At 40.3% G+C, this 230686-nt stretch carries 221 protein-coding genes, 6 tRNA genes and 4 pseudogenes (2 of these 231 running past the window's edge); 71 read left to right on the forward strand and 160 right to left on the reverse strand.

Annotation, left to right across the window (positions count from 1 at the left end):
* The 5 genes in view from LEP1GSC195_RS05755 to eno are tightly spaced (at most 33 nt apart) and all read right to left on the reverse strand, a layout consistent with a single transcriptional unit that may run on beyond the window.
* Window positions 1-606, reverse strand: partial view of a TldD/PmbA family protein gene (locus LEP1GSC195_RS05755; RefSeq protein WP_015682504.1) — the beginning only. Its footprint begins 780 nt before the window's first position; the window shows 606 of its 1386 coding nt (coding positions 1-606); it begins with the start codon at window positions 604-606; its stop codon lies off the left edge, out of view.
* Between the two features lie 33 nt (window positions 607-639).
* Complete coding sequence (locus LEP1GSC195_RS05760; RefSeq protein WP_040506464.1) at window positions 640-1650, reverse strand: YheT family hydrolase; 1011 nt, start codon at window positions 1648-1650, stop codon at window positions 640-642.
* The gene (locus LEP1GSC195_RS05765) at window positions 1637-2245 is read right to left on the reverse strand and encodes a ClpP family protease (protein WP_015681211.1); all 609 of its coding nucleotides are present in this window, start codon (window positions 2243-2245) and stop codon (window positions 1637-1639) included. Before LEP1GSC195_RS05765 ends, LEP1GSC195_RS05760 begins: the two co-directional genes overlap by 14 nt.
* A 1-nt stretch (window position 2246) precedes the next feature.
* Window positions 2247-2711, reverse strand: a complete 465-nt coding sequence (locus LEP1GSC195_RS05770; RefSeq protein ID WP_015680709.1) for an FtsB family cell division protein — start codon at window positions 2709-2711, stop codon at window positions 2247-2249.
* Between the two features lies 1 nt (window position 2712).
* Complete coding sequence (eno, locus tag LEP1GSC195_RS05775) at window positions 2713-4014, reverse strand: phosphopyruvate hydratase (protein WP_015682547.1); 1302 nt, start codon at window positions 4012-4014, stop codon at window positions 2713-2715.
* 122 nt (window positions 4015-4136) lie between these two features.
* Between eno and lepA the strand changes: the two genes are divergently transcribed.
* From lepA to LEP1GSC195_RS05790, 3 genes are all read left to right on the forward strand, one after another.
* Window positions 4137-5942, forward strand: coding sequence for a translation elongation factor 4 (gene lepA, locus LEP1GSC195_RS05780; protein WP_015682003.1), 1806 nt, complete (start codon window positions 4137-4139; stop codon window positions 5940-5942).
* Window positions 5943-6079: 137 nt separating this feature from the next.
* Entirely contained in the window at window positions 6080-7447 is a 1368-nt protein-coding gene (locus tag LEP1GSC195_RS05785) for a hypothetical protein (protein ID WP_232227709.1), read from the forward strand.
* A gap of 2 nt (window positions 7448-7449) precedes the next feature.
* Window positions 7450-8400 carry a glycosyltransferase family 2 protein gene (locus LEP1GSC195_RS05790; RefSeq protein ID WP_015680713.1) on the forward strand — a complete coding sequence of 317 codons (951 nt, stop codon included), beginning with the start codon at window positions 7450-7452 and terminating at the stop codon, window positions 8398-8400.
* Window positions 8401-8629: 229 nt separating this feature from the next.
* Here the strand turns inward: LEP1GSC195_RS05790 and LEP1GSC195_RS05795 are convergent, their stop codons facing one another.
* Genes LEP1GSC195_RS05795 through LEP1GSC195_RS05805 form a run of 3 tightly spaced genes read right to left on the reverse strand, consistent with a single transcriptional unit; the run spans window position 8630 to window position 12003 of the window.
* A complete protein-coding gene (locus tag LEP1GSC195_RS05795; protein WP_040506950.1) occupies window positions 8630-9361 on the reverse strand; it encodes a succinate dehydrogenase/fumarate reductase iron-sulfur subunit in 732 nt (243 codons plus the stop codon).
* Window positions 9362-9369: 8 nt separating this feature from the next.
* On the reverse strand, window positions 9370-11295 hold the full coding sequence (locus LEP1GSC195_RS05800; protein WP_015680673.1) for a fumarate reductase/succinate dehydrogenase flavoprotein subunit: 1926 nt from the start codon (window positions 11293-11295) through the stop codon (window positions 9370-9372).
* Window positions 11296-11313: 18 nt separating this feature from the next.
* Window positions 11314-12003, reverse strand: a complete 690-nt coding sequence (locus tag LEP1GSC195_RS05805; RefSeq protein WP_040506466.1) for a succinate dehydrogenase cytochrome b subunit — start codon at window positions 12001-12003, stop codon at window positions 11314-11316.
* A 259-nt stretch (window positions 12004-12262) separates the two neighbouring features.
* On the opposite strand from LEP1GSC195_RS05805, the gene LEP1GSC195_RS05810 reads away from it, so the two are divergent.
* Both LEP1GSC195_RS05810 and LEP1GSC195_RS05815 read left to right on the forward strand, forming a co-directional pair.
* On the forward strand, window positions 12263-12709 hold the full coding sequence (locus tag LEP1GSC195_RS05810) for a hypothetical protein (RefSeq protein WP_040506952.1): 447 nt from the start codon (window positions 12263-12265) through the stop codon (window positions 12707-12709).
* A 115-nt stretch (window positions 12710-12824) separates the two neighbouring features.
* Window positions 12825-14993 carry a SulP family inorganic anion transporter gene (locus LEP1GSC195_RS05815; RefSeq protein WP_015681062.1) on the forward strand — a complete coding sequence of 723 codons (2169 nt, stop codon included), beginning with the start codon at window positions 12825-12827 and terminating at the stop codon, window positions 14991-14993.
* Between the two features lie 122 nt (window positions 14994-15115).
* On the opposite strand, the gene LEP1GSC195_RS05820 is transcribed toward LEP1GSC195_RS05815, so the two are convergent.
* Window positions 15116-15499, reverse strand: a complete 384-nt coding sequence (locus LEP1GSC195_RS05820; RefSeq protein WP_015681877.1) for a DoxX family membrane protein — start codon at window positions 15497-15499, stop codon at window positions 15116-15118.
* A 215-nt stretch (window positions 15500-15714) separates the two neighbouring features.
* Here LEP1GSC195_RS05820 and LEP1GSC195_RS05825 point away from each other — a divergent pair, with 215 nt between their 5' ends.
* The 3 genes from LEP1GSC195_RS05825 (at window position 15715) to LEP1GSC195_RS05835 (ending at window position 18533) form a co-directional block, all read left to right on the forward strand.
* Complete coding sequence (locus tag LEP1GSC195_RS05825; RefSeq protein WP_015682514.1) at window positions 15715-16293, forward strand: hypothetical protein; 579 nt, start codon at window positions 15715-15717, stop codon at window positions 16291-16293.
* A 178-nt stretch (window positions 16294-16471) separates the two neighbouring features.
* A complete protein-coding gene (locus LEP1GSC195_RS05830; protein WP_015682800.1) occupies window positions 16472-17668 on the forward strand; it encodes an IS481 family transposase in 1197 nt (398 codons plus the stop codon).
* Window positions 17669-17924: 256 nt separating this feature from the next.
* Complete coding sequence (locus LEP1GSC195_RS05835) at window positions 17925-18533, forward strand: hypothetical protein (RefSeq protein WP_015680956.1); 609 nt, start codon at window positions 17925-17927, stop codon at window positions 18531-18533.
* Window positions 18534-18695: 162 nt separating this feature from the next.
* Here LEP1GSC195_RS05835 and LEP1GSC195_RS05840 read toward each other — a convergent pair whose 3' ends face one another.
* Together LEP1GSC195_RS05840 and LEP1GSC195_RS05845 are read right to left on the reverse strand one after the other, a co-directional pair.
* A complete protein-coding gene (locus LEP1GSC195_RS05840) occupies window positions 18696-19178 on the reverse strand; it encodes an SRPBCC family protein (protein WP_015680719.1) in 483 nt (160 codons plus the stop codon).
* Window positions 19165-19494, reverse strand: a complete 330-nt coding sequence (locus LEP1GSC195_RS05845) for an ArsR/SmtB family transcription factor (protein ID WP_015681445.1) — start codon at window positions 19492-19494, stop codon at window positions 19165-19167. Before LEP1GSC195_RS05845 ends, LEP1GSC195_RS05840 begins: the two co-directional genes overlap by 14 nt.
* 379 nt (window positions 19495-19873) lie before the next feature.
* Here LEP1GSC195_RS05845 and LEP1GSC195_RS05850 point away from each other — a divergent pair, with 379 nt between their 5' ends.
* On the forward strand, window positions 19874-21340 hold the full coding sequence (locus tag LEP1GSC195_RS05850) for a flavin-containing monooxygenase (RefSeq protein WP_015681776.1): 1467 nt from the start codon (window positions 19874-19876) through the stop codon (window positions 21338-21340).
* 230 nt (window positions 21341-21570) lie between these two features.
* On the opposite strand, the gene LEP1GSC195_RS05855 is transcribed toward LEP1GSC195_RS05850, so the two are convergent.
* Complete coding sequence (locus LEP1GSC195_RS05855; protein WP_015682236.1) at window positions 21571-22308, reverse strand: L,D-transpeptidase family protein; 738 nt, start codon at window positions 22306-22308, stop codon at window positions 21571-21573.
* A gap of 20 nt (window positions 22309-22328) precedes the next feature.
* A tRNA-Asn gene (locus LEP1GSC195_RS05860) sits at window positions 22329-22404 on the reverse strand.
* A gap of 220 nt (window positions 22405-22624) precedes the next feature.
* On the opposite strand from LEP1GSC195_RS05860, the gene LEP1GSC195_RS05865 reads away from it, so the two are divergent.
* Window positions 22625-26242, forward strand: a complete 3618-nt coding sequence (locus LEP1GSC195_RS05865) for a vitamin B12-dependent ribonucleotide reductase (RefSeq protein ID WP_040506468.1) — start codon at window positions 22625-22627, stop codon at window positions 26240-26242.
* A 253-nt stretch (window positions 26243-26495) separates the two neighbouring features.
* Here LEP1GSC195_RS05865 and gspN read toward each other — a convergent pair whose 3' ends face one another.
* From gspN to LEP1GSC195_RS05935, 14 genes are read right to left on the reverse strand one after another with little or no spacing between them, the layout of a single operon-like run.
* Entirely contained in the window at window positions 26496-27458 is a 963-nt protein-coding gene (gene gspN, locus LEP1GSC195_RS05870) for a type II secretion system protein GspN (RefSeq protein WP_015681779.1), read from the reverse strand.
* Between the two features lies 1 nt (window position 27459).
* Entirely contained in the window at window positions 27460-27984 is a 525-nt protein-coding gene (locus LEP1GSC195_RS05875; RefSeq protein ID WP_015682004.1) for a hypothetical protein, read from the reverse strand.
* Complete coding sequence (pilM, locus tag LEP1GSC195_RS05880) at window positions 27984-29606, reverse strand: cell division protein FtsA (RefSeq protein WP_015680846.1); 1623 nt, start codon at window positions 29604-29606, stop codon at window positions 27984-27986. Before pilM ends, LEP1GSC195_RS05875 begins: the two co-directional genes overlap by 1 nt.
* A 2-nt stretch (window positions 29607-29608) precedes the next feature.
* Entirely contained in the window at window positions 29609-30709 is a 1101-nt protein-coding gene (locus LEP1GSC195_RS05885; RefSeq protein ID WP_232227711.1) for a type II secretion system minor pseudopilin, read from the reverse strand.
* Window positions 30672-31316 carry a type II secretion system protein GspJ gene (locus LEP1GSC195_RS05890; RefSeq protein ID WP_040506470.1) on the reverse strand — a complete coding sequence of 215 codons (645 nt, stop codon included), beginning with the start codon at window positions 31314-31316 and terminating at the stop codon, window positions 30672-30674. Before LEP1GSC195_RS05890 ends, LEP1GSC195_RS05885 begins: the two co-directional genes overlap by 38 nt.
* On the reverse strand, window positions 31316-31843 hold the full coding sequence (locus LEP1GSC195_RS05895; protein WP_040506472.1) for a prepilin-type N-terminal cleavage/methylation domain-containing protein: 528 nt from the start codon (window positions 31841-31843) through the stop codon (window positions 31316-31318). The genes LEP1GSC195_RS05890 and LEP1GSC195_RS05895 overlap by 1 nt, the downstream gene beginning before the upstream one ends.
* On the reverse strand, window positions 31821-32453 hold the full coding sequence (locus tag LEP1GSC195_RS05900; RefSeq protein ID WP_156827639.1) for a type II secretion system protein: 633 nt from the start codon (window positions 32451-32453) through the stop codon (window positions 31821-31823). The genes LEP1GSC195_RS05895 and LEP1GSC195_RS05900 overlap by 23 nt, the downstream gene beginning before the upstream one ends.
* A complete protein-coding gene (locus LEP1GSC195_RS05905; RefSeq protein ID WP_015680511.1) occupies window positions 32428-32889 on the reverse strand; it encodes a type II secretion system protein GspG in 462 nt (153 codons plus the stop codon). Before LEP1GSC195_RS05905 ends, LEP1GSC195_RS05900 begins: the two co-directional genes overlap by 26 nt.
* Before the next feature lie 5 nt (window positions 32890-32894).
* Window positions 32895-34121: a type II secretion system F family protein gene (locus LEP1GSC195_RS05910; protein WP_015681287.1), complete on the reverse strand. Its 1227-nt coding sequence runs from the start codon at window positions 34119-34121 to the stop codon at window positions 32895-32897.
* Window positions 34122-34125: 4 nt separating this feature from the next.
* The gene (gspE, locus tag LEP1GSC195_RS05915) at window positions 34126-35802 is read right to left on the reverse strand and encodes a type II secretion system ATPase GspE (protein ID WP_015680873.1); all 1677 of its coding nucleotides are present in this window, start codon (window positions 35800-35802) and stop codon (window positions 34126-34128) included.
* Window positions 35799-37562: a type II secretion system secretin GspD gene (gene gspD, locus LEP1GSC195_RS05920; RefSeq protein WP_015681389.1), complete on the reverse strand. Its 1764-nt coding sequence runs from the start codon at window positions 37560-37562 to the stop codon at window positions 35799-35801. Before gspD ends, gspE begins: the two co-directional genes overlap by 4 nt.
* A gap of 1 nt (window position 37563) precedes the next feature.
* Complete coding sequence (locus LEP1GSC195_RS05925) at window positions 37564-38475, reverse strand: hypothetical protein (RefSeq protein ID WP_015682218.1); 912 nt, start codon at window positions 38473-38475, stop codon at window positions 37564-37566.
* A gap of 29 nt (window positions 38476-38504) precedes the next feature.
* The gene (locus LEP1GSC195_RS05930; RefSeq protein WP_040506477.1) at window positions 38505-39503 is read right to left on the reverse strand and encodes a peptidoglycan DD-metalloendopeptidase family protein; all 999 of its coding nucleotides are present in this window, start codon (window positions 39501-39503) and stop codon (window positions 38505-38507) included.
* A gap of 17 nt (window positions 39504-39520) precedes the next feature.
* On the reverse strand, window positions 39521-39886 hold the full coding sequence (locus LEP1GSC195_RS05935) for a type II secretion system-associated lipoprotein (RefSeq protein WP_084597425.1): 366 nt from the start codon (window positions 39884-39886) through the stop codon (window positions 39521-39523).
* Window positions 39887-40006: 120 nt separating this feature from the next.
* Here LEP1GSC195_RS05935 and LEP1GSC195_RS05940 point away from each other — a divergent pair, with 120 nt between their 5' ends.
* On the forward strand, window positions 40007-41452 hold the full coding sequence (locus tag LEP1GSC195_RS05940) for an ATP-binding protein (protein ID WP_040506478.1): 1446 nt from the start codon (window positions 40007-40009) through the stop codon (window positions 41450-41452).
* On the opposite strand, the gene LEP1GSC195_RS05945 is transcribed toward LEP1GSC195_RS05940, so the two are convergent.
* The 28 genes from LEP1GSC195_RS05945 to rfaE1 form a co-directional block, all read right to left on the reverse strand.
* On the reverse strand, window positions 41453-41653 hold the full coding sequence (locus LEP1GSC195_RS05945; protein ID WP_002987385.1) for a hypothetical protein: 201 nt from the start codon (window positions 41651-41653) through the stop codon (window positions 41453-41455). It lies immediately after the preceding gene.
* 103 nt (window positions 41654-41756) lie between these two features.
* Window positions 41757-42104, reverse strand: a complete 348-nt coding sequence (locus LEP1GSC195_RS05950) for a YraN family protein (RefSeq protein ID WP_015681340.1) — start codon at window positions 42102-42104, stop codon at window positions 41757-41759.
* Between the two features lie 29 nt (window positions 42105-42133).
* Window positions 42134-43321, reverse strand: coding sequence for an HD-GYP domain-containing protein (locus LEP1GSC195_RS05955; protein WP_015680686.1), 1188 nt, complete (start codon window positions 43319-43321; stop codon window positions 42134-42136).
* A gap of 34 nt (window positions 43322-43355) precedes the next feature.
* A complete protein-coding gene (locus LEP1GSC195_RS05960; protein WP_015682349.1) occupies window positions 43356-43616 on the reverse strand; it encodes an EscU/YscU/HrcU family type III secretion system export apparatus switch protein in 261 nt (86 codons plus the stop codon).
* Window positions 43613-44266: a hypothetical protein gene (locus LEP1GSC195_RS05965; protein WP_040506481.1), complete on the reverse strand. Its 654-nt coding sequence runs from the start codon at window positions 44264-44266 to the stop codon at window positions 43613-43615. The genes LEP1GSC195_RS05960 and LEP1GSC195_RS05965 overlap by 4 nt, the downstream gene beginning before the upstream one ends.
* Window positions 44247-44927, reverse strand: a complete 681-nt coding sequence (locus LEP1GSC195_RS05970) for a ribonuclease HII (RefSeq protein ID WP_332248642.1) — start codon at window positions 44925-44927, stop codon at window positions 44247-44249. Before LEP1GSC195_RS05970 ends, LEP1GSC195_RS05965 begins: the two co-directional genes overlap by 20 nt.
* Window positions 44924-45367: a 50S ribosomal protein L19 gene (gene rplS, locus LEP1GSC195_RS05975; RefSeq protein ID WP_040506957.1), complete on the reverse strand. Its 444-nt coding sequence runs from the start codon at window positions 45365-45367 to the stop codon at window positions 44924-44926. Before rplS ends, LEP1GSC195_RS05970 begins: the two co-directional genes overlap by 4 nt.
* An 8-nt stretch (window positions 45368-45375) precedes the next feature.
* Window positions 45376-46029, reverse strand: a complete 654-nt coding sequence (gene trmD, locus LEP1GSC195_RS05980; RefSeq protein WP_015682763.1) for a tRNA (guanosine(37)-N1)-methyltransferase TrmD — start codon at window positions 46027-46029, stop codon at window positions 45376-45378.
* Window positions 46019-46555: a ribosome maturation factor RimM gene (gene rimM / locus LEP1GSC195_RS05985; protein ID WP_232227713.1), complete on the reverse strand. Its 537-nt coding sequence runs from the start codon at window positions 46553-46555 to the stop codon at window positions 46019-46021. Before rimM ends, trmD begins: the two co-directional genes overlap by 11 nt.
* Entirely contained in the window at window positions 46545-46775 is a 231-nt protein-coding gene (locus LEP1GSC195_RS05990; protein WP_002974362.1) for a KH domain-containing protein, read from the reverse strand. The genes rimM and LEP1GSC195_RS05990 overlap by 11 nt, the downstream gene beginning before the upstream one ends.
* A gap of 7 nt (window positions 46776-46782) precedes the next feature.
* Window positions 46783-47040 (reverse strand): 30S ribosomal protein S16, encoded by a 258-nt coding sequence (gene rpsP / locus LEP1GSC195_RS05995; protein ID WP_015682264.1) that lies wholly within the window; start codon window positions 47038-47040, stop codon window positions 46783-46785.
* 47 nt (window positions 47041-47087) lie between these two features.
* Window positions 47088-47750: a ribulose-phosphate 3-epimerase gene (gene rpe / locus LEP1GSC195_RS06000; RefSeq protein WP_015681816.1), complete on the reverse strand. Its 663-nt coding sequence runs from the start codon at window positions 47748-47750 to the stop codon at window positions 47088-47090.
* A 1-nt stretch (window position 47751) separates the two neighbouring features.
* Entirely contained in the window at window positions 47752-48771 is a 1020-nt protein-coding gene (locus LEP1GSC195_RS06005) for a PASTA domain-containing protein (RefSeq protein ID WP_015682114.1), read from the reverse strand.
* The gene (fmt, locus tag LEP1GSC195_RS06010) at window positions 48768-49736 is read right to left on the reverse strand and encodes a methionyl-tRNA formyltransferase (RefSeq protein ID WP_015680538.1); all 969 of its coding nucleotides are present in this window, start codon (window positions 49734-49736) and stop codon (window positions 48768-48770) included. The genes LEP1GSC195_RS06005 and fmt overlap by 4 nt, the downstream gene beginning before the upstream one ends.
* Window positions 49737-49750: 14 nt before the next feature.
* A complete protein-coding gene (gene priA, locus LEP1GSC195_RS06015; protein WP_015682803.1) occupies window positions 49751-51703 on the reverse strand; it encodes a replication restart helicase PriA in 1953 nt (650 codons plus the stop codon).
* Window positions 51703-52521: a hypothetical protein gene (locus LEP1GSC195_RS06020; protein WP_015682138.1), complete on the reverse strand. Its 819-nt coding sequence runs from the start codon at window positions 52519-52521 to the stop codon at window positions 51703-51705. Before LEP1GSC195_RS06020 ends, priA begins: the two co-directional genes overlap by 1 nt.
* Window position 52522: 1 nt before the next feature.
* Complete coding sequence (locus tag LEP1GSC195_RS06025) at window positions 52523-53875, reverse strand: sigma-54-dependent transcriptional regulator (protein ID WP_015681483.1); 1353 nt, start codon at window positions 53873-53875, stop codon at window positions 52523-52525.
* Complete coding sequence (locus LEP1GSC195_RS06030) at window positions 53875-55698, reverse strand: LIC_11548 family sensor histidine kinase (RefSeq protein ID WP_015682109.1); 1824 nt, start codon at window positions 55696-55698, stop codon at window positions 53875-53877. Before LEP1GSC195_RS06030 ends, LEP1GSC195_RS06025 begins: the two co-directional genes overlap by 1 nt.
* The gene (locus tag LEP1GSC195_RS06035) at window positions 55688-55963 is read right to left on the reverse strand and encodes an HPr family phosphocarrier protein (RefSeq protein WP_040506487.1); all 276 of its coding nucleotides are present in this window, start codon (window positions 55961-55963) and stop codon (window positions 55688-55690) included. The genes LEP1GSC195_RS06030 and LEP1GSC195_RS06035 overlap by 11 nt, the downstream gene beginning before the upstream one ends.
* Complete coding sequence (gene hprK, locus LEP1GSC195_RS06040) at window positions 55938-56906, reverse strand: HPr(Ser) kinase/phosphatase (RefSeq protein ID WP_015680797.1); 969 nt, start codon at window positions 56904-56906, stop codon at window positions 55938-55940. The genes LEP1GSC195_RS06035 and hprK overlap by 26 nt, the downstream gene beginning before the upstream one ends.
* Before the next feature lie 4 nt (window positions 56907-56910).
* The gene (gene rpoN, locus LEP1GSC195_RS06045) at window positions 56911-58332 is read right to left on the reverse strand and encodes an RNA polymerase factor sigma-54 (protein WP_015680605.1); all 1422 of its coding nucleotides are present in this window, start codon (window positions 58330-58332) and stop codon (window positions 56911-56913) included.
* On the reverse strand, window positions 58333-59040 hold the full coding sequence (gene lptB / locus LEP1GSC195_RS06050) for an LPS export ABC transporter ATP-binding protein (protein WP_039927115.1): 708 nt from the start codon (window positions 59038-59040) through the stop codon (window positions 58333-58335).
* A gap of 55 nt (window positions 59041-59095) precedes the next feature.
* The gene (locus LEP1GSC195_RS06055; RefSeq protein ID WP_015682092.1) at window positions 59096-60433 is read right to left on the reverse strand and encodes an LptA/OstA family protein; all 1338 of its coding nucleotides are present in this window, start codon (window positions 60431-60433) and stop codon (window positions 59096-59098) included.
* Window positions 60430-60975 (reverse strand): LPS export ABC transporter periplasmic protein LptC, encoded by a 546-nt coding sequence (lptC, locus tag LEP1GSC195_RS06060; protein ID WP_015681602.1) that lies wholly within the window; start codon window positions 60973-60975, stop codon window positions 60430-60432. The genes LEP1GSC195_RS06055 and lptC overlap by 4 nt, the downstream gene beginning before the upstream one ends.
* A 7-nt stretch (window positions 60976-60982) precedes the next feature.
* Window positions 60983-61828: a 3-deoxy-8-phosphooctulonate synthase gene (gene kdsA / locus LEP1GSC195_RS06065; protein WP_015680787.1), complete on the reverse strand. Its 846-nt coding sequence runs from the start codon at window positions 61826-61828 to the stop codon at window positions 60983-60985.
* Window position 61829: 1 nt separating this feature from the next.
* Window positions 61830-63452 carry a CTP synthase gene (locus LEP1GSC195_RS06070; RefSeq protein WP_040506489.1) on the reverse strand — a complete coding sequence of 541 codons (1623 nt, stop codon included), beginning with the start codon at window positions 63450-63452 and terminating at the stop codon, window positions 61830-61832.
* A 63-nt stretch (window positions 63453-63515) separates the two neighbouring features.
* Window positions 63516-64004: a D-glycero-beta-D-manno-heptose 1-phosphate adenylyltransferase gene (rfaE2, locus tag LEP1GSC195_RS06075; RefSeq protein ID WP_015681983.1), complete on the reverse strand. Its 489-nt coding sequence runs from the start codon at window positions 64002-64004 to the stop codon at window positions 63516-63518.
* On the reverse strand, window positions 64001-65017 hold the full coding sequence (rfaE1, locus tag LEP1GSC195_RS06080) for a D-glycero-beta-D-manno-heptose-7-phosphate kinase (RefSeq protein WP_015680896.1): 1017 nt from the start codon (window positions 65015-65017) through the stop codon (window positions 64001-64003). The genes rfaE2 and rfaE1 overlap by 4 nt, the downstream gene beginning before the upstream one ends.
* 114 nt (window positions 65018-65131) lie before the next feature.
* Between rfaE1 and LEP1GSC195_RS06085 the strand changes: the two genes are divergently transcribed.
* Window positions 65132-65683: an LON peptidase substrate-binding domain-containing protein gene (locus LEP1GSC195_RS06085; RefSeq protein ID WP_232227714.1), complete on the forward strand. Its 552-nt coding sequence runs from the start codon at window positions 65132-65134 to the stop codon at window positions 65681-65683.
* Here the strand turns inward: LEP1GSC195_RS06085 and LEP1GSC195_RS06090 are convergent.
* The 4 genes from LEP1GSC195_RS06090 to LEP1GSC195_RS06100 all read right to left on the reverse strand — a co-directional run bounded on the left by LEP1GSC195_RS06090 (window position 65667) and on the right by LEP1GSC195_RS06100 (window position 69011).
* Window positions 65667-66338 (reverse strand): LIC11631 family protein, encoded by a 672-nt coding sequence (locus LEP1GSC195_RS06090; RefSeq protein WP_015682149.1) that lies wholly within the window; start codon window positions 66336-66338, stop codon window positions 65667-65669. The genes LEP1GSC195_RS06085 and LEP1GSC195_RS06090 overlap by 17 nt on opposite strands.
* Window positions 66339-66420: 82 nt before the next feature.
* Window positions 66421-66711: a hypothetical protein gene (locus LEP1GSC195_RS20255; RefSeq protein WP_408605926.1), complete on the reverse strand. Its 291-nt coding sequence runs from the start codon at window positions 66709-66711 to the stop codon at window positions 66421-66423.
* Window positions 66690-68354, reverse strand: coding sequence for an AMP-dependent synthetase/ligase (locus tag LEP1GSC195_RS06095; protein ID WP_015680742.1), 1665 nt, complete (start codon window positions 68352-68354; stop codon window positions 66690-66692). Before LEP1GSC195_RS06095 ends, LEP1GSC195_RS20255 begins: the two co-directional genes overlap by 22 nt.
* 135 nt (window positions 68355-68489) lie before the next feature.
* Window positions 68490-69011: a TlpA family protein disulfide reductase gene (locus tag LEP1GSC195_RS06100; RefSeq protein WP_015681454.1), complete on the reverse strand. Its 522-nt coding sequence runs from the start codon at window positions 69009-69011 to the stop codon at window positions 68490-68492.
* A gap of 2 nt (window positions 69012-69013) precedes the next feature.
* Here LEP1GSC195_RS06100 and LEP1GSC195_RS06105 point away from each other — a divergent pair, with 2 nt between their 5' ends.
* Entirely contained in the window at window positions 69014-69409 is a 396-nt protein-coding gene (locus LEP1GSC195_RS06105) for a hypothetical protein (RefSeq protein WP_232227715.1), read from the forward strand.
* Here LEP1GSC195_RS06105 and LEP1GSC195_RS06110 read toward each other — a convergent pair.
* The 8 genes from LEP1GSC195_RS06110 to recN all read right to left on the reverse strand — a co-directional run bounded on the left by LEP1GSC195_RS06110 (window position 69392) and on the right by recN (window position 79765).
* Window positions 69392-70531, reverse strand: coding sequence for a glycosyltransferase family 4 protein (locus tag LEP1GSC195_RS06110; protein ID WP_015681308.1), 1140 nt, complete (start codon window positions 70529-70531; stop codon window positions 69392-69394). The genes LEP1GSC195_RS06105 and LEP1GSC195_RS06110 overlap by 18 nt on opposite strands.
* On the reverse strand, window positions 70525-71394 hold the full coding sequence (locus LEP1GSC195_RS06115) for a 3'(2'),5'-bisphosphate nucleotidase CysQ (protein ID WP_015680794.1): 870 nt from the start codon (window positions 71392-71394) through the stop codon (window positions 70525-70527). The genes LEP1GSC195_RS06110 and LEP1GSC195_RS06115 overlap by 7 nt, the downstream gene beginning before the upstream one ends.
* Window positions 71395-71412: 18 nt before the next feature.
* On the reverse strand, window positions 71413-71841 hold the full coding sequence (locus LEP1GSC195_RS06120) for an LIC11625 family surface-exposed protein (protein ID WP_015681834.1): 429 nt from the start codon (window positions 71839-71841) through the stop codon (window positions 71413-71415).
* 18 nt (window positions 71842-71859) lie between these two features.
* Window positions 71860-74043 (reverse strand): ATP-dependent helicase, encoded by a 2184-nt coding sequence (locus LEP1GSC195_RS06125; protein ID WP_015682475.1) that lies wholly within the window; start codon window positions 74041-74043, stop codon window positions 71860-71862.
* Window positions 74044-76920 carry a BamA/OMP85 family outer membrane protein gene (locus LEP1GSC195_RS06130; protein WP_015680569.1) on the reverse strand — a complete coding sequence of 959 codons (2877 nt, stop codon included), beginning with the start codon at window positions 76918-76920 and terminating at the stop codon, window positions 74044-74046.
* A gap of 4 nt (window positions 76921-76924) precedes the next feature.
* Complete coding sequence (locus tag LEP1GSC195_RS06135; RefSeq protein WP_015681149.1) at window positions 76925-77356, reverse strand: ExbD/TolR family protein; 432 nt, start codon at window positions 77354-77356, stop codon at window positions 76925-76927.
* Between the two features lie 9 nt (window positions 77357-77365).
* Entirely contained in the window at window positions 77366-77980 is a 615-nt protein-coding gene (locus tag LEP1GSC195_RS06140; protein WP_002987042.1) for a MotA/TolQ/ExbB proton channel family protein, read from the reverse strand.
* A 75-nt stretch (window positions 77981-78055) separates the two neighbouring features.
* Window positions 78056-79765 (reverse strand): DNA repair protein RecN, encoded by a 1710-nt coding sequence (recN, locus tag LEP1GSC195_RS06145; protein WP_015682555.1) that lies wholly within the window; start codon window positions 79763-79765, stop codon window positions 78056-78058.
* Between the two features lie 129 nt (window positions 79766-79894).
* Between recN and LEP1GSC195_RS06150 the strand changes: the two genes are divergently transcribed.
* The gene (locus tag LEP1GSC195_RS06150; RefSeq protein ID WP_015681797.1) at window positions 79895-81601 is read left to right on the forward strand and encodes a patatin-like phospholipase family protein; all 1707 of its coding nucleotides are present in this window, start codon (window positions 79895-79897) and stop codon (window positions 81599-81601) included.
* On the opposite strand, the gene LEP1GSC195_RS06155 is transcribed toward LEP1GSC195_RS06150, so the two are convergent.
* The 10 genes from LEP1GSC195_RS06155 to LEP1GSC195_RS06200 form a co-directional block, all read right to left on the reverse strand.
* Window positions 81598-82599: a PLP-dependent cysteine synthase family protein gene (locus LEP1GSC195_RS06155; RefSeq protein ID WP_015681015.1), complete on the reverse strand. Its 1002-nt coding sequence runs from the start codon at window positions 82597-82599 to the stop codon at window positions 81598-81600. The genes LEP1GSC195_RS06150 and LEP1GSC195_RS06155 overlap by 4 nt on opposite strands.
* Window positions 82599-82976 carry an FKBP-type peptidyl-prolyl cis-trans isomerase gene (locus LEP1GSC195_RS06160; RefSeq protein ID WP_015682011.1) on the reverse strand — a complete coding sequence of 126 codons (378 nt, stop codon included), beginning with the start codon at window positions 82974-82976 and terminating at the stop codon, window positions 82599-82601. The genes LEP1GSC195_RS06155 and LEP1GSC195_RS06160 overlap by 1 nt, the downstream gene beginning before the upstream one ends.
* A 7-nt stretch (window positions 82977-82983) precedes the next feature.
* The gene (leuD, locus tag LEP1GSC195_RS06165) at window positions 82984-83610 is read right to left on the reverse strand and encodes a 3-isopropylmalate dehydratase small subunit (RefSeq protein ID WP_015681509.1); all 627 of its coding nucleotides are present in this window, start codon (window positions 83608-83610) and stop codon (window positions 82984-82986) included.
* A 1-nt stretch (window position 83611) separates the two neighbouring features.
* A complete protein-coding gene (gene leuC / locus LEP1GSC195_RS06170; protein ID WP_015682036.1) occupies window positions 83612-85006 on the reverse strand; it encodes a 3-isopropylmalate dehydratase large subunit in 1395 nt (464 codons plus the stop codon).
* 77 nt (window positions 85007-85083) lie between these two features.
* A complete protein-coding gene (locus LEP1GSC195_RS06175) occupies window positions 85084-85902 on the reverse strand; it encodes a hypothetical protein (protein ID WP_232227716.1) in 819 nt (272 codons plus the stop codon).
* A gap of 13 nt (window positions 85903-85915) precedes the next feature.
* Complete coding sequence (locus LEP1GSC195_RS06180) at window positions 85916-87376, reverse strand: FHA domain-containing protein (RefSeq protein ID WP_015681007.1); 1461 nt, start codon at window positions 87374-87376, stop codon at window positions 85916-85918.
* The gene (locus LEP1GSC195_RS06185; protein ID WP_015681934.1) at window positions 87336-88091 is read right to left on the reverse strand and encodes an ATP-binding cassette domain-containing protein; all 756 of its coding nucleotides are present in this window, start codon (window positions 88089-88091) and stop codon (window positions 87336-87338) included. The genes LEP1GSC195_RS06180 and LEP1GSC195_RS06185 overlap by 41 nt, the downstream gene beginning before the upstream one ends.
* Window positions 88078-88665: an SIS domain-containing protein gene (locus tag LEP1GSC195_RS06190; protein ID WP_015682453.1), complete on the reverse strand. Its 588-nt coding sequence runs from the start codon at window positions 88663-88665 to the stop codon at window positions 88078-88080. The genes LEP1GSC195_RS06185 and LEP1GSC195_RS06190 overlap by 14 nt, the downstream gene beginning before the upstream one ends.
* Window positions 88655-89428 (reverse strand): LBBP_01157 family protein, encoded by a 774-nt coding sequence (locus LEP1GSC195_RS06195; protein ID WP_015680897.1) that lies wholly within the window; start codon window positions 89426-89428, stop codon window positions 88655-88657. The genes LEP1GSC195_RS06190 and LEP1GSC195_RS06195 overlap by 11 nt, the downstream gene beginning before the upstream one ends.
* The gene (locus LEP1GSC195_RS06200) at window positions 89415-90236 is read right to left on the reverse strand and encodes a glycosyltransferase family 2 protein (protein WP_015681527.1); all 822 of its coding nucleotides are present in this window, start codon (window positions 90234-90236) and stop codon (window positions 89415-89417) included. Before LEP1GSC195_RS06200 ends, LEP1GSC195_RS06195 begins: the two co-directional genes overlap by 14 nt.
* A 30-nt stretch (window positions 90237-90266) precedes the next feature.
* On the opposite strand from LEP1GSC195_RS06200, the gene LEP1GSC195_RS06205 reads away from it, so the two are divergent.
* On the forward strand, window positions 90267-92147 hold the full coding sequence (locus LEP1GSC195_RS06205; RefSeq protein WP_015681870.1) for an O-antigen ligase family protein: 1881 nt from the start codon (window positions 90267-90269) through the stop codon (window positions 92145-92147).
* Between the two features lie 139 nt (window positions 92148-92286).
* Window positions 92287-94041, forward strand: coding sequence for a hypothetical protein (locus tag LEP1GSC195_RS06210; protein ID WP_015682553.1), 1755 nt, complete (start codon window positions 92287-92289; stop codon window positions 94039-94041).
* Window positions 94042-94487: 446 nt separating this feature from the next.
* Here LEP1GSC195_RS06210 and LEP1GSC195_RS06215 read toward each other — a convergent pair.
* Window positions 94488-94571: transfer RNA gene (locus LEP1GSC195_RS06215), tRNA-Leu, on the reverse strand.
* A 15-nt stretch (window positions 94572-94586) separates the two neighbouring features.
* Window positions 94587-94657 (reverse strand) — tRNA-Cys (locus tag LEP1GSC195_RS06220).
* Between the two features lie 132 nt (window positions 94658-94789).
* Between LEP1GSC195_RS06220 and LEP1GSC195_RS06225 the strand changes: the two genes are divergently transcribed.
* Window positions 94790-95203, forward strand: coding sequence for an LIMLP_04285 family protein (locus tag LEP1GSC195_RS06225; RefSeq protein ID WP_015681759.1), 414 nt, complete (start codon window positions 94790-94792; stop codon window positions 95201-95203).
* A gap of 30 nt (window positions 95204-95233) precedes the next feature.
* On the opposite strand, the gene guaA is transcribed toward LEP1GSC195_RS06225, so the two are convergent.
* Window positions 95234-97033 (reverse strand): glutamine-hydrolyzing GMP synthase, encoded by a 1800-nt coding sequence (guaA, locus tag LEP1GSC195_RS06230; protein ID WP_015682431.1) that lies wholly within the window; start codon window positions 97031-97033, stop codon window positions 95234-95236.
* Window positions 97034-97075: 42 nt separating this feature from the next.
* Here guaA and queF point away from each other — a divergent pair, with 42 nt between their 5' ends.
* From queF to LEP1GSC195_RS06245, 3 genes are read left to right on the forward strand one after another with little or no spacing between them, the layout of a single operon-like run.
* Window positions 97076-97477, forward strand: a complete 402-nt coding sequence (gene queF, locus LEP1GSC195_RS06235) for a preQ(1) synthase (RefSeq protein WP_015682279.1) — start codon at window positions 97076-97078, stop codon at window positions 97475-97477.
* Complete coding sequence (locus tag LEP1GSC195_RS06240) at window positions 97478-97735, forward strand: SemiSWEET transporter (RefSeq protein WP_040506496.1); 258 nt, start codon at window positions 97478-97480, stop codon at window positions 97733-97735.
* A complete protein-coding gene (locus LEP1GSC195_RS06245) occupies window positions 97732-97950 on the forward strand; it encodes a ferredoxin (protein ID WP_015681547.1) in 219 nt (72 codons plus the stop codon). The genes LEP1GSC195_RS06240 and LEP1GSC195_RS06245 overlap by 4 nt, the downstream gene beginning before the upstream one ends.
* 2 nt (window positions 97951-97952) lie before the next feature.
* Here the strand turns inward: LEP1GSC195_RS06245 and LEP1GSC195_RS06250 are convergent, their stop codons facing one another.
* Window positions 97953-98837: a LysR family transcriptional regulator gene (locus tag LEP1GSC195_RS06250; protein ID WP_015682058.1), complete on the reverse strand. Its 885-nt coding sequence runs from the start codon at window positions 98835-98837 to the stop codon at window positions 97953-97955.
* 127 nt (window positions 98838-98964) lie between these two features.
* Here LEP1GSC195_RS06250 and LEP1GSC195_RS06255 point away from each other — a divergent pair, with 127 nt between their 5' ends.
* Window positions 98965-99633, forward strand: a complete 669-nt coding sequence (locus LEP1GSC195_RS06255) for a type 1 glutamine amidotransferase domain-containing protein (protein WP_015681974.1) — start codon at window positions 98965-98967, stop codon at window positions 99631-99633.
* A 37-nt stretch (window positions 99634-99670) separates the two neighbouring features.
* Here the strand turns inward: LEP1GSC195_RS06255 and LEP1GSC195_RS06260 are convergent, their stop codons facing one another.
* From LEP1GSC195_RS06260 to LEP1GSC195_RS06290, 7 genes are all read right to left on the reverse strand, one after another.
* Window positions 99671-101089 (reverse strand): alkaline phosphatase family protein, encoded by a 1419-nt coding sequence (locus LEP1GSC195_RS06260; protein WP_015680746.1) that lies wholly within the window; start codon window positions 101087-101089, stop codon window positions 99671-99673.
* A gap of 22 nt (window positions 101090-101111) precedes the next feature.
* Window positions 101112-102137: a flagellar motor switch protein FliM gene (gene fliM, locus LEP1GSC195_RS06265; RefSeq protein ID WP_002974265.1), complete on the reverse strand. Its 1026-nt coding sequence runs from the start codon at window positions 102135-102137 to the stop codon at window positions 101112-101114.
* On the reverse strand, window positions 102134-103120 hold the full coding sequence (locus LEP1GSC195_RS06270; protein WP_040506498.1) for a hypothetical protein: 987 nt from the start codon (window positions 103118-103120) through the stop codon (window positions 102134-102136). Before LEP1GSC195_RS06270 ends, fliM begins: the two co-directional genes overlap by 4 nt.
* A gap of 61 nt (window positions 103121-103181) precedes the next feature.
* Window positions 103182-103781: a hypothetical protein gene (locus tag LEP1GSC195_RS06275; protein WP_015682234.1), complete on the reverse strand. Its 600-nt coding sequence runs from the start codon at window positions 103779-103781 to the stop codon at window positions 103182-103184.
* Complete coding sequence (locus LEP1GSC195_RS06280) at window positions 103778-104659, reverse strand: peptidylprolyl isomerase (protein ID WP_015682726.1); 882 nt, start codon at window positions 104657-104659, stop codon at window positions 103778-103780. Before LEP1GSC195_RS06280 ends, LEP1GSC195_RS06275 begins: the two co-directional genes overlap by 4 nt.
* Window positions 104660-104661: 2 nt before the next feature.
* Complete coding sequence (argH, locus tag LEP1GSC195_RS06285; RefSeq protein WP_015680534.1) at window positions 104662-106092, reverse strand: argininosuccinate lyase; 1431 nt, start codon at window positions 106090-106092, stop codon at window positions 104662-104664.
* Window positions 106089-106517 (reverse strand): heme-binding domain-containing protein, encoded by a 429-nt coding sequence (locus LEP1GSC195_RS06290; protein ID WP_040506499.1) that lies wholly within the window; start codon window positions 106515-106517, stop codon window positions 106089-106091. The genes argH and LEP1GSC195_RS06290 overlap by 4 nt, the downstream gene beginning before the upstream one ends.
* A gap of 93 nt (window positions 106518-106610) precedes the next feature.
* On the opposite strand from LEP1GSC195_RS06290, the gene LEP1GSC195_RS06295 reads away from it, so the two are divergent.
* The 3 genes from LEP1GSC195_RS06295 to LEP1GSC195_RS06305 all read left to right on the forward strand — a co-directional run bounded on the left by LEP1GSC195_RS06295 (window position 106611) and on the right by LEP1GSC195_RS06305 (window position 109001).
* The gene (locus tag LEP1GSC195_RS06295) at window positions 106611-107066 is read left to right on the forward strand and encodes an NfeD family protein (RefSeq protein WP_015681843.1); all 456 of its coding nucleotides are present in this window, start codon (window positions 106611-106613) and stop codon (window positions 107064-107066) included.
* Between the two features lie 92 nt (window positions 107067-107158).
* Window positions 107159-108079, forward strand: a complete 921-nt coding sequence (locus LEP1GSC195_RS06300; RefSeq protein ID WP_015681434.1) for an SPFH domain-containing protein — start codon at window positions 107159-107161, stop codon at window positions 108077-108079.
* 1 nt (window position 108080) lies between these two features.
* A complete protein-coding gene (locus LEP1GSC195_RS06305) occupies window positions 108081-109001 on the forward strand; it encodes an SPFH domain-containing protein (protein ID WP_015681024.1) in 921 nt (306 codons plus the stop codon).
* Window position 109002: 1 nt separating this feature from the next.
* Here LEP1GSC195_RS06305 and LEP1GSC195_RS06310 read toward each other — a convergent pair whose 3' ends face one another.
* The 3 genes from LEP1GSC195_RS06310 to fliN all read right to left on the reverse strand — a co-directional run bounded on the left by LEP1GSC195_RS06310 (window position 109003) and on the right by fliN (window position 110678).
* Window positions 109003-109479, reverse strand: coding sequence for an RNHCP domain-containing protein (locus tag LEP1GSC195_RS06310; protein ID WP_015682728.1), 477 nt, complete (start codon window positions 109477-109479; stop codon window positions 109003-109005).
* Window positions 109480-109670: 191 nt separating this feature from the next.
* Window positions 109671-110123 carry a GNAT family N-acetyltransferase gene (locus tag LEP1GSC195_RS06315; protein WP_015681146.1) on the reverse strand — a complete coding sequence of 151 codons (453 nt, stop codon included), beginning with the start codon at window positions 110121-110123 and terminating at the stop codon, window positions 109671-109673.
* Window positions 110124-110156: 33 nt separating this feature from the next.
* Window positions 110157-110678 carry a flagellar motor switch protein FliN gene (gene fliN / locus LEP1GSC195_RS06320; RefSeq protein ID WP_040506968.1) on the reverse strand — a complete coding sequence of 174 codons (522 nt, stop codon included), beginning with the start codon at window positions 110676-110678 and terminating at the stop codon, window positions 110157-110159.
* Between the two features lie 87 nt (window positions 110679-110765).
* Between fliN and LEP1GSC195_RS06325 the strand changes: the two genes are divergently transcribed.
* The 4 genes from LEP1GSC195_RS06325 (at window position 110766) to LEP1GSC195_RS06340 (ending at window position 114187) form a co-directional block, all read left to right on the forward strand.
* On the forward strand, window positions 110766-112016 hold the full coding sequence (locus LEP1GSC195_RS06325; RefSeq protein WP_198012788.1) for an AAA family ATPase: 1251 nt from the start codon (window positions 110766-110768) through the stop codon (window positions 112014-112016).
* 121 nt (window positions 112017-112137) lie between these two features.
* On the forward strand, window positions 112138-112971 hold the full coding sequence (gene fcpB / locus LEP1GSC195_RS06330) for a flagellar-coiling protein FcpB (RefSeq protein WP_015680731.1): 834 nt from the start codon (window positions 112138-112140) through the stop codon (window positions 112969-112971).
* Window positions 112972-113023: 52 nt separating this feature from the next.
* Entirely contained in the window at window positions 113024-113461 is a 438-nt protein-coding gene (locus tag LEP1GSC195_RS06335; RefSeq protein WP_015682393.1) for a hypothetical protein, read from the forward strand.
* A 3-nt stretch (window positions 113462-113464) separates the two neighbouring features.
* Complete coding sequence (locus tag LEP1GSC195_RS06340) at window positions 113465-114187, forward strand: RsmE family RNA methyltransferase (RefSeq protein WP_015681148.1); 723 nt, start codon at window positions 113465-113467, stop codon at window positions 114185-114187.
* On the opposite strand, the gene LEP1GSC195_RS06345 is transcribed toward LEP1GSC195_RS06340, so the two are convergent.
* Window positions 114177-115775, reverse strand: coding sequence for a hypothetical protein (locus tag LEP1GSC195_RS06345; RefSeq protein ID WP_015681794.1), 1599 nt, complete (start codon window positions 115773-115775; stop codon window positions 114177-114179). The genes LEP1GSC195_RS06340 and LEP1GSC195_RS06345 overlap by 11 nt on opposite strands.
* A gap of 153 nt (window positions 115776-115928) precedes the next feature.
* On the opposite strand from LEP1GSC195_RS06345, the gene LEP1GSC195_RS06350 reads away from it, so the two are divergent.
* From LEP1GSC195_RS06350 to metW, 3 genes are read left to right on the forward strand one after another with little or no spacing between them, the layout of a single operon-like run.
* A complete protein-coding gene (locus LEP1GSC195_RS06350; RefSeq protein ID WP_015681063.1) occupies window positions 115929-117233 on the forward strand; it encodes an O-acetylhomoserine aminocarboxypropyltransferase/cysteine synthase family protein in 1305 nt (434 codons plus the stop codon).
* A gap of 8 nt (window positions 117234-117241) precedes the next feature.
* Window positions 117242-118378 carry a homoserine O-acetyltransferase MetX gene (gene metX, locus LEP1GSC195_RS06355; RefSeq protein WP_015682319.1) on the forward strand — a complete coding sequence of 379 codons (1137 nt, stop codon included), beginning with the start codon at window positions 117242-117244 and terminating at the stop codon, window positions 118376-118378.
* Window positions 118375-118992 (forward strand): methionine biosynthesis protein MetW, encoded by a 618-nt coding sequence (metW, locus tag LEP1GSC195_RS06360; protein ID WP_015682042.1) that lies wholly within the window; start codon window positions 118375-118377, stop codon window positions 118990-118992. Before metX ends, metW begins: the two co-directional genes overlap by 4 nt.
* Window positions 118993-119055: 63 nt before the next feature.
* Here the strand turns inward: metW and LEP1GSC195_RS06365 are convergent, their stop codons facing one another.
* The 4 genes from LEP1GSC195_RS06365 to LEP1GSC195_RS06380 all read right to left on the reverse strand — a co-directional run bounded on the left by LEP1GSC195_RS06365 (window position 119056) and on the right by LEP1GSC195_RS06380 (window position 123820).
* Window positions 119056-120042 (reverse strand): Lcl C-terminal domain-containing protein, encoded by a 987-nt coding sequence (locus LEP1GSC195_RS06365; protein WP_232227719.1) that lies wholly within the window; start codon window positions 120040-120042, stop codon window positions 119056-119058.
* A 468-nt stretch (window positions 120043-120510) separates the two neighbouring features.
* Window positions 120511-121743: a threonine ammonia-lyase gene (gene ilvA / locus LEP1GSC195_RS06370; RefSeq protein ID WP_040506970.1), complete on the reverse strand. Its 1233-nt coding sequence runs from the start codon at window positions 121741-121743 to the stop codon at window positions 120511-120513.
* A gap of 100 nt (window positions 121744-121843) precedes the next feature.
* The gene (locus LEP1GSC195_RS06375) at window positions 121844-122794 is read right to left on the reverse strand and encodes an ankyrin repeat domain-containing protein (protein ID WP_015680788.1); all 951 of its coding nucleotides are present in this window, start codon (window positions 122792-122794) and stop codon (window positions 121844-121846) included.
* Between the two features lie 177 nt (window positions 122795-122971).
* The gene (locus tag LEP1GSC195_RS06380; RefSeq protein WP_002974229.1) at window positions 122972-123820 is read right to left on the reverse strand and encodes a flagellin N-terminal helical domain-containing protein; all 849 of its coding nucleotides are present in this window, start codon (window positions 123818-123820) and stop codon (window positions 122972-122974) included.
* A 235-nt stretch (window positions 123821-124055) separates the two neighbouring features.
* Between LEP1GSC195_RS06380 and ispH the strand changes: the two genes are divergently transcribed.
* From ispH to LEP1GSC195_RS06430, 11 genes and pseudogenes are all read left to right on the forward strand, one after another.
* Window positions 124056-125003, forward strand: coding sequence for a 4-hydroxy-3-methylbut-2-enyl diphosphate reductase (gene ispH / locus LEP1GSC195_RS06385; protein ID WP_040506973.1), 948 nt, complete (start codon window positions 124056-124058; stop codon window positions 125001-125003).
* Window position 125004: 1 nt separating this feature from the next.
* Entirely contained in the window at window positions 125005-126627 is a 1623-nt protein-coding gene (locus LEP1GSC195_RS06390) for a GAF domain-containing sensor histidine kinase (protein WP_015681039.1), read from the forward strand.
* Between the two features lie 48 nt (window positions 126628-126675).
* On the forward strand, window positions 126676-127983 hold the full coding sequence (locus tag LEP1GSC195_RS06395) for a response regulator (RefSeq protein ID WP_015680698.1): 1308 nt from the start codon (window positions 126676-126678) through the stop codon (window positions 127981-127983).
* A complete protein-coding gene (locus LEP1GSC195_RS06400) occupies window positions 127976-128341 on the forward strand; it encodes a response regulator (RefSeq protein ID WP_015682369.1) in 366 nt (121 codons plus the stop codon). Before LEP1GSC195_RS06395 ends, LEP1GSC195_RS06400 begins: the two co-directional genes overlap by 8 nt.
* A gap of 2 nt (window positions 128342-128343) precedes the next feature.
* Complete coding sequence (locus LEP1GSC195_RS06405; RefSeq protein WP_015682057.1) at window positions 128344-128715, forward strand: STAS domain-containing protein; 372 nt, start codon at window positions 128344-128346, stop codon at window positions 128713-128715.
* On the forward strand, window positions 128715-130919 hold the full coding sequence (locus LEP1GSC195_RS06410; RefSeq protein WP_015681245.1) for a chemotaxis protein CheA: 2205 nt from the start codon (window positions 128715-128717) through the stop codon (window positions 130917-130919). Before LEP1GSC195_RS06405 ends, LEP1GSC195_RS06410 begins: the two co-directional genes overlap by 1 nt.
* 695 nt (window positions 130920-131614) lie before the next feature.
* Window positions 131615-132583, forward strand: a pseudogene (locus LEP1GSC195_RS20260) (PAS domain-containing protein); the annotation flags it as partial.
* Window positions 132584-132610: 27 nt separating this feature from the next.
* A pseudogene (locus LEP1GSC195_RS20265) lies at window positions 132611-133648 on the forward strand (methyl-accepting chemotaxis protein); the annotation flags it as partial.
* 13 nt (window positions 133649-133661) lie between these two features.
* Entirely contained in the window at window positions 133662-134138 is a 477-nt protein-coding gene (locus tag LEP1GSC195_RS06420) for a chemotaxis protein CheW (protein ID WP_015682071.1), read from the forward strand.
* Window positions 134138-134626: a chemotaxis protein CheD gene (locus LEP1GSC195_RS06425; protein ID WP_040506500.1), complete on the forward strand. Its 489-nt coding sequence runs from the start codon at window positions 134138-134140 to the stop codon at window positions 134624-134626. Before LEP1GSC195_RS06420 ends, LEP1GSC195_RS06425 begins: the two co-directional genes overlap by 1 nt.
* Before the next feature lie 3 nt (window positions 134627-134629).
* Entirely contained in the window at window positions 134630-135682 is a 1053-nt protein-coding gene (locus LEP1GSC195_RS06430) for a protein-glutamate methylesterase/protein-glutamine glutaminase (RefSeq protein ID WP_015682630.1), read from the forward strand.
* On the opposite strand, the gene LEP1GSC195_RS06435 is transcribed toward LEP1GSC195_RS06430, so the two are convergent.
* The 5 genes from LEP1GSC195_RS06435 to LEP1GSC195_RS06455 are packed head-to-tail and all read right to left on the reverse strand — an operon-like array spanning window position 135683 to window position 143537.
* Window positions 135683-138436 (reverse strand): ATP-binding protein, encoded by a 2754-nt coding sequence (locus tag LEP1GSC195_RS06435; RefSeq protein WP_015680949.1) that lies wholly within the window; start codon window positions 138434-138436, stop codon window positions 135683-135685.
* 5 nt (window positions 138437-138441) lie between these two features.
* Window positions 138442-140088, reverse strand: coding sequence for an acyl-CoA carboxylase subunit beta (locus LEP1GSC195_RS06440; protein WP_015681489.1), 1647 nt, complete (start codon window positions 140086-140088; stop codon window positions 138442-138444).
* Window positions 140089-140135: 47 nt separating this feature from the next.
* Entirely contained in the window at window positions 140136-140477 is a 342-nt protein-coding gene (locus tag LEP1GSC195_RS06445; protein WP_015681604.1) for an STAS domain-containing protein, read from the reverse strand.
* Window positions 140474-143221: a SpoIIE family protein phosphatase gene (locus LEP1GSC195_RS06450; RefSeq protein WP_015681696.1), complete on the reverse strand. Its 2748-nt coding sequence runs from the start codon at window positions 143219-143221 to the stop codon at window positions 140474-140476. Before LEP1GSC195_RS06450 ends, LEP1GSC195_RS06445 begins: the two co-directional genes overlap by 4 nt.
* 4 nt (window positions 143222-143225) lie before the next feature.
* Window positions 143226-143537, reverse strand: a complete 312-nt coding sequence (locus LEP1GSC195_RS06455; RefSeq protein ID WP_015682429.1) for a hypothetical protein — start codon at window positions 143535-143537, stop codon at window positions 143226-143228.
* A gap of 75 nt (window positions 143538-143612) precedes the next feature.
* On the opposite strand from LEP1GSC195_RS06455, the gene LEP1GSC195_RS06460 reads away from it, so the two are divergent.
* The 3 genes from LEP1GSC195_RS06460 (at window position 143613) to LEP1GSC195_RS06470 (ending at window position 147620) form a co-directional block, all read left to right on the forward strand.
* Window positions 143613-143685, forward strand: a tRNA-Ala gene (locus tag LEP1GSC195_RS06460).
* 114 nt (window positions 143686-143799) lie between these two features.
* The gene (gene def, locus LEP1GSC195_RS06465) at window positions 143800-144339 is read left to right on the forward strand and encodes a peptide deformylase (protein ID WP_015680603.1); all 540 of its coding nucleotides are present in this window, start codon (window positions 143800-143802) and stop codon (window positions 144337-144339) included.
* Window positions 144340-144365: 26 nt separating this feature from the next.
* Window positions 144366-147620: an efflux RND transporter permease subunit gene (locus tag LEP1GSC195_RS06470; protein WP_015681987.1), complete on the forward strand. Its 3255-nt coding sequence runs from the start codon at window positions 144366-144368 to the stop codon at window positions 147618-147620.
* Window positions 147621-147751: 131 nt separating this feature from the next.
* On the opposite strand, the gene LEP1GSC195_RS06475 is transcribed toward LEP1GSC195_RS06470, so the two are convergent.
* Both LEP1GSC195_RS06475 and tyrS read right to left on the reverse strand, forming a co-directional pair.
* On the reverse strand, window positions 147752-148942 hold the full coding sequence (locus LEP1GSC195_RS06475; protein WP_015681622.1) for a polysaccharide deacetylase family protein: 1191 nt from the start codon (window positions 148940-148942) through the stop codon (window positions 147752-147754).
* 71 nt (window positions 148943-149013) lie between these two features.
* The gene (gene tyrS, locus LEP1GSC195_RS06480; RefSeq protein WP_015680890.1) at window positions 149014-150240 is read right to left on the reverse strand and encodes a tyrosine--tRNA ligase; all 1227 of its coding nucleotides are present in this window, start codon (window positions 150238-150240) and stop codon (window positions 149014-149016) included.
* Window positions 150241-150337: 97 nt separating this feature from the next.
* Here tyrS and LEP1GSC195_RS06485 point away from each other — a divergent pair, with 97 nt between their 5' ends.
* Window positions 150338-151945: a glycerol-3-phosphate dehydrogenase/oxidase gene (locus tag LEP1GSC195_RS06485; RefSeq protein ID WP_015682434.1), complete on the forward strand. Its 1608-nt coding sequence runs from the start codon at window positions 150338-150340 to the stop codon at window positions 151943-151945.
* Between the two features lie 62 nt (window positions 151946-152007).
* Here the strand turns inward: LEP1GSC195_RS06485 and LEP1GSC195_RS06490 are convergent, their stop codons facing one another.
* From LEP1GSC195_RS06490 to LEP1GSC195_RS06515, 6 genes are all read right to left on the reverse strand, one after another.
* The gene (locus LEP1GSC195_RS06490) at window positions 152008-153117 is read right to left on the reverse strand and encodes an NADase-type glycan-binding domain-containing protein (protein WP_015681272.1); all 1110 of its coding nucleotides are present in this window, start codon (window positions 153115-153117) and stop codon (window positions 152008-152010) included.
* Window positions 153118-153173: 56 nt separating this feature from the next.
* Window positions 153174-154946, reverse strand: a complete 1773-nt coding sequence (gene rpoD, locus LEP1GSC195_RS06495) for an RNA polymerase sigma factor RpoD (RefSeq protein ID WP_002973883.1) — start codon at window positions 154944-154946, stop codon at window positions 153174-153176.
* A gap of 16 nt (window positions 154947-154962) precedes the next feature.
* The gene (gene dnaG / locus LEP1GSC195_RS06500; protein ID WP_015682689.1) at window positions 154963-156774 is read right to left on the reverse strand and encodes a DNA primase; all 1812 of its coding nucleotides are present in this window, start codon (window positions 156772-156774) and stop codon (window positions 154963-154965) included.
* 12 nt (window positions 156775-156786) lie between these two features.
* Window positions 156787-157242 carry a GatB/YqeY domain-containing protein gene (locus LEP1GSC195_RS06505; protein ID WP_002973880.1) on the reverse strand — a complete coding sequence of 152 codons (456 nt, stop codon included), beginning with the start codon at window positions 157240-157242 and terminating at the stop codon, window positions 156787-156789.
* Window positions 157243-157262: 20 nt separating this feature from the next.
* The gene (gene rpsU, locus LEP1GSC195_RS06510; protein ID WP_002973784.1) at window positions 157263-157481 is read right to left on the reverse strand and encodes a 30S ribosomal protein S21; all 219 of its coding nucleotides are present in this window, start codon (window positions 157479-157481) and stop codon (window positions 157263-157265) included.
* Between the two features lie 87 nt (window positions 157482-157568).
* The gene (locus LEP1GSC195_RS06515) at window positions 157569-158393 is read right to left on the reverse strand and encodes a hypothetical protein (protein WP_051122357.1); all 825 of its coding nucleotides are present in this window, start codon (window positions 158391-158393) and stop codon (window positions 157569-157571) included.
* 105 nt (window positions 158394-158498) lie between these two features.
* Here LEP1GSC195_RS06515 and fbp point away from each other — a divergent pair, with 105 nt between their 5' ends.
* Both fbp and LEP1GSC195_RS06525 read left to right on the forward strand, forming a co-directional pair.
* Window positions 158499-159533 (forward strand): class 1 fructose-bisphosphatase, encoded by a 1035-nt coding sequence (gene fbp, locus LEP1GSC195_RS06520; RefSeq protein WP_015681501.1) that lies wholly within the window; start codon window positions 158499-158501, stop codon window positions 159531-159533.
* 89 nt (window positions 159534-159622) lie between these two features.
* Window positions 159623-159871 carry a hypothetical protein gene (locus LEP1GSC195_RS06525; RefSeq protein WP_015681059.1) on the forward strand — a complete coding sequence of 83 codons (249 nt, stop codon included), beginning with the start codon at window positions 159623-159625 and terminating at the stop codon, window positions 159869-159871.
* Between the two features lie 124 nt (window positions 159872-159995).
* Here LEP1GSC195_RS06525 and LEP1GSC195_RS06530 read toward each other — a convergent pair whose 3' ends face one another.
* A complete protein-coding gene (locus LEP1GSC195_RS06530; RefSeq protein WP_015681932.1) occupies window positions 159996-161279 on the reverse strand; it encodes a hypothetical protein in 1284 nt (427 codons plus the stop codon).
* A 105-nt stretch (window positions 161280-161384) separates the two neighbouring features.
* Here LEP1GSC195_RS06530 and pdhA point away from each other — a divergent pair, with 105 nt between their 5' ends.
* The 3 genes from pdhA to LEP1GSC195_RS06545 are packed head-to-tail and all read left to right on the forward strand — an operon-like array spanning window position 161385 to window position 164733.
* The gene (pdhA, locus tag LEP1GSC195_RS06535; RefSeq protein ID WP_015681120.1) at window positions 161385-162371 is read left to right on the forward strand and encodes a pyruvate dehydrogenase (acetyl-transferring) E1 component subunit alpha; all 987 of its coding nucleotides are present in this window, start codon (window positions 161385-161387) and stop codon (window positions 162369-162371) included.
* Entirely contained in the window at window positions 162372-163346 is a 975-nt protein-coding gene (locus tag LEP1GSC195_RS06540; protein ID WP_015682532.1) for a pyruvate dehydrogenase complex E1 component subunit beta, read from the forward strand.
* 10 nt (window positions 163347-163356) lie between these two features.
* Window positions 163357-164733 carry a pyruvate dehydrogenase complex dihydrolipoamide acetyltransferase gene (locus LEP1GSC195_RS06545; protein WP_015682010.1) on the forward strand — a complete coding sequence of 459 codons (1377 nt, stop codon included), beginning with the start codon at window positions 163357-163359 and terminating at the stop codon, window positions 164731-164733.
* A 16-nt stretch (window positions 164734-164749) separates the two neighbouring features.
* Here LEP1GSC195_RS06545 and LEP1GSC195_RS06550 read toward each other — a convergent pair whose 3' ends face one another.
* A complete protein-coding gene (locus LEP1GSC195_RS06550; RefSeq protein ID WP_002987008.1) occupies window positions 164750-164959 on the reverse strand; it encodes a hypothetical protein in 210 nt (69 codons plus the stop codon).
* A gap of 130 nt (window positions 164960-165089) precedes the next feature.
* On the opposite strand from LEP1GSC195_RS06550, the gene fliG reads away from it, so the two are divergent.
* Window positions 165090-166109: a flagellar motor switch protein FliG gene (fliG, locus tag LEP1GSC195_RS06555; protein WP_002973559.1), complete on the forward strand. Its 1020-nt coding sequence runs from the start codon at window positions 165090-165092 to the stop codon at window positions 166107-166109.
* 16 nt (window positions 166110-166125) lie between these two features.
* On the opposite strand, the gene LEP1GSC195_RS06560 is transcribed toward fliG, so the two are convergent.
* Window positions 166126-166202, reverse strand: a tRNA-Asp gene (locus LEP1GSC195_RS06560).
* 101 nt (window positions 166203-166303) lie between these two features.
* Between LEP1GSC195_RS06560 and LEP1GSC195_RS06565 the strand changes: the two genes are divergently transcribed.
* Entirely contained in the window at window positions 166304-166978 is a 675-nt protein-coding gene (locus LEP1GSC195_RS06565; protein WP_015680986.1) for a CDP-alcohol phosphatidyltransferase family protein, read from the forward strand.
* A 105-nt stretch (window positions 166979-167083) separates the two neighbouring features.
* Here the strand turns inward: LEP1GSC195_RS06565 and LEP1GSC195_RS06570 are convergent, their stop codons facing one another.
* Window positions 167084-167995, reverse strand: coding sequence for an ankyrin repeat domain-containing protein (locus tag LEP1GSC195_RS06570; RefSeq protein WP_232227720.1), 912 nt, complete (start codon window positions 167993-167995; stop codon window positions 167084-167086).
* Between the two features lie 64 nt (window positions 167996-168059).
* Window positions 168060-168704, reverse strand: coding sequence for a TetR/AcrR family transcriptional regulator (locus LEP1GSC195_RS06575; protein ID WP_015680650.1), 645 nt, complete (start codon window positions 168702-168704; stop codon window positions 168060-168062).
* A gap of 138 nt (window positions 168705-168842) precedes the next feature.
* Here LEP1GSC195_RS06575 and LEP1GSC195_RS06580 point away from each other — a divergent pair, with 138 nt between their 5' ends.
* Entirely contained in the window at window positions 168843-170252 is a 1410-nt protein-coding gene (locus LEP1GSC195_RS06580) for a flavin-containing monooxygenase (RefSeq protein WP_015682459.1), read from the forward strand.
* A 124-nt stretch (window positions 170253-170376) separates the two neighbouring features.
* On the opposite strand, the gene LEP1GSC195_RS06585 is transcribed toward LEP1GSC195_RS06580, so the two are convergent.
* On the reverse strand, window positions 170377-170682 hold the full coding sequence (locus LEP1GSC195_RS06585) for a hypothetical protein (RefSeq protein WP_015682593.1): 306 nt from the start codon (window positions 170680-170682) through the stop codon (window positions 170377-170379).
* A gap of 220 nt (window positions 170683-170902) precedes the next feature.
* Window positions 170903-171577, reverse strand: a complete 675-nt coding sequence (locus tag LEP1GSC195_RS06590; RefSeq protein ID WP_084597397.1) for a TetR/AcrR family transcriptional regulator — start codon at window positions 171575-171577, stop codon at window positions 170903-170905.
* A gap of 120 nt (window positions 171578-171697) precedes the next feature.
* Here LEP1GSC195_RS06590 and LEP1GSC195_RS06595 point away from each other — a divergent pair, with 120 nt between their 5' ends.
* Window positions 171698-172372, forward strand: a complete 675-nt coding sequence (locus tag LEP1GSC195_RS06595) for a class II aldolase/adducin family protein (RefSeq protein ID WP_408605927.1) — start codon at window positions 171698-171700, stop codon at window positions 172370-172372.
* Window positions 172373-172437: 65 nt separating this feature from the next.
* Entirely contained in the window at window positions 172438-173169 is a 732-nt protein-coding gene (locus LEP1GSC195_RS06600) for a class II aldolase/adducin family protein (RefSeq protein WP_015681515.1), read from the forward strand.
* A 29-nt stretch (window positions 173170-173198) separates the two neighbouring features.
* Here LEP1GSC195_RS06600 and LEP1GSC195_RS06605 read toward each other — a convergent pair whose 3' ends face one another.
* The 4 genes from LEP1GSC195_RS06605 to LEP1GSC195_RS06620 form a co-directional block, all read right to left on the reverse strand.
* Window positions 173199-173687 carry a GyrI-like domain-containing protein gene (locus tag LEP1GSC195_RS06605; RefSeq protein ID WP_015681020.1) on the reverse strand — a complete coding sequence of 163 codons (489 nt, stop codon included), beginning with the start codon at window positions 173685-173687 and terminating at the stop codon, window positions 173199-173201.
* A gap of 136 nt (window positions 173688-173823) precedes the next feature.
* A complete protein-coding gene (locus tag LEP1GSC195_RS06610; protein WP_015682454.1) occupies window positions 173824-174684 on the reverse strand; it encodes an AraC family transcriptional regulator in 861 nt (286 codons plus the stop codon).
* A 32-nt stretch (window positions 174685-174716) separates the two neighbouring features.
* Complete coding sequence (locus LEP1GSC195_RS06615) at window positions 174717-175721, reverse strand: HD domain-containing phosphohydrolase (RefSeq protein WP_015682644.1); 1005 nt, start codon at window positions 175719-175721, stop codon at window positions 174717-174719.
* Window positions 175711-179064, reverse strand: a complete 3354-nt coding sequence (locus tag LEP1GSC195_RS06620) for an MHYT domain-containing protein (RefSeq protein WP_015681896.1) — start codon at window positions 179062-179064, stop codon at window positions 175711-175713. Before LEP1GSC195_RS06620 ends, LEP1GSC195_RS06615 begins: the two co-directional genes overlap by 11 nt.
* A 388-nt stretch (window positions 179065-179452) precedes the next feature.
* On the opposite strand from LEP1GSC195_RS06620, the gene LEP1GSC195_RS06625 reads away from it, so the two are divergent.
* On the forward strand, window positions 179453-180205 hold the full coding sequence (locus LEP1GSC195_RS06625; RefSeq protein WP_040506979.1) for an SDR family NAD(P)-dependent oxidoreductase: 753 nt from the start codon (window positions 179453-179455) through the stop codon (window positions 180203-180205).
* Between the two features lie 902 nt (window positions 180206-181107).
* The gene (locus LEP1GSC195_RS06635; RefSeq protein ID WP_232227721.1) at window positions 181108-181872 is read left to right on the forward strand and encodes a transposase; all 765 of its coding nucleotides are present in this window, start codon (window positions 181108-181110) and stop codon (window positions 181870-181872) included.
* Here the strand turns inward: LEP1GSC195_RS06635 and LEP1GSC195_RS06640 are convergent.
* Window positions 181840-182700 carry a flagellar hook-basal body protein gene (locus tag LEP1GSC195_RS06640; RefSeq protein ID WP_015682311.1) on the reverse strand — a complete coding sequence of 287 codons (861 nt, stop codon included), beginning with the start codon at window positions 182698-182700 and terminating at the stop codon, window positions 181840-181842. The genes LEP1GSC195_RS06635 and LEP1GSC195_RS06640 overlap by 33 nt on opposite strands.
* A 112-nt stretch (window positions 182701-182812) precedes the next feature.
* Between LEP1GSC195_RS06640 and LEP1GSC195_RS06645 the strand changes: the two genes are divergently transcribed.
* Genes LEP1GSC195_RS06645 through LEP1GSC195_RS06665 form a run of 5 tightly spaced genes read left to right on the forward strand, consistent with a single transcriptional unit; the run spans window position 182813 to window position 188232 of the window.
* Window positions 182813-183181, forward strand: coding sequence for an RNA recognition motif domain-containing protein (locus LEP1GSC195_RS06645; protein WP_015681390.1), 369 nt, complete (start codon window positions 182813-182815; stop codon window positions 183179-183181).
* Entirely contained in the window at window positions 183182-184384 is a 1203-nt protein-coding gene (locus LEP1GSC195_RS06650) for an ATP-grasp domain-containing protein (RefSeq protein WP_015682063.1), read from the forward strand.
* Window positions 184381-184989 carry a class I SAM-dependent methyltransferase gene (locus LEP1GSC195_RS06655; protein WP_015681841.1) on the forward strand — a complete coding sequence of 203 codons (609 nt, stop codon included), beginning with the start codon at window positions 184381-184383 and terminating at the stop codon, window positions 184987-184989. Before LEP1GSC195_RS06650 ends, LEP1GSC195_RS06655 begins: the two co-directional genes overlap by 4 nt.
* A complete protein-coding gene (locus LEP1GSC195_RS06660) occupies window positions 184989-185870 on the forward strand; it encodes a class I SAM-dependent methyltransferase (RefSeq protein WP_015682499.1) in 882 nt (293 codons plus the stop codon). The genes LEP1GSC195_RS06655 and LEP1GSC195_RS06660 overlap by 1 nt, the downstream gene beginning before the upstream one ends.
* Window positions 185871-185880: 10 nt before the next feature.
* Complete coding sequence (locus tag LEP1GSC195_RS06665) at window positions 185881-188232, forward strand: YhjD/YihY/BrkB family envelope integrity protein (protein WP_015680769.1); 2352 nt, start codon at window positions 185881-185883, stop codon at window positions 188230-188232.
* Window positions 188233-188316: 84 nt separating this feature from the next.
* Here the strand turns inward: LEP1GSC195_RS06665 and LEP1GSC195_RS06670 are convergent, their stop codons facing one another.
* The 14 genes from LEP1GSC195_RS06670 to rimP all read right to left on the reverse strand — a co-directional run bounded on the left by LEP1GSC195_RS06670 (window position 188317) and on the right by rimP (window position 202912).
* Window positions 188317-188799 carry a rod-binding protein gene (locus LEP1GSC195_RS06670; RefSeq protein ID WP_015681398.1) on the reverse strand — a complete coding sequence of 161 codons (483 nt, stop codon included), beginning with the start codon at window positions 188797-188799 and terminating at the stop codon, window positions 188317-188319.
* A gap of 35 nt (window positions 188800-188834) precedes the next feature.
* Window positions 188835-189884: a flagellar basal body P-ring protein FlgI gene (locus tag LEP1GSC195_RS06675; RefSeq protein WP_232227722.1), complete on the reverse strand. Its 1050-nt coding sequence runs from the start codon at window positions 189882-189884 to the stop codon at window positions 188835-188837.
* Between the two features lie 132 nt (window positions 189885-190016).
* The gene (locus tag LEP1GSC195_RS06680; protein ID WP_015682621.1) at window positions 190017-190793 is read right to left on the reverse strand and encodes a flagellar basal body L-ring protein FlgH; all 777 of its coding nucleotides are present in this window, start codon (window positions 190791-190793) and stop codon (window positions 190017-190019) included.
* A 7-nt stretch (window positions 190794-190800) separates the two neighbouring features.
* Window positions 190801-191742 carry a flagellar basal body P-ring formation chaperone FlgA gene (gene flgA / locus LEP1GSC195_RS06685; protein WP_015682191.1) on the reverse strand — a complete coding sequence of 314 codons (942 nt, stop codon included), beginning with the start codon at window positions 191740-191742 and terminating at the stop codon, window positions 190801-190803.
* Window positions 191742-192539 (reverse strand): flagellar basal-body rod protein FlgG, encoded by a 798-nt coding sequence (flgG, locus tag LEP1GSC195_RS06690; RefSeq protein ID WP_012388518.1) that lies wholly within the window; start codon window positions 192537-192539, stop codon window positions 191742-191744. Before flgG ends, flgA begins: the two co-directional genes overlap by 1 nt.
* Window positions 192540-192611: 72 nt before the next feature.
* Window positions 192612-193055 carry a dUTP diphosphatase gene (gene dut, locus LEP1GSC195_RS06695; RefSeq protein WP_015682208.1) on the reverse strand — a complete coding sequence of 148 codons (444 nt, stop codon included), beginning with the start codon at window positions 193053-193055 and terminating at the stop codon, window positions 192612-192614.
* Between the two features lie 44 nt (window positions 193056-193099).
* Window positions 193100-194386: a M16 family metallopeptidase gene (locus tag LEP1GSC195_RS06700; protein ID WP_015681075.1), complete on the reverse strand. Its 1287-nt coding sequence runs from the start codon at window positions 194384-194386 to the stop codon at window positions 193100-193102.
* Between the two features lie 36 nt (window positions 194387-194422).
* The gene (gene pnp, locus LEP1GSC195_RS06705; protein ID WP_015680602.1) at window positions 194423-196513 is read right to left on the reverse strand and encodes a polyribonucleotide nucleotidyltransferase; all 2091 of its coding nucleotides are present in this window, start codon (window positions 196511-196513) and stop codon (window positions 194423-194425) included.
* Window positions 196514-196518: 5 nt separating this feature from the next.
* Window positions 196519-196785 (reverse strand): 30S ribosomal protein S15, encoded by a 267-nt coding sequence (rpsO, locus tag LEP1GSC195_RS06710; RefSeq protein ID WP_015682432.1) that lies wholly within the window; start codon window positions 196783-196785, stop codon window positions 196519-196521.
* Between the two features lie 25 nt (window positions 196786-196810).
* The gene (truB, locus tag LEP1GSC195_RS06715) at window positions 196811-197743 is read right to left on the reverse strand and encodes a tRNA pseudouridine(55) synthase TruB (RefSeq protein WP_015682561.1); all 933 of its coding nucleotides are present in this window, start codon (window positions 197741-197743) and stop codon (window positions 196811-196813) included.
* A gap of 37 nt (window positions 197744-197780) precedes the next feature.
* A complete protein-coding gene (gene rbfA, locus LEP1GSC195_RS06720; RefSeq protein WP_015681265.1) occupies window positions 197781-198266 on the reverse strand; it encodes a 30S ribosome-binding factor RbfA in 486 nt (161 codons plus the stop codon).
* Window positions 198267-198276: 10 nt separating this feature from the next.
* Entirely contained in the window at window positions 198277-200985 is a 2709-nt protein-coding gene (gene infB / locus LEP1GSC195_RS06725; protein ID WP_015681770.1) for a translation initiation factor IF-2, read from the reverse strand.
* Between the two features lie 15 nt (window positions 200986-201000).
* Window positions 201001-202398 carry a transcription termination factor NusA gene (nusA, locus tag LEP1GSC195_RS06730; protein WP_015681204.1) on the reverse strand — a complete coding sequence of 466 codons (1398 nt, stop codon included), beginning with the start codon at window positions 202396-202398 and terminating at the stop codon, window positions 201001-201003.
* Window positions 202399-202402: 4 nt separating this feature from the next.
* Window positions 202403-202912 carry a ribosome maturation factor RimP gene (rimP, locus tag LEP1GSC195_RS06735; protein ID WP_002987116.1) on the reverse strand — a complete coding sequence of 170 codons (510 nt, stop codon included), beginning with the start codon at window positions 202910-202912 and terminating at the stop codon, window positions 202403-202405.
* Window positions 202913-203023: 111 nt separating this feature from the next.
* On the opposite strand from rimP, the gene LEP1GSC195_RS06740 reads away from it, so the two are divergent.
* The 3 genes from LEP1GSC195_RS06740 to LEP1GSC195_RS06750 are packed head-to-tail and all read left to right on the forward strand — an operon-like array spanning window position 203024 to window position 206235.
* Window positions 203024-204130 carry an LIC_12708 family protein gene (locus tag LEP1GSC195_RS06740; protein ID WP_015682793.1) on the forward strand — a complete coding sequence of 369 codons (1107 nt, stop codon included), beginning with the start codon at window positions 203024-203026 and terminating at the stop codon, window positions 204128-204130.
* Entirely contained in the window at window positions 204130-205623 is a 1494-nt protein-coding gene (locus LEP1GSC195_RS06745; RefSeq protein ID WP_015680620.1) for an NAD(P)H-hydrate epimerase, read from the forward strand. The genes LEP1GSC195_RS06740 and LEP1GSC195_RS06745 overlap by 1 nt, the downstream gene beginning before the upstream one ends.
* Window positions 205624-206235, forward strand: a complete 612-nt coding sequence (locus tag LEP1GSC195_RS06750; protein WP_015681356.1) for a hypothetical protein — start codon at window positions 205624-205626, stop codon at window positions 206233-206235.
* 76 nt (window positions 206236-206311) lie between these two features.
* Here LEP1GSC195_RS06750 and LEP1GSC195_RS06755 read toward each other — a convergent pair whose 3' ends face one another.
* The 5 genes from LEP1GSC195_RS06755 to LEP1GSC195_RS06775 all read right to left on the reverse strand — a co-directional run bounded on the left by LEP1GSC195_RS06755 (window position 206312) and on the right by LEP1GSC195_RS06775 (window position 209507).
* Window positions 206312-206731, reverse strand: a complete 420-nt coding sequence (locus LEP1GSC195_RS06755) for a DUF1398 domain-containing protein (protein WP_015682170.1) — start codon at window positions 206729-206731, stop codon at window positions 206312-206314.
* Between the two features lie 10 nt (window positions 206732-206741).
* Window positions 206742-207212 carry a MarR family winged helix-turn-helix transcriptional regulator gene (locus tag LEP1GSC195_RS06760; RefSeq protein WP_015681900.1) on the reverse strand — a complete coding sequence of 157 codons (471 nt, stop codon included), beginning with the start codon at window positions 207210-207212 and terminating at the stop codon, window positions 206742-206744.
* A 383-nt stretch (window positions 207213-207595) separates the two neighbouring features.
* The gene (locus LEP1GSC195_RS06765; protein WP_015682441.1) at window positions 207596-208339 is read right to left on the reverse strand and encodes a polyphosphate kinase 2; all 744 of its coding nucleotides are present in this window, start codon (window positions 208337-208339) and stop codon (window positions 207596-207598) included.
* Window positions 208336-209091: a polyphosphate kinase 2 family protein gene (locus tag LEP1GSC195_RS06770; protein ID WP_015681070.1), complete on the reverse strand. Its 756-nt coding sequence runs from the start codon at window positions 209089-209091 to the stop codon at window positions 208336-208338. The genes LEP1GSC195_RS06765 and LEP1GSC195_RS06770 overlap by 4 nt, the downstream gene beginning before the upstream one ends.
* A 59-nt stretch (window positions 209092-209150) precedes the next feature.
* Window positions 209151-209507, reverse strand: coding sequence for an HIT family protein (locus LEP1GSC195_RS06775; RefSeq protein WP_015682721.1), 357 nt, complete (start codon window positions 209505-209507; stop codon window positions 209151-209153).
* A 32-nt stretch (window positions 209508-209539) separates the two neighbouring features.
* On the opposite strand from LEP1GSC195_RS06775, the gene LEP1GSC195_RS06780 reads away from it, so the two are divergent.
* Together LEP1GSC195_RS06780 and LEP1GSC195_RS06785 are read left to right on the forward strand one after the other, a co-directional pair.
* Entirely contained in the window at window positions 209540-210382 is an 843-nt protein-coding gene (locus LEP1GSC195_RS06780; protein ID WP_015682178.1) for a hypothetical protein, read from the forward strand.
* An 18-nt stretch (window positions 210383-210400) separates the two neighbouring features.
* Window positions 210401-210475, forward strand: a tRNA-Arg gene (locus LEP1GSC195_RS06785).
* A 384-nt stretch (window positions 210476-210859) separates the two neighbouring features.
* Here the strand turns inward: LEP1GSC195_RS06785 and LEP1GSC195_RS06790 are convergent.
* The 16 genes and pseudogenes from LEP1GSC195_RS06790 to LEP1GSC195_RS20330 form a co-directional block, all read right to left on the reverse strand.
* Window positions 210860-211111 (reverse strand): hypothetical protein, encoded by a 252-nt coding sequence (locus LEP1GSC195_RS06790; protein ID WP_015681087.1) that lies wholly within the window; start codon window positions 211109-211111, stop codon window positions 210860-210862.
* Entirely contained in the window at window positions 211108-211311 is a 204-nt protein-coding gene (locus LEP1GSC195_RS06795; RefSeq protein ID WP_040506506.1) for a hypothetical protein, read from the reverse strand. The genes LEP1GSC195_RS06790 and LEP1GSC195_RS06795 overlap by 4 nt, the downstream gene beginning before the upstream one ends.
* A gap of 224 nt (window positions 211312-211535) precedes the next feature.
* The gene (locus LEP1GSC195_RS06800) at window positions 211536-211916 is read right to left on the reverse strand and encodes a hypothetical protein (protein WP_156827640.1); all 381 of its coding nucleotides are present in this window, start codon (window positions 211914-211916) and stop codon (window positions 211536-211538) included.
* A gap of 90 nt (window positions 211917-212006) precedes the next feature.
* Window positions 212007-212342: a hypothetical protein gene (locus LEP1GSC195_RS06805; RefSeq protein ID WP_232227724.1), complete on the reverse strand. Its 336-nt coding sequence runs from the start codon at window positions 212340-212342 to the stop codon at window positions 212007-212009.
* A 376-nt stretch (window positions 212343-212718) separates the two neighbouring features.
* Window positions 212719-213897 carry a Kelch repeat-containing protein gene (locus tag LEP1GSC195_RS06810; RefSeq protein ID WP_015680786.1) on the reverse strand — a complete coding sequence of 393 codons (1179 nt, stop codon included), beginning with the start codon at window positions 213895-213897 and terminating at the stop codon, window positions 212719-212721.
* 320 nt (window positions 213898-214217) lie between these two features.
* A complete protein-coding gene (locus LEP1GSC195_RS06815) occupies window positions 214218-214781 on the reverse strand; it encodes a hypothetical protein (RefSeq protein WP_040506508.1) in 564 nt (187 codons plus the stop codon).
* A gap of 905 nt (window positions 214782-215686) precedes the next feature.
* Entirely contained in the window at window positions 215687-215950 is a 264-nt protein-coding gene (locus tag LEP1GSC195_RS06830; RefSeq protein WP_040506512.1) for a hypothetical protein, read from the reverse strand.
* A 313-nt stretch (window positions 215951-216263) separates the two neighbouring features.
* Window positions 216264-216488 (reverse strand): annotated as a pseudogene (locus tag LEP1GSC195_RS20270) (RHS repeat-associated core domain-containing protein); the annotation flags it as partial.
* Between the two features lie 37 nt (window positions 216489-216525).
* The gene (locus LEP1GSC195_RS06840) at window positions 216526-217107 is read right to left on the reverse strand and encodes a hypothetical protein (protein WP_015680990.1); all 582 of its coding nucleotides are present in this window, start codon (window positions 217105-217107) and stop codon (window positions 216526-216528) included.
* Window positions 217104-217673, reverse strand: coding sequence for a hypothetical protein (locus LEP1GSC195_RS06845; protein ID WP_015681679.1), 570 nt, complete (start codon window positions 217671-217673; stop codon window positions 217104-217106). Before LEP1GSC195_RS06845 ends, LEP1GSC195_RS06840 begins: the two co-directional genes overlap by 4 nt.
* Window positions 217670-218071, reverse strand: a complete 402-nt coding sequence (locus tag LEP1GSC195_RS06850) for a hypothetical protein (RefSeq protein WP_232227725.1) — start codon at window positions 218069-218071, stop codon at window positions 217670-217672. Before LEP1GSC195_RS06850 ends, LEP1GSC195_RS06845 begins: the two co-directional genes overlap by 4 nt.
* Window positions 218072-218776: 705 nt before the next feature.
* On the reverse strand, window positions 218777-219052 hold the full coding sequence (locus LEP1GSC195_RS06860) for a hypothetical protein (protein ID WP_040506514.1): 276 nt from the start codon (window positions 219050-219052) through the stop codon (window positions 218777-218779).
* A gap of 60 nt (window positions 219053-219112) precedes the next feature.
* Window positions 219113-219358 carry a hypothetical protein gene (locus LEP1GSC195_RS06865; RefSeq protein WP_015682598.1) on the reverse strand — a complete coding sequence of 82 codons (246 nt, stop codon included), beginning with the start codon at window positions 219356-219358 and terminating at the stop codon, window positions 219113-219115.
* Window positions 219355-221685 (reverse strand): RHS repeat-associated core domain-containing protein, encoded by a 2331-nt coding sequence (locus LEP1GSC195_RS19970; RefSeq protein ID WP_232227726.1) that lies wholly within the window; start codon window positions 221683-221685, stop codon window positions 219355-219357. Before LEP1GSC195_RS19970 ends, LEP1GSC195_RS06865 begins: the two co-directional genes overlap by 4 nt.
* A gap of 1099 nt (window positions 221686-222784) precedes the next feature.
* Window positions 222785-223249 (reverse strand): hypothetical protein, encoded by a 465-nt coding sequence (locus LEP1GSC195_RS06875; protein ID WP_040506515.1) that lies wholly within the window; start codon window positions 223247-223249, stop codon window positions 222785-222787.
* A gap of 543 nt (window positions 223250-223792) precedes the next feature.
* A pseudogene (locus LEP1GSC195_RS20330) lies at window positions 223793-224149 on the reverse strand (RHS repeat-associated core domain-containing protein); the annotation flags it as partial.
* A 469-nt stretch (window positions 224150-224618) separates the two neighbouring features.
* On the opposite strand from LEP1GSC195_RS20330, the gene LEP1GSC195_RS06885 reads away from it, so the two are divergent.
* Window positions 224619-225224 (forward strand): hypothetical protein, encoded by a 606-nt coding sequence (locus LEP1GSC195_RS06885; protein ID WP_015680906.1) that lies wholly within the window; start codon window positions 224619-224621, stop codon window positions 225222-225224.
* A gap of 289 nt (window positions 225225-225513) precedes the next feature.
* Here the strand turns inward: LEP1GSC195_RS06885 and LEP1GSC195_RS06895 are convergent, their stop codons facing one another.
* From LEP1GSC195_RS06895 to LEP1GSC195_RS06905, 3 genes are all read right to left on the reverse strand, one after another.
* Complete coding sequence (locus LEP1GSC195_RS06895) at window positions 225514-225750, reverse strand: hypothetical protein (protein ID WP_015681525.1); 237 nt, start codon at window positions 225748-225750, stop codon at window positions 225514-225516.
* Between the two features lie 52 nt (window positions 225751-225802).
* On the reverse strand, window positions 225803-226222 hold the full coding sequence (locus LEP1GSC195_RS06900) for a hypothetical protein (protein ID WP_040506518.1): 420 nt from the start codon (window positions 226220-226222) through the stop codon (window positions 225803-225805).
* A 523-nt stretch (window positions 226223-226745) separates the two neighbouring features.
* On the reverse strand, window positions 226746-226913 hold the full coding sequence (locus LEP1GSC195_RS06905; protein WP_156827641.1) for a hypothetical protein: 168 nt from the start codon (window positions 226911-226913) through the stop codon (window positions 226746-226748).
* Between the two features lie 655 nt (window positions 226914-227568).
* On the opposite strand from LEP1GSC195_RS06905, the gene LEP1GSC195_RS06910 reads away from it, so the two are divergent.
* Entirely contained in the window at window positions 227569-228558 is a 990-nt protein-coding gene (locus tag LEP1GSC195_RS06910; protein WP_015680693.1) for a PAS domain S-box protein, read from the forward strand.
* A 144-nt stretch (window positions 228559-228702) separates the two neighbouring features.
* On the forward strand, window positions 228703-229512 hold the full coding sequence (locus tag LEP1GSC195_RS06915) for a PhzF family phenazine biosynthesis protein (protein WP_015681817.1): 810 nt from the start codon (window positions 228703-228705) through the stop codon (window positions 229510-229512).
* Window positions 229513-229615: 103 nt separating this feature from the next.
* Here LEP1GSC195_RS06915 and LEP1GSC195_RS06920 read toward each other — a convergent pair whose 3' ends face one another.
* Window positions 229616-230686: the 3' portion of a methyl-accepting chemotaxis protein gene (locus LEP1GSC195_RS06920; protein WP_015681443.1), read on the reverse strand. 732 nt of this gene lie beyond the right edge of the window; the window shows 1071 of its 1803 coding nt (coding positions 733-1803); its start codon lies beyond the right edge, outside the window; its stop codon occupies window positions 229616-229618.

Here is a 230686-nt window from a genome sequence, read left to right on the forward strand (position 1 = left end):
AGATCGAAAAAGACAATCCCATCCCCCAGTCACTCCAATGGAATGAGATCCCGATTCCATCTTTCCATCTTCTTTGGCAACGGCAGAGACTCGGAACTCAGGTCTTACCATAGTAAAAAAACTATCAGCCCCGTCGGTAGTAACAATGGCTTTTTCTTCATAAATTTCGGAATACCCACAACCCACCGATTGGAGTTTTGTCGATTGTTTGGCCGCTGCGTTTTGAATGTCTAGAACCAGTTTTAATTTTTCTTCAACTGTGCGAGTGCGGAAGTCTTCAATCCCTTTCCCAATAAAATCACCAATGGCAAAGTTTGCCTTTGGTAAGTTCGGGATTTTATCCTTTCGTAGAGCGGAGGATAGGCGAGCCGCTTTTTTTGCAACCTGGATGGCATTTTGGATGGAGGATTTTGAAATTTCACTAGTCGATGCAAATCCCCAAGTGCCTGCTTCCAAAACACGAACGCCAATTCCTGTTCGTTTCCGAAGGGCAGTGGATTCCACTCGTCCTCTTTCTGCATGGAAGGACCTGCTTTCTTTATGGTGGTATCTTAGTTCCACAAATCCGGACTCTTCGGCCAAACATTCTTTTAATAGGTTACGCATTAGCCTTTACCTTCTATCCTAATTATTGTTATACTATTTGATTTGAGAATCAAAAAAATCGAGTAAAATCCGAGGAAGCCATCTTCCTTCTGGATTGTCAGGGGATGGATCACTAATAAATCCCACATGTCCCCCTTTTTCAGTAAGTACAGTCTGTAGTAGTGGGTAGGACTTCCATCGAATCTCATGCCAAACTTCAGAAGGGACAACAGGGTCATCATCAGCATGAACAAGAAGGCCAGGAATCTTAATCCCACCCAAATACTTTACCCCAGAACAAATATTGTAGTATTCTAAAACATTCGCATAACCAGCAATTGGTGCCGTGAAATAGTCATCAAAATCAAAAAAAGATTTACTACGAAGTACTCGTTCTTTGATTTTATCTGGAATTTCATAAACCCCGGAGGTTACTTTTTCTTTCATGGTATCCAAAAAATGATCCCGGTAAAAATTACCCGCACGGGAATCGATAAAGTCACAACTTCGTTTCAAATCCAATGGAGGTGAGGTAGCAGAAAATGCTTTGGCATAATGTTGTCTTTTTTCACCAAAAAACTTTACCACCATATTGGCTGATAAAGAAAACCCAGAGACAAAAATGGATTTGGTGAAATGTTTATAAATATATTGTAATACAGCTTCTATATCTTCTGATTGGCCAGCATTGTAAGGTTTTTTAGCAAGCCCAAGTCCTCGACCACAGTTCCGTAAGTTCATTCGAACCACACCATAACCACGGTTTAGTGCTTCTTTACCGGCACTCACCATATAATGAGATTCCGAACTTCCTTCCATTCCATGGATGAGAAGTAAGTAATGCCCGTTCCATTTGGATGCTTTTTTACGGACTTGCGATAAAGGGGGATTGTGTTCTAGCCAAAGAATATCCCCAGACCTGTCGTTTGTTGGGATGAGGATACTCTCCGAATAATACTCATCCTCCAAAGAATTGTCTGGAGGAAAAAGTACATTGTAGACAGTTTGTAAATGTCTACCTTCTAAAAATCTTCTAGGTTTAAACTCTCTGTTAGACGACGTCAATTGTGTTTACGATTTTATCTACGATTCCGTAAGCAAGAGCTTGGTCGGCATCCATATAATAATCGCGATCGGTGTCTTCCACCAATTGTTCGTAGGATTTGCCACACGCATCCGCTAACATTTGATTGAGTTTTTCTTTGGTTTTAACAATGTCCTGAGCATGGATGAGTAAATCCGTTGCTGGAGCTTGGATTTGTCCTCCGATGGAAGGTTGGTGGATCATCACACGACCGTTAGGCCAAATGTAACGATTTCCTTTTTTCCCGCCAATGAGTAAAATAGAACCCATAGATGCAGCCATTCCCATACACACTGTATGAACCGGTGAGGAAATCATTTGCATGGTGTCGTAGACAACAAGTCCAGAGGTAACAACACCACCGGGGCTATTGATATAAAACGTAATTGGTTTTCCAGGATCTGCCATTTCCAAATACATGAGTTTGGCAGTTAATTCCTTGGAAGATTCGTCAGTGACAGGACCCCAGAGAAAGATTTTCCTTTTTTCCAGGAATTTCTTACCCATGTTTTTGTCGCTAATGAGATCTTGGATGGTTTCGGTGATTTCTTTATCTGGTGTTTCTTCTTCTGGCATATTAATTCAGTCTTTCCTGTTTAGACGTATGAGGCAAGCGTTTCAGCTTGAAGTAAACGCCTAGAATCAGGAAAACACTGAAAGAAATAAAAAAGAAACGTAATAAAAACAGCGGTGGTTCTTTCCATTCCCCACCAAGCCCTGCCGTGCGAAGGGAGGCAGGAAGGGCCTTTGTTTTTTGTGTTAACGGGGAAGGCATTTCTTCGAATTTCAATACATGAGCAGTTTCAGAAAGTAGATAGTACTTCCTTGCTTCCTGTTCTAAGGCATAAGCATCGTTTTTTAAGCGGCGTTCTTTTTCTTCCAACCCTTGGTTTTCTACCACAAGCCTCTCTACCTCGGCATTGAGATTTTGTAATTCTTTCTCAAGGCGCATACGTTCGGCGATTCCCGACTCGGACAAAAGCCCGAGATAGAGGCCAGCACAAATATAGGTTACAAGTAGGGAGGCTTTCGTTGGTGTCATATTACCTTAAATTGTAAAAAGTGTTTACTCCGCTGAAGCTTGCATTTTTACCGAGTTCTTCTTCGATACGAAGGAGTTCGTTGTATTTGGCGATCCTGTCGGTTCGGCTAAGTGATCCTGTTTTGATCTGACCAGAATTGGTTGCTACGGCAATATGCGAAATGGTCGCATCTTCCGTTTCTCCCGATCTATGGGAAACAACAGCTGTATACTGGGCTCTTTTTGCCATTTCAATCGCACTGAGGGTTTCTGTGAGAGTTCCAATTTGGTTCACTTTGATGAGAATGGAGTTACCAATCCCTTTTTCGATCCCTTTTGCGAGTTTTTTGATGTTGGTTACGAACAAATCATCCCCCACAAGTTGGATCTTTTTTCCCAATTTTTCCGAAAGTTTTTTCCAGCCTGTCCAATCGTTTTCATCCAGACCGTCTTCCATGGTAATGATCGGATACTTTGACACTAAATTTGAGTAGTATTCTACGAGTTCTTCCGCAGTCTTCTCTGGTTTTTTCTCCGCTTTGAGGATGTATTTCTTTTTCTTCTCATCGTAGAACTCGGAAGCGGCACAGTCCAAACCAATTTTGATGTCTAAGTCTGGTTTGTAACCAGCCTTTTCGATCGCAGTGAGGATGACTTCAATGGCTTCGCTATTGCTTGTTAGGTTAGGAGCAAATCCACCTTCATCACCCACAGCGGTATTGAGGCCTTTGCCTTTTAACACAGTTTTCAAACTATGAAAAACTTCGGCACCCATACGAAGGGCTTCGCGAAAATTCGGAGCCGATACAGGAAGGATCATAAATTCTTGAAAGTCGATATTGTTGTCTGCGTGAGCCCCACCATTGATGATATTCATCATAGGAACCGGAAGTTCACGAGCAAAGGTTCCCCCAATATAACGGTAGAGAGGAAGTCCCGTATGAACTGCTGCTGCTTTCGCCACAGCCATGGAAACGCCTAAAAGGGCATTGGCACCTAATTTAGATTTGTTGGCAGTTCCATCGAGCGAAATCATTGTTCCATCAACTAAGAGTTGGTTTGTTGCCGAAAGGCCTAAAATGGATTTTGAAATTTTAGAATTTACATTTTCTACGGCTTTTAGTACACCTTTTCCGGAGTATCTTTTTTTATCACCGTCACGAAGTTCTACTGCTTCGTGTTCGCCTGTAGACGCACCGGAGGGAACCGCCGCACGACCGAAGGAACCGTCTTCCAAAGTGACATCCACTTCAACGGTTGGATTTCCTCTGGAATCCATGATTTCACGGGCTTTGACGGAACGAATGCTATCTTTTTGGGACATCGGGAATTGTTTCTCCTAAGGGATAATTTCCTCCCAGTCTTAGGAAATTTAAGCCTCTGACAATAAACTTTTTCGACAAAGAGCCTTGATCCAGGAAAATGACTTAAAAAGAAGAGGGAACCGTGAACGAACGCCAAAAATTCACCCGCAATTTTTCCATTATCGCCCATGTCGACCATGGAAAATCCACTCTGGCGGATCGTTTGCTTGAGATAGGTCTTGTCACTGACAAAAGGACCCAAAAGAACCAAATTCTAGATTCCATGGACATTGAACGGGAACGTGGGATTACCATCAAAGCCAATAATGCCTCCTTTGATTATGAAGCCAAAGATGGAAATGTCTATCACCTGAATTTAATTGATACCCCGGGCCACGTGGACTTTACTTACGAAGTTTCCCGTTCTCTTGCCGCTTGTGAAGGCGTACTTCTGATTGTAGATGCAAGCCAAGGAGTGGAAGCACAAACCTTAGCCAATTTATACCTAGCGATGGATTTAAATCTTCGCATAATTCCTGTTATTAACAAAATTGATCTTCCTTCCGCCGATATCGACAAATGTAAATTGATGATTGAAGAGTCCCTTGGACTGAATCCCGAAGAAGCCATTCCGATTTCTGCAAAAACCGGGCTCAATGTACAAGAAGTATTGGAAGCCATTTGTTATTTACTCCCTCCACCAGTGGGTGATGTGGAGGCTCCTCTGAAGGCACTCATTTACGATTCCTTCTTTGATACCTATATGGGTGTGGTTGCCAAAGTTCGTTTGTATGATGGAAAACTCCGTAAAGGAGAAATGATCCATATGATGCACATTGGCCGCCAGTTTACGGTTACCGAAGTGGGAATCAACCGTCTCTCCATGGTAGCTTGTGAAGAATTGCAAGCTGGTGATGTTGGTTATGTGGTTGCCGGTATGAAAAAAATGGGAGATGCCAAAACGGGCGATACCATCACTCATGCCAACAGACAAACCGCAGAAGATGTCAAAGGATTTAAAGATGCAAAACCTATGGTATTTGCTGGTCTTTTTCCCATTAACGGGGAAGATTTTGATGCCCTCGTTGATGCCATCGAAAAACTAAAGTTAAACGATTCTGCTTTAACTTTTGAAAGAGAAAACTCGGCAGCCCTTGGTTTTGGTTTCCGTGTGGGTTATTTAGGCCTCTTACATATGGAAATTGTACAGGAAAGACTAGAGAGAGAATTCAATTTAGCTCTCATTACCACAGCCCCATCGGTTAAATTTCGAATCACAACAACAAAAGACGAAGTCATTGAAGTGGATAACCCAAGTAAATGGCCTGATCCCATTCTCATTGGAAAGTCAGAAGAACCTTTTGTAAAAGCAACCATCATTGCACCAGAATCCTATGTGGGAAACATCATGTCTCTTGTGATCGACAAACGAGGAATCCATCTAGATACCGTTTATCTTTCGAAAGACAAACTGCAACTCACCTACGAACTTCCTCTTGCGGAACTAATTTTCGAATTCTATGACAAACTCAAATCCTATACCAAAGGGTATGCTTCCTTAGATTATGAAGAAGTAGGATACCGGGATTCTAAACTCGTTCGCATGGATATCCTTGTAAATGGGGAGCCTGTGGATGCCCTTTCCTCGATCGTCCACAAATCCAAAGCGGAAGACCGCGGACGCGTGATCATTGAAAAATTAAAAGACCTCATCCCTCGTCACCAATTTATGATCCCTTTGCAAGCTGCGATTGGTGCCAAAGTGGTGGCTCGGGAAAGTATTTCTGCCCTTCGTAAAAACGTAACGGCTAAGTGTTATGGTGGGGACATTTCTCGTAAGAAGAAACTTCTCGAGAAACAGAAAGAGGGAAAAAAACGGATGAAACAAATTGGAAATGTGGAGATTCCGCAGGAAGCCTTCCTATCCATTCTCAAAACCGGAGACTAAAGTCATTGGTCCATTCTGCCAGGAATTTCTGAGCAGAATGGAATACCTCTTTCATTGGATAACCTTCGATTCTCTTGGTTTTCTGTTTCCCCTGAAAGGACTTCATTCGGATGATTTAGTTTTGAATGAGAATCTCGATGGATGATACAACCCAAAAGAACCACCAAGATAAAATTTCTCTCACAAACCCTTTGGAAAACTGGAATAAAACGGGATTTCCCAAGGATTTTCCCATCCAGATAACGGATCTGCCCTGGCAAGCGTTGGAATCCTTTCCAACCGAACTCCCAGACAACAACGATTTAGAAACAGAGGTAGCTCCTACCGACCAAACAAACAACCCTTCCATTCCATACCTTTATTTTCTTCGGGATGACTTACTTCCTTTGGGACTGGGAACCAAATGGAGAAAGGTCCAAGGCATTCTTGTTTTTCTGAACGAAAACCAAATCAGAAAGGTTCTTCTTTGGGGTTCAATTCATGGAAATTATCTAGCCAGTTTTGCTTACATCCTTCGCCAGTATGGATTGGAAATCGAATGTATCGCGTATTCGAGAGATCCCCAATTAAAAACTTATAATGAACAAATGGTTCGAGGGCATTCACATTCTATTGAATGTTATGCGAATCGAAGAGAAGCTTATGCGGCTTGGTTGGAAAAACAGAATGGATATCCGGGTCTTACACTTCCGGAATTTGGCATCCATCCAAGCCAGATCCTCGGACTCAAATCCTTTTGGGAGAAATTGAAACTTGAGATGGAAAAACTCTCTGGTTCACTTCCTTCTCACGAGCCTAGAAATAACGATCGAAAGCGGCGTCCGTTGGAAGACCAAATCAATCCGAGTCAAACCAAACAAGAAACGAGTAAATTCACTGCCATACTCGTCCTCGAGATTGGATCGGGGGCAACCTTCTTATCAGCCATGGATGCCTATTGGGGAAGCTCCATTTTGGTTCTGGGAGTGATGGTGGGAGAACCGAAAGCGAAGTGGACTCTGAAAGTGAAAGATTTACAAACAGAATTGGGGCTAAGAACCATTCCCATTCCTCTAGAGCAAATCTTGGAACTTCCAACCCTTGATGGAAGACCGATACCTAGAACCCCTAATCAGGTTATGGATTCGATTCCAGTAGATCATTCTGATGGTGATTCCAGTCCCGATCCGAAGGTCTTACCAAAAACAAATCAAAAATCTGCTTCTTTTGCAAAGAAAAACCAGGCTCTCAACAACTGGATAGCCAGCTTTTATCGCAATACAAGGATCCTTCTGGAACCTGTGTATAGTGGTAATACGGTTTATTCCTTACTGCGGGAGATACACGAAATGCGATTATCATTCCAAGTCCGAGGCGAACAAAGTAGAACAGAAACAAATATCGAGTCGGAATTTTTTCCAAACAAATTCCTGAAACGATCTCCCTCGGGTGAAATGATTCCCATCTTTTATCTGCACCAAGGTGGTCAGATCCAACACTTACATCTAGTTTTTGATAGAAATTGAGAATGGAACAAAGATTAGTTTCTATCATCATTCCCACATTCAATCGTCGCTTGGTCGTAGAACGTGCGATCCAATCAGTCCTAGGACAAACTTATCCGCACTGGGAACTTCATATCATTGATGATGGATCCACAGATGGGACCTGGACTAACTTACTCTCGAAATTGCCTGGTTGGAAAGGGAAACTCACTTCCTTCGGTAGAAACCAAAAGACCATCCAAGTCCACCAAACAGAACATAGGGGAGTGAGTGGGGCAAGAAACTTTGGAATCTCTAAAGCAGAGGGGGAATGGATTGCATTTTTAGATTCCGATGACGAGTGGTATCCAAATAAACTAAACAAACAAATCGAATTTCATAAGAATCATCCAGAGTATTTATTCTCCCAAACCAAAGAAATTTGGAATAAAAAAGGAAATCTTTTAGAACCCAAAGGAAAATACCAAAAAATCTCTGGAGATTTTTTAAAGGAATCCTTGGATATTTGTATGGTGACCTGTTCTAGTTTTTTGGCTCATAAAGAAACTTTAAAATCCATTGGACTCTTTCGCACCGAACTTCGTATATGCGAAGATTATGATTTATGGAATCGAATTTTACTAAAAGGACATTCCATCGGCTTATTGGAGGAAAATTTGATGGTGCGTTACGGTGGGCACGATGACCAACTATCTAGTCAGTACCAAGCACAGGAAAGATTTCGTTTGTATTCGCTTTTACTCACGAAAGAAGAATTTCAGGAGAATGGAAATTGGAACGGGTTGCCCGAAGAATCCAAAACTCTTGTCGAGAAAGCCATCCAATCTCGATGGGAAATCATCCTTCAAGGAAGGATCAAAAGAAGAAAGGATACGGACTGGCTTTCGAAATTAAGGGAAAATTTTCAATCGGAGGGGCCTGGGCCTCAGTCAAAAAAGGAATTGTTTGTTTTGTTAGATGACTCTCTATTTTAATTGAAAAAAAGTAGGGTTCTATTTTCAAACTTCATTCTTGGAACGTTTTCCTCATTGCCATTTTTAGTTGATCCAACCTCCTTGGAGAACCCAAACTTACCATTAGAGATTCCATTTCTAACCGCTAAAAACAATGCCCATACAAATAAAAAAACCCGGTCGTGTTAACCGGGTTTCCAATTTTCGCCGCAAAACTGATATTTAGCGACATGATTTTAGCAAATTCTAATTAGCTAGAAATGTATTCTCTGTTCAAACGAGTGATGAAGTTTACCGAAATCTCTTTCGGACAAGCCGCTTCACATTCGTATTGGTTTGTACAATTTCCAAATCCTTCTTTGTCCATAGCACTTACCATCTTACGAACCCGTTCTTTCTTCTCAACAACCCCTTGTGGAAGGAGTGCTAAATGAGAGACTTTCGCAGATACAAAGAGCATGGCAGAAGCATTTTTACATGCCGCCACACAAGCACCACATCCGATACAAGTAGCCGCGTCCATCGCAAGGTCAGCATCCACTTTTGGAATCGGTAAAGCGTTTCCATCCGGTGCCCCACCAGTATTGATGGATACGTATCCACCTGCTTGTATGATACGATCAAACGCAGAACGATCTACGATCAAATCCTTTGCCACAGGAAATGCTTTGGCTCTCCAAGGTTCAATGTATACCGTATCACCATCTTTGAACTTACGCATATGCAATTGGCAAGTAGTAGTTCCTTTTTCGGGACCATGCGGAACACCGTTGATCACCATAGAACAAGCCCCGCAAATCCCTTCGCGACAGTCATGGTCAAAAGCGATAGGATCATCGCCTTTTTTGATTAGGTCATCGTTTACAACATCCAACATCTCAAGGAAAGACATGTGTTCGCTGATGTTGTTTGCTTCATAACTGACCATACGACCTTTATCGTTTTTGTCTTTTTGTCGCCAAACTTTAAGGTGTAACTTCATATTATCCATTATTTGTAGCTCCTTACGGCTAGGTGGATGTTTTCATACTCGAGTTTTTCGCGGTGTTCTTCAGGAGCTTTTCCCTCTCCCTTATATTCCCAAGCAGTTACATGGCAGAATTTTTCGTCGTTACGTTTAGCTTCGCCATCTTCTGTTTGGTGTTCCTCACGGAAGTGACCTCCACAAGATTCTTCTCGTTTGAGTGCATCTAAACAAAGTAGTTCACCAAACTCTAAGTAATCGGCAACACGTCCGGCTTTTTCTAACTCTTGATTGAGTTCCAAACCAGATCCGGCAACTTTTACATTCTTCCAGAATTCTTCCCGAAGTTCAGGGATTCTTTGCAGAGCGTCTTTCAAACCTTTTTCATTACGTGCCATACCGCACTGGTCCCACATGATTTTACCTAGGGCTCTATGGAAATCATCTGGAGTTTTTTTACCATTGATCGTGAGGAGTTTGTTTGTCATTTCACGAACGCGGGCTTCCGCTTCTTTGAATTCTGGTCTATCTGTGGAGATATTTTTATGACCTTCTTTGGCAAAGTAATCACCAATAGTATAAGGAATCACAAAGTATCCGTCTGCAAGTCCTTGCATGAGAGCCGAAGCACCCAATCGGTTGGCACCATGGTCAGAGAAGTTGGCTTCCCCGAGAACGTGAAGGCCTGGAATATTTGACATTAGGTTGTAATCCACCCAAAGTCCACCCATTGTATAATGAACCGCAGGGTAGATACGCATAGGAACTTTGTATGGGTTTTCGCCAGTAATCCGTTCATACATTTGGAAGAGGTTGTCGTAGCGGTCAGCAACCACAGGTTCCCCTAAACGTTTGATGGAATCAGAAAAATCCAAATACACACCAAGACGTTTGTCCCCAACTTTGGGACCGACACCAAGACCGTTATCACAAGCTTCCTTTGCTGAACGAGAAGAGATGTCCCTAGGTGCTAAGTTACCGTAAGAAGGGTATTTTCTTTCGAGGTAGTAGTCTCTTTCGTCTTCAGGAATTTCGTGTGGAGCACGAAGATCATCCTTTTTCTTTGGAACCCAAACCCTTCCATCGTTACGAAGAGATTCAGACATAAGAGTCAATTTAGATTGGTAATCTCCGGCTTGTGGAATACAAGTCGGGTGAATTTGCGTATAACAAGGATTTGCAAATCCAGCACCTTTTTTGTAAGCTCGGTAAGTGGCGGTGACGTTCGATCCTTTTGCGTTCGTGGAAAGATAAAATACGTTTCCGTATCCACCAGAAGCTAAGATCACTGCATCCCCTGCATGAGAAGAAATTTCACCGGTTACGAGGTCGCGAACTACGATTCCTTTAGCATGACCATCGATAAGAACTAGTTCTAACATCTCTGTTCTTGGGTACATTTTTACAGCACCACGAGAGATTTGTTTCTCTAATGCTGAATATGCACCGAGTAATAACTGTTGGCCTGTTTGTCCTTTTGCGTAAAAAGTACGAGAAACTTGCGCTCCACCAAAAGACCTGTTAGAAAGGGTTCCACCATACTCGCGAGCAAAAGGAACTCCTTGTGCTACACACTGGTCAATGATGTTCGTAGACTCATGAGCCAAACGGTAAACGTTTGCTTCTCTTGCACGGAAATCACCACCTTTTACAGTGTCGTAAAACAATCTGTAAACGGAGTCACCATCGTTTTGATAGTTCTTTGCCGCATTGATACCACCTTGGGCAGCAATGGAGTGTGCACGTCTTGGACTGTCTTGGAAGCAGAATACAGAAACTTGGTATCCAAGTTCTGATAGTGTTGCAGCAGCAGAAGCTCCGGCAAGTCCTGTTCCTACTATGATGACTTTATACTTACGTTTGTTTGCCGGGTTTACAAGTTTGATGTCTTGTTTGTGTTTGTCCCATTTTTGTTCTAAGGGACCCGACGGAATTTTTGCATCTAATTTCATAACTTCTCCTAAAAACCCTTAACGGATATACCCGAGTAAAATCGAGATCGGCATGGAACTATTTCCCAGGAAAATGATAAGCCCAAGTCCTGTGGAAAGTTTCTGGATGGTGGGGTTGTGTTTTGGTGCAAGGATTCCCAAAGTCTGAAACATTGATCCCAAAGCATGAGAAAAATGAAGAGCAAGGAAGACCATAAAAACGATGTAGGTACCAGCGATGATTGGATTTTGAAATCCAAGGATCACCATCGCATACACATCATGAACTACATCACCGTTTTTAAGTATGTATTCGTGAGTGTAATGATCTGGGTTAGTGAATCCTAAAGTAAAATGTGCGAGGTGGTACACAAGAAACGTAAGAAGAAGGAGTCCACTATAAGCCATGGTGCGAGAAGCAACCGAAGCTTGGATGGTAGATCCTTTTGCATAGGAGACAGGTCTTGCAGTCGTATTCTCAATTTTTAGTTGGATGGCTGTGAATACATGACCAAAGAAGGCCACAATCAATCCAATCCTTGCCACCCATAGTAGGGGACCTAAATCTTTAAGAAACTTTGCGTAGGTGTTTAATTTTTCTGGTCCTTGGAAAACTTGTAAGTTTCCGACCATGTGAACGATCACGAATCCAAACCAGATAAATCCAGTAATGGCCATTATGATCTTCTTTCCAATTGAGGACCGAAAGAAGTCTAGACTCAACGTCATTGAAGAGCTCCTGTAGAGTATAGGTGTAAATTTTTTCTCTTACGTCCAGCTTTGGACAGATTCCACTTTCCGTAAATTCATAAATCTGATCGATAAGAAACTTACGTATTTGAGTCTGTTTCTCAATAGATTCATGAGAGGACTGACCCTTGGAAAAGGGGTTGAGTCCGGGTCAGAAGCTAGCCATTGTTGCTAAATCTTGCTAAGAAAACGAAAATTGAATGGTCGGGGACTAGTTGGGTGGAGTAGGGTTTCGGTTTTGGTTCTTTTTTGGTTTCCTTTCCTCCTTTGTTCCAAACCAAATGAAAATTTTCCTGAAAGTCGCAAGACATACTTAAAGGAAGTGGGTTTGCCCATCCTTGTTACAATTCGTCCCAGACATAAAATCAATACAAAAGAATTACAACTGTTTATCAAAACAGAAAACCTAACAAATATTAGTATTTCAAAATTTCAGATTTTATTTTTTGCCATAGACCAACAGAAACAAATTCTGATTCCGGAAGATAGAAAGACACCGGAACTCATTTGTTCGATCGAAAAAAAAATCCAACCGAATGTCATCATCAAATGTCACGTTGGTCCTTTCACATATACGAATCTTTGGTCCTCTATACAAATCCAATCTATTTCCTTCACTACGGAAGACCAGATACGCCACGTGATCAGTGAAGCTGACCTAGATGACGTGACTGTTTGGTTATGAATTTAGTTATTTTTTTTTGAAATTTTTTTTCATGAATCAATCATTCAAAACAACTTAGAACTATTCCATTCGGGTTGACATCAGATGCTTAAGATTTTAAGATTTCCAAACATTTATGTTTTCTAAATTAAAACAAGATATTCCTTCAGGCCTCGTTGTATTTTTAGTTGCTCTTCCCCTTTGTTTGGGAGTGGCATTAGCTAGTGGTGCTCCTTTATTATCTGGTGTGATCTCGGGGGTAATTGGAGGAATCGTTGTCGGTATCCTTAGTCATTCCAACACAAGTGTGAGTGGACCCGCAGCAGGCCTTGTCACTTTGGTGTTAGCTGCTATTGCAGGTCTTGGTGAATATCGTACCTTTCTTCTTGCAGTTTTTTTAGCAGGGTTTATACAAATTATTATTGGATTTTTACGCGGGGGATTTATTGCCAACTACATACCGTCTAACGTAATCCAAGGATTACTTGCTTCCATTGGGATCATTTTGATCCTAAAACAAATTCCCCATGCTGTAGGATTTGATGTGGACCCAGAAGAGGACTTTATCTTCTTCCAAAAAGACGGGGAAAATACATTTTCAGAACTATTTAATATAATAAAATACTTTTCCTGGGGGGCAGTCATTATTGCCATCTCTTCTTTGTCCTTAATCATTGGTTATGATAAGTCAAAATGGAAACTTCTGAAATTTTTACCGTCTCCAGTCCTTGTCATTCTCCTTGGTATCCTATTAAACACTGTCTTTCAAAACTACATTCCACAGTGGTATCTTTCCCAAAAACATCTGGTATCCATTCCGAGTATCAAAAATTGGGAATCAGTATTTTTCTTTCCCAATTTTTCGGCAATTTTGAATACTAAGGTCTGGTATTTTGCCATCACGATTGCTGCCTTTGCCACCCTGGAAACACTACTCAATTTGGATGCCGTCGAAAGAATTGATCCGCACAAACGACTTGCTTCCCCTAACAGGGAGCTTGTGGCCCAAGGAATAGGGAACTCTCTTTCCGGTTTGATAGGTGGCCTTCCTATTACTTCTGTGATTGTTCGAAGTTCAGTAAATATTTATGCGGGAGCTGAATCCAAATTTTCAACCATTTTTCATGGGATTTTGCTGTCTATTAGTGTTGTCTTTTTTGGATCTTTCTTAAACTTGATTCCCTTATCTTCTTTAGCCGTGATACTAATCGTTACTGGTTTCAAACTGACGAAACTGAACCTTTACCAATCTATATACAAAAAAGGAATTTATCAGTTCCTACCTTTCATTGCCACAATCATTGCGATCATCTTTACTGACCTTTTAACAGGGGTTCTTATCGGCCTTTCAATTAGTTTTATTTTTATCTTAAAAAATAATTATAAAAACCCATTCTCTGTAGAAACGGAAACTTTGAATATCGGAGAAACGGTTCGAATCGAATTACCAAACCAAGTTTCTTTTTTAAATAAAGCCTCCATTAAAGATACCCTTTGGGCAATCCCAGAAAATTCCAAACTGATCGTGGATGCCTCCAATTGTAATTTCATTGACCATGATATCTTGGAAGTCTTGGAAGAATTCAAAACTGTTGTTTCTATTGAGAAGAAAATACAACTAAATTTGATCGGATTAAAAGATTCATATGAACTCAGTGACCAAGTTCAGTTTGTAAATATTTTAGACAAGGAAGCCCAACAGAAGTTAACTCCCGATGAAATCTTAGATTTCTTAAAACGAGGAAATGAACGCTTTGTTAAAGGGAAATGGTCTGAAAAATATTTCAAACACCAAGTCAATGCAACAGCCTTTGGCCAAAATCCCATTGCTGTAGTATTGTCTTGTATTGATTCGAGAACAAGTCCCGAAATTATTTTTGATGCTGGTCTTGGAGATATCATTTCGATACGCATCGCCGGAAATATTGTGAACGAGGAAATACTCGGAAGTTTGGAGTTGTCATGTGCAAAAATTGGGACGAAATTGATCGTTGTGTTGGGCCATTCGAATTGTGGGGCTGTTTCAAGTGCTCTTTATGCACTTCGTGAGGGAAATATTGCCAGCATTACAAACAAAATCCAAAAAGCAATTGATGAATCAGAAAAGATTATCCATCCCATCCAAAAAGAAAATGAACATATCTTCAATCATGTAGTGAAGGCAAATGTGAAAAATTCTATCCATGAGATTTTGTCTCATAGTTCCTTCCTTTCGGAAAAAGTGGAGTCCAAGGAAATAAAAATTGTCTCTGGTTTTTATGATACCTCTTCGGGAGAGGTTCAATTTTTTGAAACTATTGAATAAAGATTAGACTAGTGTAAGTAGGGGAGTTAGGCGAATCAAACTCCCCTACCAATCAATATCCAGACAACTTACATTCATTCTCTAACAGATGACCATTGCCTTGAATCAATTAACGGACCATATTATTTGTTCACTGGAACAAATAATGGTTTGTATACGTTCCAATTGACATAAGCAAGAAACGCATTGGCAACAACCACAAAAATTCCCACAGGCAATCCTTCTGGTGCAATTGTTAGGTGAACCAAAAAAATATTTATTGCGATTGGGGCAATCACAATGGAAGCTAAAGGAACGAATCGGCCAGTCAGGAAGGCAACGGCCACCACAAGTTCCGTAACTTTTATGAGAGTCATCAAGTACCCAGAGGCCTTGATACCATCATTAAATATCTTTAAGTTTCCAGTCGTTTCTGGCTGTTCCACCAAATTGAATAGGATCACGACGGAAGAAAACAAGAACAATGCTCCAAGCAAAATCCTAACAATTGTATACGCAATTTTCATACCATTTTCCTTCGGATGAGTTTATTTCTGTTCTAGGACTTTCCAAGGATCACCCTAGTTTTCTGAATCATGAACTAAAACACTGAAAAGTCACCTCGTTTTCAAAGGATTCTAAATTTAAGAAATCTCGGTTCTTCCCCTAAGTTTTAGGGATTTTTACAACCCTGGATGCAATAAACTCGTTGTTTGGTGGCATTGATAGTCAGGTCTAACTTATGAAATTCGGATTCCGACTTACATTTACTCTGCTTTTCTTATTGGTTCACTGCGTGAGCTCATCTCAAACGGAACTTCCGCAATCAGAGAAGTCCCTACGGCTCCAATATGCGCAAGAACTAGAGACCAAAGTACTGAAAGTGGGTCCTGCCCAGGAAATCTCCATCGGACAATTTGCGCTCCAGTCTTTTTCCAATACTAGCTCTCGTTTTTTTACAGTAAGTTCCTTATCACCTCTAAAATCGAATGACCCTCTCGAACCTGGAGCAATCGTTTTGCGTAAAGTCCAAGTGGATAGGTCTTTGGAATTTGAGGAAGGGACCACAAAGTTCCATCATGCAACTTTCATCTCTATCGTTGAATTTGTGGTCGTCGGGGCATCGGGTGAACCACAGCGTATATTGGGTCATTCCGAACAAATCACCTCCAGAACCATTCCTTTCAGCGCTGAAGACACAGAGTCGAAAGATAAAATTGCGAACAGTATCCAATCCGCTGTTGAGGAAGGTTTACAGCAGATTGTTTCTTTGAAAGACTTTCCTTCATTCTATAAAAGCCAAAACATGTTTCAGAGATAAGCCTAGCAGTGAAATAAAAGTGTAACTCATGTGAGTGATCTAATGTGTTACCGATGTTCCTTTCTATACAAAAGGTCCGTATTTGCTTCTTCCCTTACAAATTGATCTCAATACATCCTTTACACACTAGATTTTAATTCTTCGATCCAGAACACGATGTACACACCAGGAGTGTGTCATGGCTTGGAAGGAGACAAACGTGTTTGAAGAAAGAATGAAATTTGTTGTGGCGTGGAAACGTGGAGGTTGGTCTCTCACAGACCTTTGCCATGAATTCAATATTAGTCGGGTCACTGGCTATAAATACTTAGAACAGTATGAGCTTTATGGTCTTGATGGTTTAAAAGATAAAAGTAGGAAACCCAAACGCCATCCACACCAAACCCGAAAGAAAATCATTGAACTGATCTTACAAGAAAGGAAAGAACATCCGAGATGGGGAGCAAGGAAACTCTTGGCTTCTTTATCTGCGAGGATTCATATGATTAAGAAGTGGCCTCATCCAAGTACTGTTGGTCGTATCTTAAAACAAAATGATCTAATAAAAACTCCCAAACGAAGGATCCGGAGGGAAAGCGTCGAACAACCGTTTTCGCATGCACTTGGTCCCAATGATATATGGTGTGCGGATTTTAAGGGTCATTTCACTGTTGGGAATGGAGAAAGATGCACTCCACTTACTGTAACGGATGCTTATAGTCGTTTTTTACTTTGTTGCGAGATTGTTGCAAAGGCGGATACAGCCAATGTAATCAATGAATTTACGAAGTTATTCTCGGAGTATGGAATGCCTCTTGCCATACGAACGGACAATGGAACACCGTTTGCCTCGAATGCACTGGCAGGTCTTAGCAAACTCTCCGTTTGGTGGATCAAACTTGGAATTAAATTGGAGCGCATCGAACCAGGCAAACCCCAACAGAATGGTCGGCATGAAAGGATGCATAAAACGTTAAAAGAAGAAACGGCTTTGCCACCAAGGTCAAGCTTGGAAGCGCAACAAAAAGCATTTCGGGAGTTTCAAAAGGAGTTCAACTATCTGAGACCCCATGAAGGAATCCAAAATTCATTTCCAGCGAAGTATTATCAGAAGTCCAAACGAAAGTTTCCGAAACGGATCGTTAAAGCTTCTTATCCAACAAACATAATAGTTGGTGAAGTGAATGATATTGGGAATCTACATTTTGAAGGACATCGTATCTTTTTATCTTCCGCTCTTGCTTTGGAGGAAGTCGGTCTGGAAGAGATCTCTGATAGACATGTGAAGATTCATTTTTATGGAGTCAGTCTTGGAGTAATAGACCTATATACAGGAAAATTGTTGCAATTTAAAAACCCAATGCCATCCTCTTTAACGTCTGAATCAGGATTTTAATCATACTTTTTGTAAAGTATGTACCAAGACAAAACTGTAAAGGATGTACGAGTACACTCAAAAATGGCACATCCCTAATGCGACATAATACTAATTATGGGAAGTAAGTTATTGCATCAGTAATCATCCACCCAAAACACTACTCATCTCGATCACTTAAAACTCTATTACAAATCCTAACAAAGGAAACGTTTCCTCGTTTACAGGTGATCTCCTTAGGGATACTTCAGTGGTGAGAAATGGATAGAGGAAAGAAATGAAAATACCTACCTTATTGGCAAAGTTCTTAACGATTCTTATGATTCTATCTTCACTATCCTGTGAGTTATTATCGAAAGATGATCCTGATTTTGCAGATGATATAATCAGCGGACCAGAGAAATTCCAATACGATCCAAACAAATTGCCTGTGATTGGAAAGACAACCGAACAAGGACTACTTGAAATGTATCCTAAGCCTTGGTCAAGATTGACATTTAGAAAACCAATCGTTAAAGAAATCCTGGGACGTAAGTTTGAAATGAAGAAAATTATCGGCTATGTAAATTATGTAACTGCACCTTTACCGAATGGTGGCTATTTAGGTATGGATTATCTATATTTTCATATATTCTTTGATAAAAATGGAATTGTACAACAGTATATCGTAGACCATACAATTAAAGAGAAAGCGAATAGAAACACTCCTTGGGTTTACGGCAAGTATTCCAATATTAAAAATAAAAAACATTGGAAGGAAGATGATTATTGGCCAGAAAGTGTTGTAGATGCTACCTGTTATTGGGCACAGAGGCGGGATAGGAAAAAATACCGACATAGTGAACAGGTTCAATGTCGGTATTGGGATTCGGTTCCTGTGTATTAACTTATTTTCTGCACAGTATCAGGACCACCACCATTCACAACAATAGGACTCCTTCGGATTTCTAGTAATCAACTGGCACACGTGAATTCTAAATGCATTATAGATGTGTTTAGATCCCATTTATATTTCAGCTCCCAATTGTAAATATCGATTGATTATCCCCTACTTAATTTTTTCCAAATACTTTGCAAGGTTTCCAATATGTTGTTTTCCACCTTCAATGGCTCCATACTTCTCATTCACCCGCTCTAATTCTGCTTTGCTTGAGAATATTTGTTCCATGATAAGATTTGTTCCTTCCCCTACACCTTCAAAAACGATACGTGATTGGAAGTCTACATCCTCATCGCCTTCTCCATCACCGATGTGTTTATAGGAAATGGAAATCGGTTTTTTAATTTCTATAAATTGGATTTTGTTTTTGTAATTATGCCCATCGGGACCATGCATTACAAAATCCCAAATACCACCGTTTGAAAAATCTAAACTATTGATTGTTAACGTAAAACCATCGGGACCCCACCATTCCGTAAGGTGCTCCCCTTGCGACCAAACTTCAAAAAGTAAGTCGGCGGGTACATCAAAATAGCGTTTATAAGTGACTTTGTTGTTCTCTATGATTGTCTCTGTATTATTTTTTATCACGGGATCTCTCCATTTTTAATTTTAGTACATATCTATCCAATTTATCCAAACGTTTGGTCCATAGATTCCTGATATCGGTAATCCAATCTTCCATTTCCATCATTCCTGATTGGTTCAGACTATAGATACGTTTCTGTGCATCTTTTTTCATCTGAAGGACATTTGCTTCTTTTAGCACTTTCAGATGTTGTGAAATTGCGGGTGGACTCATTTGGAAATTCTGGCTAATTTCTGTTGAGGTAAGTTCCCCATTTTTTGCCACGAGTCTTACAATATCCCTTCTCGTATCATCTGCTAAAGCAGCAAAAGCGTTCATAGAAACTTTATAAACATAATACTTAATTAAGTCAATACTTAATTATCGAATTTAGAATGCTGTCTTTCAAAAAAAATTGCACGTATCTCGATAGGCAAGAAACAGAACGAAAACATGTGGAATACTTGATAAATAGAAACGTTGACCGCTTAACAAACATAATACGACAAAGTCCTGAACCAATTCTTGTATCGTTCAATATGTCCTTTTTCTAGAATCACTATGATTCTAATTTTAAAATTCAAATTTCCTTTTTTATCACACATATGTTTTTTTTATTGCAAACAAATCCCAAACTGATGTCATTCTTTCTCAGTTGCGAATTTCGGAACAATGTTCTCATTAGAAAGTTCGAACAAATCACGAAATGAGGAAACAAATGACAACTTCCATACTCAGAAATCCTTCAGTTGTGGTCATAGGTGCTGGGATGACTGGCATTCTACTTGCGATCGAATTAGAAAAAGCAGGGATCACAGACGTTACCATACTAGAGAAAAAAAATGACTTAGGGGGTACTTGGAGAGAAAACACTTATCCAGGTGTTGCTTGTGACATCCCTGCTCATATGTATACTTATAGTTTTGAACCAAACCCAGAGTGGAGCCACCGTTTTGCCCACGGGGATGAAATCCAAGCTTACTTCAAACGAGTCAGTGACAAATACAAAGTAACTCCAAGAATTCATTTCAATGAAGCAGTTAGCGAAGCATCCTATAACAACGGAAAGTGGACGACAAAAACCAACCAAGGAAAAACTTATGTTTCTGATTTTTTAATTTCCGCAACAGGAATTTTACACCACCCGGCCAGGCCCGAGATCCAAGGACTAAATTCCTTCCAAGGTAAATGTTTTCATACTGCCGAATGGGATCACTCAGTAGATTTAAAAGGAAAAAGAATTGGTATCATCGGGACTGGATCTACAGCAGCCCAAGTCATTCCAGAATTGATCAAAGTGGGAAAAAAAGTTTCCGTATTCCAAAGAACACCGCAATGGATCATTCAAATTCCCGATACCAATTATTCCGAAAAAGAAAAAGAACGTTGGAGAAAGGATACAAATATATTAAAACGATTTCACAAATGGTATACCTTTGCCGTAGAACAAACATTCTCTAAAGCAGTGATTGGTAAAAAAATCCCTCATTTACTTATGAGTTTTCTTTGTAAACGAAATCTCCGAAACTCCATTAAAGATCCTGTACTCCGTGCAAAACTAACACCTAACTATCGAGTAGGATGTAAACGAGTGATTGTAAACTCTACATTCTATGATGCCATCCAAAAACCAAATGCAGATTTAGTTACCGAAGGTATCGAAAAAATTACCGAGAAAGGAGTTGTTACAAAGGAAGGTACACTCCACGAACTGGATATTTTAATCCTAGCGACAGGATTTCATCCATTCAACTTTATGAGACCAATGAACCTAACGGGAAAAAATGGAATCAATATCGATACAGTTTGGAAAAAGAAAGTCCAAGCCTACAGGTCCTTATTCATTCCGCACTTCCCCAACTTCATACTTATGTTAGGACCAAATACACCGATTGGGAATTTTTCTGTGATTGCCATGAGTGAGGTACAAACCAAATACGTAATGAAAGTGATAAACGATTGGCGAAAAAAGAAATTTGATGAAATCGAAACCACAGAAGAAGCGCTAAAACAATTTGCAGCTTATCTCAAGGCTGGCATGGGTAGCACGGTATGGCTTGGTGGTTGTCAAAGTTGGTATTTGGATCCAGACGGCGATCCCGCGATGTGGCCATATACTTGGAGTCAGTGGGAAAAGGAAATGAAAACACCTGACTACAAAGACTTTGCGGTAAAAACTTTTTAATCTTCTAATCAACTCTAAACCTAAACAACATATTTTGCCGGTATTGACTACAAATACCGGTTTTTTATATTTTCAGAATATTCAAATTATCAAGAATAGATAAATTATTTTTTGTGCCTCGCAAATCCAATTAAAATAACAATTTTAACCAGTAAGCGATCCCGCTCTCCGTTCCAATCTTTGCTTTCGCAAAGGATTTCCACTCCGATCGGTGGCGTAGGGAGTTATCCTCAATCCAAAATTTGGATGGAAATACTAGGTTTTTTATCACCATCTAACACGGAAACTAAAGTCTCCAAAACTTCTTTGGATACACCCACACAACCTGAGGTTGGTTTATCTTCATTCCATGAATGAAGGAAAATCATACTTCCACGGCCAGGCACTGCAGGTTTTGTATTGTGTTCGATCACGATAAATAGGTCGTAAATTGTGGAATCCCAAAGAAGGACTGCACCCTTCTCGCGATGTTTGATCAGTTTGTTGTAATTTTTGGAAGTGGGCGAATCACTCCAGTGGTAGTGCTTTCGAATTTGAGTGTATTCTAAATTGCGAATTTGTTTTTTTTGTTTTCCAACGATCCTTTCGATAGGGAAAACACCTGTAGGAGTATTTCCATCCCCTTCCCTTTTTTCCAAACCGGACAAAAGGCCATTCCGCCCCAGTCTCACTGGTATTTTTTCGAGGACAGATGTCCATTCTCCTTCGTTTAGTGTGTAAACATCCAGATACCCTGTGGTTTCACCGGCTTTTGCGGTAATGAAAAGGATCTGTTCTGAGTTCCAAAGAGGAGATTCCGGCGGAGAATTACCTTGGCTTTCAACGGGGAGCGGACAAAAAAAATAGAGAAAACTAAAAAGAACAGTGATAGAATGGTATTTGTGGCATTGAAATTGCTTGGATTTTGGGGAGAAACCTAGGAAGTGGAAGAAGGATGCTAGGGATTTCGGAGAGCCGATGGTTTTCAAAACTCTGGGGACGATTCGATTGGCTCCCCCTGCTGGGCTCGAACCAGCGACCCAATGATTAACAGTCATTTGCTCTACCGACTGAGCTAAAGGGGAATCTCGAATCTGTGACCATGCTACGTAGGAAGGTCGCTAGGTCAACGAAAAAAAACATTCAGAGTTTACAGAAATATTGAAAAAATTCTAAAAAATCAGTCTTCCTTAGCTGAAAAAATGGATGTTTCCAACTAAAGATTCCCTTATTGTGACATAATCCTCTCCACTCCTGGTAGGGGAAAAAATAGAAATTGTATATGTTGTTGTAGATGGGGTCTGCATGAAAATTGAGAGGCATTTTACCAAAGGGAATAAGGGTTTGTACCCGAATCTTACTTGGGTCCGTAAGGATTCTAAAATTACGAATACTGACGGGTCAGTTGTATTTGAGGCTAACGGAGTCGAAGTTCCGGATTTTTGGTCACAGGTAGCAACGGATATTCTCGCGCAGAAATACTTTCGCCGAAAAGGTGTTCCCAAATATCTTAAAAAAATTGCAGAAAAAGGAATCCCAGAATGGCTACAACGTTCGGTTCCTGATGATGAAAAACTCTCCGCCCTCAATCCAGAAGACCGGTTTGTAGGAGAATCTGATTCCAAACAAGTGTTCCACCGCCTTGCGGGATGTTGGACTTATTGGGGTTATAAACACGGTTATTTTACTGATGAAGATAGCGCTCGTGTTTTCTATGAAGAAGTTATTTTTATGCTCGCAAGCCAAATGGCTGCACCCAATTCCCCACAGTGGTTCAATACAGGACTCCACTGGGCTTATGGAATTGATGGAAAGTCACAAGGACATTATTATGTGGATCCAAAATCGGGAAAACTTGTAAGATCTGCCTCTTCTTACGAACACCCACAACCCCATGCATGTTTTATCCAATCTGTGGATGACGATTTAGTCAATGAAGGGGGAATCATGGACCTTTGGGTTCGTGAAGCTCGTCTTTTTAAATATGGATCGGGAACAGGAACCAATTTCTCAAACTTACGTTCCGCCAATGAACCCCTCTCTGGTGGTGGTAAAAGTTCAGGCCTAATGTCTTTCCTTAAGATCGGTGACAGAGCCGCTGGTGCGATCAAATCTGGGGGAACCACTCGTCGTGCGGCGAAGATGGTTTGTCTTGATATGGACCATCCAGACATCGAAGAGTTCATCGATTGGAAAGTACAAGAAGAGAAAAAAGTGGCATCCCTTGTCACAGGATCCATTCTTAACAATCGCCTCTTAAACGATATTATGGGAGCCTGCTCTGCCGCCAAACAAACACTTGGTGAAGAAGCATACGACCCTGCTGCCAATGTGGATCTCAAAAAAGCGATTCAAAAAGCCAGAAAAGCATTTGTTCCAGACAACTACATCAAACGAGTGATCGACCTTTCCAAACAAGGTTACAAAGACCTGCTCTTTGAAGAATTGACCACTGACTGGCAATCCGAAGCTTACAACACTGTCTCTGGACAAAACTCCAACAACTCTGTGCGGATCACAAATGAGTTTATGGAAGCAGTCGAAAAGGACCTCCCTTTTAATCTCTACTTCCGAACAGAAAAAGAAAGAGCTCGTGCTGCGGGTCGTGAAGCAAAACCTTCCAAAACCCTGCGGGCACGTGACCTTTGGGAAAAAATTGCCAATGCCGCTTGGAACTCTGCCGATCCTGGAACACAATATCATAGTACGATCAATGAATGGCATACTTGTCCAGAAGACGGTGCCATCAATGCATCGAACCCATGTTCAGAGTATATGTTCCTCGACAATACAGCATGTAACTTGGCATCCGCTAACCTTGTTAAATTCTTAAAAGAAGATGGAAGCTTTGACGTTGAAGGATATCGTTACTTAAACAAAGTTTGGACCATCATCTTAGAAGTGTCTGTGCTTATGGCGCAGTTCCCTTCCAAAGAAATTGCAGAACTATCCTACAAGTTCAGAACCTTGGGACTTGGTTACGCAAACCTTGGATCTCTTCTTATGATCATGGGAATTCCTTATGATTCACAAGAAGCGATGGCTGTCACTGGTGCAATCTCTTCGATTATGCATATGTCCTCGTATGCAACTTCGGCAGAAATGGCAAAAGAACTCGGACCATTCGCTGGATACGAAAAAAACAAGGATCATATGCTCCGAGTGATTCGTAACCATAGACGTGCCGCTTACAATGCTCCGAAAGAAGAATACGAAGGACTGACCATCACTCCTGTGGGAATCAATCCATCATTTCTTCCTTCTTACTTACTCGAAGCAGCAAAAGAAGATTCTGACCGAGCTTTGGAACTTGGGGAATTGTATGGATATCGCAACGCCCAAGTAACAGTGATTGCCCCAACAGGAACCATTGGACTTGTGATGGACTGCGATACCACAGGAATTGAACCAGACTTTGCTCTAGTGAAATACAAAAAATTGGCTGGTGGTGGGTATTTCAAAATCATCAACCAATCCGTTCCTGCTGCCTTGAAAAAACTTGGTTATAGCCAAGCCGAACAAGATGCAATTGTAAACTACTGTAAAGGTCATGCTACTTTCAACGGAGCGCCAGGTGTAAACACGGCTCGTTTGAAAGAAAAAGGTTTTACAGAAGATGTATTGGAAAAACTAGAAAAACAACTTCCCTTTGTTTTCGATATCCAATTTGCATTCAACAAGTTCACGTTAGGTGAGGATTTCCTTTCAAAAACATTAGGAATCGATGCAACTGTTTACAACTCTATGAGTTTTAACCTTTTGGAAACATTGGGATTTTCGGCAGATGAAATTGCACAAGCAAACGATTATGTTTGTGGAACGATGACCATCGAAAATGCACCTTTCATCAAAGAGAAGGATCTAGCTGTTTTTGATTGTGCAAACAAATGCGGAAAATACGGAAAACGATTTTTATCTTATCAATCACATATCCGAATTATGGCTGCGGCTCAACCATTCATTTCGGGTGCCATCTCCAAAACGATCAATCTTCCCGAGGAGGCAACCATCGAGGATGTGAAAAATGCATACCTCATGTCTTGGAAAGTGATGATCAAAGCAAATGCACTTTATCGTGATGGATCTAAACTTTCACAACCACTGAACTCCGTATTCCAGTTGTTAAGTGCTGTGGGTGAAGAAGAGGAAGAACTTCAAACTTCTTCTGCTCCAAAATCGGTGACTGAAGTTGCAGAAAAACTAGTGTATAAATACATTGCGGAAAGGAGAAAACTCCCACACCGTCGTGCAGGTTACACACAAAAAGCTATGGTGGGTGGTCACAAAGTATACCTTCGCACAGGAGAATACGAAGATGGCCAACTCGGTGAAATCTTTATCGATATGCATAAAGAAGGAGCGGCTTTCCGTTCTCTTACGAACGCATTTGCGATTGCGGTTTCCCTTGGCCTCCAACATGGAGTTCCATTAGAAGAATTTGTAGAAGCATTCACTTTCTTCAAGTTTGAACCAAATGGTATGGTTTCTGGCAATCCTCATATTAAGATGTCAACCTCTGTGATCGATTACATCTTTAGAGAACTTGCCATAACCTACCTAGGACGATACGACTTGGCACAAGTATCACCAGAGGATCTAAGAACTGATGAAGTAGGAAGGAAAGCAGAACCTGCAAAGGATCTAGTGGGAAAGCAGGAAAGTAGCGGGTTTCGTGCTCCGCTACAAGTGGCACCCATTTCTATGAAGTCTGTATTGGAAGAAAAACCGGAACCGGTGGCTGTGGCTGGTGGCACTCAACCAACGGCAGCACAATCAGCAGCGGCAACTCTGAAAATCATTGGGGAAGCTAGAACGAAAGGGTATACAGGAGATTCCTGTACCGAATGTGGTTCCTTCCAAATGGTTCGTAACGGTGCTTGCCTCAAATGTATCTCTTGCGGATCCACGACAGGTTGTTCGTAAACTAACTCCACAATAAGAACCTAACTCTAATTTCAGTTTAGGGTTTGGGTTCCATGGAAAAAAAAAGACCTAAACTTTTAGTTTAGGTCTTTTTTTTATCTAAACATCATTGGCAAATTTGATAATCAAAAATCGAATTACATGGTGAAAAAAAAAACAATTCTATAAATAGAAACAGGAAGGATCTCTGGATAATTTCTACCTATTTCTATTTCTTAATCACTCATAGAATCAGAGACTTAAGTAGGGTAAATTAGGGAACAGGCGCCGGTTCAATGGATGTATCCTCTGCTTTTGGACCCGCACCACCTAACTGATTCAAGTTGGGAAGATCCACTTTAGGAGACGAAAAAGTACCGCGGATCGGGATACAAGTTTTCCCCCCTTCCTGCGGAAGTAAAGCCACCATACCAACTAAGTCTTGGCGTTCCTGGGCAAATTTTTCAGTCAAAGTGAAACATACTTTTAAATCTAACTGAGAATAGGCGAGAGTATCCGAAAGACGTACCACACCTTGAAATTGGAATTTGGCAAAAGAAGACTCCAAACTTCCTTGTTCCAGGAGCAATTTACCGGAACGAATTTTAAAAACAATATTCGCCTTACGAATGTCAGTTCCTTTTAGGCTACCTAAAAAGGGGATTTCTGCTGATTCTTTAATTTTTCCACCGGATAGGTCAATTTCCCCTTCCCCATTCCATTTAGTTATTTTATCATCTATTGAAGAAAGACGAAGAGGAATGTCCAAAGTTTGGATACTTGCGGCCCATTCACTTCCTTCAAAACTAAAATATCCAATGTTTGCATCCCCTTCTAACCTAGACTGGAGAAGACCCAGAAGAGATACTCCCAAACTAATCTCTTCTGCTTTAATCGAAGTACCAGAAGGGAAACTAGCAACAAAACTATCAAAAGATTTTCTCCCAATCATCGGGAAATTGATTTCTTTTGCATCCATAAAGATACCGGTTTCTTTACCTGTCTTGATCAAAACGGATCGAAAAATTTCGCTCAACGGAAATATGAATAGAGTAAATATAAAAAAAGAAAGAATCGCAACGGCAACAAGTGTAAACACTTGATTACGATTTAGTTTGGAATGTTCTTCATCGCCATCTTCATCAAATAAATCACCATCGTCTTCTAGAAGACTTTCTTGAACCTCTTGGTCTTCTTCGTTAAGGAAATCTTCTTCCAATTCAGTTTCTTTTGGCATATTATTTCCCTTTCGACAAACGACTATAAGATGAAACTTTTAAGTTCACATCATAGATTTCTTTTTCAGCAAATGGCTTTCGAAAACTGAGTAAGTCTACTTTTGCCTGAATTTGTTTGTTTTTTTCAATATCATATACAAGTTTAATAATGTCCTGCAAAAGTACAGAGCGAAACGATACATCGATTGTAATTTTATTATAATCCTTTTGGATGACGTTACTTGTGTCCTTCATTGTTTGGACTTTGTCTTTCAGATTATATCGGACCAAAATCTGATCGAGTTTGGAATACATTACACTTACGTCTTCTTCACTTCCACCAGATTGTAAACCGCGCAAATAATTATACTCTCGAATCACGCGATCAAGTTCTGTTGCCTGAGTTCTAGTTTCGAAAATTTCGTCTGTAAGACTATTTCGCAAATCAGAAAATAAAGTGATAATAGTATAAATCCCAAGTAAAGCTACAAAGCTAATTAAACCAGTGACTAAAACACGTTCTCTATCATTGAGCCGATCAAACATTACGGTTCATCCTTAGGAGTCACAACATCCATTTTGATTTTAAAACTGACTTTGAATTTGTTTACTCCAGTGATCAGTCTTTTGTTCTGAATCTGTATATTGGTAAATTTTTCGGATTTTTCTAATGCAGATTGGATGGTTCCAATCTCCCCAAATTCATTCACCCGCCCATAAATTTGGATTTCCTTTTCTTCGAAATTAAACTGATCCAAAATAAAGGGTAATACTTCAGGCGAAGGAAATTGTTCGGTAGCTTCGTTTAATACATCTAAAACACTTTCCTGTGAAAGAAACAAACGATAGATTTCGGTTTTCTTTCGTTCTGCTTTTAGTTTTGCATTAGCTTGCGAAAGAGGATCTTCATCTTCACCCAGCTCTCCACCAATTCCATTTTTGTATTTTTCTAATAGAACTTGTTTGTTGGCTGCAATTTTACGTTTATCCAAAATGATTCCGATAATAAAAACTCCGAACAACAGCACAAAAGAAATACTTACGAGAATTAGGTGAGGTTTAAATGCAGATAACTTAAAACGGTTGGTATGGATTCTCTTTGCAAATCCTGTTTCCAGAAAATTGACTCTATTGCGGGATTCAAAGTGTGTTCCTGTAGCAACTGCCGTCACAAAACTTGGATCCGCAATTCCTAAAAATTCATATCGGCCAGTTTTGATTCCTAATTTTTCTTCCAAATAAGCAGTAAGACCAGGGTATAAACTAGCTCCCCCAGAGAGTAGGATAAGACTTGGCCTTTCTGTTTCAGGAAGTGAGAAGATACTATTTTCTACTTCATGGATCAGTTGTTCAATTTTTGCTAATATAAACTTTCGAAGGGATTTCCATTGGGTAGCAGTGATATGAAATCTGGACAGAAAGTTTGTTTCTTCTGATTTTTCGATTGTATCAAAAAGAAATCCAACGGGCAGTGATTCTTTGAGTTTCCTTGCATCTTCTAATTCGATTTTTAGTAGATTGGCAATTTCCAAACTCACATCTTCACCACCAATATAAATTTGGCGGGTATGACGAAGTTTTCCTTCAAACAGGATATTAAGAATACTATATTTTCCCCCAAGATCTAGTTGGAGTATGGTTTGTTCTGCAAGTAACAATGGATAGTTTTTTGTTACCAAAGAAGAAAGGGCAAAGGAATCCAGTGATAAACAAGATAAGGAGAGATCCCCCTTCGCGAAGGGCTTTAGAGCACGCAGAAGTTCAGAATGGTGAACATTGAAAGAAATGACATCAGAGTTTTCTTTATTCGATCTCCAAGTTTTGCCAATGACCTCCAGTTCCTCCATAGGATAGGGAACTAAATTTTCAACTTCAAAAGGTAATACTTCTTGAATGGCTTTTTCGGAAACCAAAGGTACAGTAAGGTCACGAACAAAAAGATTATGGATTCCTAAATTGAGAAGGAATCTGTTTTCTTCTGGAAAAAAACTTTGAATGAAACGAATGATATTGTATTCGAAGGGATCCCCCTCTGATTCGTCCAGTTCTACTACTGGAAGACTCTCGGTTCGAAGGATCACCACTTTCCCGAGTACCTTTTTAAAAAGGACTCCTTTTAGAAACGTGGAACCGTAATCGATAGCTAGGTATTGGTCAAATGATAACATAATTAATCTTCAGTATAGTATAACATCTGGTTTTTGGTTAGGTCAAAAAGACCAGAAACCTTTCGAACCACTTTATCCTTTATAATCCCAACCCCTGTGATTTTATAAACTTCGCCCTTGGTTTTAATACGTCCACCAGAGACATCTGTTCCCTCTCCTGCCAGCTCCTTATACAGAGTTAAATCCCCTGTTGTTTTGACTTGGAACTCAGGTTCGGTCTCCAGATCTTTCAATTCTTTAATATAGCCTCCTTTCTGCAACTTGAGTTTCAAAATTTTCATAGCGGCCTGTTTGGTCATAAAATCAGAAAGGGAAATGAGGACAAAATAAGGTGCCGTATTGATATTGATCCGATCGTCGTAGGAATCACCCGCAGGAAGGTAAGCAGTAATATTATTAGAGAGCACATAGTCTTTATCGGAACGAAGAGCTCTTTCCTCCTCTGTCATAAAGTCCTTGGAATTATTTTTATCATAATCTTTCGGCTTCAAACTTTCGTAGACTACAGACCTATCAAATCCTTTGACCCCTAAGAGTTCCGAGAGGGAATACAACGGAGCATTTTTGATTTTCCTGGGTGGAGAAAGCCGATTGTAGTAGTACTGTTCGGCACCCCCTCCCGTTTCCTGATGGTTTTCATCGATCCAATCCAAAATCGGAAAAATCATCTCTCGTTTTAATCCAAACTGGTAAAAGAGACGAGTGACCATTTCAATGGTTCGCTGGTTTGGCTGATCGTCATAAATTTTGACAAGGGAGTTTATATTGATTTTGCCGTCTTCCGGACTCATTGTGTAATAGATAACGCCACCCCCTAACGGAATCGGTGGTGGATCCATAGCCAGACCTGACTGGTATAAAACTTCTTCCGGGATTTTTTTTAAGGCGCCCACTGCCCCCATAAACCCGGCTTTTGCGAGCATATGAGCCCTAAATCCATCGGCTTGAGACCGAGCCACTCGGTACTCTGTAGCTGCATCTTCAAAGAATTTAGATGCGGTAAATAAAGAGGCAGTACCAATGGCCATCACAAGGAGATAGACCATAAAACCGCTTCTAGCTTTTTTATTTGAAGAGAATGACTGGATGCGCAAGCGATTCATATTTAACAAAAGCATTCCCCACTAGTGATATAATTTCAAACCGAATGAGCCTTGGAATTTTTTTCGTTGTTCGGGAATTCCAATCATCTACCCATTTGTCTCCACGTTCAGAAAACTTCATTTGAAAACTTTTTACATTCTCAAGTAATACGTGTTCCACGCCACCCTGAGTGGGGAATGTATCTATCATTTCATCTTCTCGACGGATAAGATACGATAATCCTTCCATTTTTGGATTGGGCATCTTTCGTAAATAAAAGGAAACTTCCCGAACCGAAGCTTGTCCTTCTTCTTCCGAATTCGGATTGGCCGTGGCAAATACAACCCGATCATTTCTAGTTCCAGTGACACCGTCTTGTTTGCCAACAAACAAAATTCTTTTTTGGTTATCGATATAGTAGGTACGAGCAAGTGTCCCTCTGATATTCTCCATAGCATAAAGAATGTCTTTTCGGTTGGCACCTTTGCTCGAAGCACCTTTTTTAGAGATTTTATTCGCAGTATAAAATACAGAAAAAATACCTGTGAATATGACTGCCATAATCATAACAACGATAGAGATCTCTACCAAGGTAAATCCGCGTCTATATCGCGAAATCGCTAACATCAGTATTTTGTGCTCCTGAATGTTTCGACACTAAAGGTTTCTTTTTTATTCCCATCCATATAAAAGATAGAAACTTTGACACGAAATACTTTGAGGACTCCTCCTGTCTCAAAGCTCTTTTTTTGACCTCTTTTTTTCATTAGGTCACTGAATCCGACGTCTTTATCACCTAACATATCTTTTGGTGCTTTTTTACGCAGTGCTTCAGCATTAGGTCCACCTGCAAGTTTGAGAAGGTCCATTTCTTCTTCTTTAATTTCGGTTTCAAAAGTATAACCAGGAAATGCTTCGATCGATCCGCGAGATGTGTCTGTTTGCATGGTAGTGGAAGAATCCACTTGAGCCATTTTGATTTTTGCTAAATGTACTGCATTGGCAAGTAACACGGCTTTTTTCTGATAAGAAATTCCTTCCGCAATAAGAGAGTATGTATAAGTCATCACCATCGCAGCCATTGCCATCGCAATAGTAACCTCAAAGAGTGTAAAACCAGAGCGATTTCGTTTACTTAGATTGAGGTTTTGCATTGGAATCTACTTGTTCATCTCGTTCATCGAGTCCGTAAGAAATCTTCTGAATGGGACTCGTTTCTGGTTCCGGAAAGTATTCCGTTTTGTGGATTTTGAACTTACCACCATACCGATAAATTTGAATGGTTCTTTTAATTTCTGTATCAGAACCAACATATAAAAATAAATCCGTGGTAGTTCCTTGCGGAGTAAAAACGATGTGTAGTTTTCCTTCCGACCTCGGTTTACCAGCTAAGTCCCTTACTTTAACAATTTTTGAATAAAACGGAAGAGTAACTTTTTTCAATATCGCTTCTTCTTCCAATCCACCTTCCTCTCTTTTTAATAGAAAAAACTGGTAATTTCGTTTTTCAAAATCATATTTGAATAGAACTGCTTGGTTGGTTAATTGTGCTTTGTTGTATCCGAATTTAAAGGATTCTTGCAACTTAACAGAAATATCTTCTGTGGAAGGAATGATGAGGTTACGGAGGGTTCCACCAACAATTACCATGAGAAGGCCAAGGATGGAGATCACAACGACGATCTCAATTAAAGTGAGACCATCGCGTAACTTCCGCTTGGTTTTCAGAACCGGTATTTTATCGGAAAGCGGCCGGGTAATCATCCGGTGAAAGGATATTAAAATCTTTAGCTTTTCCTTCTCCACCTTCTTTTTTATCGTCACCTAAGGTCACAATTTGAGGAACAGCTCCTTCAAACTTTAACACGTATGGTGTTTTCCACGGATCTTTTAAAACTGCTTTTTCCCGAATGATAGGTTCGTAATCGTCACCGATTTTATCATCATCTGGTTTCTCAATTAAAGCCTGCAAACCTTGTTCTTCCGAAGGATATTTATCATAAACTTCTAAATACCTTTCTAGTGCAGTTTTGAGTACGGCACTGTCATTTTTCAGCTTCAATTTTTTTTCGCCTTCACCCCGGTTTCCGATACTGGAGTAAAGAATCGCCATAAGAGAACCTAAAATGAGCATTACCACTGTAATCTCAATTAAGGTGAGTCCCTCACGAATCTTTCCGTGTTTCCCTTTAGTTTTCATAAACTCTACATCCCCTGGATTTCTTGAGTTAGTTTGTACATTGGCGTCATAATCGCCGCCATAATGGTAAAAATAATTCCACCCATTACAATGATCATCATTGGTTCTAATGATTGGGTCAAAGATTTTATTGCCGTGTCGACCTCGGATTCGTAGATTTCCGAAAGTTTATTCATCATTTCGGGAACTTTGTCAGAGGCTTCCCCGGCACTGAGCATTCCTAGCACCATTTGCGGAAGGACCTGCGACCCTTGTAGAGAATCAGAAAGTTTCCCGCCTTCTTTAATTTTGACTATAGCACTTTCAATTTCTTCTTTAAAAACTGTGTGTCCGACAACGTCAGAAACAATATTTAAAGATACAATCAGGGGAACCCTGTTCATAAGGAGGATAGATAGGTTCCTTGCAAAATTGGAAACTAAGATTTTACGGAGTAAGGTTCCGATCACAGGTAACCTTAAAAGAAATTTATCCCAAGTTTTTTTCCCTTCCCCGGAACTTTTCCATTTCATAAATCCAAGAAGGCCACAGGCAATCGCACCTAGAATAAAAAACCAATAGTTTGTTAAGACATAAGATAAAAAAATAACACCTCTCGTAAGAAGGGGAAGCTTTGCATCAAAGGAAGCAAACAACTGTTCAATTTGTGGAATGACCACAACAAGTAAAAAAATCGAAACACCTAGAGATAACAAACCCATAATCATGGGATAAATCATTGCCACTTGTACTTTTGATTTTAACTCAGAAGATTTTTCTTCCAACTCAGCTAACCGGTGCAAAGTATTTTCGTAATTTCCTGTAGATTCACCGACAGAGATCAAACTGGGGTACTGGTCAGGGAACACAGTTTTGTGTTTTTTCATAGACTCAGAAAGGCTCATACCCTCAGTGATGTCGGCCCGCATCTCAATCAAAACTTTTTTGAAATAGATGTTTTCGACTTGGTCAATGATCGAAAGTAAACATTTGTCTAATGGAATCCCAGCCCCGATTAGTGTTCCCAACTGTTTACAAAAAAGCCCTACATCTTTCCTAGGGATTCGGTATAATAACTTTGATAAAAAAGGAAAAAGTTCCCTTTCTTCTTTTTCACGATCTTCCTGAATGGAGCGAACATAAAGACCTTTCGCCTTTAGTTTGTTACGTGCTGCCTGAAGATTGACAGCATCAATGATGTTCTTTTCTTCTTTGCCTTTTCTGTTAAATGCAACGTAAGTAAAAAGTGGCATAAAACTATGATACCCGGAGTACTTCTTCCGGCGTAGTCACACCTTCAATGACCTTAAATTTACCGTATACAGGAAGTGTTGCGAGTCCATTTTTAATCGCAAGTTCTTTGATTCGATTGGAATCAGCACCCTGCAAAATGGCTCGTTTGATTTCATCATTCATTATGAGTAGTTCATACAAACCCGTTCGCCCTTTGTATCCAGAGTTTAGACAGGAGGCACAACCTTTCCCGCGGTAGAGGACACCATTTTTTAATTCTTTTCTCTGGATTCCAAGACCTGCCAAATCTTTGTCGGTTGGTTTATAGCTTGTTTTACAATCTTTACAAATGACTCGTACGAGCCTTTGGGCCATAAATCCAAGGACGGAACTTGTAATTAAATATGGTTCAATCCCCATATCCACAAGTCTTGTCACAGCAGCCGAGGCATCGTTTGTATGGAGTGTAGAAAATACTAAGTGACCTGTGAGGGATGCTTGGATCGCGATCCTTGCGGTTTCCTCATCCCGGATCTCCCCTACCATTACCACATCCGGATCTTGACGAAGGATGGAACGAAGGCCCGCCGCAAAGGTAAGTCCAATTTTATCGTTCATCTGCATTTGGGAGATCCCATCCATCTGGTATTCCACCGGATCTTCGCAAGTGATGATATTGCGTTCTTCTGTATTGATTTCAGAAAGTGCAGAGTAAAGCGTTGTAGATTTACCGGATCCCGTTGGCCCCGTTACCAGAATGATTCCATAAGGTTTATAAATGAGTTCTTTAAAATCTTTTAGGATTTCTTTATTAAAACCCATAGTTTCTATCGAATACTTTTGATCTGTTTTATTGAGAATCCGCATTACGATTCGTTCGCCAAATTGACATGGAATGATAGAAACCCGGACATCCACATCCTTTCCCGCTAACCGGAGTTTGATCCGACCATCTTGCGGCAAACGGTTTTCCGCAATGTTCAGATTTGACATGATTTTGATACGAGTGGAAATTCCCGCCAAATAAGACTTAGGTGGATTCAAAACTTTTTGCAAAACTCCATCCACACGATAACGAACAACCACTGATTTTTCAAAAGGTTCTACGTGGATATCCGATGCTCGTTCGGAAACAGCTTGTGATAAAATTACATTCACCATCTTAATGATGGGAGCTTCGTTCGATAGATCAAGCGCATCGGATTCGAATGCATCCGAAAGGTCCCCAAAACTCCCATCCATCTCATCCATCATCTCTTTGGCTTCGGCAGTGGTTTTGTCGAACTGAGAATGAACAATCCTCATGATTTCGTTTTCTGTAGCGAGAACGAACTGGATTTCGTATCCTTTTAAGAAGGAACGCATATCATCCATAGGATGCAGGTCTGTGGGGTCAGAGGTAGCAACGATTACTTTTTTCCCTTTGACGGATACGGGAACAATTTTAGAACGTTGGACAAGTTTTAAGGGAATTTTCCCAAATACTTCTTCATTGGCAACAAACTCAAGTTTGTCGATAAAATCCATCCGATGCAGTTTGGATAAGGCTTTTAAAATGTCAGTTTCAGAAGCGAGACCTTTTTTCTGAATGATATGAGTGATAGGAAGATTTGTTTTTTCCTGTTGTTTGGAAATGTCTTCGAGATCCTTTATAGTAAGGATCCCATCTTCTAATAGAATTTGACCTAAACTCTTTCTCATCGCAGTTTCTTTTCTCGTTCGTCGACCATCCTTTCTTGTTCATTTTTCTTTTGGATGGTGATACGATCCGATTTGTCTCGGTCGTCCAGAATATGTGGTGTTAAAAACACCATCAAATTGGTTTTACGATTTTGATTGGTGGTTCTGCGAAAAAGGGTTCCGAGAAGAGGAATCTCCCCTAAAATCGGGATTTTTTGCACTTTCTTCTGTTTGTCGTTGGAGAGGAGTCCCCCAATCACAATCGTTTGGATGTTGTCCACAACAATGGTTGTTTTGATATCTCGTTTGTTAAACGTTGGGTTTCCCCCCGTTGCTTCGGAAGAAATCCCTGCTACGTTTTTTATCTCTTGGTAAAGATCTAGAGTGATTCGATTGTTTTTGTTGATATGAGGAGTGAACTTGAGTTTAATCCCTGTGGGACGATATTCAAAGTTTGCCACAGTCACGGCATTGTCCCCACCAAGACCGGCGTTACGGTTTTGCGTTCGAACGGGAACATCTTGTCCCACATTGATTTCTGCTTCTTGGTTGTCTAAGGTCAAAATTTGTGGTGCTGACAATACATTGAAGTTTTCATTGGTGGAGTTTGCATTTAAAATACCAATGATTTGTTGTCCCCCACGGCGAATGAATCCAAGGGAAAAACCAGAAAGAGTGTTTACGTTGGTAGGACGACCATTTTTATCTATCACTCCCCCTTGTGCCGCAAGACCCGTGTTAAACTGTCCATAAGCCAACTCTTGGTAACGCCAATCGATACCAAAATCGTTTAGGTCAGTGGAACTAAGCTCTACTATGAGCACTTCGAGTAACACCTGCTTTCTGGGCGTATCTAAAATCTTAATAATCTTTTTGATTTCTTCCCATTCTTGAGGACTCGCTGTTACAATCAGAGAGTTGGATTCTTTGTGAGCCACTGCCTTGATTTTATCTTGTTTGCCAGGAACTTTTGCAGGCTGTGCTACGATCGGTTGTGGCGGTGCTGCCGGTTTGCCATCAGGACCTGGTTCTCCAGGAGGTCCCTGTGTGGGAGCCGTAGGTGCATCGGGCATATCTAATTTCACTAAAATGGCAGCCAATTTCTCTGCTTCATTGTATTCTAATGTATAAATATGAATGTCACCCGCAGAAGAAATGGATCCAGGACCATCGGCCCGAACATCCAAATTATCAACTAACTTGAGTAATTTGTTGATGTCTGATGTGGAACCGGAAAAAATCAGAGTGTTTTGATTTTTTGGAATGATGATATCAGTATCTGGTGATGTTACGCGCTTGAGGATAGGTTCAAGTTCTGCAGCATTCGAAAATTCTAAAGGAACAATCTGAGTAATCGTTTTGTTAAGTGATACATCCGCTTCGGAGACTGGGTCTTTACCTATACGAACTATGGGTGACTTGGCAAGGGCATCTTTGATTTTAACGACTTTGATAAGATCGTTTTCTTCAATAAGGCCAAACCCTTGTGTTTCTAAAACGGATTTCATAAATCCATAAGCGTCTTCAATTTTTACTCGTTTTTGCGAGATGATGGTAATCTTTTTTCCTTTCACAGCATCATCGATGAGAATGTTTCGTTTGATGATGGCACTCATTCCCATAAGGAAATCTTTGAGTTCTGTATCTCTCCAATCAGCAGTAAAACTTGCAGGTTCTGGAGAAGATTTGGCCTTTGGTTTTCCTTTCTCTTGGGAAAAGCTAGGAGTGACAAAGACATACAGGCAAATACTGAGTACTACTAAAGGAAGACGATTTCTCATTTTAATTCCGAATGATAAATTCATATGTGATTATTTTGCCTTGTCTCTCTAAATCCACTGTAATTTTCGGAGCTTGTTTAATCGAACCCCAAATTTCCAACATTTTCTCTGTTTCGTTGAGTGGCATTCCATTAACTCTTTTGATAATATCCCCACCGCGAGCACCGAGGGAATAAAATACATGGTCTTTTGCCACCTGATAGATCTTGTAACCCTCGATCTTTCCGTCTACCAAATGTGGGCCGAACCTTGCATTTTTATAGATAGTATTCGGATCTTTCAGTTTGCGATTCACATCCTCACGGGAAAGAACTTTTTGGACAGTTTGGCTAGAAGGCCCTAAATTAGAAACAGCTGCTGCATCTTTCGGACGAATTCGTTCTTTGGCTTGGGCCGGTGTTTCGCCGATGTTCACTCGAAGGCTAAGGCCCCCTTTTTTTAATACAACATAGTGTTGTTCGATAGTTTGCACTTTATACCCACCAACCATCTCACCTGTGCCATACTCTTCGGAATCGTTATTTTGTTTTTCCCGAATGGTCACTCGAGCAAAAGACCAATGTCCAGACAGAGTTCCCGTAACCAACATTTGGTCATCGTCCCCATTGTCCTGGGCAATCTCTGGATCGAGAGGTGAGCCATCTGCCCCTCGTTTGGTGGCGTCATTGGGATCAAAAACTTGTCCACGAATCAAATTACCTGTGACAATATCTTCATAGGTACTCACAGCCAAAATGACTTCTTGGCGCATTTGTTTGGGCCGAGTTCCTGCCACACCAATCCCTGTTTCTGTGGAAAACAAAAGAAGTAATACTAACTTTAGTAAATAGGCGAGAGAAAAGGAAAAAAGTAAAACCGCGGGAATCAACGTCAAAAACTGACTCGATTGGATTCTTTGAAGGATTAAATTCATGCTCCCCACAAATCGGAGGTTTGCTCCAATTACATTCCGGCTACTTCAGACTTGGGAAGTTTGGTGACTTGTTTTTCTGTCATACTTAGAGCTGATTCAGGATTCATTATTTTCCCGTTTCGAAACACTTCAAAATGGAGATGCGCCCCTGTTGCCGTTCCTGTCCGTCCGACAAGAGCAACCACACGACCCATCTTCACCGTTTCCCCAACCTCAACTAAAATCTGGGAACAGTGGGCGTAAACCGTTTTATAACCATTTTTGTGTTGGATGGTGACTGAATTTCCATAACCACCGTTACGACCAGTAAAAACCACTTCTCCATCTGCGGCAGAAAGGACCGGAGCCCCTACCTTAGCGGCAAGATCAAGACCCGTGTGATACACGCGGTTGTATTTATTGAAAGGATCGACTCTTCTTCCGTACCGAGAGGTCACTCGGCTTTGAGGAACCGGCATAATAAAGATTTTTTTAAGAACCACTCGGGAGGAAGATGCATTCTTCACTTGCACCGGAACTTCCAAAACCTGGCCAATCTTGAGTTGGTCGCTCGTTAGGCCGTTGTGTTTTTTTAGTTTTGTTAAATCGATAGAAAAGGAACGAGCAATCTTGGATAGATTGTCTTTCTTTTGTACTGCATACTTTTTTAAAATAATTCCAGATTCGTGAACGACAGTATTACTGACGACAGGTGATACATCAATGTATTTGGGCAAATCAAGAGAAGCAAGCTCCACTTCTTCCTCTTCTCCAGAAGAATTAACGCCAACAGAAAACAGTTTATGGATTTCGGATTCTTGTGATTGAGAACCAAAAAGGCGAAACATCCCAGATTCATTTCCTGGAATGGACTCATTGATTTCAGAATGAATTTTTTGAAAAGGATTGGCCACAATCTGAGTTCCAGAAAGAACAAAAAAGGAAACCATGACCAACCGGAAGATCTTCACTTTTAGAATATCGGGACTGGGGGGGAAGAATCTTGAACACGAAACAAAGAAAGAATTGAAACGAACAAACTGCGACAATACAACATCCCTAACCTTTATTTCTTTTTTTTGACATTGGATTCAACCAGAGTGAATTTTTTACCAACCCACTCATCGACATCTTCCAAATCATACTGCTTTTTCTTAATATCATCATTGATGATATAGGCTGCCAATTTTCCCACAGAAGACTCTCTAGACTCTGCTATGGGGTAAACCTTCAATTTCAAAAGAGAAGGAGTGGATTCGATATAGATCTTAACCAAGGTTCCTTTCTTCCAAACTTCCGTTTGAGAGAATTTGATCTCCTCTTGTAAGGCATACGTCTTTCCGTCATAGTATTCATTGATTTCCCTTAATCTTTCCTTTTTGATCAACCGTTGGGAACAATGACTGAACGCAAGGAGAAGGACGAGGGGAATTACACGAATGATACTACAATTCAAAGCAAACTCTGAGGAAAAGTCACCATGATGCCTCAATTATGAAAAGTCTTTTTTATTTTTTGGCCCAAAAGAACGGATTCGTTACCAAATCAACCTGTGATCCCCAAACGCGCAGAAGTTGGAAGCTTGTTATACGAATGGAATGGAACCAAAGAAATCCAGGTAGAAGTGGGAATCCGAAGGGGGCTTCCGGGGTTCCAAATCTTAGGTTGTGCTTCTCTCTCTACAAAAGAGTCCAGAGATCGTATCCGTTTGGCCCTGGAGGCATCTGGATATCTATTCCCACTAGAAACCATCATCATCAACTTAAAACCGGCGCATATCCCCAAACGGATGGTTTCTTTGGATCTGGCCATAGCCGTAGGAATCTTAGTGGCAACGGACCAAGTCCAAATTCCCGAGGGTAGGATCTTCTTTTTAGGCGGACTCGGTTTGGATGGATCGGTTCTCGGGGGGAAGGAACTTCTACCCTATCTCTGGCAAAATCGAGACAATGCAGATGTTTCCTTCTGCCTTCCTAAGTCCTTACAAGAAGATATCTTACCTGCGGGCCAATATTACTTTTTGAATCATTTAGAAGGACTCCAAAACCTCAGTGGGTCCTCACCTGACAACCGCGAGGTTGCCACCCCTCCTACCGATCCTCAAACTTGGGAAAGGGTATTTTTGGATCCCTACCAGATGAAGACCTTCCAAGGGCTTTTGTATGCCCTTCTCGGCAAACACCACAGTCTGTTATTGGGAAGTCCAGGTTCTGGGAAAACGATGCTCCACAGAATGTTGGAACCTTTACTCCCACCGAAAGAAACGAGAGACCAAAACGACCAAGGAATCTGGACCTCTGGTGGGGACTTTGAAATCCCCACACGGAAACGTCCTTTCCGTACACCGCACCACTCGGCTACCGAAGTGGGACTTGTGGGTGGAGGTCTTCCCTTCCAACCAGGTGAAATTTCCAAAGCTTATGGAGGGATACTTTATTTAGATGAAGCTTTGGAATTTAAAGATCGCATTCTGGAAAGTCTTCGAATGCCCATGGAAGATTCGTATTTAGAAATTGTTCGGATGAATGAAAAGACAAAACTAAAAACCGATTTCACCTTGATGTTGTCGGCAAACCCCTGCCCTTGCGGAAACTACCATAGCAATCATATCTGCCATTGTTCCTTACAAAAAATTCGTCTGTATTTGCAAAAAATTAGCGGTGCATTTTTAGATAGGATCACCATCTTTCAAACGTTATTCGAAACAACGAATGAAAGGTGTATTAAACTAGAAGAAGTCAAAATCAAAGAAATTCTATCAGAACGATTTGCTTTTCGAAATACTAGATTGGTTCCGGAAGGGGAAGAACAGAGAATTCAAAAAATTTTAGATACAAATCCCCAAACCAAACAACTCTCATTAAGAAAGAAAAAACAAATTGTCTCTCTAACAAGAACCATTGCTGATTGGGACCTCTCCTCCCGAACAAAGGAAGTACACATCTGGGAGGCGGTGGAGTATTGTATCGGTTACCAGTGGATTTATAGCCTAGGGTAATTATTTCGAAATAAAATGTGAGATTTCCATTGCAATTTTATTGATCGCATAATCCATATAAGCTGGATCATCTATCTTTTTTTTGTAGTTCTCAAATTTCTTCTGAATGGTAGAAGCCATTCCCCTTTTCCGGAGTAATACCGGATCTGGACCAAATTCGTCGGTTTCTGCCAAATTTCCAAAAATACTAAATTGTCTCATGCGGTTACTTCCTTGTAACAATCAAACTCTCATCCTTGAGAGCGTTTTCCCTTAAGGGATACATGACCAATCGGCCCGGTACAAAAATCCCTTGATGAAGTATTTAGAAGATTGACGAATAAAAACGAACTTCCTTTTTTTCAGTGATATGGATCAAATTAAACGAAGGTGTTAGGTGATAAAAGGCAGGAATTTCCTTTAGTAAATAGTAATATACCTTCCTCATTCGGCTACGTTTTGTCTCATGAAAGCACTCAATGGGATGAAATCCGTTACTTTCGTTCCAGGCCTTCACCTCTGAACAGTATAGAACCCCGTCCTTAAAACTGATTATGTCCAGTTCCCCAAAGGCCTTTCTATAATTCCGAAAAAGGATTGTGTGTCCTATGGAATTTAAATAACTTGCGGCCAACCCTTCGCCAATGCGACCTCGTTCTGTTTTTTCTCTCATCTGACAGATCCAGATTTACCAAAGAGCGTTTAATAAATCTGAGAAAAGGGAATGGCTTGTTGGATATAGAGATTGAGATCCTTCATTAGATCTACAAACTCCAAGTGTTTAAGGCGATTACCTTCGGCATCTTTTGTCACTCGAATGACGGGACGTAGAGGTTTATCTTTATTGGATTCAATGACCATACCCATTCTTAGGTCAGAAAGAACCACTCCGGACCCCACAGGAAACATAGAAAGTTTATTTAAAAACAGCCTTACCATTTTTAAATCGAAACGATTCACATTTTCGCTAATCATGATCTTCATCGCTTCGTATGGAAGGATGGCTTGCCTATACGGCCTTGGATGGATCATCGCCGCAAATTGGTCTGCAATCATAAACACTTTTGTGAGTTCTTCAATTTGGTTCGCAAGAATCCTCTGCGGATACCCAGAACCATCTACCGCTTCATGGTGTTGTAAAGCAACGATCGCAAGAGAGTTTTTTAACTTCAAACGTTGGGTGAGAATCTGGTAACCAGTCACCGGATGGCGTTTGATGGTTTTTAGATCTAGTTCGGAAAGGGCTCCTTTTTTTTCGGACACTTCTTCGGGAACCGTCACCATTCCGATATCCGCAAAAAGAGAGGCCAGCGCCAAATCAATCAGTTTGGGTCTAGAAAACTCTAAAAAATTTCCAAGCATCACCGAAAAAAAAGTCGCATAACAGATGTGAGTGTATAGATAATAACCGGAATGAGAATGAGATAAAAGTAATATGGGGATCTGTCCATTGGCTTTGGTATGGTCGGCAATTCGTTCTGCAATCTCTCGAAATTCACGAATCTCCGTATAACGACCTTCGGACGCAGACCTATAGGTTTTCTGAACCAAATCAAAACAATCTTTAAAAACGGCGTTAAACTCGACCTTAGTTGTATTCGTTTTTTCTAATAAATACTTAAAACGCGTAGAGTTTACATCATCCTGGTAAAAAGGAAGGTTTGTATCGAAGTATCCTGGTGCGGTACCAGCCACAGTTTTGTCCTGCCCATCCGCTAAAACCTTTTCTCCATCAGTAAGAACAAAGGTAATCCCAAATTGAACCAATCGGTCTAAATCTTGTTGTGTGATGGGTTGGTCAGCTCCCACAAAAACAGTGTCTTTGTCGAGGTAGATTGACTTAGTAAACTTCGAGCCAGGTTCTAAGTCACGTATGGAGATTTTCCGCATAATTGCGTAAATCCTAGTAGGAAGCGTAGAAACTTCAATTGTTTTTCTTTTGTCTCTCTAAAACAAGAATTCGAAACACTGCTGCCACGACTTCATACAATTCTCTCGGAATTTCTTTCCCATTAGGGAGATGATCTAAGGTTTGCACCATCACTTCATCACGAATGACAAGAACTCCTGATTCCTTTGCCACACGAATGAGAGTCTCTGCGAGTCGACCCTCAGCCTTGGCGACAAGTTTCGGTGCCGAATGGATCTTCGGATCATAAGCAAGGGCTGCCATTTTTTGTTTCATCTATAATCTCCGTTAAAGGTACTTTCCGACCAAGTTTCGATTTGCACAGCTTGGATTTGGGGAAACTCCCGAATGAGGGCAAACAATTGTTTTGAGAATTCTTCTCCTTGTATCGACTGTTCCGTGGTGATCTCAACTAGTATAGGTTTGTCTTTTTCTGGATCATAATGGAATTGGATTCCCATTGCTCCCGTATCCTTAGAATCCCAAAACACATAAAGAACCAAACCTTTGTTCTTCGGTTCCACTACCATTTGTAAGGACTTTTCTTTGTCGGGATGGATGTAAGAAAAAAGATCAGAAAAGCCAGTTTCTCCCAAAAGATAGTTCCAGATGGGTTTGAGATCCGCAACTTCCATCGTTTTGGAATTCGATTGGTGGTTTGTCCAAGAAACCCAACGGGAAAGTGTCTTCGGTTTAGAAAGACTGATCTGAATCTCTTGGTTCTCCAGGAATGAGGGAGTTTTCGCATGGGAACTCCGGAATAGATTTTTGGTTTTGCCAAGTCCCAAATTCTGGACTTCAAAAGTGGTAAGATTCGTTAGTTTGGTTTGTAAAAACAGATTTCCCCGATTCTTTGTAGTCGTTCCCCATTTTTCGAAGGAAGCCATTGGAGGAAGTTTACTAAGTTTAGAAAAGAGAGGGCTCACTCCCTCCAGATCGGAGAAATTTACAAAAACTCAACCTGTGGATGGGAGAAATTCCCAATTTTATGAGAGCTTCCCGGTGTTCTTCGGTTCCATATCCCTTGTGGTTGGCAAACCCATATCCTGGATATTTTGTATCCATCTTTTCCATATATTCATCACGGTAAGTTTTGGCAAGAATGGAAGCCGCAGAAATGGAAGGAATCAAATCATCTCCTTTCGGAAGCGAGAGATAACCTTCTATGGGTTTAGAAATTTTTAGTTTGTAGTTCCCATCGGCTAATAGAAATAGCTTTTTTTCGGATGAATGGAAATGCCTAGGCAAAGATCGATTCATTCCATAAAAGATTGCTTGGTTGATATTAAAACGATCAATGAAAGAGGCACTGACAAACGTTACACGAGCGTAGGAAACATATTTTAAGATTTCCTTTCGGAGTTCTAATCGTTTGGGTTCTGGAATTTTTTTGGAATCGCGGAGACCTTTAAGAATTTCTCCGTTTCGAATTTTCTCTAAGGTAATGAGAGAAAAGGAGACACAACCAATGGAGACGGGGCCAGCAAGCGTACCACGACCTGCTTCATCGAGTGAATAACAGGTCAGGTAGGGAATTTGGAATTCAGGAAAGAACGGCCGCGTAACGACCGCTTCAAGAGAGATTATGCGCTAGGTGCTTCTGCTTCCGCAGCTTTCGCTTGTGCAAGAGCGGCTTTAGAAGCCTCGTCCTGTCTCTTTTTATCTTTTGCAACGATCGCTTGACCGCCTTTTCTTTCTTTGATACGTCCCGCTTTTCCTTTTTTATCACGCAGATAGAAAAGTTTTGCACGACGAACAGATCCTTTACGAACGAGTTCAATTCTTGCAATACGTGGGCTATGAAGTGGGAAAATTCTCTCCACTCCGATATCATAGGAAACTCGTCTTACAGTAAACGTTTTGCTTTGTGATTTATTCGCAATAGAGATCACAACACCTTCGTAAACCTGAACCCGTTCTTTACCAGATTCAACGATTTTGTAGTGAACTTTTACTGTATCACCAATTTCGAAATTAAGTTCGTTCTTTGCTTCGCCTGCGAGTGCTGTTTCTAGAATCTGATTCATGGCTTCCTCTAAGAATGATTTCTTGTTTTGCGGTTTTTTTGCCGCCATTTCCGGATCTCTTCATGATGGCCACCTAGGAGCACATCTGGAACAGTCCAACCCATAAAATCATAGGGTTTTGTATACTGAGGGTATTCTAATTCTTCTGTTTCGTTGTGCGACTCTTCGAGAAGGCTTTCTTCTTTTCCTAAAAATCCCGGAACAAACCGAGAAAGGCAATCCGCAACAACGAGAGCAGCTAAATCCCCCGATGAAATAACATAGTTTCCAATGGCCACTTCCCTGTCAATTAAATGCTCTGTGACACGATGGTCGACCCCTTCGTAGTAGCCAGAAATAAAGGTCAAAGTCTCCGAGGACTCATAAATCTCCCGAGCGAGAGTCTGGTTGAAAAGCTCTCCCGAGGGACTCAGAAGAATGACCTTGCCTTTCTCCTCACCAAGAGATTCTAGAGCACGGTAAACAGGACCCACTTGCAAAAGCATGCCGGGACCACCGCCGTAGATGGTATCATCCACCTTTTGGTGTTTGTTGTCGGCAAAGTCTCGCAGTTGGATTGTGTTGATTTCGACAACCCCCTGTTTGACAGCCTTTCCCGGAATCCCAGTCTCAAAATAGGATGTGATTTTTTCTGGGAAAAGAGTGATGAAATTAAACTTCAAACCACTGCTCCCATTCGATGATTTCTAAGGTTTTGGATTCTAAATTCCAATCTCCCACAAACCGGTTTAGAAAAGGAATGAGCACTGTTTCCCCCTCACCGGACTTTGGTTTTAATTCCAAAATCGGATGGGCTGGGTTGTCGATCACTTGCGTGACAATATATTCAAGAGGAGTCTTGGATTCTTTAGAAATGGCCAGAAGTCCTACCAAATCCTCAGTATAGATTTCTCCTTCCTCTGGTTTGGGCAGATCTTCCCTTTTCCATAATAAAGAAAATCCTCGGTATTTGACAACCGTCTCCGGAGTGTCATACCCTTTCAATTTCAGAAGGAAATGGTTTCCGTTCTGTTTGATTTCTTCAATATGTATGATTGTTTGGTTTCCGCGTGGATCTTCTACAGTGCAGGATAACGGAGGTTTTACGTATTGAAGGGTGTCACCTTCTGTAAACAGTTTGATGAACCCTTTGATTCCATGTGAGGATCCAATGACCCCCACTTTCACTAAACTTGGTTTAGTCGACAATTTCTAAAGTATAGTTTTTACCTTGTTTGGTACCGGCGGCTTGTAACACAGTACGCAAAGATTTTGCAATCCTTCCGTTCTTTCCGATAACCTTCCCGAGGTCTTTTGCTGCTACCCGAAGTTCGATCACTGTTTCTTCCTCTCCGGGGACTTGGTTGACAGCCACTTGTTCTGGTTGGTCAACGAGAGATGTAACGATATAACGAACTAAGGATTCCATGTATCAATTAACCTTTGAACTTTGCCCAAACGTCATCTTTTTTCAAAAGTGCAAGAACTGTATCTGTCGGTTGCGCACCTTTCTTTAACCAAGAAATCGTTTTTTCTTCATTGAAAGTTGCTTTTTTCACAGACGAAGTAGATGGGTGGAAATGCCCAATTGCCTCAATGAACTTTCCGTCACGTGGAGCACGGATGTCAGCTACAACGATGCGATAGTGCGGGTCTGCTTTTGTTCCCGTTCTTTGTAATCTTAATTTAACCAAGGAAAAATACCCCTTTTATAGCGAGTTTTTTGAATCGGGACGATCTGTCAAGAGCGAGTTCTAGCACTAACAGCGAGTTCCTTTAATTTTTTACCCTGTGCATTCGGATCTCCCGTTTTATAGAGACCTGAACCCACAACAGTGATGTCCACGCCGAGTCTTGCGAGTTCTTCCATATTGGATTCATTCACCCCCCCATCTACCTCCAATTCAATATTGTAAGGTTTGGTGAGTTTACGAACTGCCGCAATCTTCTCAAAACCCGATTTCACAAAGGACTGTCCATAAAAACCGGGATCAACGGTCATGAGTAACACAAGATCTAAATAAGGAAGGATTTGCGAGATGGATTCTGGTGGTGTTTGCGGGTTCAGAGAAACTCCCACTTTGATTCCCGCTTTTCGGATCTCTTCAGCGAGTCTCACAGAGAAGTTCGTGGTTTCAATATGAAAGGTAATACAATACGGGTTTAGGTCAAAGTATTTGGGAACATGGAGTTCGGGATTACTTACCATGAGATGCACATCGAGTGGGATTTTGGTATGGGACTTAACTTCTTTAGTAAAAGCCTCTCCGAAGGAAATTTGTGGTACAAAGTTTCCGTCCATCACATCAATATGAATGAGATCGATACTATCCGATTTGTATGTGGGAAGCTCTTGCGAAAGTCCCGTTAGTTTTGCAGCAAGGATTGAGGCTGAAATTTTCATCTTAATAAGTTCCTTTGAGTTTCCAAACCTTTGCCACTCCAGATTCCTTTCCTGTGAGTGTTACTTTTACATTTCCCGCACGATGGATGAGAAAACGAACCGGTTCGTCCTCTTTTAAACTTTGGCTCGTTAGAATCTCTTTTTCGATTTCTGTATCTTCCCCTGGCTTCGTGTAACTCACTTTAGCCGAATAAAGATCATCATCGTCTACTTCATATTCGAGAAATTCATAATCTTGAACAAGAGACTCAGAAGGTTTCAGAAAGAAAGCACCAACCTCCGCACCCGTAGGTTTGATTTCAAAAGAAGAAACAAGGCCATGAGATTCACGAAACTCTGGTTTGGTGGTTTCTTTCAAACGATAGGGAATTTTTTTACGGAGCAAATAATCAATCACAAAGGGGACAGGAGTTCCCACAAACTTTGTGGAGTCTGTTGGTTCATTGACGGATTGGTTGGATTTTTTTTCAGGATTGGCTTCGGTTACGAGTAAATAGATTTTTTCACCGGAATGAGTTTCTTTTCCTGGAGCTGGAATTTGGTCAATGACTGTGTCTGCAGGTTCATCTCCAACAGCTGGCACATAAGTGATCCCACCAATTTGTAAAGGTACATAAACTTCCCCAGAAAGCACTTTTTCCAAAATCGCTTTGGCCCGCTTTAAGTCCTGACCTTTAACATCAGGAATGGCAACTCGATCAAATCCAATGTTGACAGTGAGATAAAGTTTAGATCCTGCTTCCACTTCCTTACCAGGATCAATGGATTGCGAAAGAATGATTCCATCTGTTTTTTCTGGAATTCTTTGTGTTTCCAAACGGACTTTGAGTTGGAGTCTTTGGAGTTCGTTATGAACCTCAATATAATTTTTACCAATCACATAAGGCATCATCACTTTTTGTTCTTCTTTGGTCCGAACTACGACCACAAGGAAGGCAGCTACAAAAAAAACAAGGAGTCCTAAACCGACAAATAGAACATAACCACTGTAAGGTAGAATTTTTAGAAACTTTTCTTTCACGTAAATGATTCTCCGGCTAAAACCCGTGCCCCATTGAAAAACTCAAATCCTTTCATGGGTTTTTTACCTTCGGGCTGTAAGGTGTCTATACCAAGCAGGTTTCCGTCTCCACAGAGGCAGAAAAGCCTTTTTTTCTGGTATAGGAAAAAGGAACCAGGGATGAGTCCTTCCGGTATAGGGATGGGTTCGTCCGACTCACCTGGCAGATAGGAGGAAACAAGGATGAGTTTTTTACCCCGAAACTCTGTTGTCGCCAAAGGATCGGGATAGAGGGCCCGGATGCGGTTGTGAATTCTTATCGCAGGTTCTGTCCAAATTACGGGCCTGTCGGCTCCTGTGATCTTTTTGCAATGCGTGGCATCCTTGGGATTTTGGGGACTTGATTTCCACCCGGATTCTGTGGATTCCAATTGTTTTAAGAGGCGGATGAGCTCAGTCGCCCCTTCCTGGGTAATCGATTCCAATAGAGAGGCTGTGGTTTCCAATGGTCCGACCTTCCAAGATTTCTGAGAGATGATGTCCCCCGAATCCACTTCTTTGGCTAAATATTGAATGGTGAATCCAGAACTCTCCTCCCCGCTAAGGAGAAAACTTTGGACAGGCGAAGCCCCACGGTATTTCGGTAATAGACTTCCATGGAGATTGATGCTACCAAACTTAGGGTCTTGAAATACAATATCTGGAACAATCGATCCATAGGCATAAACAATATGAACGGGCGACCCAAATGCCAAGATTTGTTTTTGGGCCTCTTCATCGGTTCTTAATTTGGGAGATTGGATGACAGGGATTCCTTTGGCCTCGGCTAATTCTTTTACAGGAGTGGGTGTGATGATTTGTTTTCGACCCACTGGTTTGTCAATGTTCGTAACAACAAAATCAACTTGGATTCCCGCATCGAGTAAGAGAGATAATAATTCTTTGGAGTGTTCGGGAGATCCAAAGTATCCAATTGAAAGTTTCATATTCTTTTTTCCTATTATACTAGTTCCAGAGGATCCAAATCGTATTCAATATAACATTTAGAATCGACTTTAAATTTTGATTTGGTATCTCGAAGGAGATTCCTTAAGGTAGTGATGGATTTAGATTTTAACAAAATATGATACCGATAGTTATTGTCAATTTTGTAAAAAGGGCATTGGCTTGGACCAAGAAGGATTACCGATTCATCGATATTTTCTTTTAAAGTTTCCGCGTACAAAACAGATTGTTTGTTTGCGATTTCTTCATATTTGGATCGAAAGACTAATCTCGCCAAACGAGAAAAAGGTGGATAGAACAAATCTCTTCTAAAAGTTAATTCCCATTCAAAAAAAGCAGGATAGTTTTGTTCCATAGCCATCTTAAGCACTGGATGTTCGGGGTCATTGGACTGAATCAGAACCTCGCCTCGTTTTTCTCCCCGCCCTGCCCTTCCCGCCACTTGAGAAATAAGAGAGTAGGTTCTTTCACTACTACGAAAGTCAGGAACTCCCAGACCATGGTTGGCATTGAGAATTCCCACAAGGGTTACATTCGCGTAATCCAAACCTTTCGCAATCATTTGGGTTCCAGTGAGGATATCTAAATTTCCTTCGCCTAACTTTTCTAATACGTCACGAGTGACCTCTTTGTTTTTGGAACTATCCTGGTCCAATCGTTCAATACGAGCTTTTGGAAAATGAGAAAGAAGATACTCTTCTAATTTTTGTGTTCCCGCCCCAAAAAGATCTAAGTCTTCTCCGTGAATGGCCTTTAAGTTTTGTAAGCTGGATTTATAACCACAGAGATGGCACCTGACCGTTTTATCCGAATGATAACAAAGAGTCGCTGTGCATTTGGGACAATGGATGAATTCCTTTGTGGTTGTAGAATAGATAAATGGATTGTACCCACGCCGGTTGAGAAGGATGATGGTTTGTTCTTCTTTCTTTAAGCGATCAGCAATTTTAAACTGCAGGTCACCGGACAGAAGGTCTGAGTCTTCTTTTTTATCCGTAATTTCTACAGAGGGGAGAGATGCTTGTGGATTGGCCCTTTCTTTCAGTTCTGAATACCCAATCTGACCGGCTTTGGCAAGATAATAAATCTCTACACTAGGAGTAGCAGAACCTAACAAGAGTTTTCCGCCAGTTTTTCCAATTCTTTGTAAAGCAACTTGCCGTACATGATACCGAGGAGAGCCGTGTTCTTTGTAAGAGGCATCATGTTCCTCATCTAAAATAATGAGAGAGACATCCGATAATGGAGCAAAGACGGCAGAACGAGTTCCGATACATATCCGTTTTTTTCCTTCCTTCAGATCCAAATAGTTTTGGAACTTTTCTGAGGTTCTTAGGTGCGAATGTAAAACGGCAACTTGTCCAGGAAAGATCCGTTCAATTCTTGCGATAGTCGGATAGGTTAATGAAATCTCAGGTACAAGAAAAATTACAGACCCTTTAGGTTTACGCAAAACTTCCGCCATGAGGTGCATATAAACTTCAGTTTTTCCGCTGCCAGTGATTCCATACAATAAATGGGTTTGCGCTTTCGAGGCGGATTTGATTTCTTCTAGAGCTTTAGTTTGAGATCCGTTTAACGGATGTAATAGTTCAGAATGAATTTGGACAGGAGTCCCATTCTGTTTTTTTCTTTTTTTCCCTTTAGGGACCATTAAAAACAAAGCCTCACCGAGTGATGACAAGTAAGTATCAGCCATCCACTGGGCCAGATCCAATTGTTCTTCCGTAAGCACCGGTTCCGAATCAATGGCCTTTAAAATAGATAAGGTTTCGTAATTGGGTTCATTTGAATGAATTTCTGTGACAACGCCCTCCCATTCCTTTCCATTGAGAGGGACAAGCACGCGAACTCCCCTTTCTAAGTTATCTATCCCTTGAGGAATTTCATAGGTCAGCGTTTTACTTTCCCAGGAAAGATTTAAAGCAACTTCCGCGTATTGGATCATTAGAGATAGGGTTTTAAAAGGGATAAGTGGGAGATAAAACTTTCTTCCAATTCTTGTTTCTCTTTTCCATATTGAAAGAGATTGGATTCCGAATCAGTTTTTTTTGCCTTTTCACCAAGAAATACAAGGGCTTCGGGAGATCGTGTAGTAACAATGGGAATGGAAAGACCTGATAAATCCCACTTAATTTCTTTTCCAAGAAGTTCCCTTGCCTTTTCTGCACCAAACAGAAGTTTGGCAGAAGATCCTAGAATCACAATCATTTTGATCCCGTATTCTTCTACTGTATCCTTTACATGGAATTTACAATTTTCTACTCGAGCCGACCAGTCCGTTTCTTTGGAATCCGTATGTGAAAATGTACAAGCAGGATATTCTTGATAAAAAAATTCTTCAAAGGAAAACCCAAACACCTTTTGAACAATTTCTCCCCAACTATTTTCCGTTAGTTTGTCTTTGAAAATTTGATTAGGTTTTGTTTTGGTAAAAGGTTTTTCTTTGGGATTTGTAGCACCTGTATAGTGAAGAATAAGGACCGGTCTTCGTCCTTTATGCAAGAATTGGCGCACTCCACTGAGTTTTCCTTGGCAAAAAGTGCAGGAAAAATTCACCAAATCTTTATTCTTTCTTTGGTTTTCTTTCTGTTGTTTCTTTTGAATTTCGATAGATTCAGGTACTTTCGATTTCCAAGGAAAAACAAAATCATTCGGATCCTGTTCTTCTTGAAATCGGTAAACAGAAACGGCCTTATTTTGAAGTAAAAATTTAGCTTCTGTTAGAATGTCTGTAAATCGTGTTAAAATTGATTTTTGATCCATACTAACCTTCGTTCAATTGTTCCACTGAAATATTTAAGGAACGTAATTTTCTATATAAATGTGTGCGTTCGATTCCTAAGGCTTTGGAAGTTCTAGTCACATTTCCTTCGCAGATTTGTAACGTTTTAATGATGTATTGACGTTCAAACTCTTCCTTCGCATGTTTCAAATCACCTCGGGCAACCATTTCATTGGCTTTTTTGAATCCATGTAACGCTTCCTTTACATCCTTTGCTCGGATAGTATCTCCTGGAACAAGAATACTCAGTCGTTCCAAAATATTTCCCAATTCTCTTACATTTCCTGGCCAAAAATGGGAAGAAAGTGCATCAAGTCCCTCCCTATCAATAGTTTTGGATGAAAGTTTGTTTTCGGTAATAGATTTTTTTAAATAATATTCTGCAAGCAAAGGAATGTCTTGGTTTCTATCTCGAAGAGGAGGTAGTTCCATAGGGATCACACTTAATGCATAATATAAATCTTCCCGAAACCTGCCTTCTCGAATAGCTTCTTCCACATTGGAATTGGTGGCAGCAATGATTCGGACATCCACAGACACCGCGTCCTTTCCACCTACTCGCTCTAATTTCTGTTCCAGTATGACTTTCAAAACTTTAGATTGAACAGCGAGGGTTAAATCACAAACTTCATCTAAAAATAAAGTCCCATTCTGTGCAGTTTCCCATCTTCCTATCTTAATTTCATTGGTATCACTTACACCAGAACTCTCCGAGCCAAATAACTCTTGTTCTAAGATATCTTCTGAATATTCTGCACAATTAAATTCAATATAAGGTTCATTTTTTCGTTTGGAATTTTGATGGATGGCCCTTGCTGTTAACTCTTTTCCTGTTCCATTTTCACCAAAAATAAAGACACGGGCATTGGTTTGTGCTGCTTGAAAGATGGCAAACTTAACTCTCTGGATGGAAGAAGATTCACCCAAAATTTCGTCCACTTCCAATTTGAATTCAGGAATTTCAGTATCCTTTGTTTTTTCTAAAGCTGACTCAATCGTTTGGATTACTTTCTCAATGGATAGTGGTTTTTCCAAAAAATCCACTGCACCTTTTTTTGTTGCATTGACGGCAAGTTCGATGGTTCCGTGACCCGAAATCATGACGATCGGCAGTCCCGGATAAAGTTTTTTGCATTCATCCAAAATGGTGAGTCCATCTTCTTTTCCCACCCAAACGTCTAATAAAACAAGCGATGGTCTTTCTTTCGACAAAGCCTTGAGTAATGCCTTCCCATTGGCAAAATCTTCCACCGAATAATCCTCATCCTCCAAAATCACTCGTAGGGACTTTCGAATTTCTGTCTCATCATCTAAAATATAAATTAATTTCTGCATTAGTGAATATCCAAAGGAAGTTCAATTCTAAATTTACACCCACCTAACTTAGAGTTTTCCACAGCAATGTGGCCATGATGGTCTATGACTGTTTTTTGAACTATAGCAAGGCCAATACCAGAACCATGTTTTTCCTTAGTTGAAAAATATGGTTCAAATATTTTTTCCCTCCATTCTGATTTTAGGCCAGGCCCAGAATCATCAATTTCAATCACGATAGATTTACGAAGGGCTTTCTTTTGTAATTTAGACATGATCCGAATCTTTTTTCTTTTGAGGCTTAGAATATCCATTTCTTCTTTTGAATTTTCAGATGTTTGGATTGCCTCAACTGCATTTTTGATTAAGTTGTTGATAACTCCCAAAAACAACCGTTTATCGAGAAAAACTTCGGGTAAATTTTCGGCGAGTTTCAATTCGAACTCAATGTCGGTGGTGTCTTTAAAAAGGGCAACAGCCTCTTCCAAAATTGGATTTAATTTTTGATTGATGAGAACTGGTACGGGCATTCGCGCAAATTCACTAAACTCTTTTACTAGGTGTTCCAGAACTCGTACTTGACCAATAATGGTTTCTGTAGCATCAAAGATGACCGATTCCAAATTCTCTGATTTAGGATTTTGAAACTTACGTTGGATTCGCTGAGCAGACAATTGAATCGGAGTTAGAGGGTTTTTGATTTCATGGGCCATACGTTGCGCCACTTCTTTCCAAGCGGCAATCCTTTGGGTATGCATCAATTCTTCCGATTTTGCATTCAAATCACTGACCATCTGATTGAAACTATCAATAAGGATTCCCATTTCCCCTTCTTCGGTTTTTTCCAAACGGATATCGGATTCCCCGAGTGATACTTTTTTAGTCGCATTCGCTAAGTTGATGATTGGCTTTGAAATTCTACGAGCAAATAGAAAGGAAAACAAAATTGCAATGAGAAACATTGCAAAAGAAAAAGTGGCAATGGTTATGCGGACACTAAAGGGAATTTTTTCTTTCCAGAGACTAACCTTTTCATAAGTGGAAGTCGCATTTACTATATTTTGAACATCGGCTTCCATACCTTGGTGAATTCTTTGCCCCACATAAACTTCCTTTCCTTGTTCCAAAAGAAATTTACATAGGATATAAGACCTGTCACTGAGATACAAACGACTTACAAAAATACCAGAACGTTTTGATTCTACAAAATCAAGCCCCTCGATGTTACGAAACAAACCTCTAGATTCAAAACGAAGTTTTTTGGATTCCACGAAGCCCAAATAGTATTCATTCTTTTCAAACAACCCATTTTCCACACCTTTCCGGAAAACAGTGTATCCGTCATTGTTTAAGCCAAATAACCTAGAGCGCAATATATTCACTTTTTCAATAAAGTCTGCTTCGGTTTCCTTTTCTTCATTTTCTACAATTAAATTTGCGGAACGAAGTGCATTGGAAATATCCACTCGGTAGAAACCTTCGATGAGTCTTCCTGTAAGATTAGAGGAAAGAATAAAAATAGGTAAAGATGGGACAAGAGCGACAAATAAAAAAGCAAGCGTTAGGCGATACCGAATAGAACTACGGATTTTTCCAGTTTCTCTGTTTCGACGATTTCGATAAACATAACTTAAAATTAGCGAAAGGATAAAAAAAGGAATAAGGATGAATAAATAAGTATCGAGTTTCGAGAAAAAGGATATATCCTCTTCTTGTCTAAAGAAAACAAGTTCAGAAAAACCAATGGAAACTCCTAATGTAAGAAAAAAGATAAAAATATCGCGTAAATAGTATCTGTTTTCATCAGATAACCGCGGAAGTATCTTTAAAAATCTAAGTCGCATTGGTTTCAAAATTTCGCGCAACCAAAACCTCTAAAGCAAGAAGTGCCTCCTCTTCTCGTTTCCCATCTGCCTTTACATAAAATATAGAACCTGGCCCCAATGCTAACATCATAAGGCCCATGATGGATTTTCCATTGACTTCTATGTCATCTTTAACTACAAAAATTTCACAAGGAAAACTTGCTGCTACCCTAACAAACAATGATGCAGGTCTTGCATGTAACCCACTGCTATCTTCTCTAATCTTTAATTGGATTTGTTTCAATGGAACTCTGCTGGATATATGTATTTAGTTTATTCGAAAATTCTTTTGCACTATTTTTCCCCATTTTACGTAAACGTTGGTTCATCGCTGCCGTTTCTACAATAATAGGGATATTCCTTCCTGGTTTTACTGGGATTTCGATGTAAGGAACGGACACCCCGAGTATTTCTTCCATACTTTGTTCGATACCGGTTCTTTCATATTCTCCAGATGTTTGTTCTTCCCATTCTTTTAAATTAATAATGAGTTCAATGAGTTTGTGATCTCGAACAGAACCAACACCAAACAAATCTTTGATGTTTAAAATACCAAGTCCCCGAATTTCCATATGGTGACGAAGCAAGTCAGAACAAGATCCAATCAAATAACTTTCACTTAGGCGACGAATCTCTACCATGTCATCGGCCACAAGCCTATGACCTCGTTCAATGAGTTCGAGTGCTGTTTCACTTTTACCAACACCAGATCGACCAGTCAGTAGAGTTCCAATTCCAAAAACTTCAATAAGAACACCATGACGCATAGTCCTCGGGGCCAAGGCTCTGTCCAGAATTTGTGAAATCAGAGTGATGAAACGATGGGTTGCAATTTCTGTTTTAAAAAGTGGTATCCCCTTTGCTTTGGCTCTTTCTACAAAAGGAATTTGTGGTTCATTGCCATGTGTGTAGATGATACAATTCAAATGAAACTCGAAGAATTTGTCAGTGATCTCATGTAATTTCTCTTCTGAGAGAGAATTGAGAAAGGCCCACTCGCCTTTACCTAAAATTTGAATGCGATCATTGGCAAAAAAATCAAAAAATCCAGTAAGGGAAAGGCCCGGGCGATTGATTTCTGCATTGTTGATCCGGTTGCTAAGACCAGCTTCTCCAGTAATCAAAATCAATTGAAGATCGTCATGATCTCTTAAAATCGTGTCAACAGTGATCCCAGGAACTGGCATTGGTTTACCCCTTTAGAGAACTGATCCGTTTCCTTTCATTAGAAGGAAGGATTCTTAAGACCTTTCTATACTTTGCGACAGTCCGACGGGCAATTTCAATTCCTTTTTTCTCCATAAGTTCAACGATGTCCTGGTCTGAGAGAGGATTGTTTTCATCTTCGTCTTTAACCAAATTACGAATGATTTCATGGATTTTTTTTGAACTTTCCTTTCCACCTTCTGTTGACTTAACTCCAGAGGAAAAAAACCATTTGAGTTCAAAAATGCCCCAAGTGGTTTGAATGTATTTATTTGTTGTTATACGAGAAATTGTAGATTCATGAAGATTTAATTTTTCAGCGACTTCCTTTAGTGTTAAAGGTTTGATATGTCCAATCCCTCCCCGAAAAAAATCCACTTGGAAATCAATGATACAACTCACAACTCGTTGTAAGGTTTGTCTTCGTTGTTGGATGGAACGAATGAGCCATTGTGCTGAACTATATTTAGTTTGGAAATATTCCTTCTCTTTAGGAGGGAGTTTATGATTTAATAACTCTCGGTATTCTTCTTGGATGGATAGTTTTGGCAACCATTCATCATTAATAAAAATATTAAACTCATTTCCTACTTCTTTAACAACAACATCTGCCACCACATAGTCCACCTTTCTTCCTTGGTAGGTAGTAGCAGGATAGGGTTCTAATTTTTTTATTAAACGTGCGAGTGTTAAGATTTCTTCTTCTGTAATTTTGAGGTTCTTCGCAATTTTTTTATAATCTACTTTTTCTAAGTCTGATAAAAATTCACCAATCAATTGGTGCAAAAGAGTATTATCAGGAAAAAGAATTTTTCCTTGGATTAGGAGCGTTTCCTGCATATCCTTGGCACCAATACCGATAGGATCCAATTCATTCACCACTTGCAAAACTCGCCTAACTTTTGCTTCTGGGTATCCCATTTCATTGGAAACAATACCTAAATCATCAGTGATAAATCCTTTATCATCGATCATACTGATGAGAACTTCACCAATTTCAAACTCCAACTTAGTGAGTTTGATCATTCGCAATTGGTTTAACAAATGTTCTTCTAAAGTTTCTCCTCGAGTGGATGATTCTATATATTTTTGATTTCTATCACTGGCCTCAGTATCATAAGACCTAGGGCCTTCTAATGAATAGGAATCTTGCCAATTGACATCGGTACTTTTTTCATGATTTAGTTTCTCTAATCGTTTTACTTCATCGATAGAGAAAAGTTCCGGCATTTTGGTTTTTTCGTCCAAACCCACTTCATCTAAAAGTGGGTTTTCCAGAAGTTCGTTTTGAATTTTATCAGAAAGCTCTAAAGTAGATAAAGACAAGAGTTCAATGGACTGACGTAAGTCCTGGGTCATCACTAATTTTTGCGTTTGGCGTTGTGAAAGTGAAGCCCCGAGTTTCATTTATAACTTAAAATCCTCTCCGAGATAAATTCGTCTGGTTTCTGGATCGTTAATCAAATCATCTGCGGTTCCAGAAATGAGAATCCGCCCACTGTACATGATATAGGCTCTGTCCGTAATCTTTAATGTTTCTCTTACATTGTGATCAGTGATCAAAATCCCAAGCCCTCTTTCCTTTAAGGATTGGATAACGTTCTGAATATCCTTAACGGCAATCGGATCCACACCGGCAAAAGGTTCATCCAAAAGGATAAAGTCTGGATTGGTCACAAGTGCCCTTGCAATTTCGCATCGCCGTCTCTCACCACCGGAAAGAGTATAACCTTTTTGGTTGGCAACACGCATGATTTGTAATTCCATAAGAAGTTCATCTCGGCGACGAATGATTTCGTCTCCAGGAAGATTCATGGTTTCTAAAATGGCTTCCAAGTTTTCCGCAACAGTGAGTTTACGAAAGATACTTGCTTCTTGGGCTAAATAACCCACTCCCATCCTTGCACGAATGTGCATGGGTGCTTTGGTTAGGTCTTCATTATCAATGAACACATGACCCTCATCAGGTGTCACAAACCCAACACTCATATAAAAACTGGTCGTTTTTCCGGCCCCGTTAGGACCAAGAAGACCTACAATTTCGCCTTTTTGGATATAAAAACTAACACCATCTACAACCTTACGTTTGTTATAGATTTTAACAAGATTCTCCATCCGAAACGTTTTTACATTCGGATCTATCTCCCGTTTAATTGTCTGAGTTTCTGTTTTATTTTTTTTCGCCATTCGGTATTACCTTAAGCCCATCAGTTAAGTAGGCTCTGTCCGATTTTGGAAAGAGAATGATCTTTCCTGCCGAAACTTTGGTGTTATCTTTTACAAGAGTCGGATTCCCTTCTAAAACCAATTCATCTCTTTTTTCATAATAAGTTGCAAACTCGCCCGTGGCCGTAGCCGTTTGGGTTTCCACTTGGACATCTCCGCGAGCCACGGTTTCAAAACGTTCATCAAATCTTTCCAAAAATACTGCTGTCAGTTGACCTCGTTCGCTCAGTTCTTTTTTGTCTAAAAAAACAATTCGTGGAGTCTCTGTTAGATAAGAATACCCTTTGTCTTTATCATAAGATAACAACCCACCTTCCATTCTATAGGCATTTTCACGATCCAAATAACTTACGTTACCTGTTGCTTTAATATCTTTATTATTGCGACGACTTTCTAGTAGATTGGCTTTGAACTCAGATGTCTTTCTATACATAAAGGCGTCCCCATTCATTGAAGTAATGGTATCTTTACCTTTGTTTTGGTGGGTCAATGTGTTTCCTGTAAACAAAGTCAGCACTCGTTCTTTGGTCGTAATATCTTTTTCTTTGTCTTTTTTGTTTTCGTAAGAAACTTGGTAGATCGTTGCATCTCCCTCTAGTTGGATACTTCCTTCTTTTACAAAGTATGTTAGTGTTTTACCAATCAAAAAACGATTTTCAGAAAATAAAAAAGGTTCGCCGGCAAGATCTATCCTATCATCTTTTTCCGAAAACACGGCATCCTCACCAAACACTTGAAACTCATCAGAGGTTACGACAACTTTACCAGCTAAACTAGTTTTTGCTTCCTCTAAATACCGAACGATTGATTGGCACTGAATTTTAACGACCTTCCCATCCTTCTTTTGCAAAAGAACTGGATTATTTTCTAAACTTACAGTTCCTGCCATTTTATTATAAATCCCTTTTGCCGCAGTTAAGGTAACCCCGTTTTGAAAGTCTTCTACTATAACCTGACCTTTCAAATTTCCCATGAGAGCATCTTCACCAATGATTTCAATTTCTCTGGCACTGAGTTTGATGGTTTTATGCATAATATAGGCACCACCGCCTAAAATAAACACCTTCATCGGGATTCCATTGATGGTTCTTTCCTGTTGGGTAAGGCTACTTCCCCCCCACATAACTGGAATTTTATCCTTGTTCTCTTTTTTCTTCTCTGGAGTAGGAAGAGAATCTTCTTTTTTTAAAAGATCCTCCGAACCATGTAACAATGGTATAGGTGAAGGATTTGCACTGAGGAAAGAGAGTGAAAAAACAAAAAATAGAATTTGTTTTTTCATGGTTTATCCTTCAGGGGATTACTTCCACCAATGGTCACGGCTTTCGGTTGGATGATGGTAAATTTATTCAAACTTTTATCAGCCCGAAGTCCTTTCCCACGAATGGTGGTTCCATCAGAATATACCAGAACGTCCTCCTCGGAGGAGAGGGTTTTTTCATCTAGATTATAAGTTAAGGATTCTGACTCGATATATTTACCATCATTAGTCTTTAGTCTGACTTTACCATTCAGAACTACTGTTTTTGTGGAGTGATTGATTTCTCCTCGTTCTCCCGTCATCGCAGAAGTCACATTTCCTTTATCCAATTGTTTAAATTCAAAACCATAAACAATAGTCTTGTTTTCTTTGGGAAATATATACGATTCTGCACCTTTCAATTTCCACTCCAATTCCCCAGATTCTTTATAAGACGAACGAGAAAAATTTCTCATTGAGATCATGGAACCCGATTCTTTTTCTACTTCAATGCGAAGGTATTCCTTATCTTTACAATTGACCATTGCCAAAAGAAAAAAAAGAACGAATATCCTTCGGATCATCAGTATATCAATCCTCTAAAAACTTTGTTTTTACCAAACGATCTAGCTCTAACAGTTGCGTTAACAGACCTTTGGCTTTTGCTAGAGGGAATTGTGTGGTGGCGTCAGATAGTGCCTTTTCTGGATCGGGATGTACTTCCATAAAAAGTCCCTCCACACCTACAGAAACTGCACCACGCATCATATGAGGGATAAATTCTCGAAGTCCGCCTGTGATATTACCAGCTGCTCCTGGAAGTTGTGCCGAATGCGTTCCATCAAAAACAATGGGGATTCCATGTTTATGCATCATAGGAATTCCTCGAAGATCAAATACTAGATTACCATAGCCGAAACTAGCACCACGTTCCGTAACCATGTATTTTTCCGATCCCGACTCTTGGATTTTTGTTTTGATATGACGAGTGTCATCGGGGGCCATAAACTGCCCTTTTTTTACATTCACCCATTTCCCCGTTTCTGCTGCTTTTGCAATTAGGTCTGTTTGGCGACTTAAGAAAGCAGGAATTTGAAAGATGTCTACAGTATCTTTCAGGGGATCCACTTGGATGGTTTCATGGATGTCTGTAAGTACGGGAACATTGTATTTGTTTTTGATAAAATCAAGAAGTTTCCTTCCTTCTTCCAAACCAGGACCACGATAAGAATTAATGGAGGAACGATTTGCTTTATCAAAAGAAGACTTAAAGATATAAACAATTCCTAAATCATCGCAAATCGCTTTCATCTCTCCACAAACTCGGTCGAGTAAATCTTTGTTTTCCATCACACATGGTCCGGAGATGAGAAAAAAGGGATTACGACCCCCGATTTTTTTACCGAAAAATTCTCTTTCTTCAATTAAATCGTACATCTTAATCCTCCGTTTTTTTAGCTAATTTGGATGCAGCTCTGATAAATCCTGCAAAAAGTGGATGAGGGTCCGTGGGTTTGGATTGAAATTCTGGATGGAATTGAACACCTACAAACCAAGGATGGTTAGGGACTTCTACTATCTCCGCCAAACTTCCATCAGGTGAAAACCCGGTGAGGTTCATTCCTTTTTTTTCAAAATCATCTTTGTAACGCAAAGTGAATTCAAATCTGTGTCTATGTCTTTCTGATATCCGTTCTGCTTTGTATTCGGAATAGGCAAGGCTTCCCTTTTTGACTACACAAGGGTAGGCACCAAGTCTCATCGTTCCACCCATACGTTCGATTTCCTTTTGTTCTTCGATCATGGAAATCACAGGATAATTTACGTTTGGTTTAAACTCAGTAGAATTAGCATCCTTGAAACCAAGAACATTTCTTGCAAATTCAATCACAGCACACTGCATCCCAAGACAAATTCCAAAGAATGGGATTTGTTTGGTTCTTGCAAACTGAATCGCTGCAATTTTTCCTTCTATCCCGCGCTCTCCAAATCCGCCGGGAACCAAAATTCCATGAACCCCTTTCAGATGTTCTTTTACGTTTTTAGGATCAATATCCTCTGGATTAATTTTGATTACGCTTACTTCTACATCGTTGGCAATCCCACCATGGGCCAAAGATTCATAAACAGAACGATAGGCATCTTGAAGTGAAATATATTTTCCAATTAACGCGACTTTTACGGTCTTTTTCGTACTACGAATTTTTTTGACCATAGTTTCCCACTGGGAAAAATTCAGTTTGCGAAGGTCCATTCCCAAAGCATTGAGAACCACTTCATCTAATTTATCTTCTCGATACATGAGTGGGATTTCATAGATGGAAGTTGTTATATCTACAGCGGAAATTACGTTTTGTTCCTTTACGTTACAAAAGAGGGAAATTTTATTTTTCATCTCTTTGGACATAGGTTTGTTGATTCGGCAAATTAAAATGTCTGGTTGGATTCCGAGGGCCAATAATTCTTTTACAGAATGTTGAGTGGGTTTCGTTTTGGCTTCCCCAGCCGCAGTGATCGTAGGGACAAGTGTTAAGTGTAAAAACAATACTTGGCTTGCCCCATGTTCGTATCGCATTTGGCGGATGGCTTCTAAAAAGGGAACAGACTCGATGTCTCCAACCGTCCCACCAATTTCAACAATCACAAAGTCAGTTTCCTGGTCACGTGTTAGGTTATAAATGCGACTTCGAATTTCATTGGTGATATGTGGTACAACCTGTACGGTCCTTCCTAAATAATCGCCTTTTCTTTCTCTTTCAATGACAGCATGGTAAATTTGACCAGTGGAGACCGAATTCTTTCGAGAAAATTTTGATTTGGTAAATCGTTCGTAGTACCCTAAGTCAAGATCGGTCTCTGCACCATCTTCCGTAACATATACTTCCCCGTGTTGGTACGGACTCATAGTACCTGGGTCAATGTTAATGTAGGGATCCATTTTTTGTAAAGAGACGCTATAACCTCTGGCTTCTAACAAACAGCCGAGAGCTGCCACGGTGACCCCTTTTCCTAAAGAAGAGGAAACTCCACCGGTAATAAAAATATATCTGGTCTTGGACAAAATGGACCTCAAAAAAGAATGTTTTTTACAGACTGGCGGGATTTGGGTCCAAAATCAATACGTTTAGGAAGGAGATTTGGCTTTTTCTAAAATCTTCGTTGTGGATTTTCCTAGAACAAAAGGTAAAATTTGAATATCCGCACCCATCTCTTTTAAAATCTGGTATTCCGGCAGGGTTTCGACTTGGTAGTCTCCACCTTTGGAATGGACAGATGGTTTCACTTTTTTTAGAATCTCTAAGGGTGTATCTTCTGTGAAGGCGGAAACAAAATCCACAGAGGATAGACCAGCAAGCACCAACATTCGATCTTCACAAGAATTGATGGGTCTCGATTCGCCCTTCAGTCGCCTAACGCTTGTATCCGAGTTGACACCAATCCATAACAAATCGCCCAAATCCCTTGCTTGGGCAAGGTAAGTCACATGTCCAGGATGTAAAATATCAAAACAACCATTGGTAAAAACAATGCGTTTCCCCTCTAAATCCTTTCTCTTGGATTCAATTTGGTCAAAGGAGATGATTTTAGAATGAAGGTTCGAATAAAAACTCATGATTCCACTTCTAAGTAACCTAAGGTCTGGAGTGCTTCTTCAATCTCCTTTTGTGTGACAGTCGCAGCACCTAACTTACCCACAACGATACCCGCACTGACATTGGAAATCAGAGCTGCATCGGCAATTGGCATTCCCGTAGCAACAAAGGCAGTGTAAGTAGTAATAACAGTGTCCCCGGCTCCCGTTACATCAAAAACTTCTTTGGCAACGGTAGGAATATGATAAAAGGAATTTGTTTTTCTTTCATAGATGGACATACCTTTTTCCCCTCGGGTGATCATCATAGCATCGGGGTTCAGTTTTTCCGATATTTCCCGGCAAGCGACTTCAATTTCAAGATCACTCATTAGTTTTCGTCCCAAAGCTTTTCCCGCTTCGTGATGGTTTGGAGTCATGATATGGATATTTTTGTATAAGAAAAAATGACTTACTTGCGGATCTACTGTCACAATTTTATTTTCTCGGTTACAAAGTGCGATGACAGATTGGATGAGTGAAGGGGTTAAATACCCTTTGTCATAGTCAGATAGAATGACTGCCGCACATTCTTTCAATTTACTTTCAAATTGAATTAGAATCTTTTTTTCCTCTTCTATGGTGAGGGGAACCACTTCTTCCCGATCCACTCGACAAACCTGTTGGTGAGAGGCGATGATTCTTGTTTTAAGAATGGTTGGTAAAGTTTTGGATTTTAATAAAACTAAATCTTCGGAAGTTACTGAATTTGCGAGTAAATGTCCTTCCAGAGAATCGCCGGCTTTATCTAAACCGATCCTTCCAAAAACCACTCCAGACACTCCGATCGAAGAAAGGTTCTGGACCACATTACCTGATCCACCTAAAGATTGTTTTTCATTTCGAACCCAAACAACAGGAACCGGTGCTTCGGGGGAAATCCGTTCTACTGAGCCAATCAAATACTCATCTAAAATCAAATCTCCGATCACAAGCACTTTGATTTTGCCTAAATCTTCAAAAGATTTACGAAGTGAAGTTTTCTTTATTTTCAACAAAGCCAGATCCTTGAATTGGTTTACAACTAAACAGAGAATCTAAAACCTTTCTCTGTGTCAACCTTCCCCTTACCTCTCTTTCCTCTACCAGATGTATTTCTGTTCCCGGGAATGTTTTTGCCACTTCATATCTTTGAACCAAGGTATCGGATGATGCTCGATTTCTGTATGGAAAACGGAGGGGAACTGGGAATGGCACCCTATCCTAAAAACTGGATTGGTCCGGGACTTCCCCCCATCCCAGAAGTGGTAGGTTATGGACATATCATTCAAAAAGAATCCTTATCCGATGGAAGGTCTAATATCATTTTAGAGGGAATCGGAACCGCAGAGATAGTTAGTTTAGATTCTACGGAGCCCTTTTATATCGCCCAAATGGTTCGACGGGAACATGAAAGAAATAAAAATGTATCGGAAAATTTAAAAGAAAAAATTGAAGAGTTACTGGTTCTCACCAAACGAATCTTACTTGCGGAAGGTGCCGAAGAAGAGCTTATATTAAAAATGAACCAAATTTTGGTTCACCCCTTTCCCGTTGATTTTATTGCATCTCTAATCTACTTCGATTTTAAAACCAAACAAACCATTTTGGAAACCACTCATTTAGAAACCAAAGCAGACCTTTTAAAAACAGTCTTACTCGGTCTTAATTTGAGTGAGTAGAAGGTTTTGTTTTTAACTCAGCCACCAAAAACAAAAATTCTGGTAAGTCCGTGGGAGTGTCACGAAAGAAAACACGTGGGTTAGCTTCTTTTGAATTCAAATACAAATAACTGGAATTTTCCTTTCTGATATAGGCCCTCTCCAAATAATGATTTGTTTGGGAATAATTTAAAAAATCCTTCATCAAATCACTGATGGCAACATCACCATCACTTTGTTTGTCGGTGGCAGCAAAAAAAACAGACGTGGTTTCCTTATCTTGTTTTTCCCAATGGAACTCGGTTGCCCAGTGGCCTTTGCCACCAAACTCTGAGATAGGTGAGCTAACATCAGAAACCAAGTTTGGAATAAAATCTTTGGATTCCCAAGCTACCCCTTTTCCCAAAAAATTCACTTTTGCGAGGTAGGTCTTCCAATGTTTGGACAAACCTTGCACTTGGAGTTTTGGTAAGGACAAAGTTTCCCGTAAAAATCCACGTAGAGTTAAAAATCCTAAGAAGCCTAAGTGCACCTGAGAAACTGATTGGAAGTCCCAGACTTCTTCTTGTTTCAAGTGCGATAAAAACAAGGAATCCATCGCATAAAAGTCTTGGTGTTGGTAGGGGTAAAAAACGCCTGTAGATGAGGAAACTAAAGAGCCGTCCGATCGATTCACATTAAGAGTATCGACTGGAGAAGAAAAACAGAAGAGTAAAAACCGCCCGCAAGATGCGGGCGATCTAGAAAATTAAACTCTCCTAATCAGCAGCATACAAAGTAGTGATTTTATCTTTGTATTTTTCTGTGATCAAGTGGCGTTTCATTTTGAACAGATTTGTCAATTCATCACCCACTTCAAACGGTTTGGTAATGAGGATAAACGGAGTTACTTGTTCAAAAGATTTAAATCCTGTTTTAGTATTGTTTAGGGCTTTGATTTCCTTTTTGTAGAAATCGAGAACCTTCGGGTGGTCTATGAGTTTCTGTTTGTCCGTCTCAGAAATCCCATTTTCTTTCGCCCATTCGGTCAATTTGTCGAAATCCGGCACAACAAGGGCACCCAAGTTCTTTGATCTTGCCCAATAACCATAACTTGTGCAATGAAAGGAGATTCCGTCAATTTGTCTTCGATAGGAACCGGTTCCACGTTTTCACCACCAAGAAGCACTACTGTGTCTTTCGCACGGCCAGTGATGGTCAGGGTTTTTTTGAAATTGAACATTCCAATATCTCCCGTATCCATCCAACCGTCTTTCAAAACTTTCGCAGTGGTTTCAGGATTTTTGTAGTATCCCTTCATCACTTGTGGTCCACGAATATGAATGACCCCACGAGCTCCGTATTTACCAGAAATGAGTTTTTGGTTGGCATCTATATGAGTGAGAACCTTTCCTAAATCATCTCGAATTTGTACGGAAGTTTCTGGAGTGATGAGACCCACTGATCCTTGGACTAATTTTTTGAAAGTCCTTACGGAAATCACCGGAGAAGTTTCCGTCATTCCATAACCTTCCAGTACGTTAATTCCAATATCATTGAAGAACGCATCTACGTGTCTTTGTAATGCTCCACCACCAGAAACAGAAGCTTTGAGCTCTCCTCCAGTAGCCTCTCTAATTTTAGAAAGTACGACCAAATCGAGTAGGAAGTAAGGAACCGCCAAAACAATCGCCACAGCCAAATAGTAAATCCCTTTGAAGAGAGAAACGATTGGGTTTCTTCCAACGTAGTCTACTTGGTTTCCCTTTAAAAACCTTGTGGCAGCATTGAAATGTTTCGAGAAAAAATAAGCCAAATTGAAAAGCCCCCGGCGGACCGCAGGAGTTTGTTTTGGATCATTGATTCTTGTATAAATTCCATTATAGATACTTTCCCAAAGTCTTGGAGCCGACGCCATAAACGTAGGTTTTGACTTTTTCATGTCATCACGAAGGTCTCGGACATTGGTGTAGTATGTAGCACAACCGGCAGCAATGGCTAGGTATTCAAATACTCTTTCAAAAACGTGCCAAACAGGAAGGATAGACAACATCCTTTCATCTTCTTTGATTTCGATCATATTACCTAGAATGACAGAAGTTTGGTGGATCATGTTGCTATGTTTCAACATCACACCTTTTGGCATTCCAGTGGTTCCTGAAGTATAGATGATTGTAAATAGATCATCAGGAGCAATGGCTTTCATTCGCTCTTCTGCTTTTTTAGAACCTTTGGCACGAAGTTCCTTACCTTTTTCAATCAGATCATATAGTTTTAGAACACCGGTTGCTGTGGATTTTTTATCCATTACGATGAGGGTCTTTGCAAATTCCAATTGAGAGCGATTCTTTTGAAATTTCTCGAGCATTTTGTCATTCTCAAGAAATACAACCTTCGCTTCGCAATGGTTTAGAATATAAGCGATTTCTGAATCGGTAATATCCGTTCCTCTCGGAACGTCTGCTGCACCGGCCATAAGAATTCCATAATCGGAAACAATCCATTCCAATCGGTTATCGGCAAGCAGGGCAACATTCTCTTTCGCAGAAACACCCAAATCAATGAGAGCTTCGGCTAAGTTGATACCAAGATCATATACTTCTTTAAAAGTGACGGGTTTATAGGACTTAGATTCGTCTTTACTAACGAACGCGGGGCGGTTCCCAAATTTTTCAGCACTCTGCTGGAAGAGTTCGGGCAAATTGGCTGGCATTATTCTGACTCCTTTCTCAAAAGAAAACGTAAAAAGGTATCTTTAAGGGACTTTTTTAAAGAACATGAGTCAAGACATTTTCAATCTTGTCATCGAATTCAATGGAAAATCAAAATGTTGTTTCGCATTGCACAATTATGGCAGTTCAGACGCAGCCCATACATGGGAGCGAATGACAAGCCCAGAAAGGTCAGATTCTACCAATCCATACTGACGATACACAATCTTACCCGACCGATCAAATACAAGTAGGCATGGAATTCCCTCTACGTGATAAAAATCTGTCATTTTCCAGTCTTTATCCAGTAAGGTGGGATAATTCATTTTCAATCGTTCCATATCTTTTTTGATTTTTTCTATCGGCTCTGTGGTATCAGTATTGATTCCGCGAAATACAAAATCTTTTTCAGAAACAGAAGCCTTCCATGCGTTGATGGTGGGAACTGCCTTGGCACAAGGTTCGCACCAAGTAGCCCAAAAATCCAATACAACTACTTTTCCTTTAAAAGAATCCAATGATTCAGTCTCTCCCCCTAAGGTCGGAAGAGGTGCGGGATAAAAATCACTGCTTGTCCCTTCTGGTTTACAAAAAAGAAGAGATAGGATTAAGATAAGATAAAAGCTGGATCTAAGGTTCAAAAAAGCCTGGGTCATCATATTTGAATTCACTGATTTATAATTACTTTTCCAATTTTGACGAATGGAATGATTACGTAAAGGGAAACTGGAGTGGAAAAGGAATTTCTATGATTCCTTCCACTGTGCAACCTTATGAAACGGGTGATGAAACAACCGTTATCTGGAAAGCAAACCTGAAAGAAATCAAATCTCATTTTAAACGAGGAAAATCCGAGTTTTCTTTGACTTGGTTACTGGAATCGGAAGTCCTCTGCGACAGAATCAAACTGATTGCCAAAGATGCAGATTGGGAATGCGAAATCCAAGCCATGACAAGAGATCGCTTTCATCTCCATGTACTCCCGAAATCAGATAAATCTAAGATTCTGTATTCCGGAGTTGTCACCAAAAAGAAGGGGCTATTCTCCTTCCTCTAGAACTTTACGAAAGACCTCTTCGGTAATCTTTGCCGCATTTTCCCAAGTAAATTCCTCAATCGATACTGCTTGGGGGGCTGGATGTTCAAAAAATTTTTTAATGGTTTCTGCCCAGAGTTTTGCATCTTCCTTGGTTTGGTAAGGAAGGTAAGTAACACCCTCTTTTCCAATTTCATGGAAGGTGGGGATATCAGAAACAATACAAGGCAATCCATGAAATATGGCTTCCACCATAGGAATTCCAAATCCTTCATATTTACTGGCAAAGGCAAATAAACCAGCTCTTTTGTAGAGGTGTTGCAGCTCAGAATCGGAAACAGAATCTAAAATATAGATGTCTTTATACAAAGCACGCTCTTGTAATAGTTCTTCGATAAATTCATGTGACTCCCAACCGATTTTCCCGACAATCACCCATGGACGGTAGTGGTGAGGATCGAGTTTGCGATATTCGCGATAGGCATTCAATAAAAAAGGATAGTTCTTTCTTGGTTCAATCGTGGAAACCGATAATAAATAATCAGTGCCTAAGTCCTTCACCCTGTTGGACGGTTCTGTTTCTAAAAGTTTTGTCATTTCCACAGGATTCACTCCTGGATAAGACACTCCGGTTTGGTCCACAGGATATCCAAACTTACGGCACATATCATCACTTGTTTGTTTAGAGATCGAAAGAATAAAACTTGACCGCCTAACAGAATAACTCTGAAAAAGCCTCTGTTGGACTTTCGCAATCCAACGCATCGTCTCAGGATATAGGTATAAAACCAGATCACAATAGGTAAGGACCGCACGTAGAGCTCTTGGTAAAAAAGGAGGTAATACTTGTTGGGAACCCCAAAACAAATCGATTCTATTCTTTAGTAAATAAAATGGAATGTAGAGATTGTAATACAACCCTCCTTTCCATTTCAAAAAACCACCACCTGAAACCCAGGTGACATTGGGTAAAGTTAAAACCGCCTTATGGTCATCATGAATAGGTAAATGTGAGAATAAAAAGAAGTCATATTCCTCTTTATGTGGAAACGCCTTTAAGGTTTCCGCAATGAGTCGCCCTACTCCAGACACTCTTGTGGAGAGTGGTCTTGCATCTAAACCAATCCGTTTTGTCTTTACCATCGTTCCTTTACCTTAAGCGACAATTGGTGAAAGTCAATTTTGGATTCCAAATATTGGATTGCCGTCTTTTTACCCGCCACCAAACCAAAAGAAAGTGTATTTGGTTGATTGAATTGATACTTGTTATCTTTCAAAGGAAAACAAGTAAAGTTATCTTCATCCAAAAGAGCAATTCCACCGCAAATATCCCATTCATTTTTAGGTTTTAACGAGACAATGAGATCAATAAACCCGGCAGACAATAACCCCAGTTTATAGGCGATACTCCCCATCGAACGAATTTCAAAGTCATCATGCCAAAAAGAATCAGCAAATAAACCTTCCTTCATTTCAGATAAGGACACAAGTAAAATTGGTTTATTTGTAACAGGCTTCAATTCATCTAACGGATGCAATATGGAGCCACTTTCTACAACTAAGGTTCTAAAGTTCTCTTCTGTTGCAAAAGGAGCTTGTAATTTAGCAAAAAAAGTATTTCGATTTTTAGAAAAAAACTCACCCGTGGCAGGATTGAAGATTACTCCCCAAATGGCTTCACCGTTACGAACAAGACCCAAACTGAGCGCGAACTGATCATTCTTTTTTACAAACTCACGAGTTCCATCAATAGGGTCTAAGATCCAAACCCATTCCTTGTCCAAACGTCTGTTTGTATCGGTTTTTTCTTCCGATAAAAATCCATGATTCGGAAATCGAGCAGAGATTTTTTCGAATAGAAACTCACTCGCAAACAAATCCGCTTCAGTAACTGGGTCATTGCCACCCTTGTCGCGAATTTGAAAGTCTGATTTATAAATGGAAAGGATTGAGTCCCCAACAGATAATACCCACCGCCAAACTTCCTGAAAATCTCTTTCTTCCATTCCGTCCTTATAGGAAATCTAATTCTTTTTTTCTTCTTTGTGTGCGTTCGAACCTAGGTCCAAACCGTCCGGTTTCTCCAAAACAATTTCTTCCGAGGGAGATGTTATGTATGTCTCAGGATCTACTGGAAACTGATATTGAAAATAAAAGTTCTTATATTTTACAAAAAAAGTATTGGTTCCTTCTGGACGTTCCGTTTGTAAGTCCTGGAATTTTAGATCCTTTAAATCTCTTTTAGGATTGGAAAGGCGTTTGGATAGTGTACTACGAACTGAACTTACCATATTGGTTTCGAAATTCTTCTTTTTCTGATCCTCGGTAAGTTTTGGATTTCTAAGATAGTCTTCTAGTTTTGTAAACTCTTCCGCCAAACCAGCATTTTGTTGTGCGTAAACAAAACTAACCGGCAATAATACTAAAATACTTAAAATCCAAACTCGTTTCATTGTCATTCCTCTTCTAGTTCATGAAATTATCTCTAATGGTGTATATGCCAATAAGAATTTTTTATCCAAATGAGAACCAAAACGAACTTCTACCTTACGGTTGTCTCCCGATCCAGAAATGGTTAAGATACGTCCTTCTCCGTAAACTTTGTGGCGTACTTTTGTTCCCACTTGGAAGTTTCCATCACCGGCTTTCGCCTGAACAGTTTCGAACTTTTCTTCCGATTTTTGAAACCTTTCGGCTCTCGGTGTAAACTCAGGCCTTCTCACTCCATACCGGTTCTCTGTAAACTCACCTTCTACAAACTCGCTGGGAAGTTCTTCCAAAAATTGGGAAGGAAGCCTTGCATCCACGTCTCCAAATTTTCTCGTGAATCTTGAAAAACTAATTTCGAGATTCTTCCTGGCCCGGGTGATCGCCACATAAGCAAGCCTTCGTTCTTCCTCTACTCCATCCGGCGAATCAATAGATAGAAAATGAGGGAAGGTTCCTTCTTCCATTCCTGCCATAAATACATGTTGGAATTCCAAACCCTTTGCATTATGGACAGTCATAAGAATCACATAATCTGGCAAATCTTTGGTATTGTCTTCACTTGTGATAAGAGAAATATTTCCTAGGTATTCTTCCAGTGTGGCTTCGGGATTATTTTCCTCAAATTCTTTAAGAGCATTTACAAATTCATTTAAGTTGGAGAGTCTAGAAAATGAATCTTCTGTTCCTTCATTTTCTAAAAACTCTCTATATCCAGAATGTTCTAAAACTTCATAAGCAATTTCGGAAGGTGTTTTTTTACCCAAGTCTTCCATGGCCGAATCAAACATTCGATACAAGGAAGATAACTTCTGTAAGGTTCCCTTTTTGATCTCAGGAACAGTTTTCCCCAAACATTCAAATAAAGAAAGACCTTCGTTTACGGAATAGGATAACAAACGACTCACTGTTGTATCGCCAATTCCCCTTGGCGGTGAATTAATGATACGAAGCAGAGAAGTGGAATCCACAGGATTTACAACGACAGAAAGGTAAGCAATTAAGTCCTTAACCTCTTTCCTATCAAAGAACCGAAACCCACCAAAAATTTTATAAGGAATTGCTCTTTTCCGCAAAGCTTCCTCAAAATATCGAGACTGAGAATTTGTTCGATAAAACACGGCAAAGTTGGAATACTTTTGCCCCTTTCTCACTCCCGCTTGGATTTTTTGAACAATCCCTTCGGCTTCTTCCATTTCATTTTGGTAGGAAGTTACTTTGATTTTATCTCCCATCGGATTTTCTGTCCTAAGGGTTTTGCTCGTTCTTTGTTTGTTATTTGAAATAAGAGCTGCGGCAGTTTCAATGATGGTTTTAGTAGAACGATAGTTCTCTTCCAATTTGACGACAACGGCATCTGGATAATCTTTTTTGAAATTTAGAATATTCGAAATATCTGCTCCACGCCAAGAATAAATAGACTGATCATCATCTCCAACAACACAAAGGTTTTTGTGAAAAGAAGATAGAGATTGGACAAGGTGGTATTGAATTTTATTTGTATCTTGGTATTCATCTACCATGATGTATTTCCAGAGTCTTTGGTATTTCTCTAAAATTACCGGAAAGTCTCGAAACAAAATTACTGTTTTTAATATGAGGTCACCAAAATCTAAAGCATTCCTTAAGTCTTTGCGTTTTTCGTATTCTAAAAAGACTGATGCGATCGTTTTTGTATAAGAATCATCTGCTTTCTTTTTTGCGTATTCCTCTGCCGTCATAAAGGAATCTTTTGTAGATGAAAAAGTATTGGCAAGACTTGAGGGCCGAAACTCTTTTGTATCCATATCCTTGGATTTTAAAATTTCTTTGATGAGCGACTCTTGCATATCACTGTCATATACAGTGAAATTACTCCCAAGGCCCAATACCTTACCTTCCCTGCGTAACAAATACAAACAAAGTGAGTGAAAGGTCCGAACGAAAGGTTCACCGTTTCCTTCCGGTAACAAACTCCGGCACCGGATTCGCATTTCTTCTGCTGCTTTGTTCGTAAAAGTTACAGCAAGTATTTGATTCGGAAAAACTTTATGGTTTAAAATGAGATTAGCAATCCGGTAGGTGATGACTCGAGTTTTACCTGAACCCGCACCTGCCAAAATGAGTAGCGGTCCGTCTACGGCCTCAACAGCTTTTTTTTGTTCAGAATTGAGCCCAACTAACTCCACTTAGAATCGCATATCCCCAATACCAAAAACAAACTGGAAACTGTTATTGTCTGGATAAAGCCCAAAAGGGCGCTCGTCTACACCCGTATAACGGATCCTTTGTGCAAAATACAAGCGAAGTGGCAATACTGGAATTTGGATTCGAAGTCCAAAACCCCAGGAGAATCGGAAGTTCGACATCGATAAGTTTTTACTTGAAAGTACTAAATTGCCTGGATCGTTAACAATCAGCGGCGATTCCGGAAGTTTTTGACCATAGGAATTGTAATTTTCATACAAATAAGTTTCCACAGGTTCTGACACTCTTTGTGCTCGGACTAAAGAATCATAATTCTTAAAGAACTCCTTTCTCTCGCCGACCGCCCGGTTGATTTGTTCATACATAGCACCTCCGTCGAAGAAAACAACAAACCAGAGTAACGAAGGTTCGATGGGGAATCTTAACTCAGATGTAAACAAAACTCGGCTAGAGGCGCCATCTTTCCACTCGTCAGGATAGTATTTATCATCAAAAAACCAACCACGGAGAGATTCATATCCCCCGAGGAATAACCTGTCCTGAACTTGAATGTAAGGGATTCGTTCTTTATCTTGATTTTTATACTTTGGAGTTCTTTCGAAAGTAAAAACTGATGATGTTCTAAACTGCTGGACAACACGCCATCGCCTAAGTGCGTTTTTGCGGATGAGACCAAAGAATGTATAATCAAACCAAGTATGATAGTATTCCAAAATTGGACTGAATTGGTCGAAATGTGACTCTCCACCGAGAAATTGACCCACGTTGTCTACGGAGAAAATTAAGTTAAATCCTTGAGTCGAATTGAATACGTTATCCCTACTATCATAAGCAATACCATTGGTAAGTTGCGAACGAAACTGCCAACCACGATCTACTTCGGCTAATACTTGGTCAGATACAAGCGAAGTTGGTCGAGTTGATGCAAAAAATGATGGTGAATAACGATGGAAGTGGGTCCAGTTGATTAAAAATCTATGCCCAAGTCCCGCACTCACACCAACCCCAGATCGTTCATAGGAGGCAACTTCCTTAATCCCTTGGTTGTTGTTCTCTGTAATGGAAGTAGCACCTACAAACAAAGTTCGTGATGAATAAAATGCGGAAAGAGTGAGTGACCAAGGTTTGTCCATGAACCATGGTTCCGTCCAAGAAATTTGCAAATAACGGCGGATAGGTCCAAATTCGACTCGACCAGTGATTTGTTGTCCAGTTCCGTTTAAGTTGTTCTCACCTAACTGAGTAAAAATGGAAAACCCAGTAATGGTTCCATATCCTCCCCCCATTGATACCGTTCCTGTGGGCTGTTCCACAAGTTCAATAATAAGGTTCATCTTGGTTTCATCAGAACCAGGTCGCATATTAAAGTTTACTTCTTTAAAGTAACCTAAGTTAAAGATACGTTCCCTTGACCTGTTCACAAGAGTGGAGTTAAAAAGATCACCAGGTTTAAAAAGAAGTTCTCTTCGAACCACACGGTCTTGCGTCTTTTTATTACCTTTGATAATAATATTTTCAATAAAAGCTAAATTGTTTTCGCGAATCGTAAAGTCTACGTGAATGAATTTTTTGCCTCGGAGTTTCGGTTCCTCTTCGTAAACTTTTCTTAACCTAGCAACATTAAGACGATTGTATTCCTCATTACAATCGGAAACTGCATCGGCACTACCTCGTTTGTCACAATTCTCATAACGCGATAAGGAAGCATCACTGAGTTCAATCACTTTCCGGCGAGGAATCACTTGAGCAAACAAATATCCTTTGGCAGAATATGCTTCGTTGATCGAGGCTCTATCTTTCTGAAATTTAGTTTCATCAAAAACTTCACCCACATCGGCAGGTGCAAATTCAAATTGATCCTCTAAATATTTAACAGGATAAACTGGAGACCATTCCTCTTTCGGGGTTCCCACTGGATTATTTTCTTTGTTTAAAAATTGCGGCATCCCACTAGGAGCAATGGTCATGTCATGACTTGTAGAATATCCGTTATAAAAATACTGCTCACCTTCACTGATCTTAAAATTAACAATAACAACACGTTTGTCTTTCTTTTGTGGGTTTTCCCAACGAATTTCCCAATTGGTTCCTTCATTACTGAGTTCGGCGTCGACATATCCTTTTGATTTTAGGTAAGCAGAGATTTTTTGTTTATCTGATTCAAAAGCGGATTCTTTAAACACACCCGACTCAATAATCCCGCTTTCCTTTAAATCCATGATACCTTGGATATCATAAGTATCGATTTCACTATTCCCGAAGATATTGATTTTGCTGACAGGAATTTCTTCCCCTTCATCGATAATGAACTTCACCTTAACCGTGTTAGTATCTGGATTTACAGGTTCAGTTTCAAATCGAACATAAGCGAGAAAAAAACCTTCATCCCTGTATTTTTTCAAAATTACTTCTTTAGACAGAGTAACTTTTTTTGGAGTGATGACTTCGTTTTCTTTTAAGGGGATTTTATCTCGTAAGTCAGAGGGAAAAACTTCATCTGCCCCGATAAAATCGATGTCTTTCACTCGCGGTCGCTCTCTCACAACTACAAGAATTTTAACACCCTCTCCGTCCGCTTCCCCTTGGATATCAATATGATAGAAAAATCCTGAAACAAATAACGCACGCATATCTGCGTTCAAAAGTCCCTGGGACAACTGCATCCCGGGACGCATGTCCATTAAATCCAAAATGTCATCAGAGGAAGTATTGATATTTCCTTTAAACTCAACCTTGGTGATGACTTTATCTAGGTATACAGTTCGGTTCGACCAAAGGGATACCCACTCCGCCGAAACAAGTAGTAGGAGAGATAAAACAAGAAGACTTACGATTTTTATTTTTTTTCGAATATTCAAAAAATCACTTTGATGTGCCTTTTACCATTGCTAGGTTAAACCGGCTAACACCCGCAGCATTGACTGCATCGATTACCTTAACCACAACTTGGTAGGACGCACCACCATCTCCACGAATAATGACTTTGTTTTTTTTAGGGTCTCTTTCTTTTTCAGGACCAAGAAACCCATTAATCTTTTCAGTAAGCCCTTCGATGGGAACTGGTTCAGAACTTTGATCTAAATATATTTTTCCTTGTTTGTCCACAGTGATCACAAGTTCATCTTTTTGTTTCTCTTTAGCAACACTCGAAGATCGAGGTAATTCCACTTTCAAAGCCGTGTTTTTTTCCAATGTTGCATTCATCAAAAAGTAAATCACTATAAAGGATATAACATCAATTAAAGGAGCAAGCTCAATGTTATTAAATGATTTTTGCGTTTTGCGAAATTTCATTTAGTGTGTTTATTTGTTTAGGTGCGGTAACACCAAATCAGTTACGTTTTCCATTTCCGTAATTCTTTCCTCTTTCATTCGAGAAAAAAGATTATAAAAAATGTAAGCGGGGATGGCGATTCCAAGACCCATCGCGGTAGTAATCAACGCCTCTGAAATTCCTACTTCAGCACCTTGTGTTCCTGCACCTTCCGCGAAGGAACGCACAATCCCAATGACTGTCCCGAGGACACCAAGTAAGGGAGCGATGGTAGCAATTGTTCCGAGACCAGTCAAATAACGTTCCATCAAATAAATTTGACGAAAACCCTCTTGTCGTATGTCTTCTTCCCAAAACTGAATGCCACGGCGTTTGAGATCAAATGCCATACGAAGTAAAACTGCTGCCGGTGACTGAACGTCTTGACCGAGTACATCTTTTGCCTCATCCCATTTTTGTTCACGAGCCAATTCCCTGACACGACGGAAATGATCTTGAGGAATGGCTTTTAGTTTCCAGTAATAAACAAGTCGTTCCACAATGATGGTAAAACCAACGATGGATACAAAGATGATTAGAATGGGTATGGTTTGCGGAGGAACCGAGGAAATGATTGAATCTGATTTAGCGAAAGGAAAAAACATGAATGGGACCCCATTGAAGGATTACGAATAGAGTTTTCAGTCTTCCCTTTTTCGCCAAATACTATTTTTACGCCCCTACCCAGCTTTTTTCATGAGTAAATCCGTGGCAGCTTTTAGCACTGCTGAGGTCAGTTGTTTACCTCCGATCATCCGTGCGAGCTCCCGTTTTCTTTCTTCAAAGTCAAGAAGTGATGCATGAGACACAGTTCTTCCACCTTCTTGGCGTTTTTCGATCTTGATTTGGTGGTCCCCAGAGGCTGCTACCTGCTGGGTATGAGTAATCAGGAGAATCTGTGAGTTTCTTGCTAGTTTTTTAAGCTTTGTTGCCATTGCCTCCGCTGCCTCACCCCCAAGACCAGTATCCACCTCGTCCAATACCAGCATTTGGGGGGAAGGAGCTTGTTTTCCAAGAACACTCCGAAGGGCAAGCATCACCCGAGACAACTCGCCACCAGAAGCTACTTTTCTGAGTGGGCGTGGTTTTTCTCCAGGATTGGCACTAAAATAAAATTCGATTTGGTCAAGACCGGATTCCGAAAGGAAATAAGATTTGGATCCTTCTTCCACTTCTCCTTCTGGATTCTCTTCCCAACGAAGAACCACTTGGAGTTTTCCTCCCTCGAGTCCCAAATCGGCCATCTCCTTTTGAACATCCTCTTCAAACTGCGAGATCACATTACGGCGCAACTTCGAAAGTTGGAATCCTAACTCTTTCATCTCGGTAAGGCATTGGTCTTTTTTGATTCGTAAAAAATCCTCATCCCCCGCTTGTTCGTTCCAACGTTCGAGTTCCAATTTTTTCTCTTCTAGTAAAAGATTGATCTCAGCCAAACTAACATTGTATTTTTTCTTGAGTTTCTTTATGTCTTGGAGTCTAGACTGGACCATATCCAATCGCTCTGGGCTAAAGAAGAGTTCTTCTTCTTCTTCTCTTATGACGGACTTTAGAGATTTTAACCTGTCATAGACTTCTTCCCATTCTTCCAACATTTCTTTTTTTTCAGGGATTAAAATGGATACCTTCTGAATGGCATGGATGAGAGTGGGAAACACTTTCAGAATCGAGTTTTCTTTTTCGGTTAATTCTTCCAACACCAAACGATAGTTCTCTGCTAGTTTTTCCCCATTGGCCAAAAGAGATTCTTCTGTTGAAAGACTTTCATCTTCCCCTTCCTTGGGAGAAATAGATTCGATCTCTTCAATTTCATATTCAAGAATCTCTTTTCGTTTGAGCATGGTACGTCTTGTTTCTTCAAAATCGATGAGTTTCTGTTTCCAATGGCGATACTGTTGTAAGGCTAATTTGAATTTATATTTCAAGGATTCCAAATTGCCGTAACGATCTAAAAATTCCAATTGGTTGGACTTTTCGAGTAGAAAGAGTTGTTCGTTTTGGCAATGGATCTCAGCCATTGTTTTTCCAAGCTCTCGTAAATGAGTGGTGGAGGCTAAACTTTCCCCAATTTTTACTCGAGCCTTTCCATCCTTCATCAGTTCTTTGGTGATGACAATTTCATCTCCCGTATAACGAAAGCCCTGTTCCATCAAATAGTCTTTGGCTAAGTTTTGGCCAGTAAGAGAAAGGACAGCCTGTAAAGAATACCTCTCCTTCCCTTGGCGGATATTGGCCGTAGAACAACGCCCTCCAAACAAGGAGGCCAATGCATCGAAAATTAAGGATTTTCCGGCACCGGATTCACCAGTAAATACAGTGAGACCATCCGAAAGGGAAAGTTCTAGGGATTCGAAGAGTGCAAAATCTTTAATTTTCAAATGTGTGATCATATAGACTCCTGTTTGCTAAACATACAATTACTACTTAACATACGGGTAGTCAATAAAATTTTTTAGAAATACACAAAAAACGAAATTTCTTTCACTTTCCTATTTGAAACTCTGGTGGAAGAGGCCCCTATGAAAGATCTAGAAGGAAAAATTCACCTTGTCTCAAGCCTACCCTTATTTCGAAGTCTCTCTCGGAAGGAAAAGGTTTGGGTGGCCGAAGCAGTTCATATTGTTGAATCCGAACGTGAGGAAATTTTATTCACAGCTGGAGATGGGAACCGAAGTTTATTTTTAATTCTATCTGGCGGGATCAAATTGTTTCTCCCCAAAAAAGGAGAAGGAAAACGCGAGGAGGAAGTTCAGTATCTCAAAAAGGGAGAATACTTCGGAATCCAATCCTTACTCACTGGAGAAAAACATAGCCATACAGCCGTTACTGTTACCGAATCAAGATTTCTTGTTTTGTCCCAATCAGGATTCCAAAAACTAATCCAAAAAATTCCTTATTTATCCATCACCTTTTCGAAAATGCTCACCAAGTCTCTCCGAGGAGAACTCCTGGGGGGACGTGAATACTTTCGTAATTCCGTAGTTTGCCTTGTTCACTCGGACCCAGTTGCCAGTGATCATTTGGCAAAAGATTTAGTCTCATCCATAGAAGAAGAATCAGGGAAAAAATCTGTTGTCCTCCACTTCTCCCAAAATGGACAAACTGATAATCCTAACGTTAAATCTTATAAATTCAAAGACTCTGATCGCATCAAAGAAACTCTCGGCAAACACTACGCAAGTCATTCTTTTATCTTTTTGGAAGTGTTTCCGGAAACAGACGAAGATCTAAAACGTTTGTTAATCGACGAAGCCGATCATATTGAAAATTATCTCTCTCCTGATAAAAAAATCAATCTATGTGATTCCATTACCAGTGAATCCAAGGAAAATGAAATTCTCTATCATGAAACCAATATCAGAGATATCCTCGACCATGGAAAATGGGAAATTCATATCAGAAGAAAGGCAAGAGAACTTTCCGGTGTCGAAATGGGAGTGGCGCTGGGTGGTGGGGCCGCTTTGGGACTTGCCCAAGTAGGGATAATGAAGGTCATGGAAGAGGAAGGAATTGTTCCCGATATGATAGCGGGAACAAGTATTGGAGCTGTCATTGGCGCTTTTTGGGCCAGTGGACTCGGTTACAAAGGCATTTTACCGCTATTAGGCGAAATCGATAGTATTTTCAAAATGTTCAAACTTGTTGATTTATCTTTTCCAGGCCAAGGACTTTTGCATGGGAAACATGTAAGATCCCTGCTCGAAAAGTATCTAGGGGATTTGTATTTTGAAGACCTCCCCATTAAACTAAGACTGATTAGTTGTGATATATCCACAAGACAAGAAATTGTCCTCTCTGAAGGAAAGGTTTTAGATGCCGTAATGGCGAGTATATCCATCCCTGGAGTGTTTGTTCCGCAACCCCAAGAAAATGGGAAAACGTATGTGGATGGAGGAATTGTGAACCCACTCCCAGTATCTGCTCTAACCCATGAAGGAGTACAGAAAATTATCGCCATCAATTCTATGCCGAGTTCCAAAGATGAGATGAAAACAAACAAACTACTGAATTTGAATGTTTTGGATATCATCGTGAATAGTTTGTATTCCCTCCAATACCGAATTGGAAAGTACAGTGCTCAGGAAGCAGATGTGTATTTGAATCCAATTCTCCCCAATTCCAATTGGTTTGAATTTTGGCGAAGTACCGAATTCATCCAATTAGGAGAAACAGTTGCCAAAAGTTCACTACCAGAACTCAAACAATTGTTTAGCGAAAAAACTTAATCTCTGTCTGGGGAGAGGATTACGATGTTAAACGGATTTCTTTCGTTTCTCTCAGACTCTGGGATGGATTCCGAAAACCGAAGGGCTCCGGTGATAACGGTGCCTGTGGTAAGGCCTGCAAAGATTCCTTCCTTTTCATAAAGGTCTGCTTGCAAGTGTAAGGCTTCGTCCTTCGTAACATGGAAATAATGGTCGATGAGTTTCGGATCATACACCGCTGGGAGTTGGATTCTTTCCCGTTCTTTGGGATTGTCAGTTTTTCCATACTCCATAAAAGGAGAATTTTGTTTTCCAGCAATGATGACTTTGACTCTGCGGTCTTGGGATTTCAAATACCGGCCAATTCCTGTAATGGCCCCACCCGATCCTGGAGCAGAAATCACAGCGCCCACTTTCCCTTGTAGGTCTCTCCAAATTTCAGGACCTGTCGTTTTAAAATGAAAATTAGGATTTGCCGGATTGGATGCTTCGTCGGGAATCCATCCACCTAACTTTTTAGCTTTTTCTTCGGCAAGGTCTGTGAGCCTACCAAGATCTGATTCATTGGTAACCGTAACTTCGGCACCATAACTTCTGAGTAATTGGATTCTTTCGGGAGTTGTCTGGAGGGGAACGAGACAAAACACAGGATACCCTTTCACTTTTCCGATCCAAGTAAAACTAACCGAAGAGGAACCTGCACCCACAAGAACGACAGGCATTCCTTTTTTTAGCTTCCCTCTTCTTTCCGCATCCAAATACATAGCAAGGGCAGTTCGGTCTTTGGCCGAACCAGTAGGATTTAAAAATTCGGCTTTCAAATAAAACTGCACACCCGTATACTCCAATCCAATTCGATTCAATCGAATCAGCGGTGTATTTCCAATGAGTTGGAGGATATTGTCATGGATGGGTTTGGCAACGGAAAGTTCCTTTCCAAAGATACCTTGTACATTGTTAAGCGCCTGCAACAAACTATTGCCGAGGTCATCGATGCCTTTGGAAATTGGATCTATCATTATTTTACTTTAATCAGTTCCACATCAAAGATAAGTGTTGAGTTGGCAGGAATGGGACCAATGGCGCGAGCACCGTATCCAAACTGAGGAGGAATAGTAAGTTTTCTTTTTCCACCTTCTTTCATTCCTACAATCCCACGTTCCCAACCTTGGATCACTTGACCTTGGCCCAGTTGAAAACTAAAAGGTTCTCCACGATCCACAGAAGAATCAAATACCTTACCGTTAGTTAACTTTCCTGTGTAATGAACGACTACTGTCGTACCGCGAATGGCTTCTCTTCCTAACCCTTGTTTGGTGTCCTGGATAAGAAGTTCATCTGCGGAAAGTCCGCTTACTAAAAATAAAAAACCGACAAAAAGAGAAAACAGTTTCATACAACAATTATACAGTTTTTGCATACAACCAGGGAACTTCTTTTTGGTTCTTTTCCTCAAATTTTTGAATAAAATCAGCCTTTTGAAGAGTGAGTCCAATATCATCCAAACCGTTCAGAAGGCAATGTTTGCGAAACGCATCCACTTCAAATGGATATTTTTTTCCCTCTTCTGTGACCACTACTTGGTTTTCCAAATCGATTTCCAAATTGGCCCCTGGTTTTTTATCTATGGCCTGAAAGATTTCTTCTATCTGTGTTTCTGGTAAAACGATGGGTAACATACCATTTTTAAAACAGTTATTATAAAATATATCTGCGTAAGATGGGGAAAGAATGGAGCGAAATCCATAATCTTCCAATGCCCACGGAGCATGTTCTCTTGAGGATCCACAACCAAAGTTGTCCCGAGTCACAAGAATGTTTGCCCCTTGGTATCTAGGTGCATTGAGTACGAACTCAGGATTTGGTTTTTTTCCAGCATCATCTAAAAACCTCCAGTCATGGAAGAGGTGTTGTCCAAATCCAGATCTTTCAATTTTTCGAAGAAACTGCTTCGGAATGATTTGGTCCGTATCTACGTTTGCCTTATCTAGAAGAGCTGCGATTCCTTTTAATTTCGTAAATGCTTTCATCTTATTTCCACTCCCGAATGTCTCCAAAATGTCCTTCTACTGCGACTGCCGCTGCCATTGCAGGTCCTACTAGGTGGGTGCGTCCGCCTTTCCCTTGTCTTCCTTCAAAGTTTCTGTTGGAGGTGGAGGCACAGCGATCTCCCGGCGATAGAACATCATCATTCATCGCAAGGCACATAGAGCAACCTGGGTTTCTCCATTGGAAACCAGCTTCTAAAAAGATCTTATCTAAGCCTTCTTGTTCTGCTTGTCGTTTCACACGCCCTGAACCGGGAACAATGATAGCTTCTACCTCTTTACTTACCTTCTTACCCTTAACCGTATCTGCTACAACTCGAAGGTCTTCGATGCGAGAGTTCGTGCAAGATCCAATAAAAACTTTATTTACCTTCACATCGATGAGTTTTTGGCCTGGTTTTAAATCCATATAAGCAAGAGCCGACTCTGCCGATTTTTTTTGAATCGGATCAGTAAAATCTGCAGGACCCGGTACGGGAGCCGTCACAGGAATTACTTGGCCAGGAGAAGTTCCCCAAGAAACCATCGGTGCAATTTCACTTGCGTTGAGTGTAACCGTTTTATCAAACTTCGCACCAACATCCGTTGCATAAGCTTTCCACTTAGCGGCTGCTACATCAAAAGCTTCTCCCTTAGGGGCAAAGTCTCTTCCTTTAATATAATTGATAGTTGTGTCATCGGGAGAGATAAGACCAGCACGGGCACCAGCTTCAATGGCCATATTGCAGATGGTCATACGACCTTCCATACTGAGAGAACGAATCGCCTCTCCTGTGAATTCAATCACATAACCCGTGGCCCCATCCGTTCCAATTTTCCCGATAATCGCAAGAACGATATCTTTCGCAGAAACCAGCGGAGATAATTTTCCATCCACTCGAATCTCCAAAGTTTTTGGTTTCTTTTGGACGAGAGTTTGTGTCGCAAGAACATGTTCCACTTCTGAAGTTCCAATTCCAAAAGCTAGGGCACCGAAAGCACCATGAGTGGCTGTATGCGAATCTCCACAAACAATGGTCATACCAGGATGTGTGAGTCCAAGTTCTGGTGCCACCACATGAACAATTCCGTTGTCTGGGTGGTTGATATCAAATAATGTAATTCCGTTTTCTTTACAGTTGTCCATCAACGTTTGCATTTGAAGGACAGAGATAGGATCTACAGATTTCCAATCGCGAGTTCTCGTAGAAACGTTGTGATCCATAGTAGCAAAGGTGGCATCGGGACGACGAACCTTTCTATTGGTTAACTTTAGACTCTCAAAAGCCTGCGGGCTTGTTACCTCATGAACGAGGTGTCTGTCGATATAGATGAGGCAGGTTCCATCATCCTCGTGGACCAAATGGTCATTCCAAATCTTCTCAAACATGGTTTTCATAACTAGACTCCCTCACTTCCAGTCATAACTCGGACATGGGGTGGTATGTCCAGGGAATTTGAAAAAATAGAGAAGTTCTAAGGGGTTTGGATGGTAGCACCGTCTACATAGGTTCCAGAAACTCCGGTGCAATGTGTAGCGGCAGTTCCACCGCCACCACCCGTGAGAGGAGCCGTATAGACACTGATGATAAAGCCGACACTTGACTGAGTGACTTTGCAGGAGCCTACGGCACCGGTCTCAGTGCATTTAGCGGTCTGTTTAGTTCCCGACAGACAACTGGTCAGATATCCGTAATAATTTTGGCAAACCCCGGATCCCAAATCGCAAGCAAACTTAAATGTTTTTGTAGATCCACCATTCAAAATGTCGGTTAGATCGGAATCAGAAATAGCTTGTACAGGGGTTCCATCGGTAAGAACTGTCAAAGGATGGGAGCTCGGATCTTCCTTTTGGTAGAGGTAAATCAAGTAACTTCCCGATTTCGTAAAATTTATGACTGTGGCAGGAGAGTCTACCTTTGTGTATTCGGTGCCATCTTTAGCTAAGATAGCTGATGATAAATCCAATGGGCAACTACTGGATACATAAACTGTTAACTTCGCATAACGAGAAAGTACGACTCTTGTTCCAATCTGTGCTCCAGCTATTTGCATCACTGCATAATGTGTATCCCCGGCAAGAGCAAAGGAAACATTTTTGGACGTGGTTGTGATTCCCGTATACCCTGCCTTAATTTGGGTCCCCAGGCCCGCCACCGTACAACCATTAGTGCCTGATTCTTTGGCAAGTAAAAGTGAGGTAGTAGCATCGTTATTGGCAGTTTTTCCCGAACAATGGACAGTAGAAAGAATAACCACAAAAGCCAACAGCAAAACAAATTTCTTTTGTATCATCCGAATCATATTTCTACCTTCCCCGAAACGACAGGATCGTTTTGCCAATTTGAATCTCGTCCAAATTATGAAGAACCTTGGGACGAAGTAACTTTTTGCCGTTTAAGTATACACCTGTTTGTGATACACAATCAAACAATATATGCTTTCCTTTTCTGTTTTTTATCTTAGCGTGAAGCCCAGCAACAGTAGGGTCCAAAAGGACAAGATGATTTGATTCCCAACTTCCAATAGTCACTTCGTCAAACTGTAGTGGGAATTGGTCAGGGTAATGATTTCCGTCTCTAACCATGAGAACACCGTAGGAATATGATGCTCCAGGAAGAGTCGCCTTTTCTGCAATGGCTAACGCAATCTCACGGTCCCTAGCGGCTTTTTCCATTGTCTCGCCATACATCCGGTCGTAAACTTGGAGTTCTTCTTTTCGTTCCGAAAATTCAGACTCAATATTGGTTACAGACACCAAACTTCTACTTGGTTCTTCATACCCACGTAAATAATACAACGCCGCCAAACAAAGAAAAATGAGAAAAAAACTCACAGGAAAAAAGAATAAGGGATCTGATAATTGTAAGTATAAAGATCGGAAAAAAGAAAGTTCATATTGGAATTCAAACCGAATGGCCTGATCTACTGAAACAAGTCCACCCGAGATAAAGTTAGTTTTCCATCGTGAAAGTTTCCATGGCGAAGTATAAACCAATTCATAATCTTCATGACCGAGAGCACGTAAATAGGAAAACAAATCAGAATAACTATCCGATTTTGAAATAGGATAGTGCCTCCCATTCGCATAACTAGCAAGTTTTGTGGCTTCCAAAGAGCTAGGCGCAAGTACGATTAGCTGCAAGTTCTTATCTCGAATTCGTTTTGCTAATTCTGGGATTTCAAAACGATCCTGCCATTCAGGGGCAAAACTGACGAAGACGAGGATATGGTCTTCGGAGGACTGGTTTTTGGGAATGCCTTCAAGGAAATTCTCCCAATTCCGAATCGGATAGTTTGGAGCAGGCACTTTAGGAAATGGAAAAGAAATATCTAAAACATTGGAACGGATTCGTTCGAAGGAATGTTTGTTCTCATCAGACTGAATCTGTAACTTGGAAGTTCCTCCACTTTGTTCACCAACCTTAACCAACTGGTTTGCCAATTGGATGATCCAACGCCTATCCTCAGCATTCCTATAACTTGGAATTGATATATAGAGGTGGACTGGATTTTTTACGTCAGTCTTTTCAAAGCGAAAGGATTCAGTAAGCCGCACATTGGAATTCAATTGTTCGGAAAGGACAAATCCTTTGGAATCAAAGGAAGCATTAGAGTGAAATCGGACTTTAACTTCTGGATAGGAACCTGAATCCACATAACGAAGTTTGAATCCGGGATCAGAGGAAAGAACCGTCGGTGTTAAAACAAGGAACAGAAAAGTCCAATTACTGAAAAAGTAGCGAAGCTTCCTTAAGTTGTTTTCCATATTCTGTTTTTGGCTCCAGGTTGTGGTTTAGAACCGAAATGGTTTCTACAACTTCCCCTTGTTTCATTATCGTAACTTGGGATGCCAGACTTTCGACGATCCGCAGCTCGTGTGTAATAAAAACAACGGTCATCCCCATTTTTGCAAGGTTTTGCACTGTTTCCAAGACAATTTTTTCAGAAAACGCATCAAGGCCTGTCGTCGGTTCATCCAATACTAAAATTTCAGGCTTTCGCAAAAAAGCTAAAGACAGGAGGATTCTCTGTTTTTCTCCACCAGACAGTGTCCGTGCATATTCCTTCCAGTGGCTTCTAGGAATCGACAACTGGTCCCAAATCAAAAACAAAGATTCATAAGATATAGAGCCAAGTCCCGATAGTTTAAAAAAGTCTTTGATTTGTGCTTCTATAGTTCGGAAGGGATGGAAGGCCCCATTGGGATTTTGGGGCACCATGAATAATTTAGAACCGAAATTTTTACTCAGAACATCTTCGCCTAATACATTAAAGATTTCGTAAGACAAATGACAACCTTTCGGAACCATTCCAAACAAAGAAAATCCAAGTGTAGATTTTCCTGATCCAGATTCACCAATAATGCCGTGGACAATCCCCTTCCGAATCACTAAGGAGATTCCATTCCAAATTTTTTGCCCATCACTGGTTTCAATGGTAGCATTTCTAATTTGGACAGCAATGAGGTCAATCGAGGTCAAACAATTCCTTTTCGATAATGCTACAAAGAATATGGCCGATGAGGATATGGCATTCTTGAATCCGGGCTGTGATTTTGGAAGGAACAATGATTTCCACGTCCCCTTTGCCTTTTAGTTTTCCGCCATCACCACCTAGCAAAAGGACAACCTTCATTCCAATTTTTCTGGCCTCTTCTACCGCCAAAATGATGTTTTGCGAATTCCCAGAAGTGGTTAGGCCAACAAAAACGTCCGTTGGTTTTCCAAAAGCTTGGACCTGTCTTTGAAAGACATACTCATAACCATAATCATTGGAACAAGCGGTAAGAACCGCTTGGTCACTATTGAGAGCAAGGGCAGGAATGGCCTTTCTTTCATTTCCCGATTTATAACGAACTACAAGCTCTGCTGCAATATGCGATGCATCACAACTAGATCCACCATTCCCACAAAAGTATAATAACCCGTTTTGTTTTAAAGACTCTACTAGCAGTTTTCCAGCCGATTCAATGGAAGGCAAAAGGACTGGCAATAATTGTTGTTTTACGGCAATCGAATCTTCGATTTGTGTTTGGATGAGTGATTTATGATCCATGGTTTTCTTCCTTTTCCATCCTTTCTTTTATATTACTTATGGTATTTCCAAATTCGAGAAGGGCTGTCGCGAATCCAAATAGGTTTTTGGCTTTGGAATAGGGATTGTTCTCGTTCGCATTTCCCAAATTCAAATAAAAAAATTCATCTCTTACTAATCGTTTCTGTCTTTCCGTGGCAACGGATTCGAAAAAAAATCGACATTCTTCACCAATGGCAAGCATTACTAAAGCCATAGAATTCGGTTTCATTTGTAAAACCAATTGTTCTTTCCAAAATCGTTCCCAAGTGAGGACGACCCGCCAATCTTCCTTCGGCGCATCCGCATCTAAAAATAAATCAGTTTTTGGTATAGAAAGTGCGGTGAGTAAACTATCAACGCCTGATAGGTCTTTAGCAAGATTTTTGTTTAATTCACCTTCATCTACAAATAAGACCCCAGCCCACTTGTCCTCTTTATTTTTGTACAAATGGTTCCCCGTGACTAAAATTAAGCTATAGTTTTCACCCTCTGCTCGAAACAATTTATCGTTTGTTTTTGTTAAGCGAAACTTGGGTGTTTCTAAAACTACACCCGTTGCTACCTGTTTTGTTCGGAGTTTCTTTTTCCAATTCTCGATTGCCAAAGCCCATTCGAGTGCAAATGTTTTGGGTTCTTTTTTTCTTTTTCCAGGGTCTTCTTCTTTTGTATTCCTTTTGGATCCAAAAAAAGACAAAATACGCGCGAACCAACTCCCTTGGGATTTTTTTTTAGTTTTTGCCATACTCTTTTCTTATATTGGACGGTCGTTCTATCTGCTTGCGATCCAGTTCATACAATTTTGCAAATTTAAGGAATGTGGAAAATGCAGAGGCAATGGCAATCCAAAGTCCAGGAATTCCATCTAAAAATCCGAATTTAAAAACATAGATTTCTATAAACTTGCCGAAGGGTTTAAAAATTGTTTTGGAAAGTGAAAATCTTTCGCCTTTCGCATAACGAGTGTATGCAACAATACTTGAGAACTGATTGATCGTAGTAATCTGGTGACTAAAATCTGTAAAACTATAATGAAGGATATCTCCTTTCATCACTTTACCAACGGAACCTGGTTTTAATTCGATGTAATCGTGAGGATTTTCACCGACCCAAGTTGCTGCATTTCTTTGAAACAACCGAAACCTACGGAGAGGATACCATCCACTGTGGCGAATCCATCGACCCAAATGATACGTTAGTCTTGCAATTTTATATCCATCGACAGTAGTGACTTCGGATTCTAAAAAAGCTTCAATCGAATGGACAAGGGTTTTGTCTGCACGTTCATCGGCATCGAGGGAGAAAATCCAATCATTGGAACAAAAACCAATGGCTTTGTTCTTCTGCTCTACATGACCAGGGAATGGAGACTCATAGAATTTTACTTTAGAAAAGGAAGTTGCGATTTCTTTTGTACGGTCGGTACTCAAGGAATCTAAAACGATAATTTCATCCGCTACGGATTCGATGGACCGAATACAATCTCCAATATTTTTTTCTTCATTGAAGGTGATGATGGCCACCGACAATTTTCTTTTTCTCTTGCCTTCCATACGAGTTAAAACCTATTCTTAGAACCAAATATGATTGGGAAAGAAACATTTCATAAGATTTCCGTTGTTTTTCTATACCTATTCTTTGTTCTTTCTCCGTTTTCGATTAGCCTTTCCCAAATTTTTGCCGGGACATCACTTTTCTTTTTGTTTTTGGACCATATCTTTCAAAGAAAATTTCCCAAACTAGAATCCCTGTTTCTTTTTTGGATCCTTCTCTATTTGAGTTTTTTACTCACCCCCCTTTTCGCTTGGGATATTGAACATTGGAAACGCATCCTTTTGAAATCGGAATTTGGGGATGTATGGATGGGGTTTTTACTCTTACACCATTTCCGCCTCTCGAGGTCCGAAAAAAAATCCTTAAAACGAGCTGTTAGCATCGGAGCCGTTTTTCTCATAGTCTCAGGAATTCTCTCCCTACTTTCTCCTTATAGATTAGCTCCCTTTGTGATGGATGGATTTCAATACCTAGAAGGTCGCCGTCTTCCCCACCAGTTAGCAAGTCTTATGGGAATTCCCCTTCATTTGCCCATTGGATTTCAAAGTACCCACCTAACATATGGGGGTTTACTTGCCCTGTATTTACCTTCTCTCTGGGAGAAAACCTTTCGGATGCAAAGATTGGTTCGAAGGAAATCCCAATATAAAATCCATTTTGCCTCCCTTCTTGGTTTGTCTTTTTTTGGGTTTGTAATTCTCTTTCTCAACCAAAGCCGATCGATTTGGTTTGGGTTATTGTTTGGTATTCTTCTTCTTTCTCTTCAAAAAAAGTTTTCTATTAAAAAATACTTTCCTTGGATGGGACTTGGCCTCCTTGGATTCATTTTACTTTTCTTTCTACTCTACCAAAACAATTGGTTATTCCAAAGAGCCATTGATGATTTATTCGCTAAACGATCGTTAGAGAACCAAAGAGTCTGGATTCATAAAATGAATTTTGCCGTTCTTAAGGATTCATTTTTATTCGGGATTGGAAGTGGCAATTATCCTGTGGAATTTACTCTAAAGGCGATTCCCCTCGTTCGAGAACTTCCCGAATTGTATTATGATTTATCCATCACACCCAAGTCTCATGCCCATTTTGACTTTTTGCATTTCTGGATTTTGGGAGGGGTTCTAGGCATATTTTCTTTTCTTAGTTTTTTATACTTGGTCACAAAAAACATATTACAAGTTCCGAGATATACCCTTTTCTATTTAGGTTTTTTTGCGATTGTTTTTGCCGGTAGTTTCCAATGTTTTTTGTTAGATGATGAAGTTCTTTTTCCTTTTCTTGGAATTTTATGCCTACTTCCGAAACCTAAACTCCAAAGTGACACACTAAACAAAACAGCAACGAAAAAGAACTTAAACAAAGTTTATGGACTCTTACTCTTTTGGATTTTACTTTCGAGTCTGGGTGCTCTTTACTTAACCAAAACTTCGGCAAAAGATTTATTCATTCACAGAGTTCGCACAGAAAATAACTTCCCTGCCGCTCTCGGCCAGTCCGCCATCAATGCCAAAGGCCCAGTTGTCCTTCCTTTAGGAACGAAGGAAATGTATTTCAAACTTTCCGGTTGTTTGGATCACGATCTAAACTTTGATACCAAGGCCCAAGTGCGAGAAAAACCAATTCAGTTCCAAATCCATTGGGAAGAAATACCCGAGGGAGAATTCCCTGACTCTTTAGTTCTTGAGACAAGGAAACGAGAAAGCTTTGACCAAGACAAAGAATACCGAGTGCAGCCAGAAAGAATTGTGAAAAAGGAGACCATCCGAAATACAGGAAAGCTGGTAACGATCCAAGTAAACCCTAAAGACTTTATAGGTTCCGATGTAGAGTTCATTGATTTTGGATTTTTATTTTCTTGGAAGAGAGAGAAACCATTTCTTCCTGTGATTAGCATTTCTGGAAATTGTCAGTGAATGGGAAATAGAAAGAGTTATATTATGTAATACCAGACAATTTAACAGTATTTAATCCTTTAAGTTTACAGAGAAACAAGAGAAAACAACTAACATAAAATATATTTAAGCTATTTATAAAAATGGGAAATGATTAAATATGAACCAAGACTGGATTACCCAAAAAAAAGAAACTCGACGGACTTTCTCTCGATCAACATGGGTTCCCTTAAGGGCAATCCGTAATGAAAGTCACGGCAACATTCAAAAAGTAGGCTATGTTAACGAATTTTTTGGATGCGGGTCTGTTGCGTTTCTTCCTGAATATCGAGAAATTGCAGAACAACTAAGCTGGCAAGACATTGGAATTTGCCTCAGTACCAATCCTTATGCTTACGAGGACGGTTACTATTCTCCCATTGACCAATATCAATATAATGACAAACAACCAATCGGATTACATCTAATTTTTGAACAAAATCAACCAGTAATCGGTAGAAGGCTGTGGATACTAAATCCGGATATAATTGTTGCTCTTCATCTGATAAAGGAAGGAACAAATTGGGTAAGGCCAGAAGAAAATTTTGTTATAGTTGCTCGAGAAGTTTTTGATGAAAAAGGAAATCACTGCCTTATCGAGATCAAACGAGAGTTTCTCCTCGATTATTTGGCCGCAAGAAACCTTTCACTTCGCCTCTCTTACTATCGCCAAAGAGTAGAAAATGTAGTTTCACTTGAAGGCAGTATCTATTCAAACCTATCAAATAAAGAAGAACAGCGAGACGGAGGGAGATTTCAAATACTGATCCGCAGACTAGAAGATATCTATGGCGGGAGTTGGGCATCACTTCGTGTTTGGCGAACTGATATTGATGAAGATGATGACAATCCAATAATGGAACCCGAAAATGATGATAATACAGACTCTGAAAGTTCCGAAGGATATCGGCATGGTTTTGAGGGAACACGCGTAGAGGGCGAATTTTGGAGAGACGAATGGATTGATCACCAGGGTCAGAGTATGCGTATTAGAGGAGACGAGGATAATTCTCTCCCCCAATTCATTGTGGAGACCGATGGAACACGTATTTCGTCTTCCGAATTAAAGAATGAAGATATTGGCCGATGGTTATGGTTCCACTCTAGTGTGATTAATGAGCTTCTCGGTTTTCGTGGATTTTCACTTGGTTGGTATACGGCAGAGACAGGTTATATAAAGTCTACTTCAGGTTATACAACTCATTTTGGGATAAACTCTATGGATCTTATTACAGTCTATGCTTATGACATTGCTTGCTTAAACGTATGGGAACAACATATTTGGTTTGCACATAACGTTGTGCCAGAAGGGAAGGTTTCATTTGAGTTATTAGCATCTCAAGTAAAATCTCAACAAGTATCTACTAAAGCTGCAGAAGTGCTACTGTTCAAGTGCATGAGAATAATAGAGGAGAGTTTTAAACACGAATATAATATTGCTCTATTTACACATGACATAGACGATACCTCAACTATGCAAAACATCTCTCGTTTCGTCAGTAAAGACCTCAAGTCATTGCTTAGATTAGCAAAAGAGCTTGTGCGAGTCTTCTCTGATCGACTGAATGTGCGCGAGTTACGTAAGATTTCGGTTAATCCAGAAAAGGAGAAACTTGGCTCGAACAAGCTACTTCAGGATATTCTGACCGAAAAAACCGGATCGGATAAAGCTCGCCTTGTTTTTGCTGCAATCGTCGGTACTTACGATATGCGCATTGGAGATGCTCACCCAACTAGTTCAAAAATAGAAGATGCTTTAAAACTTGCTGGCATTGATTGGAACAAATCGTTCCAGAGACAGGGAGAACAGTTAATTTCAAATTTTGGGCAATCGATTTGGTATATATGGAAGCTACTTTTTGAACCAAAAAAGTGAATTGGAATAGCTAATTCACCTGATAAAAAGTAATAACTGCCAAAATTTATTTATTTTTTAGAAAGTCGATATTTTAAGTCTGATAATAAATATAATGGCGGGAATCGCTTCGATCTTCGGCCATCCTGGCCTTTCGATCTAAAGCCCGTCCTACTCGCGACTTCGGACATCCTGTCCTCAGAAAAATGGCTTCACGCTCCATCCACCCTTGGCCTTACGGCCAACTTCGCCTCCGGCTTCTATAAAGCCTGCGCGGGGTCGGAAGAGATGTTGATTTTAGTTTTGTATGATGAATAAGGTCCGCGGGAATCGCTTCGATCTTCGGCCATCGTGGCCTCTCGATCTCAGCCCGTCTTGCTCGTCACCTCAGGCATCCTGCCATCGGAAAAAACGTGTACGCTCCCTATGGGTCGCTACGTTTTTTTTGACTCGCAATCGTTCGATTATACCTGGAGCGGGAATCGAACCCGCACGGGATTACTCCCACAGGATTTTAAGTCCTGTGTGTCTACCAATTCCACCATCCAGGCGAATGTTCCGTGACTAGGCGTCGGCCGGATTCGAACCGGCGATCAAGCTTTTGCAGAGCCATGCCTTACCACTTGGCCACGACGCCAATCGTGACTTTGGATAGGCTAAAATAGGAAGGCCTGGTGTCAAATGGAAACTGTTTTCACTTTTCATCAGATTGTAACAATTCAAGGAAAATTCAAATTGCATCCCGTTTTCTAGAGGATGCGCTGTCTATATGAACGTAAAGACCTTACTATCTGTATCCATTCTATCAATTGTATCTCAAGTTTCTTATGCAGACACAGTGACTGTGAAAGCAACGAAAGAGGTTTTGGAAAACGTCAAAACTTCCTCTCCGACTGCCAATTATGTTTTAGTAGAATCGAAAGATGGCACCAAACAAGCATATAAAAAGAATGCAGTGGAAGTGGTCTCCCTTCCTGTAGTTTGGGAAGCACCGAAAGAGGAAACAAAACCAGGATTTTTTGGTTCTCTATTTTCATCCAAAGATACAAAAGAAGAAACAAAGACAGACGTGGCAAAATCAGAAGAACCAAAGGAAAACCCAGAAAACCAGAGTTTTTTAAGACGAAAACTTCCAGAATTTGCTATGGGCGGAATGGCTCTCCTTTGGCTTTTATTACCTTAATCGCGCAAGTATTTTGAAACTAAAATCCACCTACTCCCATTCTATCGTTCCAGGTGGTTTGTGAGTGAGATCATATAACACCAAAGAGATTTGCGGTAATGCTAACAATTCTTTGGTGATGCGATCTAAAATTCTACGATCCATCTCATAAAAATTGGCGGTCATAGCTTCTGTAGATTCTACCGGGCGCAGCACCACTCCATAAGAATTTTCACGCAGACCTACAGGAACAAGCACCACTGGCATTTGCCAAATCGAATTGTGGATGGATTCATCATAAAGGATTCGGTTCACAATGGCATCGGCATCTCGTAAAATATCCGAATGCACTTTATCTAAACTCAGTTTGGTATAATGAAAAGGACCAGAAAAAGTAGAAATTCCAGGGGCAAAAACTACTCGATTGATTTCACGTTTAAAGTTTGTAATTTCAACCGCTGATTTGTCTAACTCGTTCCAGTTGGTTGTAAAATCATTTAAAACCGCGCAGTGAGCATAACTTCTTTGGTCCCCTTGTACTCCCACCGAAAGAATCGGTAAAATTTTGACTTCTGCTTTCTTTGCACCAAGACCCAAATCAGAAAAATCAATCTTGGGTGGATGGGTTTCGGGACTCGCAATCATTCGCACTACAAGTCCTGGCCCTGGAAAGGGATGTCTTTCAATCCAACGCTCCGGCAGTCCTAAAAGCCTACCGAGTTCCCTTACTTCATCCTTATACAAGTCAGCAATTGGTTCTACTATCTTGCCTTCTTGAATGAGTTTTTCTATTTGAGGCACGCGGTTGTGATGGGTTTTTATTTTATGAGAATGTTTAGTTCCACCAGATTCAATGGTATCAGGATAAATGGTTCCTTGGCCAAGAAGCCAGTGTTCGGAATCCAAACCTAGGGAATCGGTTGCTTTGCTTTGTGCTTCTAAAAAAAGATCTCCCACTATACGCCTTTTTTTCTCAGGATCAAATTCGTTTTCTAAATGACGATAGAAAACGGCACTCTCATCCCAAATGGTGAGATCAAAACCTACATGGTGTAAATTGTCCATTAAGTCTTTCACTTCATTTTTACGCATAAAACCCGTATCAACAAGTAGGCCTTTGACTCGGTCCTTTCCAAGAGCTTTTGCCAAAAGCAAATAAGCAACAGAAGAATCCACTCCACCGGAAACTAATAAAAATACATTTTTACCAACAGGGACTTTTTTTTGTAATTCAGAGATTTGTTCTTCTAAAAATTGTGAGATACTCCAACTCGAGCCAGCCCCACAAAGATTCACAAAGTTCCGCAGTAAAACCTCCCCCTCTTCCGAGTGAGTGACTTCTGGATGGAATTGGATTCCAAATTGTTTTTTGGACTCATTAGAAACAAACGCATAACGACAATTACCTGATGAAGCAACAATTTTAAATCCCTCGGGCATTCGAACGACTTCATCCCCATGGCTCATCCAAACTTTTGTTTTTGGAGAAAGCGACTTTGAAAGCAGTGAATTAGGGTTTTGAATTTCTAAAATGGCTGGACCGTATTCTTTAGAATTGGAAGAAACAACCTCACCGCCGAGAGCTTTCATCAATAGTTGGTGGCCATAACAAATTCCCAGAATGGGAACTGATGTTTTAAAAAAACCTTCTGGTAGGAGTGGTGCACCTTTTTCATAAACACTGCTCGGACCTCCTGATAGAATGATTCCAGCATAGGACTCATAAACAGACAATGGTTCTTCATTGGAAAGGATTTCCGTATAGGCTCCAAGCCTTCTAATTCGGGAAGCGATGAGGTGAGCGTATTGACCGCCGAAATCGACGACTGCAATTTTTTTATCACTTTTCATGGGATGATTCCAAAATAATTTTGCAATTGTCGGGGTAAACAAATGTCGGAAAAAAAATCAGAATCTTCTTACGAGGACAAACAAGACCATATCCCGTCCTGGAAAACCCCGGAAATGGAATGGTTTGCCAATGTTTATGCCGGAAAAGAATATAATATAGAATTTACTATCCCGGAATTTACTGCTGTTTGCCCCAAAACAGGCCTTCCCGACTTTGGATCCATTTTTATCGAATACATCCCAAGAGAGCGCTGCGTTGAGTTGAAATCGCTCAAAGAATACATGATGTCCTATCGGAATGTGGGAATATTCCACGAAAATGTAGTGAACAAAATTTTGGAGGACTTCGTATCGGCAGTAGATCCCCTCTATGTGAAAGTGGTGGGTGATTACAACGTTCGGGGTGGTGTGAAGACAATTGTGAAGCGAGAGTATAAAGCCTAAATGGAAAACCTAATTGGCTATATTGCTGCATTTTTAACCACAGTTTCCTTTCTACCTCAAGTGTTAAGGGTTGTCATGACTAAACAAACCAGAGACATCAGTCGCAATATGTACATTATGTTTTTTTTAGGTGTTCTTTTGTGGTTTGTATATGGAGTATTGCGGTCGGATTTCCCAATCATTCTCGCCAATGCAGTTACCATTTTTTTCGTATCAATTATTTTATATTATAAACTTACTACTGAGGAGAAAACATGAGAAAGGCTTATGTAGATAAAGACAATTGTACTTCTTGCAACCAATGTGCAGATAATATGCCAAAGTATTTTATGATGGATGAGGACGACGTATCCCAAACTCATATTGCAGGTGCAGCCATCAATGATGCGATGATCCCTGACGAAGACGAAAAAAAAGTGCAGAAGGAAATGGATGAGTGTCCAGGCGAATGCATTCACTGGAAAAAAAATTAGGATTAAGTTTTAACCCAATCCATAAGTCTTTGGATCTGATCTTCCAAAGACGGCCTTTCCCCAACTCTGTAAGCCAAATACAATTGATTTTGAAAACCTTTACACTCTCTTTCATTGGTATACAATGATGCTTTTTTGCCCAGTAAATAGCTAGGCAGTATAGAGACTCCCCAACCCATTTGCAATGCTGTTTTAATATCGTGAAGGTTCGGAAGAACCGAATAAGTTTTTAGTTGGGGACGTGAGTCAAAATTTACCTTCCAAAATCGCCTAACAATTGCAAAGTCTTCGCTATAAACGAACCAATGTTGTTCTTCCATCCATTGTTTCATAAGTTCAGGCTTTGGTTTCAGATTTCCCCTAAATGGAAAATTTGGATCTAAACTAATTTTTTCGGAAGCTACAAAAACAAATGTTTCCGTATATAACTCTTCAAAACTAATTCCAGGAAAATTTAACTTTTGATTGGAAATAGCAAGATCTATTTCTCGGTTGCTCAATGCATCTAAAAGGTTCGAAGGATAGCCATATTGCACATGAAAACTCAAACCCGTTTTGGATAGATTGGGTAAAATTTTTTCCTGAAACCACTCTTTAGCAGAACCAATCCTAAGTTTTTTCGGCTTTTCTTTTGGGTGGATTTGTCCTTCCATTCGTTCCAGTTCTTCAATGGGACCTGCAATCTGAACATACAAACGTTTTGCTGCGTCTGTTGGAATCAGATCCCGAGAGGTTCGGAGGAACAACACTTCCTTTCGATGTCGTTCGAGAGATTGTAAATGCAAACTAAGGGCCGGCTGCGATAATCCAAGGAGTTTTCCTGCTTTTGTTAAGTTTCGCTCTCGATAGATACAATAGAAACTTTGATAAAGTTCGATGGGATTCATTCTGATATTAATATTTTAATACCAAGCAATAATCTCCATCATTATTCTAATAATAACTTTCTCTTGTCTAAAAAACGATAGAGGAAAGATTTCTTAATCATAGGATTCAATTCAATCAGAGGAAAAGATGAAAAAAGTATTATTTGTATTAACAAGTCATGGGGAAAAAGGAAATGCGGGTTCCACCGGTTACCATCTGGGAGAGGTATCTCACCCTTGGAAGGTGCTTCACGATGCTGGTGTGGAGATGGATTTTATTAGTCCTAAAGGCGGAGAACCTCCAGTCGACGGGTTTGATTTGGAAGATTCGGCTAACAAAGAATTTTGGAACCACCCCATTTACCAAGAAAAACGAATCCACACAAAAAAACCGAAAGAGATCAATCCAAGTGAATATGAAGCCATCTACTTTGCGGGCGGTCATGGAACCATGTGGGACTTTCCAGACAATGCCGAGTTACAAGAACTTACAAAAACCATCTACGAATCGGGTGGGATTGTGGGAGCGGTATGCCACGGACCTTCGGCTCTTGTGAATGTGAAACTTTCCAATGGATCGAAACTCATCGCAGGAAAACGAGTGAATGGTTTTTCTAATGAAGAAGAAGAAATTGTAAAACTGGAAGGAGTGGTTCCTTTTCTTTTGGAAAACCAATTGATCGCTGCAGGGGGAAAGTATTCGAAATCAGCACCTTGGAGTAGTCATGTAGAAGTCGATGAAAGACTGGTGACGGGACAAAACCCACAATCAGCAAAGGCAGTGGGAGAAGCCATTCTCAAGTTGCTAAAAAAATAATCAGAACCGGTTTCTATAGAATCGCTACCAGTTGCTATCAGGGCTTTGTGGAAACACGAGGCCCTTTGGTTTTCTTTTCTTTGATCCCGGAGAGATCTTTCACGATCCCAAATACATCTTTGACGGATTGGAAGGAATGCATCTTTCCACGTGGATCGTAAACGAAACCAATGGTTTTCATTTCTGGGTTTGCATTCCAATACCCATGCCCGTGAATCGGTGTTTGTGATTTGGTAAACACCTCTCCCTTTCTTGTGCCACTAATGAACAACTTTTCAGTTGTGCGAAGGACACCCAAGGCAGTAGGATGGATTTTTGATTGGATTGAATTGTTATCATTAGGAATAGTCACTGCTTGTCCTGTTTGAGTTGGCTGACTTGAAGTTGCGGGAGTTGCCAATACCCACTCAGTACCAGGACAAACCTCGACAATTTCAGAAGTGATCTTTTGGAGATCTTGCACAGGAATCACAGTGTTAGGTGACGCAAGAAGGAGAGCAGTTCCCCCAGAACTTTTAAAGGTTAGCTGGTAGGTGCCAGCTTCGTCATTGATATAACCCTTTTGTTTCAAAATCACATTCGGTGCACAAACAGAGTCTGCCGAATGAAAACCGTGATCAGAAACAATCACCACTGCTGGCCCTTTTGGAGAAAAGGCACCAACGGATTGCAAAAATTCATAAATGGATTTGTCTATCTCCACCAATCGCTGCAATGCTTTTTCCGACCCAGGCCCAAAGCCGTGGTGGTTTGTATCCAAATCCGTGGTATAAACAAACATAAGATCGGGTTTTTTCTTTGAAAAAAGCCAGGTTGCTGTTTTTAATTTGATTTCATCTTTGGCTAGATCGTTCAACGGAGATCCGACGGCAAGTTCTGCTTCTCTATGCAAATCCTTTGTGGAAAGAACCCGAAGGAGTTTGTCATCTTCAGGGATTTTTTTTCTCCAGTATTGGGGAAGGTTCCAATCAATACTTGCCCCCACAGTCACTGGCCAAAATACATTGGCTGTGGTTTTCCGATTCGCTTTTGCCAAATCCCAGAGGGTGGGAACTTTGATGTCTTCGGCATACCACATCCATCCTCCATCATTTTTCTCAAAAGGGTCAGCTAAGGTATTATTATAAATTCCATGTTCTGCCGGATCAAGGCCTGTCACCATAGAAGTATGAGCCGGGTAAGTCACGGACGGATTGACAGTGGCAATCTCACGTGCGCCATATTCTCGAAAAATTTCTGCCAAATGTGGGAAATAAGAATGGTATTTGGGATCAGACCAGTAGTAAGCCGGGAATCCATCGATGGATAAAACAATGGTTTGGCGAATCTTAGACGGTTTGGATTTTCGGTCTCCCGCCTTCCGCTTCGGATTGGGTTCGATTGCCAAAGAAGACAAAAGGTAAACCAAAATCAAAAACAAAGAAGCAGGAAATTTCAAAGAATCCTTGATTCGCATAAAGACTGTTTAGCGAAAAAGATCAGTATTCTTGTTCCGAACGTGTGGACCCAAGGAGTTCGTCAGGAATGTCCTCGATGCTATCCCCAATTTGGATGGCGAGACGGTTTCCCACTCTTCCTGGTGTGGCTTTGAACTTACTGCGGTCTCCCACCTTTACCATAAGGTCGGTTTTTATCGGTGTGTTTTCAAGTTTGATCACATCCCCTACATGCAAGTTCATTAGGTCATTGAGAGAGATGTCCACACTTCCCACTTCCGAAATCAAAGGGATTTTGACTTGGTCGAGTCGTTCTTGGATGACGGCACGGTTTTCGTCTACTTCCCCTTTACGAATCGAGGAATACCAGTACTGGGCAGAAAGTTTGTTAATGATCGGTTCAATGGTGATGTAGGGAATACAAAGGTTCGTCATCCCTTCCACTTCCCCCACTTTGGTTTCGAGAGTAATTAATACCACCATGTCATTGGGAGGAACGACTTGGGCGAACTGTGGGTTTGTTTCAATGTTTCCTAGTCTTGGGCGTAAGTCAATTACCGTAGACCAAGACTCTCGTAGGTTTCCAAGAATCCTTACAATAATTCCTTCCATTACCGAAAGTTCGATATCAGAAAGTTCTCGGTTTACCTTAGAAGATTCCCCTTTACCACCAAACAGACGATCAATGATCGTAAAGGAAATGGAAGGGTCAATTTCTAAAATCGCAGACCCACGAAGGGGATCCATATTGATTACGGCAAGCGTTGTTGGATTCGGAATCGAACGAATGAATTCTTCGTAGGTTAACTGGTCCACCGAGGCCACGTGCACCACAACCAGGGCGCGAAGCTGTGCCGAGAGACCCGTGGTTGCCAAACGGGCAAAGGTCTCATGCATCATCTGAAGCGTGCGGATTTGGTCTTTTGAAAATTTATCCGGACGTTTGAAGTCGTAGATTTTGACTTTCTTTTGTTCTCCAACCGACGAGTATTCATCCTCGGAGACTTCCCCAGAGGAGATGGCGTTTAACAGGGCATCAATTTCGTCTTGGGAAAGGATTTCCGTCATTTTTTTACCTTTACGAGTAAGTTTTTAATCTGCCAAAATCCAACTCGGCTTCCTTCTTCTTGTCGCAAGGTGTATATATATTCGTACCTTGTTTTGAACCGACCCATCATTCTTTCTACATAGACCTGAACTCTTGCATCCCGTTTGGAGGGATAGTCCACATTCATGACCTTAAAGTATTTTAACACGCCAGAGGGTGTCTCCGTCAAATACTCTTTAAAATCTTCGATGATGGTTTCCCTCTCACCCACACCGGCTTCGGTATAGGCACTACTATAACGATCATACGCTAAGATGTATTCCGAAAAATCGATCCACTTAAAGTGGTATTCCCAATGTTTTTTCATCTCCGCACCCAGAAAAAGGAAGATGGTCTCTTCTGGTGAAAGTCCACCATTTTCGGTGATCTGGCGAGTGACCGTTTCCTTTCTCTCGGCCTTGGGATTCTGAAATAGAAAACCGACTGTATTCCCCGATCGAAGGAAAGACGATTTATCTTCAGTATAATTGGGGTAAAAGTAACCAGTCACGTAGAACTTCTGGTCCGGTAAAAAACTATAATGTTCATCTAAATAGATGGTTTTTGAAAAAGACTCATTCCGGTGGAGACTTACTTCTTTGTTCTCATCTCCCACTAAATTCACAATCGTTGTCCTACGTTTGAGGATAGGGTCTGGAAATTCGGGATCTTCTATAGGAGTGAGGATGCGATCATTTTCGTCTTTGACTATGATTTGGAAGGAATAACGGTAATCAAAGGAAGGGAAAATGCGAACGACTTCCTTTCCCGTATTGGTGACGGTAAAAGTCAAAGGGACTCTTTCGCCAGACTGGTAGCTTCGTTTTGTTAAAGACAAATTGATCTTTGACTGTAAGGAGACAAAGTTGTCTATTCGCTCTCCGCGAGCATCCCTATCAGGAAATGCAAATAGGGAACTTGGCAAAAGAATTCCTAAAATGATACATGTTCGCAGAGACCGCATACACTTTAAGATTTCGGCAGTAATTGGGATTTCCGAAAGAAATTTTAGGACATAAAAAGGCCTATCCGGCACCCATTTTGGCTTCTGCCAAAATATAGTCAGCGATTCGGATGAGCCTTGTCATGACACTGCCTAGTTTTTTGTATTGGTAGTAGTTTTCCCTTTGTTTGTCCAAATGGGGTTCCACGAGGGCCACGGTTTTAGAAGAAACCTTCAGATTTTTGATCTCGTTGTCTGTGACTCCATAGAGGTTGGCCTCGGAGACAAACCGATTGAGTTCCTTTACCAAACTCTCGTCGGTGAGATCCTGGATTTCAAATACCTTTTCGATTTTTAAAATAAAGTCAGTTAACGTTCGTTTGATCTTGGACTCTTCTTCGGTCGGCCGGCGTTTTGCAGTTACCTGATTTAAAGATTCATATCTTTCCAATGAAGTTTCGTAAAGTTGGCTCATTTTGGATTTTTGACCAAGGATAAAACTGATAAAACTTAGGAGTCCGACAAAGGTATCTGGGTAACGATTGATTCCCCCAATCTCATCCAAGGCATTGGCAAATGCTTCTTCATTATGAGGAACGGTCATAATGAATTTTAACACCGGTTCCACGGAGGAACCAGATGTGTATTTTTGGATGACTTCGATGCCTTCTAAGTAGTTCATTGTCGTTTGTCTATGATGACAACCTTTCGGATGGTCGTCTGAAGGTTCCCTTTTTCAATGATTCGGTCAAGTACATCAAAGCCAGAAACTAAAAATCCAAATACAGTATGGAGGCCGTCCAAATGAGGGGTGTCCACTTGGTTGATAAAAAACTGCGAACCATTGGTATTGGGGCCTGCATTAGCCATGGCTAAAGATCCTCGCAAAGCTTTTTTACTCGGAAGCGCTTCGTTATAACGGTAACCGACTCGGTGCAAAACTTCTAAAACCGGCAATTCCATAGCTTCTTGGTAGGCCTTTTCCACTTCGGTTCTTTTTTCTTCGAACTCAGCCCGAGATTGAATTTTGAATTCGGCAAGTACAGCACGTTGTAATTGAGCTTGGTACTGCGGGGCATCTTTAATTTTGAGTTTATCGAGTCCCAGGGCTTTTCCATTGATTTCATCTTCGGTTTGGTATCCAGGCCCGCCAGTTCCGTCCCCTCTCGGACATCCCCCTTGCGCCATAAAGTTTTCAATGACTCGGTGAAATTTTAGGCCATCGTAAAACGGTCGTCTTTCGGAACCTTTGTCTGTTTGAAATTCCTTTTCACCTTGGGCGAGATCAATAAAGTTCTGCACTGTTTTTGGTGCTGCTGTATCATATAGTTCTAAAACCAAATCACCAGCGGTTGTAGAAAACACAGCATAAATGGCAGGTTTCTCAGGAAGTTTGACCGTGGTTTGGTCGACACGTTTGACAATCACCTTAGAAGGAGAATACGAAACTGGTTCGTAAGTGATTTTTTTGAATCTTTGGTCACTGCAAAAAATAGTTTGCGAAACAGCTAAAAAGAGAAATGCGAAGAAAGAGACTTTGTTTAAAAACTTTGAATTCATATTTATTTTTTACCTTTAGATTCTATCGATTTTAGCTTTTTGGTCAATTCGTTTACCTTCGCTTTGGCACGTTTGATTTGTTCTTTTTGACGAAGAAACGAAGTTCCTCCCATCACGTCTTTTTTGTCACAAGAGGTTTCGAGAGAAATAGCAGCCTCATATCCTGGATCCGTGAGGACAGCATGGATTTGGCCCCTCTCTCCACTCGGAATGTTGAAAAGATCATAACCTTTAGCCGAACAATGTTTTACAAGTTCCCCGACAATTTCATGAGCGGAGCGGAAAGGGATTCCTTTTGCACTGACTAGCCAATCGGCAAGATCAGTTGCCGTAGAAAATCCTAATCGCAGACTACGTAGTGCATTTTCTGGAAACACTTGGATTCCAAGTACCATGTCGCGCACCCCTTCGATACTCAACTTGATTTGTTTGACTGTATCAAATAACGGGAGTTTATCTTCCTGAAAATCTCTGTTATACGAAAGTGGGGTTCCTTTTACCATCACCAGTAGATGGGTTAGACTTCCTATCACTCGTCCTGTTTTTCCACGGATGAGCTCGGCAACATCAGGATTTTTTTTCTGGGGCATAATGGAAGATCCGGTGGTGAGATGGTCTGGGAGTTTGAAATAACTAAACTCCTGGGATGTATAAAGAATAATCTCTTCACAAAAACGTGATACATGGATCATAAACTGAGAGGCGGCAAATAAAAATTTAAAGATATGGTCCCTTTGACTTACGGCATCAATGGAGTTTTCGGATATCCTGGACAATGCCAGATCTTTCCTTAGAAACTCCCTATCGGTTGCATAATTGACACCTGCAAGAGCACCAGAACCTAACACTAATTCATCGGCCCTTTCATACACATCAAGAAAGTCTTCAAAGTCACGTACGTTGGCCCAAAAATGAGATAAAAAGTAATGAGAGGCTCTTATCGGTTGAGCGATCTGGAGATGGGTGTATCCAGGAATGATGGTTTTGGTATGAGCTTCCGCTTTTCCAATCCATGCTGATAGTAAGTCTGCGAGCAAAACCAAAATGGCTTCCACTTCCGATTTGATATACAAACGCACGTCTTGCGAAACTTGGTCGTTACGACTGCGACCCGTGTGGAGTTTTTTTCCCAAATCTCCTAAAAGTTCCGTTAGGCGAGACTCAACAGACATGTGGATGTCTTCATTTTCGATTTTAAATTCAAACTTTCCAGAATCGATTTCCTTTTTGATTTGGATGAGTCCTGTTTCGATTTTTCGTTGTTCGGATTCTGATAAAATTCCAATGCGTTTCAACATTCGGGAATGAGAAATGGAACCTTCTATGTCGTGGGAATAAAGTTCTTTATCAAAACTAATGGATTCCCCAATACGAATCATAAGAGAGGATGGGGGTGCGTCAAATCGACCACCCCATAATTTTTTTTCTTTCATTCAGATTCCTTGTTATACAAATCCGCCCAAGCTTTCAAAACCTCTTTGTCCTTGTCGGATAACTTGGCACTAGGATGCAATAAAAGATAATCTCTAGGTGGCATCTCGCCTTCGTCGACTTGTTCCCAAACTTCGTATATTTTTTTGTTTTGTTTTCTTTCAGCAAGAAGTCCAAATTCAGAAAAATTCAATTCCTCTCTTCCTTCTTCTACATGGTGTGAAATCAGGAGGGAAGCCGGAAAAAGATAGGAGTAAGTAGGCCAAACCGTTTCATTCGAATGGCAGTCATAACAACTCCGTTTGAGGACTTCTTTGATTTCCGCAGTGGTTTGGATTTCCGAAGTGACGGGTGGATTGGTTCTTGCAATGGGAAAAAACTGGAGTATGAGAAAAACTCCCAGTAAGATAAGGAAAATTCGTTTCACACAAGACAAGTTCTAACCCTTCGTTCGAATTCAAAGTATTATTTTTCTTGCCTTACATTAGAATCCGGTGTTCCTTTTCTTTAGAGGTTCCCTTTGGATTTTATTTTTGCAAACTCACCCTATGTATGGATTTTCCTTGGAATCACATTACTTTTTTCCGAATTCCTTTTACCAGGAACCTTTGTCATGTTTTTAGGAATTGGAGCCATATTTACGGGAATTTTAGCTCGTTTGGTTCCGATGGAATTTTACTCTCAAGTAGTGGTTTGGGTGGTATCTAGCCTTGTTTCCATCCTTATAGGTGGGACTGCTGTCAGACGTTTTTTTAAATCAGAATCATCGGTAGATCCTTTTATCCAGGATGATTTTCTGAACCAAATAGTTCCGGTAGAAACAGATATCTTAGTCCAAAGGCACGGGGGAAAAGTCCGCTTCCAAGGAACTCTTTGGGACGCCATCTCTAAGGATTCTAAAATCCCTAAAGGAAACTTTGTCAGAATTCTTTCCAGGGAAAATCTTACCTTTACTGTGGAACGTGTGGATTCATAACCCAAGAATTTCATTTTTTTTATACGCAAATAAAAAAACCCTTTTCTCTTTTTCCTCTTCATCCTATGGTCAAACGTCACAGAGGAGAAACTATGGGCGCAACCGTCATCGTTGTATTTTTGGCCATTGTCTATATCATTAAAAAGACAATCATCATTGTTCCAGAACAAAGTGTTTATGTTAAAGAAAGATTAGGTGTGTTGAATGGGGTTTTGAAATCGGGATTTTATTTTATGATTCCATTTGTCGACCAAATTCGTTACCGACAAAACCTAAAAGAACAAACCATCGATATCGATCCGCAAGTTTGTATCACCAAGGATAACGTATCCGTCGAAGTGGATGGAGTCTTGTATTTAAAAGTTGTGGATGGAGAAAAAGCATCCTACGGAATCGATAACTTTATGTTAGCGACCACTCAACTCGCACAAACCACTCTCCGTTCCGAAATTGGTAAATTAATTTTTGATAATCTACTTTCAGAAAGAGATGAAATCAATGGTCGCGTGGTATCCAATATTGACCGTGCCACAGACCCTTGGGGAATCAAAGTCACAAGATATGAAATCCGCAATATCACGCCTCCCAAACAAATTTTACTGGAGATGGAAAACCAAATGAAATCCGAAAGGGAAAGACGAGCAGAGATCACCATCTCCCAAGGAGAAAAAGAATCTCGGGTCAATCACTCGATTGGAGAAAGACAGGAATCGATCAATATTTCCGAAGGGGAAAAGATTCGATTGGTTAACGAAGCAGAAGGACGAGCACTAGAAATCACAGTGATCTCCAATGCCACGGCCAAGGGTTTACAATTAATCTCGGAAGCCATTAGCAAAAAAGGTGGGAAAGAAGCCGTGAGTTTGCAAATCACACAAGAGTACATGGATGCCCTGGGTCAAATTTTTAAAATATCGAAAACCACAGTGGTGCCCGAAGCTCTAGCAAACATAGGTGGAGTTTTTGAAGGTCTTTCTAAAATCACAACAAAAATCCCACAGGTAGGAGAATAGTATGGAATTTGTATACTTAGCTTTTTGGTCGATCGTCGCCATTTATTTAATCTATAAAATCTTTCGCTGCATTCGGATCATTCCTGCACAGGATGTTCTTATTGTAGAACGACTTGGAAAATACTCTCGTAGTTTGCGGGCAGGATTTCATATCCTCATCCCTTTCATGGATCGTGATGCTTACTACCACACTCTCAAGGAACAATCCATAGACGTACAACCACAGATTTGTATCACGCATGACAACGTGCAGGTGAAAGTGGATGGAGTGATTTATCTAAAAATCATTGATCCGGTTCGTGCTTCTTACGGAATTGAGGACTTTCAATTTGCTGCCATCCAACTCGCACAAACTACAATGCGTTCGGTCATTGGAACTATGGAACTCGATAAAACCATCGGGGAAAAAGATTTAATCAATTCGACCATTGTGGCTGCCATTGACCAAGCCTCCGAACCTTGGGGAATCAAAGTGAATCGTTACGAGATCCTCAATATTGTTCCACCTAAGTCTGTTCTTGACGCTATGGAAAAAGAGAAAAAAGCACAGATCGCCAAACGTTCGCAGGTGCTTCTCTCCGAAGGGGAAAGAGATTCAAGAATCAACCGCTCCCTCGGTTTCAAAGAAGAAGCCGTAAACAAATCGGAAGGGGAAAAACAAAGAAGGATCAACTCTGCCGAAGGAAAGGCAACGGAAATTGAAGCTCTTGCAGTGGCAACTGCCAAAGGGATTGAAGCCATTGCCGGTGCGATCTCTGACCAAGGGGGGGCCTCTGCGATCAAACTCCAAATCACAAAGGCCTTCATCCATAACTTCCTGCATGTCGCCAAAGAAAATACGGAAATTCTTGTCCCAGCGGATGTTATGAATTTACCAAATCTCATTGCCAACTTAACAGAACCAAGAAAACCCAAAGCATAACCTAACGGGACTCATCCGGTGGAACCTCCACCGGATTTTCTTCAAACAATCGGAAACTCGGTTTAGCCATAGCTTGGGCAGCGAGTGATAATAACAAAGCTTCATTATCATCTGGTCCAATTCGATTGGCATGAATCACCCCACATCCTTTGCAACGGTGCAAGATCACCCACTCTCCTTTACGGACCCAAATGGAAATGGCTTCCATTTTACTTCCGCAATTGGCAGATCTGTCACCTGGAGCAGAGTCTATATGCAAACTGGTGAGACAGTTCGGACAGTGGTTTCTCTGACCGGTACCATATCCTGGAGGAAAGACCATTTGTTTGCATTCCACACAGCGAAATTCACCCAGATCAGAACGAAATCGAAAAGACCTGGTTTGGGAATTAGAGAAAGAAATATCCTCGTCTTCGTCATCAAAACGTTTTTTCTTAGAGAATTTTTGAAATTTAGATAAATCGGATTCACGTGACATATCCAGTTTTTGCGGCAAAACAAAAATAGGAGACCAAAACAGTGGATGAGAGGGAATAGACCGCCTGTGCGAAGATAGCCGCCTCCTAATTGAATTTAGGCGGGGAATCCAAAACAAGTTCACCGTTTTGGCGGTCTACACAATGGCCAGGGTTAACATATATTACAGGTTCGAAAGAAAGCGAAAGGCTGTCAAGTGGGATCAGAATCTAATTTTTTACAGAGAAAGAAACAGTTTTGTCCTTCCGGGTAATTGGGAATTTTTCCCACTTCCTCATAACCAAGTTTTGTATAGAATTTGGGAGCTTGGAACCCGAAAGAATATCCAAAGACAAGTGTAGCGCCTAGTTCCAGAGCCTCTACTTCAATTTGTTTGAGTAACTTGGTACCGAGATCCATCCCCCGTTTTTCTTCGGCCACCCAAAGGAGTTGGAGGTTTAGTCCTTTAAAGAATAGATAACAAAGGGAGGCTGCGATGAGTGTCTCTCCTTCTTTAATAAGGATGGCAAAAAACTCTTTTTTCTCCATACTAGGATCACCTAACTTAGATACGCTGAACTCATGGAGCCTATTCCAGAGATCTGTTTGCAAATCTTCCGAAGGATTTTTGATCCGTTCTAAAGTATAAGGAGATTCAAATTCCATTAGTTTACAAATTCTTTCGCAAAGGTTTATTGCCTATAAAAAGGCAGGACCACCGAGTCTTTCCATGGGATCTACAATTTGTGTGATTTGAACACCGTAATAATCATCTAAGATGATGAGTTTTCCTCGACCGACAAGTTTTCCATTTGCAAGGATATCCAGTTCTTCACCGATGTTTTTATCCAATTCTACCACGGTACCTTCTGTAAGTTGGAGAACATCTTTGATAAACATGGTAGTGCGGCCGAGTTCTATTGTTAATTGAAGAGTGACATCTAATAGTAAGTTGAGGTTGGCCGTATTGTTTCCAGAACCGGACTGGGACTTGGATCCAGACCTGGTTGGAGACGGAGTCGCACTAGGACCAAGGGCTGCCGCAATGTCTGCAAAGGAGGGACCATTATCGTCGCCACCACCTCCACCAACGAGGGCATCCAAATCATCAAGGCCCCCACCACCACCTCCGGAACCACCACCTGCAGGGGCGTTCCCACCTCCGCTAAATCCGCCGAGTAGTGCGTCTATGTCTTCTTGTGATAGTGAACCTTCACCCATTTTTAGTACAACCTCTCCAATGTATTCGTCGGAGGAAATCAAAATCCTTCCTTGAAAAAAAAGGGAAAGTTCCGCATTTTGTTCCTTATGTCCAATTCCCCTTCCCATCCGGATTACTTTAAAGCGAAGGAACTCTTTGCCACGGAACTTAAAAACGCAAATTACCAGTTTGTTCAGGAGAAGGAAGAGACCCTATTCCGGTTTCGCACAGAAAATGCGAGCAAAGACCGAATCCTGGACTGTTTGGGGATTGTGCGAAATTATATCGAAAATTTCCGAATCTACAATTTTGAAGAAGGATATTTAAGCATCCAAGCCTTAAACGAAAATCTTTTTGATCCACAAAAGAACCTCGCGGGTAAGTTTCGCATACGGTTTTCTTTTAAATCGGACTTAAAAGTCGAATGTTCCAAACATGGGGATTTTTCAACTAAAGAAATCCAAGCCATCTTAAGCCTTTTTCATTTTTTAAAAGCCGAAGGCCAGGCACAAAAAGATCCTCGGGTCCTCCTCCACCAACTGGGGGCCGAGGTCTATGATCCCCATTTGGAAAAAGCGAAAGGGAATGATTTAGGTTTTGATTCTGTTTTTGGTTACGACCAAGTGAAGGCCCAAATTTTAGAAAGTTTGGTTTTCCCACTGATCAAACCGGAACCTTTCTTTGAAATTACCAAACTCACTCGTAGGAAGCCAAGTCCGAACCTCCCCCGGGCTGTCCTCTTTGAAGGGGAGCCGGGAGTAGGAAAAACAAGCATGGCCAAAATTGTCTCCCATCTCTGCGGAGTTCCGATGGTCTATGTGCCGATCGAATCCATTTTAAGTAAATACTACGGCGAATCTTCCCAAAACCTGGCGATGGTTTTCGATGCTGCTGCCCTTTTCCCCCAATGTATGCTTTTTTTGGATGAAATCGATTCACTAGCCACCTCGAGGGAAGATGGACTCTTTGAGGCCACAAGAAACCTACTCAGCGTCCTCCTTCGAAAGCTAGATGGGTTTGCCGAACGAAGTGGAACCATCACGATTGGAGCCACCAACCGCAAACACGACTTGGATTCCGCACTTTTATCACGTTTTGACAGAAAGATATATTTTCCTTTGCCAAATAAGGAAGAACGTGCCAAAATTTTGGAAGGGTATGCCAAACAATTAAGCGGAACCGATCGCCAAAAACTCGCAGAAATCTTAGAAGGGGCCTCTGGCAGAAACCTAAAAGACTATTGTGACTATGTCGAACGCCGCTGGATCACAAAAAACTGGGAAAAAGCGGAAATGTTACAGGCACCAGGGATTTCCTTTTATTTGGAATCCTTCCCAGATTTTGGATGGAAACGCTAAAAAGTAATAGTTTCGGCTTCAATCTTCTAGTAGATTTACCGATAATTTTTACAGGATAGTTGTTTACGACCATTGGTCGTTCTTTGGTATCCTCAAATTAACCTTTTAGGAAGATTCGGACATGAAAATAAAATTAATTCTCCCCATCCTTTTGCTCAACTTTGGGGTTTTCGCTCAAACTGGTAGCTCGGAAACAGGCTCAACTTCTGCAGGCATTGATTCCACTCAATCCGGTAAGTCCATCACTGTGACGGAAAAAGAACTAGATGAAAATATCTCTGAAGTAAACAAACGCCTTCGTTTGCACACAGTTCTATTTAAAATGAAAGTGAAAACACTTCCACACCGCACTGTCCCTTACAAAGGAAAACCAAGTGCTGATGGGGAAAGATGTGAAGCTACAGACAAACAAGAAGCGCAAGAAAACACTTGTTTGCATTTAGAAGTTTTTGACTTTGTTGGAAGTGAAGACGGACGTTCAGGAAAAAACTTGGGTGCCAAGTTCAAAAAAATGGAACTTTTTTTTGAAGGTGCCAATAACGCAGATCCAGATCCTAGAAAAGAACAACCACGTAACCTAACAAAAATTAGAACTTACATTTACCAAAACAACTTTTTGTTAGAAGACAAAATTATTTCTGTAATTGCAGACGTTGCACCAAACGGAGCTCCTGCACACGATGATAAAATTGAATTGTTCTACCAACATGATGACTATCCTGTTTGGGGAACTCCAGAAACTCCTTCTGAAAAAGGTGTTGGTAAATACATTCTCGCAAACGTAGAGAATACAAAATCAAACCCAATTAGAAATAATTTCAAAAAACAATTCTATTTCAAGAACTTGGACTACTTCGACAAACTGTTTACTAAGCTTTTCGATTATAACGATCGAGATTCCAATAAACATTACAAGAAAAACGTTGAAGCATTGAAGAGCTCTTTAAAATACTAAGAACGTAGGTTCTTAATTGAATCTCGTTAAACAATGTCCGAATTGTTCCACGATGTTACGGTTCCCTGCCACACAGGGAACCATTTTGGTTCAATGTCCTGTCTGTTCTCATCGTTTTACATTTGTACCTGATTTGGAGTCAGCGGAAGATTCTCAGTATCCTTCCGAACAAGTTCCCTCCTTTCAGTTTCAACCTTCTTTTCAAAGTTACAAAGAACTCATTCTAGATTTGCTCTACGCCCCCATTGATTACCTAAAATCAAAACGTGGTCCAAAGAAACGGGAGTTTCAATGGATACCCATTCTCCTCTTCACCATCCTACTTTTATATTTTTGGAAATGGTCTTTGCCTGAAACGCAAAGATTGGATGCTGATTCAAAGGAAATACAAAACCAGATCCCAATTCCAGAAGAGCCAAATCAGGAATCCGATCCCAATGATCCACAAGAAGAATCCCTTCCTCCATCTAAACCAACATACGAGATCTAACGATTGAACTGGATCCTTGTATACGATAAGGAAATAGATACAAACCACTCGGTCCATCTAACAGGGGATAGACACAACCACATTCAAAATATTTTGAAAAAAAGTGTCGGTGAAACTGTTCAGGTTGTGGTTCCTGGTTCTGGAAACTATATATTTCGGATTCAGTCAACCGAAGATAACTCAACGACTATACAGAAAGAAAGTCCTCTTCCCGAAGTTTTAAAACCACTCGAAATCCGAACCTTCTTTTCTCTTCCGAGGCCACAAACAGGAAAAAAGCTTTTGCATTTAAGTGGCGCTTACGGGGTGAACTCACTCTACTTTTATGCCACTGAAACTAAAAATAAGGAATATTGGACTTCGCCTGTTTACTCCAAAAATTCAGTTTCCTATTTAGAAACGGGCCTTAGCCAAACAGGGAATAGTCGATTCCCATCTGTGATTCAGGAAAGAACGGTATCTTGGAAACATTTTTTAAAAACATGGCAAGGAACCGTTTTGGTTTTAGATCGGGAAGGTGGAAATTTCTATCAAAATATTAGAGAACAAAACGAACGATTCGAAGAAACTCTCTTTGTGTTCGGACCAGAGTCTGGTTGGAAACCAGAGGACCTTTTGTTCTTTGAGGAAAGTAAATTTAAATTGGTAAGTTTAGGAAAAATCAATCTTAGAACAGAATTTGCTTACTCTGCCCTCTTACACCAATTATTTTCGATTAGAAACTAATTCCACCAGAAACTAAAAATCGAATTTCATCGATGCTCACAAAAGACTTTTCACTGCTATCTAAATAGTATTTACGATAGTTTTGTAACCGAAGGACAATAGGACCAAAGGATTTCGAAATTTCAGCGGCTGCTTGCGTGTTGTTATCCAAATCAAAGGCTTTTCCTTGTGATTCATACCCTTTTTTTGTATAATAAAAGGACATCAAAAGCGAAGATCCAAGTGGGATATAGGCAGCAGCAAACACGCGTTTGTTTCCTTTGAGACCGTAGTCTTCCACCGCAAATTCAAAACCTAAATGATAAAAATTGATATAAACCGTATGGTAGTATCCCGTTACTTTAGAGTTGGACTGGTTTTCTAAATATTCATATTTGGGTCGAAGCGGAGCAGAAACTGGAAATTTCTGAAACCGTTCCACTTCATAAAAACTATCAAAATACATTGGTGCATAGTTGGCTGTCATTTGCCGAAATTCTGGTTTTAAAATGATATTTAAATCCTTGGTTCCTAAACGAAAGATACTTCCATAATGAGTTCCTTGAGCACCATCGAGACCTTTGATTTTATTCAAATCTAAGTAAGGGGTAAATTCCACAAAAGGTAGATTCAGAAGTCGATATTCAATATCCATCCCTTCTACGGAAGCACGAGTGACTTGGGAGGTTTTTGGATTGTCTAGATTCTTTTCAGTCACTGGAGATCCGTTCGTATTATAAGACATTTGCACAGGGGCAGCACGATCCCAAGCTCTTGTATAACCGATCGTCAAACGGTTGTACCATGGATCGTTATCCACAAGTTCCATTCGAGAGTCTTTACTAATGGGGCGGATTTCTTTTTTTCTTGCCTCTTCAGCTTTTTTATTTTTTGCTTCTTCGCTTCCGGCTTCTTCCTCTACACTCAAACGACCTGATTCATCGAGGACATTTCCTCGTAAATTCATCAAATAAACTAAATCAGAAGACTTATCAAATAAAGAAAAAAGTGATTTGCCAATGGCAAGTGGTTTGATATAAACTCTTGCAGCATTTACTTCAAAATTCACGACGGAATTGGCAAAGTATTGCACGCCAACGTAATCGGTATTTAAATCAGCCATGACACCGGGATTATAAGAATCAAACCTTGAGGAACTTTGGTATTTATTTACGATAGTTCCGTGGCCTACATAACCATCAACCATCTTACCGGTGTAAGCTGAATAGGTAACTTTGCCGGGAACTTGTTGGTTATAGGTTCCATAAGAAATATAGTTCAAGACCCGAGAGTAGTCATTTTTACTATTATAGTCCATTTCTCTGATCTTTCCGGCTTTGCTATCCAACTGGAGTGGATCCTTATCGACTGCTAAAGCATTGATAGGAAGAGAAAACGAATAGCCGAAGTTACTTCCATGGTTGTAAGTAAAGTTCGGTGATACATATCCGTAGTAGTCCTTTTGGAAACTCGATCCACCAGCATCAAACTGCAAAGCGGAGGCACGCCTCGATTCAGTCCCTGTGGGCACCCACACTTGCGCTTCTAATGCAAGAATTGGTAGTAGGAATACAATTCCTAGGCCTAAAATCAGAGAGTATTTCTTCACGATACGATCATTATCGTAAGCTTTTGCCCTGAAAATAAGAAATAATCTACAAACGGCAGCATCCAATAAAACAGATCAATATTCTATTTTATTGGATATTTTGTTGACAAATAAGAGACAGATGTCAATTTGGCCAGACCATCGGAGGAAACCATGCCACGTAATTTTAAACCAGAAACCATCGCACTCCACGGAGGGCAAGAACCAGACCCGACGACAACTTCGCGAGCTGTGCCTTTGTACCAAACCACATCCTATGTATTTAAAGATACGGACCACGCTGCTCGTCTTTTTGGTCTTCAAGAATTTGGGAATATTTACACCAGACTCATGAATCCAACCACTGACGTTTTAGAGAAACGAGTGGCAGCATTAGAAGGTGGTGTGGCAGCACTGGCAACGGCATCAGGCCAAAGTGCAGAACTGTTAGCTCTTTTGAATATCGTAGAAACTGGACAAGAAATTGTTGCCTCGTCATCACTCTATGGTGGGACTTATAATCTACTCCACTATACTTTTCCAAAACTGGGAATTAAAGTACACTTCGTTGACCAATCAGACCCAGAAAACTTCCGTAAAGCATCAAATGACAAAACAAGAGCTTTCTACGCAGAAACTTTAGGAAATCCCAAACTAGACACACTCGACATTGCAGCGGTGAGTAAAGTTGCTAAAGAAGTCGGAGTTCCGTTAGTGATTGATAACACAATGCCATCTCCTTATTTAGTGAACCCATTGAAACATGGAGCTGATATTGTTGTTCACTCTCTCACAAAATTCCTGGGAGGACATGGAACATCCATTGGTGGGATCATCGTCGATGGTGGTAGTTTCAATTGGGGAAATGGAAAGTTTAAGAATTTTACAGAACCAGATCCTTCTTACCACGGACTTAAATTTTGGGAAGTATTTGGGAAGTTCGAACCTTTTGGTGGAGTGAACATTGCTTTTATTTTAAAAGCGAGAGTGCAAGGTCTAAGAGATCTTGGTCCTGCCATTTCCCCATTCAATGCATGGCAAATCATCCAAGGTGTGGAAACACTTCCTCTCCGTATGGAACGCCATTCCGCAAATGCTCTAAAAGTCGCCGAATTTTTAACCAAACATCCTAAGATTGAATGGGTAAATTACCCAGGACTTCCTACAGACAAAAACTATGCTACTGCTAAAAAGTATCATGAACGTGGACTCTTTGGGGCCATCGTAGGATTTGAAATCAAAGGTGGTGTAGAAAAGGCTAAAAAATTCATCGATGGACTAGAACTTTTCAGTCTCCTTGCTAACATTGGTGATGCGAAGTCTCTTGCCATCCATCCAGCATCTACAACTCACCAACAATTAACTGGGCCTGAACAAATTTCTGCGGGAGTGACACCTGGATTTGTTCGTTTGAGTGTTGGACTCGAAAACATTGATGACATTCTGGTAGACTTGGAAGAGGCATTAAAAAATATCTGATTAAGACTATGCCTACCTCCGAACAGAACGAGTTTTCCCACGGATCCGTAGGTGTCGTACAGACGCAAGTTGTCAGATTTGAATCTTTCACCTTAGAGGGGGGTGAGACCATCACTCCTCTCGAAATTGCCTATGAAACCTACGGCACTCTGAACGAGAAAAAAGACAATGCCATTCTGGTTTGTCATGCCCTTTCGGGAGATGCACATGCCGCTGGCTTCCATGAGGGTGACAAACGACCCGGTTACTGGGACTATTACATCGGACCAGGCAAAGCATTTGATACCAATCGTTACTTTATCATTTCTTCAAATGTGATTGGAGGCTGTAAGGGATCAAGTGGCCCACTCACAATTAACGGAAAAAATGGTAAACCATTTCAATCCACATTTCCTTTTGTCTCCATTGGAGATATGGTAGGTGCTCAGGAAAAATTAATCAGTTCTTTTGGGATCCACAAACTATTTGCAGTGGCTGGTGGTTCGATGGGAGGAATGCAAGCTTTGCAATGGTCAGTCGCTTATCCTGACCGACTCAAAAATTGTATTGTAATGGCCTCTTCTTCCGAACACTCTGCCCAACAAATTGCCTTTAATGAAGTGGGAAGACAAGCGATACTTTCTGATCCGAATTGGAATCAAGGTTTGTACACTCAAGAAAATAGACCGTCCAAGGGACTAGCACTAGCTCGGATGATGGGACACATCACTTACTTAAGTGATGAAATGATGCGAGAAAAATTTGGTCGTAAACCACCCAAGGGTAATATCCAATCTACAGATTTTGCTGTCGGAAGTTATTTGATCTACCAAGGAGAATCCTTTGTGGACCGATTCGATGCCAATTCTTATATTTATGTAACCAAAGCTCTGGATCACTTCAGTTTGGGAACAGGAAAAGAACTAACAAAAGTTCTATCGAAGGTTAGGTGCCGATTTTTGGTGGTTGCATACACTTCGGACTGGCTTTATCCCCCTTACCAATCGGAAGAAATTGTAAAGTCTTTAGAGGTCAATGCAGTTCCCGTTAGTTTTGTAGAACTCAACAATCCCGCCGGACACGATAGTTTTTTATTACCAAGTGAACAACAAGACTCCATACTCAGAGATTTTTTAAGTTCCACGGACGAAGGAGTTTTCCTTTGAATATCCATACCAATGAAGCTCTAGGTTTAGATTTAAAAAATCGACCAGACATTTCCTACATAGCCAATTTAATCAAACCAGGAGAAAGAGTTTTGGATCTTGGTTGTGGTTACGGCGAACTGATGTTAATCCTAAAAAACAAAGGGGTTCGAGTACAGGGTATTGAAAAAGACGATAAATGCATCATCCAATGTGTAAAAAAAAGTTTGTATGTGCATCATGGAGATATTGATGACGGACTAAAACACCACTTGGATCATAGTTTTGATTTTGTCATTCTCAACCAAACCATACAACAGACGTTAAATCCAGGTGAGATCATCAAAGAATGTTTGCGGATTGGAAAACAAGTAATTATCGTTTTCCCAAATTTTTCTCACTGGCAAATTCGTTCCTCAATCCTTCTCAGTGGGAAAACCCCTGTCACGGACCTTATGCCCTTCCATTGGTATGACACACCGAACCTACACTACTTGTCAGGTCAGGACTTTGAAGATTTTTGTGACTTTGAACGAATTAAAGTTTTGCACAGAGCATTTTTTAACAGAACCAGACAAATCAAATTGTTTCCCAATTTATTTGCAACATTGGCCTTGTTTGTAATTCGAGCTTAAAACAAAACCTTTCTTAGTTTGAAGGAAAAAAAGAAAAAGTCTAAGGTCGTAAGATACTCTCTCCTATAGATCTGAAACGCACCGGACATAGGCTAGTGAATCTTTGTTCATGTATGATTCTTTGCCACCATCGAAGTCAACCATGTAGGCCTGGACATCGCCTAAACCCGCAAAAGTTTGTGCGCTCCAATAATGTGCTGCTTTTGCATTAGGAAATAAAATTGGATCCGCCGTCGCTCCTGGATAAGTTGTAGCATCCCCTACTGTTATACATCCATCTTCTCCAGTAATCACTCCCGTATTGGTATCACTACAACGAATCACAGAAAACATTTCCGTATATAAGGGAAGCCTCCACTGATCTCTTTGGTACGACTTCGAGGAACTGCGACTAACACAGGATTGATACACTGCACCCGCACTCACAAGTTGTGTATTGATCCCTCCATTACAAGCATTGGGATTCGTTGTAGAATTATAACCTTCTGCCACCGTACAAAACCTTAATGGTTCGGCACTACCAATGGAACAATCTCCCTTCCCGATCCCAACACTCGTACCGAAGGGATTCCAGGTCGAACCATAAGTACAACGATCCCAAAGGAGAGTCTTTCCGGAAACGATGGATTTCGCAAAGGGACAGGAAATCTGTACATTGATCAATTTGAACCCATCCCAATCACCGCGATCCCATACGATACAATGGACATTGGATGGTTGAGTAGGAAATTCCAATTGTAGATATTTGGGAGAGGCAAAAACGGATAAGGAAAATGGACCATTTCCATTTACTGTGATGGCACTTCCATCAGTGCGAGAAAGGATCGTTAGGGAAGTTTGGTTTAAGCCAGTCACAAATCCCTCTACTAAAAATGATCGAGGGTAGGCAACTATGTCATTTTCTAATAATCGATTTTCCCAATACTCCTTCGAGAGAGGATCACCAGAGTTGTGTCTCCCGTCGGGATGACAACAAACAACAAATAGGAGAATCCCTAACAGAAGAGCTGCTAGTTTTGTAAAGAATCGAAATTTAATGAACAAAATCATTCTCCACCGACGGCAATGTTTTGGATCTTTCGTTTGAGTTCAATGATAGTTTTTTAATTTGTAAAAAGGAATCTGTGGTGGATTTAGGGAGTTGGTATTTTTGGGGAGACAACGGTAGAACTTCCCCGCCCTGATCGAACTGGGTGGGGTTATCCTCCCGCCACCCAATAACGCCTGTTTACCACGCATCTAACAAAAAGAAAAATGGATTTCACAAAAATTGGATTTTTATTTCAGAAAGTTCCTATTTATACAAAAGCCCGGCAATCACTCCGGGCTTTTTAGCTGTACGACGATCTTTCAATCACTTTAGATATCGAACGATTCTCAGAATTCTTTAGGGAATTCCCACAAATTTCTCGAAATTAAATCTACTCTAGAAGGATTCGATACGAAAGTAGATCGAATGATTTATGCGGTCCCCAGACAAGATTACCACCTAACATGAAATGCTGGTCCATTTTTTCATCAGACCAAATATTCGAAAAGGTTTTCATCCTGGTTGATTAAGGTATAGTTAAGGTGGAATGCATCCATCCTTTGCAATAAGGATTGGAAGTCGTCTTTAGTTTTTAATTCAATGCCAATAAGGGCTGGTCCTGATTCTTTATTATTCTTCTGAATGAATTCGAATCTGACAATGTCATCATTCGGCCCTAATATCTCATTGACAAATTGTTTGAGAGCTCCGGGTCTCTGTGCAAATCTTACAATAAAATAATGTTTTAATCCTTCATACAAGAGAGACCGTTCTTTGATTTCTTGCATCCGATCAATGTCGTTATTTCCACCGCTTAAGATACATACCACCTTTTTACCACGAATTTGATCCGCATATTGGTCAAGGGCTGATATACTCAGAGCTCCTGCAGGTTCAGCAACGATTGCATCTTCATTGTATAATTTTAGTAAAGTGGAACTAACCTTCCCTTCTGGAACGAGTAACATATCTGCGAGGATCTCTTTACAAATGGGAAAAGTAAGGTCTCCTACTTTCTTGACAGATGCTCCATCCACAAATTTTTGAATCTTCTCTAAAGTAACTGGTTTTCCTTGTTTGAGAGCCTCTGTCATGGAAGGGGCACCCGTTGGTTCCACTCCAATGATCTTTGTTTTGGGAGAGTGTTCCTTAAAATAACTTCCGAGTCCTGCCGCGAGCCCACCTCCACCTACTGGAACAAATACATAATCGATGTTAGATTCTTCCTCTAAAATTTCTTTGGCAACCGTCCCTTGTCCCGCCATAATTTTGATATGATCGAAAGGTGGAATGAATACTTTTTTATTGGCCTCAGCAAATTCAAGAGCAACGAATTGGCATTCATCAAAGGTGTCTCCCACAAGGACAATTTCAATCCACTCGCCACCAAACATTTTCACCTGGTTGATTTTCTGTTTGGGAGTGATAGCCGGCATATAAATCACACCATGGAGATTCAATAGTTTACAGGAAAAAGCGACACCCTGTGCATGGTTTCCGGCACTTGCACAAACGACACCATTTCTACGTTCTTCCAAAGACAAACTCTGAATCAAATAATAGGCACCGCGAATTTTATAGGAGCGGACCACTTGTAAGTCTTCCCGCTTCAGATAAACCTTAGCACCATATATTTCCGACAGACGAGAATGGAATTGTATTGGAGTTCTATTTACAACTGGCTTTAGGATTTGATAAGCTGATTCGATATCTAAAATCATTGGTTCTAAATTCATGCCGGATGAAAAATCAATTCAAATTCCAATGACAAAAATTTTCAGAAGTTAATAACAGAAAAGTATATATCTTCATCTTCAATGATTATTGTAATATCTCCATGATTTCATAGGAAAGTTTGGATTTTGCTATATCGTAAGCGGTCAGGCCTTGATTGTTTTTTATATCCTTACTAATCCCTCGTTTTAATAAATAATCAACAATTGGTTTATTTTTATTAGCTGCAGCCCAATGTAAAATGGTATCCCCTTGGTTTGTTGTTTCATTTAAATTCCATTTCTTTAGGGAATCTATGTATTTTAATAAATCCAAGTCATTAAAAAAAACTGAATATGTAAGAGCAGTAAATCCTAGTTTGTCTCTAAATTGAAAATTCACTTTCTTTTCTAATAAATACTCGAATATTTCTTTATTGGCACGAACATTTAACGCATGTTGGAAAAGATTCAATTCGGAAGTATCATTTTCCTCATACAAAATGATGGAAGTATCTTTTTGAATGCTCCCGTTAGTAAAAAGTTCCTTTAATTTGGATAGGTCATTTTTTGCAATCGCTTGGAAAGCAAGTCTCGGTGCGTAGGATTCCTCTCGAGTTACATCATAAATCTCTAACGAAGGTTGATTGTTTCTGGAAGTGTACAATATACTGTACATAAACGAACCCTTTTTATCAGCAGTAGGAATTTCTAAAGAAACCTTTGTATTCAAATGAATCGTTGCTTTCGCTGTTGCATTTTCACCCGAAAAAGATTCCGTTTTACTGGATTCACCAGTGGTTAAGTTGATACTCGCACTTATCTTCCGAATGGTACGACCAAAATAAAAAGAGAGTAATGCATTTGTTTTGTCAATTTTTTCGATACAGCCAGATAAAGAAGTATTACCAGTGGAAATAAAAAAATCAGACTCAATGACTACAAACTGACTGATTTTACAATTTGGATTTGGTTTCGCATTCTCAATGATTTGAAAATTCGCAACCGACTTGCAACTAACAAGCAAAAAAAGTAAAGGTAAGATGAATACAGATTTCATATCCTAAAAGACTGACAAATTCTAACGTTGTCAAATCAAAAATAGAATCGAAAATTGAGGAAGGTGTTAGGGAAAAAAGAAAATGGATGGTTATCGTTTTTTACAACAAAAAGAAAATCGAGAAACCAAAGGAAGGGCCCCAACCACCCTGCCCAACCTTTGGTCTCTCTTATCCTATTACTGGAGCAATCTCATCACTGACTGAGACTTCATGTTCGCTTGCGCGAGCATTGATGTTGCAGCCTGAGTTAAGATTTGGTATCTCGTGAAGCTGGTCATTTGTTCAGCCATGTCAGTATCACGGATACGAGACTCAGAAGCTTGTGTGTTTTCATAAGCATTCATAAGTCCTTTCGCAGCATGCTCCATACGGTTGTAATAAGCACCAAGGTCAGCTCTTTGTTTAGAGATCACTCTTAATGCATCATCACAAAGTCCGATCACGGAGTTTGCTTTACCTGCAGTCGAAAGAGAGATGAAAGTAAGAACCGTAGGGTTTCTTAATCCCAATGCCGCAGTGTTCATTGTTTCAATGTACACGCGCTCTCTTTGGTGCATGTTAGCTCCAATATGGAACCACATACTAGCAGTTGGGTTGAGTCGAGCAAATGCTCCTGTAAGCAGTTTCATTTTATTGAATTCTGCTTGAGAAGCAATACGATCGATCTCGTCCACTAGCTGTGAAACCTCGACTTGGATCTGTTGTCTATCTTCTTCCGAGTAGATACCGTTCGCAGCTTGCACCGCGAGTACACGAACGCGTTGAACGATTTCGTGTGTTTCTTGAAGATATCCTTCCGCCGTTTGAATGAGGGACATACCATCTTCAGTATTCTGTTCTGCACGTCGAAGACCAGCAATCTGAGTTCTCATTTTCTCAGACACTGCAAGTCCAGATGCGTCATCTCCTGCTTTGTTAATACGCATACCAGAAGACAACTTTTCGATATCTTTGCTCAGGTTCGCGTCGTTAGACTTCAAAGTTCTGTGTGCAAAGATCGCACTTACGTTGTGGTTGATAATCATCCGGGTTCCTCCTTGAATCCGTTCTCTCGCCACCCGAAACCAATCGAGTCCGAGAAATTGATGAATTTTCGAAGAGGCCATCCTTGGCCCTTTCAAGATAAGGATCGGTCATTACGGTAGGGAGGATAATAGGGAAAAAGAAATAAAATTTGAATAAAAATAGAACTTCCCCTTTTCTAAAATATGTCATAGTAAATCTATGGAAGTGGATTTCAGAAAAAGGCAGGCTTTTTACGTGTTAGAGACCATATATTTAGCAAACCCCCGTGGATTTTGTGCTGGAGTGAAATACGCCATCTCCTATGTGGAGACCGCCTTCCAGGAAAACCCGGACAGCCCCCTCTACGTTCGTAAAGAAATTGTCCATAACCAGAGAGTTGTGGAAGAAATGAAAAAAAAAGGAATCCAGTTCATTGATGAACTGAAAGAGGTTCCCGATGGGGCCACTGTTGTTTTCTCCGCCCACGGAGTCTCTCCCGAAGTGGTAAAAGAAGCCACCCAAAGGAAAATGAAAATTGGGGATGCCACCTGCCCTTTAGTTACGAGGGTCCATAAAAAAGCAAGAAACATCAAAGACTCGCACCAAATCATCTACATCGCACACAGGGGCCATGACGAAGCCATCGGTACCATGGGCGAAGCCGATATGTTTTTAGTGGAATCACCTGAAGATGTAGAAAATCTGAAAAGTAAAATTACAAAAGACAAACCACTAACCTATCTCATGCAAACCACTCTCTCTGTCGCGGACACGAAGAGCATTGTGAAGAAAATTGAAGAGGTTTTTCCTTATGTAGAACATCCTCAAAAAGATGATATTTGTTATGCAACAACAGAAAGGCAAGAAGCAGTCCAATCTATGTTGGAGTCCGTAGATGCGATGTTAGTCATTGGTGCAGAAAACTCTTCCAACTCCGTACGCCTTTGTCAATTAGCAAAAAAAACGAGACCGGCAAGTTTCCAAATCTCTAGAAAAGAAGACGTCAACCCCGACCATATTAAAAATGCAAAAATCAAAATACTGGGAATCACTGCAGGCGCATCCAGTCCTCAAGTCCTCGTGGATGAAATAGTGGGAGAGATTTTAAAACACTTTCCCGATGCAAAAGTATCTTTGTTTCCAGAGAGCCGCGAGGATACAATGAGTTTCAAACTTCCGAAAGAACTGCTGAAACAATATTAGTATGGTTTTTGATCCTTGTTCATTGCTAAAGGCTTCTTTAGAAGGAGATGATTCAGGGACCAGCATTCTATCTATTGATAAGTCTTCGAAAAAATTTGAAGTCATAGTTAAAAATCAGATTTTTAAGTCTTTAGAAGTTGGATTTGACTTAGATAGTTTTCTTTCACAGAAGATTGATAGCTCCGATTTTTCAACCGAACTCATTTATAAAACGAATGGAACCATTCTTGAAACCTCATTTGGAAAGTTTCAATTTCCCGAAGGAGAAAAAAATAAGGATTATACAAAGTTTTGTATAAAAGACATTACCACAAGACAACGCCAAGAGGAAGAAATTGCTTGGAGGTTACGATTCGAACTAGGTGTTGCTTCATCCATCCAAATCCTTATCCAACAACATTCAATACGAGAGGGCCTACCACAAGCCCTTTATCAACTGCTATACTTTACGGAAATGGATTCTATTTTTTTTCTCAAATACGAACCAAACGAAGTAGAAGATAGATTTAAAATCTGGGTCAACGAAAGGAAAACCACAAAATACCCTCTGATTCCCAAGGAATGCCAAAGTGAAAACTGGTATGATATAGGTCTCGGACGCTGGATCCATAGATTAAAAAATGGGAAAACTATTCATTTAACGCAAAGTAAAGCGATGCCCCGAGAAAAGTGGTTTTTTGATCAAACAAAAGCAGAAACTCTCCTTCTCATCCCAGTCCGTTTTGAGGAGAAATTTTTGGGAGTGATGGGTTTCCTAAAGTACAAACTGAACTCTCCCATCCAACATGAAAACCTTCTGATTTATCAGACTGTTAGTCGGTGGATGGGGCTTTTTGTCCAAAGAGATTCCGATCTTGCAGAATTGAATCGCTATAAATCGGCACTTGAATCTTTGATTTTGGAACGAACTTTGGATCTCACCAAAACCAAAGAGGAGCTAGAACGTGCCTACCAAGTCAAAACGGAATTTTTGACACATATGAGCCATGAACTAAGAACTCCCTTAAACTCAATTATCGGTTTTTCGAAACTCATCAAATTGTCAGACTCTGATGAAACAGGCAAAGAATATTTAAATTATATTTATACAGGTGGAATTCGACTTCTGAACATGATCAATGAAATTCTAAATTTAATGAAAATTGAGTCAGGACAGATTAAAATCCAAATAACAACGTTTAAACCAGAAGATATATGTCGCCAAACATTAGATTTAGTTCAACCGCAAGCGAAGGCGAAAGGAATGGACATTCGTTTCCGTCCGCCAGTGCATTCAAAATCAATCACTTCTGATTCGGGAAAAATCCAACAAATTCTCCTAAATACACTTTCTAATGCGATTAAGTACGCAAACCACCCCTACATTGAATTTGATTGTGAATGGGTCGGCGATTTCCTTGAGATTTCGGTACGCGATTATGGTCCTGGAATCTCAGAAGAAGATCAAAAGCGCATTTTTCATACCTTCACCCGGTTAAACGACGATGGAAACGTGGAAGGAACGGGTCTTGGACTCTCTATTTCCCAAGGGCTTGCCATCCGTCTCGGAGGTATGCTGGAGCTGAGTTCCCAACTAGGACAGGGCTCCAATTTTAAACTCAAGTTACCTGAAATAATTAAATAAAGGAATTGAACCCATAAGGATTCTACCGTAGGATTTCCGATAATCTATATGGTGGAATCGAATGTAAACCAAAACCAGTCACTGAAGGCTCCGTCGAAAGAACACTTAAGGCGTCCCAAGGAACCAATCCTAATCATTGAGGATAAAAAGGAAAACCAAGTCCTTTTAGAAGCAATATGTAAACGGATTGGTATGGAGTCTGAGATTGCTGAAGACGGCAAAGTGGCTCTGGAAATGGCAGCGAAACGACCATATAGCCTGTATTTGGTGGATTTAATGATGCCGGTTCTTGATGGTAGGTCATTTATTCAAGAACGGAAAAAAATAGAGCCTTCCGCCGTCTTTATAGTACAAACTGCTATCGATCAAACAGAAGAAATCATCGAAGTTATGAAGATGGGCGTGTATGATTATCTTTTGAAGCCACTTCATGTAGAAATTGTAGCCGACCGTTTAGAAAAGGCATTAGAATACGTCTATTTGAAGAGAATGGAATCTCTTCTCATCGACGAGGAATCAAAGGAATTGAAAAGTCAATTGGAATGGCTTAACTACAAAGAATCACATCGTAAAACAAACGAAATCAATTCCGAACTCCATTCGATTTTAAATTTAAAAACCACTTTGATGCAAGGGTCAGGACTTGGAGCTATGTCCACAATTATTGACTCCATCCAACAAATGAAAGTGGATCAGGGAAAAAGTTATTCAATTAATAAAGAGTTTTGGGATCTGCTCTTTGAAAATCATGAACATAACATTGCCATGATGGGTGGTTTAGACCTTGCAGTAAGCATTATCCAAAACAATACAAAATTGGTCCGAACTAATAGCGAAGACCTACTTGGCCTATTACCATCACTCATTGAAACATTCAGAACTGAGATTGCTGAACGAGAATTAAAGGTAAACTTGCCTGTAATCAAACAATCAGTCTATCTTGATCTTGATATTGAGTCGATAAAGGTTGCGATTCATGAAATTTTTACAAATGGTCTAAAGTATTCTAAAAGAAAATCTCACTTTGATGTATTTGTAACTTTTGTAGATGGATATTTTTGTTTGTCTGCAAAAAACAACATAATCGATGATGAGTATGCTAAACAATTAGCTCAGTTTGAAAAGAAGTTAGTAGAACCGTTTTACCGAATTCATCCACCCGTAGAAAGTTTTTACTCTAAGGAAAAGTTCAGCTTAGGACTTGGTTTAACAATGGTTGACTTCATACTTCACAGACATAACGGAATGTTTTTTATCCGGAATGCAGTTGACCATACTACAGAAGTGAAAGCCGACTGCATCATAGCCGAACTATTTTTACCAATCCAAAACGACAAGGAAACAAACCATGAATAGAAAGATATTGATTATAGATGACTCTGCGGTTTTCCGAAAGATCATCTCTGTACATCTAAAAAATGCAAACTTCGATTTAATTGAGGCTGGCGATGGCTTAGAAGGTTTAAAACAACTAGAAGGCAATGCAGTAGATTTAATAGTTTCCGATATGAATATGCCGAATATGGATGGAATCAGTTTTATAAAAAAAGTAAAAGAAAATCCTAAATATAAGTTCACACCAATCATCATGTTGACTACAGAATCCCAACCTGAAAAAAAACAACAAGGTATGGATGCAGGTGCGAAAGCTTGGCTTACCAAACCTTTTTCACCAGAAGAGTTGTTAGATACGATTTCCAAACTATTGCCATAATCATGGAACCGGTCCAGAATCTAAGGGAAACAAATTCAGGTTTTGAAATCACTTGGTTGGGGTATTTAACTGTACCCTTTGTCAAGGAATGGAAAAAACATTCTGAAGTTTGGACCTCGGCAAAAGGAAAAATCATCCAGTTAGATCTAAATGGAATCCAACGAATCGATTCTGCAGGAATTCAGTTTTTAATGTATTTAAAAGCGTTGAGCCAACAAAACCATTTTTCGATCAAACTGCAAAACCACTCCCTCCCTGTTTTGAAAGTTTTGGACTTACTAGGACTTGTTAGTTTTTTTGGCGATCGAGTTAAGGTAAAAAAAGAACACTCTAACGAAGTAGAATTTCGATACGGTACAAGGAAAATTAATTAATGGATTTAACAGAGGTTATAGATGCCTATTTAGTTGAATCAGAAGAATTTCTTCGTGATATGGAGGCAATCCTCCTACGTACAGAAGTGTCCTCCCCTACGGACGAAGACCTAAATGCTATTTTCCGTGCTGTTCATACAATCAAAGGAACAGCGGGAATGTTTGGCTTCGAATCAACTGTTAAGTTCACACATGTTGTGGAAAACCTACTTGATAGATTGCGTTCCCAAGAAATTCCTTTCCAACAAGAACTAACTGAAATTCTGCTAAAAGCGAAGGATCACCTTTCCTATTTGGTGAACGAAGAAACAAAAGGGAAAATTCCAGAATCAAAAATTATACAAGGTAATTCTATCTTGGAACTTATGAAGCCGTTTCAAGGTGCAGATGTTGACAATTCTGTAAAAAAAGAAAGTCAGAAGGAAATTGAAACGCCAACACAAAAAGAAATGGATGGTGGATTTACTGGATCAGAAAGTCTCTATTCAAAAACAAACAGAGGTGAGACGATCACAGGATATCTTATTTCCTTTCGACCCAATCGCAATGTCTTTGCTCAAGGATTAGATCCCATTTCTTTTATTGGGTATTTAAAGAAAATTGGAAAAATTCATTCCTTAAAAACGATTACTGAAACCATTCCCATCACCGATGAGTTTGACCCTGAATCCTGTTATTTAGGTTTCGAAATTCATTTTGTAACCAACTCTGATTTAGATACGGTTCGCAAAGTATTTAATTTTATTGAAAATGACTCTTTTTTACATATTTTACCCCCGGGATCTAATATAGAAGATTTAGTTGATCTTTCTCAACAGCTACCAGAAGAAGAAATTTTACTGGGAAATACTTGGAAAGAAATTAATATCCTAACAGACGCTAATTTAATTAACTACTTTGAAGAATTAAAAGTCCGAAAAACGGGAATTACAACATCTTCAATTCAATCCGCAGCTCCTACAGTGGCGGCGTTGGAATCTCCGCAGGAAATTTTGGAATTAAAAAATGCATCTCTGCAAACAAAGGATCAAAACAAATCAGCAACTATAAAAGTAGATTCCAAACGGATTGATAACCTTATCAATCGTGTAGGGGAACTTGTTGTATCCTGTGCCAATATGAACCAACTCATTGGCTCGATGGAAGATTCCAACTTACAAGAATCCTCTATACTTGCGATGAGATTACTCAACGAAGTTCGGGAAATTTCCCTAAAACTAAGAATGGTTCCCATCGGAGATACTTTCCAAAAGTACACAAGAACCGTTCGGGACTTGGGAAAAGATCTTGGTAAAGAAATCAAACTGATCACAGAAGGCAATGAAACTGAACTTGATCGAAACATTGTTGATAAGTTAGGCGACCCACTCACTCACCTAGTCAGAAATGCCTGCGACCATGGGCTGGAAACTTCTGAAGAACGTGAAAGAAAGGGAAAACCAAAACAAGGCACAATCAAACTCAATGCATTCCATGAAGCAGGAAGTGTTGTCATTGAAATCACCGATGACGGAAATGGAATTCAAAAGGAAAAAGTTTGGCAAAAGGGAATTGATAAAGGTCTTGTTTCAGGACCATTACCGGATTCGGAAGAAGAAATATTCAAACTGTTATTCCATCCAGGGCTTTCGACTGCCTCCAAAGTTACTAATGTTTCCGGTCGAGGTGTGGGCCTTGATGTTGTTTTACAAAATATCGAGTCTTTACGTGGTACCATAACAGTCAAATCAACTCCGAACCAGGGAAGCCGTTTCGTCATTCGATTGCCTTTAACCTTAGCCATTATCGATGGGTTTTTGGTAGAAGTAGGGAAAAACCAATTCATCATTCCGATGGATATGGTTTTGGAATGCCTCCATTTTACTAATGACAACAAAACGGATTCCAATCAATTCTTTCCACTTCGAGGGAATTTAATTCCCTTCCTTCGACTCAAAGATTATTATCCTACTGAATCTTCTGGAGAAAGTTTACGTGAAAATATCGTCATAGTTAGGAATGGAGAGAAAAAAGCAGGAATCGTTGTCGAAAGACTTCTGGGAGAATACCAGACAGTAATCAAACCAATGAATGGGATCTGTATTTCGCCATGTGAAAGGTGTAAGCGGTTCGAGTATCTTAGGAGATGGGAATGTGGCTCTCATTATAGACATACCTTCTCTATTCGAAAGAACCATAGCTGTAGAAAACGAAAGATTATATAAATGAAGAGGATGATATGAAAAATATAAAGATAAGCACGAAGCTAATAGGTTTTTTTCTGACGGGTCTGGTATTTGCTGTTTGGATTACGTTTTATTCTTGGGGAACTGTCACCGGTTCACAACCCTCGGAAGAAAACAAAAAAATCCAACTACAAAAAACCGAAACTCTAACATCGGTTTGGAACCTAAGCCAATCGATACAGTCCGACCTTTTCACAGTCCTGCAATCGCAAGAAGTGGATAAAACAACAATTGCCAAAATCAAATATGATTTAGAAAAACTAAATTCTTCTTGGGAACAAACTTCGACATTCCCAAACTCCTCAGAGGAATCAGCTATTCTTAAAACAGCAACAATTCAAAAAGATGAATATATTGCTCTTATAAAGTCCTATTTAAACGAACCAGAAGAGATCACAAAAAAAGACCTTCTCAAATCGAATCTTCCTGAACTTTGGAAACCCTACTCCGCATCTATTTCTAAATGGAATGCTCAGTTAACAAAAGATAGTCTTACTGAAATTTCCAAAGAGACGGTTTCTCCTAAAGAGATTCTTCTTCCCATTTTTGTATCTGGTGCCGTGTTTCTTTGCATTACCGCGGCCCTACTATTTCTTTTACTCAAACAAGTTGGTAAACCATTAAAAGACGCCATCCAAATCAAAACAGCTTTGGACAGTGTTTCTACCAATGTAATGATCTCTGATCCCAATTTAAATGTAGTATATATGAACAAAGCGATTCATACTATGTTTGGAAAATCAGAAGCAGATATCAAAACTCAATTACGCAACTTTTCACTCAAAGATTTGATGGGTAGTAATATTGACAGTTACCATAAGGATCCAAGCCACCAAAGAAGGCTTCTTGGTACATTTACTTCCGAACATAAATCGAGCATAAAGATCGGCAATCGTGAGTTCAACTTAATCGCTAACCCAATCATAACTGCTAGCGGAGAAAGACTAGGAAGTGTTGTAGAATGGGCTGATGTAACCGAAGCCAATGCAAATTCGAAAGCCATTGAAAGGTCGCAAGCAACAATTGAGTTCAATATGGATGGAACTATCGCCTCTGCGAATGAAAATTTCTTAACTCTGATGAATTACAGTTTGGGTGAAATCAAAGGGCAACACCATAGAATTTTTCTAGAAACACAAGAAGCAAACTCAGAAGCTTACCGTCAATTTTGGGCGGCTCTCAATCGTGGCGAATACCAGTCTTCCGAATACAAACGAATTGGAAAAAATGGAAAAGAAGTCTGGCTACAAGCAACTTACACTCCCATTCTTGATGCCAATGGAAGACCATACAAAGTTATAAAATTTGCCACCGACATCACGGAAAACAAAAAACAAGTGAGAGAGTTCATCGGTCAAATTGAAGCAATCAACAAGGCCCAAGCAACGATTGAATTCAATATGGATGGAACCATTATCACAGCCAATGATATCTTCCAAAAGACCATGGGCTATGGGTTACAGGAAATTGTTGGGAAACATCATAGAATGTTTGTTGAACCAGCTATGGTCAATTCAGAAGATTACCGTCAGTTTTGGGCGGGTTTAAACCGAGGAGAGTTTCAAACTGCTGAATACAGAAGGATCGGGAAAGGAGGAAAAATCATTTGGTTACAAGCGACATACAACCCCATCCTTGACTTAAATGGTAAACCTTATAAAGTCATTAAATTTGCAACCGACATCACTGAACAAAAAAATGTTGCTATTGAAACTGCTCGCATTGTCGACGATCTTGTGGTTGGTTTGTCTGCATTAGAGAATGGTGACCTCACTCAACTCATAACCAATGAGTATGAAGGTGGATTTGCAAAACTTAGAGATTCCTTTAACAATACATCCAAAAAACTTGTAGATATCATTAACGACGTAAGGACCAATACAGACGCACTTGTGAATGCCGCTGATGAGGTAGCGTCAACTGCCAGCACCCTATCACAAGGTGCGAGTGAACAAGCAGCTTCTGTGGAAGAAACATCGGCCTCTTTAGAAGAGATGGGTGCTTCCATTGACCAAAATGCAGAAAACGCAAAACAAACAGACACAATCGCGACTAAGTCTGCCAAAGATGCAAAACAAGGGGGAGAAGCCGTAAGAAATACAGTATCAGCAATGAAAGAAATAGCGGATAAAATATCCATTATTGAAGATATTGCTTACCAAACCAACTTACTTGCGTTAAATGCTGCTATTGAAGCTGCCCGAGCAGGTGAACATGGAAAAGGTTTTGCCGTAGTTGCATCAGAAGTAAGAAAACTTGCAGAACGCTCCCAAAAATCAGCAAATGAGATCGGTAGTTTGGCAGGAAATTCTGTCCAAATTGCGGAATCTGCGGGAAAACTAATTGAAGAAATAGTTCCCGCTATCAATAAAACTGCCGACCTCGTGCAAGAAATTACCGCAGCAAGCCAGGAACAATCCTCTGGTGTCAATGAGGTGAATAAGGCAATGGGGCAACTGGACCAAGTATCCCAACAATCAGCAAGCGCCTCCGAAGAGTTAGCGGCTATTGCGGAAGAATTACAAGCCCAAGCTGAGAAACTCCTCTCTTCCATTAGTTTCTTTAAACTAGGAAAACAAACAAACTTCCAATCTGTTGTGGATTCCAAACATACAAAATCGGTGGCAAAATCCTCTGGACGACTTCAAACACCTAATGCCAGGAAGGCGGATCCGTCCGATGACAATGGCAAGTTCCAGAAGTATTAAATAGGATACCTATATGCAGGAACTCCAATATTTAACTTTCCTAATTTCGGAAGAACTCTTTGGTCTCGGAATATTATATATCAAAGAGATCATTGAATTTGAATCTGTGACCCATGTTCCGATGATGCCGGATTACATTCCTGGGGTGATCAACCTCAGAGGAAATGTAGTACCTGTCATCGATCTCAACATGAGATTTTACAGAAAGAAGACAGAAACCAATCGCAAAACTTGTATCATCATAACGGAAATCAAGATAGAAAGCGAAATCATAGATGTTGGTCTCCTTGTGGATGCAGTCAATGAGGTAGTAGACATTCCTCCTGATTCCATTGAAGATCCCCCTAGTTTCGGTTCCAAAATCCGATTGGATTTTATCCAAGGACTTGGGAAATTGGAAAACAGATTTGTGATTATTCTGAAAGTAAACCAAATTTTGGAACTATCTGAGTTACAATCCATCCAAGAAACATCGTCAAATGTGATGTAATGGATTCACCGAGTGAAGTTATAGACCGTTTTCTTAACCCCGGAGAGATATTCTTCGGTGGCTCAGGGTTTAGGGTTAGAACATTGCTCGGTTCCTGTGTTTCCATTGTTTTATGGCATCCCAATCGCCATTTAGGTGGGATGTGCCATTACCTCCTCCCTACCCCTTCTGATATCCACTCAGAAAAATCCCATAAATATGGTATCGATGCAGTTTCCTTTTTTTTAGCTGAAATGAAAAAACATAGATCACAACCGAGCGACTATTATGCGAAAGTGTTTGGAGGATCGAATATGTTTCTACACGAAGAAAGAGAGATATTAAAGGACAATTCAACGTCTCAAGTTGGAACAAGAAATGCAGATTTTGCCAAAAAGATTCTCGGAGAAAATGGAATCAAAATTATTTCTGAAGACGTTGGCGGAACTTTATCCAGAAAGATTTATTTTACCGTTTGGGACGGGGAAGTCTGGGTAGAAAAAAAATAATATATGAAAAAAATTAAGGTATTTGTCATCGATGATTCAGCTGTCGTAAGGCAGGTATTAGCTGAAATATTCAAATCAGATTCGAGTTTTGAATTTTTAGGCAGCGCTTCGGATCCTCTTTTTGCTTTGGATAAAATGAATAACGATTGGCCTGATGTCATTGTTTTAGATATCGAAATGCCAAGAATGGACGGATTGTCTTTCTTGAAAAAAATCATGTCGGAAAGGCCTACACCAGTTGTCATTTGTTCTACCTTAACGACAGAAGGTTCCGATACCGCAATGATCGCCATGAGCCTAGGTGCCTGTGATATCATTACAAAACCCAAAATTGGATTAAAAGATTTTTTAAATGAAAGCACTATTGAACTTATAGATGCTGTAATAGCAGCGGCAGCAGTTTCTTTAAAAGCACTTCCCAACCCTTCGAATCAAAAACAGTTTACCATCAAAACTGAAAAAAAGCAGGATATCTCCCAATTACAAGCAACAGAAAAGATTGTTGCGATTGGAACCTCAACCGGTGGAACCATTGCTTTAGAAGAAGTTCTCACAAAACTTCCCAGGGACAAAACTCCAGGCATTGTCATCGTCCAACACATGCCTGAAAAATTTACAGAAACCTTTGCCAAACGATTGGATTCCATTTGTGAAATTAGTGTTCGGGAAGCCAAAGATGGAGACCGTGTGGTGCGAGGCCTCGCCCTCATTGCTCCAGGAAATCGACATATGACGGTGAAACGCTCTGGTGCTCAGTATTATGTGGAAGTTATGGATGGACCACTCGTCAACCGTCACAAACCATCTGTAGATGTTCTCTTTCGATCTGTGGCAAGGAATGCAGGAAAGAATGCTAAAGGAATCATCATGACAGGGATGGGAGACGATGGAGCCATCGGATTATTTGAGATGAAAGAAGCAGGAGCAGATACCATTGCTCAGAATGAAGAATCTTCTGTTGTCTTTGGGATGCCGAGGGAAGCCATCAAGAGAGGAGGTGTAAACCACATCCTCCCTTTGACCGAAATCTACAAAACGATTGTGGGTTACGGTTGATTAACCGAGACCCAACTCTTTCGTTACCTTAACTTTTCTAGTTCGAATGTCTTCCGGTGACTCTTCCTTTAGAATTTCATCTGGTTTGATTTTGAAGATAGGCTGTGCCTTAGTCACAATCTTTCCATCCGAGTCTACCATGAGATTTTTAACAATGGTTCCACTCACTGGAGCTAGAATTTTGTTAAACATCTTCATTACCTCAATGATAAAGAGAGGTTGTCCCGCTTGGAAATGATCCCCTTCATTGATTAACTGTGGTAAGTTCGGAGCTTCCTTAGAATAAAACATTCCACCCATTGGAGCCACAATTTCATCCCCAGACATTTTTGGTGGTGGGTTGAGAGTTTTGATCAAAGCATCTCTTGTGTCTTTGTTTTTGAATTCTTCTGGAACCACTCCGTCCAAATCTGCATTCACATCCAAACCAAAGAAGTTGGATTTGATACCGATTTTGGGAAGTAACAATAACGTCTCAAGACCTGCTTGGAATCCATTATGGCTTGCGACAGAAGCAGTCCACAATTCCTCTGAAAGAGTTTTCGACGGGTTTTTCCCTTTAGCTAAAGCTTCCGACAATTCTTTCCAAGAATTCAGACCAGTTCGAGTAGCCAACTCAGAATAAAACGCTTTGGCTTCCGTTAGTAAGTTAGCATCATGATCCCAAATCTTTTCTGAACTTGCTTTTTGTTCCGTTGTATCTAAGTTTAAATAGTAATACAAGGAATCCAAAAATTGGATTGGGTTGTCAGAGAAGGAAAGATTGTTACCAGTCCGCGTCCAAAGTTTCCCATCAAAATAACCAAGAAATCCACCAAGAAGGTGTGGGTTAGCTAGAAGGCGTTCCATAGGGCGAATGACAAGAGTCATCTTTTTGTTTAGGATTTTTTTAAGTTCAGGATCAGAAGCCTTTATTTTTTCAGACCAAAGATACTCTAAATCCAAATCATTGATGATGGATTGTAAAGCACCAATCCCTGCTAAATACGAAATCATAAAAGCAGTGGATGGTTTGAACATAGCATCCTTACCCAAAATCCACTGGATAAGTCCGTAGTGAACAAGTAAGTTGGTTTCGAGGTTCAGACCCCTAAGCTCTGTTTTACGAAGGATGTTTCCTAAGATTTCTAAGTTTTCTGTTCTCGAATTTCCATAGGAAACTATAAGAGCCACGTTAGAGTCATAAGCACCTGCAAGATTGTAATGAACAAAGGCACCTGTATCGGGGTTACGTGTACAAATTCCTTGGTCATCTCGAATCTCTTCCGGTAATGAATTCGACCAGTTTTGAATGATACCACCTGCATGTGGTTGAAGTGCTCGGTTTGTTGCATTGATTCGAACTTCCGCACCAGATACATTACGTACAATTCGTTCTGGTTTGGGAACACGTAAGCCATGAATGGAAAGAACAGCCATCGCTTCCACAAGGGAATCAATGTAAAAGAAATCATTCGGATCATTGGGATTGGTGAACTTCATTTTGTACACCATCTCTGTAACCCGGTGTTCCACCTGGATCCTTGTGTTTACTTCCATAAAGAAGAAACTATTTCCTTCTACAATACATTCAAAAGTGGAAACAGAATTCAAACGAATGGCTTTTCCAAAAACTTCTGCTTGGTGTTCCATATCCTTCAAAGTTTGAACATCTTTATCTAAGATGGCAGCTTTTTTGGAATTTGCGGAACGAACGAGATCTGCTTCTTTTTGGAGTAACTCTACAGTTTGAGAAATCTCTAAAAGTTTTTGTTCATGCATCTGCAAAGAACAATCACGACCCCCCAGAGACAAGGACCACTCGCCGTTACCGATGAGTTGGATCTCGTTGTGCCGAGTGTTTTCAATATTTAGTTCGATGAGAAAGTTTCTGTTGGAACCAACAGCAGTGACTTTAGATTCCGCAAGAATCTCCATGACCGCCGCATCAATTTCAGATTTTTCACCGATGACACGTTGTCCCTTTCCACCACCACCACCAATGTATTTGAACCGGATTCGTTTTCCAGGATACTTTTTCCATATCTCTTCACAAAGGATCGCTGACTCTTTTTGTAAGTCAGGGATAGAAGTGATGTCTATAGTTTTTTCGTATGAAAGTTGGAGTAAGTCTTCTGCATTGTCTTCGAGTGATCTGGAATCATTGAAAGAAAAAGATAAATTATTTTCTTTGGCAACTTTAAGGAGGCCGTCTTTGGAATTTCCTGTTTTACGAAGTAAAGCAAGAGCTGTGATATTATCCACACCTGGGGTTACTGATACATTCAGGCTTCTTGCCAATTTTTTTGCTTCGTCTTTGGCACCAGCACCTTTGGCTACATGGGAACTTGGTCCCATAAAAGTGATTCCTGCTTTTTCAATGGCTTCGATAAATTCCGCATCCTCTGCCATAAATCCGTAACCGGCAAAGATATGAGTGTATCCATTGTCTTTGGCAATCCCTATGATTTGGCGAATGCGTTGTTCTTTCTCTTCTTTCCCTGCTCCCATATAATCGGGAACCCGGTGAATATTTTCCGCAAAACGAAAGTTACGAAGCTCGGGTGCAAGAGCCTTGGGATAAACGATGGAATCTTTTTCGGAAAGTAAAATTCCGTATTCCCTCACACCAATGGCATCAAAAACATCCATTGTTTCCTTACGAACAGGACCACGGCAAACGATGAGACATTTGATCGATTCCACATTGAATGACCGGATCCATGCGGACTCGGACTCTTGGAACTGAATGCGTTTTAAATTCTTATCTAACATGGAAATTACTCAAACTCCCTTTGAGGACCGGACATTTCCGCCGGTTTGTATTTGGACATCAGGAAACTCAAGTTTTTAGATAACACATTTCTTGTGTATCCTGGCAAAATGATGGAAGAAACAGAACCAAGAGAAAGTGCTTCTTTTGGATTCATCAGTTCTTTTTCGTATTTTTGGCCGATTTCGAAAAGTTTGGCATCGCGAACGGAAGTAGCTTCCTTTTCACTCATACCTTTTTTTACGTTGGCCAAAAATTCTTTTTGGACTCCCGTGATTTCGTCTTTGTAAACATATTCTTTTCCGGCAGGGCCCATTACCGCAATCCTCGCTGTAGGGAGAGCAAATACCATAGAAGCTCCCGTGAAATACGAGTTAAACGTTGCGTAAGCTCCGCCAAAGGCGTTACGAATGATGAGGGTAAGTCTTGGAGTTCTCAAGTCAATGATGGAATCGAGAAGTTTTCTACCTTCGAGAACAATCCCGTTGTGTTCTTGGTCACGTCCTGGTAAAAATCCCGTTGTATCTTCAATGAAAACCATAGGGATATTGTATAAGTTACAGAATCTTACAAAACGAGTTCCTTTGCGAGAAGCTCCAATATCAATCTGGCCAGAAGACACAGCAGAGTTATTGGCAAGAAAACCAACTACATGACCACCAATTCGACCAAAGGCAGTGACAATGTTTCTTGCTCTTTGAGGTTGTAATTCAAAGAACTCACCATGGTCACAGATTTGTTGTAAATACAAAGTGATATCAAACGGAGTGTTCATACCTGTGGGGGAATTGAAAGTTTTTCTGAAAAGAATATCTTCTTCGTAGATGAATCTGTCTACAGGATCCGATGTAGGATAAAACGGCGCAAAACTATGGTTATTGTCTGGTAAATAAGAAAGAAGACGGATGGCAGTTCTTAGTGACCCGAGTTCATCATTCGTGACAAGGTCAACCACACCGGATTGTCCGTGAACTTTTGGTCCACCTAAATCCTCGGCAGAGATGTCCTCACCAAGAACTGACTTTACAACACCTGGGCCTGTCAGACCAAAGAAGGTTCCATCACTCTGGATCATAAAAGATCCTTGGCGTGGAAGGTAAGCTCCTCCCCCTGCATTAAAACCAAACATTAACATGACGGAAGGAACCACACCGCTGATCTTTCGAAGGGCTGTAAAAGCTTCCGAATATCCGTCGAGTCCACCCACTCCCGCAGGAACATAAGCACCTGCAGAATCGTTCATCCCAATGAGTGGGATTCCGTGAGTTCCCGCCATCTGGATGAGACGAGCGAGTTTACTTCCATTCGTTGCATCCATGGAACCTGCACGCAGTGTGAAGTCATGTCCGTAAACGGCAACATCTCGTCCTTTGATATTTAAAATTCCAGTAACAATGGAAGCCCCATCTAAATTGGGTCCCCAGTTTTGGTAGGTAATATTAGGTTCTTCATCAGTAAGGACTTTGATTCTCTCCCAAACCGTCATACGGTTTTTGGAGTGTTGGACACGGATTCTATCTTCTCCGCCTCCTAGGATTGGTTTCTCAATGAGTTCCTTTCCTAATTTGAGAGCATCATCATAAATTCCGGTTTGAGTTTCCGGAGCCTTGGTTTCTTTGAACGGGTTGTTTAGGGAATACTGCTTGGTTTCCATAAGTTTTTTTCCAATGTTTTGTTTAGGATCACTTAGAAAAGTGATTTTTACTTCAGAGCAGAGCTCAAATCAGGATAAATTGTAAATAGCTGCTGCATTCCAATGATATCGAATACTTTCTCTACAGCGGGTTGCAGACCACAAATCGAAATGCTTATTTTTTGTTCTTGGCAAAGACGGAGCGTCGTGACGAGCAATCGAAGGCCTGCAGAAGAGATAAAAGGAACATCACTCAAATTGAAAATGACCGGTTTACCTGCAGCGCTAACTAGAGCCATCAAATCCTTTTCTATTTTATGTGTATTGTGAACATCCAAATTGCCTTGGACATGTACAACCATCTTGTCACCAACGGCTTCCGAATGGATTCCAATTTTGTCTTCATTCATACGATCGATTTCTCCAAATAGGTTATGTTTTGTTTCCCGTTGAAGTCATAGGACACTTTGTCCATCAGAGTCTCCATAAGATAAACGCCAAATCCTCCCTTCCGTTCCCCTTTTACATTGGCTTCTACAGAAGGTTTAGGAACTTTTTTTCTGTCAAAGGGTTTCCCCTCGTCAATGAGTACAATCTTAAGATTGTCTCCAATCAATTCCAACCGACATTCGAAACTAGGGTTTTTCAGTTCGGTGTCCTTGTAACTGTGCATCACAATATTGGTCGCTGCTTCATCCAAAGATATAAGAACATCATCAAAGGCAAAGGGTTTTGTGATTTTGCCTTCTAAATGTTCAGAAATAAAATCTCGAAGTTTGGGAATTTCATCAGGATGGGCCAGGAATATTCTAGAGATTTCGAAACTCGTCACTTCTGCGAATTTTAGGATCATTACCGTAAAGTCATCGTATTGTTCCTCAGAATGAGAAAACTTACGGATATCGTCATACACATCTTCTACGATTTTCTGGGAAGATTCATACCTTCTTTCGATGATAAAATCAATAAACCTATCGAGGCCATACTCTTCTTCGTCAGGATTTTTTTCTTCGATGGCCCCGTCTGTATAAAAGACCAAAATGTCTCCCGGTTCAATCTGGATCTCTCCCCCTTGGTAGTTGGTTTGCGGAACCACACCGAGTGGGGCACCCTTCCCTTTCAGAAGTTCAAAACTTCCATCTTTACGAATCCAAATCTGGTCGTTATGCCCTGCTGACGCAAATTTCAAAGTCCTAGTTCGTCTTTGGTAGTTCACAAGGAAAAGAGTCACAAACATTCCCGATTGGGAATCTTCATAAATGAGTTGGTTGGCGCGGAAAAGAAGTTCCGATGGGGAAAGGTCTGTCGTTCGAGAGAGAGTACGAATGATAGAACTAGACATCGCCATAAAAATTGCCGCAGGTAAACTTTTTCCAGAAACATCAGCCACTAAAAAGGAAAACTGGTCCTCTCCAAAGGAATGGAAATCATAAAAATCACCTGACACTTCTTTGGCGGCAACAGACATTACTCCCAAATCAAATAGAGGTGATTGGATGAGTGAGTTAGGAAGAATATTGTTTTGAATTTTTCTTGTAATCTCGATTTCTTTTTCAATCGACTTCTTCGTAATGATTTCTTGGTTGAGCCTTAAGTTCTCATAGGCTTTTGCCAGTGGTGAAGACAAAGTTTTTAACATCCGAAGGTCTGTTTCATTGAAGGAATGTGCTGATTGTTTTCCACTGACATAAAGGGCAGCCCTTAAGTTTCCACCCCGAGGAGCGATGGGTAAAATAAGAAAATTTTTCTTTAAGGTATAAGCTTCTAATTCTAAAAAGGATTCTTCTAATTGCGGAGAAACTACTGCCATTCTGGGATTTCCCGACTCCATTAGACTTAAGAAGAGCCGACTTTCTGGCATGGGGAAAAATGACTCCCTCACAATCCCCAATTGTCTTGCATAAACCTGAATTCGGTTTTTGTTTTTTTCTTCAATGATGACCATACCAGCATCTTCGCATGACAATTCTTTGGTGAGGATGCTTAAAGTTTTAGACATAAGGCCCAGTTCATCATGAGATTCGAGGACTGCTTGGCCCAAATCAAAAATAGATTCCAGGGTACTTAGTTTTTGTTTGAGTTCTAAGTTGGTTTCATTGAGATTATCGAGTAATCGAGTTTTTTGAATGGCTACCGCACAAGCACTAGAAAAGGACAAAAAGGTATCAATATCATCTTGGCTAAAATTATTTCTGTCAATGGTGTTGATGGCTTCTATCACACCAATTACCTCGTCCCCAACAATGAGGGGACTTGCGAGGATATTTCTTGTAATGAAATTGGAAGCTTTGTCCACATCCCGAAAGACACGATTGTCATTTTGGGCATCGTTAATGATCATCGGTTGTTTGGTGACAGCAACCGTTCCTGCAATCCCTTGGCCCACCGGAACCTTAATTTTGGCCACTTCTTCGCGTTTTTCGCCAGTCACAGTATGAAAAATCAAATACTCTTTTTTATCATCTAACAAGAGCAAGGAGCTTGCCTCTGTGCGAAAAACGGATTTTGCCGATTCCATCACCATCACTAGAACACGTTCCAAATCAACACTAGTATTGATAAGGACTGCCACCCGAATGATTTCCTCTAAAAAATACTGAAGTCTGTTATTATTGTTATGGATATTGGCATTGTCGATGAGTAGCAAAATGGAAGTGGTAAGGGAATTAAAAAATTGTGGCTCTGCTTCAGAGAGAACTGTGTCTTTAAATAATGCGTTTAAGTTAGCACTAAAATAGTTAATTAAGTCTAAATCTTGTTCGGAAAAGTTTTGAAAGTGTTTAATCCCCTCAAGAACTAGAACCCCGAGAGCTAAATCTCCCATTTCATCACCCACATAACAGGCGATATAAGACTCTGCTACTGGACCATCAGAATCCTTTAAATGAGAGCCTTTTTTGATGAGTATACTTTTGCGCGTTTTGAAAACACGTTTGGCAACCAAACCGGCACTTGATCTGTCACCGACTAAACCGAAAGGGCTTAAGTTCCCTCGTTCATTTCGAAAATAAAAAGCTGCTGATTTTGCCGAAACGAGTCGTTTTGCTTGACCAAGAATAAAATGGTACAAGTCATCCAATTCAGAAGAAGATGAAAGGTAGAATCCGCCTTCGTCGTTTTTTCGAATGATCGGCGGAAGAGAGCTGGGTTTCAATGGTTTAATCTTTGTTAAATTTTAGTGATTCTTCTCTTAGTTTTCGATTTGCATCTTCCAATGATTTAATTTTGTCGAAGGCAGACATGAGTTCGTCCCGACTGAGATTGGATACCATAGAACTTGCTTGGACTGTCTCTTTGGCTTCCCTAAGCTCCACTCGCGAATAATCGATAATCTGTTCATACATCCGAATGATCTCGTCGGCGTTTGCTAATTCTTGTTCGTTGAGTCTAAGAACTTTTTCATAGCCTTTGATGATATCCGATTGGATTTTCAGTTTTTTAGTCAGTTCTTCTACTGTATCTTGTCCCATAACATCTCTGGTTCCTTAGCCATTTTAGGATTCTGTTGACAGACAAACGCAGTCACTCACCTTGGATTAGCACAAGGGGACGTAGCTCAGTTGGGAGAGCGTTTGAATGGCATTCAAAAGGTCGGGGGTTCGATTCCCCTCGTCTCCAAAATCCCTCCCGGAATTTCACAGGTCAAAGCCTCCCCTGTCAAATTCTTTTTCATTTGGAGTGGAGATCACTTGATCAATCAGTGACCTTTTTCAATCTATTCCATATTAGATTATGGCTGTTAGAAAAATCCTCAAGATTGGCAATCCCTTACTCCGTCAAACGAGCGAAGACGTAACTGAATCCGAAATCCAAACCAAGGATTTCAAAAAATTGATTCGAGATATGTTTGAAACCATGCGTCACGCCGAAGGTGTAGGACTTGCTGCCCCCCAAATTGGTGTTCTTAAAAAACTTGTTGTTGTTGGTCAAGACGATGACAACGAAAGATACCCAGGAACCCCAGAAGTTCCCAACCAAATCATCCTGAACCCAGAGATTACTCCTCTATCAGCGGCAGGTGAGGGATTCTGGGAAGGTTGTCTTTCCGTTCCTGGTATGCGTGGTTATGTGGAAAGACCCGATAAAATTCGAATGAAATGGCGGGATGAAAATTTTCAGGAACATGAGGAAGTGATTTCAGGATACCGGGCAATCGTATTACAACATGAGTGCGACCACCTCTTCGGTATACTCTATGTGGACAGACTCAAAAGTACAAAGTTATTCGGTTATAACGAAGACATTGATACCGCCGGTAAGTTGTTAGATTAATTAGTTTTGTCTCCTAAAGGAGTTGTATGGGCACATCCATCGTTCAGTATTTTCTTTCGAAGAGTTTATTTGTAAACCTTCTTACCTTTCTCATCCTCCTTGTCGGTGGATTTACAGCCGCCACAATGAACCGGGAAGCTTTTCCCAATATCAATTTTGATATCGTGAGTGTGACTACTGTTTACCCTGGGGCGGCTCCTGCCGATGTGGAAAAATTAGTCACCAAACCATTGGAAGACGCTATCAAAGAAGTAGATGGAATCAAAGAATTTCGTTCCGCTTCTCTAGAAAACCGATCAGGGATTATCATTACCATTGATCCCAATACAAAAAATACACAAAAAGTGGTCGATGATTTGAAATCCGCTATCGACCGGATCCAAGACATGCCGACTGAGGTTGAGGATCCCATTGTCACTGAAATCACAACGGCAAGGCAACCTGTAATCGAAATCCATTTGTCGTCGACAACAAAAGACGATAAACCTTTGTTAAGCGCAAAAGAGTTGCGCGATAAGGCCAAAATTTTAGAAGAAAAACTAAAAGACCTACCTACCGTTGCAAGGATTACCAAACGCGGATGGCGAGAACGGGAAATGAAAGTGGACCTAGATCCCGACAAATTAAAAGCCCTATCTCTTTCTTCCACCCAAGTGATCAATGCACTCCGCCTCCGAAATATTAATTTCCCTGGAGGAAATATCAACGAAAAGACGAGAGAGATCATCGTCCGCACTGTCGGAGAATTCGATACAGCAGAAGAGATAGAAAATGTTTTTGTTCGTTCCAATGATGCCGGTCGTTCTGTACGGATTCGCGATGTTGCCCGAGTCACAGAAGGATTTGAAGACTCGGAATATTTAGATAAGTCGAATGGAAACATCGCGATTGCACTAACGGTGATCAAACGAGAAAAAGCAGATGCGATCACTGTAGTGGATGATTCCAAACTCGTAGTAGAAGAGTTCATTAAGTCCTCTGGGGGCACTGTCAAACATGCCTTTGTCAATGACTTATCCAAATACATAAGAAGACGCCTTGGAGTTTTAACTTCCAATGCGGTATCGGGACTTTTTCTCGTAACTGCCTCTCTATTTGTCTTTCTCGGTTGGAGAATGGCTCTGATGACTGCCCTCGGAATTCCTATCTCGATTGCGATGACCTTTGTTGCCATGAACTACATGGGACTTACTTTAAATTTGATCTCTATGATGGGGCTTATCATTGTAGTCGGGATTTTAGTGGATGATGCCATTATTATTTGCGAAAACGTATACCGTCATTTGGAAATGGGAGAAGAACCATTTGAAGCGGCCATGCGAGGGACAAGTGAAGTTCTTGCACCAGTCACAGCCACGGTAACAACCACCATCGCAGCTTTTGGGCCTATGTTATTTATGACAGGGATCTTTGGTAAGTTCATTCACTCCATTCCTCTTGTGGTGATTTTATCTTTATGTAGTTCCCTATTTGAAGCCTTCTTTATGTTACCTTCCCACTTATACGACGTGAGTAAAGCCACGGATATGAAAGGTGAAGTCAAAGAAGAATCCCATTGGTTTGTTAAATTTAAAGAACGAACTTATCTTCCCCTTCTTAGTTTTGCATTGAGAAACCGATGGAAAATGGTAGGCCTTCTTATGGGTCTTTTTGTTTTTTCTCTCGCCATCCAAGTCAAATTCGGAAAATTCAAACTCTTTCCTGGAGCAATTGAAACCTTTCAAGTGAGAGTCACAGCAGAAACTGGATTAAAACTCGAAGAAACCGATCGTTTCATTCGAGCTATAGAATATGCTGTTTCCAAACTTCCAGAAGGCGAAGTAGAAAACTATATCTCTCGAGTGGGAATCATCCAAAAAGATCCAAATGACCCGTTTACCAAACGTGGTAAAAACTATGCGCAAGTCATGGTGTATCTCACTCCCGACGACAATAGAGAAAGGTCCACAGAAAAAATCATCGAAGTGGTTCGCCAAAACACCAAATTCATGTTAAATGAAAAGGCCCTCCTGCTTTTGGAAGAAAAACTAGCCAAAGAAAATGTGGATAAAAAAGAAGAGGAAACCCTCCCCGTGGCAGATGTACCCAAAGATTTTCTTCCTTTGAAGGGAAAACTAGTAAACCTAGAATTTGAAAAATTGGCAGGGGGACCTCCTGTGGGAAAACCGGTGGCGATCGAAATCAAAGGAGATGATTTCGCCACCTTACTTAAAATTGGTGCTGAGTTCAAAGCTGCTCTTGCAAAAATCAATGGAGTCACAGACATTGGGGACGATTTTAATGAAGGAAAAGACGAAATCCGAGTTTCTGTAGATGAAACTCTTGCCTCTTTTGCTGGGGTAAGTGTCCAATCCGTATCTCTTGCTATCAACACCGCACTTCAAGGAACAGTTTCCACAAAAATCAAACGGGCCGATGAAGAAGTGGATGTCCGGGTTCGGTTTCCTGAAGAATATAGATCTTCTCTTACCCACTTAAATAAAGTATATGTGAATAATCTCACTGGGAACCTAATTCCCGTATCACGACTGACTAGCCATGATAGAAATCCGGGACGAGCATCCATCAACCATTTAGACGGCAAACGACTACTAACAGTCACATCTAACATTGATGAAACGCTTTCTTCTTCAAGACAAGTGAACATAGAGGCAAAAAAACTGACCGAAGGAATCATATCCAAATATCCCGGTTATTCGGTTCGTTTCTCAGGAGAGAATAAAGATACAGAAGAGTCAATGGCATCTCTCGGACGAGCCTTCCTTGTGGGACTCATTATCATTTATATGATCCTTGCTTCTCTATTCCGATCTCTCGCGCAACCTCTCATTGTGATGAGTGCCATTCCTTTTGCCGTCATTGGAGTGATCTTTGCATTTTTGATTCATGGACAACCCTTTTCCTTCCTTGCATTCCTGGGAATCATTGGACTTGCGGGAGTGGTCGTGAACGACTCCATTGTTCTTGTAGATTGTGCCAACCAACTGCGGATTGAAGATCCAAGCAAATCCACTTTTGAACTTCTCGTCGAAGCGGGAAGTATTCGCCTAAGAGCCGTAATGCTAACTACGGTGACAACAGTGCTTGGACTCCTTCCAACGGCCTACGGAATCGGAGGGAAAGATCCATTTTTGGTACCTATGGCATTGGCCTTTGGTTGGGGACTTGCTTTTGCGACCTTTATCACTCTGATTATGGTACCTGTGTTTTACCTCAACCTGTATCTATTTAAAGATTGGGTAGTTGCTAAATACCAAACAAGAAAGAAAAAATTTGCTTAAAAGGCAACATCTAGATTTGAAACCGTTCAATAAAAAGGGCGGTTAGTTTAGAAAAGAGTCCATACTGGATTTGTTCCGATGAGTTGTTGAGTCAGGAAATCTTTTAGAAGGTTAAAGTTTGATGAAAGGATTTAATCTTTTTTATCATTCAAAACTTCGGAAAGAGTTACAAATTTATATCCTTTCTCTTTCATTCGTTCAATGAATGTGGGGAGGATATAAATCAGTTTATCAAATTTTCTCGGTCCCCCCAAGTGCATGAGGATGATGGCACCATTCATTCCATTCGCATCTGCCTTTTCCCAATTATCCAAAAAGGTAAGTGTTTCCTCACCTGTTTTGTAATGAGGATTACGAACTACTTCCTTTTTCCCTTTGGATGTCTTTTTATAGAGGAATTGTTTACTAATGTAATCAGGGAGATCGAGCGACCCTTTGGAATTATTCGACCACATGATGTGGTCTGTATACCCAAGACTTGCATGAGCATCTAAAATCAATTGGCTGAGAGCTCCATAAGGTAGGCGATAGTATTTCTTTAATTCTTGTTTGGTGAGAGAATGAAAGGTATCCTCTACCCTTTTTAGTTCTTCTGCCATACGTGGAAGGTCGAGAACCGAATTGGAAAGATAATCGAGTACCATTCTTTTTTTTAAGGAAGTTTCTGTTACCGATCTCTGGTAGTTAAAATGAGACCAGGTATGGTTTCCAAATTCCACTGACCCAGTTTTTGCCATTTTTTTAATGTAATCTAAATTTTGGCGGATAAAGAAGGAACCATTGATATCAGAAGGTCTTTCATTTGATAAAAAGAGAGTCACTTTGATTTTATGTTCTTTGATATAATTGTACAATACAGGAAGTTCTTCCCCTGTAGCCAAATCAAAGGTAAGCGCGATTTCTTTTTGTGTTTCATTTCCCCGAAGGATATTGCGACCTTTGGTCTCTTGGCTTACTTCTTTTAAGAATTGAACATTTTCTTCTACTTGTTTGGCAAGTTCAGAATCGGGTTCGCTATCGCCCGGCAAAGCTTTTTCCTCACGAAGTTGCTCTTGGTACATGAGAGAGAAAAGAGATTGTTCTAGTTCCCGAAGATTTTTTTCTTTTTCTTTTACTTCTGACTCGAGTTTGGTAACACTAAGACTCAAGTATAGTAAATACCCACAAAGTACAAGGACTGTAATCCCAACAAAAGACAGGGCGGAAACCAGAGCAAACTTACGAAGTTTTTTTGCGAATAATCTGTCCTTCTCGATGTCCTGGGAAAGTTCATGAACAATATCCTGAATTTCCTTTTCTTCATTTGTCGGGTCGAGGGACATGCGGGTATGGGTTTCCTTATTACCTAATATCGGATTTGGATCAGTCGTTCTAAAACGACTGACCATCTCCCTTAAGTCTTTATCTTTAAAAATTTTCCCTTCTTTCCTTGGCGAATCAGGTATTCTTTTCCTGGTTCCAAAGAGAGGCTTGAGTCCGTGATTTTTTCTTCATCCAAATACAAACCACCGGCTTGGATGAGCCTACGACCTTCCGAAACACTCGGAATGAATTTCAATTGAGACAAAACATAGACAAGAAGCGGTTGTTTTTCTGAAAAGTAAGAAGAATCCAGAGTTTCTGTTGGAATCTCATCAGGAAGGGCTCGGTTTTTGGTATTGTGGATGGCGGTCCACTCTTCCACTGCCTTTCTGTTTTCCTCTTCTGGGTGGAGCTGGTCCATCACAAGAAGGGCGAGCTCCGTTTTGACTTCTTTTGGGTGGAGGGTTTTGGAACTAATCCCCGCCTTTCTGTTTTCCATTTCGGAACGAGGAAGGTCAGTCAGTAGTTCAAAGTAATTCCACATCAAATCATCAGAAATGGACATGATCTTTCCATACATATCGATAGGTTTTTCTGTCACACCAACATAATTGCCAAGAGACTTGGACATTTTTTTGACGCCATCTAAACCGACAAGGAGTGGTAACGTGATGACTGACTGGGGTTTTTGTCCGTATTCTCTTTGTAAGTCGCGGCCCACTAACATATTAAACTTTTGGTCCGTTCCCCCAAGTTCCACATCCGCTTTCATCGCAACAGAATCATAACCCTGTACAAGTGGGTATAAGAACTCTATCATAGAGATGGGAGTTCCTGCTTTATGACGTTTGGTAAAGTCGTCTCTTTCCAACATTCGAGAAACCGTATATTTGGAAGTTAAAACTAAAACATCTTCGAACTTCATTTCCGAACACCAGTGCGAGTTGTAGAGAATCTTTGTTTTTTTCGGATCTAAAATTTTAAATACTTGGTTTTGGTAGGTTTTGGAATTTTCCAATACCTCTTCTTTGGAAAGACGTTTTCTTGTTTCTGATTTTCCCGTGGGATCACCAATCATCGCAGTAAAATCACCGAGCATAAAACAGACTTCATGACCCAAGTCTTGGAAGTGTTTTAGTTTTCTGAGCAAAACAAAATGTCCTAAGTGCAAATCGGGGGCTGTGGGATCAAAACCCGCCTTGATGGTAAGGGAAGGTTTGGATTTGATTTTTTCTAAAAGTTCTGCCTCGCTAATGATCTCGACAGTGCCTCGGCGGATGGTATCTAATTCTTGGTTCAATTCTCTTTCAGTTTTCATAACAAATTCAAAAATTTTCGATGGTCGAAATGGTGACTTTTGACAATACTAACCTTAGAATCTCTATAGGCAACCACCAAAGTACGTAAAAACCCTTATGAATCATTTAGATGAAAGAAAACAAACACTAAAACAATTAGAATCAACTGACTACGATGTCTTAGTACTGGGCGGTGGAGCCACTGGATCTGGTACGGCACTTGATGCGGCTCTTCGCGGATACAAAGTAGCCCTCCTAGAAAAACAAGATTTCTCGGCAGGAACTAGTTCTAGGTCCACAAAACTCATTCATGGAGGAGTTCGTTACTTAGCCCAGTTCCATTTCAAACTCATTTACGAAGCATTATCGGAAAGGAAACGCCTCCTAATCAATGCACCTCACTTAGTAAAACCTTTGCAGTTTGTATTACCTACCTATGTTTGGTGGGAAAAACCTTTTTACTCCATTGGTCTGACTATGTATGACATCCTTGCGGGTAGATCTGTAGTACCTGGTCATGAAAGAATTTCCAAAGCAACAGCATTGGACTATTTTGCCTCTTTAAAAAAAGAGAAACTAAAGGGTGGGATTTCCTATTACGATGCCCAGTTCAATGACTCAAGGCTCAATGTTACCACCGTGCGAGCTGCCAAAGAAAATGGTGCAGATGTATTATCTCGCATCGAAGTCACATCTTTCTTAAAAGATGGGAACGGAAAAATCATTGGTGTGACGGCAAAAGACTTAATCACAAAAAAGAAAATCTCAATCAAAGCCAAAGTCGTTGCCAATACTACAGGAGTTTGGATTGATTCTCTCCGTAAACTAGACGACCCAAAAGCAGAAAATGTCCTTGCCCCAAGCCAAGGAATCCACCTTGTTTTCGACAAACAAAAGTTACCTTGTCGCACAGCCATGATCATTCCTAAAACTGCTGATGGACGTGTGGTTTTTGTAATCCCTTGGGAAGGGAAAGTCCTTCTTGGAACAACAGATACCCCGATTCAAAAAATTGATGAGGAACCTCTTCCACTGCAATCCGAAGTAGAATTTTTACTCAAAACTGGAAATGATTATTTGGATACCAAGTTAACCAAAGAGGATATTGAATCTGTTTTTTCTGGGCTCCGTCCTCTTATCTCTACGGGAGACAAAAAAGATACCAAGTCCATTTCAAGAGAGGAAGCCATCCTTGTTTCTGAATCGGGTCTTGTCACCATGTCTGGGGGCAAGTGGTCTACCTTTCGTAAAATGGCAGAAGACCTCACAGACAAACTCATTTCAGTCGGTAACTTACCACCTAAGATGAATTGTGTGACAGCTAGTTTTGCCTTTCCTGGTGCCGACGGGTATTCCAAACATTTGGTAGCAAAGATCCAAACAATGTATGATCTCTCCTATGAAACTTCTGTTCGTTTGGCGGATGCCTATGGTGGGGAAGTTTCTTTCATTCTGGGGAAAAAACCAAAAGAACTTAAAAAAGGATCTGGATATTTTCTAGAAGAAATCAAACATTTTGTGAAAAAGGAATTTGCACTTTCGGTCACCGATGTTCTTTCTAGAAGATGGCGAGTTGTGTTTTTAGATTTGAAGCTTGCAGAGACTCTGGCAGTTCCTGTCGCAAATGCTCTCGCCAAAGAACTCGGTTGGAAGGAAACAGAAAAGAAATCTTCTTTAAACGAACTGTTGAACCATATCAAAGATTTAAAGAAAACCATTGGTTAAAAAATAAACTAGAAAGACGGTCTCTCTTTTTTGGTTTCGACCACATAGAGAGAATCGTCAGATTATTTCGGTTTGGCTAGTTCATAATGATAGAACGTACGACCTGATTCTTTTTCTTTTAACACCAGTAAGTAATGGGTTTTGGGATTGAAGACTTCCGAAAACCGAGTTCCTAATTTGGTTTTGAAGTTTTCATAGTCTTCATCTCCCACTTCAGCTCGTTTGAAAATCCAGGAAATATTTCGTTCGATCCCGCCATTGTCATAATAACTCAAATTGAGTTCCAGTCCCTCTTCCGAAGATTGCAGAATGGTATACGTTCCCACAATCGAAGGTAAAAATCCTAAAGGATCTCCTTCTCCATACATCTCAGAAAAACTAAAAGTTTGGTCGGATTTAAAAAACACAGGCAGGATGGTTCCTTGGTCGTAAAAGGAAATCGTTCCCTTTTCATTTGCCAAAACCAATTGTTTGAATCCAGAAAAGTGGCGTTCGGCTTTACCAAATTGAATGATGGTATTTTTTATTTTATCAAAAGAAACCCAAGGGTAAGAAAGAAAACTTTCCTTTTCGATTTCTCCAAACGAAACCTCGGAAATACAAACTCGCCCAGTGGAACCCTGGCCATGGGTTTCTAAAATTTCGAACCGAATCACATTGCCTTGGAATTTCGAATCTAAATCCAATACTTGAAAACCCGATTTCCCAAACTTGGGTTTTGTCAGTTCTAAATCCATTGTGGAACCGATTTTTAGTTTCGACTTCAGATCTTCTGTTTCCATATCGAAAGAAGTGATTCGAAGTTTTTTTACTGCATCATTGGATTTTAAATCTACGGCAGACTTATGGAATCCGTTGAATATTTGTAAGGCGGAGAATTGGGAATAGGATTTTAAATACAAAGTAAATCCAGAGCCCACTTCCTTGGAATTGGCACAGAATGCCGTGGTGAGTTTGTTATCTAAAGCAAATTCTGGACTGAACCGCCATGGTTCTTCAGCGCTGATTTGGCCCACACTTTGAGTCCTTTGGTAATCGAATTGTTTTTCGGATCCCTTACATTGGAAGCTGGAAACAATCGAGAGGAAAAGTAAGAGGCAAAGAGAAATAGTTGGATAGGAATTTCTTAATGAAAGATTAGTTGCAGAAAAAGTAGATTGGTTCAGACCCATGGACTGTCAAACCATGAATCTGAACGAAAGGACGATCAAGCGAAAAACAATTTCTCTTAATCGATATAGTCTTTGAGTTTTTTGGATCGGCTGGGGTGGCGAAGACGTCTGAGGGCCTTTGCCTCAATCTGACGAATCCTCTCCCGAGTTACCTTAAACTGGTAACCCACCTCTTCCAATGTCTGTGCATATCCATCATCCAAACCAAATCGCATCCGAATGACCTTTTGCTCCCGAGCCGGGAGTGTTTGTAAGACCTGGCGGATTTGTTCTGATAGGATGGAAGACGCTGCAGAGTTCAGTGGAGAGATCACTTCCTTGTCCTCGATAAAATCTCCAAGTTCTGAATCCTCTTCTGAACCCACAGGAATTTCGAGGGAAATTGGCTCCCGAGCTACGTTTTTCACGGCCTTTACTTTCTGGACTGGCCAGCCGAGTCGTTCTGCAATTTCATCGTTGGAAGGATCACGACCAAACTCTTGAACAAAGAGTCTCGTTTCCCGAATCACTTTGTTCACTTGTTCGATCATGTGAACAGGAACACGAATGGTTCTTGCTTGGTCAGAGATCGCACGAGTGATGGCTTGTCTAATCCACCAAGTCGCATAAGTAGAAAATTTATAACCTTTTTTGTATTCGAACTTATCTACAGCGCGGATAAGACCAATGTTTCCTTCTTGGATTAGGTCAAAGAAATGCATCCCGCGATTCGCGTATCGTTTCGCAATGGAAACCACCAAACGAAGGTTTGCTCGCACAAGTTCTCGTTTCGCTTGGGCAATTTCTCTTTCGCCTTTGATGATTTTTTCACCCCAGTCTTTGATCTCGCCAACAGGAGATCCGGCTTCCTGTTCCATACGACGGAGTTTTCTTTCGTTGTTGCGAATGTCTTTGATGACTTCTCTAACTTCATCAATATCGCAACCCATCATCTTTTCGATTTCATCTAAGTTTTCATTTTTTTCTATGAAACGGTTGAGGGCTTTGATTTCGCGAACATCATGTCCGTATTTGGCTTTGATTTTAAGGAAATGTTTTTCAATTTCCTTAACTCGGAATACCATCGACTTGATCTTTTGAGAGATCTTTTGGATTTCTTTTTGAGAAACACCAATTTTACGAATGGCTTCGTCAATTTTACCAGTGGATAAATCAATTTTTTCTTTGAGTTCTTTGAACTTCTTAGAGTTCTCAGAATACTTACGAATTCGGTTTGTGGATTCGTTTAGAACTTTTTCATCTTGTTGGATGAGTTCCATATTCTCAAAGAATACTTTTTCCAATTTGTCCGCTTGCTCTTGGTTGAGAGCGTACATTTTGTCCACTTTTACTAAGTCATAAACTTTGATTTTTTTGGACTTTATCTTTGGAATGAGTTTTGCAAAGTTTTGGCGGAGTATCGAAGAACTAAGAATGGTTTCTTCAATGATCTTTTCACCCTTCTCAATTCTTTTCGCGAGAAACACTTCTGTTTCTCCAGAAATCAGAGATACTTTACCAATTTCTTTTAAATATAGGCGGATGGGATCTTCGGAACTAGAAGAAACACTGGACTCTCTTTTTTTACGTGCCGGTTTCTCTTTTGTTTCTTTGTTCGTCTCTTCTTTAGTAGTTGTGAGGGAACTAGATTCTTCCAAAGATTTTTTGGAATACTCTTCTACAATTTCAATCCCCATCTCATGTAACAATGTAAAGACATCATCGATCTTTTCGGAATTTAAGATTTTATCCGGAAGTATTTCATTGATTTCATCATAAGAAACCTCTCGATTTGCTTTACCGATCGAGATGATCTTCTGTACTTCTGGTAGGCTTGCTAGATTTTCCATTCTACCTCTATCCTCTTTAAACTTCTAACGTTTGGATCGTTCTGAGATACACGGATCTCTTATTTTTTTCACTTTTTAAGAGTGAAAGTTCTGACAAAAGATTGTTCTTTTCTTCAATCGTTAAGTCAGGTTTGGCCATCTCTTTGACAAGTTCTTCCATCCTTGCGTCATCCAACAAATCCGCATGGTAAAGAAACATCCCTTTAAACGTTCCTGGGCTTGTCGAATCATCGGCCGTAAAATGTTCGGCAATCATTCCCAGGTATTCCGAAGGAATTTCTTCCCTCGAAAGAATTTCTGCAGCTGTTAGGTTCTCATTCTGCAAATACTTCGTATATAAATAGTCCCAAAGAAAAGCAGATACTTCATCCCGAAACTCGAGGCCAAGCAAATCATCCGCGAAACTAAAAAGTTCCAAATTCTGGATGAGCATGGCGATCATCTTTCGTTCACAAACCAAAACGGGGGAAGGTTTTCCCAGCTTGGCCGGTGTTCTTTCCTTCTTAGTATCGACCACGGAGGGGGTCGAAGTTACCCCTGGTTTGCCACGAAAGTCCTGAAAAAGTGAAGAAAACGAAAGTCCGAGCTGGCGAGCCCCTTCTTCTAAATAGACCTGTTTGTCCGTTTCTTTTTCCATTGGCCTTAGAAATTCGAAGAGTTTTTTGACACTGGCTTGTTTTTCTTCTGCCAGTGAGGAAGGGCCTGCCCCACCGAGAACTTCTCGGATCATAAATTGCGAGGCCGGTGCCGCCGCTTCGAGTAAATCGCGAATTTCTTGTTTGTTGTGGTGGAGGGAATAATCGAAAGGATCTTTTCCTTCTGGGATGTGACAAACCTTCACACTCACCCCTTCTTTCGAAAGGAGATTCACAGCACGGAAAGCACCTTTGGTTCCGGCTTTATCGGAATCCATCATTAAGTATACTTTGTCCGCCATATTCTTGAGAATACGAACATGTCCTTCGGTAAAACCTGTTCCGAGTGGGGCGACCACAAATTCGATCCCTTTGCGAAAGAGTCCAATGGCATCAAACACGCCTTCCACGATTACAGCTTCTCTCGTTTTACGTATACTGTCTTGGGCTAAATTCAAATTATAAAAAGTACGGCTTTTGTCGTAGATCAGAGAGTTTGGACTATTGATGTATTTGGCTTCTTCGGATTCACCAAGAATCCTTCCAGAAAAGGCAATCACTCGGGCCTTGGTATCAATCACCGGAAACATAATGCGACTGCGAAAAAAATCATATGGATCTCTGTTTTGGTCTTGGCGTTTGAGAAGTCCCAACTGTTCACCTAACTTTACTTCGGCTTCCGTTTTAAATAGCTCCGCCCGTAAATTACCAAAACCTGGAAGTCCAAATCCAATTTTAAAAACTTTCAAATCTTCCGTATACATCCCACGCGATTCTAAATATTTTAAAGCCACTTCTCCAGCACTGGTATTCAAATTCCTTTGAAAGTATTCTAAGGCTTTTTGCGAAATTTGGTAGAGTGCTTCTTTTTTGCGATCGGACTCTTCTTCTTCTTTAGTTCTTTCGACAAGTGGGATGCCAGAATAATCAGAAAGGATTTCCAAAGATTTGAGGAAGTCTACCTTCTGGTAGTCCATCACAAAACGAAATAAATCCCCAGAGGCTTTACACCCAAAACAGTGATAAAATCCACCTTCTGCGTTTACATTGAATGAGGGTGTTTTTTCATTATGGAATGGGCAGATGCCCACAAGATTTCTTCCCATACGACGTAAGGGAACGAACCTATTGATGTATGAGTCAATGGAGACTTCTCTGCGAACTCTTTCTTTAAAACTTTGGTAAGGATTCACAGTATAACGGTATTAACGGGCGCTAAGTGCTTGTTTTGCGAGGGAGGATACCTTGGAGCCGTCTATATTTTGTCCTTTAAATTTTGCCATAACTTTACCCATCACCTTTCCCATATCCTGGGCTCCGCTAGCATTCAATTCCCCAATAGCTTCTGTAACCGCTTTGGAGATTTCTTCATCGGAGACTTCTTCTGGAATATAACGAGAGATGACTTCTGCTTCCTGAATTTCTTTGCTTGATAGATCCGGACGATTGGCTTTGTCATATTCGACAGCCGTGTCCTTTCTGCGTTTGAAATTAGATTTGAGGATCTGCATGACAGCAGTATCCGTCAGCTCGGAAGCACCGGTTTTGGTTAATTCATATTGAATTTCCGCTTTCAAGAGACGTAAAGTGCCTAGGACTGTTTCATCCTTGGCCTTTAAAGCCGTCTTTAGATCGGTATTGATCGTCTCTTGAAGGGTCATTAGTAAAACCGACTTAAAGATTAAAGTTTATCTTTTTTAGCGAATAGTCTTTTCTTTTTGTCTCGTTTGCGTTTCGCAGCTTCAACAGCTTTCTTTTTCACAACGCTTGGTTTTTCAAAGTATTCTCTACGTTTGATTTCGCTCATGATACCAGCGTTCGCACAATCTCTTTTGAATCGACGAAGCGCAGCTTCAATTGATTCCCCTTCTTTTAAATAAATCCCTACTTGTGGGGTCATAGACAAACAACTGTCCTTTTGTAAAAATGGTCTAGTTTTGACGGTAACGGAAAAGGCTCTGATTTGTCAATTCAGCCGAAAACCAAATCAGAAATTTTCGATAAAAATGGAAGAAAACCTAGAATCGTCTGCCAAAATCTCTCGATCAATAGGGAAAATCTTCAGTTTGTAGTCCAAAATCAAATGTTTGGAAGGAAAGTAAAGCGATCCAAAGCGGTGGTTGGCCCCGTCTAGGGTTTCTCCAGGGCAGAATAGAAAATAAGAACGTGGATTCAGTTGGAAATTGAATTCGTTTTCCCTCGTTTCTTTATGCAAAGTGGCTGTCACTTCCCGCAGAATTTCTTGGCTTTTGACTACGCCAAGGGGTTTGAAAAAGGGAGATAAGTCTTGCAGGTGGAAAAAAGCGATCACTCCTGAATGGACATCGCCCGTAAAGGAACGTTCCATTTTCTTTCGGATCGGTTCTGTGATGGTTAAGAAATCGAGAAGGTTCTTTTCTCGTAAGGAAATCCCTGTGGCACAAAAGGTCAGAACTTGGTTGGAAAGGTCTTCCCAGTTTCGCATCGATAGTTCCGGTTCCACTTCTTGGGCCACCAGGACAAAAACGGGAACCTCTCCTTCCGGAAGACGCATAATATTGATTTTAAAGTCCTTTCCCTTTTCTGAAAAAGTCCCTAAGGATTTTGGATCCATGTATTCTAAATTTCGAACAAGATCCGAAATTTGTTTCGAAACAAGACTGCGAAGCCATTCCTCTTTTTCGGTTTGGCCAAATTCATAAACAATTTCGCCGGCAAGATACACCCAACCCAAATGGGCGCCCACACTGGCAAAACTAATGCCAAGACGCCTAGAATGGTAATCTGTCATTTGCATGGAGGGGGAAGTACTTACATGAGTTGGATCTATCATCGGAATCTAGTTTTAGTATCGGTCGGGACTTCGCCAATCAAAAGGAGAAAGGATTGCTCCTGACGTTATGCCCCCAAAATGGTGTAAAAACTAATCGGGGAACCTGTGAACGCAACACCGAAACAAAAAAAACTCATTTCTCTATCGCAATTCATTCTAGAAGAGCAACTCAAAATCCCTCATGCCTCCGGAGAATTTACAGCCCTACTCAGCCACTTAGTCTATGCGGCAAAAATTGTAGGCCGAGAAGTCCGAAAAGCGGGACTTTTGGACGATATCCTGGGTGCCACAGAAGATACCAATGTCCAAGGCGAAACACAGATGAAACTGGACCAATATGCGGACAACGCCTTCAACCAGTCCCTGAAAATTTGTGGCCACCTTTGTGTCCTTGCCAGTGAAGAACACGAAGACATCATTCCCATCCCTGGAGGATACAATATTGGCAAGTATACTATGGCAATCGATCCCCTAGACGGATCTTCGAATATTGATACCAATGTCTCCATAGGAACCATCTTTTCCATCCACCAAAGGTTAGAACCAAACTCGAAAGATCCGGGAAGCGAACGTGACCTCCTCCAACAAGGCCATCTGCAACGCTGTGCCGGATACATCATTTACGGATCGTCCACGATGCTTGTGCTTTCCACAGGAAAGGGAGTTTCCGGTTTTACTTTAGATCCGAGTGTAGGTGAGTTTTTATTGTCCCATCCCAATATGAAAATGCCTGAGTCGGGAGATATTTATTCTGCCAATGAAGGGAATGCTTCTTATTGGTCCCCAGAAGTTCAGGCCTACCTCCAAAAGATCAAATCCATTGAAGGAGGAAAAAAACCAAAAACAGCTCGTTACATTGGCTCACTTGTGGCGGATTTCCATAGGAACTTACTCAAAGGAGGAATCTTCCTCTATCCCAATGATACAAAATCATCAAAATGCCCGAACGGAAAACTACGTCTGTTATACGAAGCGGCACCAATGGCTTTCATCGCCGAACAAGCGGGGGGAATGGCGGTGACAGTGAAAGGAGAACGAATCCTAGACCTAAATCCGAAAGACCTTCATGAAAGAACAACGCTCATTATTGGTAGCAAAAAGGAAGTAGAAGAATTCCTTACGTTCATTCCCAAGGCATAATTTTCAAAACAAATACAGAAATTTCTTTCAAAGGAAATCTCGATCTGATAGTTTTGGCAGAATTAAAAGATTTTAGGAGAAAACTTTCAATGAATAAAAAACTACTCGTTTTAATTCTTGGTGTCACTATGGCTTCTGGACTTGCTTTCTGTAAAAAAGAAGAACCAGTTGTTGAAGAAAAAATCGAATCTGTTGAAGATGCAGCTAAAAAAGTAACTACAGAAGTAGAGAAAAAAGTAGATGCAGCAGTAAAAACGGCAGAAGCAGAAGCTAAAAAAGCAGCAACAGGCGCGATCAAAGACGCAACGAAAGACATTAAAAAACCAGCAGGTTTCTAATCATCTTTTTTCTGTAAAAGAGAAAACCAACCGAATTTCGGTTGGTTTTTTTTTTAGCTCACTTGAAGTTTCAAAATTCTCTCTCTACTTTTTTTCCAACCTTGTCTTCACAATTTCATTCCCACTAAGAGTCAGTGTATTTGATTTTTGCATGAAGTTCTTCTTCTAAGGCACATTTAGGATAGGTTCCCACATCCAGAGAAGTTCCAATATGGCCAAAAGGATCTTGTGGGGAAATGATCCGTAAGTCCCAACCGTTTACGATCCAAGGGCATTGGTAATTTTTGTCCTTACAAAGAATCTGCGCTGCTTTTGGTTTTGGATATGCCCATGCAGAAGTGGGAAACTTACATTTATTTTCGATCTCCGCAATCGTACGAATGCGTTTGATGGCTTGGTCAAATTCTTTAAAGCGATTTATCATTGGATCAGCCAGATCCTTTCGGAAAAGTCCCTTCTCCGCATTGTATGTAAACATCACAAGAAGTTTTTCAGAGACATGTTCTTTGTCTGTTGTAGTCTTTAAATTTTCCATGATATAACGAGCAATCTTTAACGCATCTAAGGTGACCGAAGCGGTATCATCTGCATACTCACCTGCTTCCTCTTCATCATCACTGGCATCATCTTCCATTCCACTTCCTGCGAGTAGATCCTGGTTTAATTGGTGTTTACGTAAGTCTTCCACATTGACTGTCGCAGGAATTACTCCAGGAATTTCAAATCCATTCGAACCATGGTTATTAATAGCACTAATGACTTCTTCAGGAAGATTGAGTTTTCTTGCAATTTCCAAAGAAAGATTCACGGCGGAAGAAAGAGACGACCCAAAAAAACTTTGTTTGTACAACCCCTCTTTGGATACAGAAATATCGGCACAAAGACCGGCAAGAAAACTGAACCTATTTACCATCTTAAAGCCGTATTGCTTTTGAATCACAGATCCTAAACTTAATAGTCCAAAGTCTGCTAAGTGGTTAAAGAACTCTTTGTGGCTGAGCAGAATGCGAAAAAAAGATAGAGCAATTGATTTAGAATAAAAGGCATTTTGAATGATACCTTTGAGACTTGCCATTCTTTCCGCATTTTGTTCATAGAGATGAAAAATAAACTCATTGGATCTGTCTTCAATACGACAAAGAATGGCTTTCGAAAGAACCATTCGAAGCATTCTCATCAAATCCTTGGACATGGCTAACTTAAATGAAGGAATGTAGTTCCCTTCCATCCCTTCCAGTTTCTTTAAAATATTTTCCTTAATGGCAACTTTTTCTTTGATTAAGATACTGCCATTTTTATCAACAACAGGTTCACTGAGAGATACAGAACCTAACAAATCATAATCAACAGCAAAATTTCTAAATTCATTGAATTCTAAGAATTCGATTCCAGCATTCGTAATTTTCATAAAGGTCTTACGGAAACTGTCTTTTACGATCCCTCTGAGAGCAAGATTTTTGCTTTCATTCTCCGTCTAAATAGTGTAGTTTTTTAGTGGTTTTGGAGGTTCTAGTTGGTTTCTTCTGTCCCAAAAGACTCACAATCTGTGAGCGAGTTGAAAGAGTTTTACAGACAAATGGTACTTATACGAAAGTTTGAGGAAGCCGCTGCCAAAGCCTATAGTGTAGGAAAGATTGGTGGGTTTTTACATTTGTACATCGGTCAAGAAGCAGTGGGTGTTGGAGCAATCGCATCCCTCACACCAAAAGACTATATTGTTTCTACTTATAGAGACCATGGCCATGCATTGGCAAGGGGCCTTAATCCAAAACCCCTTATGGCAGAGTTATTTGGTAAAGCAACAGGGATCTCAAAAGGTAACGGTGGTTCGATGCACTTCTTCGATCGCAACGCACACTTTATGGGAGGGCATGGAATTGTAGGCGGGCATATCTCTCTTGCCGCTGGTATTGCCTTTGCTTCCAAATATAAAAAAGAAGATTCGGTTACTATCTGTTTTTTTGGAGAGGGAGCTGCCAATATTGGATCCTTTCATGAAGGATTAAACTTAGCTGCCATTTGGAAACTCCCCGTCGTTTTTATTTGCGAAAACAACCATTATGCGATGGGAACACCGGAATACCGTGCCCTTGCAGTCAAAGATGTTTCTGTCAGAGCTTATGCTTATGATATGGCTCGTGATCATATCGAAGGCGATGAAGTGAGAAAAGTAAGAGACCACGTCCAAGTGGCAGTCGAACGAGCAAGGCGAGGAGAAGGTCCCACCCTCATTGAAGTTTCTACCTACCGTTTCCGTGGTCATTCCATGTCTGACCCTGCCAAATACAGAACCAAAGAAGAATTGGATGCTTATAAAAAGAAAGACCCCCTTATGCGTGCGAGACACGAACTCGAATTAGGTGGGATTAAAGAAGAAGAATTGGATAAAATGGATTTAGAAATCCAAACCCAAATTGACGAGGCCTATGAGTATGCGGAAACCTCCCCCGAACCTCCCCTCTCTCAACTACACAAATACGTGTATGCGGAGGACAAATAGATGGCCATTCTTACTTATAGAGAAGCATTAAACCGTGCCATGGTGGAGGAGATGGAAAAAGATCCACTGATCTATTTAATGGGTGAAGAAGTGGGCCACTACCAAGGAGCCTATAAAGTTTCCCAGGGAATGCTAACCAAGTTCGGAGAGGAACGTGTGATCGACACCCCTATTTCTGAAAATGGATTTGCTGGCATTGGAGTGGGTTCTGCCATGGTGGGCCTACGCCCCATCATTGAGTTTATGACTTGGAATTTTTCCCTTGTTGCCATCGACCAAATTATCAACTCCGCAGCGAAAATCAATTATATGAGTGGGGGGCAATTTCCGATGCCCATCGTCTTTCGCGGCGCTGGGGGTGTGGGAGGAAGGCTCGGAGCCCAACACTCACAAGCTTTTGAATCGTGGTATGCGCATTGTCCAGGGCTCAAAGTGGTTTGTCCTGCCACTCCGAAGGATGCCTATGGCCTACTCAAATCATCCATTCGGGACAATAACCCAACGATCTTTATCGAATCGGAAGTGTTATACGGTTCCAAAGGAGAAGTCCCGGAACAAGAATACACCATTCCTTTGGGACTTGGGGAAATCAAACGCAAAGGTACAGACATCACTCTTGTGACTTGGTCCAGAGCTCTCGTTTTTGCAGAAGAAGCAGCTGCCATCTTAGAAAAAGAAGGGATCTCTGTGGAAATAGTCGATCTTCGCAGTTTACGCCCGTTAGATGAAAATCTCATTTATGAATCTGTTAAAAAAACAAACAGAGCTGTGGTTGTGGAAGAAGGTTGGCCTGTAGCTGGATTTGGGGCACAAATTGCTTACCTCATCCAAAAAAATGCCTTTGCTTACTTGGACCACCCCGTCGAACGAGTGACACAACTGGATGTTCCTATGTCTTACGCAGCCAACTTAGAACGAATGAGTTTGCCCAATGCAACAAGAGTTGCCGATACCATCCGCGAGATGTTACAGTAGGAGAACCGTAATGGCAAAGATCCAAGAAATGACTCAACTTTCCCCCACGATGGAGGAAGGAACCATAGTGAAGTGGTTGAAAAAAGAAGGAGATTCCGTATCTCCCGGTGACATCATTGCCGAAGTAGAGACAGACAAAGCTGTGATGGAAATGGAAGCTTTTGAAACTGGTGTGATTCTAAAAATTCTACATACCGAAGGCGCCAAACTAAAAGTAGGCGAAGCCTTGGCAGTAATTGGAAAACCCGGTGAAGATGTATCGAGTCTCCTCGCAGGAATTCCACAAAAAAGTTCTTCTGCACCAAGTCCCGTAACACAAGCAGTGGCATCAAAGGAAAATGGGAATCCAACGACTCCGCAACAGGAAAAGCCAGATCCAGTTGCCGTTGTTGCATCTCCTACAAAAGAGATCCCTTCTGCAAACGCACTCCCCCAATCAAAAACCTCGACCTCCATAAACTCGGTCACCGGGCTTACTGGAGTTACTGGGGTAAATTTGACAAACAGAGGAGGACTTCGTGTGCTTGCCTCTCCTTTGGCTAAGTCCATTGCCATTGAAAACGGAATCGATTTACACTCAGTCATTGGAACAGGTCCCGAAGGTCGAATTACCAAAAATGATGTACTCGATACATTAAACAAAGGTACGAACTCCCGGTCATCGGCGGCTGGACCTTCTCGTTTGGATGAAGTGGTGACTCTGAATGGAATGCGTAAAACCATTGCCAAACGCCTCACCGAATCCAAACAAAACCTCCCCCACTTTTATTTGAATGTGGATGTAAATGCGAAAGCTATGGAAGATTTCCGAGCGGATCTTTTGGAATTCCAAAAACATTTGGATCCAGAATTACAAGTGAAGGTGAGCTTAAACGATATCATTGTGAAAGCCACTGCTGCGGCTCTCCGGCTCCACCCGAAAGTAAATGCCAGTTTCCAAGGAGATTCCATTTTACAATTTGGTCGAGTGGATGTAGGGATTGCTGTTTCGCTTGATGGAGGTCTACTAACACCCGTTATCCGAAATGCAGATACAAAATCCATAATAGAGATTTCGAAAGAAGTGAAGGAACTGGCCAAAAGGGCGAGGGAACGAAAACTCAAACCCGAAGAATTTTCAAATGGAACCTTTACCATTTCGAATTTGGGAATGTATGGGATTAGCCGATTCACGGCCATCATCAATGAGCCGGAAAGTGCCATCCTTGCTGTGGGTTCTGTGGAAGAAAAACCGGTTGTGGAGAACGGGGTCGTGGTTGCCGGGAGAGTTTTGTCTCTGACCCTTTCTTGCGACCACCGAGTGATCGATGGTGCCGTAGGGGCCGAGTTTCTAAAAACCCTAAAGACTCTTTTGGAAAGACCGAGTCTTATTGCGGGTGTTATTTGATTTTTGAGTTTTGGATTTAAGCGGCGAAAAAATCGGCACTTTGGATGTCGGCGACGGGAATGCGGACCACACCATTGGCTAAGTTCCCGATCACGACATCGTCCATCATTTGGCGATTTTTATCGAGTTCAATGCTTTGTCCGTCTTTGAGGTGGAGAACGATATCGATTCCCCGGTAGTGGATGTATCTTTCGAGTGTGCTTTTGAATTTGTGTGCTTTGTCCATCTGGTTTTGCTTTCCTTTCTTTTTGTAACTTACAAAGGGTATCGTACGAATTTATGAGACCTTTAGAAAATTTTGTCTCATTAGGTAAGTTTTTTTTGACAGTATCAGGAAACCGGGAGAATTATGTCACATGAAGCCTGAGAACCCCACATCCGCCACTCCTGGCGTACGGAAAGCCGCCCTACTCCTTTTATCCCTAGGCAAAGAGAGGGCTGCCGATGTTCTCAAACATCTAGATGACGCCATGCTCGAAGCTGTGATTTTGGAAATGTCCAAAATCAGATCGATATCCAAGGAAGAAAGAGAAGTCATCCTAAAAGAATTTCACAATACCATAGAAGATTTGAATGAAACCACATCCGGTGGCCTCTCCACCGCCAAATCCCTTTTGGAACATACTGTGGGCGCAGAAAAAGCCAATGTGATCTTAAAGAAGATCCACAAAGAAGAAACGAAAAACGATTTTGAATTCCTAAACCAAGTGGAGCCGGGTGTTTTACAAGGGATGCTCGGAACCGAATCCCCACAAATCATTGCGGTGACACTCTCTCACCTGGATCCGAAAAAAGCCGCCGATGTTTTGAAACTCTTTCCCAAACCAGAACAAGCCAAAATTGCGGTAAGACTCGCTACCACATCCAAAACCCACCCTGATGTGATCCAAAACATTGCTCGGATTTTAAAGAAACGATACGAAGAAAGAGACAAACAGGAATACTCGGAAGCCGGTGGTGCTCATGTTCTTGCGAACATTTTGAACTTTATGGAAAAAGGGGCCGAGGAAACCATCCTCTCCGAATTGGAAGAGACCTCACCCGATGTGGCCGACCAAGTGCGGGAAAAACTATATACCTTTGAAGACATTCTATCCTTGGATAATAAGGAGATGCGAATCCTGATCAATAGGCTCGCAGATGACACATCCATCTCTCTTGCGATCCGTGGCGCGGGGGATGAAATTCGGAAAAAATTCCTAAACAATATGAGCCAAAACCGAGCAGAAGATATTTTGGATATCCTAGATATGAAACCTCGGGTCACCTTACGAGAGATTAACGAAGCAAGAAGTAAGATTGTGCAAGTGGCTCGTGTGTTAGAAGAAGAAAATCAGATCTTATTTAAGAAAGAGAAAGAAGAGTATATCGAGTGATTTTTAGGAAAACCGATGGCGGAGTTGACGGGGCTCGAACCCGCGACATCCTGCGTGACAGGCAGGCACTCTGACCAACTGAGCTACAACTCCATCGGAATAAAAACCAAGGTATAGAATCGACTTCGAGAGTCAACTGTTTTCATTTGTTTTCTTGCCTTTCGTTAGAATTTTTAGAATCTGGTATTGGTTCTATGCAAATCGAAGAAAAAAAAGCCAAAGACCTTTTCCATGATCGAATCTTTACTCTATCCAATTTTCTATCTGTGTTTCGGGTATTGTTACTCCCCTTTTTCTTCCAAAGTACTTATGACTACGCACATAACCCGGCAAACCTTCACGCCTTCTTTGCATCCATTTTTTATGCAACAGCTGCTGTCCTCAGCGACTATCTGGATGGACTCTTTGCTCGCCTACTCCACCAAGAAACAACACTCGGCAGATACCTAGATCCGGTTTGCGACAAACTGGTGACACTCGGGGGACTCTTCGTTGTCACCATCCATTTTGATTTTCCTAGTTGGATCCTCATTGTATATTTTATCCGCGAAGTTTTAGGAGTTTGGCTTGGCGGTTATTTGTATTTAAAGAGAGGATTACAAGGACGACCGAACTGGTGGGGAAAATTTGGAGTGGGAATTGTCGCTGTGTCTGTGGTTTGGTATATGTCGTTGCCTTACTTCTTGCAGTTTGGGGCACCCTATTCATTTTTACTCCATCCTGTAATCTCAGCCTATGTTTTACTTTTCGTATTAACAGCCGGTGTAATTGCCTATGTGATTCGGTATTGGAATATTGTCTTCCATCCGGAAGCAATTGAGTTAGATCCTGAAAATAAAAAACAGGCTAGGAAATACCAAAAGATCTAATTGGATTTTGATTTCTACTAATGATTCAAATTGCCAAAACTTCCGAGTATATAAGCAAATAACCAAAAGTAGAAATCTAAAATTAAATTACAGTTTTGAAATGAATTACTTCAATGTTCCTGTTTTCTTTTTACGAAGAAGATACCATTCGTAAAGGTTTTGTCCAGTTTCTACCCAAACAAATTCTGCATAATGGTAGTAAGCTCCATCGGCTGCATTCATCGTTAAAGCAGAATAGTTTTTGGGATTTTCATACACACCTTTTGCAATCTCCGAAGACATCTCTGTTACAGCTCCCGTGGCAACGTGTTTGTATTTAGTCAAAACTTTTCCATCAGTGGCTTTTGCTTTTGCATCGGTGATTTCTAAATTTTTCATGCCTTTAGATTGGAGGTAAGAAAGAAACTCAGGTTTTCCTTGGGATTTTCTTGCTTCTGCCATTTCCCAGATCGCATTTTTTCCAGATTTGTTATATACATTAACATTGGCACCTGCTTCCACTAAAACTTTCACTAGTTCCAAATCAGCTATACGAACAGCATTCCATAACGCAGAGTCATAGTCTGGTCCAAAACTATACTCTCTATATCCTGCAATGTTTGGATTGGCACCTTTTGCTAATAAGAGTTTTGCTATCTTTGCATTGGCCACTCGGTCAAGTGCGGTTCTTGCGCCCCAACGAAATCTCATTTTGAAGGGTCCAATTCTGTCTGTATAATCACATTCTTTGGAACGATTGGTTACCTTTGCACCTTTATCTAACAAAAGTTTAACGAGACCTTCATCCCCTTCCATGGCAGCAATGGTTAAGGCATGAAAACAGTCCGAAGTTTCGTTCACATCGGCACCTTCTTCGATCATTTGTTTGGCTTTGTCGAATTTGCGATCTTCTATGGTGTAGGGCAAACTCGCACAAGATACGAATCCCCATAAAACAATGAGTGGAATGATTTTTATCATCCCAACATCATATTCTGCACTTCCGAAAGGCAAGTGAAAAACATAAGAGAGATTCAAACCCTTATTGAACCTGCTGGGGGAGAAGTTCTAAAAAAAAAATCTTAATTAATAGATGGTTCTGTTAAAGTTTCTTTCTTTGTTTTGACTTCAGTTTTGCAATTTTTTCATATTCACGAAGTTTTAATTTTAGAATTTCTAAAGTTTCTTTCATAACCGCTTTCCCGTGTTCAGTATCGATTTCTTTAACAAACCGGATTACCATACCGGTTGTGTGACTAAAATAGAGAGCAAAAGGACGGACCTCCGATTCTTTTAGCACGGGAAGGCAACGGAGGATTGTTTTTATAATTAAATCTGAATTTCTATATGTGTCACGATTGTCTTCTATTACCAATTCGGGAATGGCTCGAGCTCCTGCCCAAAGATTTGCCAAAGCAGGATCTTTCTGAAAAAAATCGATAAAATGTTTGAAGGCCTTTTCAGCAGCCACTTCCAATTCTTTGATTGTTCGAACAGGATCCAGAATTCGTCTGCTTTCTTCATAGAGTGAATCATAATATTGATTCATGATGGATAACAATAAGGCGCTTTTGCCTGGAAAATATTGGTATAAGGAACCAATTTGAATTCCCGCAGTCTGTGCAATCTCTCGCATACTAACAGCATCGATTCCCTTTTCGCCAATTAACTCTCTAGCTGTTTTTAAAATGAGTTCGACCCGGTCGCGGCTTCTGGTTTGAACGGGTATTTTTGGCTCAAGACTCATTAGAAAAGGAGATTTCCCATGTCAATATTTGCACTTCTTTTTTTGACCAAACACCGATTTTCTATTTGACTCATTCTAAATAAAGAGCATTGATCATATTTTTATGAGCATTGTTCATATTGGAACTTGGAGCAAACAATGGAAAGAAAAGACAACCAAACTATAGATTCCGAAGGAATCATTAATAAATCTGATACAATCTGCATCGTTGGTGCGGGACCCGCAGGTCTGGCGATGGCGAGATCCCTTCTCTCCAAGGGAATTCCATTTCAAGTATTTGAAAGGTATAGTGATGTCGGTGGCATTTGGGATATAAAAAATCCTGGTTCCCCAATGTATGAAAGTGCTCACTTCATATCCTCTAAATATCTTTCTAATTATTTTGACTTTCCAATGCCAGAAGAATATCCCGATTACCCTTCGAATCGACAAATACTCAACTATCACAGAGAATTTGCAAAGGTTTACAATCTTTATCCTAATATCCAATTCAACACAGAGATCAAACAAATCAAAAAAGTAGATAAACTTTGGTTTGTCGAAACTGGAACCGGAGAGAGATACCTTTTTGGAGGAATTGTGTGCGCAAGTGGAATTACATGGTCGCCTAATATTCCAACGATTGCGGGCCAGTCTAGTTTTACTGGCAAAATCCTACATAGCGTAAACTATAAATCATCCCATTTGTTTCAAGGAAAACGAGTTCTTGTAGTAGGTGCAGGAAACTCTGGTTGCGATATTGCCTGTGATGCAGGTGCCAATGCAGAACAAGCATATATTAGTGTTAGACGAGGATACCATTTCATTCCGAAACATATACTAGGGAAACCTGCAGATGTTTTTGGTGATGGTGCCCATTGGATTCCCAATTGGCTCTCACAATTTGTTCTCGGGAAATTATTGAATCTACTAGTTGGTGATTTAACTAAGCTTGGTTTACCTGCACCCGACCATAAAATTTTCGAAACACACCCAATCATCAATGATCAACTATTACATAATTTAAGACATGGTGATGTGATTGCAAAACCTGATATAGAAAGACTGGAAGGTGATTTCGTGATCTTTAAAGACGGATCAAAAGAAAAGATCGATCTCATCATTTTGGCAACCGGTTACAACTGGTCGATTCCCTATATGGAAGAAAGTTACTTTCAATGGAAACAAGGAAGACCGGAACTTTACCTTACTTTATTCAACAGGGATTACGAAAATCTATTTGCACTTGGTTATATGGAAACAGACGGCGGTGCCTATAAAATGTTCGATGAAATGGCAAATTTAATCACTTCCTATATTGATGCAAATCTAAAGGGGAATCCTTCGGCAAAACGGTTTGCGCAATTGATTCAAAACGATCGACCATTGCTCAACGGGAACATCCAATATCTAAATACAGGTCGCCATTCCGTCTATGTCAATCAGGTAGCTTACAAACAGTATAGGTCTAAAATACAAAAGAAAATGGGATGGCCAGAATTAAAACCTGGGCAATTCCAACATTTAATGTCTAGAGAAGTGACTTCAAAGGAAAACAAAAATGGCTAAAAAAGATGGTCTTCGTAAGAGTTTGTAGATTGGGTTGAATAGGTGATTTTTGGGATAATAGATCCGACTCAGTTCCAGGAAGGATATTCCTGGTATGAAACTAAAGCTATTATCCCAAACGTGTTTAACGTCTTTTTTTCTTTCTTGCGACTTTCTTTTTCGCTGCTTTTTTCTTAGCAGTTTTCTTTTTCGCAGGTCTCTTTTTAGAAACAGCCTTCTTAACTTTTTTCTTAGCGGCTTTCTTTTTCTTAGCTACTTTTTTCTTTGCAGCTTTCTTCTTTTTAGGAGCCGCTTTTTTAGCCTTTTTCTTCGCTGCTTTCTTTTTTGCGGCTTTTTTCTTCTTAGGAGCTGCTTTTTTAACCACTACTGCTACTTCCGGAGCAGGTTCTTCTTGAATCTGTGGAATCTCTATTGTTTCGTTTTCTTCCATACATGTAACCTTATGAAGATAGTATCAAATCTTCCTTCTTGGTACGATATCAAAGCTTGGATTATTAAAAGTAAATTCATTTTTGTTTTGAGTGAAAGAAGATGAGTAATTTAATGATCCGAAGTCTCCAATCGAATATTGAAAATTGGCAAGTTCATTGATTTTCCGTTCGAAGTGGTAAAGTTTGAAGAATCTAACTGAGATATTCTATTGTTCCGATTTATTTCCTGTGTTTTAGATATTCAGGAAGATAACATCTTAAATAGGCGACGGCAGCTCTTCCGGCTTCACCTACCATCTCTTCGGTGATTTCTCCCTGTTCCCGAAACGAATACCGAAAGACCGAATCAATAAGGGAGACCGCAATGCCCACCTTACGAGCTACATCCGGTAAGTCTGGTAGTAAAAACCGGTCCTCTACTTGAGAAAGAGCCAATTTTGCAATTGTAGAATCTAACGTTTTTCCGATATGTTGGGTCTCTTCATTACGAACCCCATACACCACACGCATGAGAGCTCTGTCTTCTCTTACGACAGATGCCGCTTCTATGGCAAGAAAATACACATAGTCTTGCCAAGTTTCAAATTTCGAGGTATCCACTCTTTCTAACCTTGCAGAAACTAATTCTGAATGTACTAACCGAAGGCCTAAATACAAGGCACCCATATTAGGAAAAAAATGATAGGCGGAGGCCCTGGGGATTTTGGCCCGTGCACATACTTTCGCAAAGGTAAGTGAGGATGGATCTTCCTCACGCAGTAGTTCTCTAAGTGATTGTACAAGGACCGTCCGCCGACCATGATCTTGCACCTTTTTTCCGGCCTTTTTCCTTATAGAGATTTTACCCTCCTCCTTTCCCTTTCCCGATGGTTGTTTTGGCTTGGAATTTTGCATTCGTTATCGACAAAAGCCGAGTTTTTTGCCAGTTTCAAGCAAAAATAGCAGCCATCTTTGGAAAAATACTCGACATTAGCCCTGCCGAATGTAAATTCTATTCGACAGATGTCGGGTTTTATGGGAATCCAAGAAATGGAGTCAAAAGTGATTAAAGATTCAAAAATAGAAACTGTAAAAAAGTCCATGCTTACCGCCTGTATAAAGTTAGCTGATTTAGGATTTTTGGCTGGTGTCGGTGGAAATTTAGCTGTCCGAATCGATTCTAAACTTATGGCGGTCACTCCTTCTGCTACTGACTATTATACTATGAAACCTGATGATCTTTGTATCTTAGAGATCAATGGATTAAAGATGGTAGAGGGAACCAAACAGCCAACCACCGAAAGTGGAATTCATGCTTCATTTTTTAGTTTGCGACCCGAGATTGAAGTAAGTTTACATACGCACCAACCACTCGCAAGTGCCGTCTCCCTATTGGGTTTGGATATGGATATTGAATCCATGGAAGGGAAACAAAATATAGGACAATTTGTGCGAATTGTTCCCTATGCCCCATCGGGAACCCCATTTCTTGTCAGAGCCTTTAGAAAAAAGATCACGAAAGAAACCAATGGGTACCTACTCCGAAACCATGGCCTTGTTTGTGGGGCATTATCACTCGATAGGGCCATCGCCAATGTAAAGTTAGTGGAAAAGGAAGCCGCACGTTTTTTACGAAACCGAATTGAAAAAAACCAAAACCTAATCTATATGCCAAACGAGATGAAACAACAGTTACTCTCGGCGCTTTAATGGTTCAGTTATTGGCCATAATACCAAAGTTCGTTGGAAAACCAGAAAATTAAGGAAATACTAGAATGAAATCGACTCCCATTAAAAAAAGAAATCCAAAACAGGAGACTCCATCCGATTTAGCGGAATTAAACCATTTGTGGGATCGCTTAGAAAACAAAGGTCTATTACAAACCCATAAGGCGGATCTTTCCTTTCGTATTCCGGGTAAAGGGAGTTTCCTTCTGATGCACCGTTCGGAAGGAAAGAAATCAAAAGTAGAAACAACAGAATTCTTAATTGATAATCCCACAAGTAATCTCAAAGGAAATTCGATTCGAGAGGAATCTTTTGCTGTGGTCCGGTTTCATGCCAGTCTATATTCCTTAAGACCAGACATAGGTGCCATTGTTTGGTTTAGGCCCGTTTGGAGCTCCTTACTGGCAACTCTCGATCACCCACTCCCCTTAGTTTTTGATGAACAGTGCCGCCAATTAGGAGCACCAGTCCTCAAGATCCCCAAACGATTTGACGGTTCTGTTGAAGCAAGTTCCATTTTGCTTTCGGGTGCCAATGCTTTTCTGGATGAAGGAGGTGTGGTCATCACTAGTGTCACTCGTGATAAAGCCATTTATAACTGTGAATTGATAGAAAAATGTTCCAAAGCCTATCTATTAGCACACTCCACGGGAAATCCAATCCAAAGGATTCCTTGGTGGGTGCGTTTTATTGCGAAGAGTCGACTCTTAAAAGATGAAACCAAAGCCAGTGCGGCCTATGCTCGCGGCGAAACACCGACTGGCTTCAAAGCTTATTAGATAATCCCAATTCTAGAGTGTGCTTATCTTTAATTGATACCGAGAAAAATATCAAACTGAGAGTGATTGGGATCTTTCGCATTCAAACCATAAACTTCGAGATCAGCAACGTAAGAACGGTTTTTTTTGTAATTATCTTCGGACCAAATGGTCTTCCACGTCTCAAGGCCTATCTCAGCGATCGGACCCCAAGGGGTGGGCACTTGGATATAATTGGATGCAGGAATTGTAACTGAGGTTAGATGAGGAGGCAGAGTTCCAACCGAATCTACAGCAGCACCAATTAGGATAGTGTATTCCCCATTTTCATCCGATTCAAATTCTGTATAGGTTACCATAAATTCCGAAAGGTTGGTTCTCCCTGAAATCTGCGAAAGGATTCCCTCCTCCCAAAACCGTTGCCAAAGACCTGCAATTTTACCTTTGCCTGTCATTTCCGAAGCATTAGAAGTCCTGGCTTTAATCCCGACGAGAGTGATGTTCTCTAAATGAATTTTCTTCTGAGTTGTATTTTCCATAAGATCATAGTAACCGAAAGGGATAATCCTTTCTTGACAATTTGTGCTTTTTTGTGGGTAGTTTTTGCGACAAAGTAGAGAGAAAACCAACTTACTAAAATTCTAAAAACCGATTTCGATGATAGGAAAACCAAACCTATTTGATGGGGATGTAGATTTCTGATTCTGGGTTGGTTTCTGATTGGAATCGATCATCAAACAAATCAAAATCATCACTAAATTCCCGTTCGTAACCTGTGTTTGGCATCCACGTTCCGTAAATATACTTCCAACCATTCAGAATATCTCTGTTTTGATTTCCGGGAATAGTAAAAACCATATATTTTGATGGTTTCATTCTATGGGTGACAAATCCATCTGGAACAAAACCATCCGAACTCACTTGTGCACCGATCACCACATCGAAATTCTCCGCATAATCCCAGTTTGTATAGATCCCCATAAGAGAATGACCCATCCTGTGGGGAATGGATTCGGCTAAACCTCTACTTGTAAATTCGCCCCAAAACTTAGGAATATCGATCTCATTTTGGCATCTTTGCATTGTAGTTCGGTATGTTTTACCCATCAGAATAAATTCATTTTTGGTCACAACTTGTGTTTTAATTCCCGATCCATCGATTCTAATTCCATCACGTAAAGAATCAATTTCCAATTTAGGAAAATTTCTATGTTCTAATTGTTTTCTATAATCGGAAGGATTCATTCCATATTCAGAACGAAATGCACGTAGGAAAGACTCAGGAGTTGTATAATGATATTTTAAAGCTATATCGATAATTTTATCTTTTCCGAGGATAAGATCGTTTCCGGCTTCCGTCAGTCTTCGTTTTTTTAGATAGGTATAAACAGAGTAGCCCGTAACATAGCGAAATATTCTTTGGAAATGCCATCTGGATTGGAATGCATTTTTTGATATATCTTCTACACCAATGTCATCTCTCAAATGTTTTTCAATAAAACTAACTGCTAGTTTGATATGATCGTAGTAATCCATGGAGCAATCTTTTCTTTGTAAAAAAACTTTGTCTAGACTTCAGTATCGTTTTTTTCTGGCCATTGGTTTTTGATTTCTAAAATTTTTGGTAAAACAGATACGAATTTTTCCACAAGTGTAGGATCAAAATGTGTTCCTGATTCCTTTTTCAAAAATTCAATGGCAACGTCCACTTCCCAAGCTTTTTTATAAGGCCTTGCGGTTGTTAACGCATCGAATACATCGGCAATAGCAATGATTCTTCCCTCCAAAGGAATTCCCTCTCCTTTTAATTGGAAAGGATAACCCGATCCATCAAATTTTTCATGATGAGTGATGGCAATGGACTTTGCCAATTTTAACAAACTGGAGTTGTGGTCCCCAATGATCTCAGCACCGATCTGGGGGTGGCGTTTCATAATCTCCCACTCTTCTTGTGTGAGTTTTCCTGGTTTTTGAATGATATGATCCGGAATTCCAATTTTTCCCACATCGTGCATAGGTGCTGCATTTAAAATTTCTTCAGCAGCTTCGGAAGAATAACCGAAGGCCAAAGCAAGGCTTTGTGAATAATGACTCATACGAATCACATGCATACCCGTTTCATTGTCTTTGTATTCAGAAGCCATACCTAGACGTTGTACAATTTGTAACCTCGTTGCCTTAACTTCGTTTACATTTACTAATGATAGATGGTTTTGTATTCTTGCTTTTACAATTGGTGGACTGACTGGTTTGATAATATAATCGACTGCTCCCAATTGAAATCCTTTCTCCTCATCACCCACTTCAGTAAGGGCAGTCACAAAGATAACAGGAATGTACTTCGTTTTTTCATTCGATTTTAAAATTTTACAAACTTCATGTCCAGTCATCCCAGGCATCATTACATCAAGTAAAATTAATTCCGGTTCTTCTGAGATAGCCAGTTCAATCCCTTTGGTTCCCTCTTTAGCAAACAAAAGATGATAGTCACTCTGTAAAATTTCATTGAGTATTTGTAAGTTAGTTGGTTCATCATCAACAACTAGGACCTTTGGTTTCGCATTAATTTTCACTATAACCTCCCATTATTTGAAGTTTTAAAATATTTAACTGTTTAATTGTATTTTCAAAATCAAACTGCTGAATCGATGATTCAATTTGCGAAATGACTTTAGAAAATTCCGTTTCAGATAAAAGATCATACAAAGTATTCCATTCCTTTTGGTCCAAAGACCCCCGAGAAAAAGAATCAGAGAGAACCCGGATGGAATTCAGGACACCGACTTTTGCAGAATTCAAAAGGATTTTGGTTTCACTTTGCGGTATATCCTCTTTTGAAATTTGATTTTCAAACTCTTCCAAAAATCGAAGGTAACTTTGAGTAAATACCTCTTGTAAACTCTCAAAATCTGCATTGTTTAGTTTTTCATTCTGCATTTTCTTTTCCAGTTGCAGAGAAACATTTGCGATTGAAGTAATTCCCAGATTTGAGGAGACTCCTTTCATTCGATGTAAAAAACGCTGTTGGTTGTCAATATCTCCAAGGAGTTTGTTGCATTCCTGCACATCATTTTTGAAATCTGAAAAAAAACTATTCACCATCGATACATATTTCTCTAAGGATCCAAAAAGCTGGATGCCCCTTTGAGACAGGAAAATTTCTTCTTGTTGTGGGTTTCGAGCTGATTGTATCGAAGTTTTGTTATTTTTAGTTATCAGTTTCTTAATTTCAAAAAACAAATCTTGAATGTCTATGGGTTTAGAAACAAACCCGTCCATACCTGCATCTTTTGCTGATTGTTTATCTTCTTCGAATACACTAGCTGACAAAGCAATGATCGGGGTATGACTCGAAGTAGTTTTCTCATATTTACGAATCTGGCGAGTGGCTTCCAGACCATCCATCTCAGGCATCTGGATGTCCATTAAAACTAAATCAAAAGGTTTGGATGTAAAAATCGCAAGTGCTTCTTTACCATTCTTTGCAATCTCCACCTTATGACCATTAGAAGCCATTAAAAGTTGAATGAGCTCCACGTTTTGTTTGACATCATCTACAATGAGTATTTCCATACTCGGTAGATCAGATTGGATTTTCTCATTAAACTCTAATATAGGCTTTCCTTTTTCCAAAGGAAGGGAAACAAAAAAATTAGTTCCAACTCCAAGCTCACTCTCCACCCAAATCTTTCCCTTCATAAGCTCCACTAATTGTTTGGAAATAGTAGTACCAAGGCCTGTTCCACCAAACTTCCTGCTCATCGAAACATCTGCTTGAGTAAACGGATCAAAGATTTTTTCCATCCTGTCAGAAGCAATTCCAATTCCACTATCTTGGATATGAAACAACACTTCGCCATCCTTAGCTGTGATGTTAAGTTGGATAAAACCTTCCTTAGTGAATTTAATTGCATTCCCAATTAAGTTGGTTAAAATTTGGCGAATCCGAAGGCTGTCCCCTCGGTAGTATTCTTCTAGGTTTTCAGCAAGTGAATACTGAAACTGTAATCCCTTACGTTTTGCCTCGATTCCCATAGCAGAACAAACTTGATCCACAAGTGACAGAAGTGAAAAATCAATAACTTCAAGTTCTACTGCACCCCGATCCAGTTTTGCTGAATTTAATACATCGTTTAACAAACGTAAAAGAGATTTTGCAGAATTCTTTACAGTTTCTAATTGACTTTTTTGGTTTCCAAATAATTCACCAGATAACAAAACTTCGGTGAATCCTATGATTGCATTCATCGGGGTTCTGATTTCATGGCTCATATTTGCCAAAAACGTAGTTTTGGTGATGGCAGCCATCTCCGCCTTTTCTTTGGATTCAATTAGAGCTTCTTCGATCATCCTTCGATCGGTGTTGTCTAAGATCACTCCATCTAGGAATTTTACGTTTTTGACTTCATCGAGCACAAGACTGCCATATTCTAGAACCCAACGAATATCCCCAGATTTTTGAATGATACGATAGTTCAAAACAAATGTATCTGAAGTATCGATTGCATTCTGAATGATATTAGAAACATGGATTCGATCTTCTGGATGAATGATTTCTGAAAACGTACGTTTCCGATTAGGTTCCAAAAAATCATTGGAAGGATACCCTGATAAGTTAAGTATCGAATCACTCATAAAAACAGTAGTCCAATACTCATCCACCAAACACCGATACACTACGCCTGGAATATTTTGAATGAAGGACTGCATTTGTTCTTCATTTGATTTTAATGCATTTTCGATAATGATTCTTTCTGTAATATCGCTGATCAAACCAACAAAAATGTCGTCCTGGGGTAGTTTTGTGTGACCAATTGCTAGTCGAATGGGGAAAACGGTTCCATCTTTTTTTATTGCTTCCGTTTCTCTACCGACACCTATAATCTTTGCATTTCCCGTTCTTAGATAATTAGAAAGATACTGATCATGTTCCGTTTGGTAAGGATTTGGCATTAAAATATTAACATTTTTTCCGATGATCTCTTTTGCCTTCCAGCCAAACATTTTCTCTGCACTAATATTAAATTCCTGCACTATACCTTTTGTGTTGATCATTACAATGGCGTCAGCAGCCGTTTCAATGATAGCTCGAAGTCTAGATTCACTTTTTTGTAGATTCTGAAAAAGATCCTTATAACTAATAAAAGCGATTGTTGCCACAGTAGAACCAATGACGAATATACTACCCACACTCACAAGGGAGGCCAAAAATAATTGATCGGGATTCGAAGTCTCGAGGATTTGATTTCCTTCAGTCACAAAACGAGCAGCAGCCATTCCAGTATAATGCATGCCGGAAATAGCACTTCCCATCACAACTCCACTAATGAGCGTTAAATAAATATTTTTGATTTTCAGATTTCTTTTTTTAAGTCGAAATTGAATGAAGATAGATAAAATTGCCAAAGATATTGCCACCACAAGCGAAACGACAAAAAGTAATGGATCATACATTAACTTTGGGCGCATTTCCATCGCAGCCATTCCCATATAATGCATAAAACCAATACCGGCACCAACGATGACTCCAACAGAAATTAATTCTTTTAGACTAATCTGCTTTTTACTCAATGAAACTAATGCAAAATAAGACGCCAAAAAACTAGGAAGTATAGAAAGTATAGTAATGGATTTATTGTATGTGATCTTTGTGCAGAGTTCAAACGACATCATTCCTATAAAGTGCATAGACCAAACCGCACCGCCCATAGACAAACTAGAAGTGAATAAAATTGCTAATCGAGAAAACTGATTCTCCACATTTGAAAATCGATTGAGCATGTATAAGGAAATCCAAGAAGCGAAGATAGAAATAAAAATAGAAAGAGCTACTAACCAATAATTATAAGTGCCTTCCACAAAATACATTTGGCTAGAATCAAAGATAAAAGTTTGTTTTAAAAATTCGATTCCCATTGTTTTACATACACCATCTTTCTCCTATCATTCATCTTAAGAAAATCTGGATACTCGCAATTTAGATATATTCTAAAATGCCTTTTACTCTATTCGTACTAGCACTAAAGGGATCCGTTAGATTGTGATGGTTGGATTCATTTGTGGCAATTTTCACCATTCTTTTTTTTAGCTCCTCTCCTAGTTAAAAAGTTTCTCCAAGATTAAAGAAGCTAAGAGATCATATAAGAAACTTGAAAACCATGATAGAAAATCTCGTCAATATACCGTTCGGTTCACCAGCATAACAAACAAATAGAGTAGACCGATCAGTCTTTATTAAATGAGAAAGAATTACAAACTTTTGGAATTTACTTGCGTATTCTTGTTAACCACAAAAAGGTTTGGTATGGAAAAAAACGTTAAAGATAAAAATGCCATTGTTACCGGCGCTGCGCTTGGTATAGGTAGAGAAACATCACTCATTCTGGCAAAAAAAGGTGCTCATGTAATTGTATCTGATATTAATACCATAGAAGGCAACCGATTGGTTACGGAAATTCAAGACTTAGGTGGTTCAGCTGAATTTATCAAATGTGATGTTACGGTAGAAGAAGAAATTATCGCACTAGTAGAATCTTTAAAAGCTAAAGGCAAACGTTTGGATATTATGGTGAACAATGCAGGGATTGCCAACAAACCCACCTTTATGCATAAGGTCAGTACAGAAGTGTGGGATCGATTGATTCTAATGGACCTAACAAGCGTATTCTGGTGTCAAAAATATGCCACAAAATCAATGCTAGCTGATCGTATTGGTGGATCCATCATCAATGTGGCCTCCATTGCAGGACTTGGTGCTTCCCCTTCACTCGGACCTTATTGTGTAGCCAAAGCCGGTGTGATTGAACTCACCACTACGGGAGCACTCGAAGTCGCAAGGTTTGGAGTTCGGATCAATGCCGTATGCCCTGGTTGGACAGAAACAGCCATCCTCGATGTTGCGGGCGAAAGAGGAAAAGATGCCATGGAAAAAAACATTCCCATGGGAAGGCTTGGAAAACCAGCAGAAGTAGCCAACTTAATTGCCTTTTTGGCATCTGAAGAATCTAGTTTCATCACCGGATCGGTATATCGTGTGGATGGGGGAACGAGGAGTTAGCGGGGCTTGAGTATTAGTGAATCCATCCCGTGAAAGGGATGGGAGGGCTTGGTCTGACGGATGTCAGACGGGAGCGAATGCGCACCCCGGACAAGCCCGGTCCCCGAAAGGCGAACATTCCCATAAGATCGAAAAGTTAAGTTTTGGAATGGAAGACAAAATCTTTCGGGGATTCACCCCCAAAAGGATATCTAAACTAATCTCTCCATACCATTCCGCACAAATCCCCCATTTCCCCCTCAGAATCTAACAACTCCGACCAAAAATTAAACTCTTCCAACGTCTCCCCTTCTCCGAACCTATCCCCACGAACTTCAGCCTCTACAAATGTATCCTCGAAGCAAATTCACCCTAACAAACCTACCAATAGAACAAAAAAAGGATCACCAAAATTATCCTCAAAGGGTAAGATTACACCTACTCCCTCAAAAACTACAAGCGAAGGTGCTTACGTTCCTCAACCTTCTAGCTCAGAGATACACTTAGATGGAGAAAACAATCACTATACTAAGGATCATCTCTATGAGAACCTTACAGATGACATTTTTGTGGAAGCAGAGACTTTTAAGGATCATAAATATAAATCTACTTCGGGTATCCATACAGAGAAGTTCCAAAAACTTACATATAAAATCCTCTATGATCTCTACCCTAAGTACTGCCCCAAATGTAATGTAATACTTTCTAAAGGTGTTAAGAATCGTCCTGACCTTGTAAGATGTGGGAATAAAAACTGTCACCACCAAGTCTCCAGGCTCTCATATACTCCATTACATCATTTTAAGCTACCAATCTGGATGTTTGGGTATATTTTAGAGGAGTCCATCCTACAATTTCCCAAAGTAATTACTTCTGTAGAAATTAGTAAAAGGTTAAGCATATCATATAAGTCTGCGAGGCTTTTGAAGCAACGTTTAATGGTGTTTGCGAGCCATCAGATGGAAGTACTGAGGAAATTATATTACAATGATCTCAAGGAAACTTTCAAAGATGTTACCCTTCCAAAGGTAGAAGACGGTAAGGACGTAAAGAAAGCTATAGGTAAAAAACTATATAGAAAAATACCTCATACAGATACAGCAGTTCTTTACTCTGCCTCTCAGAGAAGCAACCAACATCGTAAAAGGTTTCGTCATGGTGGTCTCACTGCTAGTATATATCAAAGTGACTCAGTTGGGGGGAAACAAGTTGGGATCCTTATTAGTACAATTGCTACTCAAAATGGTTGTGTCTTCTTTGATTCAATCCCAGATCAGAAGGCTAATACTTTAGGAACCATAATTCGCAAAACTGTTCCTTACGAATCTCCCCTATTTTCTGATGAAGGATATCCTTGGTTATGGGGAATTTATAAAAAACATAGGGCAATAAATCATACTGCACACAGTAAAGATAACAGATATAAGTTTGCTCGCAATCGATGGAGTAAACTCTCAGTTCATAACCAAGTAGCTGAAGGTAACCAAAGACTTCTTAAGTCAGCTTTTAGTGCATACTCTTATATAAAGCCAAAGTTCTCGCAACTCTATCTCAATGAACTTGCATTCTATAAATCCATTCAGGTTGTTGGAATGGATAGATTAGTGTCCGCTCAAAGAGAGGGATTTGTGCGGAATCTACCTATTATATCTAAACTATCGCATAACTTCGAACAATCGACCAAGTAAACTATCCTGTGTTTGCATGGTTTTGGAATTGGCTTCGTAGGCGCGGTTCACTTCAATCATATCCACCATCTCGGTCACAACAGAAACATTGGAGGCTTCTAAAAAACCTTGCATCACTTGAGGGGCAAGAAGAGTCGGAAACTTAGTGGGTTCACCCGATTCGGGAGTATCAGAATAAAACGAGTCCCCTTCTTTGTCCAGGTGGCGAGGATTTTCTACCGTTCGAATTTTGAGAGTGTCAAGAAGGACTGGATCTTCAAATCGGTTTTCGCTAAAATTAGTTCCATCTTTCGGGGCCGTTCCAAGTTTTGCATTGATATAGATTTCGCCATTTTCTTTCACAAGAAAATTTCCCTGGTTCACTTGGATGGGACCTTTTTCTCCGAGAAGAGGAAACCCCTGGGGAGTCACAACAAATCCATTTTTATCCAAAACAAAACTACCACTCCGAGTGAGGCGCTCACCTCTGTTGGTAAGAACAGAAAAAAAAGCAGGTTTTTCCATACCAGGTTGGTCTTGGATCATCAAATCAAAGATATTGTCTGTTTTTTTTACAGAGCCTTGGTCGAAGCGAGTGTAAACTTCATTCACTTCGGCACCAAACCCGAGTTTCCCGACCACTGGGGAGGTGTCAAAAGAACCCATAGGTGTTTTGCCAATTCCATCTTCAGAATAACGATGGAGTAACATTTCAGGAAAAGTTTTGAAAACAGTCGTATCTTTTTTGAATGCGGTTTTATCCACATTGGCCAAATTGTTGGCGATCACATCCATTCTTACTTGTTGGGAAATCATCCCGTTGGCGCCTGTATAAAGTCCTCGTAACATAACTTTCCTACCTATCATTTCTTTCGGTCAGATCTGCCAATTCCCTAAGAGAAAATGCGACATAGTCAAAAAAGAGTTGAAGTTTTCGTTAAAATTCATAGAAATGAAGGACATGAAGTTATCCATCGGAAACCTCCCCCAGTCGCTTACTGACGAAGCCCTTGAGAAACTTCTTTCCGCTTACGGGAAAGTTGAACACCTCCATATCAAACGTGACAAAATCACCAAGGTATCCTTGGGATACGGAACGGCGGAAATGGCGGATGCTGAGGCTACCAAAGCAATTGCTGCCTTGAACGGAAAAGAAATGGAAGGGAAAAAATTGGTTCTCGTCAACCAAGAAGAACTCACCAAATCACAAAATGATGCTGCCAAGAAAAAAGGAAGTCCTGCTGTTTCCAAACCAACCTTTGGACGAAACCAAACCAGTGGTGGTGGCAATACAGGAGTCCAAAGGAGAGGCGGTTCTCGCGGTTCGTAGATGAAACAACTGACCGGCAGTTACCTTTCCGTTGGAGCCGGAGAGAACCAAATCCCCCTGATCCGGGCAGCAAAAGCCAGAGGACTGAAAGTCATCTCGGTGGACACAAACCCCCAGGCTCCAGGTCTTGTGGAATCGGACATTCGCATATTAGAATCTACTCACGAATATCGGAAGATCCTACACTCTATGAGTCGAGTGCCTCTTCCCTTCAAATTGATGGGAGTTGGTTCCCGTTCTTACGGCAAAGCGGTTTACACAGTATCTTATTTGGCTGAAAAATTAAAACTCCGAGGCAATCCTCGCGATACAGTGAATTTGTTTTTGGATAAAGAAAAATTCAAAAATTCAGTAGCAAAATTTGGAATCCCACTTCCGAATTCTTTAACTTCCAATTTAATCACCAAAGCAAAAGAAAAAAAAATAGAACTTAAATTTCCAATCATCGCCAAACCCAAAGAAGGTTCTGGAAAAAAGGGAATTACTGTTTTGGAAACCGAGTCGGAATTCAAAAAATTTAGTCGTTTAAAAACCAGTGAAAATTTCCTCCTAGAGCCTTTTATCCCTGGAGATGAAGTCACAGTTCTCGGTTTTGTCATTGCTCGACGTTTTTATTTAGTCTCACTTACTGATAAAATTACTACTGGCAAACCATACTTTATTGAAGTGGCACATGTAGCACCATCGAAACATGTCCCGATGGCCGGGGAATTAAAGATGATCTGCCAAGCCATAGTCACTGCCACAAAACTAAAAACTGGTCCTTTTGTGGCCGAATTCAAAATCACAAAAAATAAAGAATGCCTTCTGATTGAGTCTGCTCCTGAAGTGGGTGGTGAATTTCTGGCTGATGTGCTTATTCCGGAACATTATGGTTACCAATATTTTAACGATCTACTTTCTGTCACCATTGGAGAAAAAACAAGGCCAGGCTTTTTAAAAAAAGCCAAAGATGGAACCACCAAATCAGCGTTAATTTTTGTCCTACCCAAAGAAAATCAGAAGAAAATGGGAGAACCCATCACCTTACTTGCGAATTTCGGTGAAACCGTTTTTTTTCAGAAACAATTGGTTCCCACAGGTGCTTCATTAGAAAAGTTAGAGGGAAATCACAAAAGAACCCAAGTTTTTGGGATCACAACAAAGTCATCAATCAGCACGGAAGATTGGTTAGATTCTATTTTAACAAGACTCAATTCATGAAAAATGTCTGGGATGAACACTACGAAAGACCAAAATCAAAATTGGCCTTTCCGGATGAAAATTTGGTACGATTGCTTTCTCGAATTAAACCAAACAACAGAAAGGCTCTAGACTTTGGTTGTGGATCCGGTAGGCATTCTTATCTCCTTCGGAATGAGGGTTACGAAGTCACCGCCTGCGACACAGCAAAAACTACCATAGACAATTTGAAATTAGAACCCTCGCCGATTCAGTGGATTCATACACCCGATTCTCATTTGCCATTTTCACCCAAGGAATTCGGCTTAATTGTAAGTTGGGGAGTCTTTCACTACAATAAGAGAGAAGAAGCAAAAAAATTGCTCTCCTCTTTGTATTCCTCTTTAGATACAGGAGGATTTCTTTTAGGTTCCATTCGGGCCGAAGGGGACACTCATCTTGGACTTTCGAAAGGCAAAATGAATTTGGCTGACCTTAGCGGTGGTTATGCGGAGATTTACACACTCGAGGACTTAAAGGAATTCCTCTCCATTTTTTCGAATGTATCTATTGGGTATTCGGAACGAACTCCCCTCGGTAAATTGGAAGAGAGAATTTGTCACTGGTTTTTTCTTGCTGAAAAATAATGAATCCATATCTTTCTTTGAACGAAGAATGCCCTCTTGACCAACTTTGCGATTGGTTACCTTTATATAAAACCACGGGAAAATATTCCGGATTGTCTATTGTCGAATGCAAACATTGTAAACTCCAAGCACTCTATCCAAGACCCAACCAAAAAGAATTATATGGACAAGACTATTACCAAGGTAAAGCCGACTATACCTATATCGATGAAAGAGAAAACAAAAAATTCGCATCGTACGTTTGGAAAGCTAGAATCAGAAACATTCAAAAGTTTGTATCTGGGGGAAACTTTTTAGATATAGGTTCTTCCTTCGGAGGATTTTTAGAGTCAGCACGAGAGGCAGGATTCCAAGTCCAAGGGGTAGAGATTTCTGAATATTCTTCTCGTTATGCAAATGAAAATGGAATCCCAACCTTTAACGGAAGTTTAACTGAAGCAAAATTTCCAAACGACCACTTCAATGTCATCACCATGGTGGAAGTGATCGAACATATCGAAAATCCTAACCTTTTTTTTAAGGAACTAATGCGGATTCTAAAACCGGGAGGTCTCCTCCTACTCCAAACTGCCAATTTTGATGGGTGGCAGGCCAAAAGAGAAGGATCAAATTATCATTATTATATGCCTGGCCATCTGTTCTACTACTCAGACACCATACTTAAAAAAATATTGACGAACCTTGGTTTTAGTCGTTTCGTAACATACTTCGGAGTGGATTTTCCATTATTTGCAAAACTGCAAAAATCAAGGGGATCTTATAAAAAATGGAAGGACTACTTTCAATGGATTCGCATTTCGTATTACCATTTCAAATCAAAATGGAAAAAAAATGGATATCCCATCACCTCAAGTTACGTTTTGTACGCTTTTAAAAAATAGGTAAACAGGCATGAATGATACTACCAAATCTCCCTTACTCGTCCGACTGACTGCAATTCCAGAAGAAAACGGCTGGAAACGAAAACTCATTTTAAGCATTCGAGTTTTACTTGTATCAGTGCACCGGTTTATGAAAGACGATTGCCTGATCATTGGTTCGAGTCTTGCTTATACAACTATTGTCACTCTCATCCCCACTCTCACCGTAGCCCTTGCTTTAATCACTGTGGCCTCGGGAATCCAAACAAGACAAGGGGAAATGGTAGATGAAATTAATTCCTACCTTCTTAGAAACAATATTCAGTTTGATATTACTCCCTATCTGGACACTCTAACCGATATTATCTCGACTGCTTCGCAAATTGGAGCTGTGGGATTTGTCGTTTTCATCTTTTCGGCTACTGCTGTTCTGCGATCTCTAGAAAAAGCTTTTCATATCATTTGGAAAATTGACCTCCATAGAAATTTTATCAATAAATTCGTATTTTATTTTTTTCTAATCTCATTTGGCCCTCTACTTTTTGTCGTTGGTAAAAACATTACAGATAAAATCTCTGATTCAGTTCGGCCTCCGCACTTAAAGTCTATTGTTTCGACAAAACAGGGAGAGTTGTGGGTCGCAGGGGAAAAAGGAAATATTGGTACAATCAAAGAACTCAACAAATCCATATCCTTTATCCCAAATTCCAGCATCGACTTCGAAAACATGCTCTGCATTGATTTTGAAACTGTAGAAACAGGAACTTGTAAAAAGCCAGATATATCGAAAGAAAATTTTTTCCGTATCAGAAGCATTGGCAATGACCTATTTACAATTTCAGAAGAAGGAACTTTTCTTTATTCCAATGATTTGGGGAAAACTTGGAAACTCCATTCTCTAAAAGGAATCGTTGTCTCCGACTTTGGTGCCATTGATTATGATACTCTTTTCATTCTGACTCAGGACACTCGCACTCTTCGTTATGAAATTGGAAAAACATTAAAAGAAATCAAACGATTTACAGACCCTGCCATCACACCAATTAGGATTCGTTTCTTTTCGGAGAAGGATGGATTTATCTTAGATCGTGAAGGAAGGCTTTGGAAAACTAGCGATGGTGGAACTTCATTCTTTCCGCAAGAAATTTCTCAAAAACCACTCAATGATATCGCATTCTTAAACAGAAATGTAGGTTTTCTTGTCGGTGACAGCGGTGCTATTTTTAAGACCACTGATGGTGGATATACTTGGGCTGACTTAGGACATAGGAAATATTCATACGAACGAGTATGGATTTTTGCGTCTCCGAAAAAACAGGACTACGATGTTTTTATTTTAACTTCACTTGGTGATATTTTACTTTCAGAAGATGAAGGAGAGAACTGGTCTACCGCATACAAAGGTAAGGCGGGAATGATTTTAGACATGATCCTGCTTTCAAAAAAAAGCAAGGAAGTAGAAGTCCCAACAGACGGAACCACTCTATTAACAGAAGACACAATTGAAATCGAAACACAAGGCGAAGGTGAAACTTTAAACGAAGGGATGTTAGGTATTGTGGGTGTGGGTGAATTCAATAAAATCATCCGTGTAGAAGATGATTCCAAAGGACAAACCATCTGGAAAAAATACCAAGGAGGAAAACAATTTTTCTCCCTATATTCGATTTTCCAAATCCTCCTACCTTTACTTGCTCTCTGGTTGTTCTTTTTGTTAATTTTTAATATCATTCCGAACACCAAAGTTCCGATCAAAGCTTCTTCTATTGGAGCCGCAATCACGGGGATCATTCTCATTATTTTCTTTTGGGGGTTTATTAATATCTATCTAACCTCATTTACCGAAAAAACAATGTTAGTGTATAAAGCACTTGCTGCAATCCCAATTGCCCTACTTGCTATCTATTCGATATCACTAATCATTCTTTATGGTGCCGAAGTGACAGCCACCTTACAATTCCCAGATCGATACATGTTACCCAAACATCCGTTCGATGATATTGATAGCAATCTGTCTTATGAGTTTTATAAAACCATCCAAGTATTGGCTCTGACTTACGACCACCAATCGAAAAATGGTGAACTCATCAAACTTTCGGTTTTAAGAAAGACCCTTCTGATGCCAGAAAAAGATTTAAACGATATTTTAGACAAACTCAGTGATACAAAACTTGTAGAGATCACAGAAGACAAACGAATTGCTCCGGTAAAACTCAAAGAACAAATTGATTTGGTATCTCTCTATGAAAATACTTCCCGTTTTAAGTTGGGAGCTCCCAAAGAACTCGCAAATATTTCCCCGAAACTCAACGAAAGCCTCGGACAATTAGAAGGAAAATTAAAAGAAGAACTAAAAAAGATCTCTTTCAAAGATCTGATTTAGAATAGAAAATAGGAACTAGTAGTTGAGATTTAGAAATTGGAAATCGAAAGGAAAGTTCTTATCTTGAGTGTTTGGTCCTAAGAACTAAAGATAAGGATTCTTTTTTAAGGGCGGGAGAGAGGCAGACATCTGTTTGTATATCTCTTCTGCAAGGCCCATAGATTCGTTTTGAGAAATGTTTTTGGCATACTCATCATAAAGCATGTCTTCGAAAATTTCTTCCGCATACCCACCATCGATCATCTTTTCTTTGTGGATGGTGTTTTTCATTTCTTTTAACATCATCTTCACAAAAACAGATTCAAATTCGACAGAAGCATCATAGAGTTTTTTTCTGTAAGGATCTTCTTTGATTTCCTCACGAATGTTTTGCGGTGTACGAAGTGAGGAAGAACTGACCTTCCCCATTAGTTCTTCATGGGTTTCCATTAGGTTTTGGAAATCGGACAGACCTTGTTTTTTCGGCTTCTCTAAATCATTCGAATAAGATTTCATCCGGTTGAGGATGGATTCATCTTGTGAGCGGCTAAGCCTTCCCGAATAGTCTTGGATTTTGTGAATGTCCATATTATGTCTTCTATTTCTATCGGCAGATTTTCAAATTACTGAATCACAAGTTCTGCTTTTAGGGCCCCTTGTTTTTTCAGGGCCTCCAGAATGGAGATGATGTCCCGAGTGGAGGCACCCACTTTGTTCAAGGCAGCTACTACATCTGACACTTGTGTAGTTTCCTTTAAAACAAAAACCGACTCCCCCTTCCCTTCGTCTTGGATGGGGAAAAAATACCGCGCCTTGTCCCTATTGGCAATCTGTATGGTGAGACCTTGCTGCGAGATCGCAACTTCATCGATGGGAATGTTTGCTCCCATCACGATGGTACCCGTTCGTTCGTTGATGACCACACGCGCCACGGGCGAGGAATTGACTGTTAGATTCTCTAATTTTGCTAGAAAAGCCAAATCCAATTTAGGTTCTCCGGCCACAAGTTCCCCTGCTGCATTTTGGCTCGAAGCCTTTAGTGGAAGCGGAACTAGAACTTCTGTAGGTGACACCACTTCTGGAACTACGGAAAGCTCAGCAGTGATGACATCTACAATTGCACCCATAGTCGTGTAGTCTTTTTCTAGTAATGTAAGTTTCACCGATTTGGTCACAGGAGCATTGGGAACCGATTTTTCTAAAATGGCACCCATGGGAACAAGGGCTGTATTGGATCCTGATTTTTTGTCAGCCCCACCACGTTTTTTTTCTTTCCCGCCAAACACAAGTACGCCGGAAGCAACAGCGATGGTTTCTCCATTTCCTGCCTTCAAGGGAGATTGCAAAAGCACTCCCCCTTCCAAAGAACGCGCATCGCCTAGAGAAGAGACAAGAATATCAATTTTGTCCCCTTCTTTGAGGTTGACCGGAACATTGGCTGTGATGAGAACCGAAGCGGTGTTTTTCGCATCCCTTAGATTCTTCTTTGTATTCACGCCAAGACCGCTTAAGTAATTTTGTAAGGCTTCTTCTGTGAGAGGATTTTTTGTATCTCCTGTTCCATTGAGACCCACAACAAGACCAAAACCCGTGAGTTGGTTTTCGCGAACCGCATCAATCCGCACTAAGTCCTTTAGACGTGTTTCGACAGCCAATATAGGAAAAGAGATCATAGCCACTATTGCTAGAACTATATATGATCTAAAGACAAATGAAAAATGGATCCTGACTACTTTGCAAAAAGTTGGGATCGAGGATAAACCATTCGGTTCAGTGGGGTTCATTTCTATGGTTGCCATTCTCTTTTACTCACTTTCCCCTAAGAGTCGTTTGATATTCTTTAAGATGATTTCTTGTTTTTCTGGTTCCGAAAGTTCCGCTTTTTCCGTTACCGTTCCATCGGGATTAGTAATTCGTTTCATTTGGATATTGGGATTGGTTAATTCTTTCGGATTTAAAGTTCCTTGGTATTCTACACGGAGGTTGGCAATCAGGTCACTTGCGATAAACCGATTTTTATCTAGGTCTTCGGGAGAAATTGTTCCCGACAAACGAAGGTTAATTCTTTCTTCTGATAGATTGAAAACCTTACTTCCCTCAAGCTCCAAGTTTCCTGTTCCTGGATCAATTCCTGTCACAAGGACTGCCATCACACCGACCACTTTTCCCTGGGATTTTGATTTCCCTACTTTGGATCGCATGTATGTAGAATTAGAATTATAAGTAGGAAGGTCAGGAACTAACTTTTTATCGGGAACCGTTTTGATGTCATTATCAAAGGTAGCTTTGTATTCTGATTCGTATTCTACCCGAAGTCCATTTTTTAAAACCACTTTCACAACCGTTCCTGGTTGGATCGTCTTTGGATAGGAATAAGGATCTTTATCTTTCCATAAAGATTCAGCAGATAGGATAGAAAGTCCAGTGAGGGTTAAGATACCAATGGAGACTAACTCACAAATCAAAATCAAAAATTCTCTTCCGAAGGAGGACCTTCCGAAGAAACTCAAATTGGTATTTGCGTTCGGATTTAAATATGATTTTGGATTCAATTTTGTATCTAAATGTATTTTTGATTTCATAAGAACTTTAAATCTCTTCCAGAAGGCAAATCCCTTCATTTTGAACTCGGGCTTTGATGATTTTTTGCGAAGCTAAGTTGAGCACCTGGATTTCATCCCCACGATTTCCGGAAGCAAGGGCCCTTGTTTTAATTTTTAACAATAAATTTCCGGCTGTATAAACCAGTTGGACTTCTTGTCCTCTTTCGATGGTATGAAGAGTTCGCACTTGTTTTCTTTCAATAGCAACATCACCTGTGAGAACACCAAGCGCCGTGTTCCCCACAGGGCTTTCGTCCAAATACTCGCGATTGTGGTCTGCGGTAAAAAATTCTTTGAGGGCCACATCCGCTTCCGTAAGTATGGTTTTGGATGGAATCTCTCTTGTGGTGAAGTAGGCTTTTTTCTTTTCTTCAATAAGAAAAGGAATGGATTCAGAATGCACCATCTTCCCTTCAAAATAATAGTCCAAAGGAAAAAGACGTTTTCCTGCATGGAGGGTACGGCCGGTATTTCTCCAAACAAGTTTTGTACCAGTGATCGTCTGGATGGAATCTTTTTCGGAACTCAAACGAATGGAATTACCTTCCTCGCCGAGAGAACCATCGACAGACTCTTGTAATTCTTTCCAAAGACTTCGTTCTAAATCTTTCCTACCGACAACACTTGTTTTCGGAAGTAGAATTCCCTCTTTTCCCATCACTTCAAAAGAAACTTCTTCCCCCGTTTCTTTTCTGTAACGCGCGTTTAGCGATTCCTTTAGAGTTTCTGGCTCCATTACCAAGGGAGATTGTAAATTTTGAAAGAGCACCGGGTTCCAATTTCCTTTCCAGTTGGTAAAATCGGACAACCGAATCTCACTATTTCCCACAATGGTTTTGGGTTTTAAATAGAGTCGATTGTCTTTCTCCTTTGCCAACATGGGCCAAGAAAGAACCAAACTAAAAAGGATAAGAAACCAAAGTTTCATTAACGTTTCAAACCAATCGCCGTAGAAAGCATGTTATCTGAGGTTTGGATGGTTTTGGAATTCGATTCATAGGCCCTTTGTGCCACAATCATATTCACCATCTCTTCCACGATTTTTACGTTACTCATTTCCAAAAATCCTTGGAGGACACTTCCATATCCCTCTTGGGATGGCATTCCCGGAATCTCTTGGCCAGAAGCTACCGTTTCCCGAAACAAGTTTTTACCAACGGCTTGAAGGCCAGCAGGGTTTACAAATCGGTAGAGTTCCAATTGGCCAATGGTTGTTGGGCGAATGTCATTTCCAATTTTGACAGTGACTTCCCCTTCTTCCGAAACCATAAGGGTATTGAGGATAGCATTTTCAGGAAGGATGATGGGTGGTTCGAGTAAGTAACCGTTCGAGGTCACCACTTGTTGGTTCGAGTCGATCTTAAAGGATCCGTCCCTCGAATAAGAGAAGGTTCCATCCGGCATTTGGATTTTAAAAAATGCCATCTCCCCTGTAAGGGCCAGGTCGAGTTTGTTTCCTGTGGCTTGGAAAGATCCAATCTCGAATAACTTCTGTGTGGCGGCAACTTTTACGCCATGCCCCACATTCACACCAGTAGGAATTTCGGAAACAGAGGTGGCCGGAGTTCCCGCAAGTACTTGGTGTTGGTAAACTAAATCTTCAAAGTCCACACGGTTCTTTTTAAAACCAGTAGTGTTTACGTTAGCCAAGTTGTTGGCAACGGTATCAATATGAAATTGTTGGGCAATCATCCCGGTAGCGCCGGTCCAAAGGGATCGCATCATAAAAAGGCACCTCTACAGCTTTCTATCGGTAGAGTTTGAAAAAAGCTAAGTGTCTTTTTTCCTAGTTATGTCTTATTTTCCTGTGCTTCCAAACCCGCCGGTTCCCCTTTCTGTGACTGAGAGTTCCGTCACCACTTGGAGGGAAAGTTGGCCGACAGCCTGAAACACAATCTGTGCGACCCGGGTTTCTGGCTCCAAAACAAAGTCCGCCCCACTCAAATTAAGGAGAGGGATGAGAATCTCTCCCCGGTAATCGGAGTCGATGGTTCCTGGGCTATTGGGCATCAGGATTCGGTTTTTGGTAGAGAACCCACTTCTTGGTCGGATTTGTCCTTCATACCCATCCGGGATGGCCATGGCAAGGCCCGTCGGAACAAAAACCACTTCGCCCTTGGGAAGGATGAGATTTTCAGTGAGGCAAGCCGAAAGATCCATTCCGGCGGAACCGGACGTTTTGTATTCAGGAACCACAGCCCCTGGTTTTAAAATCTGGAGAGATACAATAGGAGGTTTCATAGGAATTATTTACTTACCAAGGACTTACTATAAGAATTCGCAATTCAGACACCAAATTGAACGGGGATTTTAGAAAATTGGGTTTCAGACATATCACCCACACAAGACAAATGCACTTTTTTCAGGTCGAACAACTGTTTTGCGGTTTCATTGATTTCTTCCAAGGTCACGGACTTAATCGATTTCATTCGGTCTTCCAAAGAGAAATACTTTCCATAATAGATTTCTTGGAGTCCGATATTATTCATTCGGTTCTCGGGAAGTTCATACCCAATCGCAATGGAACCCATCTGGTTTGATTTTGCATCCGCCAGTTCGGATTTGGAAAAACCGTTTTTGGAAATACTTTCTAATTCTTTTAGAATAAGCTCCACACAACGTGCCGCCTTCTCTTTGGAAGTCGCCGAGGAGATAGAAAATAGTCCCGTTGTTTTGTAATAGGAAGGAAAACTATAAATGCTATAACAAAGGCCCTCTTTTTCACGAATGTTTTGAAAAAGTCGTGAGGCCATCCCCCCACCAAGAATTGTGGAGATGAGTTGGGTGACAGTGACGGTTCGGTAATCTCTCTTGTTCCCATTTACCCCAAGCATAATATGAAACTGTTCGATCTTACGTCGTTCCAAATGTTTGGAATAGTGTTTCTTAGGTGCGGGAATGATGAGTTCTGTAGGATTTTTACCCTTCGGATTTTCAAAAGAAAAATATTTGTTTGTGAGATCTAAAATTTTTTCCCAAGTAAAGTTTCCAGAAACTGAAATTACCATGTTTTTCGGGAAGTAGTGTTTCTGAAAAAAAGTGCGGATGGATTTTTCACTCACACCTGTAACTGATTTTTTGGTACCAATGATATCACGCCCGTAAGGTGACTTCCCAAAAATATTGCGAAAGTAATAATCATACACAAAATCATCTGGGGCATCTTCATAAGAACGCATCTCTTCCATAATGACACCCTTCTCTGTTTTGATGTCTTCCTTCCTAAAAAGGGGGCGAAATAACATATCAGAAAGAATATCAAAAGCAAGCTCCGCTTGGTCTTTGATGGCCACTACATAATATTGAGTGTATTCACGACCCGTGGATCCGTTCAAAATCCCACCCACGCGTTCAATGGATTCAGCGATTTCTTTACTGGTCCTACGCTCTGTATCTTTAAAGAGCATATGCTCTAAAAAGTGAAAGTAACCGTGTTCGGAATTAGTTTCGGCAAGACTGCCCTGTTTCAAAAAAACACCCACCCCCATAGAGGATGCGTGTTTCATCGGTTGGAAGAGAACCGTTAACCCATTGGGTAAAACGGTGCGTTTGCATTCGATAACGGATGCCATTTGGTTACTCCCCCCAAACAATTGTTTGGGGACTGTTTAGTTGTCTAGAAGAACATCCTTTCTGGAAAGGTCGATTTTTCCCATTTTATCAACGGAAATCACCTTCACTTGGATCTTGTCTCCTTCGGAAACAATGTCACGAACCGATTGCACTCGTTTCACATCTAGTTTAGAAATGTGACAGAGGCCTTCTTTTCCTGGCAAAATTTCGACAAAAGCACCAAAATCAGCAATTCGTTTGATGACACCATCGTAGATTTTACCTACTTCGATTTCTTCAAAGATTCCGTCGATCATGGCGATGGCTTTTTCTTTAGCTTCTTCACTTGGAGAGGCAATGGTTACCTTTCCTGTGTCATCCACAGAAATCTCCGATCCCGATTGTTCGATGATCGCACGGATCATTTTACCACCAGGACCAATGAGTTCGCCAATGCGATCTTTTGGAATTTGTTTCAGAGTGATACGTGGTGCATTTAAACTCAAATTGCCTTTGACTGAAGAAATCGCTTTGTTCATTTCACCGAGGATATGATCACGACCCACTTCTGCTTGTTCGATGGCTTTTTGGAGAACTTCCAAACCAAGTCCATTGACTTTTAAGTCCATTTGGAAGGCTGTGATTCCTTTTTTAGTTCCTGCGAGTTTGAAGTCCATATCACCGAAGTGGTCTTCGATTCCGGCGATGTCAGAAAGTACCGCAAACCGACCTTTTTCATCACTGAAAAGACCCATGGCAATCCCAGAAACGGCACCAGAAATCGGAACTCCTCCAGCCATAAGAGCTAAGGTTCCCGAACAAACGGAAGCCATAGAAGAAGAACCATTGGATTCTAAAATTTCAGAAACAATACGAATGACATAAGGAAAGTCTACTTGAGTTGGAAGGACTTTTTTAATCGCACGTTCTGCTAGGTTTCCGTGACCAATTTCACGACGACCAGGTCCAGAGTTACGTCTTACTTCCCCAACAGAGAATGCAGGGAAATTGTAGTGCAACATAAAGTTCTTTTCTTTCGAACCTTCCAAAGTTTCGTATCTTTGGTTGTCAGAAGTAGTTCCGAGAGTCACAACACCAAGGGATTGGGTTTGTCCTCTTGTAAACACTGCCGAACCATGAGGCCCAGGAAGGACATCAATCTCACAAGAAATTTGACGAATTTCATTGGTTTTACGACCGTCAAAACGAATTCCTTCGCCGAGCACCAGTTCGCGGACCACTTCGTATTCTAGTTCATGTAAATAATGTTTGATATCTTTTGATTTGTCTTCTGGAGCCAGTAGAGCTTTAAAATGTTCTACTGTTTCTTTATTGATGGCTTTGATGTCATCATTACGTTTTGCTTTATCAGAATTTTTATTAGCAGCTGTCAAACGGTCGAAAGCAAATTCACGAATTTTTTTATGGAGGTCTTTGTCAGGCGCTTTTAAAACGACTTCCTTTTTCACCGTTCCATTTTTCTTCGCTAATTCCTCTTGCATCGCAACAGCAACTTTTAGTTGTTCTTGTGCAAAACGGAGAGCCGCCATCATATCTTCTTTAGAGATTTCGCTTGCTTCCCCTTCAATCATTACGATAGCATCTTTAGTTCCAGCAACCACCAAATCCAAATCCGATCTAGTGATCTCTTCGTTGGTTGGGTTCAGAACAAATTCCCCTGCAATCCTTCCAATACGAGCACCCGCAATTGGACCTGCAAAAGGAATAGAAGAAACAGAAAGAGCCGCCGAAGCTGCGTTAATCGCATGTCCTTGGACAGAAACTTGTTTGTCTGCAGATAATACTTGTACGAGAAGTTGTACTTCAGAGAAGTATCCTTCTGGAAACATAGGGCGGATGGGACGATCTAAAATTCGGGAAAGTAATACTTCGTGTTCCGCAGGTTTTGCTTCTCGTTTGAAGTATCCACCAGGAAAACGACCTACCGAGTAGGCTTTCTCAGTGTATTCGCAAGTAAGTGGGAAAAAATCTTGTCCTTCTTTCGGTTCCTCAGCGGCACAAACAGTGGCGAGTAGAACCAAATTTCCGGTTTTGTATACAACCGACCCGTGAGCTTGTTTCGCCCACTTGCCGGTCTCAATGGTGATAGAGTCTCTACCCCAAGTACCAGTCAACTCTGTAGCCATAGGATTTATTTCCTAAGGCCGAGTTTTTCAATCAGCTTTTTATAACTTTCTAGGTTGGAACGTTTTAGGTATTCCAACAAACTCTTTCTCTGGTTCACCATTGCGATTAGTCCGCGGCGAGAGTGGAAGTCCTTCTTGTTAGCCTTGAAGTGGTCAGTAAGGTCTTTAATACGAGAGTCGAGAAGAGCGATTTGTACTTCTGCAGAACCTGTGTCGTTTGGCTTGCTACCGAAAGTAGCAATGATCTGCTGTTTTTGTTCTTTTGTGATCATACAGTGTCCAGATTTTAAGAAGGTCTCATTTAGAAAACATAATTTTTAAGGAAGGGTCAAAAAATACTTTTCTGTATCGGTAGGGAATGTGGTCCGGTTTTCCTTCGTAAGAACACCAAGCAAGGATGGTGGTTTCATCGGAATCCAGGATATAAAACCCATTTTCCTCTACCTTCGGGAGTTTGTCCCAAATGTATCCCCCGTGGACCACTGCCTTCTTTTCCGCCTCGTCGGCGATGCGAATGGGAAGTGGAAAAACTTCTTTCCAGGTTCGCATGTCCTCGTGGGTGATTTCTTCCAAGGGTTTGACCCCGTTCAAATCGAATTCGCCGATGGATTCGCGGACAAGTCGTCCGAGAGACATTGGTATCCCCCATTTTTCCGATAGATCCAAAACAATTTTACGGATGTACGTTCCGGAGCTTACATGGATCCGAAAGGAAAAACCTGAGTTTGTCCTTTGAATGTCTGCTACTTTGTAGATGGAAATGGCTCTTTCCTTTTCTTCCACAAGGGTCCCTTCTCGCACGAGATCCGATTGGCGTTTGCCACCCACTTTGAGGGCAGAAATTTTAGGGGCTTTTTGAGAAGTAAGTGCGGTGAGTTTTCCGAGTTCTTCCTCCAATCGTTCGATGGGGAATTCCGATGCAAAGCGAGGGGTAATGGTTTCTCTCTCGTCCACCTCTACGACTCCCTCAGGATCTCCAGAATCTGTCTTTAGGCCCACCACCACTTCAGCGTAATAGGTCTTATCTTTCCCGAGAAAGACTTGGGAGAAAGCGGTGTAGTCACCGCAAGGCAAAATGAGAAGGCCTTCGGCGAACCGGTCAAGGGTTCCCGTGTGGCCGACTGACTTTTGTTTTAAGATGCGTTTGGCTTTTAAAACTAAATCGGAACTAGTGATGCCAGGGGGTTTGTAGACAAATAAAAAACCGGAATGGTAGTAGGTTTTCGACATCGGATCATTCACCTATACAAAGTGATTTGGGAAAAAACTAAGATGATTTGGAATCAGAATCCGTTTGGGGATCATCTTCCGACTCACCATCATTTTCCTCATCTCTTCCTTCGCTCGTATCCTCAACCTCTTCTGATTCAGAATCCTCTTCACTTGCATGCAGTTCATCAAAGAGAGTTTTGGGGGCGGATTCATCGATAAGACGAATCACATCCAAACTTTTGATATAGTGATTGTCCCAGACAAAACTAAATTTGGGGTTGGTATGAAGGTGGAGGTTCTTTCCTACGAAAGAAGAGAGAAAGCCCGCACAAGAAACAAGTCCTTGTGTGAGTTTTTTTCTTTCGTTGTTATTACAAAGAGCCGTGAAGTAAATTTTTGCATACTTGAGATCTTCGCTGATCTCAATCCGATGGAAACTCGGTAAAAAGACCCGAGGGTCTTTTACCTTACCTTGCAAAATCGCAGTGGAGATTTGGCGAATGATCTCCGATTCGAGTTTTTTCATTCGAATAGGATTCATTTAGGCCGCCTTAAAGTTTACGAGCAATCTCGCGAATCTCGTATGCTTCGATCTCATCACCCACAACAAAGTCATTGAATCCATCAAGTAGGATACCGCACTCAAACCCAGTAAGAACATCTGCCACGTCATCTTTCATACGTTTGAGGTTTTTGATCTTACCTTCCCAAGTGATTTCACCAGTTTCGCTCGAGATGACTCGAACGTGCGATTGTTTGGTGACCTTACCGGATTTGACCATACAACCTGCAATGTTACCCACTTTGGAAATTTTGAATACGTCTCTGATTTCTACCTTACCAATTACGTTTTCAACTTTTTCTGGTTCGAGCATTCCTTCCATGGATGCTTTCACTTCGTTGACTACATCGTAAATGATACTGTAGTATTTGATTTCTACTTTTTCTTTCTCTGCGAGGGAAACCGTTTTTGGATTCGCACGTGTGTGGAAACCAATCACAATCGCATTGGATGCCGATGCCAAAATGATATCGGAATCCACAATCGCACCCGTTCCCGCATGGATTACGTTGAGGCGAACATCTGCCGTAGATAGTTTTTCTAGGGCTTCTTTCACCGCTTCCGTAGATCCTCGAACGTCCGCTTTGATGATGACTTTGAGTTCTTTCAGAGCACCTTGTTTGATGATCTCGCTCATGTTGTCTAGAGTGACACGGGTCGCAGCATTTTTCGACTGGCCTAGTCTTTCATACTCTTGACGGCTATGAGAGATGGTGCGTGCTTCTTTGTCATCGATCACCACATCAAAAGGAGCTCCTGCATCCGGCACTCCATCGAGTCCAGTCACAAGGGCTGGAAAAGAAGGACCTGCTTCGCGGATGGAATGACCAAGGTCATCATACATCGCTCTTACACGACCCGCATGGACTCCGGCAACAAAGGCATCACCCACTCGGAGTGTTCCGTTTTGGATGAGGACAGTTGCCACAGCACCACGACCTGGATCGAGTTTTGCTTCGACGATGGTTCCTTTGGCTTTTCGTTTTGGATTGGACTTGTGGTCGAGAAGTTCCGCTTGGATGGGGAGCATCTCGAGAAGTTTATCAATTCCAATATTATTTTTAGCAGAGATATCACAGAAGATGGTTGTTCCACCCCATTCTTCCGGCTGTAATCCGTAATTGGAAAGTTCTTGTCTCACCTTCTCCGGGTTAGCGGCAGGTAAATCAATTTTGTTTACTGCAACGATGATCGGTACTTCTGCTTCTTTGGCGTGGTTGATGGCTTCAATCGTTTGAGGCATCACCCCGTCATCGGCAGCAACAACAAGCACTACAATGTCAGTAACTGAGGCACCACGTGCTCTCATGGAAGTAAAGGCTTCGTGACCAGGAGTATCCAGGAAAGCTACCTTTCCACGATTGGTTTCTACCTGATAGGCACCAATGTGCTGAGTGATTCCACCAGATTCCCCTTCTGCCACTCGAGAGGAACGAATGGTATCCAAAAGTTTGGTTTTACCATGGTCCACGTGACCCATGATCGTTACTACTGGAGGACGAGTGATATAATCTTCCGGCGCATCCTTTTCTTCTTCGATGACGGTTTCGTCGTAAAGAGAAACAATCTTCACCTTACAGCCGTAATCGTCTGCAAGGATAGAGGCAGTTTCTGCATCGATCACATTATTGATCGTTACCATCATCCCCATTTTCATGAGTTTACTGATGACTTCGCCAGGTTTTAAATTCAGTTTTTTAGCGATTTCTCCCACTTGGATGTTTTCCAAAATGGAGATTTCTTTAGGGACAGCAGCAAGGGCCGCAGCCTGTGCCTTTTGTTTACGAAAGGATTGTTTGAAAAACTTAGTGTTTTCGTTTTCTTCCCTTCCGCCCTTCTCTTTATCAAAGACTCTCTTTTTCGCTCCGCCAGGGCCACCAGCTCCAGGAGGTCCACCCGGTGCTCCAAAAGGAGAATCTCCAGGGGGTCTTCCCGCACCAGGGCCACCTTGACCAATCGGTCTGGCTCCACGATTTCCTTGGTATCCGCCGGGACCACCTTGTCCGGGTCCACGATTTCCTTGGTATCCACCAGGGCCACCTTGTCCGGGTCCACGATTTCCTTGGTATCCACCAGGGCCACCTTGTCCGGGTCCACGATTTCCTTGGTATCCACCAGGGCCACCTTGTCCGGGTCCGCGATTTCCTTGGTATCCGCCGCCCTGTCCAGGACCACGGTTTCCTTGGTACCCAGTTCCTTGCCCTTCCGGTCTTTGCGGACGCGGAGTGGTAGGCCTAGATACAATCGGGTTACGATCTTCTTTTCTAAAATAACCTTGGTTTCCTCCACCACCTTGGCCTTGTTGGCCAGGCCCACCACCTTGACGGTAGTTCGGAGAAGAGGTGTCCCCAGAGAGAATGGATTCCGGTTTGCGGTCCATCGGAGGTCTCTCTCGTTCTGGTTGTTGCTCGGGCTTTCTGTCCGGACGAGACACAATGGGTGATGCTTGGGAAGGAGCTTGTGGACCGGAACCGAGTCCCTGTCTTTTGGCTTCCTCACGAATGAGTTCATTCAAATCCTTCTTTTTGTCCGAGGCTGGGGAAGAAGTTTTTACTACTTCTGCAGCTTGTTGGCCAGAATTGGATTCTTTTTTCTCATCTGCAGGTGCCGCTTTTTTCTTGATGACAAGCTTTTTCTTGGTTTTGTCACCACTGGCTCCCTGCTGGAGGGTTTCTTTAATCGATTTTTGCTCTTCCATATTATGCCTTAAAACTTAACCCTCTTCTACCCATTCGATAGATTCACGAAGCAGACGTAAAATTTGTTCTGCTGTGGTTTTCCCGATTCCGGAAATTTTCGAAAGTTCCTCTTGGCTGAACTCGAGAAGGGTTTCCACGTTTTTGATCCCGCCGGCTTCGAGAAGACCAACGATCCTTGGAGTAAGACCAGGAACTTCGGAAAGCGGAGTGAATCCGGAATCCTCTTCTTCTTCGTCCCCACCTTCATTGTATTGGTCTTCTGATTCTTCCATTGCTTCTTGTTGGGCATTGAAGAGTCGATCCAGTTTTTCGCGAGCTTCCGGCGAAGCCAGTTCCTGGTTGTATTGGGATACAGTTTTGATGTCGATTTTGAAACCGGAAAGTTGGGAAACTAGTTTGACGTTAGATCCGTTGATTCCGATGGCAAGAGAAAGAGATTCATCCGGAACGATGACAAGGGCATCTCCCCTCTTTCTATCCACATGCACTTCTACTGGTTTGGCAGGAGAAATGGCATTGGCGATAAAAATACTTGGTTCGTCTGAATGGAGAACAATGTCGATTCTTTCGTTTCCGAGTTCTCTTACGATGGCTTGGATCCGAACCCCTTTCATTCCCACGCAAGCCCCTACAGGATCCACATCAGACTTACTAGTGGTAACTACCACCTTAGTTCTGTAAGATGGAATACGAGCGACATCGCGAATTTCCACAATCCCATCATACACTTCAGGAATTTCCATCTCGAAGAGTTTTTTCACAAAGTCACCCGATGCACGAGAGAGTGTGATGACAGGCATTGGTTCGCGGGGACGAAGTTCCACACGAGAAATGATTGCTTTCATCCGATCCCCTTGGCGGTATTTTTCGCCAGGGTTTTGGTCTTTTTTAAGCATGATTCCTTCGACCTTACCGAGATCGATGGACATGATGTCTTTTTTCCATCGTTGGAAGTACCCGTGAGTGAGTTCTCCTTCTTTGGATTTATACTCTTGGTAAAGTAATTCCTTTTCCATATCACGCAAACGTTGGAAAACCATTTGTTTGGCTTGGCTGGAAAGAACCCGAGAGAGGTCTTGTGGTTTTTCAAACACACGCATTTGGGTTCCCACTTGTGCTGCGGGATCCAATTTAGTTGCCTCTTCCAGAGAGATCTCTAGAGGGTTTGTTGTTTTATCTTCTACCACGTCTCGAAGGACAGAGATGATGATTTCGTTTTTGTTGTCGGAACCGAAGTCTACTTGGCAACGGTCATCTGTCTCCGCTTCCAGACCGACTTTTTTGCGATAGGCGGCGAGAAGTGAGTCTCGGATGACACCGAGTACGAGTTCTCTATCAAGAGATTTGTCCTGACAGAATTGTTGGATGGCTTCGAATAGCCCAGTTTCTTTCGTTGCTTGTTTTGTCGCCATAGTCTTAAATTTCTAAATACAAATTTCCCTTTCGTATTTCTGCGATGGGCATAGATACCGATTTTTGGTTCTTTTTGTGTCGAGTTTTACGATCGTAAAGCGTAAGCTCAACTGAATCCCCCGAAACCGGTCCCAAACGATACAATCGTTTGTCCCATTTTCCTGCTTCCAGCGGTACTTCTAGTTTGACTAAAAGTCCTTGGAAACGACTTAAATCCTCCGGCAGACGCAAAACACGTTCTGCTCCCGCGGAGGAGACTTGGAGAGTGAAATCAAATTCCTCTCCCCATAAATCCAGCTCCTCTTTGAGTCCCCTAGAAACATTTTCACAGTCTTCCAAACTAGCGGAGCCAGTTTTGTCTGTGAGATGATCAAGTTCTATCTCAATGAGGGCGTGGTTCTTCCGATTCTGTACTTGGAGCGAAAAAAGCGCTAGAGGTGGAGCGAGAACGCGTAAAATAAGTTCTCTGATGTTTTCCTCGGTATATACCAAACCATTTCCAAAAGATTCCAAAAGGAATCCGTATAAGAGACCCAGCTCATGCTAAAATTTAACATGTCTACTGTCAAGCTAGGAAAAGCGAGTTGTCCTGTAAATAAAAAATTAGGGAATGGATGTTGCACCATGCGAACCCTTTATCTTTTCCTCACCCTCTTACTTTCCGTATCCTGCCTTCGCTTCCGAGTTGAGAACCTGAAAGAAGAAATCCTCTTTCGCATACCTCTTGGACAAACCAACGAGAGTTTTGAAGGTGTGGTGGTAAACCAAGTACTCACCAATGTCCCACTGACCATTCCCAACTCTTCCAATATTAGCGCAGTGGCGGACAATAAACAAGCCGTAATCAAACTTTTTGACAGAAATGGGAGACTTGACGCCACTCTAGGCAACCCAGATTTTAAATCCATTTCCGGAATTCCGCACTACCCCTTTCGATTTGGTGGAATTGGAATTGTGGCCATGAACGAAGATGGGGATCTCATTGTTCAAAACAGAATTTCTACCAAGGGAATGGAACTTCCCCAAGGCCAAGAAAACTTATACAAAACCTACAGTGGTGCTTTTTCCACCCAAGGGGCGACAGTCCTACCTTCCTTCCTCGTACAAATTTCCCAAAAAGGTGTCGTAAAGTTTATGTTAGGGGCTTCTGGAAAAAACTCAGAACCTTTTCGTTACATTGAATTCATTTTGCCAGGAGATGGAGAAAAGTTATTTGTTTACCACCGCATTGCAGAAGAAATGCGACTTTCGTATTTTGAAGAAGGGGAACTGAAAGGAAACCTAAAAGAGTCGGGTCTCGATGTATTTGCTAGTAATGATGCCAAAGAATATGACATCACTCTCGATAAACTCCTACCTCATCCAGAAGGAGAGTATGTATTAGGTTCTTTTAGTTATTATTCCAAAAAGGACAAACGATTTAAGTTTCGCAGAATCTTTCGTTTTGTTTTTGATTCCAAACAGTCAGAATTTTTAAAAGAAATCCAAGATCCATCAGAGATTTTATTTTCCATTCGCAACAATGGAGAATTTTATATTTGGGAAACAGAAGACGGTGGAAACTCCGCAAGACTCCAAGTCCATGACAAAGAAGGAAACCATATCAACAACAAACGGATTCCTTTTTCCAGTCCGAGAGGACAGTGGAGAGAAACGTATACGGATGCTTTTGACAATATCTATTCGGTTCGGATTCGTGCGGGCGCGCTTGAAGTGTATCGTTGGATTTAATGAAACAAAAACCCTTATTCACAAACAAAGAATCTAAGGCCTTAGATTCTCTCGCAACAAAGGAATTAGGGTTTCATGAACAAACCTTAATGGGAATGGCTGCCCTTTCTGTTTTTCATGCCAACGAAGACTTGTGGAAAACTGCAGAGTCGATTTGGATTCTTTCTGGAAGCGGAGGAAATGGTGGGGATGGTTATGCTTTGGCCCATACTCTCTTCCAAGAAGGTTATTCCGTTCGGTGTTTTGCTACCTCCCCTAACAAAAACGAGGCGGGAAAATTTTACGAAGCGCTGGTTTCGAAAACAATCGGTGCCATTGGTAGTGTAGATGATTTTTACGAAACATGGGAAGAGGCAGAAGAAGACTCAGTCCTTCTTGTGGATGCCCTTCTCGGAACCGGATTTCAAAATCCTCTCTCCGAAGAACTGACGGAACTCATTGATACCATCAATGAGTCGGATGTATTTTTTTACCGGTTGTCTCTGGATACAGCAAGCGGTTGGAATCCTTATTTGCTCGGAGAAAAAGATTCGAAGGCCCATAGTTTTGTTTTTGCTGATTCCATTGAGGAACTGGGAACTCGGAAATGGGAAAACATTGGGTTTATTTATGAAAAAGATTCCATCATCCCGAGGTATTATGAATCGATTGGATTTCCAGTTCGCTCTCATTTAAACAATGTTACCTTTTCCAAACGATACTATTTGGAAGCCGATCCTGAAAACGCCATCGCTATCATCAAAAGAAAGAACAAAGACCATAAATACAGTGCAGGTTCCGCTTTATTTTATGGAGGTGCTGAGGGAATGGAAGGTGCCATCCTCCTTTCCGAACAGGCCTTTTCTCGGTTAGGTGGAGGGATTAGTAAGATTTCTTCTCCCTCTTTAAAAATCAGCTCCCTGATTCTCAAAGAGGATCTTTCCAAAATGGCAAAAACAAGTTCTCTTGCAGAAACACTCGAAGATCCTTTTTTAAAAAAAACAAAGACAATCGTAGTGGGCCCGGGTCTCACCCAGTATCCGAATGATCTGAGTGGATGGGAAGTTCCAGAGGACTTTCGTTTGGTATTGGATGCAGGGGCCATTCCCACAAAAGGAAGTGCTCTTCCCAAAGGAAATCAAATCCTTCTCACTCCTCACGTGGGAGAGCTAAACCGAATGACAGGGATTACCCACCATTCCGTTCAGGCCGCCTACGATACATTAGTTGATTTTTGCCCCAAAAACAATGTGTATGTGCTTTTGAAATCCTTTGTAAGCCTTCTTGTTTGTCCTGATGGCTCTTCTTATGTTTGGGAATCACCCAATCCGAAACTTGCTACGATGGGAACAGGGGATTTACTCTCAGGAATCCTCGCTCGGTATTTGAGTTTGGACTTGTCCATTCCAGAAGCAGTGCATTTGGCACTATCTTTACTCGACCATTCCAAACAATTAGAAGAACCCTACCCTTCCGCCCACCAAATTCTAAAATCTCTTGTGGAGATCATTTAGATGGGAAAAGGATACCACTCTCGTTCCCCCGAAGAATTTCGAGATTACCTAAAACAGATAGGCGATAAAAATAAAAAAACAAGATGGAGGCAGATTGTCCTTCTTATTGATTTAGTCCTTGTGGTTCTCATTTTTTATATTGGGTTTCGCGCACTGAACCCAGGAAGTTTCCAAAATCGAACTCAGTCCGACAAACAGATCGTAGACGGTTACCCTACATATTTGAGTTTATCGAGAGAAGAGGATGACCAGTTCCAAGGTTATTTTTTGTTTATAGAAAACAATACAAAGGCAGAAATTCATGTTCCAAACCCTGGTTGGAAATCAGAGTTTCGTATCCAAACAAGAAATGGAATTTTGTGTTTTCAAGAAGAGATCCAATGGGAGAACCGAACCATTCCAGCAGAGGCCAATGGGTTTTTGTATCATTCGGTTGCCAAAAAAAAATGGAAGGACTTAGTTACAGACTGCCGTAAGGAAATTTTTGATGAAGAGGCTTCAATATTCCGATCAAAGTTTCGATCTCTGGATTTAGGTTTTTATGCTCAGGTCCTCATCCATTCCGAAGACAGAACTTTTACCTTCCAAATCAAACAAAAGCCATATAAGTAAAATGGGACAGGATTGTCCCTTAGGTTCCTATTCCTTCATCAAAATTTAACGACTGTTATCCTAAATTAAACTAACATTACTTGCCAATCGTAACCGCGGGATATTCTTCTAGATAACTTTCACCGTTAACACCGTAGTAAACGACCTTTCGGCTTGCGAAATCAACGTCATAACCGATGACTCCCGCCTCCCAAGCAGATTTGAGAAATTCAGGGAATGTACTTCGGCCTTCCTGATCGGTGCGAAGAGCCGTGATGAGGGCCGCACGGTCAAAGTTTGCAATCTCATGAACACCGGTTACAAGAGGTGTTCCTTGCTGCACAACAGAACCCTCTTTCAAATAGTAGATTGCTTGGCAGGATGGTAGTGACCAACGGTTTGTAACCACACCGGCATTCCGAAGGACTTCCGCAAGGACAGGAAAACCTCCTACTTTCGGACGAATGGACATCGCAAATTTTTGCGCATCTGTGAGTCTAGTTGTGATTGTGCTCATGATTTTCTCCTTATTCAATGGGGTTAGTTTTTAGTTTATGTATTTCTGCTAGTTTGATTAGGGTCTTCATGAGAAGATCTCTTTCGGACTTGGAAAGTATGGAAAAAAAGACCCTGTCATTTTCATCAGCGATCTGAGAAAGTTTGGGCACTAACTTGGTCGCTTTGGGTGTCAATCGGATGTCTTGGTACCGACGATCAACGGAGGCCTCTGTGCGAATTACGAGGCCCTTGTGTAAAAGCCGATCAATGAGTTTGGAAACGGCACCGCGAGAGAGCCCAGTAATCTCTGCAACAGCACTTGGCGAGGTGTTTTCTTTATTGGAATACATTTCCCGAAGGATGACCCACTCGGCAACGGTCACGTCAAGAGAACCCAAAGCTTTTGCAAAAGAATGGGAGACCGCATTGGAAACAATCCGCAAACGATATCCTAGATGGGATTTTAAATGGCTTGGTGTGAGGGTTTCCTTTTTTGCCATTTTTGAATTTTAGTTTCCTAGGAAACTATTGTCAAGGAAATTAATTTAAAGGATAATGTAATTTTTACAGGCTCCGGTAAAAACCAACATTTTTGCAAGATTTCCATCTGTCGATTCACAGTAAATTTTGCGAGAAGGATACGGCGGGCTTTAGGTCCGAAGGACGGGAGCGTAAGCGCACCCCAGAGTAGCCTGCTCCCGCAGAAAAGAGAAAAGTGTTCGCCAAACGGTAGTGATGTTTATAAATCAGGAAAGGTTCGGGACTCGCCCAAAAATTGATTCTTCATTAGATAAGTTAACCGCTGCTTAAAAATATTGCTTATGTGATTACTTATCTAAAAAATAATTTGGTGGTCATTCAAAGATGGATCATCAACTGCCATTCATCTCAATTCTTCCTGCAAACGTTCTGCTGCGGTTTCCAGAATCATTGTCCGAGCAAAGTATTTGTCATTGGCTGGGACTAAAAACCAAGGTGCTTTTGGGGCATCTGTTTTCTGGAACATTTGGTTTGCTGCTTCTTCGTAGAGTGACCATTTGTCACGGTTACGCCAGTCTTCATCGGTGAGTTTCCAACGTTTGAGAGGATCGTTTTTCCTGGTTTCAAAGCGTAACAGTTGTTCATCGGAATCGATATGAAGCCAAAATTTAATGACTATGGTTCCAAAACTCACCAACTGTTCTTCAAATAAGGAAATTTCTTCATACGCTCTTGACCATTCCGATTCGGAAGCAAAACCCTCTACTCGTTCCACAAGGACACGCCCGTAATAAGATCGGTCAAAGATTCCGATATGCCCTTTTTGGGGAATTCGGTTCCAAAACCTCCATAAATAGTGGTGTTGGATTTCTTCCGAATTTGGTGCGGAGATATTATGGACTTCAAATAATCTTGGATCAATTTCCTGTGTGAGTCGGCGGATAGCCCCACCTTTACCGGCAGCATCCCAACCTTCGAATACAAATAAAACTGGTCTTTCCTTGGCTTTAGAAAGAAAAGTAAGTTCTCTGATTCGATTCTTTAAAATTTTCATCTTCGCCTGGTACTCGTCAGGTGGTAATTTTTTAGTTTTATCTAACTGATTTAAATGGAGTATCCGGCTTGTATTATTAATATTTGATTTCATGGGATAAGCTCCGTTCCGTGGTTTATCGACTGGAGTGCGGTTCTTGAGTCGAATTGTAGAATGCGTTCTAACCGTTCGAGAATGGATTCAAAGACAAGAAGTTTCGTGTCTTCTTTTTTATCACTCGTGATGATTTGCCAAGGAGAGTCGATGGTTCTAGAGGAACTCAGGATGGAATCAAAAATTTCGAAGTAACGATTGTAATGTTCTCCTTGGTCTTTATCAAATGCGGAGAGTTCCCATTCCTTTTTCTTTTTTTTGGAATCTTGTAAGCGTTTTTTTTGGTCTTTTTTAGAAATGTGTAAAAAGAATTTATGAACAATGATTTTATCTTTGGAAAGAATTCTCTCCGTGTTTAAAATAGAAAGTAACCTGTGATCATATTCAGAAAGGCTGATTTTTTTGTCGGAACGAAGGAAGGCTAAGCGACTGTAGTAGGTATTGAGATAAAACAAAAACTCACCGTAACGGGGAACCACACGCCAAAAATTCCAAAGAAAGGGATACCCTCTATCTTCTGATTGGTGCACATAAGGTGAATACACCTTAAACTTCCTGGGATCCAAACGAATGGTTAATGATTGTAAGATGGAACCTTTGCCGGTGGAGGCAAAACCTTCTAACAAAAAAATATGTGCAATTTTTTGTTTGGAACTTTCCCGTTGTAACAAAAAGAACCTTTCTTGTAAATCAGTAAGGTCACTCGTCGAATACTTGGGGATCTGATTGGTTGGATGTCTTTCTAAAACCACAAGGAAAAATCATAGGTAAGTTTTTCAAAAAACCTACCTTTTTTTATTTATCTTTTTGATTACATGGGTTTAGGAAATCCGGGTCCCGTGGCCCTTGCGATATGATCTAGTCCCTTGTCTTGGTTCTCATAACGCGGAATCAAATGCACATGTAAATGAGGAACTCTTTCCGCAATGGCAACGATATACATTTTTTCGGGATTGTGTTCTTTCAAAATCTCTTTGGCTTTGTAGAGAGCTCGGCCGTAGTTTTCAAACTCGCCGATTCCCAAGGTAAACCAAGACTCCAGATGTCTACGGTGTTCCATATACAAATACCCTTCTAGGTTTTGGTCTGCTTTTCGGAGTATCCAATCTTCGTTTTGGAAGAGGATTTGAGTTTCATTTTTATGGGCTTCACAGATGGGACAATTCATCATTCTTCCCAATTTGGCCGATAGGTAAAGAGATGAGAATCTATTTTTTAATCATCCTATTCCTATCTCTAATAGGTGCCGAACGGACTTTCGCCCAGACCCAAGGTGATTCTCAAGACCCACTTACCGAATTCATTTATTCGCTTTCTGAAGTTGTATTTTCCAACCCATTTCGTAAAGAGGAAACAGAGATTCGCAAACGAATCAATGAATCGAACACCGCCGAAGTAAGAGACCTCCGCATTCAATTGAAAAATACCCTTCGCTCCCTTAGTCTCACAAAAACGGATGCAAAAACAAAAAATAAAAACCTAACTTTGTTTGAAGGGGCATTGGAAGCGTTACCTAGCCTTGGTGGTCTTCTTTGGAAAGAGGAAACGGGAACTGTCTACCAGTGGGGAGACTGGTCGGATTTTTATGAAGATGGGTTTAGCAAAGAAAAATTGAGACTGGAAGGCCAAATCCCTTCTTTCTCCTACGAAGGTGGCACTCTTTATTTTTTTCTAAAAAATCCCCCGGGTTCCTTCCCGGCCGAATTTAGTTTTCTTGGTTGGGAGTCTCGTTTTTATGCCTTTGGTGACGAAGGTTCTTTACGTTATACCAACGATTTCCATTTGGATCCGTCCGAGAGACTGGGCGACTTTCGCAAAGCCTTCGATTCCATTCGTAAAAAATTCCCAGGCTCCCATATTGTCACTGCCAATGACTTAACGATTTTTATTGTTCCGGGCGACCCAAAACCAATTTATTACATTTTTCTTTTCCTTCGTTTTTTCCTCATCGGCTGGACCATCCTCCTTGCCCTCTACATCATTCGTATGAGCCTCTCTCCTCCAAAAAATCATTTGCCCGAAGACAGGCCCCACCTATCCTGACATTACATCCATCACCATGCCCTGGTAGTTCAACGGATAGAACATCGGTCTTCGGAACCGACAGTGGGGGTTCGATTCCCTCCTGGGGCACCAGTTAAGTTTTTCAAAACTAAATCCACATAACAAAAGTAAGCTTAGGAATCGAACAGTTTTGTGAGCCAAACGATTTCGACCCCGTGAAGCACCGGAGCCTGCAGCGGGAGGTGCGAAAGCGATGGCTCGCCTGACAGGCGAGAGGGTGGAAGGAGAAATGGTTTGGTTAAGCCGACCCGGATGGGAGGCGACGAACAAAACCGTGCCTCGGAGCGTCGGTGAGCCATGAGGGCGAACCAGCAGAGAGGGCGATTCCCTGCCTTGGGCACCAGTTAAGTTTTTCAAAACTAAATCCACATAACAAAAGTAAGCTTAGGAATCGAACAGTTTTGTGAGCCAATCCGTTGCGACCCTAGTCCTGCCTATCCCAAAGCTGCTTATTTTTCACAATCTCGGACCTTTATCAGCATTAGAGGCAGCATTGTCCAAACAAAGCGCATATGTTAAAAAGATTGACATAGTAAAATTTTTAAATTCTTCAGGTGAAAAATCTTTTGTAGCATTTGGTACAACAAGAGGCAATTCTTTCCCGTATACTTCTCTACAATTGTCCCTTAAAGTAGATGCATTTGGTTTTCCACATCCTAAAGTAGTAAATATTAATAAAAGAGTAAATGGAAATTTATATGATTTCATGGACTATAACCTAACCTATCTATTATGATAAATTGTATTAGCATATCAGCATTTGCATTAATCGAATAAATATTTACATTAGAAGGATAAGCTATAAATGCATACTTATATTTTCTCTCACCAACACCGTAGCCAAAAGTTCCTGCTCTCTTATCTGCCTTATTCTCTGATTCCAATTCTCCAGCTCCATAATTTAACAACGCTCATGTTGCTCTTCTGCCTTACCATTTCTAAAGGGATTCTAATGGCTTACGACATACCTTACCTGGACCATCTATTGTTATTCAAAAAGGTGTAGTCTCGCAAAAAGTCTGCCAACGTTATAACCTTGGCTAATGCCTTCCACTCCATTCTTTTGCATCACTGACACATACATGATAGGTTAGCAAATTCAATGTAGACCTTCCGAAACTTTGATTTTTTCTTAAGTTTTTTTAACTTTTATAACAAAATTTAAATGATACCGATAGTATCTAAAAAATCCACCGGGGACAAACTCATTCAAAAGATCGAACAAATTATTAGACTTATATGAAATATTACCTATTTCGATATGAAGCGATTCATCATCATTTAATGGAATATTTTGGATATCTTCTTTTAATATTTGCTCTATATTTCCATTATCATAAGTTCCCAATAATCTACCAAAGTAAAATGATAAGAAAAAGTATTCAGAGACAAAGACAGCTCTTTCCTTGATTATATCTCCATCTTTCGACATTTTAGCGCTTATTACAATTCTACCGATTTTTCCTTTGCATTCGCACTCTTCCAGTGGTTGATAGAATGTTGTCCCTTTCATTAACACCGGATGGAGATCATAACTTACACAATTAAATAGAGAGAATAGAAAAAAGATATAGGATAAACTTCTAAATCGGATCATCTTCATTTAGAAAACTTCTCCTGTCACATAATAGCTTTTGTTAGTAAAACCTAAAGGATAACCAACATAAATCCAAAGACCAGACGTAAACAATCCCAAGGGATTGGGTAAAACACTGAAAGTAAACCATGATTTATTATAAATTCGGACTTTTAACTTTTTTAATCCTTTCGCACCAGGATACTTTTTTAGTTCTTTTTCAATACCCTCCTGAATGGTTTGGTTGGAGGAAAAACCATAACTAAACCAGTAGAAGTTAGTTTGATCTAATTCAAAATCAGTGATTTTATTGTTATTCAGGTCGGAAAAATAAAAATCGTAATTCGAATTTTCAATTTTCATTTCCAATGAATTGCAACTAAAACCTATAAAAAGAATAGAAAGAACCAATAACATTCTGCAAAAATGCTTCATTTGCATGTTTAACCTCACCTGTCAATCGCTACCAGCAAACGTTCCTAGTCCCGAATATTGAACCAATTCAATAACATCACTACCGTTTGGCGATCACTTTTCAGCTGTTCGTCGGATTTGGCGACTCAGGGATTCCTGCGTTCTCTGACATCCTTCCGAGAACGCCAGTCGTATCCTTCTCACTTGGGGGGATATATTCGTAAATTTGCACCAATGAGAGCCACTTTCCGGCTTTCCAGCATTTACAACGTTAGCCTGGAGGAATCAAAATACACTAAGCATAATTTTTATAAATTAAAAATCCTTACAGTTGGCTATGCAACAAAGAAAAGTTCCCAGTAGAATTTGCTTCACAACTACGAATTTGACCAAATTTGTTTTCACCGCCACATGCTATAATTGAATTTCCGATTTGTTCGAAAACAAACAGTGCCCTTGAAGTAATAAAGCTATAAGGCTCCTTAGTAAGCACTCCTGCATTAGAAACTTTATAGCAATCCTTTGGCTCAGTATAAATATTATTTTCTAGCCGACCACCTCCGCAAATGAGAACGTCGGTGCCTACCTTTACAGCTCCTTGTGCAGAACGAGACTCAGCCATATTCCCGATGACAGAAAAGTTTCCTGTCCCAAAATCAAAAACTTCCAATGATTTCGAATAAAAATAATTACCATTCATATCAAAGGAATAACCTCCTGAAAATACGACACGATTATTATCTAATAGGTTTGCCGTATGATTGGAACGAGCTACTGACATCTGCTGTCCAACTAACGTGAAGGTATTAGTGTTAGGATCAAAAAGTTCTGCCGATGACAAAGTTTCATTTGCACCATCACCACCAACAATCAATACGTTTCCATTATTCAAAAGTGTTGCCGAATGTCTTCTTCGCGAAAAGTTCATATCATTTATTAGCTGAAATGAATTTGAACTTGGATTAAAAATCTCTGCTGACTTTAACTTTTCAGATTGTTTTCCAAAACCACCTGTAATCAAAACCCTACCATCATTTAAAACAGTGGCAGTATGATAGGTTCTAGGAATATTCAATGACGAGACCGTCGTAAAAGAGTTATTTGCAGGATCGTATATTTCTGAATCAGAAAGAATGAATCTACCATCATACCCCCCAATGATCAATATCTTACCATTCTTTAAAGTGACTACTTCATGTTGGTGCCTTGGTTTGTTCATCGAACCTAAATAGGTAATTTGATTTTCTGTCAATTTGTAAACATTTGACAAAGAATATGATCTCTGACTATTCCCACCAAACAATAACACTTCAGTTGCTGAGTATTTAGCTGATCTTTGCTGCTTTATACCAAAGGGAGAAAAAAAATCATAAATTAGAAATAGACCTAATAGCTGTTTTTCCCTATCAGATTTTTTATCTTTATCAAAATCCTTAATTAAAATGCATTGGCTAAAAATTAGAATACACAAAAGACTTAAAATAAAATTCCTAGATATTTTCATATATTATCCCTTATCTCACTTATGACACCAAGACTACCAAAGGAATCAAAACTTAGTATATTTGGTTCCATCTCTCTTGGTTTCTGTCATACAAGTTTGGTATGAAAAAAAGCGTATTTATCCGACTATATATGGCGATCACTTTTTCCGTGTTTGTCGGGGTCAGGCTACTTTTGGGTCCTGAGTTCGCTCCCGTCCTTCTGACCAAGCCCGTCGTATCCTTCTCGTTTTTTTTGGGGATGGTTGCTTGGCACATTAAATGTTCATACTTTTTTATAGCTAAATTTCACTCGTCTCTATTTTTTTTGAGGCGTATCTTATTAATTTCGTAAGACACAAGGGATGAATTCACAATATGGCAGAATAGCCACCCCTTCCCCTGCACTTAATTTGCTAAAATTAACTGATAGAATTTGGTTAGGTATAATATTTACTTCCTTTGTATAAATAACGTAGCCTTCGTATTTCTTATTTTCTTCAAGAATCAAAAATCGCAATTTGCTTTTTCCAACAGGTATTTGAACCATATATTCGTAGTTATATAAAAACTCATTACTGGGAACGCTAGAATTAAAATATAACTTCGATGTTTGAAAAATATAAGAATCAGCCGGATAACATTTGTAATCATATAACCATTTATGACCATCTGGATTAATTGACTGGTAATTCGGAATAAAAAAATATTCTCCTTTTTGATCGTATATTTGTATAAATAATTTATACATTCCTTGCTTTCCCGAAAGTATATTTATTTCTTCTACAGATTTAGGAAAAATAAACTTGATGTATGTATTTTCCGATTTTTTAACTTTAACAAGAGTATATTCCATTAAGCAGGAATTAAGAGTAATCATAGAAAAAATAGCCAATAGGAATTTCATTTTCTTAGCCGATAACATTGAATTATATGTTCGCCTGACACCATTATAATATGCATATCCTAAACCAAATGGGATTGTCCATGCAAGTCCTTGTGTTCTTGTTACAATTCCACCGAATATACCTAGATTTACTGTCTTTAATCATTCGAGGCTGCACCGTAAATAATTGATTCTAAAGTGATCGCATCCCCAAGTTGTTCTGGCAAAAAATGAATAGGAGCACCGACAACTCTAAAACCACACTTATCAACCAATTTCATCGGATTCCTTTCCACTAACACGTTGCGGGTCGTAGGTTCTTTCTTTTGGGCGAGTCCCGAACATGGAACTAAGTCTACAACATATCTAACGTTTGGCGATCACTTTTCCCGTGTTCGTCGGGATCAGGCTACTTTGGGGTCCGCGTTCGCTCCCGTCCTTCGGACCAAGCCCGTCGTATCCTTCTCGCTGGATGGACGAATTGCTACGAAATGGTTGATGAGATGGAAAAAGATTTTCAGGATTATCTCAAGTTCTATTTCAGCAAAGAAATCTCACTAGGAAGGAATAGGAATGGCAGAACTCCCTATCAATTTTTCCTCGATGGATTCCTGGAATTAGAAAAGGAAGAAGATCAACAATCTAAAATAAGTTAGAGGAATATGTAAGGCGAATACGATATCTGTACATACAATCATTGAAAAGTTAGAACACATCTACAATATCCCAATTACGCTCTTGCCTGCATTTTTTATCCTGGATGCTTCCTAGTAAACAACTTGTAACAGAGAGATTTCGAATTTTTTCCCGCTCTGCATCATCCTCTGCTGCACCATAGCCAACTACAATGCTATCGCAAAATGATTTATAATCGGGCACTAAGTTCTCATAGCATTTATCCCTACTAGACTGACAACTTACAAAGATCAAAGATCAAAGATAATAAAACTAACAATTTTCTTTTCATATAAAAATTTCCACTTCCTAAAATTAGTAAAATTTTTCGTTCTTCCTACTAGATCTCCAAGATTTAAACGCTCTCCAAAATTTGGTAATCTATTGGCATCTATTTTATAACGACCGTCACGAACAAATTTTGCTAATCTCTCAACTTGCTGAACACGTATAGAAACTACTATATCGGTAGTAAACAAAGCAGTACCTAAGCCTAATACAGCTAAATGTCCCATTGATGTATAGTAGGTATTATTCCTGCGCAAAGATCTCTTGCATTTAATTTACCTGCCTTACATCTTCCACCTATTGCATGGAACTCTCGCTTATAAATAGTCGGATAATAATTTGTAGAAAACCTACTTGACCATGATTCTTAATCCAATTAGTATCCGCATTGATATTCTGATTCAATCCATGGAAAAACCCAGGATCATCTGAATCATGTTCCCTTGACGCTTTATCTATGGGGGTCACTGCTCGTTTTGGTCCTTTCTCTAAATAATATTTTGCTAAAATGGCTGTTTTTGCACCATCCGATAAACCAGCCGCATTGTAATACCTAGCTTTGTAGTAACACAACCCGCTTTCCTGATCTTTCTCTTGTCCCGTATATTTGAATTTAGTAATGTCTGGTCCGTACGAGTCCGTTCGGAATATCTCCCCATACGGTTTATACGTGATATGACTTTTACCACCTCTCTCCCCACCAGCAAGAACATTTCCATGCCCATCGGTAATCATGGTGATACTTCCCAAATGATTGCGTTTGAATTAATGTGCGTACAAAAAAATTACGTCATCTATATAATTACTTTCGAGTAGGTTCGCAAAAAGATGTTTGCCCAGGCTTTAAAGAAGAAAAATAAAGACCTACAATTTTTTGAGCAACTTCTCCCGCTTGGTTACTATTCATATAGTTTGGTGGATTCCGGTCTGATAAGCCAAAATGATATTCCTTGAATTCGAGAGGGATTTTCAATATTGTACGATAAGGGCAGTTTCGCTCCTCAATAGAAATTGAAAGTTCGTATTTATTATGTATGTAGTCGGGTGATATAAATAAAGTAAATCCTCTAAGAAGAGCGAAAAAGATGCCCGAGAATCCAGGGGGTATTCCTTTCATCGTAATTTCGATTTTTGACTCATAATCTTCTTTAAAATAATCGACTCGTCGAAACGAATTCGTTTTTCTAATATCTGACACAATTTTTGATCCAAATGAATATTGTTCTAAATAATATTCGTAAATTGGTTCAGATTCTTGATCTAATTTAAAAAAAATTGAGACATCAATATTTAATTTTTGATTAATACTTTTATTGAAGTTCGTTTTCGTATAACTATTACAACCGAAAATCATAGTTAGAAAAAAAAGTTTTAAAAGTTTCATAAATTGATTAACTCGTCAATAATCGCATTTGTTAAAATATTCCTAATTTGAGAATAAACATTTTTTTCTCTCGGCATATTCCTTTCAAACATATTCGCATTAATGTAACCAACGCTTTTAATTTCTCTTATTATTGTCTTCCCTTTTTTCTCAATTATCATTCGACCATTGGTCATATAATGATAGTCTGTTGATTTCCATGGAGTATGCTCTATGAATGGAAAAAAAATATAAAGAAAGAAAAAAATTACAGGCTTTCTAATAAATCGAAATCTCTCATATACAATCGTTACATTATACGTTTCTTTTGATTTTGATTTTTTACACTTTTTCACAAAGAATTGATTGAGCGAATATCTTATCTCGTTTCCTATCAAATCCTTTAAATCCTCTGAATAAAAGGGGTCTTCAATGTTTATTGAAGTGAATATGTAAGAGTTTTGAAATTCCTCACATACTTTTATATTCTCTAAATTCTCGACTAGAGGAGGAAGTAAAATATTCTCATCGATAGCACAATTCGTATGCAAAAAAAATAATAAAAATAGAAATTTCTGCTTTCTCATGGTTCTTCGTTCGGTACAGCATAACACAATTTTGAGTCGAAAGTAATTTCACCTTTCCACTTTTGAAAACTTCCATCTCCTTCTGCACCACATGTATAAAGTAAATCTTTCAATGTCAATTTTCCTTTCTTTTTTATAGTTTCACCTGAAACACCTCCAATAAGTCCAATTGATGCACCGTAAGCTACCAATTTTGTCGAAGCTGCCTCACTCAATGTATTGAGAAGGCTGGGGTGCGAGGCAGCTCCATAAGAGAGAATAATAATCCCAATTGCCATCACAGCATTGGCAACATTAATCATACCTTGTGCCCTTTTATACCGTCGAGCCTGATTTCTTCCCTTAAAGTAAGCATCAATCATTGATTCAGCATCTCCTCGGCTATACTGAGCCACCATATCTCCTTCCGCTCCGATCACATAAAGAGTTTGGGCGAGTCCCGAACATGGGACTAAGTCTACAACATATCTAACGTTTGGCGATCACTTTTCCCGTGTTCGTCGGGATCAGGCTACTTTGGGGTCAGCGTTCGCTCCCGTCCTGCGGACCAAGCCCGACGTATCCTTCTCGCTGGAAGGACGAATTGCTACGAAATGGTTGATGAGATGGAAAAAGATTTTCAGGTTTATCACAAGTCCTATTGCAACAAAGAAATCTCACTAGGAAGGAATATGAATGGCAGAACTCCTTATCGAGTTTCCTGCGATGGGTTCCGAGAATTAAAAAAGCAAGAAGATCAATAATCTAAACTAAGTTAGAGGATTTTGTAAGGAGAATACTGTATCTGTACATAAAAAAGAATTAATCAACTTGTCCAACCTAACAAGAACACACTAAGTTATTAAAAAGGCAATCTTCTTTTTCTCACAATCTAGGCCCTTTATAACTATCAGTGGAAGCATTAGCCAAACAGCGCGAATATGCCAAAAAAATTGACATAGTAAAATTATTAAATTCTTCAGCAGAATAGTTCTTTGTAACATTTGGTACAATTATAGGTAATTCTTTACCATATATTTCTTTACAATTATCCTTCATTGTCGATTCATTTGGCCTGCCACATCCTAAAGCAGTGATAAACAAAGAAAAGAAAAATAAATTTTTTATTGTTTCCACGGAATATAACCTAACCTACATATTATGATAAATTGCATTAGCATATCAGCATTTGCATTAATCGAACAAATATTTATATTAGAAGAATATGCTATTAATGCATACTTATATTTTTTCTCACCAACACCGTAACCAAAAGCCCCTGCTCTTTTATCAGCGCAATTTTCCGATTCTAATTCAGGATAATTTAATAAATTCCTTATAGGGGATGATGCCAGATTTCCCAGATATTTGTATTCCCCCCATTCTTTATGTACCACCATTACACTAACGTTTGGCGATCACTTTCCCCGCATTCGTCGGGATAAGGCTACTTCAGTTGTCTAGAGGGTCGGCGTAAATCGGTTTGAATCTTCCTCTACCTGCATAACGCAAAAATGATAATCAATTGAATTTAACAATAAACCTTCCGTTCTCTCTGCTTCTGTCTGCTGTTGCTGACCGATTGCTATACCTAAAAATAAATAAGATTCTTTACAAAACTTTTTTCTGTCTTGTTCATAAGTTCCAAAACAACCACAAAAGAAGATAGGCAGGATAAACATTATTTTTATATTTTTATTCTTCATGGAACATAACCTACATAATCTGTAATAATGATGAATTCAAGATATCTTGAAAATCTACTTTGATAATCACTCGAAAGAAAAATGGTAGCAGTAATTGATTTACCAATTTTTCTCCTTGCCCCATATCCAAAAGCCCCTGCTCCTTTATCAGCGCCATTTTCCGATTCTAATTCTTTCAATTGGAGCAAATTTCTTATAGGAGAAGAAGCCAAGTTACCCATATATCGGTGAACACCCCATTCTCTATATTGCTGCAAATGTGCGGTTTCATGACGTAATGATTCCTCGTCCGTACCAGCAGTCACCGCAAATTGCCCGATCGTTATGCCAGTTGTAGCAAGCGGACCACCTTGTACCACATACCCACCATTTACTTTTTTGAATTTTGTATCACGCTGCAAAGCTTTTCCCGCTGCGTAATTTGCTGCTGCATACAAGGCACCAACTATATTTATAGGATTTACAATATTGTATATTTTACCAAAATCACTCCTCATAAATGCACTACCTCTGTGTTTTCGTATTTTATAAAGTGCTTTCTGTCCCGCAACTTCAGCCATAAATTTATGCACCGGGTTATCTGACTTAGAAGCAACTTCCGCTATCACAAACTTTGCCATATCCTGTAAAAAATTATTTGCTCTAGAATTCCCAGTTCTATCTCTAAAAGATATTGGATTTCCATCAACATACATCATTCTATTTAAGCCTTGCATACTACTTGGCATTGTAATACCATCGTTACTCACAAACCTGCCTAGACTCGCATCGTAATACCTGGCCTTGTAATAATACAACCCACTTTCCTGGTCTTCTTCTTGTCCCGTATATTTGAATTTAGTAATGTCTGGTCCATACGAGTCCGTTCGGAATATCTCCCCATACGGTTTATACGTGATATGACTTTTACCACCTCTTTCCCCACCGGCAAGCACATTCCCATGACCATCAGTAATCATGGTAATGCTACCCAAATGGTCCGGATGGAAAAAATACATTCCTTCCACTCTGGCATTGCCCGTAGAAGTTCCCCCGCCTCCACTACCACCTTGCCCTGGTTCGTCGGCAACAGACTGTGCGTCTGCCGGAATTCCATTCCCAAGTCCCAGTAACCAAATCGGTGTTCCCGACTCTGCCTCCCCACCACCCAGTAACAAAGGAAAACATCCTGCGGTCGTGGTAAAAGAAAACACAACAACAAGAAGTGCTGTCCCATATCGCGGGATCTGCTTTTGGATTTTGTTGGTAAGACTTGGTAGGAGGGAGATTCCAAACAAGTCGAAGGTTTGGTTCTCTAAATTAACTTCCCCTGCTTGATCCTTTGTCTGATACACCATCCAGAACAAAAATCCAAGTAGTACCACCCAAGGAAGGGCTCTATGACCTTCTCTTAACTTTCCATCAATATAGATATTGGTATCTTCTAAGATGCTAACCAGTGCAAACCCCACCCTGTTTTTCCAGTAGGTGTCACAATCAATGTTTACATCTTTACAAAATGGATTCACTAGCCAATCGTTCGATGCCATCTGGTTCAAAAGGATCGCATCCCCTCGGCTATACTGAGCCACCATATCCCCTTCGGCTCCGATCACATAAAGAGTATGTTTTTCCTGCTTTCCAGGACTGCGGTGAATCTCGTAAAAGTTACCAAAACTATAGGTAGTGGTATTCGAATTCTGAAGTGATTTTTTAATCCTCATCCCCGAGTGGTCATAGGTATACTCGAACTGGTCTCCCCCCATCGACTCGATTCGTTTTAGTTTGTTTTGTGCATTATAGACGAGTGTGTCTCCATTGCGGGTGGTCATATTCCCCATAGAATCGTAAGTATAGCCAACAATCCCTGTGTTCGGACTATTCACTCTCGTCACAGCATGGATATGGTTTCCATTCTCATAGGAATAATCAAACGCACCTTTGCTCAGTAAGTTTCCATTCCGATGGTAGGTATAGTTCTCCTCACCATACTTTCCGGTAGCTTTTGTTACGCGGTTCAATTGGTCATATTCAAAACTTTGGTTCCGAGATTCGTTCATTAAATCCGTAATAGAAGATATATTCCCACGTTTATCATAACCATACTTAATGCTTTGTTCTACATAACTTTGTTTCAAGTAAGTAACGAGTGTTTGAGGTCGCATACGTAATGGGTCGTATCCAATTTTTGTCAATACACCATTTCCCGTTTTACGTTCTATATAGTATTTATTACTTTCTAGTTTAGGTCCTTCGTAACTAACCACTGTATGGTTCAAGCTATTCCCATCATGTGAGTCCATTGTCAGAAAAGCCAGTTGTCCCGTTCCTGTGTAGTGGTTCCGCACAAGCGTCCCTTCCGGGTAGGTTATGGTTTTTACCCGACCAAACGAGTCGTAGGTTCTTTCTTTGGGGCGAGTCCCGAACATGGGAGTAAGTCAATAACATATCCAACGTTTGGCGACCACTTTTCTCGTGTTTGTCGGGATCAGGCTACTCTGGGGTTCGCGTTCGCTCCCGTCCTGCGGACCAAGCCCGACGTATCCTTCTCGCTTGGGTGGGATTTTATACAAACAACAGAACTTTAGAAAAATCTATTTGTCCTGAAGTAAAAATAGATGGTGACCGTACATACTAAAGACGTCTTTGTAAGGAAATAGCACACAATTTAACGAAAACTTTCTTCACTAATATAGTTACAGCAAAGCTCTCCTATACATCGTCAACTAATACATCAACCTGAACTGTCCCAAAAACAAAGTCAATGAATTCAGAAAAATTAACACCAAATCTAATACTATAATAAACTCCAAATTACATTTCTACAGATATTGGAGAATCAAACTATTTCCCAATAATTTCCCTTGAAGACGATTTTGTAGCACCTAGTGGAAAGATAATATTAGCATTAAATTTAGCAAATGCTTTCTTGCTGCTTTTTTTATCATCTTGTTTTGGAAGATGCATTTAAAACAATAAATGAATTTCCTTGGTTTAGCATTAACTATCATAGAAACATCCATTTCACTAAAGCACGACTATTTTGTGCCTTAGCAGAAGTCAACGATTGAAAACAAGAGAACTTGGTATGTTTGGCGTGTTGATTATTTCATCTGTTGTACTATGAGTATCTGTAATCTTTTGAGAATCACAGATACTCATAGTAGTCTTCTTGCTTGTGAAATCTAAAATAAAACGAATTTAGCGCAAACAAAAGCGATATTTGAAAGACTTTCTAAAGAGTATGGCCGTCCGCTTGCAATAAAGTCAGACAAGGGATCATCTTCTGCGATAAACTTAGTTTATCGACTTCAATAAAATCACAAATGCTATATGTGATTTTATCGGAAAATTGAAACGACTTACTAATCCAAAGATACTTTAGAAATAGCTAATTGTTGAAACTTCAGTCGTCTTTGAAGTTTCAACAATACTTAAAGTAAAAAACTAATAAACCAGAATTGTCCCTTTTGCTTCATTATTGCATAAATTTTCGGCGGCTGTTAGACCCAACGAAGCAGGAAGCATTATTTCATTAATGTAAATGTTCTTTGAAGTAATACATTTAAAATCTCTTGGATTATTCAAAGCACATTTATTAGGATACTTAGTTAATGATTGCCACTCGGTTATTATTTTATTTGGATCTAGTCCGACTAAAGTATAAATATTCACACAATATTGAGCCAAGCTCAGTACAATATTCTGACTGTCTATTACTGAATATCGGAATAACATATTATTTACCGGTAACCCAGAATTATAATCAATCAAAACACTATTAGCGATCAGAAGCAACGAATTTGCCTGGCCCAGCTTTTTGTTTTCTTCTTTCTGATCATTAATGTTGTTCAAATTTACACATTGAATCACCAAACTAAAATTAATAAAAAATAAACACAGTTTTTTCATTCATTTACCACACTTATTTTCGGATGAATTATATAGTTCTGGTTTACAATGAGACCCATTTGAATCGGTACAAACAAATTCATTACAACCACTCTCCGGAATCGATGGTGTCCAATTATATGCACAATTAGCGACTCTGCAAGTTCTCAATATCGAAGTTACTACGAGCCAGTTAAAAATATTTTCCTGTGCAAGTTTCTTCTGCCGTTCATTCATATCCGTGCGACTAAGTCTTTTTCTCTTAGGAACCCAATATCGGATTTCAGTATATCTTTCGGTAATCCAATTTCCAATGTCTCCATGAACTGCTTCTTTATACATTTGGTTCAATGATTTTCCAAAGTCACTTCGTTTTAAATGTTCAAACCTAAAATCTGATTTGCCAAGAATTCCTCTAAGATTTTTATCAATGTCATTATTATGTCTAGCAAGATCTTTCTTTTTCCCAATAGAATAGCCAGTGAGAAAGCCTTCTATTTTTTTACCTTCTGGTGCCAAAATATAACCAAGTAAACCAAAAATCAATGACTGACTAATCCTATTCCCACTCCTATCCGCCCATTTCAACGGATTCCCTTCCACATACATCATTCGGTTCATCCCTTGCTCTTTATCAGGAAACACCTGACCATCGTTACTCACAAACCTGCCAAGGCTCGCATCATAATACCTAGCCTTGTAATAATACAAGCCACTTTCCTGGTCCTCTTCTTGTCCTGTATATTTGAATTTAGTAATGTCTGGTCCATAAGAGTCCGTTCTAAATATCTCCCCATACGGTTTATACGTGATATGACTTTTACCACCTCTTTCCCCGCCGGCAAGCACATTCCCATGACCATCGGTAATCATGGTAATGCTACCCAAATGGTCGGGATGGAAAAAATACATCCCTTCCACTCTGGCGTTGCGTTTCGTATTCTTTTGGGGGCGAGTCCCGAACATGGAACTAAGCCTACAACATATCTAACGTTTGGCGATCACTTTTCCCGCGTTCGTCGGGATCAGGCTACTTTGGGGTCCGCATTCGCTCCCGTCCTTCGGACCAAGCCCGTCGTATCCTTCTCGTGGGAAAAACAATTTTTTAAAAATGGTTGATGAGAAGGGAAAATATTTTCAGGTTTATCAGAAGTCCTATTTCAACAAAGAAATCTCACCAGGAAGGTAAAGGAATGGCAGAACTCCTTATCAAGTTTCCTACGATGGAATCCGAGAATCAGAAAAGGAAGAAACTCAATAATCTAAATTAAGTTAGAGGATTTTGTAAGATGAATACTGTATCTGTACATTTTTTTTGTATATAAGCAATTAACTGTTCATACAACGTAAACATAATTAATGTCGTCATTTTAATCAATTAAGTATATCTATGAAAATAGTTAAGATAAAATCATTTTTAATTTTTAAATTATTTTTAATCCTTTTTCTCATTCAATGTGAAAGTGTCAAAAGATACTCACGTAATCGAATTCACGACACAGCAGACCTTTTTACCATTGGTATCGAAAGGGGGAATATCGGAGCAAATTTTTTTTTCTGGTGCCTAGGGGGAGGATTAACCATTAGCAGTAGGACAAGCGGGATCGGAATGAGGGATGGACATTTTGGCATCTATGAAATAAATGACAATTCAACCCTGGATATATTCCCCTTAGTCAGAAAAGATTCGCCCGCTAACAAAATTGGGATTTCAAATATATTAATCAATTCCAGTGGTCATAAACAATTACACCCACAAGAGAGAACAAAAGAAAAAGATTATCAAATCGTAAATTTTTTAACCATTTTTCCAATACCACCAATACCCGAATCAAAGAGAAAAGTAGCGTACTGCAACTCTCCTGTAAAAATTGAGGGGTCTCTCGGTTTATATTTCGGAGTAAGATTTGGATTTAATCTTAGCGAATTGCTAGATCTTATCACCGGATATTCAACTTTAGATATGCTTAATGACGATGAGACAGAGGAAAACTAAATAAAGTTTAGGATTTACGGTATTTTAAAATACAAACTAAAGTAGCTGTCACATGCTTTACGAAAAAAAATATAATGTAAACATTGCCATCATTAAAAAAATCACTTTCTACATCTTTGATATAAAGTTAACCATAACAAACACAAATCTTGTTTTTCTGGATCGTTTATTGCCTTGTCACAATCTGTTAGCGCTGGCATTCCAAAAAAATCGAAACATCCTTTATCACCTTTAGCACAGCCACTCAATAAACTATGGGAAATAATTAGCGTAATTAAAAATCCTCTTATCATTTCATACTCGCAATAAACCAACCTCTAATCATACCATTTCCATAACAATCAGGCTCTTTGTTATAACAAGAAACAGCTGCTTCATAAAAATTCCAAATTAAAGCATTTTTTTTATAGCCTACATCTTCCTCTGTAACTCGACTTTCATTAATTGGCCTAATATTAAAATCCCACATACCTAAAAATGGTTCATTTGTATTTGTGCTAAATTTCTCAGTCTCCCTTTCAGCCATTATACCATTCCAAAGTATTAAATTCTCGCAAGTAGCTTTATCTGCAGATTTTTTAGCTACAAGCAACCTGAAGAAATTGTGACAAACTTTTCCTTCGTTCTCCCATACGCGATTGAGAATATGTATGTTTAAACTTAAATAAATAGTGATTAATTTTCCTTATACTTAATGCATTATTAGCCGTCCAACCCAATAAACCATTTTTTCCGATAGTATTATCCAATGTATTTCTTAGCTTAGAGTTATTACTCTTTTGTTGTTGATTCTTGCTGAACCCATATCCTAGTGCGAAACCCTGCTGCATAGATAGTCCTAAATTTTGGGCAGCGACAGCCCCCATTAAACCCCATGCCAGTTGTGTAGATATCTTATTCCCAGTCTTATCCGCCCATTTCAACGGATTCCCTTCCACATACATCATCCGGTTCATACCTTGCTCTTTACTTGGAATCACCTGACCATCGTTACTCACAAACCTACGAAGCAGACAGACTATCCTTATAATTGATATTAAAAAACAGGATTCTCAGTACCATATTTTTTTGCACTACTCATGCAAAAATAATATGAAAAAAGAAATCCAGTTCTAGAATTTTCAAATTCTTCCCAAGTTTCATCACTTCTTTTCGGCATACTAGCTAACGTTAGCTCTAACCTACATTCCTTTTCCAAAGATTCTCTCGTTCGACCGCAAGAACTAACCTGCAAAAGAAGTATGTAAAACAATATAAAAAGTCTTTTAATCTTCTTCACGGGATGTAATCCAGATAGATCATTATAATTAATGCATTTTGTCCATTAAGACTTTGAGACGAATGATTACCATACCGCAAAAGCAGCGAACCTCTCCATTTATCTTTATTCACATCATAAGACTTTGAGTTACCGATACAATTACAAAGAATTGGTAACATTTGAAAAAAACTGCAATTTTCAATATTAGCCAATTCATCATTTCCCCTTCCTGACTAACCGAACACCAAATATCAAATTATTTACAACCTTGGCCCAGGATCACCCTTTCTTTCTGCATTATCCAGACACATTAAATAATCAGTCATAAGTCCTGTTACCATCTGGTTCAGTTCTTCATTTGTAAAACCCGCTGCTCCAATTAACAACGGAGCATCCTTTACGTAATAATCTTTACATGATGCACGCATAACAGAAACGCTAGGGGCACAACCGGAAACAAACATCAAAAAGCACGACAAGCAATACAATTTCATTTTTTTCATGGCACATATCCTATTTTTTAATTATATAAATTTGCAGTACACTTTTTCTATATTTGTCTATATTGATATCTCTAGAAAAGTTTGCTCTACTAGATAAGATCATGTTAAGTGCCTTCTTTTCACCCGCACCATAGTTCACCAAAGCCTAAATTCAAAGCATACCTACAACGAAGGAGGATTCCTTTTCCTTACCACTTCCTCCAAATCGTCTAAACATCCAAAAAACAATGCGAACCTACCCGACAAAGCTGCTCACTATTTCAACAAACAAGTGATAGCCTATCAAACATTTTCTATTAAATTTTCAATAAAATGCGACCGCTTTTTAGAGAATCCCCTCCATTTTACTCGTCTTATTATAACTATCCGAGAACAAAAAGCTTAGATCCGAATCCCATCAGAAGTATGACCAACTAACTTGTAGATAAAAAAATTCAAACCAGTATGATAATTTCCATCTGTGGAATTTCTCATTTCCACTGAGTAACATTTAGTCATATCGATTGACTTTTATATACACAAAATCTATAGATTCCATTTTCTGATTTACTCTCTAACTGGGAAAGAAACCATATACTCAATGAATCTGGAAAGATCAATAAACTATGCGCAGATGGTTTTGGACAACTCAACTGACGCCATTGTACTTATGGGCCTCGATTATTCTGTTCTCGCCTTCAACCAAAATCTAGTAAATACCATCCAAGCCTATTCTGGAAAGATTCTAAAAATTGGTGATGATTATAGAAACTTTGTTACTGCTAACGACAAAGAAGTTTTTTTCGATCTTTTTCAAAGAGCGATAGCGGAAGAAAGTGTCACCATTGAAAGACTAGCAAGTTTAAACGATATTTCGATTTGGTTCGAATACAAAATGAATCCCACTTACGACAAAGAAAAAAATCTTCTGGGAGTTTGTCTTCGTGCGAAGAATATCGATGTTAGGAAGAAAATGGAAATCGCACTTTTGGAAAGCGAACAAAAATTCAGAAACTTAATCGAGTCCGCACCGAATGCAATTCTCATTGTAGACCAACGTGGAAAAATTGTTCACTGCAACTTAGAAACAGAAAATACGTTTGGATTCCCGAGGGAAGAGCTTATCAATCAGTCAGTAGAACGACTAGTCCCCCTTCACCATAGAAAGGGACATGACCGTTTGCTCGAAGGTTATTTCCAAGCTCCCAGACCCATGCGGATCGGAAAGAACCAAGTGACCTCTGCCGTAAAAAAAGATGGAACGGAAATCCAAGTAGAAGTCAGTTTAAATGGCTTTGTTGTCAATCAAACTAACTATGTTTCGGCGATCATTGTAGATATCACCGAAAAGGTTTTAGCGGATAACAAAATTAAAACACAGATCCATGAATTGAAAGAAATTGCCAGGATACAATCCCATGAAATACGAAGCCCACTTGCAAATATCTTAGGCCTTATTGATCTTTTGGAATCGGGAATGTCAGAAGATACAACAAGTGAAATCTATTCTTATTTACGAAAATCAGCAAAAGACTTAGATCATCTCGTTTGTGATATTGTAAATAGAACTGCAATCAGCCTTTCCAAATAAAAAAAATCTTCTCCATTCTTTTCCAAAAAAACACAAAACCCTATATTCAGAATTTTAATATAAAAAACTGATTTCGCAACTGTATACCTTCCATTTTTTCAACTGTATATATAGGAATGGATCACTTTCTGCTAGAATCTCTTTATGTCAGAAACCATATATATTGTGGATGCTTTCACTGATTCTTTGTTTTCAGGAAACCCCGCGGCAGTTCTTGTATTATCCCAATGGCCTAGGGATGAGTGGATGCAAAACATTGCAATGGAGAATAACCTTTCAGAAACTGCTTTTGTTGTCAAAGAGGGAACCCAATATAGAATTCGTTGGTTTACACCTTCTGTGGAAGTGGATCTCTGTGGACATGCCACTCTCGCCTCTGCCTTTGTTTTAAAAAAACATTATGGAGAAACAAGGGAAATTTTCGAGTTCCATTCCAAATCAGGAATCTTACCCGTGTCCATTAAAGAAAATTTAATCTATTTAAACTTCCCCTCTTATCCAGAATTTCATAAGAGCGAATCGATAAAACCAAGTGAACTAACTTCTATTTTAGGAAAAGAACCAAAGGAAATTTGGCAAGGAAAAGATACTATTTTTCTATATTCGTCCTCTGCTGATTTAGATACACTCTCTCCGAACTTTCAAAAACTAAGTGAACTCCCAACAAACAGAGGCTATATTGCTCTTTGGATCAATGATACGGACAAGGGTAACGTAGACTATGAATTTCGATTTTTTGGACCAGGACTTGGAATTCCAGAGGATCCTGCCACTGGATCGGCGCATTGCTGTTTAGCACCCTTTGTCTCTAATCGGGTTGCTAAAAATAAATTTCGCAGCCGCCAGAAATCTAAACGAGGTGCCGATTTTTTTATCGAATACCAAACGGATCGTGTACTTATCGGAGGATCTGCTGTTCTATATTTAAAGGGCGAAGTGAATATACCAACCTAAAAAGCAAAACGCCAGCGATTGCAGCGGATATCCTTTCCCAAAGGGAAAGATAGAAGCGTAAAGCGCGGTCGCCTCTTGGCGAGGCGCCACAGAAAATTTAAAATCAAATTTGAAAGAAACTAACATCCCGTTTGAGATTGTTAGCTTGTTCCGAAAGAGCAGAACAAAGTTTATCAATTTCACCTACAAATTGATTCAAATATTCTGTTCCTTCGGAAATAGTAGCGATACTTTGTGATAGTTCAAAAGAAGTATGCGCTTGTTCGTCGGTGTTTTGCTCAATCTCCAATGCAGAACGAGTTAGGTTTCCAAACCCATCTTTAACATCCTTTGCAATTAACATTTGTTTTCTTGTCATCTCTGAAGAAGTTTTAATCAATTGGATGGTAGTTTCAACCGCACTTCCAATTTGTGAAAATGTTTTTTCGGTATTGGAAACGGCAACTCTTCCTGACTTGGAAGCCTCGTAAGCTTTATCGACTGCTTCTAAAATTCTTTTTGTATTTTGAAGAGTTTGTTCCCCTAGTTTTGAGATTTCACTTGCAACTACAGCAAAACCTCTACCGGCTTCCCCTGCTCTTGCTGCTTCGATGGAAGCATTCAGAGAAAGAAGTCCAATTTTATCGGAGATGTCTCCGATCACTTGGATTACGTCGGCAGTATGTTCTACACTAGTTTCAATTTCTTCCATTGCAAGCAATGTAGACTGTAAGGTGGTTTGGCCAGAATATATTTCGTTTTCCATTTTTTTGGTTTCTGATTCTGTTCTTTCCATAGATGAATGCACTTCAACTAACACTGATTCCATTTCTACAAGTGATTGCAGTGCGGCTCTAGTAATTTCATTTTGTGTTTTGGCACCTACTGCCGTTGATCGAATGCTTGCTGACATTTCTTCAATTCCGGCAGACATCTGCTCTGTAGAGGAAGCTTGTTCCATCATTGCCTGCGATAAACCCTGTGTTTGGGAAGCAATGACTTTGGAATCTTTGCTGACACGTTCAGACTCCTTGATGACTCCAGATGTAATTTTGCGAATACTTTCAATAAAGGAGTTAAGTGATAAAGTACCATGACCCAATTCATCAGTAGAAATCATAGGCACAGTATCACGAAGATCTCCAGTAGCAAGGCCCTGGTAGCGTTTAACCATTTGGTCAGTGTTAGATTGTAA

This window comes from Leptospira wolbachii serovar Codice str. CDC (assembly GCF_000332515.2).
Classification (GTDB): domain Bacteria; phylum Spirochaetota; class Leptospiria; order Leptospirales; family Leptospiraceae; genus Leptospira_A; species Leptospira_A wolbachii.

Excerpts from the sequence above, each read along its gene's own strand:
- LEP1GSC195_RS05815 (WP_015681062.1), top strand. The coding sequence starts at position 12,825 with ATGTTTTCTAAATTAAAACAAGATATTCCTTCAGGCCTCGTTGTATTT.
- LEP1GSC195_RS06160 (WP_015682011.1), bottom strand. The coding sequence starts at position 82,976 with ATGAAACTGTTTTCTCTTTTTGTCGGTTTTTTATTTTTAGTAAGCGGA.
- LEP1GSC195_RS06575 (WP_015680650.1), bottom strand. The coding sequence starts at position 168,704 with ATGAGTCTTGAGCCAAAAATACCCGTTCAAACCAGAAGCCGCGACCGG.
- LEP1GSC195_RS06200 (WP_015681527.1), bottom strand. The coding sequence starts at position 90,236 with ATGGAAGGCAAGAGAAAAAGAAAATTGTCGGTGGCCATCATCACCTTC.
- LEP1GSC195_RS05825 (WP_015682514.1), top strand. The coding sequence starts at position 15,715 with ATGAAATTCGGATTCCGACTTACATTTACTCTGCTTTTCTTATTGGTT.
- LEP1GSC195_RS06150 (WP_015681797.1), top strand. The coding sequence starts at position 79,895 with ATGAAAGATCTAGAAGGAAAAATTCACCTTGTCTCAAGCCTACCCTTA.
- LEP1GSC195_RS05800 (WP_015680673.1), bottom strand. The coding sequence starts at position 11,295 with ATGAAATTAGATGCAAAAATTCCGTCGGGTCCCTTAGAACAAAAATGG.
- argH (WP_015680534.1), bottom strand. The coding sequence starts at position 106,092 with ATGAAAGAAAAAAAATTATGGGGTGGTCGATTTGACGCACCCCCATCC.
- LEP1GSC195_RS05890 (WP_040506470.1), bottom strand. The coding sequence starts at position 31,316 with ATGTTAGCGATTTCGCGATATAGACGCGGATTTACCTTGGTAGAGATC.
- LEP1GSC195_RS06115 (WP_015680794.1), bottom strand. The coding sequence starts at position 71,394 with ATGGAAGAAAGAGATTTTCAGGAAGTTTGGCGGTGGGTATTATCTGTT.
- kdsA (WP_015680787.1), bottom strand. The coding sequence starts at position 61,828 with ATGTACGATTTAATTGAAGAAAGAGAATTTTTCGGTAAAAAAATCGGG.
- LEP1GSC195_RS06875 (WP_040506515.1), bottom strand. The coding sequence starts at position 223,249 with ATGAAAAAACTGTGTTTATTTTTTATTAATTTTAGTTTGGTGATTCAA.
- LEP1GSC195_RS05770 (WP_015680709.1), bottom strand. The coding sequence starts at position 2,711 with ATGACACCAACGAAAGCCTCCCTACTTGTAACCTATATTTGTGCTGGC.
- LEP1GSC195_RS06605 (WP_015681020.1), bottom strand. The coding sequence starts at position 173,687 with ATGGAAAATACAACTCAGAAGAAAATTCATTTAGAGAACATCACTCTC.
- LEP1GSC195_RS06275 (WP_015682234.1), bottom strand. The coding sequence starts at position 103,781 with ATGAACTACTTAGAAGGCATCGAAGTCATCCAAAAATACACATCTGGT.
- LEP1GSC195_RS06420 (WP_015682071.1), top strand. The coding sequence starts at position 133,662 with ATGCAGGAACTCCAATATTTAACTTTCCTAATTTCGGAAGAACTCTTT.
- tyrS (WP_015680890.1), bottom strand. The coding sequence starts at position 150,240 with ATGAAAACTGAAAGAGAATTGAACCAAGAATTAGATACCATCCGCCGA.
- LEP1GSC195_RS06640 (WP_015682311.1), bottom strand. The coding sequence starts at position 182,700 with ATGTTACGAGGACTTTATACAGGCGCCAACGGGATGATTTCCCAACAA.
- LEP1GSC195_RS05820 (WP_015681877.1), bottom strand. The coding sequence starts at position 15,499 with ATGAAAATTGCGTATACAATTGTTAGGATTTTGCTTGGAGCATTGTTC.
- LEP1GSC195_RS05955 (WP_015680686.1), bottom strand. The coding sequence starts at position 43,321 with ATGCGGAAAATCTCCATACGTGACTTAGAACCTGGCTCGAAGTTTACT.
- LEP1GSC195_RS06100 (WP_015681454.1), bottom strand. The coding sequence starts at position 69,011 with ATGATGACCCAGGCTTTTTTGAACCTTAGATCCAGCTTTTATCTTATC.
- LEP1GSC195_RS06440 (WP_015681489.1), bottom strand. The coding sequence starts at position 140,088 with ATGGAAACCAAGCAGTATTCCCTAAACAACCCGTTCAAAGAAACCAAG.
- LEP1GSC195_RS06905 (WP_156827641.1), bottom strand. The coding sequence starts at position 226,913 with ATGCGTGCATCATGTAAAGATTATTACGTAAAGGATGCTCCGTTGTTA.
- LEP1GSC195_RS06455 (WP_015682429.1), bottom strand. The coding sequence starts at position 143,537 with ATGGGACAAGATACAGTAGAAGAACTGACTAAAAAACTGAAAATCCAA.
- LEP1GSC195_RS05895 (WP_040506472.1), bottom strand. The coding sequence starts at position 31,843 with ATGCAAAACCTCAATCTAAGTAAACGAAATCGCTCTGGTTTTACACTC.
- LEP1GSC195_RS06375 (WP_015680788.1), bottom strand. The coding sequence starts at position 122,794 with ATGAAATCTGTATTCATCTTACCTTTACTTTTTTTGCTTGTTAGTTGC.
- LEP1GSC195_RS06310 (WP_015682728.1), bottom strand. The coding sequence starts at position 109,479 with ATGTCACGTGAATCCGATTTATCTAAATTTCAAAAATTCTCTAAGAAA.
- LEP1GSC195_RS05845 (WP_015681445.1), bottom strand. The coding sequence starts at position 19,494 with ATGAACGCTTTTGCTGCTTTAGCAGATGATACGAGAAGGGATATTGTA.
- LEP1GSC195_RS06400 (WP_015682369.1), top strand. The coding sequence starts at position 127,976 with ATGAATAGAAAGATATTGATTATAGATGACTCTGCGGTTTTCCGAAAG.
- LEP1GSC195_RS06590 (WP_084597397.1), bottom strand. The coding sequence starts at position 171,577 with ATGCAAAATTCCAAGCCAAAACAACCATCGGGAAAGGGAAAGGAGGAG.
- LEP1GSC195_RS05865 (WP_040506468.1), top strand. The coding sequence starts at position 22,625 with ATGAAAATTGAGAGGCATTTTACCAAAGGGAATAAGGGTTTGTACCCG.
- LEP1GSC195_RS06245 (WP_015681547.1), top strand. The coding sequence starts at position 97,732 with ATGAGAAAGGCTTATGTAGATAAAGACAATTGTACTTCTTGCAACCAA.
- LEP1GSC195_RS06525 (WP_015681059.1), top strand. The coding sequence starts at position 159,623 with ATGAATAAAAAACTACTCGTTTTAATTCTTGGTGTCACTATGGCTTCT.
- LEP1GSC195_RS06425 (WP_040506500.1), top strand. The coding sequence starts at position 134,138 with ATGGATTCACCGAGTGAAGTTATAGACCGTTTTCTTAACCCCGGAGAG.
- rpsO (WP_015682432.1), bottom strand. The coding sequence starts at position 196,785 with ATGATCACAAAAGAACAAAAACAGCAGATCATTGCTACTTTCGGTAGC.
- LEP1GSC195_RS06680 (WP_015682621.1), bottom strand. The coding sequence starts at position 190,793 with ATGAAATCAAAAATACATTTAGATACAAAATTGAATCCAAAATCATAT.
- LEP1GSC195_RS05950 (WP_015681340.1), bottom strand. The coding sequence starts at position 42,104 with ATGAGAGAAAAAACAGAACGAGGTCGCATTGGCGAAGGGTTGGCCGCA.
- LEP1GSC195_RS06745 (WP_015680620.1), top strand. The coding sequence starts at position 204,130 with ATGAAACAAAAACCCTTATTCACAAACAAAGAATCTAAGGCCTTAGAT.
- LEP1GSC195_RS06650 (WP_015682063.1), top strand. The coding sequence starts at position 183,182 with ATGAAACAACTGACCGGCAGTTACCTTTCCGTTGGAGCCGGAGAGAAC.
- fmt (WP_015680538.1), bottom strand. The coding sequence starts at position 49,736 with ATGAAACTTTCAATTGGATACTTTGGATCTCCCGAACACTCCAAAGAA.
- LEP1GSC195_RS05805 (WP_040506466.1), bottom strand. The coding sequence starts at position 12,003 with ATGACGTTGAGTCTAGACTTCTTTCGGTCCTCAATTGGAAAGAAGATC.
- LEP1GSC195_RS05830 (WP_015682800.1), top strand. The coding sequence starts at position 16,472 with ATGGCTTGGAAGGAGACAAACGTGTTTGAAGAAAGAATGAAATTTGTT.
- LEP1GSC195_RS06395 (WP_015680698.1), top strand. The coding sequence starts at position 126,676 with ATGGTGGAATCGAATGTAAACCAAAACCAGTCACTGAAGGCTCCGTCG.
- LEP1GSC195_RS06405 (WP_015682057.1), top strand. The coding sequence starts at position 128,344 with ATGGAACCGGTCCAGAATCTAAGGGAAACAAATTCAGGTTTTGAAATC.
- LEP1GSC195_RS06625 (WP_040506979.1), top strand. The coding sequence starts at position 179,453 with ATGGAAAAAAACGTTAAAGATAAAAATGCCATTGTTACCGGCGCTGCG.
- LEP1GSC195_RS06225 (WP_015681759.1), top strand. The coding sequence starts at position 94,790 with ATGAACGTAAAGACCTTACTATCTGTATCCATTCTATCAATTGTATCT.
- ilvA (WP_040506970.1), bottom strand. The coding sequence starts at position 121,743 with ATGATTTTAGATATCGAATCAGCTTATCAAATCCTAAAGCCAGTTGTA.
- rpoN (WP_015680605.1), bottom strand. The coding sequence starts at position 58,332 with ATGAAACTCGGGGCTTCACTTTCACAACGCCAAACGCAAAAATTAGTG.
- dut (WP_015682208.1), bottom strand. The coding sequence starts at position 193,055 with ATGAAACCTCCTATTGTATCTCTCCAGATTTTAAAACCAGGGGCTGTG.
- LEP1GSC195_RS06885 (WP_015680906.1), top strand. The coding sequence starts at position 224,619 with ATGAAAATAGTTAAGATAAAATCATTTTTAATTTTTAAATTATTTTTA.
- LEP1GSC195_RS06700 (WP_015681075.1), bottom strand. The coding sequence starts at position 194,386 with ATGGCATCCGTTATCGAATGCAAACGCACCGTTTTACCCAATGGGTTA.
- LEP1GSC195_RS05900 (WP_156827639.1), bottom strand. The coding sequence starts at position 32,453 with ATGATTACCCGGCCGCTTTCCGATAAAATACCGGTTCTGAAAACCAAG.
- lptC (WP_015681602.1), bottom strand. The coding sequence starts at position 60,975 with ATGATCCGAAGGATATTCGTTCTTTTTTTTCTTTTGGCAATGGTCAAT.
- LEP1GSC195_RS06120 (WP_015681834.1), bottom strand. The coding sequence starts at position 71,841 with ATGAAACGAGTTTGGATTTTAAGTATTTTAGTATTATTGCCGGTTAGT.
- LEP1GSC195_RS06840 (WP_015680990.1), bottom strand. The coding sequence starts at position 217,107 with ATGAAACTTTTAAAACTTTTTTTTCTAACTATGATTTTCGGTTGTAAT.
- LEP1GSC195_RS05850 (WP_015681776.1), top strand. The coding sequence starts at position 19,874 with ATGACAACTTCCATACTCAGAAATCCTTCAGTTGTGGTCATAGGTGCT.
- LEP1GSC195_RS06140 (WP_002987042.1), bottom strand. The coding sequence starts at position 77,980 with ATGTTTTTTCCTTTCGCTAAATCAGATTCAATCATTTCCTCGGTTCCT.
- metX (WP_015682319.1), top strand. The coding sequence starts at position 117,242 with ATGCCTACCTCCGAACAGAACGAGTTTTCCCACGGATCCGTAGGTGTC.
- LEP1GSC195_RS06205 (WP_015681870.1), top strand. The coding sequence starts at position 90,267 with ATGATTGGGAAAGAAACATTTCATAAGATTTCCGTTGTTTTTCTATAC.
- priA (WP_015682803.1), bottom strand. The coding sequence starts at position 51,703 with ATGATCCAATACGCGGAAGTTGCTTTAAATCTTTCCTGGGAAAGTAAA.
- LEP1GSC195_RS06435 (WP_015680949.1), bottom strand. The coding sequence starts at position 138,436 with ATGTTAGATAAGAATTTAAAACGCATTCAGTTCCAAGAGTCCGAGTCC.
- fliM (WP_002974265.1), bottom strand. The coding sequence starts at position 102,137 with ATGACGGAAATCCTTTCCCAAGACGAAATTGATGCCCTGTTAAACGCC.
- LEP1GSC195_RS06845 (WP_015681679.1), bottom strand. The coding sequence starts at position 217,673 with ATGAGAAAGCAGAAATTTCTATTTTTATTATTTTTTTTGCATACGAAT.
- LEP1GSC195_RS06470 (WP_015681987.1), top strand. The coding sequence starts at position 144,366 with ATGGGCACATCCATCGTTCAGTATTTTCTTTCGAAGAGTTTATTTGTA.
- LEP1GSC195_RS06750 (WP_015681356.1), top strand. The coding sequence starts at position 205,624 with ATGGGAAAAGGATACCACTCTCGTTCCCCCGAAGAATTTCGAGATTAC.
- flgG (WP_012388518.1), bottom strand. The coding sequence starts at position 192,539 with ATGATGCGATCCCTTTGGACCGGCGCTACCGGGATGATTGCCCAACAA.
- LEP1GSC195_RS06565 (WP_015680986.1), top strand. The coding sequence starts at position 166,304 with ATGCAAATCGAAGAAAAAAAAGCCAAAGACCTTTTCCATGATCGAATC.
- infB (WP_015681770.1), bottom strand. The coding sequence starts at position 200,985 with ATGGAAGAGCAAAAATCGATTAAAGAAACCCTCCAGCAGGGAGCCAGT.
- LEP1GSC195_RS06255 (WP_015681974.1), top strand. The coding sequence starts at position 98,965 with ATGAAAAAAGTATTATTTGTATTAACAAGTCATGGGGAAAAAGGAAAT.
- hprK (WP_015680797.1), bottom strand. The coding sequence starts at position 56,906 with ATGCCAGTTCCTGGGATCACTGTTGACACGATTTTAAGAGATCATGAC.
- LEP1GSC195_RS06645 (WP_015681390.1), top strand. The coding sequence starts at position 182,813 with ATGAAGTTATCCATCGGAAACCTCCCCCAGTCGCTTACTGACGAAGCC.
- gspN (WP_015681779.1), bottom strand. The coding sequence starts at position 27,458 with ATGCCAAAAGAAACTGAATTGGAAGAAGATTTCCTTAACGAAGAAGAC.
- rpe (WP_015681816.1), bottom strand. The coding sequence starts at position 47,750 with ATGAAAATTTCAGCCTCAATCCTTGCTGCAAAACTAACGGGACTTTCG.
- LEP1GSC195_RS06895 (WP_015681525.1), bottom strand. The coding sequence starts at position 225,750 with ATGGCTGAAAGGGAGACTGAGAAATTTAGCACAAATACAAATGAACCA.
- LEP1GSC195_RS06775 (WP_015682721.1), bottom strand. The coding sequence starts at position 209,507 with ATGAATTGTCCCATCTGTGAAGCCCATAAAAATGAAACTCAAATCCTC.
- fliN (WP_040506968.1), bottom strand. The coding sequence starts at position 110,678 with ATGGGTGAAGGTTCACTATCACAAGAAGACATAGACGCACTACTCGGC.
- def (WP_015680603.1), top strand. The coding sequence starts at position 143,800 with ATGGCTGTTAGAAAAATCCTCAAGATTGGCAATCCCTTACTCCGTCAA.
- LEP1GSC195_RS06675 (WP_232227722.1), bottom strand. The coding sequence starts at position 189,884 with ATGATCTCTTTTCCTATATTGGCTGTCGAAACACGTCTAAAGGACTTA.
- LEP1GSC195_RS06815 (WP_040506508.1), bottom strand. The coding sequence starts at position 214,781 with ATGAAATTCCTATTGGCTATTTTTTCTATGATTACTCTTAATTCCTGC.
- lptB (WP_039927115.1), bottom strand. The coding sequence starts at position 59,040 with ATGGAGAATCTTGTTAAAATCTATAACAAACGTAAGGTTGTAGATGGT.
- LEP1GSC195_RS06760 (WP_015681900.1), bottom strand. The coding sequence starts at position 207,212 with ATGGCAAAAAAGGAAACCCTCACACCAAGCCATTTAAAATCCCATCTA.
- LEP1GSC195_RS06055 (WP_015682092.1), bottom strand. The coding sequence starts at position 60,433 with ATGAAAAAACAAATTCTATTTTTTGTTTTTTCACTCTCTTTCCTCAGT.
- LEP1GSC195_RS06180 (WP_015681007.1), bottom strand. The coding sequence starts at position 87,376 with ATGGAAAACAACTTAAGGAAGCTTCGCTACTTTTTCAGTAATTGGACT.
- LEP1GSC195_RS06600 (WP_015681515.1), top strand. The coding sequence starts at position 172,438 with ATGAAATCGACTCCCATTAAAAAAAGAAATCCAAAACAGGAGACTCCA.
- leuC (WP_015682036.1), bottom strand. The coding sequence starts at position 85,006 with ATGAAAACCATGTTTGAGAAGATTTGGAATGACCATTTGGTCCACGAG.
- LEP1GSC195_RS06490 (WP_015681272.1), bottom strand. The coding sequence starts at position 153,117 with ATGGGTCTGAACCAATCTACTTTTTCTGCAACTAATCTTTCATTAAGA.
- LEP1GSC195_RS06250 (WP_015682058.1), bottom strand. The coding sequence starts at position 98,837 with ATGAATCCCATCGAACTTTATCAAAGTTTCTATTGTATCTATCGAGAG.
- LEP1GSC195_RS06780 (WP_015682178.1), top strand. The coding sequence starts at position 209,540 with ATGAGAATCTATTTTTTAATCATCCTATTCCTATCTCTAATAGGTGCC.
- LEP1GSC195_RS06210 (WP_015682553.1), top strand. The coding sequence starts at position 92,287 with ATGAACCAAGACTGGATTACCCAAAAAAAAGAAACTCGACGGACTTTC.
- LEP1GSC195_RS06190 (WP_015682453.1), bottom strand. The coding sequence starts at position 88,665 with ATGGATCATAAATCACTCATCCAAACACAAATCGAAGATTCGATTGCC.
- LEP1GSC195_RS06530 (WP_015681932.1), bottom strand. The coding sequence starts at position 161,279 with ATGAAAATTACGAATGCTGGAATCGAATTCTTAGAATTCAATGAATTT.
- LEP1GSC195_RS06135 (WP_015681149.1), bottom strand. The coding sequence starts at position 77,356 with ATGAAATTTCGCAAAACGCAAAAATCATTTAATAACATTGAGCTTGCT.
- rpsU (WP_002973784.1), bottom strand. The coding sequence starts at position 157,481 with ATGACCCCACAAGTAGGGATTTATTTAAAAGAAGGGGAATCAATTGAA.
- LEP1GSC195_RS05795 (WP_040506950.1), bottom strand. The coding sequence starts at position 9,361 with ATGAAGTTACACCTTAAAGTTTGGCGACAAAAAGACAAAAACGATAAA.
- LEP1GSC195_RS06025 (WP_015681483.1), bottom strand. The coding sequence starts at position 53,875 with ATGCAGAAATTAATTTATATTTTAGATGATGAGACAGAAATTCGAAAG.
- LEP1GSC195_RS06175 (WP_232227716.1), bottom strand. The coding sequence starts at position 85,902 with ATGATACAAAAGAAATTTGTTTTGCTGTTGGCTTTTGTGGTTATTCTT.
- LEP1GSC195_RS06740 (WP_015682793.1), top strand. The coding sequence starts at position 203,024 with ATGCGAACCCTTTATCTTTTCCTCACCCTCTTACTTTCCGTATCCTGC.
- LEP1GSC195_RS06240 (WP_040506496.1), top strand. The coding sequence starts at position 97,478 with ATGGAAAACCTAATTGGCTATATTGCTGCATTTTTAACCACAGTTTCC.
- LEP1GSC195_RS06030 (WP_015682109.1), bottom strand. The coding sequence starts at position 55,698 with ATGCGACTTAGATTTTTAAAGATACTTCCGCGGTTATCTGATGAAAAC.
- leuD (WP_015681509.1), bottom strand. The coding sequence starts at position 83,610 with ATGAAAGCATTTACGAAATTAAAAGGAATCGCAGCTCTTCTAGATAAG.
- rpoD (WP_002973883.1), bottom strand. The coding sequence starts at position 154,946 with ATGGAAAATCTAGCAAGCCTACCAGAAGTACAGAAGATCATCTCGATC.
- LEP1GSC195_RS06595 (WP_408605927.1), top strand. The coding sequence starts at position 171,698 with ATGGGAATCCAAGAAATGGAGTCAAAAGTGATTAAAGATTCAAAAATA.
- eno (WP_015682547.1), bottom strand. The coding sequence starts at position 4,014 with ATGTCCCAAAAAGATAGCATTCGTTCCGTCAAAGCCCGTGAAATCATG.
- queF (WP_015682279.1), top strand. The coding sequence starts at position 97,076 with ATGTCGGAAAAAAAATCAGAATCTTCTTACGAGGACAAACAAGACCAT.
- pnp (WP_015680602.1), bottom strand. The coding sequence starts at position 196,513 with ATGGCTACAGAGTTGACTGGTACTTGGGGTAGAGACTCTATCACCATT.
- LEP1GSC195_RS06300 (WP_015681434.1), top strand. The coding sequence starts at position 107,159 with ATGGGCGCAACCGTCATCGTTGTATTTTTGGCCATTGTCTATATCATT.
- LEP1GSC195_RS06610 (WP_015682454.1), bottom strand. The coding sequence starts at position 174,684 with ATGGATTACTACGATCATATCAAACTAGCAGTTAGTTTTATTGAAAAA.
- LEP1GSC195_RS06755 (WP_015682170.1), bottom strand. The coding sequence starts at position 206,731 with ATGAGCACAATCACAACTAGACTCACAGATGCGCAAAAATTTGCGATG.
- LEP1GSC195_RS06110 (WP_015681308.1), bottom strand. The coding sequence starts at position 70,531 with ATGGTAAAGACAAAACGGATTGGTTTAGATGCAAGACCACTCTCCACA.
- LEP1GSC195_RS06380 (WP_002974229.1), bottom strand. The coding sequence starts at position 123,820 with ATGATTATCAACCACAACGTAAGTGCGATCTTTGCACACAGAACTTTG.
- LEP1GSC195_RS05925 (WP_015682218.1), bottom strand. The coding sequence starts at position 38,475 with ATGAATTTAATCCTTCAAAGAATCCAATCGAGTCAGTTTTTGACGTTG.
- LEP1GSC195_RS06850 (WP_232227725.1), bottom strand. The coding sequence starts at position 218,071 with ATGGTGGCTCAGTATAGCCGAGGAGATGCTGAATCAATGATTGATGCT.
- LEP1GSC195_RS06280 (WP_015682726.1), bottom strand. The coding sequence starts at position 104,659 with ATGAATTCAAAGTTTTTAAACAAAGTCTCTTTCTTCGCATTTCTCTTT.
- LEP1GSC195_RS06660 (WP_015682499.1), top strand. The coding sequence starts at position 184,989 with ATGAATCCATATCTTTCTTTGAACGAAGAATGCCCTCTTGACCAACTT.
- LEP1GSC195_RS06860 (WP_040506514.1), bottom strand. The coding sequence starts at position 219,052 with ATGGTGGTACATAAAGAATGGGGGGAATACAAATATCTGGGAAATCTG.
- flgA (WP_015682191.1), bottom strand. The coding sequence starts at position 191,742 with ATGAAACTTTGGTTTCTTATCCTTTTTAGTTTGGTTCTTTCTTGGCCC.
- LEP1GSC195_RS06315 (WP_015681146.1), bottom strand. The coding sequence starts at position 110,123 with ATGGAATTTGAATCTCCTTATACTTTAGAACGGATCAAAAATCCTTCG.
- LEP1GSC195_RS06390 (WP_015681039.1), top strand. The coding sequence starts at position 125,005 with ATGGTTTTTGATCCTTGTTCATTGCTAAAGGCTTCTTTAGAAGGAGAT.
- LEP1GSC195_RS05835 (WP_015680956.1), top strand. The coding sequence starts at position 17,925 with ATGAAAATACCTACCTTATTGGCAAAGTTCTTAACGATTCTTATGATT.
- LEP1GSC195_RS06830 (WP_040506512.1), bottom strand. The coding sequence starts at position 215,950 with ATGGGACATTTAGCTGTATTAGGCTTAGGTACTGCTTTGTTTACTACC.
- LEP1GSC195_RS05990 (WP_002974362.1), bottom strand. The coding sequence starts at position 46,775 with ATGGAATCCTTAGTTCGTTATATCGTTACATCTCTCGTTGACCAACCA.
- LEP1GSC195_RS06580 (WP_015682459.1), top strand. The coding sequence starts at position 168,843 with ATGGAAAGAAAAGACAACCAAACTATAGATTCCGAAGGAATCATTAAT.
- LEP1GSC195_RS06585 (WP_015682593.1), bottom strand. The coding sequence starts at position 170,682 with ATGGAAGAAAACGAAACAATAGAGATTCCACAGATTCAAGAAGAACCT.
- pilM (WP_015680846.1), bottom strand. The coding sequence starts at position 29,606 with ATGTTATCATTTGACCAATACCTAGCTATCGATTACGGTTCCACGTTT.
- LEP1GSC195_RS06915 (WP_015681817.1), top strand. The coding sequence starts at position 228,703 with ATGTCAGAAACCATATATATTGTGGATGCTTTCACTGATTCTTTGTTT.
- LEP1GSC195_RS06195 (WP_015680897.1), bottom strand. The coding sequence starts at position 89,428 with ATGGCAAAAACTAAAAAAAAATCCCAAGGGAGTTGGTTCGCGCGTATT.
- gspE (WP_015680873.1), bottom strand. The coding sequence starts at position 35,802 with ATGAGAAAGAGTTTAGGTCAAATTCTATTAGAAGATGGGATCCTTACT.
- LEP1GSC195_RS06475 (WP_015681622.1), bottom strand. The coding sequence starts at position 148,942 with ATGTCCCTCGACCCGACAAATGAAGAAAAGGAAATTCAGGATATTGTT.
- recN (WP_015682555.1), bottom strand. The coding sequence starts at position 79,765 with ATGATCACACATTTGAAAATTAAAGATTTTGCACTCTTCGAATCCCTA.
- LEP1GSC195_RS06270 (WP_040506498.1), bottom strand. The coding sequence starts at position 103,120 with ATGCGGTCTCTGCGAACATGTATCATTTTAGGAATTCTTTTGCCAAGT.
- LEP1GSC195_RS05960 (WP_015682349.1), bottom strand. The coding sequence starts at position 43,616 with ATGAAACAAAAAATGGCAGCCCTTGCTTATGATCCGAAGATCCATTCG.
- LEP1GSC195_RS05885 (WP_232227711.1), bottom strand. The coding sequence starts at position 30,709 with ATGAATCGCTTGCGCATCCAGTCATTCTCTTCAAATAAAAAAGCTAGA.
- LEP1GSC195_RS06325 (WP_198012788.1), top strand. The coding sequence starts at position 110,766 with ATGTCCAATTCCCCTTCCCATCCGGATTACTTTAAAGCGAAGGAACTC.
- truB (WP_015682561.1), bottom strand. The coding sequence starts at position 197,743 with ATGTCGAAAACCTACTACCATTCCGGTTTTTTATTTGTCTACAAACCC.
- LEP1GSC195_RS05875 (WP_015682004.1), bottom strand. The coding sequence starts at position 27,984 with ATGTTTGATCGGCTCAATGATAGAGAACGTGTTTTAGTCACTGGTTTA.
- LEP1GSC195_RS06430 (WP_015682630.1), top strand. The coding sequence starts at position 134,630 with ATGAAAAAAATTAAGGTATTTGTCATCGATGATTCAGCTGTCGTAAGG.
- LEP1GSC195_RS06085 (WP_232227714.1), top strand. The coding sequence starts at position 65,132 with ATGTTTTTGCCACTTCATATCTTTGAACCAAGGTATCGGATGATGCTC.
- LEP1GSC195_RS06335 (WP_015682393.1), top strand. The coding sequence starts at position 113,024 with ATGTTACGGTTCCCTGCCACACAGGGAACCATTTTGGTTCAATGTCCT.
- LEP1GSC195_RS06020 (WP_015682138.1), bottom strand. The coding sequence starts at position 52,521 with ATGGATCAAAAATCAATTTTAACACGATTTACAGACATTCTAACAGAA.
- guaA (WP_015682431.1), bottom strand. The coding sequence starts at position 97,033 with ATGAAAAGTGATAAAAAAATTGCAGTCGTCGATTTCGGCGGTCAATAC.
- LEP1GSC195_RS06810 (WP_015680786.1), bottom strand. The coding sequence starts at position 213,897 with ATGAAAATATCTAGGAATTTTATTTTAAGTCTTTTGTGTATTCTAATT.
- LEP1GSC195_RS06305 (WP_015681024.1), top strand. The coding sequence starts at position 108,081 with ATGGAATTTGTATACTTAGCTTTTTGGTCGATCGTCGCCATTTATTTA.
- LEP1GSC195_RS05945 (WP_002987385.1), bottom strand. The coding sequence starts at position 41,653 with ATGAGACAATTTAGTATTTTTGGAAATTTGGCAGAAACCGACGAATTT.
- fcpB (WP_015680731.1), top strand. The coding sequence starts at position 112,138 with ATGAAAATAAAATTAATTCTCCCCATCCTTTTGCTCAACTTTGGGGTT.
- LEP1GSC195_RS05910 (WP_015681287.1), bottom strand. The coding sequence starts at position 34,121 with ATGCCACTTTTTACTTACGTTGCATTTAACAGAAAAGGCAAAGAAGAA.
- gspD (WP_015681389.1), bottom strand. The coding sequence starts at position 37,562 with ATGAGAAATCGTCTTCCTTTAGTAGTACTCAGTATTTGCCTGTATGTC.
- LEP1GSC195_RS06410 (WP_015681245.1), top strand. The coding sequence starts at position 128,715 with ATGGATTTAACAGAGGTTATAGATGCCTATTTAGTTGAATCAGAAGAA.
- LEP1GSC195_RS06620 (WP_015681896.1), bottom strand. The coding sequence starts at position 179,064 with ATGGGAATCGAATTTTTAAAACAAACTTTTATCTTTGATTCTAGCCAA.
- LEP1GSC195_RS05790 (WP_015680713.1), top strand. The coding sequence starts at position 7,450 with ATGGAACAAAGATTAGTTTCTATCATCATTCCCACATTCAATCGTCGC.
- LEP1GSC195_RS06790 (WP_015681087.1), bottom strand. The coding sequence starts at position 211,111 with ATGAAATCATATAAATTTCCATTTACTCTTTTATTAATATTTACTACT.
- LEP1GSC195_RS06350 (WP_015681063.1), top strand. The coding sequence starts at position 115,929 with ATGCCACGTAATTTTAAACCAGAAACCATCGCACTCCACGGAGGGCAA.
- LEP1GSC195_RS06260 (WP_015680746.1), bottom strand. The coding sequence starts at position 101,089 with ATGCGAATCAAGGATTCTTTGAAATTTCCTGCTTCTTTGTTTTTGATT.
- LEP1GSC195_RS06800 (WP_156827640.1), bottom strand. The coding sequence starts at position 211,916 with ATGAAAGGGACAACATTCTATCAACCACTGGAAGAGTGCGAATGCAAA.
- rbfA (WP_015681265.1), bottom strand. The coding sequence starts at position 198,266 with ATGAATCCTATTCGAATGAAAAAACTCGAATCGGAGATCATTCGCCAA.
- LEP1GSC195_RS06095 (WP_015680742.1), bottom strand. The coding sequence starts at position 68,354 with ATGCCAGCCAATTTGCCCGAACTCTTCCAGCAGAGTGCTGAAAAATTT.
- fliG (WP_002973559.1), top strand. The coding sequence starts at position 165,090 with ATGAAGCCTGAGAACCCCACATCCGCCACTCCTGGCGTACGGAAAGCC.
- LEP1GSC195_RS06765 (WP_015682441.1), bottom strand. The coding sequence starts at position 208,339 with ATGAAATCAAATATTAATAATACAAGCCGGATACTCCATTTAAATCAG.
- LEP1GSC195_RS06485 (WP_015682434.1), top strand. The coding sequence starts at position 150,338 with ATGAATCATTTAGATGAAAGAAAACAAACACTAAAACAATTAGAATCA.
- LEP1GSC195_RS06910 (WP_015680693.1), top strand. The coding sequence starts at position 227,569 with ATGAATCTGGAAAGATCAATAAACTATGCGCAGATGGTTTTGGACAAC.
- LEP1GSC195_RS06505 (WP_002973880.1), bottom strand. The coding sequence starts at position 157,242 with ATGACCCTTCAAGAGACGATCAATACCGATCTAAAGACGGCTTTAAAG.
- LEP1GSC195_RS06670 (WP_015681398.1), bottom strand. The coding sequence starts at position 188,799 with ATGGACATTCACAAAATCCAAGACTATTCGGGAAGGCTTAGCCGCTCA.
- LEP1GSC195_RS06655 (WP_015681841.1), top strand. The coding sequence starts at position 184,381 with ATGAAAAATGTCTGGGATGAACACTACGAAAGACCAAAATCAAAATTG.
- rfaE2 (WP_015681983.1), bottom strand. The coding sequence starts at position 64,004 with ATGAGTTTTTATTCGAACCTTCATTCTAAAATCATCTCCTTTGACCAA.
- LEP1GSC195_RS06805 (WP_232227724.1), bottom strand. The coding sequence starts at position 212,342 with ATGAAAATTGAAAATTCGAATTACGATTTTTATTTTTCCGACCTGAAT.
- LEP1GSC195_RS06365 (WP_232227719.1), bottom strand. The coding sequence starts at position 120,042 with ATGATTTTGTTCATTAAATTTCGATTCTTTACAAAACTAGCAGCTCTT.
- LEP1GSC195_RS06865 (WP_015682598.1), bottom strand. The coding sequence starts at position 219,358 with ATGAAGAATAAAAATATAAAAATAATGTTTATCCTGCCTATCTTCTTT.
- LEP1GSC195_RS06545 (WP_015682010.1), top strand. The coding sequence starts at position 163,357 with ATGGCAAAGATCCAAGAAATGACTCAACTTTCCCCCACGATGGAGGAA.
- LEP1GSC195_RS06550 (WP_002987008.1), bottom strand. The coding sequence starts at position 164,959 with ATGGACAAAGCACACAAATTCAAAAGCACACTCGAAAGATACATCCAC.
- LEP1GSC195_RS06540 (WP_015682532.1), top strand. The coding sequence starts at position 162,372 with ATGGCCATTCTTACTTATAGAGAAGCATTAAACCGTGCCATGGTGGAG.
- LEP1GSC195_RS06665 (WP_015680769.1), top strand. The coding sequence starts at position 185,881 with ATGAATGATACTACCAAATCTCCCTTACTCGTCCGACTGACTGCAATT.
- rplS (WP_040506957.1), bottom strand. The coding sequence starts at position 45,367 with ATGAATCAGATTCTAGAAACAGCACTCGCAGGCGAAGCAAAGAACGAA.
- LEP1GSC195_RS05765 (WP_015681211.1), bottom strand. The coding sequence starts at position 2,245 with ATGCCAGAAGAAGAAACACCAGATAAAGAAATCACCGAAACCATCCAA.
- nusA (WP_015681204.1), bottom strand. The coding sequence starts at position 202,398 with ATGGCGACAAAACAAGCAACGAAAGAAACTGGGCTATTCGAAGCCATC.
- LEP1GSC195_RS06515 (WP_051122357.1), bottom strand. The coding sequence starts at position 158,393 with ATGATAGATCCAACTCATGTAAGTACTTCCCCCTCCATGCAAATGACA.
- LEP1GSC195_RS06155 (WP_015681015.1), bottom strand. The coding sequence starts at position 82,599 with ATGATAGATCCAATTTCCAAAGGCATCGATGACCTCGGCAATAGTTTG.
- LEP1GSC195_RS06445 (WP_015681604.1), bottom strand. The coding sequence starts at position 140,477 with ATGAATGAAGACAAAATTGGAATCCATTCGGAAGCCGTTGGTGACAAG.
- LEP1GSC195_RS05905 (WP_015680511.1), bottom strand. The coding sequence starts at position 32,889 with ATGAAAACTAAAGGGAAACACGGAAAGATTCGTGAGGGACTCACCTTA.
- LEP1GSC195_RS05785 (WP_232227709.1), top strand. The coding sequence starts at position 6,080 with ATGGATGATACAACCCAAAAGAACCACCAAGATAAAATTTCTCTCACA.